Origin of the sequence: Pseudomonas sp. NKUCC02_KPG (assembly GCF_019345465.1) — a bacterium.
Lineage (GTDB): Bacteria > Pseudomonadota > Gammaproteobacteria > Pseudomonadales > Pseudomonadaceae > Aquipseudomonas.
In genome coordinates this window covers 57,672-220,760 of record NZ_JAHKRC010000010.1, presented here as the reverse complement: position 1 = coordinate 220,760, position 163,089 = coordinate 57,672, and the positions used below count along the sequence as shown (strand labels likewise).

General features: G+C 59.8%; 138 protein-coding genes, 4 pseudogenes and 1 riboswitch (1 of these 143 cut by a window edge). Of the genes and pseudogenes, 76 read left to right on the top strand and 66 right to left on the bottom strand.

From position 1 onward, the window contains the following. The coding region (locus KO536_RS15555) for a contractile injection system protein, VgrG/Pvc8 family (RefSeq protein ID WP_257622949.1) at nt 1–312 on the bottom strand (312 nt) is incomplete at its 3' end. A gap of 231 nt (nt 313–543) precedes the next feature. Then, nucleotides 544–1,572, bottom strand: coding sequence for a LacI family DNA-binding transcriptional regulator (locus KO536_RS15550; RefSeq protein WP_219262346.1), 1,029 nt, complete (start codon nt 1,570–1,572; stop codon nt 544–546). A 280-nt stretch (nt 1,573–1,852) separates the two neighbouring features. On the opposite strand from KO536_RS15550, the gene KO536_RS15545 reads away from it, so the two are divergent. The 13 genes from KO536_RS15545 to KO536_RS15485 all read left to right on the top strand — a co-directional run bounded on the left by KO536_RS15545 (nt 1,853) and on the right by KO536_RS15485 (nt 17,269). After that, nucleotides 1,853–3,184 (top strand): MFS transporter, encoded by a 1,332-nt coding sequence (locus KO536_RS15545; protein WP_219262345.1) that lies wholly within the window; start codon nt 1,853–1,855, stop codon nt 3,182–3,184. Between the two features lie 13 nt (nt 3,185–3,197). Beyond that, the gene (locus tag KO536_RS15540) at nt 3,198–4,553 is read left to right on the top strand and encodes an amidase (RefSeq protein ID WP_219262344.1); all 1,356 of its coding nucleotides are present in this window, start codon (nt 3,198–3,200) and stop codon (nt 4,551–4,553) included. A 220-nt stretch (nt 4,554–4,773) separates the two neighbouring features. Beyond that, nucleotides 4,774–5,988, top strand: coding sequence for an aldose 1-epimerase family protein (locus KO536_RS15535; RefSeq protein WP_219262343.1), 1,215 nt, complete (start codon nt 4,774–4,776; stop codon nt 5,986–5,988). A 214-nt stretch (nt 5,989–6,202) separates the two neighbouring features. Continuing rightward, nucleotides 6,203–7,153: a LysR family transcriptional regulator gene (locus KO536_RS15530; protein ID WP_133076806.1), complete on the top strand. Its 951-nt coding sequence runs from the start codon at nt 6,203–6,205 to the stop codon at nt 7,151–7,153. A gap of 847 nt (nt 7,154–8,000) precedes the next feature. Then, nucleotides 8,001–9,461 (top strand): FAD-dependent oxidoreductase, encoded by a 1,461-nt coding sequence (locus tag KO536_RS15525; RefSeq protein WP_219262342.1) that lies wholly within the window; start codon nt 8,001–8,003, stop codon nt 9,459–9,461. Then, on the top strand, nt 9,458–10,432 hold the full coding sequence (locus KO536_RS15520; protein ID WP_219262341.1) for an ABC transporter permease: 975 nt from the start codon (nt 9,458–9,460) through the stop codon (nt 10,430–10,432). The genes KO536_RS15525 and KO536_RS15520 overlap by 4 nt, the downstream gene beginning before the upstream one ends. Continuing rightward, a complete protein-coding gene (locus KO536_RS15515) occupies nt 10,429–11,349 on the top strand; it encodes an ABC transporter permease (protein ID WP_219262340.1) in 921 nt (306 codons plus the stop codon). Before KO536_RS15520 ends, KO536_RS15515 begins: the two co-directional genes overlap by 4 nt. Next, nucleotides 11,346–12,359, top strand: a complete 1,014-nt coding sequence (locus KO536_RS15510) for an ABC transporter ATP-binding protein (protein ID WP_219262339.1) — start codon at nt 11,346–11,348, stop codon at nt 12,357–12,359. Before KO536_RS15515 ends, KO536_RS15510 begins: the two co-directional genes overlap by 4 nt. Further along, the gene (locus KO536_RS15505) at nt 12,349–13,362 is read left to right on the top strand and encodes an ABC transporter ATP-binding protein (protein ID WP_133076801.1); all 1,014 of its coding nucleotides are present in this window, start codon (nt 12,349–12,351) and stop codon (nt 13,360–13,362) included. Before KO536_RS15510 ends, KO536_RS15505 begins: the two co-directional genes overlap by 11 nt. A gap of 54 nt (nt 13,363–13,416) precedes the next feature. Continuing rightward, nucleotides 13,417–14,982, top strand: coding sequence for an ABC transporter substrate-binding protein (locus KO536_RS15500; RefSeq protein ID WP_219262338.1), 1,566 nt, complete (start codon nt 13,417–13,419; stop codon nt 14,980–14,982). Between the two features lie 68 nt (nt 14,983–15,050). Beyond that, nucleotides 15,051–15,575 (top strand): CMD domain-containing protein, encoded by a 525-nt coding sequence (locus tag KO536_RS15495; RefSeq protein WP_219262337.1) that lies wholly within the window; start codon nt 15,051–15,053, stop codon nt 15,573–15,575. After that, on the top strand, nt 15,572–16,159 hold the full coding sequence (locus tag KO536_RS15490) for a peroxidase-related enzyme (protein ID WP_219262336.1): 588 nt from the start codon (nt 15,572–15,574) through the stop codon (nt 16,157–16,159). Before KO536_RS15495 ends, KO536_RS15490 begins: the two co-directional genes overlap by 4 nt. Before the next feature lie 228 nt (nt 16,160–16,387). Further along, a complete protein-coding gene (locus KO536_RS15485) occupies nt 16,388–17,269 on the top strand; it encodes a LysR family transcriptional regulator (RefSeq protein ID WP_219262335.1) in 882 nt (293 codons plus the stop codon). A gap of 31 nt (nt 17,270–17,300) precedes the next feature. On the opposite strand, the gene KO536_RS15480 is transcribed toward KO536_RS15485, so the two are convergent. Further along, nucleotides 17,301–17,921: a LysE family translocator gene (locus KO536_RS15480; RefSeq protein WP_219262334.1), complete on the bottom strand. Its 621-nt coding sequence runs from the start codon at nt 17,919–17,921 to the stop codon at nt 17,301–17,303. Nucleotides 17,922–18,284: 363 nt separating this feature from the next. Between KO536_RS15480 and KO536_RS15475 the strand changes: the two genes are divergently transcribed. Further along, nucleotides 18,285–18,464: a CsbD family protein gene (locus tag KO536_RS15475; RefSeq protein WP_219262333.1), complete on the top strand. Its 180-nt coding sequence runs from the start codon at nt 18,285–18,287 to the stop codon at nt 18,462–18,464. A 149-nt stretch (nt 18,465–18,613) separates the two neighbouring features. Here the strand turns inward: KO536_RS15475 and KO536_RS15470 are convergent, their stop codons facing one another. The 8 genes from KO536_RS15470 to KO536_RS15435 all read right to left on the bottom strand — a co-directional run bounded on the left by KO536_RS15470 (nt 18,614) and on the right by KO536_RS15435 (nt 27,140). Then, nucleotides 18,614–19,204 carry a TetR/AcrR family transcriptional regulator gene (locus KO536_RS15470; RefSeq protein ID WP_219262332.1) on the bottom strand — a complete coding sequence of 197 codons (591 nt, stop codon included), beginning with the start codon at nt 19,202–19,204 and terminating at the stop codon, nt 18,614–18,616. Beyond that, nucleotides 19,201–20,841: an AMP-binding protein gene (locus KO536_RS15465; protein ID WP_219262331.1), complete on the bottom strand. Its 1,641-nt coding sequence runs from the start codon at nt 20,839–20,841 to the stop codon at nt 19,201–19,203. Before KO536_RS15465 ends, KO536_RS15470 begins: the two co-directional genes overlap by 4 nt. Before the next feature lie 92 nt (nt 20,842–20,933). Next, entirely contained in the window at nt 20,934–22,193 is a 1,260-nt protein-coding gene (locus tag KO536_RS15460) for a GTP-binding protein (protein ID WP_219262330.1), read from the bottom strand. Further along, the gene (nthB, locus tag KO536_RS15455; RefSeq protein WP_219262329.1) at nt 22,190–22,852 is read right to left on the bottom strand and encodes a nitrile hydratase subunit beta; all 663 of its coding nucleotides are present in this window, start codon (nt 22,850–22,852) and stop codon (nt 22,190–22,192) included. The genes KO536_RS15460 and nthB overlap by 4 nt, the downstream gene beginning before the upstream one ends. A gap of 41 nt (nt 22,853–22,893) precedes the next feature. Further along, on the bottom strand, nt 22,894–23,496 hold the full coding sequence (gene nthA / locus KO536_RS15450; RefSeq protein ID WP_219262328.1) for a nitrile hydratase subunit alpha: 603 nt from the start codon (nt 23,494–23,496) through the stop codon (nt 22,894–22,896). A 79-nt stretch (nt 23,497–23,575) separates the two neighbouring features. Further along, complete coding sequence (locus tag KO536_RS15445; protein WP_219262327.1) at nt 23,576–25,090, bottom strand: amidase; 1,515 nt, start codon at nt 25,088–25,090, stop codon at nt 23,576–23,578. Nucleotides 25,091–25,206: 116 nt separating this feature from the next. After that, nucleotides 25,207–26,076, bottom strand: coding sequence for a transporter (locus KO536_RS15440; RefSeq protein ID WP_219262326.1), 870 nt, complete (start codon nt 26,074–26,076; stop codon nt 25,207–25,209). Beyond that, nucleotides 26,073–27,140, bottom strand: coding sequence for a phenylacetaldoxime dehydratase family protein (locus KO536_RS15435; protein WP_219262325.1), 1,068 nt, complete (start codon nt 27,138–27,140; stop codon nt 26,073–26,075). Before KO536_RS15435 ends, KO536_RS15440 begins: the two co-directional genes overlap by 4 nt. Nucleotides 27,141–27,698: 558 nt before the next feature. On the opposite strand from KO536_RS15435, the gene KO536_RS15430 reads away from it, so the two are divergent. Beyond that, complete coding sequence (locus KO536_RS15430) at nt 27,699–28,634, top strand: helix-turn-helix domain-containing protein (protein ID WP_219262324.1); 936 nt, start codon at nt 27,699–27,701, stop codon at nt 28,632–28,634. Between the two features lie 107 nt (nt 28,635–28,741). Here the strand turns inward: KO536_RS15430 and KO536_RS15425 are convergent, their stop codons facing one another. Both KO536_RS15425 and KO536_RS15420 read right to left on the bottom strand, forming a co-directional pair. Continuing rightward, nucleotides 28,742–29,344, bottom strand: coding sequence for a TetR/AcrR family transcriptional regulator (locus KO536_RS15425; protein ID WP_219262323.1), 603 nt, complete (start codon nt 29,342–29,344; stop codon nt 28,742–28,744). A 347-nt stretch (nt 29,345–29,691) separates the two neighbouring features. Next, nucleotides 29,692–30,675: a flavin reductase family protein gene (locus KO536_RS15420; protein WP_219262322.1), complete on the bottom strand. Its 984-nt coding sequence runs from the start codon at nt 30,673–30,675 to the stop codon at nt 29,692–29,694. 198 nt (nt 30,676–30,873) lie between these two features. Between KO536_RS15420 and KO536_RS15415 the strand changes: the two genes are divergently transcribed. The 4 genes from KO536_RS15415 (at nt 30,874) to KO536_RS15400 (ending at nt 36,804) form a co-directional block, all read left to right on the top strand. After that, complete coding sequence (locus KO536_RS15415) at nt 30,874–32,307, top strand: coniferyl aldehyde dehydrogenase (protein ID WP_219262321.1); 1,434 nt, start codon at nt 30,874–30,876, stop codon at nt 32,305–32,307. A gap of 302 nt (nt 32,308–32,609) precedes the next feature. Beyond that, nucleotides 32,610–34,319: an FAD-binding protein gene (locus tag KO536_RS15410; protein ID WP_219262320.1), complete on the top strand. Its 1,710-nt coding sequence runs from the start codon at nt 32,610–32,612 to the stop codon at nt 34,317–34,319. Nucleotides 34,320–34,327: 8 nt separating this feature from the next. Beyond that, nucleotides 34,328–36,025, top strand: coding sequence for an FAD-binding protein (locus tag KO536_RS15405; RefSeq protein ID WP_219262319.1), 1,698 nt, complete (start codon nt 34,328–34,330; stop codon nt 36,023–36,025). Continuing rightward, nucleotides 36,025–36,804 carry an SDR family oxidoreductase gene (locus KO536_RS15400; protein ID WP_219262318.1) on the top strand — a complete coding sequence of 260 codons (780 nt, stop codon included), beginning with the start codon at nt 36,025–36,027 and terminating at the stop codon, nt 36,802–36,804. The genes KO536_RS15405 and KO536_RS15400 overlap by 1 nt, the downstream gene beginning before the upstream one ends. Nucleotides 36,805–37,046: 242 nt before the next feature. Here KO536_RS15400 and KO536_RS15395 read toward each other — a convergent pair whose 3' ends face one another. Beyond that, entirely contained in the window at nt 37,047–37,199 is a 153-nt protein-coding gene (locus tag KO536_RS15395) for a hypothetical protein (RefSeq protein WP_219262317.1), read from the bottom strand. Nucleotides 37,200–37,340: 141 nt separating this feature from the next. Between KO536_RS15395 and KO536_RS15390 the strand changes: the two genes are divergently transcribed. The 10 genes from KO536_RS15390 (at nt 37,341) to KO536_RS15345 (ending at nt 48,754) form a co-directional block, all read left to right on the top strand. Continuing rightward, on the top strand, nt 37,341–38,126 hold the full coding sequence (locus tag KO536_RS15390) for an SDR family oxidoreductase (protein WP_219262316.1): 786 nt from the start codon (nt 37,341–37,343) through the stop codon (nt 38,124–38,126). A 56-nt stretch (nt 38,127–38,182) separates the two neighbouring features. Continuing rightward, a complete protein-coding gene (locus KO536_RS15385; RefSeq protein ID WP_219262315.1) occupies nt 38,183–39,151 on the top strand; it encodes an OB-fold domain-containing protein in 969 nt (322 codons plus the stop codon). A gap of 12 nt (nt 39,152–39,163) precedes the next feature. After that, complete coding sequence (locus KO536_RS15380) at nt 39,164–40,297, top strand: acyl-CoA dehydrogenase family protein (protein ID WP_219262314.1); 1,134 nt, start codon at nt 39,164–39,166, stop codon at nt 40,295–40,297. Then, nucleotides 40,269–40,688 (top strand): MaoC family dehydratase, encoded by a 420-nt coding sequence (locus KO536_RS15375; RefSeq protein ID WP_219262313.1) that lies wholly within the window; start codon nt 40,269–40,271, stop codon nt 40,686–40,688. Before KO536_RS15380 ends, KO536_RS15375 begins: the two co-directional genes overlap by 29 nt. Before the next feature lie 17 nt (nt 40,689–40,705). Beyond that, the gene (locus KO536_RS15370; RefSeq protein ID WP_219262312.1) at nt 40,706–41,884 is read left to right on the top strand and encodes a lipid-transfer protein; all 1,179 of its coding nucleotides are present in this window, start codon (nt 40,706–40,708) and stop codon (nt 41,882–41,884) included. A gap of 10 nt (nt 41,885–41,894) precedes the next feature. After that, entirely contained in the window at nt 41,895–43,064 is a 1,170-nt protein-coding gene (locus tag KO536_RS15365; RefSeq protein ID WP_219262311.1) for an acyl-CoA dehydrogenase family protein, read from the top strand. A 65-nt stretch (nt 43,065–43,129) separates the two neighbouring features. Beyond that, nucleotides 43,130–44,350: an acyl-CoA dehydrogenase family protein gene (locus tag KO536_RS15360; protein WP_219262310.1), complete on the top strand. Its 1,221-nt coding sequence runs from the start codon at nt 43,130–43,132 to the stop codon at nt 44,348–44,350. Next, nucleotides 44,347–45,489, top strand: coding sequence for an acyl-CoA dehydrogenase family protein (locus tag KO536_RS15355; RefSeq protein ID WP_219262309.1), 1,143 nt, complete (start codon nt 44,347–44,349; stop codon nt 45,487–45,489). The genes KO536_RS15360 and KO536_RS15355 overlap by 4 nt, the downstream gene beginning before the upstream one ends. Nucleotides 45,490–45,596: 107 nt before the next feature. Then, nucleotides 45,597–47,279, top strand: a complete 1,683-nt coding sequence (locus tag KO536_RS15350; RefSeq protein ID WP_219262308.1) for a class I adenylate-forming enzyme family protein — start codon at nt 45,597–45,599, stop codon at nt 47,277–47,279. Between the two features lie 92 nt (nt 47,280–47,371). Next, on the top strand, nt 47,372–48,754 hold the full coding sequence (locus tag KO536_RS15345; protein WP_219262307.1) for a DUF1329 domain-containing protein: 1,383 nt from the start codon (nt 47,372–47,374) through the stop codon (nt 48,752–48,754). A gap of 448 nt (nt 48,755–49,202) precedes the next feature. On the opposite strand, the gene KO536_RS15340 is transcribed toward KO536_RS15345, so the two are convergent. Further along, the gene (locus tag KO536_RS15340; protein WP_219262306.1) at nt 49,203–50,543 is read right to left on the bottom strand and encodes an MFS transporter; all 1,341 of its coding nucleotides are present in this window, start codon (nt 50,541–50,543) and stop codon (nt 49,203–49,205) included. 335 nt (nt 50,544–50,878) lie between these two features. Between KO536_RS15340 and KO536_RS15335 the strand changes: the two genes are divergently transcribed. From KO536_RS15335 to KO536_RS15325, 3 genes are all read left to right on the top strand, one after another. Continuing rightward, entirely contained in the window at nt 50,879–52,741 is a 1,863-nt protein-coding gene (locus KO536_RS15335; protein WP_219262305.1) for a long-chain-acyl-CoA synthetase, read from the top strand. 168 nt (nt 52,742–52,909) lie between these two features. Next, nucleotides 52,910–53,746: an SDR family NAD(P)-dependent oxidoreductase gene (locus KO536_RS15330; protein ID WP_219262304.1), complete on the top strand. Its 837-nt coding sequence runs from the start codon at nt 52,910–52,912 to the stop codon at nt 53,744–53,746. 109 nt (nt 53,747–53,855) lie between these two features. After that, nucleotides 53,856–54,761 carry an NAD(P)-dependent oxidoreductase gene (locus KO536_RS15325; RefSeq protein ID WP_219262303.1) on the top strand — a complete coding sequence of 302 codons (906 nt, stop codon included), beginning with the start codon at nt 53,856–53,858 and terminating at the stop codon, nt 54,759–54,761. 176 nt (nt 54,762–54,937) lie between these two features. Here KO536_RS15325 and KO536_RS15320 read toward each other — a convergent pair whose 3' ends face one another. After that, nucleotides 54,938–55,225 carry a hypothetical protein gene (locus tag KO536_RS15320; protein WP_219262302.1) on the bottom strand — a complete coding sequence of 96 codons (288 nt, stop codon included), beginning with the start codon at nt 55,223–55,225 and terminating at the stop codon, nt 54,938–54,940. Nucleotides 55,226–55,317: 92 nt separating this feature from the next. Here KO536_RS15320 and KO536_RS15315 point away from each other — a divergent pair, with 92 nt between their 5' ends. From KO536_RS15315 to KO536_RS15270, 10 genes are all read left to right on the top strand, one after another. Further along, entirely contained in the window at nt 55,318–55,662 is a 345-nt protein-coding gene (locus tag KO536_RS15315; protein WP_374105711.1) for a hypothetical protein, read from the top strand. Continuing rightward, nucleotides 55,659–57,512, top strand: a complete 1,854-nt coding sequence (locus KO536_RS15310) for a long-chain-acyl-CoA synthetase (RefSeq protein WP_219262301.1) — start codon at nt 55,659–55,661, stop codon at nt 57,510–57,512. The genes KO536_RS15315 and KO536_RS15310 overlap by 4 nt, the downstream gene beginning before the upstream one ends. Then, nucleotides 57,505–58,590, top strand: a complete 1,086-nt coding sequence (locus KO536_RS15305) for an MBL fold metallo-hydrolase (RefSeq protein WP_219262300.1) — start codon at nt 57,505–57,507, stop codon at nt 58,588–58,590. Before KO536_RS15310 ends, KO536_RS15305 begins: the two co-directional genes overlap by 8 nt. 67 nt (nt 58,591–58,657) lie before the next feature. After that, nucleotides 58,658–60,325, top strand: coding sequence for a DUF1302 family protein (locus KO536_RS15300; protein WP_219262299.1), 1,668 nt, complete (start codon nt 58,658–58,660; stop codon nt 60,323–60,325). Between the two features lie 89 nt (nt 60,326–60,414). Next, nucleotides 60,415–61,626: a thiolase family protein gene (locus KO536_RS15295; protein WP_219262298.1), complete on the top strand. Its 1,212-nt coding sequence runs from the start codon at nt 60,415–60,417 to the stop codon at nt 61,624–61,626. 4 nt (nt 61,627–61,630) lie between these two features. Continuing rightward, nucleotides 61,631–62,581 (top strand): OB-fold domain-containing protein, encoded by a 951-nt coding sequence (locus KO536_RS15290; protein WP_219262297.1) that lies wholly within the window; start codon nt 61,631–61,633, stop codon nt 62,579–62,581. 315 nt (nt 62,582–62,896) lie between these two features. After that, the gene (locus KO536_RS15285) at nt 62,897–63,883 is read left to right on the top strand and encodes a YCF48-related protein (protein ID WP_219262296.1); all 987 of its coding nucleotides are present in this window, start codon (nt 62,897–62,899) and stop codon (nt 63,881–63,883) included. Between the two features lie 14 nt (nt 63,884–63,897). After that, nucleotides 63,898–66,318 (top strand): RND family transporter, encoded by a 2,421-nt coding sequence (locus tag KO536_RS15280; protein WP_219262295.1) that lies wholly within the window; start codon nt 63,898–63,900, stop codon nt 66,316–66,318. A 151-nt stretch (nt 66,319–66,469) separates the two neighbouring features. Then, the gene (locus KO536_RS15275; RefSeq protein ID WP_219262294.1) at nt 66,470–67,705 is read left to right on the top strand and encodes a helix-turn-helix transcriptional regulator; all 1,236 of its coding nucleotides are present in this window, start codon (nt 66,470–66,472) and stop codon (nt 67,703–67,705) included. A 177-nt stretch (nt 67,706–67,882) separates the two neighbouring features. Beyond that, the gene (locus tag KO536_RS15270; RefSeq protein WP_219262293.1) at nt 67,883–68,650 is read left to right on the top strand and encodes an SDR family oxidoreductase; all 768 of its coding nucleotides are present in this window, start codon (nt 67,883–67,885) and stop codon (nt 68,648–68,650) included. A 131-nt stretch (nt 68,651–68,781) separates the two neighbouring features. On the opposite strand, the pseudogene KO536_RS15265 reads toward KO536_RS15270, so the two are convergent. Further along, nucleotides 68,782–68,884: pseudogene (locus tag KO536_RS15265) on the bottom strand (4-hydroxy-2-oxovalerate aldolase); the annotation flags it as partial. 310 nt (nt 68,885–69,194) lie between these two features. Between KO536_RS15265 and KO536_RS15260 the strand changes: the two are divergent. The 5 genes from KO536_RS15260 to KO536_RS15240 all read left to right on the top strand — a co-directional run bounded on the left by KO536_RS15260 (nt 69,195) and on the right by KO536_RS15240 (nt 76,169). Continuing rightward, nucleotides 69,195–70,382, top strand: a complete 1,188-nt coding sequence (locus tag KO536_RS15260) for an acyl-CoA dehydrogenase family protein (protein WP_219262292.1) — start codon at nt 69,195–69,197, stop codon at nt 70,380–70,382. 79 nt (nt 70,383–70,461) lie between these two features. Continuing rightward, the gene (locus tag KO536_RS15255) at nt 70,462–71,484 is read left to right on the top strand and encodes a ferredoxin--NADP reductase (protein ID WP_219262291.1); all 1,023 of its coding nucleotides are present in this window, start codon (nt 70,462–70,464) and stop codon (nt 71,482–71,484) included. Between the two features lie 20 nt (nt 71,485–71,504). Further along, nucleotides 71,505–73,121, top strand: a complete 1,617-nt coding sequence (locus KO536_RS15250) for a FadD3 family acyl-CoA ligase (protein ID WP_219262290.1) — start codon at nt 71,505–71,507, stop codon at nt 73,119–73,121. A gap of 95 nt (nt 73,122–73,216) precedes the next feature. Beyond that, nucleotides 73,217–74,863, top strand: a complete 1,647-nt coding sequence (locus KO536_RS15245; protein WP_219262289.1) for a DUF1302 domain-containing protein — start codon at nt 73,217–73,219, stop codon at nt 74,861–74,863. 73 nt (nt 74,864–74,936) lie between these two features. Beyond that, nucleotides 74,937–76,169, top strand: coding sequence for an NADH:flavin oxidoreductase (locus tag KO536_RS15240; RefSeq protein ID WP_219262288.1), 1,233 nt, complete (start codon nt 74,937–74,939; stop codon nt 76,167–76,169). A 60-nt stretch (nt 76,170–76,229) separates the two neighbouring features. On the opposite strand, the gene KO536_RS15235 is transcribed toward KO536_RS15240, so the two are convergent. The 3 genes from KO536_RS15235 to KO536_RS15225 form a co-directional block, all read right to left on the bottom strand. Further along, nucleotides 76,230–77,066: an alpha/beta fold hydrolase gene (locus KO536_RS15235; protein WP_219262287.1), complete on the bottom strand. Its 837-nt coding sequence runs from the start codon at nt 77,064–77,066 to the stop codon at nt 76,230–76,232. 302 nt (nt 77,067–77,368) lie between these two features. After that, nucleotides 77,369–78,562 (bottom strand): acyl-CoA dehydrogenase family protein, encoded by a 1,194-nt coding sequence (locus tag KO536_RS15230; protein WP_219262286.1) that lies wholly within the window; start codon nt 78,560–78,562, stop codon nt 77,369–77,371. Beyond that, nucleotides 78,559–79,731, bottom strand: a complete 1,173-nt coding sequence (locus tag KO536_RS15225; RefSeq protein WP_219262285.1) for an acyl-CoA dehydrogenase family protein — start codon at nt 79,729–79,731, stop codon at nt 78,559–78,561. The genes KO536_RS15230 and KO536_RS15225 overlap by 4 nt, the downstream gene beginning before the upstream one ends. Nucleotides 79,732–79,931: 200 nt before the next feature. Between KO536_RS15225 and KO536_RS15220 the strand changes: the two genes are divergently transcribed. The 11 genes and pseudogenes from KO536_RS15220 (at nt 79,932) to KO536_RS15165 (ending at nt 90,546) form a co-directional block, all read left to right on the top strand. Next, nucleotides 79,932–80,822, top strand: coding sequence for a VOC family protein (locus KO536_RS15220; RefSeq protein WP_219262284.1), 891 nt, complete (start codon nt 79,932–79,934; stop codon nt 80,820–80,822). Nucleotides 80,823–80,833: 11 nt separating this feature from the next. Beyond that, nucleotides 80,834–80,953: pseudogene (locus tag KO536_RS24555) on the top strand (CoA-transferase); the annotation flags it as partial. A gap of 182 nt (nt 80,954–81,135) precedes the next feature. Next, nucleotides 81,136–81,888 carry an enoyl-CoA hydratase family protein gene (locus KO536_RS15205; RefSeq protein ID WP_219262283.1) on the top strand — a complete coding sequence of 251 codons (753 nt, stop codon included), beginning with the start codon at nt 81,136–81,138 and terminating at the stop codon, nt 81,886–81,888. 9 nt (nt 81,889–81,897) lie between these two features. After that, the gene (locus KO536_RS15200) at nt 81,898–83,055 is read left to right on the top strand and encodes an acyl-CoA dehydrogenase family protein (protein WP_219262282.1); all 1,158 of its coding nucleotides are present in this window, start codon (nt 81,898–81,900) and stop codon (nt 83,053–83,055) included. Nucleotides 83,056–83,065: 10 nt separating this feature from the next. After that, a complete protein-coding gene (locus KO536_RS15195) occupies nt 83,066–84,124 on the top strand; it encodes an acyl-CoA dehydrogenase family protein (protein WP_219262281.1) in 1,059 nt (352 codons plus the stop codon). A gap of 3 nt (nt 84,125–84,127) precedes the next feature. After that, nucleotides 84,128–85,279 carry an acetyl-CoA C-acetyltransferase gene (locus KO536_RS15190; protein ID WP_219262280.1) on the top strand — a complete coding sequence of 384 codons (1,152 nt, stop codon included), beginning with the start codon at nt 84,128–84,130 and terminating at the stop codon, nt 85,277–85,279. Nucleotides 85,280–85,341: 62 nt separating this feature from the next. Then, on the top strand, nt 85,342–86,220 hold the full coding sequence (locus KO536_RS15185) for an SDR family oxidoreductase (RefSeq protein WP_219262279.1): 879 nt from the start codon (nt 85,342–85,344) through the stop codon (nt 86,218–86,220). A gap of 71 nt (nt 86,221–86,291) precedes the next feature. Beyond that, a complete protein-coding gene (locus KO536_RS15180) occupies nt 86,292–87,500 on the top strand; it encodes a LuxR C-terminal-related transcriptional regulator (RefSeq protein WP_219262278.1) in 1,209 nt (402 codons plus the stop codon). A 112-nt stretch (nt 87,501–87,612) separates the two neighbouring features. Continuing rightward, entirely contained in the window at nt 87,613–89,025 is a 1,413-nt protein-coding gene (locus tag KO536_RS15175; RefSeq protein WP_219262277.1) for a DUF1329 domain-containing protein, read from the top strand. A 181-nt stretch (nt 89,026–89,206) separates the two neighbouring features. Next, nucleotides 89,207–90,247, top strand: a complete 1,041-nt coding sequence (locus KO536_RS15170) for a Rieske 2Fe-2S domain-containing protein (protein WP_219262276.1) — start codon at nt 89,207–89,209, stop codon at nt 90,245–90,247. 125 nt (nt 90,248–90,372) lie between these two features. After that, entirely contained in the window at nt 90,373–90,546 is a 174-nt protein-coding gene (locus tag KO536_RS15165) for a hypothetical protein (RefSeq protein ID WP_219262275.1), read from the top strand. A gap of 198 nt (nt 90,547–90,744) precedes the next feature. Here KO536_RS15165 and KO536_RS15160 read toward each other — a convergent pair whose 3' ends face one another. From KO536_RS15160 to cysD, 12 genes are all read right to left on the bottom strand, one after another. Further along, nucleotides 90,745–91,611: an SDR family NAD(P)-dependent oxidoreductase gene (locus tag KO536_RS15160; protein WP_219262274.1), complete on the bottom strand. Its 867-nt coding sequence runs from the start codon at nt 91,609–91,611 to the stop codon at nt 90,745–90,747. A 40-nt stretch (nt 91,612–91,651) separates the two neighbouring features. Continuing rightward, nucleotides 91,652–92,161: a nuclear transport factor 2 family protein gene (locus KO536_RS15155; RefSeq protein WP_219262273.1), complete on the bottom strand. Its 510-nt coding sequence runs from the start codon at nt 92,159–92,161 to the stop codon at nt 91,652–91,654. A 141-nt stretch (nt 92,162–92,302) separates the two neighbouring features. Next, nucleotides 92,303–93,886: an FAD/NAD(P)-binding protein gene (locus KO536_RS15150; RefSeq protein ID WP_374105710.1), complete on the bottom strand. Its 1,584-nt coding sequence runs from the start codon at nt 93,884–93,886 to the stop codon at nt 92,303–92,305. A 57-nt stretch (nt 93,887–93,943) separates the two neighbouring features. Continuing rightward, nucleotides 93,944–94,399, bottom strand: a complete 456-nt coding sequence (locus tag KO536_RS15145; RefSeq protein WP_219262272.1) for a nuclear transport factor 2 family protein — start codon at nt 94,397–94,399, stop codon at nt 93,944–93,946. A gap of 74 nt (nt 94,400–94,473) precedes the next feature. Then, complete coding sequence (locus KO536_RS15140) at nt 94,474–95,265, bottom strand: SDR family oxidoreductase (protein ID WP_219262271.1); 792 nt, start codon at nt 95,263–95,265, stop codon at nt 94,474–94,476. A gap of 38 nt (nt 95,266–95,303) precedes the next feature. Next, nucleotides 95,304–95,771, bottom strand: a complete 468-nt coding sequence (locus KO536_RS15135) for an SRPBCC domain-containing protein (RefSeq protein WP_219262270.1) — start codon at nt 95,769–95,771, stop codon at nt 95,304–95,306. 20 nt (nt 95,772–95,791) lie between these two features. Continuing rightward, on the bottom strand, nt 95,792–96,247 hold the full coding sequence (locus tag KO536_RS15130) for a nuclear transport factor 2 family protein (RefSeq protein WP_219262269.1): 456 nt from the start codon (nt 96,245–96,247) through the stop codon (nt 95,792–95,794). 22 nt (nt 96,248–96,269) lie between these two features. Then, nucleotides 96,270–96,986, bottom strand: a complete 717-nt coding sequence (locus KO536_RS15125; protein WP_219262268.1) for an EthD domain-containing protein — start codon at nt 96,984–96,986, stop codon at nt 96,270–96,272. 17 nt (nt 96,987–97,003) lie between these two features. Continuing rightward, a complete protein-coding gene (locus KO536_RS15120; protein ID WP_219262267.1) occupies nt 97,004–98,191 on the bottom strand; it encodes a sulfotransferase in 1,188 nt (395 codons plus the stop codon). Beyond that, nucleotides 98,188–99,300 (bottom strand): DUF1214 domain-containing protein, encoded by a 1,113-nt coding sequence (locus KO536_RS15115; protein WP_219262266.1) that lies wholly within the window; start codon nt 99,298–99,300, stop codon nt 98,188–98,190. The genes KO536_RS15120 and KO536_RS15115 overlap by 4 nt, the downstream gene beginning before the upstream one ends. 164 nt (nt 99,301–99,464) lie before the next feature. After that, a complete protein-coding gene (cysN, locus tag KO536_RS15110) occupies nt 99,465–101,378 on the bottom strand; it encodes a sulfate adenylyltransferase subunit CysN (protein WP_219262265.1) in 1,914 nt (637 codons plus the stop codon). Continuing rightward, nucleotides 101,378–102,364: a sulfate adenylyltransferase subunit CysD gene (cysD, locus tag KO536_RS24335; RefSeq protein WP_257622956.1), complete on the bottom strand. Its 987-nt coding sequence runs from the start codon at nt 102,362–102,364 to the stop codon at nt 101,378–101,380. The genes cysN and cysD overlap by 1 nt, the downstream gene beginning before the upstream one ends. 1,052 nt (nt 102,365–103,416) lie before the next feature. On the opposite strand from cysD, the gene cysQ reads away from it, so the two are divergent. Continuing rightward, nucleotides 103,417–104,187 (top strand): 3'(2'),5'-bisphosphate nucleotidase CysQ, encoded by a 771-nt coding sequence (gene cysQ / locus KO536_RS15100; protein ID WP_219262263.1) that lies wholly within the window; start codon nt 103,417–103,419, stop codon nt 104,185–104,187. 69 nt (nt 104,188–104,256) lie between these two features. Here cysQ and KO536_RS15095 read toward each other — a convergent pair whose 3' ends face one another. Then, entirely contained in the window at nt 104,257–104,700 is a 444-nt protein-coding gene (locus KO536_RS15095) for a hypothetical protein (protein ID WP_219262262.1), read from the bottom strand. A gap of 347 nt (nt 104,701–105,047) precedes the next feature. Next, entirely contained in the window at nt 105,048–105,962 is a 915-nt protein-coding gene (locus tag KO536_RS15090; RefSeq protein ID WP_257622947.1) for a LysR family transcriptional regulator, read from the bottom strand. Between the two features lie 277 nt (nt 105,963–106,239). On the opposite strand from KO536_RS15090, the gene KO536_RS15085 reads away from it, so the two are divergent. From KO536_RS15085 to KO536_RS15060, 6 genes are all read left to right on the top strand, one after another. Continuing rightward, nucleotides 106,240–107,262 carry a zinc-dependent alcohol dehydrogenase family protein gene (locus tag KO536_RS15085; RefSeq protein ID WP_219262261.1) on the top strand — a complete coding sequence of 341 codons (1,023 nt, stop codon included), beginning with the start codon at nt 106,240–106,242 and terminating at the stop codon, nt 107,260–107,262. 298 nt (nt 107,263–107,560) lie between these two features. Further along, entirely contained in the window at nt 107,561–109,021 is a 1,461-nt protein-coding gene (locus tag KO536_RS15080; protein WP_219262260.1) for a hypothetical protein, read from the top strand. 151 nt (nt 109,022–109,172) lie between these two features. Beyond that, nucleotides 109,173–110,822: a VRR-NUC domain-containing protein gene (locus KO536_RS15075; RefSeq protein WP_219262259.1), complete on the top strand. Its 1,650-nt coding sequence runs from the start codon at nt 109,173–109,175 to the stop codon at nt 110,820–110,822. Beyond that, nucleotides 110,819–113,071, top strand: coding sequence for an ATP-dependent DNA helicase (locus tag KO536_RS15070; RefSeq protein WP_219262258.1), 2,253 nt, complete (start codon nt 110,819–110,821; stop codon nt 113,069–113,071). Before KO536_RS15075 ends, KO536_RS15070 begins: the two co-directional genes overlap by 4 nt. Before the next feature lie 73 nt (nt 113,072–113,144). Further along, nucleotides 113,145–113,534, top strand: coding sequence for a RidA family protein (locus KO536_RS15065; RefSeq protein ID WP_133076790.1), 390 nt, complete (start codon nt 113,145–113,147; stop codon nt 113,532–113,534). A 17-nt stretch (nt 113,535–113,551) separates the two neighbouring features. After that, entirely contained in the window at nt 113,552–114,769 is a 1,218-nt protein-coding gene (locus KO536_RS15060; protein WP_219262257.1) for an amino acid deaminase, read from the top strand. 97 nt (nt 114,770–114,866) lie between these two features. Here the strand turns inward: KO536_RS15060 and KO536_RS15055 are convergent, their stop codons facing one another. Both KO536_RS15055 and KO536_RS15050 read right to left on the bottom strand, forming a co-directional pair. After that, the gene (locus KO536_RS15055; RefSeq protein WP_257622952.1) at nt 114,867–115,163 is read right to left on the bottom strand and encodes a peptidylprolyl isomerase; all 297 of its coding nucleotides are present in this window, start codon (nt 115,161–115,163) and stop codon (nt 114,867–114,869) included. Between the two features lie 51 nt (nt 115,164–115,214). Next, a pseudogene (locus tag KO536_RS15050) lies at nt 115,215–116,066 on the bottom strand (sensor histidine kinase); the annotation flags it as partial. 280 nt (nt 116,067–116,346) lie between these two features. On the opposite strand from KO536_RS15050, the gene KO536_RS15045 reads away from it, so the two are divergent. Beyond that, nucleotides 116,347–117,648, top strand: coding sequence for an OprD family porin (locus KO536_RS15045; RefSeq protein WP_219262256.1), 1,302 nt, complete (start codon nt 116,347–116,349; stop codon nt 117,646–117,648). A 69-nt stretch (nt 117,649–117,717) separates the two neighbouring features. Here the strand turns inward: KO536_RS15045 and KO536_RS15040 are convergent, their stop codons facing one another. The 3 genes from KO536_RS15040 to KO536_RS15030 form a co-directional block, all read right to left on the bottom strand. Beyond that, nucleotides 117,718–118,656, bottom strand: coding sequence for a carbohydrate kinase (locus tag KO536_RS15040; RefSeq protein ID WP_219262255.1), 939 nt, complete (start codon nt 118,654–118,656; stop codon nt 117,718–117,720). An 88-nt stretch (nt 118,657–118,744) separates the two neighbouring features. Then, a complete protein-coding gene (locus KO536_RS15035; RefSeq protein ID WP_219262254.1) occupies nt 118,745–120,226 on the bottom strand; it encodes a mannitol dehydrogenase family protein in 1,482 nt (493 codons plus the stop codon). 159 nt (nt 120,227–120,385) lie between these two features. Continuing rightward, nucleotides 120,386–121,321, bottom strand: coding sequence for an AraC family transcriptional regulator (locus tag KO536_RS15030; protein WP_219262253.1), 936 nt, complete (start codon nt 121,319–121,321; stop codon nt 120,386–120,388). A 92-nt stretch (nt 121,322–121,413) separates the two neighbouring features. On the opposite strand from KO536_RS15030, the gene cobF reads away from it, so the two are divergent. Continuing rightward, nucleotides 121,414–122,166 (top strand): precorrin-6A synthase (deacetylating), encoded by a 753-nt coding sequence (gene cobF, locus KO536_RS15025; RefSeq protein WP_219262252.1) that lies wholly within the window; start codon nt 121,414–121,416, stop codon nt 122,164–122,166. A gap of 127 nt (nt 122,167–122,293) precedes the next feature. Continuing rightward, nucleotides 122,294–124,627: pseudogene (locus KO536_RS24455) on the top strand (glycoside hydrolase). Here the strand turns inward: KO536_RS24455 and KO536_RS15010 are convergent. Further along, nucleotides 124,628–125,920 (bottom strand): glycosyltransferase, encoded by a 1,293-nt coding sequence (locus KO536_RS15010; protein ID WP_219262249.1) that lies wholly within the window; start codon nt 125,918–125,920, stop codon nt 124,628–124,630. Nucleotides 125,921–126,086: 166 nt separating this feature from the next. After that, nucleotides 126,087–126,268: riboswitch (cobalamin riboswitch) on the top strand. Nucleotides 126,269–126,361: 93 nt separating this feature from the next. Between KO536_RS15010 and cobW the strand changes: the two genes are divergently transcribed. From cobW to KO536_RS14990, 4 genes are all read left to right on the top strand, one after another. Next, entirely contained in the window at nt 126,362–127,432 is a 1,071-nt protein-coding gene (cobW, locus tag KO536_RS15005) for a cobalamin biosynthesis protein CobW (RefSeq protein WP_019827174.1), read from the top strand. A gap of 3 nt (nt 127,433–127,435) precedes the next feature. Continuing rightward, nucleotides 127,436–131,206, top strand: a complete 3,771-nt coding sequence (gene cobN, locus KO536_RS15000) for a cobaltochelatase subunit CobN (RefSeq protein WP_219262247.1) — start codon at nt 127,436–127,438, stop codon at nt 131,204–131,206. 48 nt (nt 131,207–131,254) lie between these two features. After that, nucleotides 131,255–132,262, top strand: coding sequence for an ATP-binding protein (locus KO536_RS14995; protein ID WP_219262246.1), 1,008 nt, complete (start codon nt 131,255–131,257; stop codon nt 132,260–132,262). A gap of 98 nt (nt 132,263–132,360) precedes the next feature. Further along, nucleotides 132,361–132,915, top strand: coding sequence for a VWA domain-containing protein (locus KO536_RS14990; protein ID WP_257622946.1), 555 nt, complete (start codon nt 132,361–132,363; stop codon nt 132,913–132,915). A gap of 59 nt (nt 132,916–132,974) precedes the next feature. Here KO536_RS14990 and KO536_RS14985 read toward each other — a convergent pair whose 3' ends face one another. Beyond that, on the bottom strand, nt 132,975–133,241 hold the full coding sequence (locus KO536_RS14985) for a hypothetical protein (protein WP_095000290.1): 267 nt from the start codon (nt 133,239–133,241) through the stop codon (nt 132,975–132,977). A 331-nt stretch (nt 133,242–133,572) separates the two neighbouring features. Here KO536_RS14985 and KO536_RS14980 point away from each other — a divergent pair, with 331 nt between their 5' ends. Further along, a complete protein-coding gene (locus KO536_RS14980) occupies nt 133,573–134,898 on the top strand; it encodes a sigma-54 dependent transcriptional regulator (RefSeq protein ID WP_219262244.1) in 1,326 nt (441 codons plus the stop codon). Between the two features lie 49 nt (nt 134,899–134,947). On the opposite strand, the gene KO536_RS14975 is transcribed toward KO536_RS14980, so the two are convergent. The 22 genes from KO536_RS14975 to KO536_RS14870 all read right to left on the bottom strand — a co-directional run bounded on the left by KO536_RS14975 (nt 134,948) and on the right by KO536_RS14870 (nt 156,678). Beyond that, on the bottom strand, nt 134,948–136,243 hold the full coding sequence (locus tag KO536_RS14975) for a transporter (protein WP_133079589.1): 1,296 nt from the start codon (nt 136,241–136,243) through the stop codon (nt 134,948–134,950). 46 nt (nt 136,244–136,289) lie between these two features. Then, entirely contained in the window at nt 136,290–137,030 is a 741-nt protein-coding gene (locus KO536_RS14970; RefSeq protein WP_219262243.1) for a hypothetical protein, read from the bottom strand. 45 nt (nt 137,031–137,075) lie between these two features. Next, on the bottom strand, nt 137,076–137,765 hold the full coding sequence (locus KO536_RS14965) for a C39 family peptidase (RefSeq protein ID WP_133079591.1): 690 nt from the start codon (nt 137,763–137,765) through the stop codon (nt 137,076–137,078). 63 nt (nt 137,766–137,828) lie between these two features. Continuing rightward, entirely contained in the window at nt 137,829–138,617 is a 789-nt protein-coding gene (locus tag KO536_RS14960) for a heme utilization protein (RefSeq protein ID WP_219262242.1), read from the bottom strand. 69 nt (nt 138,618–138,686) lie between these two features. After that, nucleotides 138,687–139,262 carry an adhesin gene (locus KO536_RS14955; protein ID WP_219262241.1) on the bottom strand — a complete coding sequence of 192 codons (576 nt, stop codon included), beginning with the start codon at nt 139,260–139,262 and terminating at the stop codon, nt 138,687–138,689. Nucleotide 139,263: 1 nt separating this feature from the next. Beyond that, nucleotides 139,264–139,704: a hypothetical protein gene (locus KO536_RS14950; protein ID WP_219262240.1), complete on the bottom strand. Its 441-nt coding sequence runs from the start codon at nt 139,702–139,704 to the stop codon at nt 139,264–139,266. A 73-nt stretch (nt 139,705–139,777) separates the two neighbouring features. Then, nucleotides 139,778–140,023, bottom strand: coding sequence for a hypothetical protein (locus KO536_RS14945; protein WP_219262239.1), 246 nt, complete (start codon nt 140,021–140,023; stop codon nt 139,778–139,780). Between the two features lie 43 nt (nt 140,024–140,066). Then, complete coding sequence (locus tag KO536_RS14940) at nt 140,067–140,621, bottom strand: AAA family ATPase (RefSeq protein ID WP_219262238.1); 555 nt, start codon at nt 140,619–140,621, stop codon at nt 140,067–140,069. Continuing rightward, nucleotides 140,618–141,181: a nicotinamide riboside transporter PnuC gene (gene pnuC, locus KO536_RS14935; RefSeq protein WP_219262237.1), complete on the bottom strand. Its 564-nt coding sequence runs from the start codon at nt 141,179–141,181 to the stop codon at nt 140,618–140,620. Before pnuC ends, KO536_RS14940 begins: the two co-directional genes overlap by 4 nt. A 200-nt stretch (nt 141,182–141,381) precedes the next feature. Beyond that, nucleotides 141,382–142,989, bottom strand: coding sequence for a glycosyltransferase family 39 protein (locus KO536_RS14930; protein ID WP_219262236.1), 1,608 nt, complete (start codon nt 142,987–142,989; stop codon nt 141,382–141,384). A gap of 75 nt (nt 142,990–143,064) precedes the next feature. After that, the gene (locus tag KO536_RS14925) at nt 143,065–144,429 is read right to left on the bottom strand and encodes a UDP-glucose/GDP-mannose dehydrogenase family protein (protein ID WP_219262235.1); all 1,365 of its coding nucleotides are present in this window, start codon (nt 144,427–144,429) and stop codon (nt 143,065–143,067) included. After that, nucleotides 144,426–144,824, bottom strand: a complete 399-nt coding sequence (arnF, locus tag KO536_RS14920; RefSeq protein ID WP_219262234.1) for a 4-amino-4-deoxy-L-arabinose-phosphoundecaprenol flippase subunit ArnF — start codon at nt 144,822–144,824, stop codon at nt 144,426–144,428. Before arnF ends, KO536_RS14925 begins: the two co-directional genes overlap by 4 nt. Beyond that, nucleotides 144,821–145,165, bottom strand: a complete 345-nt coding sequence (arnE, locus tag KO536_RS14915) for a 4-amino-4-deoxy-L-arabinose-phosphoundecaprenol flippase subunit ArnE (RefSeq protein ID WP_219262233.1) — start codon at nt 145,163–145,165, stop codon at nt 144,821–144,823. Before arnE ends, arnF begins: the two co-directional genes overlap by 4 nt. Then, nucleotides 145,162–146,811, bottom strand: a complete 1,650-nt coding sequence (arnT, locus tag KO536_RS14910; protein ID WP_219262232.1) for a lipid IV(A) 4-amino-4-deoxy-L-arabinosyltransferase — start codon at nt 146,809–146,811, stop codon at nt 145,162–145,164. The genes arnE and arnT overlap by 4 nt, the downstream gene beginning before the upstream one ends. Then, nucleotides 146,808–147,692 carry a 4-deoxy-4-formamido-L-arabinose-phosphoundecaprenol deformylase gene (gene arnD / locus KO536_RS14905; protein WP_219262231.1) on the bottom strand — a complete coding sequence of 295 codons (885 nt, stop codon included), beginning with the start codon at nt 147,690–147,692 and terminating at the stop codon, nt 146,808–146,810. Before arnD ends, arnT begins: the two co-directional genes overlap by 4 nt. Further along, nucleotides 147,692–149,683, bottom strand: coding sequence for a bifunctional UDP-4-amino-4-deoxy-L-arabinose formyltransferase/UDP-glucuronic acid oxidase ArnA (gene arnA, locus KO536_RS14900; RefSeq protein WP_219262230.1), 1,992 nt, complete (start codon nt 149,681–149,683; stop codon nt 147,692–147,694). Before arnA ends, arnD begins: the two co-directional genes overlap by 1 nt. Beyond that, entirely contained in the window at nt 149,680–150,693 is a 1,014-nt protein-coding gene (gene arnC, locus KO536_RS14895; RefSeq protein WP_133079219.1) for an undecaprenyl-phosphate 4-deoxy-4-formamido-L-arabinose transferase, read from the bottom strand. The genes arnA and arnC overlap by 4 nt, the downstream gene beginning before the upstream one ends. 476 nt (nt 150,694–151,169) lie before the next feature. Next, the gene (efeO, locus tag KO536_RS14890) at nt 151,170–151,994 is read right to left on the bottom strand and encodes an iron uptake system protein EfeO (RefSeq protein ID WP_219262229.1); all 825 of its coding nucleotides are present in this window, start codon (nt 151,992–151,994) and stop codon (nt 151,170–151,172) included. A gap of 25 nt (nt 151,995–152,019) precedes the next feature. Further along, nucleotides 152,020–153,339 carry an iron uptake transporter deferrochelatase/peroxidase subunit gene (efeB, locus tag KO536_RS14885; protein ID WP_219262228.1) on the bottom strand — a complete coding sequence of 440 codons (1,320 nt, stop codon included), beginning with the start codon at nt 153,337–153,339 and terminating at the stop codon, nt 152,020–152,022. After that, nucleotides 153,336–154,550 carry an iron uptake system protein EfeO gene (gene efeO, locus KO536_RS14880; protein ID WP_219262227.1) on the bottom strand — a complete coding sequence of 405 codons (1,215 nt, stop codon included), beginning with the start codon at nt 154,548–154,550 and terminating at the stop codon, nt 153,336–153,338. The genes efeB and efeO (KO536_RS14880) overlap by 4 nt, the downstream gene beginning before the upstream one ends. An 8-nt stretch (nt 154,551–154,558) precedes the next feature. Beyond that, the gene (gene efeU, locus KO536_RS14875; RefSeq protein WP_219262226.1) at nt 154,559–155,401 is read right to left on the bottom strand and encodes an iron uptake transporter permease EfeU; all 843 of its coding nucleotides are present in this window, start codon (nt 155,399–155,401) and stop codon (nt 154,559–154,561) included. Between the two features lie 266 nt (nt 155,402–155,667). Then, nucleotides 155,668–156,678, bottom strand: a complete 1,011-nt coding sequence (locus KO536_RS14870; RefSeq protein WP_219262225.1) for a DNA-binding protein — start codon at nt 156,676–156,678, stop codon at nt 155,668–155,670. 178 nt (nt 156,679–156,856) lie between these two features. Here KO536_RS14870 and KO536_RS14865 point away from each other — a divergent pair, with 178 nt between their 5' ends. The 3 genes from KO536_RS14865 to ahpF all read left to right on the top strand — a co-directional run bounded on the left by KO536_RS14865 (nt 156,857) and on the right by ahpF (nt 160,241). After that, on the top strand, nt 156,857–157,795 hold the full coding sequence (locus tag KO536_RS14865) for a site-specific integrase (RefSeq protein ID WP_133079212.1): 939 nt from the start codon (nt 156,857–156,859) through the stop codon (nt 157,793–157,795). A gap of 192 nt (nt 157,796–157,987) precedes the next feature. Beyond that, nucleotides 157,988–158,551: an alkyl hydroperoxide reductase subunit C gene (gene ahpC / locus KO536_RS14860; RefSeq protein ID WP_016780891.1), complete on the top strand. Its 564-nt coding sequence runs from the start codon at nt 157,988–157,990 to the stop codon at nt 158,549–158,551. Nucleotides 158,552–158,678: 127 nt separating this feature from the next. Continuing rightward, nucleotides 158,679–160,241 carry an alkyl hydroperoxide reductase subunit F gene (ahpF, locus tag KO536_RS14855; protein ID WP_219262224.1) on the top strand — a complete coding sequence of 521 codons (1,563 nt, stop codon included), beginning with the start codon at nt 158,679–158,681 and terminating at the stop codon, nt 160,239–160,241. Nucleotides 160,242–160,297: 56 nt separating this feature from the next. Here ahpF and gloA read toward each other — a convergent pair whose 3' ends face one another. The 3 genes from gloA to KO536_RS14840 form a co-directional block, all read right to left on the bottom strand. Further along, nucleotides 160,298–160,819: a lactoylglutathione lyase gene (gloA, locus tag KO536_RS14850; protein WP_219262223.1), complete on the bottom strand. Its 522-nt coding sequence runs from the start codon at nt 160,817–160,819 to the stop codon at nt 160,298–160,300. Nucleotides 160,820–161,376: 557 nt separating this feature from the next. Further along, complete coding sequence (locus KO536_RS14845; RefSeq protein ID WP_219262353.1) at nt 161,377–161,736, bottom strand: histone-like nucleoid-structuring protein, MvaT/MvaU family; 360 nt, start codon at nt 161,734–161,736, stop codon at nt 161,377–161,379. A gap of 235 nt (nt 161,737–161,971) precedes the next feature. After that, nucleotides 161,972–163,089 carry the 3' portion of an EAL domain-containing protein gene (locus KO536_RS14840; protein ID WP_219262222.1) on the bottom strand. The gene runs 430 nt beyond the window's last position, so 1,118 of the gene's 1,548 nt are visible here — the last part of the coding sequence; the start codon falls outside the window, past its right edge; the stop codon is at nt 161,972–161,974.

The following is a 163,089-nucleotide window of genomic DNA, read 5'->3' as shown; positions in this document are numbered from 1 at the left end:
ATGACTGAACTGCACGTAGTGCAGGGCAGGCACGAGGGTTAATTGATAACGGGTCAGGCGGCGACCGGACTCGCCTACGAAGACCTCTTCGATATGGCCATGAATGCCTTCGCCATTGAGACCAAACTGAAGAAAAGCGGGCTGACAGAGCAGGCTCTCCAGATCGAAATCGGGGTACTCGCTGACCAGTTCGATGTGGATCGCATACAAGCGGCTGATGGTTTCAGTGCCATCAAAGGCCAGGACCTTGAAGTCGTTGCGAACAGAGGGGATCAGTAACGTGAAATGCGCAGCGTTGGCCGGCGCGAACATAGGCTTGTCCTTAAGCGGGGGATAAAGAAGGGCGTTGCGATACCTGAGCCTGAGCAGGCTCAAAAGTGCCGTGCAAGCTAGCAGGGCACCAAACGGATTGATGTAAGACGCTTCCTAAAGAAGGAGAGAATTTTCAGGTGTTCGAAATTGCTTCTTCAGATAAGGGCAGAAGAAGTAAGGATTGAATGGGGCAGAGCAGGCGTTGGCGTCAACGCGACCTGAGCGTGTGGTTCAAACAACCCGCGCAGAACTCGCCCGCACCTGCAGCTGCGGGGTCAGGGTGATGGACTCGGCAGCCTCGCCCCGGATGCGCTTGAGCAGCAGTTCAACGGCGTGTTGCCCCATCTCTGACAAAGGCAGGCGCACGCTGGTCAACGGCACCATCAGTTCGCTGGCCAGGGGGATGTCGTTGAAGCCGACGACGGCAATGTCTTTGCCGGGCATCAAGCCCTTGTCGCGCGCAGCACCCATCAAGCCGATGGCAAGGAAGTCGTTGACCGCGAAAAACGCCTTCGGTTGCGGGGTGAGCCCCAGCAGGTACTCGCCCTGTTTATGCCCGGTGAGGCTGTCGAACGGGCCATTGAGGGTCCACTCCGGGCGCAATGTGATGCCTTGCTCGCGGTAATAACGGGTAAAACCGCGAGTACGGTCCGCCCCGGTGGAGGCATGCCGTTCGCCTGCGAGAATCGCCACATCCCGACAGCCCAATTGAAACAGGTGCTCGGCCGCCAGCCAGCCCCCCAACTCATCGTCGCTGCAAGCCACCAGTTGCCCGGTGATCTGGCGGCTGACCAGTACGTAGGGAATGTGCTTGCGTGCCAACAGGTCGAGCAGGGGCTGGGTGTCACCCACATGGGAGTCGCCCACGATCAGCCCGGCCACCGAGCGGCGCAGGGCATGTTCGGCACGGGCCATCTGACGCGGTTGCTGGTCGTCGGTGTTGGACACGAACGTGAGGTAGCCAGCCTGCTCGGCCGCACTGTCAATGCTGTCGTAGATGGTCGCCATCACCAGGTCGGTGAGGCGCGGCATGAGCACGCAGATTTCCTGACTTTTACGCAATTTCAGGTTAGATGCCTGCGTGTTCGGTCGATAATCCAGCTCTTTTGCCAATGCACGAATACGCGCCACTACCTCGGCCGACGCCGCTCGCTCGACCCCGGCCGGATCGCCATTGAGCACCCGTGACACCGTGGAAACATGCACTCCCAGTGCAGTAGCCATGGACTTCAGGGTGGCGGGGCGAGATTGATTTGGCATGTTCTGGGGATTTCCGGCAGTCCGTTGTTTAGCGCGCGAATTCTACCCGAATAGGGCGCACCTTCCCGGAAATAAATCTTTACCCAAACGTTTGACTCAAACTTTTCTGCGCTCTACATTTCGCCAGCCCAAACGTTTGGGTAAAACAATAAAAATACGCCGACACCGGCTAATGCCAGTCAGTCAGGGGAGAGGTGGAGCTCCACCCATGACTGACCGGCATCAGTGGACACGGGCCGACTTTTTGACTTCTGCCATCACTTGAAGAGTCAGATCCCCTATGAAAAGCCCCGTTATCCCGTCTTTTCGCTACCAGATTTTCTTCCTGATCATGCTCATGGCACTGCTCAATTACATTGACCGCGGCGCCATTGCCTATGCGTCGGCGAGCATTCTTCCCGAGTACGGTTTCGACAAGGCCGATTGGGGCAATGTCCTGGGCTACTTCGGTTACGGTTACATCCTCGGCGCGCTGGTCGGCGGCATCCTGGCCGACCGCTATGGGGCCAAACGCATCTGGTTGATTGCGGGGGCTACCTGGTCGATTTTCGAGATTGCCACCGCCTTTGCCGGCGACTTCGGGCTGGCGTTTCTGGGCGGTTCGGCCATGGCCGGCTTTGCCACGATCCGCGTGATGTTCGGCTTTGCCGAAGGCCCGGCCTACTCGGTCATCAACAAGAGCGTGGCCAACTGGGCCACACCCAAGGAGCGGGGCTTCGTGGTTTCGGTCGGCCTGCTCAGTACACCTCTGGGCGCACTGTTGACCGCTCCGGTAGCGGTCGGCCTGCAAACCCTGACCGGGGACTGGCGCAGCATGTTCGTGGTGCTGGGGGTGGTCAGCCTTGCGCTGCTGATTTTCTTCATGACACGGTTCACCAACACCCCTGATGAAAACCCGCGTGTGTCCAAGGCTGAACTCGATTTCCTGCGCAAGGAGCGCGCCGAGGCCGTCAATGCCTCGACACCGACCACCAGTGTCGCGCCGGTTTGGCACTTCTTCAAAAACAAGGATCTGTTGCTCAACGCGATCGGGTATTTCTCGTTTGTGTACGTGACCTTTCTGTTGCTGACCTGGACCCCCAAATACCTGCAGGACGAGTTTCACTACAATCTCTCGTCGCTGTGGTACATGGGCATGATCCCGTGGACCGGCGCCTGCTTCACCGTGCTGCTGGGGGGCAAGATCTCCGACTTGCTGCTGCGCCGCACCGGCAATCTGAAAGTGGCGCGCAGCTGGCTGGCCGCGACCTGCCTGCTGTTGACCACGCTGTGTTTCATTCTGGTATCCCAGGCCCAGACCGTATGGGGCGTGATTGCCCTGATGACCCTGGCCAACGCCCTCAACGCGCTGCCCAACTCGGTCTACTGGGCGGTTGTTATCGACACTGCACCCTCCAACCGGGTCGGTGCCTACAGCGGCATGACCCACTTTATCGCCAACACCGCTTCGTTCATCGCTCCGATGCTCACCGGTTACCTGACGGTTCGATACGGCTACTCGTCGATGTTCGTGGCGGCTGCGGTGGCGACGGCACTGGGCATGAGCGCAATGCTGATGGTGCGTCCGGGCGGTCGGCAGTCGGTCACTTCCCCTATCCCTGCAGTTGTTTGATGGAGTTGAGCGTATGAACCTGGCGAAGCCTACCCACGCTGGATATTTCCTTGGCCAATCGGTCATCGCGCTGGCCGAGCGCCTTCGCGCGGGGAGCCTGACGAGTATCGAACTGACCCAGGCAGCCCTGGACAGCATCGAGCGCCTGAATCCGGTCCTCAATGCCTTCGTTCAGGTCGACGCCCCCGTCGCACTGGCCCAGGCCCGCAAGGCCGATGAGCTGTTTGCCCAAGGCCGGGACCTGGGGCCGCTGCAAGGCATACCGATAGCGGTCAAAGACAATATCGATACGTTTGATTACGTGACGACTTATGGTTCGGCGCATTTCGAGGGCTGCACACCGGGGCGGGATGCACTGTGCGTGCAGCGTTTGCGTGAGGCGGGTGCCGTGATTGTCGGCAAGACCCTGACTCACGAATTTGCCTACGGCCCGACCGGCGACCGTTCATTGCAAGGTGCGGCACGTAACCCCTGGGATGCCCGTTGCATCACGGGAGGCTCCAGCGCCGGCAGCGCGGCGGCGGTGGCCAGCGGCATGGTGCCGCTGGCGTTGGGCACCGACACCGGAGGGTCGATCCGGATTCCGGCGGCGTTGTGTGGAGCGGTCGGCTTCAAGCCATCCTTTGCCAGTGTGCCGCTGGATGGGATTTTCCCGCTGTCGTCGAGCCTCGACCATGTGGGCCCGATTGCCAGCAGTGTCGAGGATGCGCGGCTGCTGTTTGAAGTCATCGCCGGTCGCCCGGTCGCCAAGGCGCCCGACGTGCATTCGCTGCGGGTGGGCTGGATCACGTCGGGCAGCTTCGGCCCGGTGGATGCCGAAGTGGGCCGGCAGGTCTATCAGGTGGCACAGCAGCTGTTTGGCAACGGGTTGCAGGACACCGGCGAAGTGGCACCTCTGGCGGCCGGGATGAAAGACACCCTGTTGACCTTGCAACGTGCCGAAGCCTTTGACGTGCATGCCGAGCGCATGCACGAGGCCCCGCAACTGTTCGATCAGGAAGTACGCGAGCGACTGGAGTTGTCCCGGGAGGTCAGGGGCTGGCAATACATCCGTGCCCAGGCCAGTCAGGCGCAGTACAAGGCGGAATTGGCGCGTCTGTTTGAATGTTATGACTTTCTGGTTTCGCCCAGCGTGCCGATCACCGCGACTGAGGTTGATGCCCGTGAAGTTCGGGTCGGGGAGCAGGGTATTGATGTGCGTGCCGCGGTACTCAGCCACACCAGTGCCTGGAACCTGACAGGGTTGCCTGCGATCAGCCTGCCAGCGGGGCAGGTGAGGGGGATGCCGGTGGGGCTGCAGGTGATTGGCGCGGCGGGTGACGATGATCGATTGTTGCAAGTGATGGCCAGGTTGTATGTGCCGGGCTGAGCAAGGCGCCCCATCTTGACGTTGCAATGAGTCTGACGAGCGCCCCGGGCGCTCGGACAGACCGTCAAATCTCACTGGCCCATCCGTGCCTTGCGAGCTGCGCTTGCATCGCTCATCACCTCATCCTGGCTACACTGCCGCTGAAAATGGAGCTAGACTCGCTGCAAGCTGAAACGATTCATCTAGTCAGCGAATTATAATTCCAAGAAAGGATCCGCCCATGAAACTGCTTCCCGTGACCTGCGCCATTGCAGCCCTGTCCTTTGGTACTCACGCATTTGCCTGGGACTTTGTGCTGCTCGACAGCGACAAGCCTGCCAGCAATCAGCGTATTACCAGCGAGCAGCTCGGCCTCAAGGTCGACAAACCCTTTTCAATCACCCTGCGCACCCTGCACGGAGGTCGTCAGGAAGGCGTGAGTCTGATCGATATCGATAACGGCACGATGAAATTGACGGTGGTGCCGACGCGGGGGATGAACGTGCTCAGTGCCCAGGTCGGCAGTGCGCGGATGGGGTGGGATTCGCCGGTCAAGGACGTGGTCAATCCAGCGTTCATAGAGCTTAACGGTCGCGGTGGCCTGGGTTGGCTTGAAGGTTTCAACGAACTGGTCGCCCGCTGTGGCTACGAATGGGTAGGCCATCCGGGCATGGACAATGGCGAGTTGCTGACCTTGCACGGTCGTGCGGCGAACATCCCTGCCAGCAAGGTGACTGTGCATATCGACGAAACCCCGCCCTATGCCATTCACGTGCGCGGTGAGTTGAAGGAGCAGGCGTTCAAAAAAGTGGACTTCAGCGTGCAAACGGAGCTGGTCACTGAACCGGGGGCGACGCGTTTTGTGCTCAATGACACGTTGACCAACAACGGTGATTACCCCAAAGAATACCAGGCGCTCTACCACAGCAACTTCAGCACACCGTTTCTGGAGGAGGGCGCCCGTTTTGCGGCACCGGTCAAACAGGTGTCTCCTTTCAATGACAAGGCCAAAGCTGACCTGGGCGACTGGCAGACGTATCGCGCACCGACCCCTGACTACGATGAAACCGTGTACAACGTGGTGCCTTACGGTGATGCCAAGGGCAACACCTTGACGGTGCTGCACAACAAGGACGCCAGCCTCGGCGTCTCGGTTGGCTTCAATGTCCAGCAGTTGCCGGTGTTCTCGCTGTGGAAAAACACTGATACGAAGGGCCAGGGCTATGTCACCGGGCTTGAGCCAGGTACCAGTTTTTCCTACAACCGCCGTTACCAGAGGCCGCTGAACCTGGTCCCGACCATTGGCCCCAAAGAACAGCGCCAGTTCAGCATCAGTTACTCGTTGCTGGCTGACAAACCGGCGGTGGACAAGGCGTTGCAGCAGGTCAAATCGATCCAGGACGGACGTGGGACCGAAGTGCGGCAGACGCCGTTGGTGGATTTGAGTAAAGAGTGATCAGGACCGGGGGGCGCCAGCGCAATGGCGCCCTGAAGCAGATCAGCAACACCCATGACGGGAAGCGGGAAGTAGGGAATCGCTATCGAGGGAGCAGGCGCAGCGGGACGGCTGACGCGATTAATGGGTGAACTGTGTGTAGACTTTCTCGCTTTTAGCCAGGGAGTCTTGTGTTCCGGCTCCTGCCAGTCTCTGTGTTGATTAAGGCGTGTTTATGGATCTGCGTCAGCTCGAAGCGTTTGCTGCTGTGATGTCGGCGGGCAGTGTCACTGCCGCAGGAAAGATGCTCGGCCGCTCCCAACCCTCGGTTACCAGGGCCATTCAAGAACTGGAGCAGGAGCTGGGGTTTGCGCTGTTCGAGCGCAGCGGGCCAAAGGTCACGCCCACCCACAAAGCGTTCATGATGTACGCCGAAGTCGAAAGCGCCCTGCTAGGGGTTCGCAACATCCGGCTGCGCGCGGAACACATCGTTCGGGATGAAAATCATCAAATCAAACTGGTCGCGATTTCAGCGCTGGCAGCAGGCTTGTTGCCGGCGGCCCTGGCACGCCTGCCTGAGAACCTGCGTCCGCAGCAGATCCAGTTGCAGAGCATGTCACCGGAGAATGTGGTGCAGGCGGTGCTGTCCAAAACCATGGACCTGGGCGCTGTCAGCCTGCCGCTGGAACATCGCGGCCTGGACATTCACTGGATCGGCGAGGCGCCCTGCGTCGCCGTGCTGCCAGCCACCAGCGCACTGGCTTCGTACGCAGAACTGCCGATGGAATTGCTGGCACAGCAGACGCTGATCACCATGGCCAATCCGTATCGTTTTCGTCGGCGGGTGGACAAGGCATTCCATGATGCAGGCGGGCCGATGCCCCATATGCTCGACACCAATACCTCACTGGTGGCCATGCAGATGGCCAGGGTCGGATTGGGCATTGCGCTGGTCGATCCCTTTACCGCCATGGGCGTGCCACTGGAAGGCGTGGTGGTGCGCCCGATTGCCTGCAACGTCCCGTTCTTTTTCGGTTTGATTTCAGCCTTGGCCAGCCCGTTGTCCGACGTGACGCGAGTGCTGATCGATGAGATCGCCACATCGGCAAAAGTGTTGCTGCCGCACATGGTCATGCACGAAGCCAGTGTCCATGACGCGCTATTGCAAAGTATCTATGCCGAGTGACGGGATGCGCCACGCAGGGGGCGTTCATAACGCAAGCGGCCCGCGAATGCTTTGGGGGGTTTCGAAAACAGTGCTCGAAACACCCTTCTGGATCACCTGGCGTTTCAATGAAGTTGGTGGTGAATCTGTAGTCGCTGACGAGCCGTGCGAGGCTGCGTCCGGCTGCGAAGCAGTCGCAAAGTCAGCTTGCACGGTTAATCAGGCAAACCGCGTGTTCCGGTCTTGCGACCGCTTCGCGCTCGATCGCAGCCTCGTTCTACTCGTCAGCGACTACACGCGGGTGGGTGGTGAATCTGTAGTCGCTGACGAGCCGTGCGAGGCTGCGTCCGGCTGCGAAGCAGTCGTAAAGTCAGCTTGCACGGTTAATCAGGCAAACCGCGTGTTCCGGTCTTGCGACCGCTTCGCGCTCGATCGCAGCCTCGTTCCACTCGTCAGCGACTACAACACGGAGTTAGTGGCGAATCTGTAGCTTCATAGAGGGGCTGGATAAAGTCGAGTTCCTTGAAGACAAGCGTACGCAGCTGACGCAGTTGCCCATCGTTCTCCAGGACGCTGACGATAAAAGTCTTCCAAGAGACAAACCATGCTAATCGGCTGTGCGCGTGGCTCGACGAAGGATAAGAGCCTGGTGTCTACGCAGATGGGAAACCACATTCCGTTCCTTTTTAATTCCAAATAAGAATATCAATATGTTTTTTTGCGCGTTGCGAGAATAAACAGTCCCTTTTAGTATTCACTTTAAGCATTCAACGACATCAAGAATTCAAATTGTTCTGCTGTTGAGGATTTCAAGTGTTTGGATCAAGGGTCGAGTGATGTGCTCTCGATCGTCATCGAGTAGCGATCAATGTCCGAAGAAAATTCACTGTCAGGCCTTGCGGCCCTCGAAGCACGCTTGCGCCAGGATCTGGCCTGGCTCGATCTTCCCGCCAGTCAGTGGGTCAAACCACGCCTCAACGAAGGTGCCCCGGTGCTCGATGTGGCGATCATCGGCGGCGGTATGGCGGGCCTGGCCCTTGCTGCCGAGTTGAGGCATCTCGGTGTTGATGCAGTGATTTTCGATCAGTCCGTGGCAGGTTTTGAAGGGCCGTGGGCAACCACCGCCCGTATGCAGACCTTGCGCTCTCCCAAGCACCTGACCGGACCCGCGCTCGGCTTGCCCGCGCTGACCTTCCGTGCCTGGTTCGAAGCGCAATTCGGCGCAGAGGGCTGGGCCGGGCTGGACAAAATTCCGCGACTGCAATGGGCCGACTACCTGCGCTGGTATCGCAAAGTGCTGGCGCTGGATGTGCGCAACGAACACCGGGTCACCCGGGTTGCGCCAAGAGCAGATGCACTGGTTGAGCTGGCCATCGAAACCCCCGTACAAACCCTGCATCTGTTGGCGCGGCATGTCGTGCTGGCCACCGGACGTGACGGCCTGGGCGGCCCTTGGGTGCCTGAACTCGCCCACCAGCTACCGGATCATCTGTGGGCGCATTCAGCGGATGGTTTGCAGGACGACTGGTTCGAAGGCAAGCGTGTGGCAGTCATCGGGGGCGGGGCCTCTGCGATGGACAGTGCAGCAACCGCGCTGGAAGCGGGCGCCACAGGGGTTGACCTGCTGATCCGGCGTGCCGAACTGCCGCGTATCAACAAAGGCAAGGGCGCCAGTCATCCGGGCATGGTTCATGGCTATTGGCGTCTGCCGGATGCCTGGAAATGGCGTATTCGCAACTACCTCAATACTCAGCAAGTACCTCCGCCCCGCGCCAGTACGATCAGGGTTTCCAGCTCGGGAAGGGCGCGGTTCCTGCTGAACAGTCCCGTCGTCTCGGTGGAGAAAAATCCTCGGGGCGGCCTGTGGTTGAACACGCCTGATGCCCGGATCGAAGCCGATTTTGTGGTATTCGCCACCGGTTTTCGCACCGACTTTGAACAGCGCCCGGAATTTGCGCCGTTCTCTTCGCACATTCGCACCTGGCGGGACCGCTTCGAGGCCCCGGCCAGTGAGCGGGATGCCGAATTGTCCGAGCTGCCGGATTTGGGCAGCCGTTTCGAATTCCAGGAAAAAATACCCGGCAGTTGCCCGGGGCTGAACCATATCCATTGCTTCAGCTATCCCGCAGCCCTCAACTACGGCGCAGTTTCCGGGGATATCCCGGCCATCAGTGAAGGCTCAAAACGTTTGGCCCAGGCCTTGGTCGGCCAACTGTTCAACGCAGACATCTCACTGCATTTCGACACCATGCAGCGGTTTGCCGACCCCGAACTGTTTGGCGATGAGTGGGTGGCCAGCCAGCCCACCGCTGAAGAGTTGCGGCGATGATCGGCTGGGCGCTGAGACGAGTGACTCAGTCGCTGCTGGTGATTCTGTTGATGACCCTCGTGGTGTTTATCGGCCTGAATGCCATTGGCAATCCCATGGACATCCTGGTGGGGGAAGACCTCAATCAGGCCGAACGGGTGCAAGCCATCGCACACCTGGGGCTGGACAAGCCGCTGTGGGAGCAATACCTGATCTTTCTCAAGGGCGCAGTCCACGGCAACCTCGGGCAGAGTTTTGTCTATCATGAAGACGCCATGCGCCTGATTTTGCAACGGCTGCCAGCCACCCTCGAACTGGCCTTCAGTGCGCTGTTCCTGGCTGTTGTGATTGGCGTGCCCCTGGGGATTTTTGCCGGTACCTATCCGGATCATCCGTTGTCGCGGTTGATGATGGCCTGCAGCATCATCGGGTTTTCGCTCCCGGCTTTCTGGGTGGCGTTGATGATGATCATGCTGTTCTCAATCAAGCTGGGATGGCTGCCCGCCAGTGGCCGTGGCGACACCCGCGAGTGGCTGGGGGTGCAGTGGTCGTGGTTGACCCTGGACGGCCTGCAGCACCTGATACTGCCCGCCCTGAACCTGGCGTTGTTCAAGATCTCCCTGGTGTTGCGCCTGACCCGTGCCGGCGTTCGGGAAGTGCTGCCACAAGAGTTCGTCAAGTTTGCCCGGGCGAAGGGCCTTTCGCCAATGCGGGTGATGTTCATGCACGTCATGCGCAACACCATGATTCCCCTGGTGACGGTGCTGGCCATGGAATTGGGATCGACCATTGCCTTCGCCGTGGTCACCGAAAGCATCTTCTCCTGGCCCGGCGCAGGGAAACTGATTCTGGACAGCATCAACGCCCTGGATCGTCCGGTGGTGGTGGCCTATCTGATGGTGGTCGTGGTGATCTTTGTCGTGCTCAACCTGATTGTCGACGGTTTGTATTACCTGCTTGACCCTCGCGTGCGGATCGAGGCCTCCCGATGAGTGCCGTTGAAAAAGCGTTACCTAACCGCATGCCATTGCAGGCCCAGTCGCCCTGGCGTCGAGTGGCCGTCGAGTACATGAATTCGCCAACGGCAGTCGCGGGGCTTGTGGTGTTGGTGGCGATCGTCCTGGTGGCGATTCTAGCCCCGTGGATCGTGGTGCAAAATCCCTACGACCTGATGCAGCTCAACGTGCTGGATGCGCGCCTGGCACCGGGAAGCACCAACATGGACAGTGGCTACACCTATTGGCTTGGCACCGATGGTCAAGGTCGCGACCTGGTCTCGGCAATCATGTATGGCCTGCGCATCAGTTTATGGGTCGGTATCGGGTCGGCGTTGATCGCGGCGTTTATCGGCACGCTGCTGGGCCTGGTGTCGGCGTATGTTGGGGGCTGGGTAGACGTGTTGCTGATGCGCCTGGTGGACCTGTTGCTGTCGTTCCCGGTGATTCTCATGGCGCTGATGATCCTTGCGTGGCTGGGCAAGGGGGTCGGCAATGTGATGCTCACGTTAATCCTGCTGGAGTGGGCCTATTACGCCCGCACCGCACGCGGCCAGGCGTTGACCGAAAGTCGTCGCGAATACGTCGACGCCGCGCGGGGCCAGGGTATTGGTCCGTGGCGCATCGTCACCGGGCATATCCTGCCCAATTGCCTGCCGCCGCTGATTGTCATCGGCGCATTGCAGATCGCCCGGGCGATCACCCTGGAAGCGACGTTATCGTTTCTGGGCCTGGGTGTGCCTGTAACGGAGCCTTCCCTGGGCTTGCTGATCGCCAACGGCTTCCAGTACATGCTCAGCAACGAATACTGGATCAGCCTGTTTCCGGGGTTGGCGCTGTTGATCACCATCGTCGCCATCAATCTGGTCGGCGACCGGCTGCGTGATGTCCTGAACCCGAGGTTGCAGCGATGAGCCTGCCTGAAATGTCGTTGTCGTCGCTGGCATTGGAACAGCCAACCCTGGATGTGCGTGGTCTCTGCACCTCGTTTTATACCCGGGCCGGGGTGCTTCCAGCGGTGCGCGACTTGTCGTTGCACGTGCAGCCAGGTCGAATTCTGGGGCTGGTGGGTGAGTCGGGATCCGGCAAGTCAGTGACCGGTTTTTCCATTCTCGGGCTGGTGGATGAGCCTGGCCGCATCAGTGGCGGACAGGTGTTGTTCAAGGGCCGTGACCTCACACAACTCTCGGTGTCCGAACTGCGCGCGTTGCAAGGCAACCGGATCGCGATGATTTTCCAGGACCCGATGATGACCCTCAATCCGGTGCTGCGGGTCGACACGCAAATGATCGAAGCGGTGCGTGCCCATCGCCCACTGAGCAAGCGCGAAGCTCGGGAGCACGCCAGCCGCACGCTGGCGCTGATGGGCATCGCCAGCCCTGAAGAACGCCTGCGGGCTTATCCCCACCAGTTGTCCGGTGGCATGCGCCAGCGGGTGGCGATCGCCATCGCGCTGCTGCATTCGCCTGACCTGATCATCGCGGATGAGCCGACCACGGCGCTGGACGTGACCATCCAGGCACAGATCCTCAGTGAAATGCAAAAGCTGGTGCGCGAGCAGGGCACGTCGCTGATCTGGATCACCCATGACCTGTCGGTGGTGGCCGGGCTGGCCGATGACGTGGCCGTGATGTACGCCGGTCGTATCGTCGAACAGGGACCGGTCGCCGACGTGCTTGATCGTCCACAACACCCTTACACCCAGGGATTGATCGACAGTCTGCCCCGCCGTAACAAGCGTGGCCAGCGGCTGCGGCAGATTCCCGGCATGGCGCCGGACCTGTTCTCGATGCCGACTGGATGTGCCTTCGCCGAGCGCTGTACGCGGGCGTCCGCGGCCTGTGCACAGGAACCGGAACCTCGCGAGATCGTACCGGGCCAGACCGTTCGTTGCTTTCACCCTGGAGCTGGCCATGCGCAGTGATCACGTCCCCCTGATAGAACTCAAGCAGGTCAGCAAGACATTTGGTACGCCCGTGGCCGAGCATTCAGTTCAACACCTGTTGCAACGTTTGCACCTGACTCGCCCCAGACCCGTCACCCATGCGGTCGATCGCGTTGACCTGCGCATCAACCGTTCGGAAGTGGTGGGCCTGGTGGGTGAATCCGGCTGTGGCAAATCAACCCTGGGGCGCATGGTGGCGGGGTTGCTGCCGGTGTCATCAGGTACCGCGTTGGTGGACGGGAAATCCCTGGACAACCTGACGGCCGATGAGCGCCAGGCCGTTCGCATGAAAGTGCAGATGATCTTTCAGGACCCGTCGTCGAGCCTCAATCCGCGTCTGCGGGTGGACCGGATCGTCGGCGAGGGCGCGTTGCTGCACGGCTTGACCGACAAGCAGGGTTTCGACGATTACGTCAGTGCGCAACTGCAACGGGCCGGGCTCAGCCCGCAACTGCGCCAGCGCTATCCCCATCAGTTCAGTGGCGGCCAGCGCCAGCGTATCGGCATTGCCCGAGCACTGGCGGTACAGCCGCAACTGCTGGTGTGCGACGAGTCAGTGGCGGCGCTGGATGTGTCGATCCAGGCACAGATTCTCAATCTGTTCATGGACCTGCGCGACGAGCTGGGCCTGACCTATCTGTTCATCAGCCACGACCTGGGCGTCGTCGAGCACTTGTGCGACCGCGTCGTAGTGATGTACCTGGGGCGTGTGGTCGAGAGCGCTTCGGTGGATGACCTGTTTGCCCGCGCCAACCATCCCTACACCCAGGCCCTGTTGGCGCAGATTCCCCGTTTTGATGTCCGCAGTACCCGTTATGACGCGATCAAAGGGGAAATCCCCAGCCCGCTGAACCCGCCCGCCGGGTGTCATTTCCATCCTCGCTGCCCGCACGCCACCGCGCGCTGCTTCAGCGAAGCTCCAGCACTCAGGGAGGTTTCGCCGAACCACCTGAGCGCGTGTCACCTCAACGACCACTTTTGAACGAGCGCCAAGACGCTCGTCATGCTCATTGCCATTGCGTGCAAGGAAATACCCATGAAGCCACTTGTTCGTTCATTGTTAGCCTCGGCGCTTATCCTGGCGGCCGGTACTGCTGGTGCCCAGTCCCTGCATATCGGTTACGCCGACCCTGTGTCGTCCCTCGATCCGCAATTGAATAATTACGCCGGGGACCGGTCGGTGGCGCTGCATGCCTTCGAGTCGCTGGTCAGTCGCCGCGACGACAAAACCCTGCCGGGTTTGGCCAAGAGCTGGAAAGTCATTGATGACACCACCTGGGAATTCGTCTTGCGCGACGATGTGAAATGGCAGGACGGTACGCCTCTGACCGCCGATGATTTCGTGTTCTCGTTCGAGCGCGCCCGCAGTGTTCCAGGCAGCGTGGCGTCGTATGCCGGGGCGACACGCACGGTGGCATCGGTCACGGCCAAAGACGCTCACACGTTGATCATCACGACCCGCACGCCGAACGCGAATCTGCTGCCGGACGTGGACTCGATCTATATCGTCAGCCGTCACGCTGGCGCCACTGCAAGCAGCGCCGATTACAACTCGGGCAAGGCGATGGTGGGTGTGGGGCCTTACCGCTTCGTCTCCTACGTGCCGGGTGACCGGACGATTTTCGAGCGCAACGACGCGTACTGGGGCGCCAGACCGACCTGGGACAAGGTCGATTACCGCTTTATCGCCAACGCTGCCAACCGCACGGCAGCATTGCTTGCTGGTGACGTGGATGTGATTGACAAGGTTTCGCCGACGGATGTCGAGCGCCTGCGCAAAACACCGAGCGTCAGTGTCTATGCCTATCCGGGCTTGCGTGCGCTGATCATCCAGCCCAGCTTTCGCGAAGGCCCCAACCCGTTCATTCGTGACAACGCAGGCCAGCCGCTGGCTGAAAACCCGCTGCGTGATGTGCGGGTGCGCAAGGCGCTGTCACTGGCTATCAACCGCCAGGCCATCAATGACCGGATCATGCAGGGCACCGTCACCGAGGCCAACCAATGGATGCCCGCCAACACCTTCGGCTACAACCCGGACGTGAAAAACATTCCATACGACCCCGCACAGGCCAAGGAACTGTTGGCGCAGGCAGGCTTCCCTCAAGGCTTTCAATTAACCGTCCATGTTCCGGGTGATCGCTATCCGCAGGCACCGGAAACGATGCAGGCGGTGGCACAGTTCTGGTCGCGGATCGGGGTCAAGGTCCAGCTCGAAGTATTGCCGTGGGCCGTGTATGCCGGTAAAGCCAACAAGAATGAACTGGCGATCAGTGTGATTGCCTGGGGTAACGGTACGGGCGAAGCGGCGTATGCACTGACCAACATCCTGACCACGGTAGACAGCAACAAAGGGCAGGGCGCCTCCAACTGGGGTCACTACAGCAATGCGCGGGTGGACAAGGCGCTGCTGGATTCGACCGCCGAGTTTGATGAAGGCAAGCGCCGCAAGATCCTTCAGGACTCGGTCCAGGTGGTCAGTGACGACGTCGGCATCATCCCGCTGTTCCACTACCAGAACATCTGGGCGGCCCGCAAAGGCTTGAAAGTCGAGCCGCTGGTCAGCGACCGCACGGCGGCGACCATGGTGACCGAACAACCTTGAACCGTTTTGCGCCAGAGCCTCAAGGGCTCTGTGCGCAACGCTCGCCCCATAGCCTTGAAGGACGTCTCATGACCTCAACCGTTGAACCCGCTGCAGATTTGCTCGACAGCCTGCTGCACATCCAGCCCGGAAGTCATCTGCACGCCGTACGCCATGCCCGGGGCAAGGTCGCCTCGGCGACACAGGGCAGCCACGATGTGTTTTTTGATCCGGCACTTGAAAACAACCTGTCACTGACCGAGCGCCTGTGGGTGGCTTACTACGCCGCGCGCCTGACACCCCACGGGACGTTGACCGCACACTACCTTGAGCAGTTGCACGTGCTGGGCGGGGATAACACTGTGCAGGCGGCCATCGATTCGGGGGCTATTGAAGCACTCGGCGATGCGCGCCTGCGGGGGATTTTGCGCTTCACCCAAACCTTGATCGAGTCTCCGGTGCACGGTGATCAGGCGGCCTTGCAAGCGCTTCAACAGGAAGGCTTGGGCACTGCCGAAATCGTTGTGCTGGCGCAACTGATCGCCTTCATGTCCTACCAGGTACGTCTGGCCGCCGGGCTCGACGCGTTACTGTCAGCGGGAGCCGCCAGATGAGCGACCTTATTCGCAGCCACGGATTCACCAACGAAGCACTGGGCTGGAAAGCCTGGCTGCCCACTGTCGACTTGAGCAGCGCCACGGACGAGCAAGTGGCCGTGCTGCAAGAGAGCCATCCCCAGGCTCTGACATCGGACTACTACCTGACACTGGCCCATCACCCCGAGATCCTTCGCCAGCGTTCCCAGGCATTCAACGCCATCATGTATGCACCGGGCGGTTTGTCCCGTGCCGAACGTGAACTGGCGAGCACCGTCGTGTCGCGGGTCAATCGATGCGTGTACTGCGCCTCGGTACATGCCCAGCGGTTCGAGCAACTGGCCAAGCGCAACGACGTGATCAGCGAGGTGTTTGCCGACCCTGCAACGGCGGGTACGACAGACAGGGAAAAGGCGATTGTGCAATTCGCCATTGACCTGACCCTGGAGCCATCGTCGCTCAGCGCCGGTCACATCCAAACGCTTCGCGACCAAGGGCTGGACGACGCACAGGTGTTGGACCTGATCCACGCGATCTCGATTTTCGCATGGGCCAATCGACTGATGTTGAACCTGGGTGAGCCGGTGTTTAGCGCGCCTTAGTGCTTGAGCATTGCCACAAACCCATGGGCTGACTCTTCAAGGGCAGCCTGGCAAAGCCATAAAAAATCCCGTTTAATGACAGCAATGTTGTTCACATAAGCGATTTATGCCTCTGTGGGAGCGTTGCTCTTAATGACAGGCGGGTTTACAAAAAATTAACGTGACCTCACATTCTTCCGCACAGAAACATGTTGGGATCGATTTTCCATTGTTGAGTACTTCGTCAGCGTGAATTGGGATGATCTGAAAGTCTTTATCTTCGTCGCCAAGTCGAACAACGTGACCGAGGCTGCACACTCGCTCAATGTTTCGGCATCGACGGTGTCGCGCAAGATCGCCGCACTTGAAGATTCGCTCAGTACCGTGTTGTTCTTGAAAAAGACCAACGGCTACTTCCTGACGCAAGCTGGCAGGGCACTGCTTCCACTGGCGCTAGAGACGCAGGAGCGTTTCAAGCTCATTGAGCGACAGATGTCGCAGCCTGGCAATCGAATGGCTGGGCAGGTGCGTATCGATTGCCCGGAGCTGATGGGCACGCACCTGATCATTCCCGGGCTGGCGGATTTTCGGGATCAATACCCCGGTATCAGCTTCGACTTCGTCAACACGGCGGTGTCTTCAAAACTCACGCAAAGCCACAGCGACATCATTGTCCGATTGCGCAGACCAGAAAACGGCAACTTCACCATGCGCCGGGTCGGGACCCTGATGCAGGGTCTTTTTTGTTCTGAAGGTTATGCCGCTGCCAACAGGCTGCCCGAAACGCCTGAAGACTTGAAACACCATCACTTGATTGGCTGGACTGAGGACATGGCCTATATGCCGCTCGCGCAATGGCTCAAGGAGGTGAGCCGCGACCAGACGCTCTGGATGCGCGCGCCCAACCTCACTGCCCAGCTCAAGGCTGTGGAAGCGGGTCTTGGCATTGCCGTGCTGCCGACCTATGTTGCACACCAGTCAGGCCTGCGCCAGGTCCTGGCCGATCGCCCCCTGCACAGCTCCGAAATCTGGCTTCTGCGCAATCAGGCTACGCAAGGCATAGGCCGCGTCGATCAAGTGGTGGATTATCTGATTGAGCTATTGCACAGCAAAACGGCCGCCATGCACTAGCAACCTCTGGTCGCGGGGTCATGGAGACGGCTTAAAACGACACCGTGCGCAGGAAAATCCAGAACGCTACCGCGATCAGCATCAGCCCAAACACCACGTTCTGGAACACCAGCAGCCTGGGCCGCGCCTGGATCAGTTTCTGCACGGTCGATCCCATCGATACCCAGATGACGTGCGAGCAGAAATTCAGCGAAATCAGGGCCGCGCTCAAGATCAACACGACGCTGCTGCTTGTCTCACCAGAAGGCGTGAAGGTGGAAAACATCACCAGCAACATCACGATTCCTTGAACATTGCCCAACTGCACGACGATGCCATCTCGAAACTGCAAGTGTATGGGGTTGTCGCCGGGTGCCTTCAGCGGGCGACCCAGCAGCCGCACCCCAAGCCACAGAATATAAAGGCTGCCCAGCACCTGCAGTACCCAGACCAGCCTCGGGTTGTTCATCAGCGTGTGGTAAAGGCCTAGCCCGACCAGCATCGCCAACAGGAAATACGTGATGTCCAGGCCTGCGATAAACCGGACTGAACGCCGTACACCGCTCTGTGCACCGGAGGTTGCAACCATCAAGTTGCCAGGACCTGCACTCAGGGTCAGCGGGGCCATGGTCGACAGCCAAAGCAGCCAGTTGATGCTTAAAATTTCTTGCACGCTCTAATCCTCGAACACGGCATGGACTGCACTCTCTCAAGTCTAATTTGCGCTCACTTGGAACGTTATCGCCAAGCGTGCAAAACGGTCTTTCATAAATGGGGTAAGCCCCGGCATTCTGGATGTGGCGAACTGGTTTGAAACCATTGCCGAGAACGTCTACCCACACTGTCGGGTTCTACGACATCGAATCAAGGCATAGAGGCTGTGGGTTGAAACGCCCTGGTGCACGGCTGTTTGCGCACCGCTTGATTGCCTTGCGCCACTGACGGGCGGTCTTCATAAAAGTGGAACTCCCACCCACGACCGCCAGTCAATTTTTATGTCCAGACAGGACACCTATTTCTAACCGGGAGAAACTCCATGAGTGGCACTTCAGACAAAATCAAAGGCCTGGCCAACGAAGCAATCGGTAATGTGAAGCAAGGTGTGGGCAAGGCTACAGGAAGTGAAAAACTGCAGGTCGAAGGGAAGATCCAGGAAAAGAAAGGTGAAGCCCAGCAAGTGGTTGGCAAGGTCAAAGACGCCGTAGGCAAGAAGTAGCTTTGGGCAACGTTCACTTTTGGGGGCACGCCGTTTTTTTAATGACAGACGTGCCCCCAGTTGAATCAGGTTTGCGAACGATCACGAGTGGTGATTCCTGACAGAGATCAAGATGAATTCGGATGGATTTCAGATCTTGGTACGGGTACTCAAGGCAGGGAGTTAATTGCTTGTAATACCGCATCGGCGATGGTCTTCGTAATGATTCTGCGATGAGAGTCATCAATCATCGGGCTTAACCACGCAGGCAGGCTATTCAGCATGGGTAGAATGGCGGTGAGCGCACTCGCGCGCAACGGCCCGCCAGGCTGATGGCCTAGTTGGCCGACCAATTTCATGAATTCTGACTCATAGGCGCGCCTCAGTTGCTCAACGCTTGCCTGCATCGGGGCGCCCAGGCAATTAGAGTCCATGACCGCTAACTTGAAGTGCCCGGTCATGTGTTCATGCAATTGAAGATGGCCTTCGATCAGTTTTGTCACGCGTTGCGCAGGCGTCAATCTTCGCGTTTTGATCAGGTCAACGTGCGACAGCAACGCCTGATACAGCTCCATCAGCCATTCAAACAGCATTGCCTCCTTGCTCTCTACGTGGTGATAAATCGCTCCCGGGCTAATTCCAAGGTGCGCCGCCAGTTCACGCATGCTGACCTGGCCGAAGCTACGCTCCTTGAACAACTCAAGGGCCCTGCGCTGAAACTCCGATCGGCTCAGCACAGGAACTGTCCGTCCCTGGGTCATGTGTCGAGTGCTTGTTGTCTGGCAATTTCCTGGTTGCGCAGAATGAACCGCTGCAACTTGCCACTGGGCGTCTTGGGCAGTTGTTCGACGAACTCGATTTCACGTGGGTACGCATGTGCAGCCAGGCGCAGTCGGACGTGCAGACGCAGGACTTCAGCCAGTTCAGCACTTTGCGGATACTGAGTGTTCAGCACGACAAACGCCTTGATCAGCTCGGTGCGCTGCGGGTCGGGTTTACCGATCACGGCGGCTTCGACCACCGCGGGGTGTTCGATGAGCGCACTTTCCACATCGAAAGGCCCGACGCGATAGCCGGACGTGGTAATCACGTCGTCGTTGCGGCCGACGAAGCTGATACTGCCGTCTTCATTAAGCTCTACAACATCACCACTCAAATAGTAACGGCCGACAAAAGCCTTGGTGGGCATGCCGGAGTACCCCCTGAACCAGCATAGGGGCGAGCGCTCGCGATCCACCGCGAGCACGCCGGGATGGCCTGCTGGCAATTCCTGATGCGCTGTATCCAGCACGACAATCCGGTACCCCGGAACCGCATAACCGGCAGAGCCTTCACGAATCGGGTGCTGTAACCCGTGGTGATTGCACAGCACCATGCCGATTTCGGTCTGGCCGTAATGGTCGTGGATGACCACGCCGAGCTGTTGCGTAAACCAGCGAATGACTTGCGGGTTGAGCGGCTCACCGGCGCTGCTTACGACCCGCAGGTGGCCGCGCACCGCGTCGGCGAACTCGGCCTGCGCAGCGATCAGCAGCCGATACGCCGTCGGCGAACCGGCCAGATTACTGATCCCATACTTGGCAATGATTCGGCGGGTGCTTTCTACACTGAACGGGCCTTCATAGAAGAGGGTGGCGTGACCACACCCCAGAGGCCCGGTCACTGCGTAATACAGGCCATACGCCCAGCCCGGGTCGGCGAGGTTCCAGAAATGGTCGTCCTCGCGCAGGTCGATCGCGTCACGCATATAGCCCTTGAAGGCCAGGATGGCGCTTAAAGGCACCTCCAACGGTTTGGCCGGCCCAGTGGTTCCTGAGGTGCACATCAGCAGGAAGGGTGCGCTGGCGTCCAGCAGTTCAGGCGCGCAATCTGCTTGTTGGCGATCCAGTGCGCTCCAGAAATCGTAATCGCCAGGGTGCTGCAGGGCGCGGTCGGTCACGATAATGTGTGGGCAGTCGGTGACGTCGTCCAGCTTGGGACGATTGAGGGCGTCGGTCACGATCCAGCGTGCCTTCGAGCAACCCAATCGCTGCTCGATCGCCTTGGGACCGAATGCGGTAAAGAGCGGCTGGTAGACCGCCCCGATGCGCCAGGTGCCCAGAATGGCAATCAACAGTTCAACCGTGCGTGGCATCAGGCCCGCGACACGGTCTCCCGGCCGGACCCCTTGCTCCCGCAGAAAATTGCCAAAGCGCGCAGCGTGTGCCTGCAGTTCGCTGAAGGTGTAGTGCGTGGCGCGACCGTCCTGCGTTTCGCAATACAACGCCACGGCATTACCGTGGGCGTGCCGGTCGCAGCATTCGATGCAGGCGTTCAAGGCATTCATCTCGCCGTGCAAGTCCTGGGCGGCGAGTTGTAAATAATCGAAGGAGGTCACTGCTGAGTCGTAATCGCGCATAACATACCTGGTGTTATTGTTGGAATATGTGCTGTACCCGCGCCCATCGCACCGGTGCTCTGGTGTGACTGGCTGGAACACCTCTACCTCGGTCAAATGGAGTCAGCCAACAAGACTTGCGTCGGGCTGGCCGACAAAGCACGGGTGTCAAAGGCTTTCGCCCCCGACAGGGATTGCCATGCCGACGGGCCTTCGGCGATTTCCCGGGCGCTGAGCAGGCAGCGGTCGAGTTCGCGTTGCAACGCCTGGGTATCGAGGCCCTGGCCGATAAAAACCAGCTCCTGCCGACAGTCGCCGACCATGCTGTCCCACTTGGTCATGATGCTTTGCAACCGATACTCATCCCGCGGCCATTGAGACTGCTCGATGAAGTTCCACCAATGCCCCAGAAAGTCCCACTGAAACTGTTTGCCGCTTTGCACCAGCAAGCCGGTTTCCAGGTGTCGGCTGGCCAGCCAGAAGTAACCTTTGCTACGTAACAGGCGTCCGTTGCTCCAGGGACGGTTGAGAAAGTCGAGCAAGCGCTGGGGGTGAAAAGGGGCACGCTCGCGGTACACCCAAGACGTCACGCCATAGGTGTCGGATTCGGAGGCCGGTGCGTCTTCAGACGCCAACTTCCTCATCCAGCCTGGCGAAGCTGCCAGACTGGGTAAATCAAACAGGTGGGTACCGAGAATGCTGGATAACCCGACGTTACCCTGGGTCATCGGCATGATCCGCGCGGTCGGGTTAAGGCCGGCAAGGATCCCATGCACTGCCTGGTAACCCGGCTCGTCGACCAGGTCCAGTTTGTTGACGAGAATGACGTTGGCGTACTCCACCTGTTCAATCAGAAGATCAGCCAGATGGCGTTTGGGGGCGTCCTGCTGTGCGTCGTCGCGGGCCAGGGTGTCCGGTGACTCCAGCAACGCCTGAAAACGGCTGCCATCGACCACCGTTACCAGAGTATCGAGCCGCGCCAGTTCGCTCAGGCTGAAGCCCTCTGCGTCAAGGAAGGCGAACGTCTCCGCGACCGGCATCGGCTCCGAGATCCCCGTGGACTCGATGAGCAGGTAGTCGAAGCGTTGCTGACGTGCCAGCTTGCTGATCTGATCGAGCAAATCGGCGCGCAACGTGCAGCAGATGCAGCCATTGCTCATCTCGATCAACTCATCGCGGCCACGGTGCAGCGACACATCGCGCTGCACCTCTGCGGCATCGATGTTGACCTCGCTCATATCATTGACGATGATCGCCACTCTCAGCCCTTCGCGATTGCGCAGTATATGGTTGAGCAGGGTGGTCTTGCCGGCGCCGAGGAAGCCGGAAAGCACGGTCACCGGCAGTCGGCCCGCCTGGGCGCCGTCCATCATGGGTTCACCGCTCGACTGCCCTCGGCGAGGTTCAGGTAGCTTTCGAACAGGTCGACCACCACGAAACCCTCGTCTGCTGCGTCGCCCCACAGATCTTTCGTGCGGAACTCGACGTGGTAGGTCGGCTGATGCGCCGCGCTCGTATCGCCATGGCCAATCGCGTCCGGGAATGGCCATTCTTGTGATGTGCGATGCAACACCACACCTTGCTTGCCGCGCACGTAGGCCGGCATGCGGATATGCCCGGCCACATACTCGTCCCGCACGACCACCCGGTCGCCGACCTCAAAGGGGGCTCGACCGGTGATTGCCGGGCGACCTTCAGCATGCGCCGGGTTCGCCAGCTTGAAGTGGGAACCCAGCGCCTGGTCGAGTTCTGCCTGGGTGATGACACCTGTTTCGACCAGCAGGGTGGCGGTCGCAATGACATAGCGTTCGTAGTACTGGGTGCCGACATGTTGGCGAACATCCAGGCGTTCGACGGCGTGACGCACTTCGTCCACGCTGAACTTTTTCAAGTGATCGGCACCGATAAACATCAAGCTGTAGGCCAGGTGCTCCCAGTCCTGCTTGAACACCTGTTTGTAGCTCAGGCTATTGATGGTGTGAGGGACTTTGCCAAAGCCTTGGAAACCGCCGAGATCGTGAAAGCCATCCATAATTGAAACTCCGGGAATTGAACGATGATGCGCTGTTTTTCTCAGTCAACGCGGGGCAGGGCGACGCCGATCAGCACGTCTTTGGTCACGAGTGTCTGAAGCTGCTCCTCACTCATGTGCCCGGAGCCTTCAGGCCTGACTGGCAACACCAGATAGCGGCTTTCGGCGCTGGTATCCCACACCTTGACCACCACGTCGCTCGGCAGCTCCGTTCCCAGTTCGCGCAATACGGTGCGTCCCTCCCGGACCAGGCGGGCACGAAACTCAAAGCCCTTGTACCACTCGGGTGGCAGGCCGAGCACAGGCCAGTTCGTGCAGGAGCACAGGCTGCAGACAATGACGTTCTTCAACTCGGGCGTATCTTCCAGGGCGACGATGTATTCGCCCTGCGGGCCGGTATAGCCGAACTGTGCACACGCGGCGGTGCCGTCCTTGATTAACAGCGCCCGGAACTGCGGATCGACCCAGGCCCTGGCGACCACGCGGGCACCGTTTTCCGGACTCCAGCCGTGCTCCATCAACTGCGTGAGCTGCTCGACGTAACCCTGCGGTATGAGCTCCTTGCTCTTGAGGACTTGAAACAATGCCCGGGCCCGTTCACCGGGCGTTGAAGTGCATTCAGGCGTGGAAATGGATGGACTCATTGGGTATCTCCTGTCAGTCAACTCGGTTGTGGTGCGATTGAAGCGTGCCGGTCGTTCTTATGGTTTTTTAGGTAAAAGTTCAGAGCGTGCGCCAGTCCACCGAGGCTTCAAATGCCGCCGCCGCCTGATAAATCGTGCCTTCGCCATAGTGCCTGGCAACCAGCATCAGCCCGACGGGCAGGCCGTCCACCAGCCCGCACGGGATCGACATGGCCGGGTGCCCCGTGATGTCCTGAGGTGCGGTGTTGCCGATCATTTCCAGCGCCCGCACCACGTATTCCGAGATCGAGCAGTCCGCCGGCGGATGGGGTTGGGCCGTGATGGGCGTGGTCGGCATCACCAGCAGGTCATAGGTCTGCAGCGCCTTGTCATAGCCTTGTCGGGCAAAGCGGGCGAGGTTTTGTGCCTTGGCGTAGTAACGCCCGTTGTAGTGGTTCAGGCCGTACTGGCCGACGAACATGCACAGCTTGAGCGACGCGGATAATTGGTCGGCCTGCTCGCGCCAGCCTGCTTGTTTGTCCAGCAGGCCGACGTCGTACAGGCCTTTCCAGTTAAAGCCCGCCCCGTTGCCATGCATCATCTGCATGGTCAAGCCTTCGCAGCCGATGGGGTGCCACAACGATCCCGCCAGATTGTGTTCGGGAATGGATACCGGCTCGACATGGGCACCCAGCGCCTCGAGGCGGGCGAGGGCCTCGCGCACCTTATCCGCCACGCGGGGATCCTGGTTGGCCAGCTCAAATCCTTCCTGCAGCACACCGATGGTGAGTCCGCTCACACCTCGCGCCAGGTAGCTGCAATAGTCATCGACCTGAGGCGCCGCCTGGCGTGGGTCGAGTCCATCCGAGCCGGCCATGGCCTGTAGCATCAGTGCGTTGTCGCGCACGTTGGCGGTGATGGGGCCGACATGATCGATCGTTGCTTCAATCGCCATGATGCCGGTGTAGGGCACCAAACCATGGGTCGGCTTCATGCCGTAGGTCCCGCAGAAGGCCGACGGGATGCGTATGGACCCGCCCTGATCACCGCCCACGGCGATGTCCACCTCTCCGGCGGCTACCAGTGCGGCACTGCCCGACGAGGAGCCGCCAGCGGCATAACCGTGGCGATGGGGGTTGTGCACCGGGGCTGGATCAGAGGTGTGGCTGCCGCCTGACAAGCAGTAGTGCTCGCAGGTGGCTTTGCCGAGGATGGTTGCGCCGGCATCGAGCAAACGAGTGACCACGGTGGCATCGAAACCCGGTACAAAGCCTTCCAGTGGTGCGGCGCCGTTCATCATGGGCACGCCGGCCAGGGAAACGTTGTCTTTGAGCGCGACGGTTTTGCCGGCCAGCAGGCCCTCACGGGCACCATTGACTTCCGTGCGGTAGTACCAGGCGTTAAGCTGATTTTCCTTGTCAGAGGGACGATAGCCCGCACTGCGGTCGTAACGTATGAGCGGAACGAAATCACACAGCTCGTCGACCAGGTCGTATGCATCGAAACTCGGTTGCATCAGGTCCAGATAGGACGCCGCCTGCTCGGGGGTCAGTTGCATGTTCAATTGGGCCGCGATGGCTAAGAGCTGATCAAGCGTGGGACGAATAATGGCCATGATTTTCCTGTCTTTAATCAATTCAGTCCGGGTAGCAATGGCGACCAAATTAGGCCTCTATCGCCGTGTTCGCATGGTTGAGCAGGACACTCACTTGGTTGAGAAAGACATCGGTTTCAGAACACTTTCAACACGCGCAGATTCAGGCGTGCGCCTTCCTTGAAACCTTGCTCAACCTCGATGTCCTTGCCGAGCTGAGCCTGGATCTGCAGGGTTGAGTCGATGAAGTGAGTGACCGTGAAGCGGGCGTAGGACGTCGAGATACCATCGTGCTGGTCAACGCCGTCGATGGTGGTCGCGGCTCCGCTGACGTAACCCCCTCCGAGTGCGAATGTGGTGCTTGGCGTCCAGTTGTAGCGCACGGCCGCCTGGTACTCGTAGCGCGTGTTTTCTTCGAGTTTCGCGCGGGTGGCGCCGAAGTCGTTATTGGCCGAGACCCAGGACACGTCCGCGACGGTGTCCAACGCCCATTGCGCTGAGAAGTGGTGGATATAGGCCGCTTGTAGCGTCGCCCGCCAGCGGTTCTCGCCCAGGTTCAAGGCATCATTTTTGTTGTAGCTGCCGACGGGGATGTACAGGTAAGGGGCGAGGGCAAACACATCTTTGTTTGCGGTAGGTAATGTCCACTTGAGCGGGGCGGTGATGATCGGGTCACCCACACCATGGGTGTCGCCCAGTGCGCCGACATCGCCCGAGGCGTTCATATAGCCGAACGGCAGCAATATCTGCGGTTCCCAGGAGAGATTCTCGGAAAGGCCTATGGCATGGATATAACGCAAGATGCCCACGTCGGAGCTGAGCTTGGCGTTGTCGGAGGCTCGATGGCCATTCTGATAAAGATCGGACCTGTCGGCGTGCTGGTAGTAAAACAGCACTGCATCGGCCCCTGCGGGCAGCGGTTCGAAATCCCCTGGCGATACTTCAATGGCCTGGCTTTTTGCAAACGGCAACATCCCCAGCACAAGTACGAATCGACTCAGCTTCATGGTCGCTCTCCTTGCGCGAGAACCGCATCGCGTAGCATTCCGGTGTGCGGATGGCAGTTGATGTACTCGAAGATCTGGCTTTTTGCGTCCGATACCGACACTTCGTGGTACAGCCGCAACTTCTTCAAGCCTGCGGCCACACGGAAAAACGTCACGAAAATACGCAGGTGGGTCGGATGGGATTCGGCCCAGCGTTCGAGTTTCTCCACCGAGCGCCAGTGGCCGATGTTGTAGCTGACGTCGAGAAAATTGCCGTCCATGTCGATATTGCGTACGAACCGGTTGCTGTAGCAGCCCAACGCTTGGCCGTTGTCACGCAGGAAGTCCATGCCGTCCTGCAACGTCGGCAGGATCTCGTCGAGGTACAGAGAGCGCTCGTCCGCCTCGGCGTCCGCCCAGTCCTGGCCGGAGCGAATCAACGTGAGGTTGTCATGCCCCAGCACCACGACCCGTCCGCCTTTGGCGGGATCACCGGCGATCACTTGCAGCTCATTCGCAGGCTTCATCCAGTCTGTTTGCGAGATGGGGAAGCGGTCGCGCATCGAGCCCCAGTAACCGTGCTCTTCGATCTCGCCACTGGTCGCATCCATCACCGCACCGACACCTGGCAGGTTCTCCTGAAAGGCGTACAGCGTCTCGAACTGCTCGGCGCGCGGTGCGCTGATTTCACGAAAATAGCCAAGGCCGTCGTTGAGCCTGTCCTGTGACGTCCACCTGTCGTTCACCGGCGCGCAGCGCAACCAGCGACAGTAGGCAGCCGGGTCTTTCCAGTAGCCAACCACAATCAAGTTATCAAAGCCGCTGCTGTCGGTGTGGTGGGTCATATCGTGGGTCTGCGGGCCGTCGGCCAGGCTGAAACTGGTGACGATGAGACGCATGGCCAGGAGTGCCGCTTCGCGCTGCGCCTCGCCTCGATACTGCACGCCGAGGTAGGCCATCACCACTTGTTCCAACTGCTCGTCGGCGCGTGCAACCCACATCGCAAAGGGCGGTTGGTACTCTTCGGGCACGCGGCGAGACAGGGTGCGTGGGCATTTGAGATGTGTGTCGATTGCAGATTCCATCTTGAGCTCCTTGTTATTTTTGTTCAGGCCTGCGGGTGGGCATCAGTGCTTGACGACTGGCCGCGCTTGGCGATCTGTCGTCGGTGCAGCAGCTTCATGGCCCCCCATTCGATCAACCAAAAATCCGACTCTTCAGGCACGAGGTCGCGCCTTTGCAGGAGCCAGGAAAAATCAGCCAATTGTTGTGAGCAGTGTCGATGCATGGCGTGCCTCATCAGCAGGGGGTGTGAGCTGCTGTGAGGTGGAAATTAGGCGTGACGGCGAGGAGCCGCTTGGTTAGCCGAGACAACCGTTTGGCTGGAAAAGACAACGTCGCAAGGGACCCCCCACCCCTGATCAGTGAGGGTGCGCCAGTGTCGAAAGCCCGGGGTTCTGTGCCTCTTAAGTGGGACGATGAGAGCGCTGACAGCCATGCTTGGGCGCAGGCAACCGGATGAGAATGGTGACGTTGAGTGCGTGAGGGCGACCGTCAATGTGCTTGGCCTGTTAATTGCTATGCTGGCAAGCCGGTTACACCTTTTTCAGCTCTTACTGCAACGCTGTACCGAGGTCAGTGCCATGAATTCAAGCACTCAGTATTCGACCCTTGCCGTTGCTGCACCCCGTCGCTTTGATTACTGGAAAGAAGTGGTGTGCCGCCATTGCCTGGCGGCCGATAGCAAACCCCTGTCCCAGAGCAGTTTCGATGGCGCGCTCGCGATCAATGCATTAGGCGGTCTGGACATCTGTTCACTGTCATCGCCACTGCATTACTGGGAGCGCTCGGAGCGTCATCTACGTAGTGGTCCGGCCGAAGATTTATGGTTGGGTTTCGCTCGAAATGGCCATGGCCAAATTGAGCAGGGCGGAAGAAAAGCCAGCCTGGCTGCTGGCAACTTGTTTCTTTATGACGCAACTCAAGCGTTTCGATTCAGCTTCGGTGGTACCGAAAACCACCTGGTCCGTATTCCGCGAGCTTTGCTGACCGAACGTCTGCCGCGTATTGCGGAGTACACCGCGATGGTCCTCGACGACCGGCGGCCAGGGGTGATCCCGTTGCGTGAAATGTTGCGTCAGGCGGCATGCAAGCCTGCGTCGTTGCAGGATGAGGGCATTTCCAGTCGTTATTCAGGAGCATTGCTCGACCTGCTGGTGATCAGTCTGGAACTCCAGGACCTGAAGACTACACACCAAGAGCTGGACCTCTACGGCCGCATCATGCAGTACATCCAACGGCACCTGACTGAGCCGGACCTGTCGATTGAAGTCATCGCTCAAGCCCACAATGTGTCCACCCGCACCGTCACGCGCGCCTTCGCGCGGTACCAGAAAACCCCCGTGGCAGAGATTTGGAAAGAGCGCTTGAATGCCAGTCGTGAAGCGATTGAACGCGGCCAGGTTCGCAGCGTGTCCGAGGCAGCGCTGGACTTCGGGTTTTCTGACTTCTCCCATTTCAGTCATGCGTTTCGCAAGGCGTTTGGTGTGGCGCCGAATACGCTGTTACGCCGCGATTGAAATAGCAGGTTTTACTCTGGTTCGCTGGATACCGTCGGTACCCTTTTCGCAGGCGCATGGATGCGGATACGGCCAGCTTTGTTCTACTCGGGAAAGCAGGCTGCATCTCAGCGTTTGGCCGCCACAATTGCACCGATGATTATGTGGGTGAGTTCCTCAACGACCTCCAAGGGGGAGTCTTTAAAGTCGTCCTGGCAATAAAGGGCAAAGCTTTGAAGCATTCCGATGATCACGCGAGCCAGCATCAACATCCTGCTTGTTGGAAGGTTCGCCCCATCCACTTCGGTGTTAATGACAGAAATAAGGCATTGAGCGTACTCCTGGCGAAGCATGGTAATGCGCTCGCGTTGTGCGCTGGAAAGATTGATTATTTCTCGATCAATCAGCGCGAGCTTCTTCGGATCGCTCGATTGGAAGGTCAGGAATGCCTGGACGAACAGTCTTAGCCTGGACTGGTTGGTGTTTATACGTTTCAAGCCGAGCCTGGTACGGTCAAGCAGGTCATCCATTGCTTCTTCCATCAGCTCGAACAGCAGACTTTGTTTGTTCTCAATGTGGTTGTAGATGGAGCCTGGCTGGACGCCAAGTTGTGCTGCGAGATCGCGCAGGCTAGTCGATTGGTAACCGTGGGTACTGAAGAGATCCAGCGCGGTACAGAGCAGTCTTTCTCGCGTATTGGGCATTGGCTGACGCGTATGTGCTTGGTTCACGGGTGTATTCCAATACGAGAATAATTTGAGTCTGCTATGCGCTTGTGCTCTGTCTCACCGCCTGGATTGTTCTTGCGACGGCTTCGCTCTGTTTGGTCAGCCTGCTTGGAACGGGTAGTGATGGCTCCCTTGTGCGTATTGGGCGGCGGTATAAGGCTCGGGGCTTTTCCAGGCGTCCCTCCCTATACAGGGCCAGTTGGACGGGTAGGGCACCTCTTGAGGTTACGAGACGGTCGCGGTCGGACGACAGGCCGCTCTGGAGGCATGGCTCACCTTGCGTACCAGCAACAGCAAACCGTAGCTCCGCCAACCGAGCCTGGCTGGGGGCAGCATGCCCGAGACCACGTTTATCGCGGTGCCCAGAGATCCGGCAAACCGGGGTCACTCACGACAATCAGTCGTTTGAGCAATACCTTCAAGGCTTGTGCATCGGCGGTGCCGAGCTTTACCGCGAGGTCCTCTTCCACCGCCTTGGCCAGCGCCAGTTGGTGCAACGAAACCTCGCGGCCTTGGGCAGTGAGGACAAAACGCAGGGACTCTGCCGAGCCCTCGATCGCCACCAGGCGCTGGTTTTCGAGAAAACGCATGCTGGCCAGCGTGACTTCATGGCCGGTGTAGCTTACGAAGGTATTGATTTCCTCAAGGTTCAGGTTGTCGCGAATACACAAAATCGACAGGATAAAAAATGCCTGCTCGTCCAGGTGCTTATTACTCAGCATCTGCCGTAACGAATTGAGGACCTGGTAGTGTCCGCGCCCCAACAGGTAACCGAGCAGGTCCTCTGTGTAACTGCACTCAGGGGGCGGCGGCGTGGTAGCCAGACGCAATTCGCTGCGTGGTTTGCGGGTCGCCAGTGCATATTGACCACTCTGGAACGCCAGCGGCGCGCGGTCGCTGTGATCGAAGGCGAGGACTTCGCCGACAAAAATCACGTGGTCGCCGCCTTCATACTGGAATGCGGTACGGCATTGAAAACGCGCCGTGCAGTCTTGCAACAGCGGCGCCTCGCTGACGCCATTATCCAGCTTGATTTCAGAAAACTTGTCCTCGCCCTGGGTGGCGAAACGTCCCGACAGTGTTTCCTGTTCGGTGGACAACACATGGACGTTCCAGTGTTTACCGCTGGTAAAGACCGGCAAGCTGCGGGCTTGTTTGGACAGGCTCCAGAGTACCAGCGGCGGATTGAGCGAGACCGAGTTGAAACTGTTGGCCGTGATACCGACGGGTGAGCCGTCTTCGGTCTGGGTGGTGATGATGGTGACCCCGGTGGTAAAGGTGCCGAGTGCGGCACGAAAAGCCTGGGGATCGAAACTGACGTTATGCATTGCCATGACTGGCCTCATGGGGTGGGATTTTCGTAGGGCCAGTATTGGTCGCAACACGGGGTACAACATCGTCTCAACGGACTAACAGATTTGCCCGGTAATCGTCCGATCGGACGAGGCGTCGCGAGGGGGGCGCAGCTAGGGTAGCGGCAAGCGCATCGGGCGCTTCCCGGCCTTGGGGCCAGTATCAGCAAGGGGACACGAATGAGTTCAGTCACATCATCCGTCCAAGGGCTAGCCAGCCTGTTATCCCGGCAAAAAAGTGCATTCGCCAGCGCCGGTGCGGTGAGCGCCGACACCCGCCGACGTCGACTTCAACAAGTCATCGATCTGTTGGTCCGCCACCATGGCGCGTTGACTGATGCGATCGATCTGGATTTCGGCGGCCGGCCTGCCGGTTTCTCGTTGATGAATGACGTGCTGGGCGCCCTGGCCTCGCTGAAACATGCGCGTGACCATCTGCAGGACTGGATGCAGGATGATCCACGTGCGCCTTTTGCGCCTTACGATCAGCTCGGCGCCCAGGCATGGGTGATGCACCAACCCAAGGGTTCGGTGGGCATTCTCGGAACCTGGAACGCACCTTTATATACCCTGTTCAGTCCCTTGGCCTCGGTTCTGGCTGCCGGTAATCGGGCCATCCTCAAGCCGTCGGACGTGGTACCACGCACGGCCGAGTTGGTGGCGCAGCTGTTCGCTGAACACCTTGACCCGCTGGAGATCGGCGTCGTCACCGGCGACGTGGCGCTGGCCGAAGCCTTCAGCGCTCAGCCATTTGACCACCTGGTGTACACCGGCAGTACTGCGACGGGGCGGCTGGTCATGCGCAACGCCTCACAGAACCTGGTGCCGGTAACGCTGGAGCTGGGAGGCAAGTCGCCGGTCATCGTCACCGGCAGTGCCGATCTCAAGAAAGCCGCTTTCAGCATCGCCGTGGGGAAAGCCTGCAATGGCGGGCAGATCTGCATCAACCCGGATTTGGTGTATGTGCCCAGGGCGCGGCTTGAGCCCTTTCTTGAAGCGCTGCGCGCAACCTACGGCGAACTCAACCCTTCGGTGGCCGGTAACCCGGACGTGGTGGCGGTGGTCAATCAGCGGCACCTGGACCGGGTCGAAGGTTACGTACTGGACGCCCAGGCCCGCGGCGCACGCGTCGAGTGCCTGCCCGAACCTCTCGCGCCGAATGCCGAGGACCGGCGCCGGCCCCTGCGTGTGGTGGTCGACCCGGCACCGGACAGTGAGATCATGAGTGAAGAAATCTTCGGTCCTGCCATGGTCGTGCTCACCTATGAAAAACTCGACCAGGTTCTGGACGATATCAATGGTCGTCCACGCCCGCTGGCGCTGTATTACTTCGGCCAAGACCCCGAAGAGCAGCGCTACGTGCTGGAGCGCACCGTGTCCGGCGGGGTGACCGTCAATGATGTGATGATGCATGCGGCGATGCACGATGCGCCGTTTGGCGGTGTCGGCGCCTCGGGCATGGGCCATTACCATGGTCGCGAAGGGTTTCTCGAGTTCAGCCACCAGCGCACAGTGTTCAAGGCGCCGGAGCATGACCCGCGCCGCCAATGGGGACTCTTGCCGCCGTATGGCGAACACTTTTTGGCGGCCATGCTGGCCAGCGTGACCTCATAACAAGGGGTGACCGGGCGCGACAATCGCTACGAAGGCAACGAAGACTCACCGATTAGGCCTCTACACCCACCATGTCCAACGCGCCGCAGACCGGCTGGCCGCGGCGCGGCGTCCTCTGACAGCGCTTGCCTGGGCTTTCGGCCGGTTGTTCCGGCTTTCATGAGCAACCGGCATGGGCCGGGCTCTAGTCCGCTTTGACGATGAGCCCGGCCAGTGCAGAACCGATCATGGGTTGCACTCCGCCAGCGTGCCAACAGCGTCGTAGGCGGTTATTTCTGACCTCAGCTAATGGCATAACAACAATGACGGCTCAAGTTCAGTCTCAGACCCACTACGATGTAATTGTCGTTGGTTCGGGTGCAGGTGCAATGACGTCGGCGGTATTCCTCGCGGATCATGGTTTCAGTGTGCTGATCCTGGAAAAAAGCGACAAGTACGGCGGCACCTCGGCGATCTCCGGTGGCGGTATCTGGATCCCCAACAACCACTATTTCGCCAAACTGGGCGGCAACGACACTTACGAAACAGCCTTGCGTTATCTGCAAGCTGCGGCGGGCGAACATGTCGTTGAAACCCGGCTGCGCACCTATCTGGACAATGCGCCGAAGATGATCGAAGCGCTTACCCGGACCAGTCGGGTGCGCTACGCGGTGGCCGCCAAATACCCCGACTATTACCCGCACCTGCCCGGCGCACTGGACGGCGGAAGAACCCTGGATCCGGAACTCTTCGATACCAGCCTGTTGGGCGAAGAACTGGACAACTTGCGTAAACCTTCGCCGTCGACCTTGCTTATGGGCTGCATCGCCTGGACCGCACGCGATGCGCACAAAGTCATGGCGCGTGGTTTTGGCTGGCGGCTGCTGATCATGGGCCTGATGCTGCGTTACAAACTCGATTTCAAATGGCGCCGCAAAAGCAAGATCGACCGCCGAGCGTCCTTGGGCAGCTCGCTGGTGGCATCGCTGCGGCGCTCGCTGATGGACCGCAACGTGCCGCTCTGGCTCAACACCGATTTTTCCGGCTTGCTTACCCAGGACGGTCGGGTCAGCGGCGTCAGCGTGCGGCGTAACGGTGCCGAGGTGCAACTGCACGCGCGGCACGGGGTGATCCTGGCGTCCGGTGGTTTTGAACAGAACCAGGCACTGCGTGAACAATACTTGCCGCAACCGACCCGCAGGGCCTGGAGTGCGACCCCTCCGGGGAACAACACCGGCGCGGCGCTGGAAGCCGGGCTGGCTCAGGGCGCGGCCACCGCATTGATGGATTGGGCCTGGTGGGCACCGACCATCGCCGTGCCGGGCGAGGAAAAGCCCCGAGGGATCTTTGCCGAGCGCGCCTTCCCCGGTGCCATCGTGGTCAATAGCCTGGGTCAGCGCTTTGTTAACGAGGCCGCGCCATATCTGGAATTTGTCGATGCCATGTACCGCGACAACGGGCTCACAGATGGCAAGTCGGTGCCGGCCTGGGTGATTTTCGATGGCCATTTCCGTTTCAACTACGCGATGGGGCCGTTAATGCCGGGCCAGATCATGCCCGACAGCCGCTTGCGCAAGGAATGGCTGAACAACCTGTACTGGAAGGACAACACGCTGGCCGGCCTGGCCAAACAGATCGGCGTCGATGCCGCCGGTCTCGAAGCAACCGTGGTCAAGGTCAACGACTATGCGCGTACGGGTAAGGATTCTGACTTCGGGCGCGGCGCCAATGTGTTCGACCGTTATTACGGCGACAGCAATATCAAGCCTAACCCGTGCCTGGCGCCATTGCGCAAAGGCCCGTACTACGCCATGCGCCTTGATGCCGGGGACATCGGCACCAAGGGTGGCCTGCTGACCAACGAACATGCACAAGTGGTCCGCGAGGACGGCGCTGCCATCGCTGGCCTGTACGCGATCGGCAACTGTTCGGCGTCGGTGATGGGCACCAGCTATCCAGGGGCGGGCGGCACGCTGGGGCCTGCGATGACCTTCGCTTATGTCGCCGCCAACCACTTGGCCAGCCAGCGATAGGAGATTGTATGGCGACGTTCGATAACAGTTTCTGCATGCCGATCCAGGCACCTTTGCAGATTACCGACATCAGCGGGTTGCTGTGGGACGAGCACTGCGATGTATTGATTATCGGGTGGGGCGCGGCCGGGGCCTGCTCGGCGCTGGAGGCCCGTGCCCTGGGTGCCGATGTCTTGATTGCCGACCGATTCACCGGTGGCGGTGCCAGCGCCAAAAGTGGCGGAGTGGTCTACGCCGGTGGCGGTACACGCCATCAACAGGCGGCAGGTTTCAGCGACACTCCCGAAGCCATGTTTGACTACCTCAAGCATGAAACCCAAAACGTGGTCAGCGACGACACCCTGCGGCGCTTCTGCGCCGACAGCGTCAGCAACCTCGACTGGCTGGAAAGCCACGGTGCGCCCTATGGCCACCAGATGCCGCCGGGCGGCAAGACTTCATACCCGCCTGACGGTTGCTTTCTCTATTACTCCGGGAACGAGCTGGTCCCGCAGCATGGCGGACCACTACCACCGGCACCACGGGGTCATCGCACCGTGGGCAAAGGCCAGTGCGGCGCGGTGCTATATGCTCATCTCAAGGACGCGTGCCTGCGCGCCGGAGCTCGGCCATTGCTGCAAGCGGCAGCCAAGCGCCTGGTGGTTGATGCTCGGGGGCGGGTAGTGGGAGCCGAGATGTGGTGCATGCCGCCCGGCACCCCGCAGGCGAAGTTGCATGCGCGCCTGGCCACTCGTGCCGAGCGTTTACAGAATTTTGCCCCGGGTTACTGCAATAAGCTGCGTCAGCGAATCGGCCAGCTCGAACGGGACTTTGCCCGGCCACGGCTGGTTCACGCCCGAAACGGCGTCATCCTCAGTACCGGCGGTTTCATTTTCAATAGCGAACTGATCAAACGGCATGCGCCGAAATTCGAGCGTAACTTCAAAGTCGGTGCCACAGGCTGTGACGGCAGCGGCCTGCGCCTGGGGACCAGCGTCGGTGGTCAGGGCGCTGGACTGGAGCGAGTATCGGCCTGGCGCTTTATCAACCCGCCGTACAGCTGGCACAAGGGCATCGTGGTCAATCGCCAGGGCCGTCGCTTCTGCAACGAAGAAGTCTACGGCGCCACCCTGGGCCAACCCTTGATGGAGCAGCAGGGCGGGAAAGCCTGGCTGGTGCTGGATGCACCGTTGCGCAAGAAAGCCATTCGTGAGGCGTTGTTTGGTGGCTATTGGTGGTTTCAAAGCTTTCCCGCCCTTGCCCTGATGCTGTTCAAAGTGCGCAAGGGCCAGCATCTGAGCGAGTTGGCCACAATCACCGGGATGAACCCGACGGTGCTGCGCGAATCGGTACTGGCGGCCAACGCAGCAGCCCGTGGCGAGGCGCCCGAGCCTTTCGGCAAGTCGCCGGGCGGACGTCAAGTGCTCGATCAGGGACCGTTTTATGCCTGCGACATTTCCGTGACCAATCCGGTCTTTCCACTGGGTGCCTTGACCCTCGGCGGGTTGCGCGTGGATGAGGGCAACGGTGCGGTGCTCGACGGACAGGGCCAGCCAATACCCGGTCTGTACGCCGCAGGGCGCACGGCCCTGGGCATTCCTTCGCACCTCTACATCAGTGGTTTATCCCTGGCAGATTGCGTGTTCTCCGGACGTCGTGCCGGAGCGGCCGCTGCCCGGTTGATGGATCAGCAGCTGCATCCGACCCTCGCACAAGAGACGACATAATGACGAACAACTGCAACAACAAAGCCGGCCGGGTACAAGGCAAGATCGCGTTGGTGACTGGCGGGGCCAAGGGCATCGGTCGTGCCAGCGTCCGCTTGCTGGCTGCTGAAGGCGCCCACGTGCTGATCAGCGATATAGATGTCGCGGCCGGCGAGGCGCTGGCCGCTGAAATCGGGTCGGCGGCGACCTTTATCCGGCATGACGCCAGCAGCGAAAGCGAATGGCGGCAGGTCATGGCCTACCTGCGCGAGAAGCATGGGCGTCTGGATATTTTGCTGAACAACGCGGGCATCCTGCTGCACGGAAGCATCGAGGAGGCTACCCTGGAGAGCTGGCACAAGGTCATGCGTGTGAACGCAGACAGTGTGTTTCTCGGCTGTCGCGAAGGCATCGCGCTGATGAAGGACAGCGGTGGCTCAATCATCAATCTGTCGTCGATAGCAGCACTCGCCGGGCGCGATGATTACCTGGCCTACAGCGCCTCCAAGGGGGCGGTGGCGGCGCTGTCGCGTTCGGTGGCAGTGTTCTGCCGGCGCCGCAAGTACCGGATTCGCTGCAACACCCTGCATCCGGACGGCGTCCTCACAGACATGACCAGCGGCGGTTTCCCCAAGGGGCTCGACCCGGCAGCAATGACCATCGACAGCGACCCGATGAACCGCATGTGCCTGCCCGAAGACGTCGCGGGCAGCGTGCTGTTTCTTGCCAGCGACGAGTCGCGGGCGATCAATGGCGTTGAACTGCGCATCGACAGCGGGCAAATGGTCATGAGTATCTGAGTCAACCCGGCCCGGTCGACACCATCCGCAGGAGCTTTGCTGCTAAGGGGTATTTGCTCCCACCGGATAGGGTGTTAATTGCCCTCAAACCGGGCCGGACGTTTATCGATAAACGCTGGCATGCCTTTCTTCTGATCCCGTGAGGCGAACAACAATGCAGTGGTCTTGCCTGGTTGTTGATGTCGCCACCGGCAGCGAGCGCCTCGTCACCGCCCGTCAGCACGATGCAATGCACCCCGGGATCACCCCTCCAGCTCACTGACGTGAAACGACAGCTGCGCCTGCAACGCCAGGCTCAAGGCATTGCCCGCCTGAGGGCGATTCAGCCGCAGCAGGGTGGTCACGCCCGGCAGTGTGCGTTCGAGCAGAACCGACGCAGCGAAGGGGGCGGACATGGGCATCCATAAAGACCAGGCAATGCGTAAGTGACCGCCAGTGTCCTGTTCGCAAGGTTAAGTTTTCATCGTCCGTTCAGACGTAGTTTGGCCCAGTGATCGCCCCTAGAGTGACCTTAGTCAGTAGAAAAGGAGCACATGATGGAGCTGCATTCGGGTCTTGATTACAGCGGCAAGGTGGTGCTGGTCACTGGTGGTACCAAGGGTATCGGTGCCGGTATCGCGCTGGGGTTCCTGGCCGCGAACGCACGGGTGATCGTCTGTGCCCGGCGCGAACCTGAACAGGTGCCGACGCAGGGTGGCAAGCGTGCGACCTTCATCGCCGCCGACGTGCGTGACCACGATTCCCTGCAAAGCCTGTTCTCCACCATCGAGCGCGACTTCGGGCGCCTCGACGTGGTGATCAACAACGCCGGTGGCAGTCCTGCCGCCGACGCAGCCACGGCCTCGCCCAGGTTTCATGAAAGCATCATCGGTCTGAACCTGATCGCGCCGCTCAACGTCGCCCAGCACGCCAACCGGCTGATGCAGGCACAGGCGCAGGGCGGTTGCATCGTGTTTATCGGCAGCATCAGTGCGTTGCGTTCCTCGCCAGGCACCGCTGCTTATGGCGCGGCCAAGGCCGGGGTGCTGGCGCTGGTGCAATCACTGGCGGTGGAGTGGGGGCCCAAGGTGCGAGTGGTCACCGTCAGCCCCGGTCTGGTGTTGACCGATCAGGCGCATCTGCACTATGGCTCCGAGGCCGGCATTGCTGCCGTTGCTGCTGGCATTCCGGCCGCACGCATGGCGGTGGCCGAAGACATCGCCAATGCCTGCCTGTACATCGCCTCACCACTGGCCAGTTATGCCAGCGGTTGCAACCTGTTGCTGCATGGCGGTGGCGAACGCCCGGCATTTCTCGGTGCCGCGCAGGTTCTGCCCACCTGATCGACCTATTGCGGCGACCGGATTCGGTGGCCGCCTTCAATGTGAAGGAGACGACTTTGGCTGATTCACAATTGCTATCCAATGTGCGCGCCCTGGTGGGGCGCGAATACGGCCGCGTGTATGCCTGGGACGAGGTCAATGCCCCGATGATTCGCCAGTGGTGCGAAGTCATGGGCGTGGATAACCCGCTATATACCGACGCGGGCTTTGCCTTGGGCACCGTCCATGAGGGCTTGATCGCTCCGCCAGCGATGTTGCAGGTTTGGACCATGGAAGGCCTGCACGCCAACAACTACCCACCTGGCTCCACCGACGAGAACCCTTACGAGGTGCTCAAGGAAATGGAAGCCTACGGCTATGCCTCCACCGTGGCGGTGAACTCCGAGCTGAGCTTCACCCGCCCGGTGCGCCTGGGCGAAAAGCTCTACTACACCACGCGCCTGGACTCGGTTGGCGATGAAAAAACCACTGCCCTGGGCACTGGTTTCTTCGTCACTTTGGTCATGACACATTTCGTCGAGAAGGCCGGCGGCGACGAACCGGTGGGCGAGTTGTTGTTTCGCGTGTTCAAGTTCCGCGCGGCCAATGCCCAGGCACCTGCAAAGGTCGAGTCAGCACCGGTCAAGCCCAAGCGCCCGCTGCCGGGCATCAGCGACGACACGCGATTTTTCTGGGAAGGCTGCGAGAAAGGCCAGTTGCTGATTCAGCGCTGCACCGCCTGCCAGACCTTGCGTCATCCACCGGCTCCGGTGTGCATCCAGTGCCACAGCTTCGACTGGGACACTCTGCAGGCCAGCGGACGCGCCAAGTTGTATTCGTTCGTGGTGATGCACTACCCCGAAGTCGCGCCGTTCGATTATCCCAATCCGATTGGCCTGATCGAGCTGGAGGAGGGCGTACGCCTGATCGCCGGACTGGTCGGTATCGAACGCGATCAACTACAGATCGGCCAGCGCTTGCAGGTCGAGTTCCAGACCTTCGATGACGAGCTGACCCTGCCTTTGTTTCGGCCGGTACATGCGTAGGAGCCAGTCACCATGGATTTCGAATTAAGCGAAGAGCAACGCGCCATTGCGCAGATGGCCGACAGCCTGTTTGTCGACCATTGCCATGACGACTATATGCGTCAGTGGGACACCAGCGGCGAGCCGATGATGGCACCGCTGTGGAAGCTGTGCATTGAGACCGGGCTGCAGGCCCTGGCTATCCCCGAGCAATACGGTGGCAGCGGCCTGGGCATGACCGAGCTGATGCTGGTGTTGCAGGCTCAGGGCAAGGCCCTGGCACAGGTGCCGTTGTGGCGTCATCAACTGGCGGCCGCGACCCTGGCCCGTTTTGACGCCAGCGACAGTGCGGGATGGATCGCCAAGGCGGCGTCCGGCGAGGTGCTGTTGAGCCTGTCGGTCGATGGGTTGAGCAGTGCGCTGGGCATTGAGCTGCAGGGGCAGGCGACTGATGGGGGCTGGTTGATCAATGGCCGGGTTGCTGCCCTGTCCCTGGGTGATCAAGCCCAGGCTGCACTGGTACTGGTACAGGTCGACGGCCAGCCGCGCTTGCTCCTGTTGGACCTGTCAGCGCCCGAAATCCAACGGGTTTCGGCGGTATTGACCCACGGCGAAGCGGTGGCCGACCTGCACATCGAGGGCTTGACCGTGAGCGGCGCAGCGCTGTTGCCCGCCGAGGCCGTTGCCTGGCTGGAACTGCGCAGCGTGGCGGCGCTGGCGGCCCTGCAACTGGGGGTCAGCGAAGAGCAAATCCGCCGCACCGTGGTTTACGTCAGCGAACGCCGGCAGTTCGAGCGCAGCATCGGCAGCTTCCAGGCGGTGCAGATGAGCATGGCCGACACCCATATCGCCGTCGAAGCCTTGCGCACGGTGCTCTGGCAACTGGCCTACCGCATCGATGCGGGGCTGCTGGCGCCCTCCGAAGCCTTGGCCACCGCGTGGATGGCCTGTGAAGCGGGGCACCGCATCGGGCATGTCGCACAACACGTGCATGGAGGGATTGGCGTCGACCTGACGTACCCGATCCACCGTTTTCTCTACTGGAGCCGCGGCCTGTGTCTTGCCCTTGGGGGTTCGGCAGCAAGCCTGGAGCGCCTGGGCGACTGGCTCAACGATAACGACAAGCTGGGATGGAAATATGACCTCGAAGAACACCAAGCGCTTTGAAGACGTGCGCCTCGGCGAAGTGTTGCCGGAATTGGCGGTGCCGATCACGGTGACCCTGATCAACGGCGGGGCGATTGCCACCCGTGACTACTTCCCCGGCCATCACGACGCGGACGCGGCCCGTGCTTTGGGTTCGCCCCATGTGTTCATGAACATCCTCACCACCAATGGCCTGGTGCAGCGGTTCATCGAGCAGTGGGCCGGGCCGCTGGCGCAATTCACCGCGCTGAAAATCAAGCTCGGCGCACCGAATTACCCCGGCGACTGCATGACCTTCAGCGCCAGCGTCACCGGCGTCGATGCGCACACCCGCTCGGTGGAACTCACCTTGAGCGGCAAAAATTCCATGGGCAACCACGTGACCGGTACGGTCGCGCTGGTCCTGCCCTGACAGCCGGAGAGACACAGATGACTGATTCATCGATTTCCGGGCGTGCCGCGATCGTTGGTCTGGGCGCAACCGAATTTTCCAAGAACTCCGGGCGCACCGAATTGCGCCTGGCCCTGGAGGCCACACTGAGTGCCCTCAAGGACGCCGGCATCGACCCGAGCGAGGTCGAGGGTTTCAGCTCCTATTCCGTGGACAAGGTCCCGGAATACGAAATTGCCCGTTTGCTCGGTTGCAAGGACGTGAAATTTTTCTCGCAAGTGCCCCACGGTGGCGGCGCGGCTTGCGGGCCGGTGATGCACGCAGCCATGGCAGTGGCGACCGGGATGGCGAAAGTGGTGGTGGTGTATCGCGCCATGAACGAACGCTCCTGGTATCGCTTTGGTACTGGCAACTACGGGTTCGCCGCGACGCCGACCTTCGACAACGTCAACTACGGCTGGTACATGCCCCACGGTTTCCATACGCCGGCAGCCTGGGTCGGCATGTTTGCCCAGCGCTACATGCACACCTATGGCGCCACCTCCGAAGACTTCGGCCGGGTCGCGGTAGCGGCGCGGGATTTTGCCGCCACCAACCCCCAGGCGTTTTTCCACGGTAAGCCGATCACCCTGGAAGAACACCAGGCTTCGCGCTGGATCTGCGAACCGTTGCACCTGCTCGATTGCTGCCAGGAATCCGATGGCGCCGTGGCGATGGTCATCACCTCGGCCGAACGCGCCCGTGACCTGCGGCAGAAACCGGTGACCATCAAGGCCGGCTCCCAGGGCATCAGTCATGGTCAGCAGAGCATGACCTCGTTCTACCGCGACGACATCACCGGGCTGCCGGAAATGGGCGTGGTCGCCCGCGAGCTGTATCGCCAGTCAGGCCTGGGCCCGGAGTCTTTCCAGACCGCCGTGATCTACGACCACTTCACCCCCTTCGTATTGCCGCAACTTGAAGAGTTCGGTTTTGCCAAACGGGGCGAAGCCAAGGAATTCATCCGCGCCGGGCACCACGCCCGTGGCGGCAAACTGCCGATCAACACCCATGGCGGGCAACTGGGCGAAGCCTACATCCACGGTATGAACGGCATTGCCGAAGCGGTTCGCCAGGTGCGTGGCACAGCGGTCAACCAAGTGGCGGATGTGCAGAACGTTCTGGTCACTGCCGGTACCGGGGTACCCACCAGCGGCCTGATTCTCGGCGCAGATTAAGGAGCAGCCTATGTTCGTTGACCTCACTCCCGAACAACATGCCCTGCGCCACAAGGTGCGGGACTATTTCCAGTCCCTGATGACCCCGGACATGCGCGAGCAGTTGCGTGGCAAGGAAGGCGGCGATCTGTTTCGCCAGACCATCCGCCAGATGGGCCGCGACGGCTGGCTGGCGGTCGGCTGGCCGAAGGCCCATGGCGGTCAGGGCTACGCCGCCACCGAACAATTGATTTTCTTCGAAGAAGCCAACATCGCCGGGGCGCCACTGCCGTTCGTGACCATCAGCACTGTTGGCCCGGCCTTGATGGCCCATGGCAGCGAACTGCAGAAAGAGCGTTTTCTGCCAGGGATCGCCGCAGGCGAAATCATGTTCGCCATCGGTTATTCCGAACCCGACGCCGGCAGCGATCTGGCGGTGCTGAAAACCAGTGCCCGCCAGGACGACCAGGGCTTCGTGGTCAATGGCAACAAGCTGTGGACCTCGGGCGCCGAATCCGCCGACTTCGTCTGGCTGGCGGCCCGTACCGATCCGACCCAGGCGCGGCATAAAGGCATTTCGCTGTTGATCGTCGATACCACGACCCCGGGCTTCTCCCACACCCTGATTCCCACCACCAGTATTCCCACCACGGCCACTTACTACGACAACGTGCGGGTGCCCGGCGAGATGCTGGTAGGTGAGTTGCACGGTGGCTGGAAGCTGATCACCTCGCAACTGAACCACGAACGCCTCGGCCTGGGTACCTGGTCGGACAAGGTCGTGGCGCTGTTTCGCCGGATTTACCTGTGGGCGCGGGCCCGCGACGAACAGGGCCGTCGGGCAATGGACAAGGCCTGGGTGCGCAGTTCACTGGCCGAGTGTTATGCACGTCTGGAAGCGATGCGCCTGATCAACATGCGCATCGCCGCCGACCTGGAGCTCGATCGCATGAACGTCGCGCTGAGCTCGACCACCAAAGTGTTCGGCTCGGAATCGGCGATCGAGATCCTGCGCAAGCTGGCGACGATCGTCGGGGCCAATGGCTCGATGCGCAGCGGCTCGGCGGCCGCCCTGTTGCATGGCGATCTGGAATATGAATTGCGCAGTTCGGTGACCCTGACCTTTGGCGGCGGCACCAATGAAATCCAGCGCGAGCTGATCGCCCAATTTGGCCTTGGCATGCCACGTACCCAACGCTGAAGCTCGTCCATCAAAAACAAAAACCGTACTCGCCCCGGATCCGGGGTGAGTCGAAGGGGACTTTCATGAGCACTATCGAGCAATTCCGGCAGGACACCCGTGCCTGGCTGGAGGCTAACTGCCCGCCGTCGATGCGCACCGGCATGGCTGAAGGCGATGTGGTGTGGGGCAGTCAGAATCCGCAATTTCCCTGTGAAGACGCACGGTTGTGGTTCGAACGCATGCGCGACAAGCGCTGGTTCTGTCCCGAGTGGCCTGAAGAATATGGCGGCGCGGGCCTGAGTGACGAACAACTGTCGGTGCTGGAAAGCGAGATGCGTCGCATCAAGTGCCGCCCACCGCAAATCAACCTGGGCATCTGGATGCTCGGTCCGGTGTTACTGGCGTTCGGCAGCGAAGAGCAGAAACGCGATCTGTTGCCGCCCATCGCCCGCGGTGAAGTGCGCTGGTGCCAAGGCTTTTCCGAGCCGAACGCCGGTTCGGACCTGGCCAGCCTGAAAATGGCCGCGCGTGACGCCGGCGATCACTTCGTGGTGGATGGCAGCAAGATCTGGACCTCCTACGGCGACAAATCCGATTGGATGTATGCCCTGGTGCGCACCGACTTCAGCGTACCAAAACACGAGGGCATCAGCCTGATCGTGCTGGACATGCGCAGCCCTGGGGTCAAGCCGCAGCCGATCGACTTGATCAGCGGCAAATCGGCGTTCTGCCAGGTGTTCTTCGATGCTGTGAAGGTGCCCAAGAGCCAGTTGATCGGGCCATTGAATGGTGGCTGGAACCTGGCCAAGTACCTGTTGCAGCACGAACGCAAGGCCATGTCGAAATTCGGCGAGTTCAGCCTGCCATCGCACTTCGATCTCTTGGCCCTGATGCGTGAATACGTGCCGGCGCCACAGGCTCAAAGTGAACACGCATTGCAGGCGCGGGCCACGGCCTGTGCGATGAACGAACATGCCTACAACCTGACCGTGCAGCGCATGGGTGAGGAGGCGCGGGCCGGTGATGACATCGGCGGCCTGATGTCGATCATGAAGCTGGTGCACACCGAACAGGAGCGCGACAAGTTCGAAGTGCTGCTCGACGCCATGGCCGGACATGCCTTCGGCTGGGAGAGCACGGCATTCAGCGAGCAGCAACTGGCGATCACCCGCGCCTGGCTCAGCAGCTACGCACTGACCATCTCGGGTGGCGCTTCGGAGATCCAGCTCAATGTCATCGCCAAGCGCGTGCTTGGTTTGCCTGAAGTGAAGAAGACTGTCGTGAAAACAGGAGTACAGCCATGAGCCTGCGTTATAGCGATGAACAGCGTTTGCTGGCCGACAGCGCGCGGGACTTTCTCGCCGCTCGCAGCCCGGTCAACGCCCAGCGTCGACTGCGCGATGACGCGGTGCACCCGGGCTTCGATGCAACGCTGTGGCGGGACGCGGTCGAGCTGGGCTGGAGTGCGATTCCGTTTCCGGAGGATTTCGGCGGCCTGGATTTCGGCTGCAAGGGCCTGGGACCGATCTTCGAATCCATGGGCCGCAACCTGTCGGCCTCGCCGCTGTTATCCAGCGTAGTGCTCGGCGGTTCGCTGTTGCACCTGGCGGGTAATTCGGCGCAACAGACGTACTGGTTGCAAGCGGTGATCGGCGGCGAACAGCGCCTGGCCCTGGCCGTGGACGAACGCTCGCGCCACGACCCGAGCCGCATTGCCCTTGAGGCGAAGGCCGAGGGCCAGGGCTATCGCTTGCATGGCGATAAATACTGGGTCGTCGACGGGCTGGGGGCCGATGCCTATGTGGTGGCGGCACGCACCTCCGGGCAGCCGGGTGACACCCAAGGCATCAGCCTGTTCCTGGTACCCGCCGATACGCAGGGTTTGACCGTCAGTGCCCTGGCGCTGATCGATTCGCGCAACAGCGCACGCCTGCAACTGAATCAGGTGCAATTGGGCAGCGAAGCGCTGCTGGGCACTCCGGGCGAGGGCTGGGCAGCGCTGGAAACCGCTCTGGACCGCGGCCGCACCTGCCTGGCCGCGGAGCTGTTGGGGATGGCCGAGCAACTGTTCGAGACCACTCTGGAGTACCTCAAGACCCGCGTGCAGTTCGACACACCGATTGGCACCTTCCAGGTCCTGCAACATCGCGCCGCGCAGATGTACATCGACCTGGCGCTGAGCCGCAGCGCCCTGATGGCCGCGCTGGGGACCCTGGATGACGCCAGCCTCGATGCCGGCACGCGCGCTCGACTGGTCAGCCTCGCCAAATGGAAGGCCGGTGACACGGCGATCAAGGTCGCCAACGAGGCGGTGCAGATGCATGGCGGCATTGGCGTCACTGACGAACTGGATGTCGGCCTGTACCTCAAGCGCACTCGCGTTGCACAGAGTTGCCTGGGTGACCGGGATTTCCATTGCGAGCGCTATTTGGCTCACGCGTAACTCCCTGTGGGAGCGAGCCTGCTCGCGAAGGCGCAGTGACAGGCCATGAAGGTATTGAATGTGCTGGCCGCGCCCACAGGTTTTTCGCTGTTCTGGAGAAAACACAAATGAGCATTGAACGCTGGCAAACCGCGTGGAGCCTACTGATCGCCCCCGGTGCGCCCTTTGAAGTGGCGACGCCGGATAACGGCGCTCCACGCTATTTCCGTCACGCTGCGCGCGACCTGCTGCAGGTGCTCGACGCCGGTCGTGTCCACGGCGACCGTGAGTTCCTGGTCTGGCAGTCGCAGCGCCTGACCTTCAATCAGTACTATGAGCAGGTTGACCGCCTCGCCGAGCAGATGGTCGCCCGTTTTGGCCTGCAACCGGGCGAGCGGGTGGCGATTGCCATGCGCAACCAGCCAGCGTGGCTGGTGGCCTTCGCCGCGATCCTGCGCTGTGGTGCGGTGTGTGTGCCGCTCAACAGTTGGGGCCTGCGCGACGAGTTGCAGTACGCGCTGCAGGACAGCGGTTCGCGCCTGCTGGTGTGCGACGAGGCGCGCCTCAATACCCTGCGCGCAGATCTGGCGCGTGAGCAGCATGCCACGATTGTCGTCGGCGCCCAGGAAGAAACGTTGCCCGAGTACTGTCTGCGTTTCGAAGACTTGATCAGCGCGCCGGGATTACCGTTGCCTGCGCTGGAAATTGATCCCGACGCGCCAGCACTTATCCTCTACACCTCAGGCACCACCAGTCGCGCCAAGGGCGCAGTGTCCACTCACCGGGCCATCTGCCAGGCGCTGTTCGCACTGGATTTCCAGGGTGCGTTTTGCGCCATGAGTTCACCGGAACGCATCGGCGTGGTGATCAACAGCGGCTTCGCGCCAACCACGCTGGCGGCTGTTCCGCTGTTTCATGTCAGCGGCTTGCATGCGCAGTTCCTGTCGGCATTGCGCGGCGGTCGGCGCTTGATGCTGATGTACAAGTGGGATGTCGAGCGGGCTATCGATCTGATTCGCGATGAGCGCTGTACCCAGTTCAACGGCGCACCGGTAATGATGCAACAGTTGCTCGCTTCGCCGCGCTTTGGCAGTGAGCAAACCGCCAGCCTGTTTGGCCTGGGGCTGGGTGGTGGAGCGTCGTCCGCCGGGGTACTCGACAACATGCTCAGGCTCAAGCCTGACGCCATCGGCGGCGCCGGCTACGGCCTGACGGAAAGCAACGGCATCGGCGCGGCGATTGGTGGCGATCAGTTTGTGTACAAGCCGGCAACGGCGGGCTGGGCGCTGCCGATCGTCGATATTCGCATCGGTGACAGCCCTGACCAGCCGCAGGTGGCGAACACCCGCGGGGTAATCTGGCTGCGTTCACCGACCCTGATGAGCGCCTACTGGAATTTGCCCGAGGCCACTGCGCAAAGCCTGCGCGACGGTTGGCTCGACACCGGCGATATCGGCTACCTCGACGACGAGGGCTTCCTCAGCATCACCGGGCGGGTCAAGGAGTTGATCAACCGCGGTGGAGAGAAGATATCCGCGGCCGAAATCGAAACCTGCATCCTCGATATGCCTGGCGTTCTGGAGGCTGCGGCGTTCGCCATCGCCGACCCGTTGCTGGGTGAGACTGTGGGGCTGGCCGTGCATGGCCAGGCATCGACGCTGCCCCGGGAAGCGCAAATCTGCGCATTCATCGCCGAGCGCCTGGCCTCCTACAAGGTACCGACCCAGGTCTATCGAGCACTCGAACCCTTGCCCCGCAATGCCACCGGCAAGGTGCTCAAGGCACAGTTGCAAGAAAAGTTGGGCGCCTGACGCGGCCTTAGTCTTTCCGGACGATGTCGGGGCCAGCAGAACACGAACAATGGGTCCATACCACACAGCCTTATCAGCGAAGGAGGCAACACATGAAAATAACAAGAACAGGTCTCATGCTCGCAGTCGCCGTCACAGCCAATAGCGGGTTTATTGGTTATGCACACGCCGAGGTGTCACCTCAGGAAGCCGCCAAGCTGGGCAAGGAACTGACCTGTGTCGGCGCCGAGCAAGCCGGTAACGCCGAGGGCACCATTCCGCCGTACACCGGCAAATACCTGGGCGAGGTGCCGGGCTGGAATCACGTGAAGTTTTCCGGCGACCAGCCGGTTGATCCCTATGCGGCGGAGAAGCCGATCCTGGTGATTACTGCGCAGAACATGAGCCAGTACGAGTCGCACCTGACCGAAGGGCAGAAAGCGCTGCTGAAGAAGTACCCGACCACCTACAAGATGAACATTTACCCAGGCCACCGGGATTTCCGCTATCCCGATTACGTCTGCCGCCGGGCGATGGACAATGCGCTGCACGCCAAGCTGGTCAACGACGGGGCAGGTTTCACCGGGCTGGGCCAGGTGCCGTTCCCTATCCCCAAGAGCGGCACTGAAGTGTTGTGGAACCACCAACTGCCGGCACGAGCCTACACCGAAGAAAAAACCACCGACCTGGCTTCGGTCCTGCCCAACGGGAGCATCGGCTGGGGACGTGCCTACGCACGTAACCTGGCGATGGCCAACTCACCCACCACCGATCCCCGGACCGAAGACAAGCTTTCGGCCATGAGCAACAACATGACCCTGAAGCCAGCCCGTGACAACGGCAACATCAGTATTGCTCATGAGCCCTACAACTACGGCACCGATGCGCGTCAGGCCTGGTCCTACAGCCCGTCGACCCGCCGTGTGCGGCAATTGCCAGGCTACGGTTTCGATCAGCCAATGATCGGTACCAACGGCACCATGACCATTGACGAAGACCGCTTGTTCAACGGTTCACCAGAGCGCTACACCTGGAAACTGATCGGCAAGCGCGAGATCTACAGTCCGGCCAACGCTTTCAAGCCTAACGCCGCGAACGTCAAATATGCCGATATGCTGACCCCCAACCACCCCAACCCGGACTTCATGCGTTATGAGTTGCGCCGTGTGTGGGTAGTGGAAGCCGATTTGAAGGAAGGCTTCCGGCATGTCTATGGCAAGCGCGTGCTGTTTATCGACGAAGACACCTGGAACTCGGTCATGGCCGACAACTACGACGCCCGTGGGCAGTTGTGGAAACATGCCATGGTCAACTACTACTACCACCCTGACATGAGCGCCTGGCAGGCCGGTTCGCAGTTCTTCATGGACTTGAACTCCGGTCAATACACCGGCTACGGCATGAGCAACGAGTCGAAGAAAGGCCCGATCCTCAACGAAGGCAAATTCACCATGGACCAGTACACCTCGGATGCGGCGCGTGCGATAGGGCGCTAACGCCTTAGCAACACCCGCAACAAGTAAAGGCCTCGCCGGATAACGGCGAGGCCTTTTTTTGTTTTCGCTATCCTGCAAATCATCGAGTATGCCGGTTCGATGGATGATGTAGGTACGAGCAGGCAGTTCCCGCAAACCAGCGTTGCTGCGCAGGCAATCGCTACTGTCCTGCCGGGCGTTTGCGTGGTCACGATCAAGCCTGTCGGCAACGCACTACTGATAGATCTGGCTCGAGACGCCAGCCGCGTCTTGCTCTCGGCCGGGTTCGCTGGTCGATGCCTGCGGTCAGTCTGGAGGGTGTCAGTCATCGAAGTGGGTGGCGGGCGGTGCAGCCTGCGGGCCTGCGGGCCTGCGGGCCTGCGTCAGGTTGCCCTGAGGCGCAGGTGATCTTGCAAGGAGGGAAGGGCAGTGGCAGCTACTGCCCGGGGTGCGAACGAATCAGAAGAGATCAGGCAATGGCGGTATTCGCAGGTTCGACGGCCAGTTCAATCGGCCGGTTAAGCTGAGCGCGATATCGGGGCAGGGCCATAGCGAGGAACAGTGCGGCAAGCACTACCATCGAGACCGATAAGGCCAGCGCATAACGCAGCGCTTCACCCCCCAGGCTTGGCGTGAGGTAGTCGCTCAGCACGCCGATCAGCAGCGGCCCGAAGCCGACGCCGAGCATGGTCATTGCCATGACGAAAATAGAAGTGGCCTGGCCCAGGTATTTAGGAGCAAACAAGTGGCTGATCGCTCCCAGACACGGCGTCGCCCACCAGGTGCCGAAGAAGCTGAATACGCTGTAGAAAAGGAAGGCCGTCGGTACCGGTATGCCGCCGATATGGAAGGCGATGCCGGCTGGCCAGAGGAAAAAGGCCAGGCTGGCAGGAATGCAGATCAAGGTGGCCAGCAAGGGTACGCCAATCTGCCAGGCCGGATCGCGACGGGCCATGCGGTCGGTGAGCATGCCGCAGGTCAAAGTCCCAACGGTAGCGCCGATACCACCGGCCACGCCGACGAGGACGCCTGCTTCCTGCAGGTTCAAGCCGTGGGAGCGGATCAAAAAACTCGGACTCCAGGTGCCCATGGCATAGCCGGCGATGGCCCAGGCTCCGCCGGTGAGTACCAGCCATACAAAGGAGGGGGTCTGTAACAATCTAGCCAGAGTCCTGGCCCAGCCTTCCTGAGCGTCCGCGCCCTGCGCGAGGCGTGCAGGCACGGCGCCGGTTTTGGGTGTCCGTACGGTGAGCCAGAGCAACAGGCCGAGAAAAATGCCTGGAGCGCCGAACAGCAAAAAGGCGAAACGCCAACCGTAGTGTTGCGCCAGCCAACCACCCAGGCCAAGGCCGAAGATTGCGCCAAGGGCGGAACCGATCATCAGTACCGACAGGGCCGTGGAGCGGCGCTCTGGCGGGTACAGTTCGGCGACCATGGCCACTGACGGCGCGGTGCCGCCCGCTTCACCGACGGCCACACCGACACGCGCCAGTAGCAGCGTGAGGAAACTGCTGGCCATGCCGCAGGCCATTGTCATGACACTCCATGCGATGCAACAGGCAGCGATCACCGGTTTGCGGCCGATACGGTCGGAGAGACGTCCCAGGGGGAAACCGAAGGCGCCGTAGAAGATCGCGAAGGTCAAACCGGACAGTAACCCGATACCCGTATCGGATATGCCGAACTCAGCTTTTACCGGTTCGATCAGGATCGCCATCAGTTGCCTGTCGATGTGGTTGAAAACGTAGATGCAGGTCAGTACGAACAACGCGTAGTGCGTGTGCCAGGTGGTACGGATGGGTGGGTTCACAGGGGGAACTCCTTTTATTGTTTTATTACGCGGGATCGTCCTCCTGCTTGGAAGGGTGAAGCGTCGTCCATACAGACTACAGCTACCTGGGAACCCGCCTCGAACGGCATGTTGCCGGTGGCCTGCAGGGCTGTACTGGCTGTTGGTCGGCCCGTATCTGCTTAGTCTTATTGGACGATGCTGTTCTGGCGGGCAGCGCTAATTATTCGCCCGGTACTCGGCCACAGGCATCGGATCGCGCGATCGTCGGGCTGCCTTCGCGCAGACGGTTATCGGGATGAGGCCAATGGTGCGCGAGCGTTGGCATGAATGGCAGGTTTTCTACGGAGTCAGAAATGAGCGGTTTCAATCAACTGAGGCAACCGGTGAATCTCGGCAGCGGGCCTGTGTCCCGAGAACAGACCCAAGCTATGCTCGATCGCCGGGCAGTGGCCAGCGGACAGATCAAACCGGCGGACCGCAACACCATCGCCGACCGCGTGGAAGAGCAGGCCAAGCGTTTCGCAGAGCGCCCGTTCATCATTTATGACGAGCAGCGCTTGAGCTATGCCGAGGTTGATGCCCGAGCCAACCAACTGGCACACGTCTTCCACGCCCGCGGTTTGCGCCCGGGGGATGTCTGCGCCCTCGCCATGGAAAACCGCCCGGAGTTCTTCTGCTGTTGGTTTGGCTTGGCCAAACTGGGGGTAGTGGTGGCCTTTATCAATACTCAGGTGAGCGGCCGGGCGTTGCTGCACGCACTGGAGTCCACCGCAGCCAAGGCCATGGTAGTGGGGGAGGAATGCCTCTCCAATCTGTTGACCATCGATGGCCTGCCGGACCTGCCCTGGTTGCTCATGCCGGACGCTGAGAACCCTGCGAGCAAGTCATTGCGCGCCAGGGTTGATACCGTTTTCGCCAAACAGGTGACGGCTGCACCGCGCACCGCGTTCCCCCGCGAGCTGCGTGCCGAGCTACCGGCCGAGACGCCGTGCCTGCTCATTTTCACTTCGGGCACCACGGGTTTGCCGAAGGCGGCGGTTTATAGCCACATGCGCTGGATGTCTATCGGCGATGTGATGGAAGTAACCCTCGCGGCCACGACCGAGGACGTTTTTTACTGCTGCTTGCCGCTCTACCACGGCGCTGCGGCGACGTCGGTGACCGCCACTGCGCTGCGTGCCGGGGCGAGTATCGTGATTCGCCGCAAGTTCAGTGTCCGCGAATTCTGGAACGATATACGTCGCCACCGCATCAGCATTTTCCAGTACATCGGTGAAATTTGCCGCTACCTGCTCAATCAGCCAATCGTCGATGGCGAGCGTGAGCACGGCTTGCGTTGCTTGCTGGGTGCGGGCCTGACCCCGGACTCCTGGCAGCGCTGGATGGAACGTTTCGGCCCGATCCAGATTTTCGAGGGCTGGAGCGCCACCGAGGCTAACACCAGCATCATCAATCTGGACAACCGCCCGGGCTCCTGCGGGCGCGTGCCGTTCTGGAACAAGATCAACATGCGCCTGGTCCGTTACGACGTTGAAAGCGAGAGTCATCCGCGCGACGAGCAGGGCTTCTACCGTCTTTGCGAGGTTGGCGAAATCGGTGAGGGCATGGGCTTTATCATCGATCATCCGAACATCGGTGGCGGCCGCTTCGAGGGTTACACCTCGGCTCAGGCTACCGAAAGCAAGATTCGCCGCAATGTCTTCAGCCAGGGCGATGCGTACTGGAGCTCGGGTGATCTGCTGCGCTACGACGAGGACGGCTATTTCTACTTCGTCGATCGCATCGGCGATACTTTCCGCTGGAAGAGCGAGAACGTTTCGACCCAGGAAGTCGCCGATGCCCTGGGTGATCTCCCGGGGCTGGAGCTGATCAATGTCTATGGTGTTCAGGTTCCTGAGCACGAAGGCCGAGCCGGGATGGCCGCGGTGCTGATGCAGGCGGGCCAGGACTTCAACCCCGAGGCGTTCTACGCGCTGGCTGAAGCGCGCCTGCCACGCTATGCCGCACCGATCTTCGTGAGGGTGTCGGCCGCGGCCGACCTGACCAGTACCTTCAAGCTGCGCAAGGTAGACCTGCAGCGCCAGGGCTATGCTCCGATGGCCTTCACCGATCCGCTTTACATTCGCGATGAAAGCCGCCGCAGCTATCAGCCCTACTCGGCCGAGTTGCTCGCCCGTATCGGTCTTAAGGCCTTCGTTGCCACCCCTCAAACCTGATGTTTGCGATAACCCTCATGCCGCTTCGACGGTAGTCCCATCGGACGATGCCTGCCTTGCGGGGAGCTGCAAATAATTCCGGGCCAACTGCGCACCAAATCTGTACCTGGGTTATTTGCGAGTCGACCGCAGGTCCATCGATCGAACAAAAACAAGAGGGATGGCAGCATGCTCGATTTCAAAGGCAAGACGGTTCTCGTCACCGGTGGTGGCGTGGGTATAGGGCGGGCGATAGTCGAGGCTTTCGGCCGTGCGGGTGCACGCCTGGTAGTGGCTGAAATCGATGCCGAACGGGCTGCGCAGGTGCGCAGCTGGCTGGACACTGCCGGTGTCGAAGCACTTGTCGTGGAAGGCGACATCACCGGCAAGGAACAAGTGGCGACTTTGGCCGAACAGGTCGAGTCGCGCTTCGGCGGACTCGATGTGCTGGTGAACAACGTCGGCGATTCACTGATGATCGCCAAGCCCTTCGACAGCTACACCGACGATGACATCGATCGCCTGTACGCCGTCAACCTGCAGCATATTTTCCGCGTGACGCGCGCCATGTTGCCGCTGCTGCGCCGCCAGGGTGCTGGTGGAAGCATCATCAGCCTGTCGTCGATCGAAGGCTTCCGGGGTATCCCTAACTGCAGCGTCTACGCTGCCTTCAAGTCTGCCATTGGCGGTTTCACCAAAAGCCTGGCGCTGGAACTGGGGCCCGTGGGTATCCGCGTCAACCAGATTGCTCCTGAGTCCACCGAGACGCCGCAACTGCCGGTGTCGGCAATGATTGCCCCGGAGCATCGGGAACAGATCCCCCACTGGCTTCCCCTGGGCCGTTTCGGTAAAGCCGAGGACATGGCCGGCGCCGCGCTTTTCCTCGCCAGCCCGTTGGCAGCCTGGATGACCGGCACCACCCTGCATGTGGACGGCGGGGCGTTGGCCGCTGCAGGCTGGTATCGCGACCCGCGAGGCACCTGGACCAACGTGCCAGTGATGAGCGGCAACGGCTTCAACTTCTGAAAATACCGCGCAGAACCCTGCGCGGGTTATCTGTTTTTCGTGTCTGGCATTGCCTGGGCATGCTTACCGAATCGGCCCGAATGCGGGCTCAAGCAAGAGTGATTAACCGATGAAGATTCTTGTGATTGGCGGGACCGGCCTGATCGGCGGTCATGCAGCTCTGCACCTCCAGGCTAATGGCCACGAGGTGACCATCGCCGGACGCAAACCGGCCGCCGCAGGCAGCGCTCTGGCCGAATTGAATCAGCTGCAGGGCGACTATGTCGCCGGGACGTTCAAACAGGACGACCTGTCTCGCTTCGATGCCCTGGTGTTCGCCGCCGGCAACGACATCCGCCACGTTCCGCAAGATGGCGACATCGACGCCCACTGGCAGCGAGCCAACGTCGAGGCCATTCCGCGCCTCTTCGAACTGGCACGCAGCGCGGGTATCAAGCAGGCGGTGCTGGTAGGCAGTTTCTACCCGCAAGTGGCACCGGCGCTGATCGACACTGTGCCGTACGTACGCTCGCGGCACCTGGCGGACGAAGCCGTGCGCGCCCTGGTCACCGCCGATTTCAAGGTGTGCAGCATCAATGCGCCCTTCGTGGTCGGCGCGGTACCGGGGCTCAAAGTGGATATGTTCGAGGCTTATACCCGCTATGCCGAAGGCCAGTTCGCACCTTTGCCGTTCTTTGGCCCGGTCGGCGGCAGCAACTTCATCTCCACCCGCTCGTTGTCCCAGGCAATCCTTGGCGCGCTGCTGCGTGGCGAGTCGGGCAAGGCTTATTTGGTAGGGGACGAAAACCTCAGCTACGCGCAATACTTCGAGAGTTTTCTGCGCGCCGTTGGCAACGAGGAGCAGGTACCGGCCCTGGACCAGGAGCATCCTATGTTGCCGGATTCAGCGATCTACACCGGTCGCGGGAGCACTGTGAGTTACGAGCCCGACGTCACGGAAACGGCTTTGTTGGGCTATGTTCGCGGTGACATCCAGCGTGCGATTGGCGAGGTGGTCAGGCAGTACCGCGCGTAAGTGAAGCGGGGCGTCTGTGTGTAGCTCCCGCTTGGGGAGGCGCCCCGCGTTTGATCAGCAGCAACGTGCCGAGCTCTTTGTCGTTGGGCATCACTGTGTTCAATCCCACCCTGCATCAGCCAATACCCCCTCAAGTCCCCCTGCATTTCCAGTTGTGAGTCATCACAAAAGCTGAGTCACCCAATCCCGCAGAACTGCTCGAACTTTTCAGCCTGGCACCTGGCGGCGATGGGTTGCAGGGACAGGGTGTCGGTGTTCTGCAGGGCGTTGTAGCAGGATCGAACCGTCGCGGTTGACGCTTTGTCGATGTCGCTGACCGGGCTCCAGGTGCCGATGGTGTCGCTGGCCATCGCCTCCGCGCCGCCGGTCAATGCCAGGCACTGGAACGAGGCCGTGCGAAACAGCTCGACCAGAGTCTTGAACCTAGTCTTGTCGGACGATGTTTCGCGCGCGTTCAACGTCAATGATTCAGCCCATATTCGCTGGCGTGTCAGTGCTTGCCCAAGCTGCTGCAAGTGATTCGACAGCCTGAAAACAAAAAAGCTGAGGAGTTGAAATGAGCGTCTTGTTAGAGCCGGTCGCCCTGGGCGAGCTGCAACTGGCCAACCGCATTGTCATGGTCTCCATGACTCGCAGTGATGCCTTCGCTCTGGCGCGTCGGCACAGTCCCCATGCCTTGATTTTCAATGATGGTTTCGACGGCCCTTCGGCCAGTGCCGCGCTCGCGTCGGGCGAGGGGACCACTGTGTCGTTTGGTCGTCACTTTATTGCCAACCCCGATCGGGTGAAGCGCTTGAAGCGATGCCTGGCGCTGCGCCGTTTCGATCGCAAGACCTTCTACACGCCGGGCTCGGCTGGCTACCCGGACTATCAAGCAATCGCCCAGGAGATGGCGCAATGAACTTGAACGACCTTCCCGGCGTCCTGCCGACCCGCCCGGTACCGCGTGAGCAGACCCAGGCATTACTCGATCAGCGCTCGGTTGCCGCCGGGCTGATCAAGCCGGGCGACCACTACACGCTGGCGGATCGCCTCGAACAACAGGCTCGTGACCAGGGCGAACGCGCGTTCCTGATCTACGGCGAGCAGACCCTGAGCTACTGTGAGGTCGACGCGCTGGCCAATCAGATGGCACACACTTTTTATGCCAATGGCCTGCGCGCTGGCGATGTCTGCGCCCTGGTCATGGAAAACCGTCCAGCGTTCTTCTGCACCTGGTTCGGCCTGGTCAAGCTCGGGGTGGTGGTGGCCTTCATCAACACTCAGGTCAGCGGTCGCCCGCTGCTGCATGCGCTGCAAACCACCGAAGCCAAGGCGTTGGTGATAGGCGAGGAATGTCTGGCTAATGTGCAGGCCACCGAAGATTTTCCGGACCTGCCGTGCTGGCTGATACGCGACCCGGAAAATCCCTGGACCGAACCGCTGCCCAAGAGCGTCGACGGGCATTTCGATGCACGTCTGGAGAAAGCCCCGCGCACGCCGTTCCCTCCGGATATCCGCGCGCACATCGAAGCGCAGACCCCAACCCTGCTGATCTTCACCTCGGGTACCACGGGCTTGCCCAAGGCGGCGCGCTACAGCCACATGCGCTGGATGTCCTCGGGCGATGTGATGGAAACCACTCTGCAAGCCACTTGCGAGGACGTGTTTTATTGCTGTCTGCCGCTGTACCACGGTGCTGCTGCCACGTCGGTGACCTCCACCGCCCTGCGGGTGGGTGCTGCCATCGTGGTGCGCCGCAAGTTCAGCGTGCGAGAGTTCTGGAAGGACGTCGCACGTCACCAGATCACCATCTTCCAGTACATCGGCGAGATCTGCCGCTATCTGCTCAATCAGCCGGCTCACGCGGGTGAGCGCGAGCACAGTCTGCGCTGCATGCTCGGTGCCGGTCTGTCGCCGGAGTCCTGGCAGCGCTGGCTTGAGCGCTTCGGTCCGATCCAGGTGTTCGAAGGTTGGGGCGCCACCGAGGCCAATACCACGGTCATTAATGTCGACAACTACTTCGGTTCCTGCGGACGCGTGCCCGACTGGAACAAAACAAACCTGCGGCTGGTGCGTTACGACATCGAAAACGACTGCCATCCACGCGACGAAAACGGTTTCTATCAAGTCTGCAAAGTGGGTGAGGTTGGCGAGGCCATGGGCTTCATCGTCGATCACCCGGACATTGGTGGCGGGCGATTCGAGGGTTACACCTCAAGCGAGGCCAGCGAGAGCAAAATTCGCCGCAATGTGTTCCGCCAAGGAGATGCCTACTGGAGCTCCGGCGACTTGCTGCGCGAGGACGCCGACGGTTACTGCTACTTCGTCGACCGCATCGGCGATACCTATCGCTGGAAAAGCGAGAACGTATCGACCCAGGAAGTGGCGGACGCGCTGAGCGATCTGTCGGGCGTGGAGCTGATCAACGTCTATGGCGTCCAGGTACCGGGCCATGAAGGACGCGCCGGCATGGCCGCGGTGCTGATGCAGGAGGACCAGGCGTTCGATCCGGCCGCCCTGTACGACCTGACCGAAACGCGCCTGCCGCGCTATGCGGCACCGGTGTTCGTGCGGGTCACCCAGTCGGCAGACCTGACGGCCAGCTTCAAGCTGCGCAAGGTCGATCTGCAACGCCAGGGCTACTGCCCGAAACGTTGCAGCGATCCGTTGTTCATCCGCGATGAGCACGCCCGCACTTATGTGCCCTATTCGGTAGAGGCTCTGGCGCGAGCCGGACTGACACTCTTCGCGGTGGCCCACCATGACTGATCTTGACGACAACGGTCACGAACTGCGCGGCGGCCTGCGGTATCCATGGCATCAGGCGCCCGACGCCGGGCAAGTGCGCGAAGTGGCGCCAGGTGTCTGGTGGTTGCGTATGCCGCTGCCGTTTCGCCTGGACCATATAAACCTCTACCTGCTGCGTCACACCGACGGCTGGGTGGTGGTAGACACCGGCATGAACACCGAGCAGACCCGCGAAGTCTGGGACCGGGTGCTGAATGAAGTCTGTGCTGGCCTGCCGGTGCTGGCAGTCGTCTGCACCCACTTTCACTCCGACCATGCCGGGGTGGCCGCATGGCTTTCGGAACGTTTTCAATGTCCGGTTTACATGACCGCCAGTGAGTTCCACTCGCTGCACCTCAAGTTTCCCGCCGGTCAACCACCGGGCTGGGACTTTCTCGACTTCTACCGCAAGGCTGGCGTGGCTGACGAGCAGAGCACCGAGATGTTCGCGGTGATGAGCAACGCCCATTTTCTGCCAGCGCCACTGAACCATTACCGGCGATTACGCGAGGGCAGCCTCCTGAATATCGGTGGCCGCAGCTGGCAGGTGGTCATCGGGCGCGGTCACTCGCCGGAGCATGCCTGCCTGTATGCCGCCGATGACGGCTTGCTGATTTCCGGCGACCAGGTGCTGCCGCGCATTACCTCCACTGTTGGCGTGCATGCCACGGAGCCATTAGCCAACCCGCTGCGCGACTGGCTTGATTCCATCGAGCATTTACGCGCCTTGCCCGACAGTGTGCTGGTGCTGCCGGCGCACGAGCGGCCTTTTTTCAATTTGCATCAGCGTCTGGATCAACTGGAGGCGCATCACCGGGCGCATCTGGCGCTGGTGCTGGCCAACTGTGATGAGCCGCGTACTGCGCTCGAACTGATGGCCGTTTTATTTCCCAAGCTGTCGGGCCGTTTCGACGAACTGATGGCGCTTGGTGAAACGTTGGCGCATGCCAACTACCTGGTGGCCGAAGGGTCGCTTGCGCGGGAAGAGGACCGGGGGCGGTATCGCTACCGGAGTGCTGTAAGGGGAGCGTGCTCAGTTAACCCGCTCAATGTGTTTTGAGCGGATGGCACGGCAGCGGTGTTGAACATTCCAGGCAGCCATGCGGTTGCCCTTCAGGAGAGTCAGTGTGATCAACAAAAACAACAATAACACTACGGTCATGGGTTCGAGGGTGTTTCAGGTCAGCAGCCTGGCGGCAGCCGTAGCGCTGGTGTCTACAACGGCATGGGCCGGTGATACGGTCGAGTTCGACAACGGTTTGACCATGGACTGGTCGGTAACGACCAGTTATGGCGTCGGTGTGCGGACCGGCAGCCAGAGCAATCGTTTGATGACGATCAACGCCGACGATGCCAACCGCAACTTCGACCGTGGCAGCCTGACCACTAACCGTGTGGGCGCGCTGGGCGAAATGATCCTGCGCAAGGACAACTATGGTGCTGTGGTGCGCGGCAGTACTTTCTACGATGACGTCTACCACCGCGGGAACGACAACAATTCGCCCGCCACCGTGAACAAAACCGGCAGCAATGACGAGTTCACCAGTGACACCCGTTACTACAGCGGAGGGCGCACCCGTCTGCTCGACGCCTATGTGTTCAGCGGCTGGCGTTTCGACAATGACACCATGCTCGACGTCAAGGCCGGGCGACATATCGAATCCTGGGGCGAGAGTTTGTACTACCCGGGTGTGAACGGCGTACAGAACCCGTCGGATGCGGTGAAAGCATCCCAGCCGGGTGTTGAAGTCAAGGAAGTGCTGTTGCCGGTCGGGCAGCTCTCCGGCTCGTTCCGCCTCAACCCCAGTGTGACCTTCGGTGCATACGTGCAATACGAATGGAAGGGCACTGAACTACCGCCGGTGGGTAGCTACCTGTCGAGCAGCGACGTGGTTGGACCCGGTCGCGAGTTCATCTACGCCAATGGCCAGAAGATCGCTTACCGTGGCACTGACGAACCGCGGGATGGCGGCCAGTGGGGCGTCCAGATGCGCTACCGCCCGGTACCGGCCATCGAGCTGTCGTTGTTCCACGTCAACTACCATGACAAGAACCCGGCCACCGCCCTGGTCGGCTACGACCCGCTGCCAGTGGGCGGTGGCCTCAACGCCTTCGTCAGCAATGGTTACCGGATCAAATACTTCGAAGACATCAAGCTGACCGGCATCAGCGCCTCGACCAAGATCGGCGACGTCCAGTTAGGCGGCGAATGGTCGTACCGCGACGGTGCGCCGGTGATGGTCAATACCGGCCTTGGCGCGGTGCCCGCCAAGGGCAAGGGCCAGCAAATGCAGATTTCGGCGATGCGTATTCTGGGTGACCGTCCCTGGGCCAGCCAGACCACTCTGACGGCCGAAGTCATCCGCGTGCAGGTCGATAGCGTCGAGTCCGTTTCGGCGGCACCCAACCTGCAAGGCGTGAACTTGTTGCCTTCCCTGGCACCTCTAGTGGCGCCTTCCAATGACTATACCTACAACACCAGTGGCGGCATGCGCACCAAGTCGTCCAGTGCCTACACCGTGGGCGCATCGTTCAGTTACCCGGGCGTTTTCCAGGGCTGGGATCTGGAAGTGCCCTTCAGCTTCTCCAACGTGTTCAGTGGCGCGACACCCATGGCCGGGAGCATCTCCGGGATGCAAGGTGACCGACGCCTGAGTATGGGCACCACCTTCAAGTACCTGGGCAATCTGGAAGTCGGCTTGAAGTACATCGGCTACCTGGGTGAGCCGGACCCGATCAAGCGTCCGTTCGCCGACCGCGATTACGCCACGTTCTCGATGAAATACACCTTCTGATCGGCCACGGTCCGGATCGCTTCCGCGTAACCGGACCTTCAACACAACCTGAAAATCGCCGCAGCGTAACGCTTCGGCATGGAGGCACTATGGGGCTCAAAGGGCATGCGGCCATTGTTGGCACCGCACAATACAAGCCGGAAAAATACTCGACCGCACCCAAGATGTTTCACCTTGAGCAAGTCGCCGACCTGGCGGCCCAAGCGTTGCGTGATGCCGGGCTCAAGGCCTCGGACCTCGACGGACTGGTGATCAACGGCCCGCATTTTCATGAGGCCTCGGTGTTCGTACCGGCGATGGCCGCCGAGTACCTGGGGTTGCGTCTGAACTTTGCCGAAGTGGTGGACCTGGGCGGCTGTACGTCGGTGGGTATGGTCTGGCGCGCCGCCGCGGCCATCGAACTTGGCCTGTGTCAGGCTGTGCTGTGCGTAATCCCGGCACGCATGGCGCCGTTGGGCCCTGGAGAGGACGCTGGCTGGATGGCCCGATCCATGCGCTTCGGTGGACACAGCACGGCATTTGGCGCGCCCGAAGCCGAGTTCGACCTGCCATACGGGCACATGGGCCAGAACACGGGCTACGCGATGATTGCCCAGCGTTATGCCGCACAGTACGACTATGACCAGCGGGCGATGGCCAAGATCGCCGTCGACCAGCGCACCAACGCCCTGGCCAATCCGCAGGCGATGTTCTACGGCCAGCCGTTGACCATCGAACAGGTACTGGCCAGCAAGATGGTCGCCGACCCGTTACACATCCTGGAAATCGTCATGCCGGTGGCCGGGGGCGCAGCGATGATCATCACCAACAAGGAGGTGGCGGCCCGCTGCCGCAAACGTCCGTCGTTTATTACCGGCTTTGGCGAGCACCTGGCGTTCAAGTCGCCGACCTATGCCCAAGACATGCTGAACACGCCTATTGGTCCGGCTTCCCAGCGGGCCTTTGCTATGGCCGGGCTCAAGCCCAAGGACGTCGATGCCGCGCAGATCTACGACTGCTACACCATCACTACCTTGCTGACCCTGGAAGATGCCGGTTTCTGCGGCAAGGGCGAAGGTATGGCGTTCGTGCGCGAACACGACCTGACCTGGCGTGGGGATTTCCCGATGAACACTCACGGCGGGCAACTCAGTTTCGGCCAGTCGGCCTCGGCCGGTGGCATGAGCCAGGTGATCGAGGCGGTGACGCAGATCGCCGGCACTGCTGGTGAGCGTCAACTGGGGCGCTGTGACAGCGTCTACGTCTCCGGCACCGGCGGCGTGATGAGCGAGCAGGGCGCATTGATACTTCAGGGAGCATAAGCACATGTCCAACAATAAACCGATGCCGGTCGCGACGCAGATTTCCGCACCGTTCTGGGAGGGCCTGAAGGCTCGCCGCCTGTTGATCCAGCAATGTAACGCCTGTGCGCACTGGAACTTCTACCCGCGCCGACATTGCACGGTGTGTCTGGAACATGACCTGGCCTGGCGCGAAGTCGACGGCAGCGCGACGCTGTACAGCTATACCGTGACGCGTATTGCCACCTTGCCCGATTTTATGGATGAAATGCCGCAGAAACTGGCGGTGGTCGAGTTGGCCGAAGGGGTGCGCATCAATACCAACCTGGTAGGCCTTGATGAGGCCGAAATCCGTATCGGCATGCCATTGCAGCCGGTGTTCGCCGAAGTCGATGCCAAGGGCAACCGCCTGCTGCGCTTCACCGGAGTGGACAAAGACGCGGCGAGCCTTGAGCCGCTGCCCGAGCTGGATAGCGAACCGGCACCCGCGGCGTCGGAGCAACCGCCCGCCCGGCAGATTGACCTCAACGATGGGCCAGCCTTGCAGACCCTGATCAGCGAGCAGTTCAGCGACTGGAGCAACGTGGTGCTGGTCGATCAGGCACTGATCGACGCCTTTGCCCTGTTGTCGGGCGATGATTACTGGATCCACACCGATCCGGAGCGCGCGCGCCTGCAAAGCCCGTTCGGCGGCACTATCGCCCATGGCGCACTGGTCCAGGTGCTGCAGTCGCGGATGAAACTGGCGCTGGGCTTTGAGATCAGCGGATACACCACCCAGATCAATTACGGCTCCGATCGCTTGCGCTTCCCGGCGCCAGTGCCGGCCGGCTCGCGGATCCATTCGCGGGCGCGGGTGAAAAAAGTCGAGATCTCGGCACGCGGCACCCAGCTGACGCTGGAACTCAATATCCATGTCGTGGGCCAGGACCGGCCGTCGGTGATCAACGAACTGGTGATCCTCTACATCGCCTGATCGCCACCCAACCCTGTGGGACGGACTTGCTCGCGAAGACGTCCCGTTCCCACAGTGGTTCTGCCTCGTATACAGCTACCGAGAACATCACAGATACCTCCTGTCACCACCCTCGGTGCAGCACAAGCACTGATACGCCATTTGCGCCATTGCATAAGCCATTTGGACGATGTGCCACCCGGACCTTGCGCCGACTATCCCTTCAGAGGCAATGCCCATTTCGATTGCCTCGCATGCCCTGGCGCCTGACAAGAACAAGAGGATTGGCCCTATGACTTGCCCTATGCACGCGTGCCCCGAACAGGAGTGCTGCTCATGCGCTCGGTGATCGGTTATCTGGTCTGCCTGGTGGTCGCCCTGACCATCGGCTTCACCTTTTCCCCCAAGACCCCACCGCAAGAAGAACTGCTGGCCACGCGCCCGGACCGTCTGCAGATCAACGGTTTGCTCAATCTTGGCCAGCGCGTGGTCGCTGTGGGCGAGCGCGGCAGCATCCTGCTCAGTGATGACCAGGGCGTCAGTTGGCAGTCAGCCAGCGTCGCCAGTCAGCGCAATGCCACCCTGACTGCCGTGGTGGCACTGGACGACAAGCGCTTGCTCGCTGTTGGGCATGACGGCTGGATTCTACGCTCGACAGACGACGGCAGCAGTTGGCAGGAAATGCGCTACGACGCCGATCTGGGTGAACCGCTACTGGGTATCTGGACCTCAGGGGGTGACAACGTCGTGGCGTTTGGCAGTTTCGGCAAGTTCTATCAGTCCGCCGATGCCGGGCAGACCTGGGCTGCGCAGGATCTGAACATCGACAGCGCCCACCTCAACAGCATGGCCGGTGGCAACGATGGCCGACGCATGCTGGTGGGAGAGCAGGGCCTGATACTGCGCACGGCCGACGACGGCAAGCACTGGCAGACCTTGCCGGCGTTCTACAGCGGTTCGCTGTTTGGAATCGTGCGTCTGAGCGCGGATAACTGGGTGACCTACGGTATGCGCGGGCATGTGTTCGTCAGCCACGACTTCGGCAACAGTTGGACCCAGATCAACGTGGGTAACCACCTACCGCTGTACGGCCACGTGGTGCTGCCCGATCACTCGGGGTTGTTGATCGTGGGCGCTGGCAGCTCGGTGGTGCGCCTGGATGCACAGGGCGCGCTGGTGGGTGTCGAGCGCCTGGCAGGACTCGGCACGTTGACCTCGGCAACGATGGTCGGCTCGCGGCTGCTGGTGGGTGGCGAGCGCGGAGTATTGCAGGGTTCAGGTGGCAGCGTTGCTGCCCTAGTGGCCAAAGAGGCCACCCAGTGAATGAGAGGCGGGCAATGAATCAAGGTAAACACTGGGTGACGCGCTGCGTCGAAACATGCGCCGATCATCTGATGGCCTGGCGCAAGGGGCTGCTTTTGCTGTTCGTGCTGGTGACGTTAGGCCTGGGCTACAGCGCCACCCACACGAAACTGGATTCGGGGTTCAACAAACAGATCCCGGTGACCCATCCCTACATGGTCAACTTTCTCAAGTTCAGCCGCTACTTCACCGGCGCCAACCGCCTTCTGGTCAGCGTGCGCTGGAAGGGCGAAGGCGATATTTATAACACCGAGTACCTTGAGACCTTACGCAAGGTTACCGACGACGTGTTTTTCATCCCCGGGGTCAGTCGCCCCAGTGTGACGTCGCTGTTTACCGCCAACGTGCGCTACATCGAAATTACCGAGGAAGGTTTCTTTGGCGACGTGGTGGTGCCACCGCGCTTCAGCGGCACCCCCGAAGACCTGGCGCAAGTGCGCAGCAATACGGCGGCCTCCGGTCAGGTAGGCCGGCTGGTGGCCAATGACCTGAAGTCGGCCATGGTCCGCGCCGACCTGCAGGACACCGACCCCACAACCGGCAAGCCGGTGTCCTATGTCGACATCGCCAAGCACCTGGAAGATATCCGCGCCAAATACGACAGCCCCGATATTGAGATCAATATCGTCGGTTTCGCCAAACTGGTGGGCGATGTGGTTGAAGGGCTGAACACGGTGATCGGCTTCTTTGTCGTGGCCTTCGTGATCACTGGGTTGCTGCTGTGGCTGTATTCACGCTCCCTGCGCCTGACCGTGGTGGCGCTGGTGGTGGCGTTGCTCCCGGTGGTTTGGCTGCTGGGCCTGTTGCCGTTGTTGGGGTTGGGCATTGATCCGATGTCAATCCTGGTGCCGTTCCTGATCTTCTCCATCGGCGTTTCCCATGCGGTGCAGATGACCAATGCCTGGAAGCAGGACGTGCTGCGCGGCAGCTCTTCGGTGCAAGCCGCGCAGGAAGCCTTTTGCAAGATTTTCATTCCCGGCTCCCTGGCGTTGCTGATGAACGCCCTGGGCTTTGGCGTGATCATGCTGATCGACATTCCCATCGTCCATGAACTGGGCGTGACCGCCTGTATTGGTGTGATGTTGATGATCATCACCAACAAGCTGATGCTGCCGATCATCCTGTCGTACTTGAAACTGGAACCGAGCGCTTTGGCCAAAGGCCTCAAGGTTCAGGGCAGGCACGCTTTGTGGTGGCGCCTGTCGGCGCTGGCCGAGCCGAAACCGGCACTGGCGGTGTTTGTGGTCAGCCTGTTGCTGCTCGGTGTGGGGGCCTGGAAGGCCCGGGACCTGGCGGTGGGCGATATCGGCGTGGGCGCGCCCGAGTTGCGGGCAGATTCGCGTTACAACCAGGACAACCAGAAGATCATCAACAGCTATTCCATCGGGCTCGACGTGATGTCGGTGTTCGTCCAGGTCAAGGGCGTCGACGAAGGGTGTCTGTCTCCCACTGTGATGCGTGCGGTGGAGGCATTTGATTTCCGCATGCGCACTGTCTCAGGCGTGCAGTCGATCCAGAGTGTGGCGGACATGGGCAAGCGGGTGATCGCCAGCAATAACGAAGGCAATCCGCGTTGGGCGGCGATTCCAGGATCGCCCCGTGGCCTGAGTCAGGGCGCGCGAGCCTATGTACCCGATGACGGACTGGTGACTGACGGCTGCCAACAGATGCAGATCCTGGTGTTCCTTGCCGACCACGAAGGAAGTACGGTCAGCCATGTGATCACTGAAGCCAAGCGGATCATTGCCGAGATCAGCTCGCCGCAAGTCGAATTCCTTCTGGCCGGTGGCAACGTCGGGGTGATGGCGGCCTCCAACGAGGCGGTCAAGCGTGCCGAAATCATCATGCTGGGGGCGCTGTTCGGTTCTGTAGCGCTGTTTTGCTGGCTGACCTTCCTGTCGATCCGCGCGGTGCTGTGCATTCTGGTGCCGCTGGCAATTGTTGCGATCCTGTGCAACGCGCTGATGACCATGCTCGGGATCGGCCTGAAGGTCGCCACCTTGCCGGTGATGGCGTTGGGGGTGGGCGTGGGTGTCGACTACGGCATTTATCTGTACGAGCGCATCCAGCATGAAATGCTGCGCGGATCCAACCTGCGCGAGGCGTTCTACCAGGCCATGTGCCAACGGGGCACGGCGGCAGTATTCACTGCCGTGACCATGTCCATCGGTGTTTGCACCTGGGCCTTCGCGCCGCTGAAGTTTCAGGCTGACATGGGTGTGTTGCTGTCGTTCATGTTCCTGGTCAATGTGCTGGGGGCGATTTTCCTCTTGCCGGCGCTGGCGGCCTGGTTCAATCGCGGACGACCGCTCGTCACTCAACGCGTACGCCAGCCTGCGGAGCCACACGGTCAATTCCAGCTGAAAAGCAGCCCGGCTGCGCGTGATTCTCAATAGAAAAAAATAAACTTGTCGGGCCCATTGTGGTATTGGCAGGTGACAGGGAGACTGATGAACGGGGCCCTCCAGGGGCCCCCGCAGGCCACTAGCCAAAATTATAAAAATAACAAGGGAAGGACATCGTCCTTACCCGAGCGAGGAGAAGACTATGCAAGATGGTGTCTTGACCACTGAAGCCCTGACGAGCCTTGGCCTGGATCTCACGCGCTACAACGAGTTGGTGGGCGAAATCTACGAAGGCGCCCTTGATCCGAAAATGATGGGTCACGCCCTCAGAAGCTTTCTCAAGCTTTACGAGGCCAACTACGTCACGCTGATCCTTCGGGTGCCGGACCAACCCGAGACGGGTGTGATGATCCTCGTTGGCGATCGCGAAGGCGCCGGTGACGTTTGCTACATGACTTACCCGCAAACCAATACACCGTTCGCCAACCAGCCACTGGACAAGGTGTTCACCGTCGATGACATCATGAGCCGCACGGAATGGGAACACAGCGCCTACTTCAAGGCGTTCTGCGCTCCCAGCGATGTGTATCACGTGATGTTTGCGGATATTTCCACCCCGGACGGCGGCAAACTGCGCTTTCGCGCTACCCGCCCGAAACACGCCCCGAACTTCTGCGCCAACGAGCAGGCGCTGTGCGCCAGTTTCCTGCCACACCTGCGCCGTGCCTCGCAATTGCATAACCTGCTGGACCGCAGCGAATCGCTGAGCGGGTTGTACTCCCAGGCCATCAGCCGGTTATCGGTGGCGACCCTGGTGCTCGACGAGAGCGGCAGCGTTTTGCAAATCAACCCGGTGGCTCAGGAGATTCTCGCCCGTTCCGATGGTCTCAAACTCGTGGGTGGGCGCCTGGAGGCCACCTATCCAAGTGACAACCGTGAACTGCAACGCTTGATTCGCGGCGCGTTCTGCCCGGATGCCCCGAAAAGTGCCGAGGCCATGTCGGTGACCCGGCCTTCAGGTCTGGTCAACCTTGGTGTGGTGGTCGAATCCATTCCGTCCCTGGACTGGGCCGAGGAGAAGGGCCAGCCGACCGCGTTGGTGTACATCCGCGATGCGTCGAGCAAATCCCTGGCCAGCGAAGTGGTGACCAAGCAGCTGTTCAACCTGACCAAGGCTGAAACCGCCCTGGCCATGGAACTGGTCAACGGCCTCTCCCTGGAAGAGGTTGCCGAGGCCTTGAATATTCGGCGTAACACCGCCCGGGCGCACTTGCGCTCGATCTTCTCCAAGACCGGCGTGCGACGCCAGACCGAGCTGGTGCGCATCATGCTCAACAGTGTGGTGGCCTTGGGTAAACCCAAGCTCGTGTTGAAAGTGGGCGAGAAAATCACGGTTCCGCCACTGAAACTGGCCGTGCCTATCTACCGCCAGGTCTGACCCGGCTCGCCGGTGAAGCACGATGACGCGGTGTGACAGATACACCGCGTCGCCGCTCCCACATGTGCGCATAACTGGCTGGCATTGGGGCAAACCGCGCTCCTGCGTAGTCCGCACAGACGATGCCGTCTCGTGATTACCCTGTCGATACTGGGGGCCCTATCACGGAGAACAACTATGCCTATAACAGCCATTAGCGGGAGTGCCTCGGGCATTGGGGCCGCCGTATCCGCCGCGATGCGCGCCGCCGGGCACCAGGTCATCGGTATCGATCGCAGTAACGCCGAAGTGGTCGCGGACCTGTCCACCCCACAGGGTCGTGACGCGGCCATCGCGCAAGTGCTTGAGCTGAGTGGCGGGGTGCTCGACGGGCTGATCTGCTGCGCCGGGGTTGGTGTCACGGCGCCGGTCTGCGGCCTGATTCCGGCGGTCAACTACTTTGGCGTCAGCCAGTTGCTCTGCGGTCTGCAAGGGGCGTTGGCCAAGGGCCAGCAGCCGGCAGCGCTGGTGATCGGTTCAGTGGCGGCGACCCACTCGGGGGCCGACGGCCAGCCGATGATTAACGCGATGCTCGCAGGCGATGAAGACCAGGCCATTGCATTGGCCAACACCCTCGGTCAGCCTCACATCGCCTATGCCGCCTCCAAGTACGCCATCAGTCACCATGCCCGTGACCTGGCGGTGAGCTGGGGTAAGCAGGGCATGCGCTTGAACGTGGTGGCGCCGGGTGCAGTAGAAACCCCGTTGCACCAGGCTTCGCTGGACGATGCACGGTTTGGCCAGGCGACCCGCGATTTCGTCGCGCCCCTTGGCCGTTCAGGACGCCCGGATGAGCTCGCCGCAGTGGTGGCCTTCCTGCAATCGCCACAGGCATCTTTTGTCCATGGCAGCGTGGTGTTCGTCGATGGTGGTATGGACGCCATGGTCCGCGCCTCGCGCTTCTAGCAAGGGTGGCTGGGGTTATGCCTGCGGCGCGGGCAAGGCGGCGGTAATGCTGTGGCTGGCCGCCGCTGAGCAGGCGCCAGGGTTTCAACGCCGGACCATTGCCGCGCAGCCATATGCCCTTGCCCCTGGCGCCGCTGGCGGGCCAGGGTCTTGGCAGTGATCTTCGATCATGTCGTCCTGACCGCCCACCATGCCGCGACGTCCCATCTCGACGAGAATTTCCCGAGCCCGTACGTCATTTTCAGCGTCAAGTCCGGGTAACGCGGGGTCAGTGGCAGCAGGCTGCGGCGCTCACTCAACGCATGAAACAGCTCATCGCCCAGGGCTTCAATCAACGGTGTCCATAAATACGCTCTCTTGAAACCGAAAAACCCCTTGTGGGAGCGCAATGTTGATCACTTGGGTGATTTCTGCCTCTGTGGGAGCGCCAGTGACGGGAACTGAGTCGAGCCCTAGTCCGCTTTGACGATGAATGATTACTCGCTCGATCCGATGATCCATCTCGATTAGCGCAGTGGCGCAATGAGATCGGGAGAATTGAGTGATGCACAGCATGCGAGAAAAGACCCAGGACGAACGTGATCTGCTTGAACGTGCACGCAGACTGGTGCCGGCACTCAAAGCACGCACGGCACAGGCCGACAAGGACTTGAAGGTGCCGCAGGAGAGCGTTGCCGATTTGCAGTCCGCCGGGTTGCTGCGGGCCTTGCAACCACGAGCTTTCGGTGGTTATGAAGTGGACCCGCGCACCTTCTTCGAAATCCAGACCATCCTCGCCGAGGGATGCATGTCTACGGCCTGGATCTATGGCGTGATGGGGGTTCACCCCTGGCAGCTGGCACGTTATCCGATCGAAGCTCAGCGTGAAGTCTGGGCGGATGATCACAACACGTTGATCTGCTCGACTTATATGCCGGCGGCCAAGGTCACGGTAGTGGAGGGCGGTTACCGGATCAGCGGCCGCTGGGGTTTCTCCAGCGGTAGCGAGCACTGCCAATGGGTGTTGTTGGGTGGCATCCTGCCGCCCGATGGCGAACTGGCCGCCGAACACGGCACTTTCCTGCTGCCAAAACGCGATTATCTGATCGAGCGCAATTGGGACGTGCTGGGCCTGCGGGGCACCGGCAGTCATGACATCGTGGTCGAGGATGTGTTCGTCCCGGCCCACCGCGTACAACGCACCAATAACTGGACCCTCGAAGCGACGCCCGGCCGTCTGGTCAACACCAATCCGATCTATGCGATCCCCTTCGCCCAGGTGTTTTCGCGCGCTGTCTCGACCTCGGCCATCGGCGCACTGCAAGGCGCGATCAACGAATTTCGCGACAACGCCGCCAAACACATCGGCAAGCACGGGGCCCGTACAGCTGACGATCCGGTGGCGCAAACCGCTGTTGCCGAAGCGATTATCACCATCGACAGCCTGCGCCTGGTGTTGGAGCGCAACTACGAGCACCTGATGAGTCTGGCCCGTGCGGGCGAATACCCGGATACCGAGACCCGCCTGCTGTATCGCTACCAATCGGCCTATGTGACCAATATCTGTGCCGAGCGGGTCGACGACTTGCTGCGCAGCATGGCCGCCTCGGGCTTGTACAACACCAATCCGGTGGCTCGGCTGTTCCGCGACCTGCATCAGGCGCGTGGACACATCGCCAACAACTACATGGCCTACGGGCGCAGTTTCGGCGCGGTGATGCTGGGCCTGCCCAACCCGGATCCGTACGTCTGAAGCCATGGTGTCCGTTTCGATACCCTTGGGTTTACACCTGCCCGTGATGCACGGGCAGGTGGTCATGAGTACCTGACCTATGAACAATTATCATGCCCTGCGCGTGGCGCGAGTGATCGAGGAAACCGCTGATGCGCGTTCCCTGGTATTCGACGTGCCCGAGCATCTTGGCGAACGTTTCCGTTATCAGCCTGGCCAGTTCCTGACCTTACGCATCCCCTACGAAGGCGACTGGTTGCCGCGCTGCTATTCGTTGTCGAGCACGCCGTTGCTCGGCGAACCCTTGCGAGTGACGGTCAAGCGCGTGCGTGACGGCCGGGCTTCGAACTGGCTTTGCGGCGAGCTGCAGGCCGGTCAAACCCTGGAGGTGCTGCCGCCCGCCGGGGTTTTTGTGCCCCGTAGTCTGGACGACGACATGCTGCTGTTCGGCGGCGGCAGTGGCGTGACGCCGGTTTTTTCAATCCTGCGCTCGGCGTTATTGGCTGGCCACGGCAGGATTCTGTTGATCTACGCCAACCGGGATGAAGCCTCGGTGATCTTTCGCGACGAACTCAAAGCCCTGGCCAGCGCGCATCCGCAACGCCTGCAGATTGTCCATTGGCTCGATTCGGTGCAGGGCATTCCGACCGTCGAGCAATTGGCTGAGTTGGCGCGTCCGTTCACAGACGCCCAGGCATTTATCTGTGGCCCGGGGCCATTTATGGATGCAGCGGTCAGTGCCCTGAAAAGCCTGGGACTGCCCGGCGGCCGGGTTCATGTGGAACGTTTTGTCTCGCTGCCTGGCGAAGGCGAACAGCCCCTGATGGTCAGCAGTGAAGCGGCGATGGCTGCGCAGTTATCAGTGCGCCTGGATGGCGAGGACTACAGCCTGGCCTGCGACAGCGGTGAAACCGTGCTGGCAGCGATGGAGCGTGCCGGCCTTAATCCCCCCAGCGCCTGCCGGGTGGGTGGCTGCGCCTCGTGCATGTGCACGCTGGACAGTGGCGAGGTCGAACTTTTGCACAACGATGCGCTGGACAGCGGTGAGCTGGCCGAAGGCTGGATCCTGGCCTGCCAGGCCGTGCCGACCAGCACCCACTTGCGTATCCGTTTTCCCGAATGATGCAGATCAGCGAGCCTACGATGAACCAGAGCCTGAAGATTTCCCTGCCGCTGAGCGACGTGCCCACCACCATTGCCCGGTTGGTGTTCCAAAGCGCCAAACGTTTTGCCGGGCGCACGGCCATCGAAGATAACGGACTGAGCATTGATTATGCCCAGCTGCCAGAACGGGTCATGGGCTTTGCCCGGGGCTTGATGGCGCTGGGCATTCAGGCTGGCGACCGGGTCGGTGTCTGGGCACCGAACAGCGGTGACTGGATCCTCGCGGCACTGGGCATTCAATGCGCCGGTGCCGTGCTGGTGCCGATCAATACGCGTATGAAGGGCCTTGAGGCCGCCGATGTGTTGGAACGCAGCGGATGCCGGCTGTTGTTTGTCCAGCAGCGCTTTCTTGATGTCGACTACCCGGCGCTGCTCGCTCCCCATCGGCCGGTCAGCCTCGAACACCTGGTGATTATTGATGGCGATAGCCCCGAGCGGTCTTCGGATCTGACGCTTGAACAGTTCCTGCGCGGTGCCGCGAGCGTTGATGCCGAGAGTGCCAGGCGCCGTGCATTGGCGGTCGGCCCCGATGACATGTGCGACCTGTTGTTCACCTCCGGTACGACCGGTAAACCCAAGGGCGTGATGAGCGGCCAAGGCCAGAACCTGCGCGCCTTCAGCGAATACGTCAAGGTCATCGGCCTGGTGCCGGGCGACCGCTACCTGATCGTCAATCCGTTCTTCCACGCCTTCGGCTACAAGGCCGGTTGGCTGACTTGCCTGATCGGTGGGGCGACCATCCTGCCGCATGCGGTGTTCGACGCAGAAGAAGTCTTCCAGCGCATTGCCCGAGAGCGCATCAGCGTCTTGCCCGGCGCGCCGACCCTGTACCTGTCGCTGCTGGCCCACCCGCAACTCCGGCAGACCGACCTGTCGAGCCTGCGCATTGCGGTCACCGGTTCGGCCAGCATTCCACCGAGCCTGATCGAGCGCATGCGCAACGAGTTGGGATTTGCCGTGGTCACCACTGCTTATGGCCTGACCGAGTGCGGCGGGCTGGCGACGATCTGCGATCCCCAGGACTCGGCGCAGGTGATCGCCGGTACCAGCGGACGGCCGATTGCCGGGACCGAAGTGAGCATTCGCGACCCGGACAACCAGGCATTGGACGCCGGGCTTACCGGTGAGATCTGCCTGCGTGGCTTCCACATCATGCAGGGCTATTTCCAGAACCCCGAAGCGACCCGTGAAGCGATCGACGCCGAGGGCTGGCTGCACACCGGCGATGTCGGGCGCCTGGACGAGGCGGGCAACCTGATCATCACCGACCGCCTGAAGGACATGTTCATCGTCGGCGGTTTCAACTGCTACCCCGCGGAAATCGAAGCGGCGCTGATCAGGCATCCGGCAATTGCCCAGGTGGCGGTGATCGGCATTGCCGACGAACGCATGGGCGAAGTCGGATGTGCCTGCGTGGTGCTGCGCGAAGGTGAAGTACTTGACGAGACGCAACTGATCGTCTGGAGCCGCGAGCAGATGGCCAATTACAAGGTGCCGCGTCAGGTGCGCTTTTTCACCGCCTTGCCCCTCAATCCGTCGAGCAAGGTGGCGAAGAACGAATTGCGCGCGGTGGTGGCAAGCAATGCTCAGGCCTGAGGCCCATCCGTCTTACCAAACGGACGATGTGCGCGGAACCGGCTTTTTTCATGCTGTGGCGACACAAGAAAAAACAACAACAATAGGAAAGGAGCATGTTTATGCGAAACACTGTCGCGCGCCATTCGGGGAATCTGACCGCTAGCCGCTGCCTGCTGGCAACGGCCATTACCATCGCCAGTGCCACAGCCTGCGCCGCACCGACTATTGAACTGGGGGAAAACACCACCCTGGATTCGTCGCTGACGGTCAACTACACCGCGTCCATGCGTACCGCCAAGCAGGCGAGTCAATACCTCAACGACCCGAACAACGACGATGGCACGCGCAACTTCAAGCGCGGCTCGTTGATCAACAACCGCCTCAGCCTGTTCGGCGAGTTGCAACTCAAGCACGACAACCTCGGTGCGGTGTTGCGCGGCAGTCAGTTTTACGACGATGTCTACAACCAGAAAAACGCCAATAACTCACCGCAGACCGTGAACAAGGTCGGCCACAGTGATGGTTTCAGCGACGAAACCCGCAGGCTCAGTGGCAGCATGGCGCGTCTGCTCGATGCATATGTGTATGGCAACTTCGATGTCGGCGAGACCCAGTACCTGTCCATCAAGGCCGGGCGGCATCTGGTGGCCTGGGGCGAGAGCCTGTTCTGGCCTAACATCAGCCAGGGCCAGGCTCCGGTGGACGCCACCAAGTTCAACGTGCCGGGTACCGAGGCCAAGGACTCGTACTTGCCGGTCGGGCAGATATCCGGATCGTGGTCGCTGAATGAAAACCTGGCGTTGGTGGGTTATTACCAGTACGAGTGGGAAAAGACCCAGCTCAACCCCGTGGGCGACTACTTCGGCAGCGACACGTTCGGCCCCGGAGCCGAGTTCTTCCGCTTGGGCAGCGGTGTGGTCGAGCGCCTGCCCAACGGTCTGGCGGTCGGTTATGGCGGTGAAAAAGACGCCAGCGACAGCGGCCAATGGGGCCTGGGTGTGCGCTACAGAATCACCGAAAACACCGAAGTGGGGCTGTTCCATTATCGCTATAACGAGCGCATCGGCTCGATGTTCTTCGACTTCACCGGCGCCACCCAATACTCCTCGCTCAAGAGCATCGGCCATGACGGCTCCGCGCCGACCTATCGCCTGGGTTACTTCGAAGACGTCAAGCTGACGGGGATCAGTTTCACCTCCAAGGTTGGCGACGCGGTGCAGTACGCCGGTGACCTGAGCTACCGCGATGGTGCGTCGGTGTACCTGAACAACGGCGCACCCACCACCGGGCAGATCTGGCAAGGCAACCTCAACGCCATGTACATCCTGGGCCCAAGCTTTCTCGCCCATCAGACGACCTTCATGGGCGAAGTGGTGCATCAACACATCGCCGGGGTGGACAGTCTGACGATCACTGGCGGCGGGGTCGGCGTGGACGGCACTTTTGACACGTTCGAGTCCAAGACCCAGACCCGCGGTTCGACCCTGCTGGGCATTGGTGCCTACATGGATTACCCGTCCATCGCCACGGGCCTGGATCTGAGCACCAAAGTGGTCTGGACGCAGAACGTCGACGGCAGCGCCTATCAGGGCCTGGGCCGTGACGAGAAGCGTCTGACCGTGGGTGGCGATTTCAAGTACCTGGGCAACTTCCAGATCGGCATGACCTATGTCGCCTATCTGAGCTCGCCGGATGTCGCCCAAGGCCGACTGCTGGCTGACCGCGATTACCTGTCGCTCAACGCCAAGTACACCTTCTGATGATCATGGCTGCGTCGCCAGATGGCGATGCGGCCTTCATTTTTAGCCTGATAACAACAAAGAGAGGCCTGTCATGAACCCTCGTCCGACCCCATTACCCTTCAGTCCTATCGCGATTGGCCCACTGACCCTGAAAAACCGGTTTATCAAGTCCGCCACCAACGAGGGCATGAGCGTCCAGGGCGCTCCTTCCAAACAATTGGTGAAGTTGCACTCGGCCCTGGTCGCTGGGGGCACCGCCATGACCACCGTGGCCTATTGCGCGGTGAGCAGCGATGGCCGCACGCTGCCCAATCAATTGACCCTTACCCAATCCAGCCTGCCGCACTTCAAGGCCCTGACCGACGGTGTGCACCAGGCAGGTGGTCTGGCCAGCGCGCAGATTACCCACGGCGGTTGCTTTACCTTCATCCGCGAACGCTCGACCAAACGTCCGCTGTCAGCCAGCGGCGGCTTCAACAAGATCGGCTTGATGAGTGGCATGTTCCTCAAACAGGCAATGAACGAAGCCGACATGCAGCAAGTGGTGCGCGACTTCGCACAAGGAGCGCGCCTGGCACGCCAGGCGGGTTTCGATGCCGTGGAAATCCACATGGGCCACGGCTACTTGCTCAGCCAGTTCATTTCGCCGATGTACAACAAGCGCCGCGACCAGTACGGCGGCAGCCTGGAAAACCGTCTGCGCTTTCCGCGCCGGGTGCTGCGTGCAGTGCTGGATGCGGTCGGCAAGGAGATGGCGGTGATCTGCAAATACAGCGTCACTGAAGGCGTGCGTGCCGGTAACAGTGCCGAAGACGGGGCGCAGATCGCCCGCATGCTGGAAGAGGAGGGTGCGCACCTGCTGGTGCTCAGTGCCGGGATGAACGCCGAGTCGATCACGACCATGTTCGGGTCCTCGTTCCCCAAGGAAAATCGCGTTCAGCAGAAGAACAAGTTGATTGCTTTTGCGATGGCCATCCAGCGCCGTAAAGAGCCCACCGTTGAATTCCGTGAACTGTATTTGCTGGAACATGCGCGCAAGGTGCGTGCCGCGGTGAAAATGCCACTGGCTTATCTGGGCGGCGCCAAGAGCCTGGCGAGCATCGAAATGCTCATGGCCGAGGGCTTCGACCTGGTCGCCTTGGGCAGGGTATTGCTGGCCGAGAATGACTACGTCAACAAGCTCCAAAGTGGCGTCAGCCGCGACTCGATCTGCACCGCCTGCAACCGCTGTGTGGCGATGATGTACACCCCTGGCGGCACCTCTTGTGTGCTGGGCCAGCCCGGTGATGCCGTGTTGAATAGCCAGCCGGCGGCAGATCGCTAAGTCACCTCTCTGCAGGTTCGAGCAAGCTCGCGCCTGCAGAGGGCGGGGGGTGTTGGGGGATCAACCGTTCTGCAGGAAGTCGATGCAGCTGCGGTTGAACAAATCGCGGTGTTCCACCTGGACCCAATGCCCGCAGCGGTTGAGTACGATGAATCGGGCGTTTGGCGCGCCGTCGATGATGCGCTGTGCGCCACTGATCGGGTTGAAGTGATCATTGGTGCCCCAGAAACCGAGGATCGGACACTGGATCTCACCCAGACGCGCTTCCATGTTCGGCACCATCATCGTGCTGAACAGGTTCTTGGGCTGGGTCACTGCCACGGCCACGCGTTCTTGCAACAGGCTGTCCGGCAGGATCGAATCATCGAACAACTGCAGGCGCATCATGCTGCGCATCTCGTCCATGCCAATGGGGCCGGCGCTGAACAGGCTGACCATGCGCACGATACCTTCCATCTTGAAGTAGGTTTCCCGTTCCTCTACACCGCCCGGTGCCAGCAGGATAAGGCTTTGGGGCAGTTGCGGCAGACGCAGGGCCAGGCCCAGGGCAATCGCGCCACCCAGCGAGTTACCCAACAGGGTGCAGCGCTTCACGCCAACGGCGTCCAGGAACGCCGCCACGCAGTCGACGAAGAAATCCAGGTTGTACTGGGTGCCCTCGGGTTTGTCCGAACGGCCGAAACCCGGCAGGTCGAGCACAATGTTGCGATAGCCGGCGGCGACGAATTGCGGGTAGTTGCCTTTGAAGTTGCTGAAACCACTGGCGCCCGGTCCGCTGCCGTGCAGCCACAGCACCACGGGGCCCGTGCCTTCATCCAGATAGTGCAGGCGCAAACCGTTGTTGGGCAGCGTTGCGTAATGGCCGACGGGCAGAGGCAGGTCTACGGGTTGGTTCATGGGGTTCTCCATTTTCTGCGGATTCATAGAGCACAACCGCGCCGGGCGCGACAGCAAGCTGAAGGGGAACGCTGCACCTGACGTGGTGTGCATCCATGAATGCTGGGGCCGTGGGGGATTGCCGGCATCGTCCGTTCAGACCACGCGGCGATTGTCCCATCGGATGATGTATGCCTAGGCACTTGCCGCTAATCACTCATAGGTGAAGCCACCGCGCAAGGTCACGATCGTCAGCATTGCTTTGATCTGCGGCCACCCGTTGCTGCGGTGGGTGTCAAACGAAGGGTTCCCGCGTGGACGGGTTATTCCCGCACTCGCGCCTCCCGCGGCATACCCAGAGCACGCTCGGCAATGATATTGCGCTGGATCTCATTACTGCCGCCATAAATCGTATCGGCGCGGGTAAACAGAAACAGCGATTGAAGGCGGCTTAACTGATAGGACTCGCCATCAAGGATTTCGGCATCGTCGCCCAACACGTCCATCGCCAGCTTCCCGAGGTTTGAATGCCAGGTTGACCAGGCCAGTTTGTAGATCATGGCTTCGCGGGCGAGACTGCCATCTTGTGGACCTGAGAGCATGCGCAACGAGTTATAGCGCAACACCTTGAGCCCGGCCCATGCCTGGGCGATACGCTGGCGCAGCAGTGGGTCGCGTGAAGCACCATTGGCGCGAGCGATTCGAATGATCTCGTCGAGTTCATTGTGAAACTGCATTTGCTGGCCCAGCGTCGAGGCACCGCGCTCGAAACCGAGCAGGCCCATGGCGATTTTCCAGCCGTCGCCCGGTTGGCCGATCAGGTTATCGGCGTGTGTCACCGCCTGATCGAAAAACACTTCGTTGAACTCACTGGTGCCGGTCAGTTGCTGGATGGGATGCACGCGGATCTGCGTCTGGGCCATCGGTACCAGCAGGAACGACAAACCGTGATGCCCTTGACTGCCGGGTTCGGTACGCGCCAAAACAAAACACCAGTCGGCTTCGTGGGCCAGGGAGGTCCAGACCTTCTGGCCGCTGATCAGCCAGTTTTCGCCCGTGGCGTCAAGCCTGGCCCGGGTTTGTACATTCGCCAGGTCTGAACCGGCACCGGGTTCAGAGTAGCCCTGGCACCAGAACTCGTTGCCACCGAGGATGCCAGGCAACAGGCGCTGTTGCTGGGCCGGAGTGCCGAAGGTGGCGAGTGTCGGGCCGACCAGCCCTTCGCCAATATGGCCCATGCGTCCGGGACCGCCGGCGCGCGCATATTCCTCATGGAATATCACCTGCTGGCAGAGGCTCAGGCCGCGTCCACCATGCTCCCTTGACCAACCCATGCCGATCCAGGCACCTGCGGCGAGTTCACGTTCCCAGGCTTTGCGTTCTTCGGGAAAGCTGTGCTCGTCCCCGGGACCGCCGCGAAAGCGCAACGGTGCAAACTCGCCACTCAGGTGTTCTTCCAACCATTGAGCGACCTCGCGACGGAAAGCCTCGTCGGCATTGCTGAAACCGATTTTCATGCGTCTTCTCCGAACAGGTGTGCCGCCAGGCGTTCGCGATGCAGTGCTGGGCTGCCCAGCAATTGCTCGCTGGCGCGGGCGCGCTTGAAGTACAGGTGCGGGTCGTATTCCCAGGTAAAACCCACGCCGCCATGCATCTGGATCGACTCGGCGGCGCAGTTGAAAAACGCTTCGCTGGCATGGATCTTCGCCGTGGCGGTGGCCATCACCAATTCCCTGGCCACAGTTTTGTCACCGTCGGGGTCTAGGTGCTCCTGAGCTACGCAGGCGGCGTAATAGACCGCGGAGCGGGCGCACTCGACCTGCAACATCATGTCGGCACAGCGGTGCTTGATCGCCTGGAAGCTGGCGATGGTGCGGCTGAACTGCCTGCGTTCAGCGATGTACGCCAGGGTCAGGTCGAGGACTTGTTGCGCGCCCCCGGTCTGTTCGGCAGCCAGGCCCGCGGCGGCGATCTGCAAGCTCTCCCGCAGTACCGGCCAGCCTTGGTCGGGGGCGCAGAGCAACTGCGCATCGCTTACGAATACATTCTGCAGTTCGACCCGTGCCAGGCGTCGTGTCTGATCCAGTGTGGGCAGGGCAGTGCGCACCAGGCCCGGCGTATCGGCGTCGATGGCGAAAAGGCTGATACCCGATTCCCCCTCGCTGCCAGGCGTACGCGCAGCGACGATCAACAGGTCCGCTTGCGCCCCGTCGATGACCTTGGTGTAACAACCGGTGAGATTAAACCCCCCCGTGCAGGCCTGGGCGACGGCTTGCACGCTGTGCGCATCCCATCCGGAGCCACTGGCGAACGCCAGGGTCGCACGGGTTTCACCACCGGCAATCGCGCTGAGCCAGCGCTCTTGCAGCGCCGGGTTGTGTCCCGACAGCAGGGCCGGGGTGGCCAGGCAGGTGGTGGCGAAGAGCGGCGAGCCCAGCAGAAAACGACCGCTTTGCTCCAGCAGGATCGCCAGCTCGACAAACCCCAGGCCCATACCACCGAAACGCTCGGGGACCATCAGGGCCGGCCAGCACAGCTCCAGGCCGATGCGCTGCCAGACCTCGGGATCGTAGCCGTCTGAGCGAATCATGCTTGCGCGCACGGCGTGGGAATCACTGGCCGTGGCGAGAAAGCGCTCGGCGCTGTCGCGAATCATCAAGTGTTCCTGGGTAAAGGCGAACTCCATGGGGGGTGTCTCTGCTAGGCGAATAGATGAGCGAGTCTAGGGCGCCGCCGGTTTTCCCCGAATCATCGAAACGGACTAGAACCCTGTTGCCATCGGCCCTCAAGCCGTTGTCTTGCTTAGTCTCAATGGACGATGAGGCAGACCTCGGCGCTTAGCACAATGCTTGCTTGCACCGAAATCGGCCAACGAGGAACCCAGGCATGATCGACATTCGCGGTTTGAGCTATTTCGTCTCCCAGATCGAAAATATCAGTCACTGGCAGCGTTACGCTGAAGACGTGCTGGGCATGCAGGTACGTCCAGCGCCGGGGGGTGGGCTGTACGTAAAAATGGACGAACGCCCGTTCCGCATGCTGATTGTCGAAGGTAGCGAGGCGCGGTACCTGGCTTCCGGCTGGGAGCTGGCCAGCGAATCTGCGTTCCAGGCCGCACTTGAGCATCTGACCGCCGTCGGTATCGAATGGCAGCGAGGCTCTCCCGCCGAGATCGAGCAGCGTGGCGTACAGGCGCTGGTCAAACTCCGCGACCCGTCGGGCAACAGCCATGAATTGAGCTGGGGACATCGCTCCGACTGCTTGCCATTTGTATCGCCCCAGGGTGTTCCGCGTTTCATCACCGGAGACATGGGCCTGGGCCATGCCGTGCTGCCGGCGCCGAACTTCGATGCGACGCTGGCGTTCGCCAAGGATGTGCTGGGTTTCGAGCTGTCGGACATTTACAACTTCCGTCCCGATCCGTCGGCCCCGGCGATCCGAATTCACTTCTTGCATTGTCATAACGCCCGCCATCACAGCCTGGCATTGGCCGAGTACCCGGTACCGTCAGGTTGCGTGCACGTGATGGTCGAAGTGGATTCGATGACCGAGGTAGGGCGCGCCCACGACCGTTTGCTGGCCCATGACGTGAGGCTGTCGGCATCCCTCGGCCAGCACCTCAACGATCGCATGACCAGCTTCTACATGAAGACGCCATCCGGTTTTGACCTGGAATACGGCTTTGGCGGGTTGCAAGTCGACTGGGCCGAACATTCGGCATTCGAGTTCACTCGCGTGAGCATTTGGGGGCACGACTTTTCAGTCGGCCAACAGTAAGGATTGTCATGTTGAACAAGCAACTCGCCGCGGCTGATGCGCTCGTTCGATTGCGCGATGGCATGACCATCGGTTTCGGCGGCTGGGGGGTACGGCGCAAGCCGATGGCGATGGTGCGCGAAATTCTGCGTCGCCGTTCGATCCTGCTGCCTCCGCCGGCAGCGACCCTGGAACGCTATTTGAAGGTCAGCGACCCGCAGCGGGTGGGCGTAACCACAGCGGTGGACGGCATGGCACGGCAATGTCTGGACGCGCTCCTGACCCGCAGCCAGATCCACCCTTCAAACCATCCCGCCAGTATTGGAGAACCCCTGTGAATCAGGCATTTACGACACAACTCAATCAGGGTATCGCTGAACTGGTGATCGCCAAACCTCCGGTCAACGCCCTCGACAGCCAGGAATGGCACGCTTTGGCTCGACAGATTGAAACGCTTGGGGCCAATCCCGAGGTGCGGGTGATCGTGATCCGTGCCGAAGGCCGCGGCTTTTGTGCTGGTGTCGACATCAAGGAGCTGGACAAGTATCCAGAGCGGATCGTGGAGGTCAACGCCGGTAACTACGCCACGTTCAAGGCCGTGCACCGCAACCCGGTGCCGGTGATTGTCGCAGTGCATGGTTTTGTTCTGGGGGGCGGCATCGGCATCACCGGGGCGGCAGACATTGTCGTGGCTTCTGACTGCGCGACCTTCGCCTTGCCGGAAGTCGACCGTGGCGCCATGGGCGGCGGGGCGCATTTGCAACGGTTGTTTCCGGTGCAAAAAGTCCGTTTCCTGTTCTTTACCGGCGACAGTATCGGTGCCCCCGAAGCCCTGCAATACGGCTTTATCGAGCGAATCGTCAGCAAGGACCAACTGCGCGAAACCGCCCTGGGCATCGCGGCGAAAATCGCCGAGAAGAGCCCGGGCATGATCCGCATCGCCAAGGAAGCCTTGAACGGCATCGAAGACGGGAACCTGGAAGACAAATACCGCTGGGAACAGGGCTTCACCATGCAGGCCTACAGCAGCCCGGACTCCGCGGAAACGCGCCGGGCCTTCGTCGAAAAACGCGACGCCAAGTTCTGAGAGAACGCCATGGAACTGACTTATACCCCCAAGCAAAACGCCTTCCGCGAAGAAGTGCGCGTCTGGTTGGCGGCCAACCTTCCACGCGAGCCGCTGGCCAGTTACGACACCCAGGAAGGCTTTGATCAGCACCGGGCCTGGGAAGCGAAGCTTTTCGACAGCCGCTGGTCGATGGTGATGTGGCCCGCCGACCTGGGCGGTCGCGGTTGCGATCTGATCGAGTGGCTGATTTTCGAAGAGGAGTATTACGGTGCCGGGGCGCCTATGCGCGTCAACCAGAACGGCCAGTTGTTGCTGGGGCCGACCCTGATGGAGTTTGGCACCCCTGAACAGAAACGGCGTTTTCTCCCGCGCATGGCCGCCAGCCTCGACATGTGGGCACAAGGCTGGTCGGAACCGAATGCCGGTTCGGACATGGCAGCGATCACCAGCAAGGCCACGCTCGACGGCGACCATTACGTGATCAACGGCCAGAAAACCTGGTCGACCCGGGCAACCTTCGCCGACTGGCTATTCGGGCTGTTCCGTAGCGAACCTGGCTCCTCGCGCCACCACGGCCTGTCGTTCGTGATGGTGCCACTGAATGCGCCGGGTGTGAGCATCCGTCCGATCAAGGCACTCAATGGCAAGGACGCCTTCGCCGAAGTGTTTTTCGACAACGTCCGTGTGCCGGTGACCAACCGCATCGGTGCTGAAGGGCAGGGCTGGCATGTGGCAATGGCCACCGCCGGTTTTGAACGCGGATTGTTGCTGCGCTCGCCAGCGCGTTTCCAGTACACCGCACGCAAGTTAGTGGAACTGTACAAGTCCAACCGTGACAGCGCAGACCGCGATCCAGGCCTGCGTGACGCGGTGCTGGAAAGCTGGATGGGCGCCGAGGCCTACGCCCTGTCGGCCTACCACACGGTCGGGCGTCTTGGCCGGGGCGAGCAGATCGGTGCCGAGTCGAGCATCAACAAGATCATCTGGTCGGAGCTTGACCTGAAAATGCATGAAACCGCCATGCGTATTCTGAGTGCCCGAGCGGAACTGTTGTCCTCTATGGATGAAGATGCCGCTGGCTGGCTGGAGGGTTTCCTGTTCGCCCAGGCCGGGCCGATCTACGCCGGAACCAACGAAATCCAGCGCAATATCATTGCTGAGCGGATGCTCGGTTTGCCGAAATAAGGAACGGGCCATGGACTTCACTTTTACCGATGACCAGCTGACGTTTCGGGAAGCCATCAGTCGTTTCCTGATGACTGAGGCCGCCCCGGAGATGCTCCGGGAAATCTGGGAAACCGATGTCGGTCGCTCACCGGACCTGCGTCACAAGATCGCCGCTCAGGGCCTGACCGCCTTGTCGGTCCCCGAAGCCGAGGGTGGCCTGGGAATGGACGATGTGGCCTGGGCGCTGATGACCCAGGAGCTGGGGTATTACGCGATTCCCGATTCCCTGGCTGACACCGCGTATGTCGCCACCGGCCTGCTCGCCAGCCTGGCGACCGATCACCCGGCACGCAGCAGTTTGTTGCCACGCATCGCCGAAGGGACATTGCGCCTTGCCATCAGCCACCCCGTCAACGTGCTGGTCAGCGATGCGCAACTGGCAGAAGTGCTGATTCTCATCGATGGCGACGACATTCACGTGGTGCCGCGCTCGGAAGTGGATGTACAACACCATACGAGCATTGATGCGTCGCGGCGCCTGGGCCGGGTGACCTGGAATCCGACATCCGCCACCTGTGTGGCCAGCGGCGTTGCGGGCCGTGCCTTGCAAGCACAGCTGCTCGACCGTGGCGCCTTGTCGGTGGCCGGGCAATTGCTGGGGCTCGCGCAACGCATGCTCGACCTGTCGGTGGACTACGTCGCTCAGCGCAAGCAGTTTGGCAAGCCCATCGGGAGTTTTCAGGCCGTCAAGCATCATTTGGCCGATGTCGCCCGGCAGATCGAACAGGCCAAACCCGTACTGTACCGCGCCGCCCACGGCATGGCCCAAGGCGACAGCAATGCCAGCGTCTGGGTTTCCCAGGCCCGCCTGGCCTGCTGTGAGGCGAGCTGGGTCGCTGCGCGCAAGGGCATTCAGGTGCACGGCGCAATGGGTTACACCTGGGAAGTCGATCTGCAGATGTTCATGAAGCGTGCCTGGGCGCTCGATGCGTCCTGGGGTGATCGCGGCTTCCATAAAACCCGTGTCAGCGATTTCCTGTTTGCAGACGGTGCCCGCCTGGGCCCGGGCCATACCTTCGAGGAGTGAGTCATGCCAGAGGCCTATATAGTTGATGCACTGCGCAGCCCGACCGGCAAGCGCAAAGGCGCCTTGAGCGAGGTTCACGCCATAGACCTGGGTGCTCATGTACTCAAGGCATTGGTGGAACGCAACGCCATTCCGGGCGAAGACTATGACGACGTGATTTTTGGCTGTGTCGACACCATTGGCTCCCAGGCTGGTGATATTGCCCGTACCAGTTGGCTCGCCGCCGGGTTGCCGCTGAATGTGCCCGGCACCACGATCGATCGCCAGTGCGGGTCGTCGCAACAGGCGCTGCATTTCGCGGCGCAGGCGGTGATGAGCGGCACCCAGGATGTGATCGCCGTGGGCGGGGTGCAAACCATGACCCGGATTCCGATTTCCTCGGCCATGCTCGCCGGACAGCCGCTGGGGTTTGCCGATCCGTTTTCCGGTAGCGAAGGCTGGCGCGCACGCTTTGGTAATCAGCCGGTCAACCAGTTCTATGCCGCCCAGCGCATCGCCGATCATTGGGGCATCACTCGCGAGCAGATGGAAGCGTTTGCCCTGCAAAGCCATAGCCGCGCCCTGGCTGCCATTGAGAGCGGGCGTTTCGCTCGGGAAATCGTCGCTTGCAACGGCCTGCGTGCGGATGAAACTCCACGCCTGACCAGCCTGGAAAAAATGGCCGAACTACTGCCGGTGGACCCGCAATTCCCCTCGATCACCGCGGCCGTTTCGAGCCAGACCTGCGACGCTTCGTCGGCGCTGCTGGTGGTTTCGCAGGCGGCGCTCAAGCGTTACGACCTGACGCCACGGGCGCGCATCCATCACCTCACGGTGCTGGGTGATGATCCGATCTGGCACCTGACCGCGCCAATTGCTGCGACACGCAGGGCCCTGGAAAAAACCGGCCTGCGCATGAGCGATATCGACCGGGTAGAGATAAACGAAGCCTTTGCCTCGGTGGTCATGGCCTGGACCCAGGAGCTGGACTACGACCCGGCGCGCACCAATGTCAACGGTGGTGCCATTGCCCTGGGTCACCCGCTCGGTGCCACGGGCGCACGGCTGATGACCACGCTGTTGAACGAGCTGGAATACAGCGGCGGCCGTTATGGTCTGCAAACCATGTGCGAAGGCGGCGGCCAGGCCAACGTCACGATCATCGAACGCCTCTAGGGGTTTCCCATCCGTACCGCCGTTCGCTGGGCGTGCGGTCACTCAGTTATCAGGAGTCAAGCATGGCTATTTGTTCAGGCCGTACCGTGATCATCACCGGCGCCGGAGGCGGGCTCGGTCGCGCCTATGCGCTGGCGTTCGCCGCGGCGGGCGCCAACGTAGTGATCAACGATATTCGTGCCGACGCGGCGCAGGATGTAGCGGGTGAGATCCGTTCCAACGGTGGTCAGGCCATCGCCAATAGTGACGACATCACCACCCTGGCCACCGCCGAGCGTATCGTCGATGCCGCAGTGGCGGCGTTCGGTGAGGTGCACGTGCTGGTCAACAATGCCGGGGTCTTGCGCGACCGCATGTTCATCAGTCTCAGCGAAGAGGACTGGGACATGGTCATGCGCGTTCACCTCAAGGGCCATTATTGCCTGGCGAACCTGTTGGGGCGGCGTTGGCGTGATCTGGCGAAGGCCGGTACTGCGGTCGACGCACGGATCATCAACACCAGCTCCGGCGCCGGCCTGCAAGGCTCGGTGGGACAGTCCAACTATTCGGCGGCCAAGGGCGGGATTGCCGCGTTGACCCTGGTGCAGGCCGCTGAGCTGGCGCGCTATGGCATCACCGCCAACGCGTTGGCCCCGGCGGCACGTACATCGATGACCGAAAGCGCCATGCCCGACGTGGTTAAAAAGCCCGAGGACGGCAGTTTCGACGCCTGGGCGCCGGAAAACGTCGCGCCGCTGGTGGTGTGGCTGGGCAGTGCCGAGTCGGCTCACGTCAGCGGCAAGGTTTTCGAGAGTCAGGGTGGTCGTATTTCCCTTGGGGATGGCTGGCGCACCGGGGTCACCCGCGACAAAGGCGCGTTGTGGCGTGTCGAGGAAATCGGCGCCGCCGTGGCTGAGATTCTCGCCGAAGCGCCTGCGGCGCAGCGTGTCTGGGGCAGTTGAGCGCAGATAACACCCATTACGATTAAATTGATGCGGGCCTTGCAGTCCGGGCCCGCTGCGGGGGAGTGGTTATGCAAAGTCGTGTGCCGAATGCGCAGGTCCTCGCGCAGATTGGGCTGGAGTTGGCCGAATACGAAGGCCTCATCGGCAACATGTACGACTCGGCCATGGATATTCGCTGCATGGGTGATTCGTTGCACCAGCTGCGCAAGCTGTTCAAGGCCAATTTCGTGACCTTGATTTTGCGTGTGCAGGATGAGCCGCTGCTGTCGCCGATGATGGTCGCCGGGGACATTGAATTGGGGGAGGGCGGCATCAACCATTACGCCTACTACGCCAAGTCCACGCTGTTCGACGGGTTGCCCACCGACACGGTGTTCACCATTGATGAGTTGATGACTGATGAGGAGTGGGTCAGTTCATCTTTTTACCTGTTGTTTTGTCAGCCCCATGATTGCTACCAGATGCTCGGCGCTGACATCCGCATGCCGGACGGAAGCACGGTGCGCTTGCGGATCAATCGGCCCCGGGGCCAGGCACGTTTTTCCCAGGTCGAGCGGGCCATGTGCGCCATGCTATTGCCGCATTTGCGACGTGCCCTGCACATGCATTCACTACTGGATCGCAGTGAGTCGTTGGGCAGTTTGTACTCGCAAACGATCAGCCGTATGGCGGTGGCGACTATCGTGCTCGATGAAAACGGCACGGTGGTGCAACTGAACCCGGTGGCCCGGGAGATCCTCGCCAGCCAGGACGGCCTTAAAGTCGTCGGCGGGCGGCTGGAGGCGACTTACCCGAGTGACAATCGTGAACTGTCGCGGCTGGTGCGCAACGCCTTTCAACGGGTGAAGCAAGGCCGCGCCGGGTTGCAGATAGCCGAGGCCACGTCGATTTCCCGCCCCTCGGGGAAAGTCAGCCTGGGGGTGGTGGTGGAGTTGATTCCGACGCAGGAACTGGTCGAGGGCAGAGGAAAACCTACCGTAGTGGTCTATGTCCGCGACGCTGTCAGCAAGTCGCTGGTGAGCAATGTGGTAACTGCGCAGCTGTACAACCTCACGCCTGCGGAAACCTTGCTGGCGCTGGAGCTGGCTAACGGCCTGTCGCTGGAGGAGGCCTCGGAGGCGCTGAACATCCGCCGTAATACCGCCCGTGCGCACTTGCGCTCGATTTTTTCCAAGACGGGTGTCCGGCGCCAGACCGAGCTTGTGCGGATCATGCTCAACAGTGTCGTGGCATTGGCCGGGCCACAGCTGCCAGGATCAGCGAAGGATGCGCTTTAGTCTGTCGTTCACAGGCACCGAGGGAAAAGGCGTTAGTCCGTGCGGACGATGCTGCCGGTTCCTTGGGGTGCCGATACTGGGAAACCGCTATCGGTAACCAAGGAGAATAATAATGACCGGCAGTAACCTGGCCTCCAGTTGTCTTGTCTCGCGGGCTACCAACGCCACTCCCACATGGGTGCTGGGGTTGTTATTGGGATGCAGTGCGATCGGTACTGTGCAGGCCGCACCGGAAGATGTGGAGCGCCTGGGCAAGGATTTGACTTGCATGGGTGCCGACAAGAGCGCCAATGCCGATGGCAGCATCCCGGCGTTCAGCGGCAAGTGGCTGGGCGTACCGCCGCACGTAGACTTCAAGGGGACTGGCAACCATCCGGTTGATCCTTACCCGGATGAAAAACCACTGTTCGTGATTACCGCGACGAACCTTGCGCAATACAGTGACTACCTGTCCGATGGGCAGAAAGCCTTGTTCAAGCTCTACCCGGCTACGTACAAGATGCCGATCTACCCCTCGCACCGGGATTTCCGTTTCAGTGACTCGACTTGCCAGGCCACCCGCGAGAACGCCAGTATCGCGCGCCTGGTGGATGACGGTGAAGGGGTGGTAGGCAAAACCGGTGGTACACCCTTTCCGGTACCGCGCACCGGCATGGAACTGCTGAAAAATGCCTCGTCCTTCGCCTTGATGGCCTGGACCGAGGAATACACCTCCGACAACGCCTATGTGCTCAAGGACGGCAACATCAACTGGGGCCGTGTGCACTCGCGCAACCTGGCACCGGGAGGAGAACCGGGCAAGGTCGGCGAAACCGTCGGCAATCAATCCTTCTACCTCAACGAAACCTTGCTGCCACAACGGGACAAGGGCGAGATCAATACCGGTACCAATTTCTGGAACTTCAAAGCCGAGCCTAACCAGGCCTGGCGTTACGACCCGGGCACCCGGCGAGTGCGGCAGTCGCCGGGGTATGGCTTCGACATGTCCTTCCCCGGCAGCGGTGGCTCGATCACCGTGGACGAGGTGCGCCTGTTCAACGGCTCGGGGGAGCGTTATGACTGGAAAATCGTCGGCAAGCGCGAGATGTTCATTCCCTACGACACCTATCGCCTGCATTCGGCCAACCTCAAGTACGCCGACCTGCTGACCCCTGGCCATATCAACCCCGATGCCATGCGCTACGAGCGTCATAGGGTCTGGGAACTGGAAGGCACCCTCAAGCCGGGTTTCCGCCACCTGTACGGCAAACGCAAGTTGTACATCGATGAGGACACCTGGTTCCCGATGCTCGCCGATAACTACGACAACCGTGGCCAGCTGTGGCGGACCTCGATGCTCAACTTTTTCTACGCCTATGAAAGTCAGCGGCCACAAGCGGGCGTGGGGCTGTACTACGACCTTAATGCCGGCAGTTACCTGGCGTTCAACCTGATCAACGAACAGCGCAACGGCTATCAGCTAAACAAGCCGGGCTTCAGCCCGCGGGATTTCGGTCCGGAAGCTGCCCGTCGCTTTGGCCAATAGCCGACGCGGACTCGCGATGGCAGAGGCTGACAGGTGAATCCTTTGAGAGTGAATCTCGTTTGATCTAGTCCAAGTGAGGGATGAATCCCTTGCCGGGGCGCTCAATGATGTCTGCTATGGGTTCACCCTGTTTTTTTTGGGGGTATTGCTCCCCAAAGTTTCCAATCGAGGAATAATAACAATGACGAAACTCGCTGAAATCAGCATCGAAAACGCCCAGCGTACTCACCGTTACGCCCGTGGCTGGCACTGTCTGGGTGTGGCGCAGGATTACCGCGATGGTCAGTTGCACACGTTGAATATCTTTGGCACGCGCCTGGTGGCGTTTGCCGACAGCAAGGGTGCCATCAGCATCCTCGATGCCCATTGCCCGCATATGGGGGCCGACCTGTCCAAGGGCACCATCGAAAACGACACCGTGGTATGCCCGTTCCACCACTGGAAATATGACACCAGCGGTAAATGCGTCGAGATTCCTTACTGCAAGCGCATTCCACCAAAGGCCAAGACCCGCAGCTGGTTGACCTGTGAGGAAAACAACCTGCTGTTCGTCTGGAACAACCCTGAAGGCCGTCCGCCGAAAGACGGCGTGATCATCCCGCACCTGGCCGAGATGGACGACCCGGACTGGATTCACGACTGGAACATCGACACCATGCTGATCGAAACCAACCCACGGGAGTTGGTTGATAATCTGGTGGATGCCATGCATTTCGGCCCTGTGCACGGCACGCCGACCAAGTATTTCGCCAATGTCTTCGAAGGGCACATCGGCCACCAGATCTTCCACGGTGATTCCGAGCGCCTGGGCGGCGATCTGATCGCTCCGTCGGCCTACTACGGCCCGGCAACCCACTTCACTCACATCAGTTCGATGTTCGGAGATGTGCGGATACACGCCATTTTGCTCAACAGCCATGTGCCTGTGACGGCCAACAGCTTCGACCTGCGTTTCGGCTGCATGGTCAAGCGGGTTCCCGGCTGGAGCGAAGAGCAGAACATCGAAGTGGCCAAGGCCTATGTCATGGGCAACCGCACTTCGTTCTATCAGGACGTGGATATCTGGAAGCATAAAATCCGTATCGACAACCCGGTGCTGGCGGAAAACGACGGCCCGGTCTACCAACTGCGCGAGTGGTACCAACAGTTCTTTACCGATGAGGACAAAGTGCCTGCGAGCATGGCTGAGCGCCGCGAATTCATCACGGTCGACGAGCGCTGAAGGGTAACGTCCCCACGAGCGACAACCCGCGGTTGGTCAATCGTGGGGGCGGCCTGGAAAGGGGGTAGCCCCCCGAGTTATTGCAATGATAGAGGTCTGACGTAACGGTCACGAGAGTACTGACAATGAAAACAAAAAGTCTTCTTGCCTATAACCTTTGTTTGTTGATCCTGTTCCTGCTGGTGTTGGTCGTGCAGGTATCCCCGCCAGTGGAATCGCCCAGCCTTAAATCCTGCAAGCAGTACGCAGGCTGTGTCGCCATCAACCAGAACGTTTCGAACTGGCTGAGTTTCCGTTAAGGCCTGTGTCTGGTCATTGAATGTGGGCGGGTGCGCATTGCGCGCCTTTTTTAGCCACACGAACCAGGTTGCCGAACAGATAGAAAAACAGGCGACATCTCTGTCGCCTTGTCACTTGCCCACCCCCCTTGTTCGACGCTGTGCTATGACTGCATGCACCTGGTTTGCATGAGTCTTTCCATGAATCCTCGGTCGGTGTTACTCGACTATCGCCGGATGCGCCTGCACTGGGCTACCCAACTGGTCGCGATAGGACGGGGGTTGTTGGCCGTCCAGATCGACAATGCCGTACGTCAGCGCCAGTTCTGCACCGATTAGTACCTGTCCGGATTGCGTCATCCGGTTCGGGTCGCAATACAACGCGTGGATGAGCTTGCCGGTGAACTCCGGGCTTTCCATGACGAACGAAAACGCTTCATACCGCTGCGGGTGCTCTTCCAGTGCGCGTATCGTGCGCTCCGTGCGCAACGGCCCCATCCAGATGGACGCCACCGCGACGTCGTAAGGACGAAGGTCCACGGCCATGTCTTTGGCAAGCTTGTCGACACCGGCCTTCTGTGCACCGTATGCAGCGCCGTGCATGTAGCAGTTCGAGCCAAATGAGGAGGTGAACGCGATCAGCCCGCCGCGACGCTTGGCCATGAGCGGAGCCGCGTACCAGCTCGCTACATAGGCTGAGCGCAAGCCGACGTCGAGGATGTTGACGAGATCGAGCGACTTCTTCCAGAACGGCCCGGGTTCAATCAGTTGGTCGTGTAGAAAAGTCGCATTATTGACCAGGATGTCGAGCCGCCCGCTTTCGCGTTCGACCTGTTCGAAGAGGCATCGCACCTGCTCGTCATCGGCGTGATCACACGCGACGGCGATGCCTTTGCCGCCCAACGCGTCGATCTCACGCGCAGTCGCGTGGATCGTGCCTGGCAGCGATGCGTCGCCCTCATTCTGCGAGCGGCCGGTCACGTAAACCGTCGCGCCCGCCGCGCCGAGCGCCAGCGCAATGCCTTTGCCGGCACCGCGCGACGCGCCCGTCACGACGGCGACCAATGTGTTTTTAACGTTACTCATCTGCGGATCCTTGCTGTGTTGTGGGCTGATGGACCTCGCCTCAAGGTTTGGCGTCGCTGCTCGCCTGAACGCCGGCGAAGCGTACGCCGGGCACAGTGTCCTCGTAGCTCGCTACCAGCGTGGACATCACAACGCAGCGCGTGGCGGAAATTTTCCAATGGCCGTCGATCTTGCGGTACTCGTCCTCGTAGCGCGCACCTAGCTGCGTGATAACGCTCGATAGCGTATCGATCATCTGGTAATGCAGGCCCCAGGTGCCCAGGGCCTGTGTGTCATCGAGCACGTCGATCTGCGGGTTGATACCGTGGTGCATCTCGACAACGTGCGGATGGCAGCCGAGCTGCTCGAAAATAGCAGCGAGTTGATCGCGGTCTTCAAACACACCGATTCGGCCGTAGTCGATACGCACCAGGCCTGGCGCGAAGCAATCGCGCATGCCCTGCGCATCCTTCAGATCACAACACGCCAGATAACGTGCTTTGAGCTGGCGAATCGCCTCGACGTCTTCGAGTTTGCGCAGGCGTGTTTCCAGTTGATCAATGGGCGTCATGAAAGCTCCTTGAGTCCGGATGCGTCCCGGTCCATGTGTCCGGACTGCATGGTACAAGTGCGAGCGCGCCGATGAATAACCCAAACAGACGATGTTACTTCTGAGCGCTTAAGGCGATGAGTATGAACAGGTAGTGGCTTTCTAACGATTGGTGAGATGAGCAAAATGCCTGTCCTGGCATTCAGTGAGTGTGGATGATTTGGAATGCGCGGCCATCTGCGTGGCTAGATGCTGCGCAAGCTGTTGCGCGTGCACACGAAGCTCGGGCGCAGCGGTGGCTTCCCAGTAGCGGGCCTTAAGCATAGGTCCGACGTACCAGAGGCCTGGCACGGCATTCCCCTGGGCGTTGGTTATCTGATGCCGATCATTGACTTGCAGGCCCAGGCCGCATGGGTCGGGCACCAGCAGTCTGTCCTGGACCAATTGTTGAAGCAGGGGCTGGGAGTCCGGGCCGATGCCCATGCTGGGGCCCGTGCAATTGATGATGGCTGCCACGCTCAGGGTTTGCGTATTCTTTTGCCCGCGAGGTTTGAACTCAAGTTCCAGCCTGTCATGACTGGCTTTGCGAACCGCCAACAGTCTTGCTGCCAGCACCTCTACCGTTCCGGCGGCAAGCAGCGACTGCAGTCGCTTGGCCGCCAACGGGGCGAGCCGGTGGCGGTGTACATCCCAGAAGGCTACGGCATGACGTAAAAAGCGCCGGCGCTCGGCCAACGGCATCGCATGCCAGAGCTGCGGGGTGTGGGAGCGAAGCTGGTTGAACACGTCGCGCCAATCAAGGCCCCTGTGAACCTGGCGAGCCACTTCTTGCTGCAGTCGGCGCATAAGCTCGCGTGTGCGCAGTGGTGGTTCGCCAAAGGAGGCGGGATTCAGCGCGCCGGGTGCAAGGGGAGGGGGAGGGTTGAGCCGATGGGCTTCAGGCAAAAGCCCGCGACGTGACGCCATCCACACCGAGCTGGGGCGAATCCGTTGCGTCAAGTGAAAGAGCACATCCATCGCTGTGTGACCTGTTCCCAAAATCAGAATGGGTGCATCGCTTGGCAGGCGATTCATGCGCTCGAAATCCCATGCATCTATTACCAGATCACGTTCCTGCGGCCCGAGCGGTACTGGAAAGCGTGGCGGTTGATGCCCCAAGGCCAAGACCACATGCTGTGCAGCCAGGCATTGGCCAGATGAGAGTTTGACCGTAAAGCCGTTTGTCTGCGCTAACGCCTGCACCTCATGCACTTCGCCCACCATCGTGTGGAGCCGTCCGGGGTGCGCTGCCATAGCGTCTGCCAGGCACCGTTCCAGGTATTGTCCGTAAAGGCGTCGCGACATAAAGCTACCCGCACTGATCGAGGGGTCGATGCGCTGACAAAACTCCATGAAGTGGGAGGGGGCATTGGCAAATGCGCTCATGTTGCCGGCGGGCACATTAAGCAGTAAATCATTATTGTTGTCGCGGTAAGCCAGGCCACGGCCAAGCGCAGCTGTGGGGTTGAGCAGGGTGATGCTGACATCTTGATTCGCCGTGCAATGCAGCAGGTTAATGGCCGTGAGGGTGCCGCTTAGCCCGCCCCCGACAATGATCACTGACGTTGAATCGAGCGCTCCTGTTGTTGTCTTTTCCATAGCGCCTGTACTGTCGGTGTCGATGTTGCGGCCTTGATGCTTTGACGGGGTGGCGTTGATGAGTTCCAACATGAGGTCCTCCGGTGTTTTGGTGCTGGATTTCTGCACTCGGCAGCATCAGGTTACGCACGAGACAAACAGTTTGCGTTGAGCTGAAAATTGCGGTCAGTTGATTGGCCTGGAAGTGATCCGCCACTCGGAACCAAGCGGGCCGATCATCTCCAGCAGCCGCTTGTAACCGGTCCGCAGGATGCGCCACTCACCCTGTACCTTGACGTAGTGATCCTCGTAGATGGCGCTGCCGTTGAGCTGGGTTTGCTCATCGAGGTTGATGAACAGGTCGTTGAGGTACCAAAGGCCAGTGGCTTCATCTCCGTTGACCGTAATCTCCGGGGTGTGGCCGTTGTGCATGCCGAAACGGCGGTTGGTGAAGTTGCTGCGGTAGAACTCGATGGCTTGCTCCACCCCGTTGAGTTCGAACTGGTAGGTAGGGCTGTCGAAGCGGATCTTCACATCGGGTGTGAGGATGCTGCGTAGCAGGTCAAGGTTGCAGGTGTCGATACCACGGAAATAGCGGGCCTTGAGCTGTTTGATGTGCTCGATGGCAACGAGGTCCAGCATGTCGGTAATCTCCAGGGTAGGGCGATGGCCGGTGAATATCTGAGTGAGGCGACATTGCTGTCGCCTCGAAGTACTTAGCAGGGCAAAAAGTGACCGCCGTTGACATCCAGTTGCGCGCCGGTAATGACCTTGGCGTAATCGCTGGCCAGGTAGAGGGCGGCCATGGCGCAATCGTTGTCTTCGGGGATTTTGCGCAACGCAATCTGCTGGGCAACCTGGTCGACCAGCGACTCCATCGGGACGCCCAGGCGTTTGGCTTCGCTCTCGAAGTAGCCGATCACCGGCGCGCCCCACATCCAGCCCATGAAGGCGGAGTTGACGCGGATGCCGAACGGGCCAAGATCCTGGGCCAGGTACTGCACGGCGGTTTTCAAGGCAGCCTTGGAGACGGCATAGCCGGATTCCAGTTGGTTGGGGGTGCGGGTGGCCATGGTGTTGATCATGACGATGCTGCCCGACTTCTGTTTCTTCATCTGCGCCAGCACGGCCTGGGTCATGTGCATGGTGCCATACAGGTTGACGTCCATCGCCTTGCGCCAGTCGTCCATTGACGACTCGGAGGAACTGCCCCAGGCGCCATGGGCGTAGGCAGAGTTGATCAATACGTCGATCTGGCCGAAGTGCTCGATTGTCAGGTCGGCGAGCGTCTTGCACTGTTCGGCCTGGGCGATGTCGGTGGGGACTTTCAATACCGGTGTGTTATAGCCGGCGTCGCGGATGGCCTTTTCAGCCTGATCCAGTTTGGCGGGGGTGCGGGTGGCCAACACCACGGCCTTCGCCTGATACTCCGCGGCACGCACGGCCAGCTTGATGCCCAGGCCAGGACCGATACCGGAGATGATCACAACTTTATCTTTCAACAACATGGCAATTACCTTTTTATAATTGTGCAGCTAATGAGTTTTCAACCACGGTTGGCGTGCAGTTCTTCGGCGCGTTTCTTCAAGTCCAGGGCCATCCGGTCGAAGCCTGTTTGCACCCACTCACCGTGCTCGCGCATGATCGTGTCCTGGTTCAGGCCGAGGAAAATATCAGTGGTGAAATAGCTGCAGCGGTTGGCATCAATGGCCTTGATGTATTGATCGCGACGGGCAGCGTCCATGTTTTCCGGGACGGGGCGCTGCTCCCAGGACAACAGCTGCTCGGGGTCGCAGGCCACGAGGTATTCGAAGACTGGAACGGTCTCGCCGGTATCGGGGGTCAATACCTGCATATGCACCTCGTCGCCGATCTGCAGGCCGCACTGAATGCTCGGACAGAAGCTGTTCCACAGGTGGTAATTGTCCAGATCAATGAGCACTTCCCAGACCACCCGCGCGGGGGCGTTAATTTCCACCGTATGGGAGGTAATTATGTTTTCGGCTCTGGCCATGGCTGTCTCCTGCTGTGCATTCAGTTGATGGGTCTGGAGGTGATCTGCAGCTGCTCGCTCAGGGGCTGGATTGTCTCGAGCAAGGTTTCGTAGCCCGTCTCGGCGATCATCCAGCGCCCAGCGCGTTTGGTGTAGCGATCCTGGTAGATCGCGCTGCCGTGCAGGTGGGTGTTGTCCTCCAGGTTGATGAACACGTAGCTCAGGTACCAGAGGGCCGTGGCGTGGTCGCCATCGACTTCGATTTCCGGGGTGTGACCGTTGTGGGTGGCCAGGCGAGTTTTGGTGAACGAGGCGCGGTAAAAGTCCAGCGCATCGCCCAGGCCATTGACGTGAAACTCGTAGGCAGGGCTTTTGAACGACAGGGCGATATCTTCGGTGAGCATGCCTTGCAGCATCTCGATGTTGCAGGTGTCGATGGCGCGAAAATAACGCGCCTTGAGCTGTTTGATCAGCTCTATGGCTTCCAGATCCAACATATAAGGCCTCCTTGTGGGCTGCTCAGGCATTGAGCTGATATTCACTGGTGAGGATGCAGTCGATCTTTTCGAAATCGATGAATGTGCTGGTTGATTCGTACATGGCCTGTTGGCGTTGAGCGCACTTTTCCGGGTCGCCCAGGGCCGCAAAGAACCCTTGCGGATTGCCGATGGCTTCGGGTGGGAAGCTTTCTTCGACAATGGCGTGCAGCACGGGCGCACCGAAGGTGAGGGCGCGAATCACCGTATTCTGGCGGTAGCCGAAGATCGACTGCAGTGGATAGGCCTTGGGACCGTGGCTGTTGCGCCAGGTCTCGTACCACTGCTCGTAGCTCATCCGATGTGGCTTGTGCAGCAGTGCCACCTGATTCATGCCGGGGGTGCGCTCGCCAAGCGGCACCCGGTACTGGGCTGCGCGCGCTTGCCGCTGCTCTGGGTAAGGTTCGGATTCAAGCACCAGATAAGCTTCCAGGCGACTGGTCAGCGGGCTCAGAAGGTCCTTGACGGAGGGCAGTTGCGAAGCACTGTCCAGCCACAATGAAAGCAACCCGTCCAGGGGCACGGCGCTGTTGGTAATGCGCTGTGCAGACGCGGCGGCCACGTTTTCATCGACCACCATGACGCGGATGGTGCTTGCGCCTACGCCCGCCAGATCGTCGCGCAGGCCGAGCAACGCCTGGCGCCAATCACTGGCGCTGTACTGTGAAGGTTTCCACAAGGTCAGTATGAGCTTTTCCATGAGATCTCCGGCTTCGCCTACGGGTTGACGCTCAGATGACGGGCGCGATACTCGCTGTAGTCTTGGGTCATTTGTGCTTCGTTCAAACCGAAGCGCTCCAGGCTGTAGTCGTGGCTCGCACGTTTTTCTCGGCTGTTTTGCGACAGCCATCCCTGCGCGTCGGCGCGGGCCTTGTCGGTAAACGGCAGATTGGCAAAGGCGTAGACCTTTTCCAGAACTTGCATCGGCTGGTTCACGGTGTCGGCAAAGTTGATGTCGAGGAAGCGTTCGCTCGCATGCTGGTCGCGGACTTGCATGGTGTGGCGGATACCACGCGCCATGCGGGTGTTCCACTGTCCGCCGGCGGCTTTAGGGTCCGGGTTGTCGCTGTACATCTGCCATAGGGTGTGGGCCATGCTGGCCATTGAAGGAATCGTCTGGGCGGGTTCGCGGTGAGTCAGAATCACTTGTGCCTTGGGGAATACATCCAGCAACAGGTGCAGGGTATGCAAGTGCTGCGGGGCTTTGAGCAGCCAGCGTTGGCTGGTCGGTTCACCACGTTGTTGCTTCTGCCATTGCAGGAACTGCAGCATTTTTTTCAACTGGGTGTAGACCGGCCGCTGATCTTGCTGGTCCAGCCAGCGGGTATAGCTGGGCACGTTGACGTAAGCGTCCATAGCGCACATGAACGAATGTTCCATGAGCATGAATTCTTCGTCGCACAGCATGGCATCCAGTGGGTGGATGGCGAGGATCTGAGGAATGACCTGGGCCATCATTTCGACCTCGGCCTTGGCCTGGGCGATACGTTTGGCGGGCACGGCCAGGGTTTCGTCGGGCAATGGTGCCGGGAAGCGGGTCTCCCACCAGGCAGCCGAGTAGAAGCGCGGGTCAACCGCCAGCGTGCGTTGCAACATGGTGGTGCCGGTGCGCGGCAGGCCCAGGATGACCAGCGGGTCGTCGATCTGGATCTGGGTTATTTGCGGATGACGGCTCAGGTAGTCCTCCATCACCAGGCGGTTGACCAATTGGCCTACCAGCCTTTCCTGCAGCATTTGCAAGCCAGCGTGCGACAGCTCGGCTTCGCTCGACAGGGCATCAAGTAGCGCCTGCAAAGACTCGCGATAGTTGTCATCGCCAAAATTGCTCAGGCCGTCGGTGCGGGCGATGGCGCTCGCCAACAGATTTTCGACACTCAAATCTTCAATCGTCACATGCGCGTTCATAGAGCCTCCGCGATGGCAGACACTTTTACTACCTGGGTGGTGGGGTGGCATTGCTCCTGGGCTCCTACCCAGCGCAGGCACATCGTGCCCTGGCGAACGCCGGCGGTGTGCAGCCAGTTGCTCAGCCCGGGATCCAGTTCGCTGAGGACCAGGGTCACGCCGCCGTTGTCGTCGTATTGGGCCTGGTGTTTGTTGAAGCAAATCTGGTGGTAGCGGTAGTCCAGCGACTCCATCCAGTAGTTGTTGATCTGCAAGTTCCAGAAGTCGCAGTCCGGTACTTTGTCGATGTGGATGACCAAGGCTTCGTCTTCAGCCAGCGCCCAGTGCGAGTGGTAGTAGAAAATGTTCGGGTCGCCGCCTACGGCCTGGCAGAGCGCCTGGTTGGCAGGTGGTAGCTGGTTGCTGTGGGGCAGGTAGCTCTGGCTCCAGTCGGCGAACAGCCTGGCGGTGTTCTCGACGAAACTGGACACCCGCGCCAGGCCTTGCTGGAAGGTCGCTGGATCGAGGGCCTGAGGTTTGGAGTCGGAGCCAATGCGTTCAATGCTCAGCTTGGCCGGTACTTCGCTGCGGCGATCAAGAAACGTCTGGCGCACGATCAGGGCGTTACTGACATCTTCCATTTTCAGCCAGTTGCCCGGTTGCGGCTCGCGGCTGAGGATAATTTCGAAGTTGCCTTGGGCATCTATCTGTAACTGACTGGCATCGATGAAACCGGTCTGGGTCAGGGTGCCGTCGGTCTCATACCCACCTTTCTGGGTGCCGAAGCTCAGGTAGGCGACACTGCCGCGCTGACCTTTGATGCGGTACTCCAGGGTGCCGTCCAGGCGCGAGTATTCGTAAAGGTTGTCCGGGTTGTCGGCGCCGATTTTTGCGGTTTCGTGGGAGGTCTTGAAGAAGCTTGGAAAGGCCGGATCGGCAAACTCGATGTGCATTTCCAGGCCAATGCGCAGCAGGCGCGTGAGGTAGCGGAAACCTTCAGCGCGGGTGGCTGCATCGGCAGGCGTTTCGGGGCGCAGGATCTGCTCGCCGCAGCGCTTGAGATGATCGCAAAACGTGGACCAGGTCTGGCCACTCAACAGATGTTGTTCGTCAATCGAGCTGATTGTCATTGTTAGACGCTCTTGATTAGTCGAACCCGGATCGTGAGCCTCTGCGCAGAGGCGCCCGAACCGGATTCATCGGCCCACAACAGAGCCACTGTTTTATTCGCCTCGCGTCGTCCTTTTGGACTACTCGAGGCGATCGTTAAACGCCCGGCGAACCGGGCGAAGGGCTAGAACTCTTTAGCGATGATGCCGCGCTCTATCAGCACCGTAATGATGCGATCCACCGCTTTCTCCGGCGTCAGCTCGCCGGTCTTGATGTGGATGTCCGGTTTGTTAGGCACTTCGTACGGTGAGTCGATGCCTGTGAAGTTCTTCAACTCGCCACGGCGTACTTTCTTGTACAGGCCCTTGGGATCACGCTCTTCGGCCACAGACAGAGGCGTGTCGACGAAGATCTCGATGAACTCGCCTTCCTGCAGCAGTCCGCGTGCCATCTCACGCTCGGAACGGAACGGCGAGATGAAAGCCGTCAAGACAATCATTCCGGCATCCACGAACAGCTTGGACACTTCGGCCACCCGGCGGATGTTTTCCACGCGGTCGGCATCGGTAAAGCCCAGATCACGGTTCAGACCGTGGCGCACGTTGTCGCCATCGAGCAAGTAAGTGTGACGGCCACGGGCATACAGCCGGGTTTCCAACAGGTTGGCGATGGCGGACTTGCCAGCCCCTGACAGCCCGGTGAACCACAACAGCACGGGCTGTTGGCCCATCTGCTCGGCGCGTGCTTTCTTGTTCACATCCACGTGTTGCATGTGGATGTTCTGCGAACGGCGCAGAGAGAACTCGATCAGACCCGCGCCGACAGTGGCGTTGGTCATGCGGTCGATGAGGATGAAACTGCCGGTTTCGCGGTTGTCCTTGTAGGCGTCGAAAGCGATCGGCTGACTGGTGAAGAGATTGCACACACCGATCTCGTTCAGCGCCAGCTCTTTGGCCGCCAGATGTTCCATGGTGTTGACGTTGACCTTGTACTTGGGCACCGACAAGGTCACGGACAGGGTTTTGCCACCGATCTTCATCAGGTAAGGACGACCGGCGAGCATGGCCTGTTCGTGCATCCAGATCAGGCTGACCTGGAACTGGTCGGCGACGCTGGTCGGGTCTTCCGAGGTAGACAGTACATCGCCGCGACTGCAGTCGACTTCGTCGCTCAGGGTCAGGGTGATCGATTGTCCGGCCACGGCTTGCTGCAAGTCACCATCGAGGGTGACGATGCGCGAGATATGACTCTCTTGGCCGCCCGGCAACACGCGCACGCGGTCACCGGGACGAATCACGCCACTGGCGATGGTGCCGGTGAAGCCACGGAAATCCAGGTTGGGACGGTTGACCCACTGCACCGGCATGCGGAACGACAGTTTCTGCTGGTGTGCCTCGTCGACCTCGACGGTTTCCAGGTAACCCATCAGCGTGGTACCGCGGTACCAAGGCATGTGCTCGCTTTGTTCGGTGATGTTCTCACCGCGTAGCGCGGACATCGGGATAGCGGTGAAATCCTGCAGGCCGATCTGCTTGGCGAAGGAGCGGTAGTCATCAACGATGGAATTGAAGACCTTTTCCGAGTAGTCCATCAAGTCCATCTTGTTGACGGCCAGGACCACCTTGCGAATACCGATCAGCGATGCCAGGTAGCTGTGGCGTTTGGACTGAGTGAGCACGCCGCGGCGGGCATCGATCATCACTACGGCCACATCCGCAGTGGAGGCACCGGTCACCATGTTGCGTGTGTACTGCTCGTGGCCCGGTGTGTCGGCCACGATAAACTTGCGCCGGTCAGTGGAGAAAAAGCGGTAGGCCACGTCGATGGTGATGCCTTGTTCGCGCTCGGCGGCGAGGCCATCTACCAGCAGGGCGAAGTCCAGTTCGCCGCCCTGGGTGCCGTCTTTTTTCGAGTCGGCTTCCAGTGCTTCCATCTGGTCTTCGAAGAGCATTTTCGAATCGTAGAGCAGGCGTCCAATCAGCGTGCTTTTACCATCGTCAACACTGCCGCAGGTAATGAAACGCAGCAGGCTCTTGTGTTCGTGAACCTTGAGGTATTGCTCGATATCCTCGGCAATCATGTCGGATACGTGTGCCATTAGAAATACCCCTCTTGTTTTTTCTTCTCCATCGAAGCGGTCGAGTCATGGTCGATCATTCGCCCCTGACGCTCGGATGTACGGGTCAGCAGCATTTCCTGAATGATCTTGGGCAAGGTGTCGGCTTCGGACTCGACAGCGCCGGTAAGCGGGTAGCAGCCCAAGGTGCGGAAGCGCACGTTGCGAATCATCGGAACTTCACCCGGGTTTAGCGGCATACGTTCGTCATCGACCATGATCAGCATCCCGTCGCGCTCTACAACCGGGCGCGGTGCGGCGAAGTACAGCGGTACGATCGGGATATTTTCCAGATGGATGTACTGCCAGATGTCCAGTTCGGTCCAGTTGGAGAGAGGGAACACGCGGATCGATTCGCCCTTGTGCTTGCGAGTGTTGTACAGGTGCCACAGCTCTGGGCGCTGGTTCTTTGGGTCCCAGCGGTGCTGATCGGAGCGGAAGGAGAAAATCCGCTCCTTGGCCCGCGATTTCTCTTCGTCGCGGCGTGCACCGCCAAAGGCTGCGTCGAAACCGTAGTGATCCAGCGCCTGCTTCAGACCTTCGGTCTTCATGATGTCGGTGTGGATTTGCGAGCCGTGCTTGAATGGGCTGATGCCCATTTCAATGCCTTCGGGGTTGGTGTGGGTCAACAGATCCACGTTTAGTTTGGCCACCATCTGATCGCGGAAGCGATACATCTCCTGGAACTTCCAGGTGGTGTCCACATGGAGTAAAGGGAAGGGCGGTTTGGCCGGGTAGAAGGCCTTCATCGCCAGGTGCAGCATGACCGCGCTGTCTTTACCGACGGAGTAGAGCATGACGGGGTTGTCGGATTCGGCGACAACCTCGCGCATTGCCTGGATGCTTTCGGCTTCCAGACGTTGCAGATGGGTAAGCGTCATAGATTTTCCTCTCGCTTTTTGTTGTTGTCGTTTCTCAACGTACAGCTGCTGCGGTTCGGACTTATGCGCGATTTGATGTTTTAACATCAGGCGCAACATCTGCAGCATGGGGTCGCGTGGTAAAGGGGGGGCGACAGCTGCCGCGTGGTCGAGCACCTCGTCATTACTGACGCGGGCGGCTTGCTGATTGATGTGCGTTGCGAGTTCGCGAGCACCGCTGAGCATCTCGCTGGCTTGAGGCAGGTGAAACAGATGCAGTCGGTCGGTGCGCTCGCCAGCCCAGGTGATAAAAGCTGCGGCGCGCTGCCAGTGCATGCCCGATAGCAGGGCAAACACCTTGCGTTCGCTGCTGCGATGCAGGCGCTCGAAGAATGCTTCCAGGTGAGGTGCGCGCAACCCGTCTTCGTAAGGCATCCACATCACCTTGCCGCGATTGCTGACCGCGCGCAGAACGCCATAACTGAGCTTGCCCTGCTCGCTACGCGCACCGTAGTCGTCGATCCAGTGGATCTCACCGTTCTGTGTGCGAGCCTGCTCAAGAATGTGTTGGTAGGTACTGCGGTACCAGCGCTGCACCGCTGGCGAAGAGCTGGCGATGCGCTTGGCCGGGCGCTCGGCATTGAGCTGCCAGCGCTGTAAATAATGGGCTGCGGTGCGTTCTGGCAGGTCGACAGCGTGCAGGTGTTTGACCAGTGCCTGCATGGCCTCCAGATGCCAGAGCGGGAATGGCAGCTGGTGGCGTTCAGGCAATGTGCTGACCAACAACAGGTAAACACTCTTCTCCTGCTCGGCCGAGAGACTGCGGCCTTCACCTTGCTTGCGCCCTCGGTCGCGCACCGGTACGGCACTCCAGCCGCCAGTCTGCCAGGCCTTGTAGGCGGCGATGATTGTGGGTGACGAGAGCCCTGTGTCCAGGCTGATGGCTTTGAGCGTATTGCCGCCAATGCGCAACTGCACCGCGCGCAGGCGTAGGGTGTTGATCTGTGGAACAGATAGCTTATTGCCGTGGGACACAGGAACTCCTGTTAAACATCCATTTGCTGATTGGTGAAGTTGTGGATGTCTGTACTGTTCGCTGATCTGGAAAACGGCGCATAGGCCGTATGGACCATACGAAGAACAAAAACAGGAGAAACCCCATGAACCAGTCAATGTCTGTTCTGCTCCAAGACGTCATCGGTATCGCTCGCGAAGCGGGTGATCTGGTGATGGAGGTTTATCGGTCGGATTTCGAAGTGCGGGGGAAAGTCGATACCTCTCCGGTGACTGAAGCTGACGAACGTGCCGAGACCTTGATTTTGCAAGCCTTGGCCGCGCGTACGCCGCAGATTCCAGTGATTTCGGAAGAGGCCGCTGCTGCCGGCCAGGTGCCAGAGGTGGGTCAGCGTTTCTGGCTGGTAGACCCGCTTGATGGCACCAAGGAATTTATCAATCGCAATGGCGAGTTCACGGTGAACATCGCCCTGATCGACAATGGCGAGCCGGTGCTGGGGGTGGTTTTGGCGCCCGCGCTGGAGCGTTTGTTCGCGGGGGCGCGTGGTTGCGGAGCCTTTATCGAACAGGCCGGGCAGCGCCAGCCCATCCACTGCCGGGCGGTGGCGGAGGAGGGCATGGACGTTGTTGCCAGCCGCTCCCATGGCGATGCCGAGGCGCTGGATGCATTCCTCGACGGGCGCAAGGTACGCTCCCTGAAAAGTGCCGGCTCATCGTTGAAGATTTGCCTGGTGGCTGCAGGCGAGGCTGACCTTTATCCTCGCCTGGGACGCACCATGGAGTGGGATATCGCCGCAGGGCATGCGGTGCTGGTGGCTGCAGGCGGACAGCTTTGCACCCTGGCCGGTGATGCGTTGCTTTATGGCAAGCCCGGTCTGGACAACCCGCATTTCTATGCTCGTGGACGGCAGTTCTGATTGAGGCGTCACCGTGCCCAGGCTGGAGTTGCGCAGGTCACGGTATCGCACAGTTTGCTTGATTCGCCCCTAGCTAGCGCCGATGTTGCCACAGAAAAGAGGGCGGCTGCCGTCTGCCGGGCTGGTGCGAACGAGCAAGGCATAGCCACCCTTGGTCAGTGTGCCCAGCGCCACCGGTGCCTGGGCCCAATGCTGGGTTCGTGGGGCGAGCGATGGATAGTCGACGCTGTTGGCCTGACGGGTCTTGTACGCAGGTTGTGCGCCCAGCTGCTGGCACGAACCAGCGTAGATAGCGGTGTCGAGGCGGCTAGATACGGCCATGTCGTGGGTGACACCACCGACAGTGAGCCAGATGCTGGTTTGGTTGCCCACCGGGCTGAGGGTGGCTCGAGCGATATGCTCTGCGTTTTGCGGGGTAGCATCGAGGGGGACATCGACAATCTCGGTTCTGCTTGCACAACTTGAAATTGCCCCTGCCGCTACTACCAACGCCAGCCAAGATGTTCTGTTCATCACAGATCTCCTGATTTCAGGTACGTTGATTTCATCCCCCCTGTGAAGTCTAGTAGTCTGCCGCGGGCGCGGGATCGAACTGATGGGTGGTCGCACCCGACCCAAACCAGGGTCTGGCTGAGATTTTGATCGGACCCGCAGAAACCCCGAGCCGTCAATGGGCAATGGTTCTGTAGGTCGCTGGGAAACCATGTGCTGTAATTTCGTGTTCGTGATGAGTCATAACCGTAGAACCATGGAAAAGCATTCAGGGCAGGTAATCGGGGGCAGCCAGGGCTATTTTGCAAGCTTTCTCAGAGACTCTCCGGATCCCCGAAAACTATTTTATGGACATCTGTGGAATTCACTTAAAGACTCTCCGGATCCCCAAAAAACATCTGTATCCGTGACCGCAACCAGCGCTCCCCTGGGTCGTTGTCCTGGGCGCCGCGCCAGGCCATGTGCAGTTCAAAGCTTTGCACGTCCAGTGGCGGGTCTTCGGCCCGCACGCCGCCGGCTGCCGTGAGGGCTTCGGCGGTGTAGTCGGGGACGGTGGCGATGATGTCGGTGCCCGCCAGCAGGGTGCTCAGGCCATTGAACTGCGGAACGGCCAGGACCACGTGGCGCTTGCGGCCCATTTTTTCCAGTTCGGTATCGATAAATCCGCTCAAGTCTCCGGCGAATGACACCAGGGCATGGGGCCGCTCACAGAAGTCGTCCAGGCTCAGTGCACCGGGCATGGTGTCGGCCCGAAGCAGTTTGGGGCGGCTGCGTCGCAATACCTTGCGCTTGGCGTTGGCCGGCAGGTCGCTGGTGTAGCTGACACCCACTGATATTTCGCCAGAGGCCAGCAGGGGCGGCATCAGGATGTAGTTGACGCGCCGTACCACCAAGACGATGCCCGGTGCTTCTGCGCGCAAACGCTTGAGCAACAGGGGCAGCAGGGCAAACTCGACATCGTCCGACAAGCCGATGCGAAACACCGAGGTGCTGGTTGCCGGGTTGAACTCTGAAGCTCTGCTCACTGCGGTGGAAATCGAGTCCAGGGCCGGCGACAGCAAGGCGAAGATCTCGATCGCCCGGGCGGTGGGCTCCATGCTGCGACCGGTACGCACGAACAGCGGGTCATCGAACAAGTTGCGCAGGCGTGAAAGGGCCGCGCTGATGGCCGGCTGGCCCAGAAAAAGTTTCTCGGCTGCGCGGGTCACACTGCGTTCATGCATCAAGGTTTCAAAGACGATCAGCAAATTCAGATCGACGCGACGCAAGTCGTTACGGTTCATGAGGCAGGCTTCGCAGGGGTTCAACAGGTAGTGAAGTAACGGATCTTACTGGCAAAATTGTTTTTTCGTCACTCCGTAGATTTTGTTCCTGGCTGATGGGCGGGTGTTTTTTTGGGGATTTACGGCGGTTTTGCTGGGCTTGCAGGGCTTGTATCCATTTTGAATCTGTCTGCGGATCAATGTCAGGCATGTCGACTATTAATGCTGTCTGTTAGTCTTGCGCACAAAGCCCGGATAAAGTCCCGTGGTATTAGCGATTAATTAGGCGAGGTTTGTAATGTCGCGCACGATCCGTTTTCACAAGTTTGGCCCGGCCGAGGTGCTCAAGTGCGAAGAGCACGACGTCGCCGCGCCTGCGCCTGGCGAAGTGCAGGTCCGTGTCCAGGCGATTGGCATCAGTTGGTATGACGTGCTGTGGCGGCAAAACCTGGCCCCTAGCCACGCCCGTTTGCCTGCGGGTATCGGTCATGAAATGGCGGGCATCGTCACCGCCGTCGGCGACGGTGTGGATGATCTGGCGATCGGTGACAAGGTTGCCAGCTTCCCGGGCCAGAGTGCCAACGACTATCCAACGTATGGCGAGCTGATTCTGATGCCGCGCTCAACGCTGACCCGTTACCCGGACGTGTTGTCTGCGGTTGAAGCCAGCGTGCATTACACACCGTTGTTGATTGCCTACTTTGCCTATGTGGACCTGGCGCAGGTCAAACCGGGGCAAACCGTGTTGATTACCGATGCCAGCCACTGTGCGGGGCCATCGTTTGTGCAGTTGGGCAAAGCCCTGGGCCTGAAGGTCATTGCCGCGACCAAGGATGCCGCAGAACGCGAGTGCCTGCTGAGTCTGGGCGCCGACAAGGTGATTGTCACCGAAGAGCAGGACCTGCTGATGCAGGTCAACAAGATCACGGACAACAAAGGCGTGGACGTGGTGCTCGATGGCCTTGGCGGCCCGCAAATGTCCGTGCTGGGCGACGTTCTGGCGCCCCGTGGCAGCCTGGTGCTGTACGGCCTGCAAGGCGGCAATCAAACGGGGTTCCCGGGCTGCGCGTGCTTTCAGAAGAACATCAAGTTTTTTGTGCATTGCATCGGCAACTTCACCGGCAAGCCGGAACTGGGCATTGCCCAGGACGAGGAGGCCATGAAGCGCGCCCTGCGGGACATCAACCAGTTGACCGCTGACGGGGTCCTGACTCCTCTGGAGATCAAGGTGTTCCCTTTTGAACACTTTGTTGAAGCCCATCGCTACATGGACGATTGCCCGTGCCGCGGACGAGTCGCACTGCAGCTCACGACTGACTGATGCCGCGCGGGTAACCGCGTACAAAAACGCCCCTGGACATCACGTCCCGAGGCGTTTTTTTTCGCCCGTAGAAACCTTTCTAGCCTTGTCTCCGGCAATGGCGTGGGCGAGATAACGCCCTCAAGTCTATCCATTAGCATGGTAAATATTACGTTATGTATTCGTTCGAGCTGGGTTCTGTAGGGCCATTCCTGTGCGTACGTACGCCCGGTCTGTGATGGCCTGAAGAGTTGAGGTAAGTGTGGGCGCGTCAAATCGAGCTGCCGATAATGCGTGTCTCGATCTGGAGGAATAACCCATGGATAACTTTCATGAGCAAGCCATGAGCTCTGTCTATCAACAAGTGCTTCACCGACTCCTTGGTTTTTTCAGCCGCTCCGAGCGCATCGCGTTGCAACTGTTGATTCAACGTTTGTTAGTGGCGGCAGGGGGCGTGGAGCGCATTGGGCGTTACCGGGTAATGGTTGTTCATGAGGGGGGCAAGGAGTGCGCCTACACACTGGCTTTTTTGCGCGCCGCGCAGCTCAGTATTGCGGGGCGCTCGCCAGACACTTTCATGTTGCGCATTGCGGTACTGCGCCAGCCGAGGATGACGGTCAATGTGATGGAGCGCATTCAGGCCCAATGCAGCGAGTTGTTTATGTATGACGACAGCCGCGTGGAGTTGCTGTTGGTGGATGAACAGGGCGCTACCAGACTGCATAAGCAGGCTGCGTTTGAGAGCCAGCCCTCGGACATGAATCGAACACAGGTATTGATGTCGGGCCATCTGACCCAGGGCAATACCCGGGCGACATTTTTTTATGCCGACCTGTTGGGCCGGGCCAGGCTGTATCGGCGAGCCTGCGATTGGGGGGGCAGGGTGGATGCGTTGATCGACCGGCGCCCGCCCACCCACCTTGGGCAATACGTGACGTGGATTCAGCAGGTTGCACAGCTGCAGGGGCATGCCCCTTATGGCCAGCATCGCCAGGCTTTCGACAGCGCTGTCAAACTGTGCTGCAAGCTGGATGACGACTACAGGCAGTTATTGCGCCTGCCAGCGGCGCCCTGCAATGACTCCTGTGCTGGCGAAGTGCCCGGTGACATAAATGTGATCAATGTCTTTGATTGCCTGTGTCAGGAAATGGACGTTTTACACTCCCCGGTGCTGATGTTTGTGGAGGGGCCCTGGCGTGTAAAAACCCTGGATATCGAGGAGCCTCAAGCGGCTGTGGTTTTGGTGGCTGCCCATGTGCACGGCTTGCGGGGGGCTTACCGGCAGGGTGTGGATTACAGTGTTGGAGCAGATGCTTACTTGCGCCGCGCGTCGATAGAAAACAGGTGCAATGACCGATTCAAGGGCCAATTGATAAAGCAGTTGGAGGCGGTGTTCGATACGCCGGAGAAACTGGATCAGTTACATGGTGCCGCCACTCAGTACCTGAGCGAACTGCACGGTGTCAGTGAAGAGCAGTTGGGGTGCCTGATGTGTTCGCCCTTTGTGAATCAGGCCCGCGGCCTTGAACACTTCCTGCAAAATTACTACCCCGAGAAAAAGCATCTCATCCACGAATTTCGTCAGGTATTGAGGGACAAGAACACGCTGTCACAGGCTGATGTCACCTGGCTTGAATCCATAAGCGGGCTTCCCCTTACGTCTTTGCAGGCGCTGTATCACATGCAAGAAATCGACTTCAGGGACTGCGATTCCCTGATTTCCCTCTTGTGGGCCCATGACCCCGGCAATAAGCCCGGGCATACAGTCCCTGCGGATTAAGAGGCCGTTTCACTCCAGGTTCAACGGCTCGCCAGCCTCTCTGACGAGCCCCGTCTTGCACACCACTCATCCAATAGGATTTGCCAGAGTACTGGGCAAACTGATATCTGTACGCATATCCAGTACCTAAAGCCAGTGGTCCGTTGCGCCCGTGATTTCCAATCCCCTCGAAGATCCGTTTTATTACCTGAAGAACTTCCAGCATGTGCTCGACTGGATCGCCGCCCGTTATGACGATCTGTTAAGTGTCGAGGAGCAGCGGTTTATCGCAGGTTTTGCCTTGCTGCCCGGCCCCTCCCAGGCGTTGTGGGTACGCATGGTGATGCGCAAGGGGGCTCACTTCAGGGCCAGCAAGCTCAACTATCCGGAAATCGGCGAAGTTTCACTGGCAGCAGTACCCCTGGTGGCGGGGGGATGGCTGGACGATCAGGCGCCTCTGGCCCTGGTCGAGGTGTTTGACGTGTTGCAAAAGCCGGAAATCCTGGCGCGCTTCAGTGCACATATTGCCCGGCCCAAGGCCAGGAAATCAGAGTGGCTGGATGAGTTGTCTGCAGATTTCCCCCAGCAACAGAGCCTGGCCCAGTGGCATCCGGCCCTGGCCGACCCCCTTTACACCCTGAACCACAGGGCGCTGTGCGATCGTTTGCGGCTGATGTTTTTCGGCAATCTCAGCCAGGGCTGGCCAGATCTGGTATTGGCTGACCTGGGGCTGTTCACCTACGAAAAAGTCGATTTCAGCCATGAGTCACGAGCGCTGCGTTGCCGCGCCGATATTGAGGGCTATCTACACCTGTATGCCTGTCGCGAACGATTTGAAGTCAGTGGTGATGTGGACGAGGTGCTGCAACCGGTACTCGACTATCGAGTGGATAACCGCTGGCTGCAGCGACGGCGCGGGCGTTTGCTGTTTCAGATCGGTCAGCATCTGGAACGCACGGAAGACTTGAACCGGGCGCTGCAGGTTTACCAGCAAAGCCAGCACCCCGAAGCGCGACAGCGCGGCATTCGCGTGCTTGAGCGTCAGGGGCACTATGAGCAGGCGCTGAGCCTGGCAGACGTCGCATTGCAGGCCCCCCTGACCGACGCGGAACACCAGCATCTGCTGCGCATTATCCCGCGCTTGCGGCGCAAGCTCGGGTTGGCGGCGCTTGCGGTTGTCAGGCCCAAAGCCCCCGACCGGCTTGATCTGACCCTGCCACGGGACGACGCCACGTGCGTTGAGCTCAGTGTTGTTGCGCATCTGCATACCCCTGAGGCTCCCGTGCATTACGTGGAAAACACCTTGATCAACGGGCTGTTCGGTTTGCTGTGCTGGCCGGCGATTTTTGCGCCCCTGCCGGGCGCGTTTTTTCACCCGTATCAGAGTGGCCCGGCGGATTTGCTGGAGGATGACTTCTACCAGCAGCGGGCTGACCTCTTTGAGGATTGCCTCGCGCAACTGGATGACGGGCGTTACCTGGCCACCATCCGTGCCGCCTACACGACCAAGTTCGGGATACAGACGTCCTTTATCGCCTGGAATTACCTGAGCCAGGACCTGCTCGAAGACGCCTTGCGGTGCTTGCCCCCCGCGCATTTGAAGCTGTGGTTTCGGCGTCTGTTGCTGGATATCAAAGCCAACCGCACCGGCATGCCTGACTTGATCCAGTTTTTTGTGGCGCAAAATGCCTACCGCATGATCGAGGTCAAAGGCCCCGGTGATCGCCTGCAGGATAACCAGCTGCGCTGGCTGGCTTTTTGCGAGGAGCACGGGATGCCGGTGACCGTGTGCTACGTGCAATGGCAGGAGCCCCAGGGGTGAGCTATCGCGTTGCAGTGCGTGCCCTGTGCGAGTTCACGGCCAAGGTCGGCGATCTGGACTTGCGCTTCACGCCCTCACCCACGGCGCAGCAGGGGATTGCCGGTCACCGTACGGTGGCTTCGCGGCGCAGTGCGTTGTATCAGCCGGAGTTGAGTCTTGAGGGGCAGTACGGGGCGTTGACCGTACGTGGCCGGGCTGACGGCTATGACCCCGTGGCCAATGTGCTGGAAGAGGTGAAAACCCATCGCGGCGATTTTGCCGCCATAGCGGCCAATCACCGCCAGCTGCACTGGGCACAAGCCCGCGTCTACGGCTGGTTGTTGTGCCAAAGCCTGCAATTGCCGCAGGTCAATCTGGCGCTGGTGTATTTCGACATTGTCAGCGAAAAGGAAACACGTCTTCAGGAGTGTTGGTCGGCAGCCGAGTTGCAGCAATTTTTCGAGCAGCAGTGCGGGTTGTTCCTGGCCTGGGCCGAGCAGGAAATGGCCCATCGAGAGGCCCGGGACAAGGGTGCCCGCAACCTGGCCTTTCCCCATGAGCAGTTTCGCACCGGGCAACGGGCACTGGCCGAGGCGGTGTACAAGACCGCCAGTACCGGGCGCTGCCTGATGGCCCAGGCGCCGACCGGGATTGGCAAAACCATAGGCACCCTATTTCCGCTGCTCAAGGCCATGCCTGGCCAGCAACTCGACAAACTGTTGTTTCTGACCGCCAAAACCCCGGGGCGCAAGCTGGCCCTCGATGCGGCGCAAGTGCTCTATCCAAAGGGGCAGAATGTACCGTTGCGGGTACTGGAACTGATCGCACGGGACAAGGCCTGCGAATACCCCGAGAACGCCTGCAATGGCGATTCCTGCCCTCTGGCCAGGGGGTTTTATGATCGCTTGCCCGCTGCTCGCCTGGAGGCGGTCGCCCAGTCCACCCTCGACCAGCAGACCTTGCGAAGCGTCGCGCTGGCCCACGAGGTATGCCCTTACTACTTGAGCCAGGAAATGGCCCGCTGGGCTGATGTGGTCGTTGCGGACTACAACTATTACTTCGATTTCAGTGCATTGCTTTATGGCCTGGCCCAGGCAAATCAGTGGCGGGTCGCGACGCTGGTAGACGAAGCCCACAATCTGGTGGAGCGCGCGCGGCAGATGTACAGCGCAAGTCTGGACCAGCAGACCTTGAACAGCGTGCGTCACTCGGCCCCGGCCGCCCTCGATAAACCCCTCAAGCGCCTGAACCGGGAATGGAATGCGCTGCACAAGGAACAGGCGGGGGCCTATCAGGTGTACCCCAAGCTTCCGGAAAAATGGCTGGCCGCCTTGTCGGCCTGTATCACCGCCATCGGCGACTACCTGAACGATCATCCGCAAGGGTTGAGCGGCAACCTGCAGGGCTTTTACTTTGAAGCCCTGCAGTTCAATCGGGTGGCCGAACTGTTCGACGGGCATTTTCTGTTCGATGTCAGCCTGCGTGCAGACGGCAAGCGGCGTGTGTCGCAGCTCAACCTGCGCAACATCGTGCCCGCAGGTTTTATCGGACCGCGCCTGGCGAGTGCACAGAGCAATGTGCTGTTTTCGGCGACCCTGAGCCCGCAGGCCTATTACGCCAACCTGCTGGGATTGGCGGCTGACACGGTGTGGATGGATGTCGAATCGCCGTTCCAGGCAGAGCAACTGAACGTGCATGTTGTCAGCCAGATATCGACCCGGTTTGTTCATCGCCAGGCTTCGCTGGAACCGATTGTGGAACTGATCGCCCGCCAGTTCGAGCAGCGCCCGGGCAACTACCTGGCGTTTTTCAGCAGCTTCGACTATCTGCAGCAGGTTGCCCAATTGCTCGCAGAGCGCCATCCCCACGTTACCCAGTGGTCCCAGGGGCGGCGCATGGATGAAGCGGCGCGCCAGGGGTTCCTCGATCAGTTCACCCTGTCGGGTCAGGGGGTGGGTTTTGCCGTGCTGGGTGGAGCCTTTGGCGAGGGTATCGATTTGCCCGGCGCCCGGTTGATCGGCGCTTTTGTTGCGACCCTGGGGCTGGCACAGTTCAATCCCGTCAATGAACAGATCAAGCAGCGGATGGCGGCGCTGTTTGGCGCCGGTTATGACTACACCTACCTGTACCCCGGCGTGCAGAAAGTGGTGCAGGCTGCCGGGCGGGTAATCCGTACCCAGAGCGATCAGGGCACGCTGTTTCTGATTGATGACCGTTTTGCCGAGCCCAAGGTGCAGCAGCTTTTGCCACGCTGGTGGCAATTGGGTTGATGGCCTGACGTTATGGCAAACTGCCGGGGTTGTGGCGCATGAAGCGCCTTACTTGACCCCGGAGTTCCCCCTTATGAGCATCAAACGTTTCGGTACCGGCGCTGTAGGCGCAGGCGGCCAGCCTTTGCCTTTCGCCCGCGCTGTAGAGGCTGATGGCTGGCTGCACGTATCCGGCCAGGTTGCCATGGAAAACGGTGAAATCATTAACGGCGGGATTGTCGAGCAGACCCACAAAACCATGCAAAACCTGGTCGCCATCCTCGAAGAGGCCGGTTATGGCCTCGAAGATGTGGTCCGCGCGGGCGTATGGCTGCAGGATCCACGGGATTTCTGGAGTTTCAACAAGGTGTTCGCTTCGTACTTCAAAAGCGAACATGCACCGGCACGTGCCTGTGTGCAGGCCATGATGATGGTCGATTGCAAGGTCGAGATCGATTGCATCGCCTATAAAGCCAAGCGCTGAAACTTGAGGAGTTGAGTGTGTCGAATACGTCGAACAATCAGCCGATTCTCAAAGGCGCAGCCCGCCCCGGCGATCACCTGGTTCATGACGTGAGCCTGCCCGCACTGGTGATTCACCGTGACGCGCTGGAGCACAACATTCGCTGGATGCAGGACTTTGTCACCCGCAGCGGCGCGGTGTTGGCACCCCACGGCAAAACCAGCATGGCCCCGACGCTGTTTCGTCGCCAGCTGGAGCAGGGCGCCTGGGGGTTGACCCTGGCCACTGCGGTACAAACCTGTGCGGCTTATGCCGGGGGTGTACGTCGAGTACTGATGGCCAACCAGTTGGTGGGCCGGGCCAATATGGCGTTGATTGCCGACTTGCAGGCCGACCCGGCATTCGAATTTCACTGCATGGTCGACCATCCGGACAACGTGGCGGCCCTGGGCGCTTACTTTGCCGAACGTGGGCAGCGCTTGAACGTGATGATTGAATACGGCGTGGCAGGCGGGCGTTGTGGTTGCCGCACCGAACAGCAAGTCATGGAACTGGCGGCGGCGATCAAGCTACAGCCATCGTTGGCCCTGACCGGCATCGAAGGCTATGAAGGGGTCATTCATGGAGAACAGGCCGTCAGCGGGATTCGCGAATTTGCGGCTTCACTGGTGCGTCTGGCCCTGCGACTGCACGCCGACGGTGCATTTGCCCTGGAACAACCGATCATTACCGCCTCGGGCTCGGCCTGGTATGACCTGATTGCTGAAGGCTTCGAGGCCGAGGCGGCTGGCGGGCGTTTTCTCAGTGTGCTGCGCCCGGGCAGTTACGTGGTTCACGACCACGGCATCTACAAAGACGCTCAGTGCTGCGTACTGGATCGACGTCAGGACTTGCACGAAGGCTTGCGCCCGGCGCTGGAAGTCTGGGCTCACGTGCAATCGCTGCCCGAACCGGGGTTTGCGGTGATTGCACTGGGCAAGCGCGACGTGGCGTTTGATGCGGGCTTGCCGCTGCCGTTAAAGCGTTATCGCGAAGGTGTGACACCGGCGGTGGGCGATGATGTCAGCGGGTGCAAGGTCACGGCGGTGATGGACCAGCATGCCTTTATGACCGTTGCCGAGGGGTCGCAGTTGCGCGTTGGCGACATCATCAGCTTTGGCACCTCCCATCCTTGCCTGACCTTTGACAAGTGGCGCACGGGTTGTGTGGTCGATGAGCAGTTCAATGTGCTTGAGCGCTTTGCCATAGAGTTTTAAGCCGTGGGAGCGGGCTTGCTCGCGATGGCATCGCCCCGGTCTTGCCGTCAGACCGCGTCGCCAGCATCGCAGGCAAGCCAGCTCCCAAACGATATATTCAGTCGCGGTAGAACACTTGCACAAGGTGGTAGCCGAACTTGCTTTTGATCGGGCCGTGTACCACCCGCAGCGGCTTCTTGAAGATGATCTGGTCGATAACGCCCACCATCTGCCCAGGCCGCACTTCACCCAGATCGCCGCCACGTTTGCCCGACGGACAGGTCGAGAATTTTTTAGCCAGCACATCGAAGGCTTCGCCCTTGGCGATGCGTTGCTTGAGCGATTCGGCTTCTTCGGCGGTCTTCACCAGGATATGGCGGGCTTGAGCTTTCATGGGATCTTTACCTTGGAACAGTAGGGCATAGTGCGCGGGCGCGGATTATGCCTGAGTTTTCGCTTCGGGGCTGTGGTAGCGCGGCAGGTACAGGCACACCCGGGTGCCGCAACCGCTCTGGCTGCTGATGCTGACATGCCCGCCAGACTGCTGGGCAAACCCGTAAATCATGGACAACCCCAGCCCCGTGCCCTGGCCCACGGGCTTGGTGGTGAAAAAGGGGTCAAAGGCCTTGGCAAGGGTTTGCGGGGTCATGCCCGTGCCGTCGTCACTCACCTCAAGCATCACGTAATCCCCTGAGCTGACCGCTTCCAGGGTGCTGAGATCACTGGCGTCAAGATAGTGGTTGGCTGTTTTGATCACCAGGGTTCCACCTTCGGGCATCGCATCCCGGGCGTTGATCATCAGATTGAGCAGGGCGCTTTCAAGCTGGCCGGTGTCGGTGTTGATCGGCCATATGTTCGGCCCCAGTTCCAGGATCAGATCGATGTGCGCGCCAGTGGCGTTACTGAACAGCGCCTGCAGCGAACTCACCAGCTGATTGGGGTCCAGGGGCTTGCGGTCCAGTGACTGACGGCGCGAAAACGTCAGCAGGCGATTGGTCAGTGCGGCTGCCCGTTGTGCGGAAGATACGGCGGCATCGGCAAAACGCTCTACTTCGTCGATACGGCCAGCCGCGATATAGCGTTTCATTAAATCAAGGCTGGCAATAATCCCGGTCAGCATATTGTTGAAGTCGTGGGCGATACCGCCGGTCAACTGGCCCACGGCTTCCATTTTTTGCCCATGGCGCAGGGCCTCCTCGGCGCGAGCGCGTTCCTGTATCTCGCGCTGCAATTGCAGGTTAGCCTCGGCCAGCGCCCGGGTACGTTCGGCCACGCGTTCCTCAAGGGTCTCGTTAAGCTCCAGCAATGCCTGTTCGGTGGCACTGGCCTGCAAGCGTTGGTAGCGCCTTGAACTCTTGGTTGCCATGGTAAGTCCTGGAGTAAATCACTCAATAAGTCTATTGGATGCCGGATAGCGGCTCAATGCTATCGGCGTTGCTGCAAGCCGCGTCCCTGACACTGCGACTAAGGTCCAATGAGGCTCAGGCTAAGCCTTTCGTACAATTGCGCCCCTTTTTTTCGATTGAATGTGCCCACGTGATAGTCCGTGTGCCTTCGATCGCTTTCATCCTGCCTTGATTGGCTGCTGGAGCTTGTAGATGGTTGTTCCTTTAACAGTGTTGGCGCAGGGCCGGGTATCACGCTTGGGTGCGCTGGCAGTGTGTGCCGGTTTTGCCGCACAGTCACAAGCCGGCGGTTTCATCGAAGACAGCAGCGCCAAACTGGAAGCGCGCACGGTGTATTTCAATCGTGACTTTCGCGATGGCAGCAGCTCAAATCCCCAGGGCGCTTCCAAGCGTGATGAAACGGCTCAAGGTTTTATCCTCAACCTGCAATCGGGTTATACCGAAGGCACCGTCGGTTTTGGCCTCGATGTGCTGGGCATGCTGGGTCTGAAACTGGACTCCAGCCCTGCCGACAGCAACAGCGGCCTGCTACCTTCGACCGGCAATGATCCGCGTCGTTCCAAGGATCAATACGCCAAGTTCGGGCTGACGGCCAAGATGCGCGTGTCACAGACCGTACTCAAGTATGGTGCGCTGCTGCCTGACCTGCCGCTGCTCAAGTACAACGATGGCCGACTGCTGCCCACCCAGTTCAACGGTGCCATGCTGGTCTCCCAGGAAATCAGGGACCTCAAGTTCACGGCCTCGCGCCTTGATCGCTATACCGCCCGTGATTCCACCGATTCTCAGGACTTGCGCCTGAACTGCAAGAACAAGCGTTATGCCTGCAATGTCACCGCCGATCACTTCACTCTGTACGGGTTGGACTACAAGGTTAACGATCGCCTGACCGCGCAATATCACTACGCTGAGCTGCAAGACATCTACCGCCAGCAATTTGTCGGTGTGCTCGCCAGTCAGCCGGTGGGTCCGGGCGTGCTCTCAGCCGATGTGCGCTTGCTCAAGAGTGATGACGCGGGTTCTGCCAAGGCCTCGACCATCGATAACCGCGCCCTGGGCGCCATGCTCGGTTACTCGGTGGGCGGGCATAAGGTCAGTGCAGGCTGGCAGCGCATGAACGGCGACACGTCGATGCCGTATCTGGATGGCAGCAACCCGTACCTGGTCAACTACTTGCAGGTCAACGATTTTGCCAATGCCCAGGAGCGCTCTTGGCAGTTGCGTTATGACTATGACTTCAAGGCCATCGGCATTGACGGTTTGTCGTTCCTGACGCGCTATGTGAATGGCGACCACATCAAAGTGGTTGGCAGCACCGAAGAAGGCAAGGAGTGGGAGCGTGACAGCGAGCTGAAATACATCGTGCAGAGCGGTACGTTCAAGGACGTCAGCCTGCGCTTGCGTAATGCGACCTACCGGACCAACTACGCCCAGTTCGCCCGTGACGTGGATGAAACCCGCCTGATCGTCAGCTATAACCTGTCGATCTGGTGACGCGTGGGTGTCATGGATCTTTGTAGGAGCGGGCAAGCCCCGCTCCCACAGGTAGTGCGGGGCTATCAATCAGACCAGCTGCGCGCGATACGGTAAATCCGGACCGGTTTTGCTGCAGGTGAGGGCGGCGGCGCGGCTGGCGAAGACGAGCAGGGTGTCGAGTTGGGTGGCACTCAACTGCTGCAGACCCTCGATGGAGTCCAGCCCATGCTCGGTCAACCAGGCGATCACTGCCGCCTGAAAGGTATCGCCCGCGCCTACGGTGTCCGCAACGTCTACGCGGGTGGCCGCCGCCGTGCGCAGGCCATGCTCGCGGCTCCAGACACTGGCGCCCTGGCTGCCACGGGTCAAAAACACCAGTTGGCAGCGATGGCTCAACCATGACCGGGCTATCTCTTGCGGGTCTTGCCCCGGATACAGCAGTTCCAGGTCTTCATCACTGACTTTGATCACATCGGCATAGGGGATCAGTTCATTGATGCGCTGACGCCATACTTCAATATCCGGTTCAGGGTTGAGGCGCACATTCGGGTCGAGGCTGATCAGCCGCCGCCCGCTTTCGCGTTTGACCAGTGCCAGCAAGGTATCGGCAACCGGTTGCACCACCAATGAAAAAGACCCGACATGCAGCCCGCGTACTTCAGGGCCCAGCTGGGGCAAATGACGGGTGTGCAACTGCCGGTCGGCGCAGCCTTCGCCGCGAAAGCTGTAGGCAGGGGAGCCGTTGGCATCCAGCGCGACCATGGCCAGGGTGGTAGGGGCGTCCATCCTGATCAGGAACTGATCACTGACGCCTTCGTCCAGCAGGACTTGCTTCAAGCGCTGGCCCAGATAGTCCGTCGACAATCCGGCAAACAGTGCGGTGTCGATGCCCAGGCGACGCAGGCCCACGGCCACGTTGAACGGCGAACCCCCGGCAATGGCCTTGAACTCGACTTTGTTCGCTTGTGCGCAGCTTTCCGCTTGCGCGAAAAAATCAAACAGTGCTTCTCCGCATATCACATACATAACGTTTACTCGGTTAAGGCCGCGACCTGTTGTCGGTAGCGTAGATAGAAGTGTGCACAGGCCTGACGGGAGCCTGCGTGCTCGCGATTCAGGCTGCGCGGTCTGCCAGTTGCTCCAGCGTCCCGCTCACCCCGACCTCGCGCAAGCTGTTCAGGCACCACTCAAATGCAGCCACAAACTCGGCTGACTGCGCGATGGCGGTTCCAAAAATCTCCTCCACCCCCAACAGCCGCTGCACGATCAAGGCATCCTCGGCCACCAAAGCCTGACAGAACGCTGCTCGCGGATCGGCAATGTCATAGGTTTGCCCGTTCTCGTCTACGCCCTTGAGGTACATCGCCCAGGCCGCCACCACCAGCGCCGCACGCTTCAACTCGGCTCCCTCGCTGATCAGGCGATTGAGGGTTGGAAGGGAGAATTTGGGAAACTTCGACGAGCCGTCAGAGCACACGCGCTCCAGCTGGTCGGCCATGGCCTGGTTGGAAAAACGCTGGATCAGGGTGTCTTTGTAAACCGCAAGGTCGATGCCTGGCACCGGTGCCAGTTGCGGCGTCACGTCCAGGTCCATATAGGCGCGTACATAGGCCACGAACAAAGGGTCGTTCATGGTCTCGTGGACAAAGCGGTAGCCCTTGAGAAACCCCAGGTAGCTCAACGCCAGATGACTGCCATTGAGCAGTTTGATTTTCATCTCTTCATAGGGCGTGACGTCATCCGTGAGCTGCACACCCACGGTTTCCCATGCCGGGCGGCCATCGGCGAACGTGTCCTCCAGCACCCATTGGGTAAACGGTTCGCACACGACCGGCCAGGCATCTTCGATCCCCAACTGATCGTGCAGTTGCAGGCGATGGGCGTCGCTGGTCATGGGCGTGATGCGGTCCACCATTGCATTGGGAAAGCTGACATGGGCGGCGATCCAGTCGTGCAGATCCTTATTGCTCAGCGCGGCGTAGGCCAGCAGCGCCTTGCGTGCAACGGCGCCGTTGTGGGGCAGGTTATCGCAGGACATCACGGTAAATGCCCGGGTGCCGTTGGCCCTGCGTTGGGCGAGGGCGGCACAGAGCAGGCCAAATACCGTTCTTGGCGCCTCGGGATGGGCCAGGTCGTGCTGGATGGGCGCCAGCGCAGCCATGAACTCGCCGCTGCTGTCGTCAATGCAATAACCGCCTTCGGTGATGGTCAGTGACACGATGCGAATCGCCGGGCTGGCGAGTTTGTCGATCAGCGCCTGAATGCCGTCTTCAGCCAGCAGCATGTCACTGAGGGAGCCAATGATCCGGCTCTGGGTATCGTCGCCATCCCCCAGTTCGAAGAGGGTATAGAGGTAGTCCTGACTGGCCAGGGCGTCGCGCACCTTGCGGTCCTCGGCCCGCAGGCCAATGCCGCAGATGCTCCAGTCAAAATTGTGGCCCTGACGCATCAGTGCATCGGTGTAATACGCCTGGTGGGCGCGATGAAAGCCGCCCACCCCGATATGTGCAATGCCCTGTTGTGCAGGGCTTGCAAGGTAGGCGGGCTTGGCCACTTTGTCGGTGAGCGTGTCGAGGTTCAGGCGATTGAGTTTCATGGTGCGCTCTCAAAAAAGATCGTCAGCGTCAGGCCGCTTGCCGCCGGGGTGTATCGAGCGCTTCAATAAAAGCAACTGCCAGTGCTTGACCCCGCGACTGCGCGGATTACAGCCCTCAATCACCGTCGTGACAAATCACTGGCAACACTCAAACCGATACTATTTTGCACTGCGCAGGCGTTCACTCTGTCCAGGCTGGTTTTGCTCGGTCAAACGCTGCACTGCCAGACGCCGGTAGTGTGATGGAGTCATGCCTTTGAGCTGCTGAAACCGGCGGTTGAAGTTGGAAATGTTGTTGAACCCGGATTCAAAGCACACGTCGGTGACGGGCTTTTCGCCATCGGCGAGCAATTCGCAGGACTTGCTGATACGCAAGCGATTGACGAACTCGATGAAGCAGCGCCCGGTGGCCTGCTTGAACACCCGGGAAAAGTAGGTGGGCTTCATGCCCATGTACTCGGCGACTTCTTCGAGGGAAAGTTCACGGGCGTAGTGGCTGAAGATGTAGTCCACAGCCCGATTGGTACGGTCGATGGTCTGCTCGTCGGCCGGTTGCCCGTTGGTTGCGCCGGACAACAGCTGATAGTCATCACACTCGGCCAACAGCTCCAGCAGGATCAGAAAGTGCCCCAGACGGGTAAGGCCCGTGGTGCTGGCGATGCTCTGCATCAGGTCCATGGACTTGCGGATTGTAGATGTGCAGCGAAACTCGATGCCGTAGTGGGCGCGTTCCAGCATCGGGGTCAGGGTTTTAAGCTCGGTAAAGATCGATGCTGCGTTTTCGAGCAGCTCATCGGTGAAGTTCACCAGCATGTCGCGGGTGGCCACCGCTTCCCCCGCAGCCATTTGGCTGATCCAGTTATGGGGCAGGTTGGGGCCGGTGAGGAACAATGATTCAGGGTGAAAGTTGCCAATATAGTCGCCGACAAACACCTTGCCGCTGCTGGCCACAATCAGGTGCAGCTCGTATTCCTTGTGAAAATGCCAGCGTACCAGGGGGCTGGGGAAACCATGCTGGCGATAAATGATCGACAGGCCATTGTGGTCGTCCATCAATTCATACGACGGGTCTTTAGGTCTGGCGAGTCGAGTCATGGGGCTGGCTGCTCAATGTTCTTGTTGAGCGGATGATGACGTCTTCTCATACTTCCTGCCAGCAACAGACCCTGGAGCAAGGATCAAACGCAATGAAGACACTGTTATTGATAGGCATGGGCGCCGGTGATCCGGAGCACATCACCGTGCAGGCAATCAATGGGTTAAACCGGGTCGACGTGTTCTTTGTTCTGGACAAGGGCCAGGCCACTGACGATCTGGTGCGCCTGCGTCTGGAAATATGCGAGCGCTACATTCGCGAGCCGCGTTACCGGGTGGTTCAGGTCAGCGACCCGAAACGCGACAGTGCAACGACTTCTTACACCCAAGGCGTTGAGCAGTGGCACGAGCAACGGGCGTTGCTGTTTGCGCGGCTGATTGACAACGAACTGGCCGACGGCGAATGCGGGGCGTTTTTGCTCTGGGGCGAGCCGGGTCTGTATGACAGCACCTTGCGCATCCTGGATCGGGTGCGGGCCAACGGTTGCACCGATTTTGACTACCAGGTGATTCCCGGCATCAGCAGCGTGCAGGCGCTGGCAGCCCGCCATCGCATTCCCCTGAATGAGATCGGCCAGCCGATTCGGATCACGACGGGCAGGCGGTTGACGGCTCAAGACCTGGACAACGTGGTGGTCATGCTGGATGCCCACTGCGCCTTCGAGGCGTTTGTCGATGAAAACGTCGATATCTATTGGGGGGCTTATTTAGGAACGGCGGACGAGATCCTGATTGCCGGAAAGCTGAGCGAGGTGTGCGAGCAGATCAAGGAAGCCCGTAGCGCGGCCAGGGCGCGCATGGGCTGGGTGATGGACACGTATTTGTTGCGCAGGCGGGCTGATTGAGCGTTTAGGGTGTTGATAGCAGATATATCCAATGCCTATACGTTTTTAGGAAAAGTCCTACACAGGTGTTCTGACGCAAGTCGTTACTGTTCGGTGCTTGCCTCCCGACCAACGCCAGGACTTTTCCATGAAGAAAAAACTTCGCGCCTTATTGTTTAATCGACAACTGCCAGGGCTTTCACTGTTGATGTTTCTGGCGTTGCTGATGTCCGGCGCGGCCACGGCCACTGTCCGCTACCCCTATTCAAATGGCACTTTTGCGGTCGACCCGGCGACCCTCGAAATCACGTTGCTGCGTGCGGGCAAGCCTGGACGGGTGCTAAGCGGTCCCGGTTTCAGCCCGGACAGCCTGGTCAGTGAGCAGACTGCAGAAGGCTGGAACGTCACCGACGGGGAGCAGGGGTTCAGCATCCGCATCAATGTAGTCAAGGACGCGTTGCGCGTTTCGATCCAGGCACGCCAGCCAGTCAGCTTGCGTTGGCCACGCCTGCAAAGCGATATCCAGGCGTATGCCATTCCTTTTGGCGAGGGCAGTTACATTCCAGCCAATGACCCGAAATGGCTCGAGTGGCTGGTCAAGCGATACACCGGCGAGCCGCTGGTCGGTGCGTTGAGCATGCCGTTCTTCACTCAATTGCATCAGGACCTGTCAGTCACCTGGAGGGTCGAAACCCCGTTCGATACCCAGTTTGACGTCAAGCAGGTCAATCAGGTCCCGGTACCGCAGCTGGTGCATACCTTCAACCGGCTGGCGCCTGACGCGCCGTTTGTGGTCAGCATCGCGGCGGGCCCGGCCGACCCGCTGTACGGTGCCGGCTTGTACCGCCAATGGCTCAAGGATAGCGGCCAGTTCCGCGCATTGACCGATAAGATCAGGGAGGTGCCGCAAACGGCCCGGTTGGGCGGCGCTCCACATATTTATGTGTGGGACGCCGGGCCGTTGAAGGTAACGGACATCCTGAACTGGTCGAGATTTGTCACGGCCTTCAACAAAGCACGGGGCACACCGGGGCATTTGGCGGCCAGGCTGTGGGCGGGGTTCGATCAACCCACCCGGGCAATGTTTGATTTGGCTTTGTCGAGCACCTTGTCACGGACCTCCGAGATTTCAGCGTACAACCAGTTGACGCTGGTGCGGGCACTCAACCAGGGGCTTCGTCAGATCGTCACGGTGCCCCCGCAGGAACCTTTGGCTGGCGGGCATGATCCGGCCGCCGAAGTGCAGTGGGGAAAGGTGGTCAAAGCTCAATTGACCAGAGCCTTTGGAGACTATTTGGCCCCGCCCGAGCGCTGGGGCGGGGGATTATCGCTGGATACGGTCAACGCCCTCGAAAAGGCTGGCCTGAAACACGCATGGCTGGGCGCCAAAGATTGGCTGGATGCCTTCTGGCACCCGCAGGCCGTGGCCAAGGCCAAGGCGGCTGGATATCTGGTCGCGGTGTATGACAACTATGCTGACGCCCATCCACTTTCAGAACCGCAAACCTAGGCGGCCGCACAAATGGGTGACGAACTGGCCGGTGCCGGGTTGCGCGACGTCAACGGCAAGGTTCACGAGGGGTTCAACGGTATCGGGGTGTTTGCCAATGCCGGCGCGGCGCAAGGCTATGCCCGTGAACGGATCAAGGCCGTGACAGATGCCGCCGGGCTCAACAGCTATTTTCTGGATGTGGACGCCGCAGGCACGACACCGGCCGACTACACACCTGGCCGTGAAATCAGCGAGCAGGAGCATGCCCGGGTGATCAGTCAACGCCTGGATTACCCTTCGAGAACACTGGGGCTGGTGACCGGCAGCGAAGGTGGAGTGTCCACGTTTGCTCCCAATATTGCCTACAGTCACGGCATTGCCACGCAACCCTTCGACTGGACTGATCCGGACATGAGCCGCAATGAGGCGTCGCCTTTCTTTGTGGGCCAATACTGGCCACCGGAAACGCCAACGCTTTTTTTCCAGACCGTGCCGCTCAAGCCGCAGCTGGCACTGTTGGTGCGTTCTTACCGCTATCGCTTGCCGCTGTACCAGCGGGTCTTGCACGACAGTCTGGTGAGTACCCATCACTGGGCGTACCCCTCGTTGAAGTTTTCCAACGAGCAACAGAACACCGCGCTTCTGCAACTGCTGTACATGACCCCGCCGATGTATCACCTCAACGCGGCAGTGCTTAAGCGCGACATGCCCTTTATCGGCGCCTACAACGCGGTGTTTGCTCCCCTGCACCAGCGCCTCTTTACCCAGGCATTGGTGGGCTTCGAGGTGCTGGCCGATGATCGCAGCCTGCAGCGCACCGTGTTCGAGGATGGCACCCGGATCACGGCCAACTTCAATCCCGATAAACCCCTGACCGAGGGCGCCATGACGTTCCCGCCTGTATCGGCAACCGTACAGATCCCGGGCATGGCGGCTTATGTCATCGATATGGCCGATCTCTTCAAAACAACGCGGCCACTTGAGCATTGATCAGAGCGGGCGATTCTTGGCCTCGATCCACTGCGACATGTATTGGGTACTTTTGTGCTGGTGATGACGCAGCATGGCACCGGTGAAGTTGTTGCGCCGGTGCTGCTCAAGTTCTGCGCGGCACGCCTGGATGCGCTCGACCAGTGCCGGGCCGTGGACGCCTTGCAGGTAGCGCGCTTCAAGCAGCGCCTGGCCATTGCGCTGGGCCTGCTGCCAGGCTTCGGGATTTTGGTACAGCTCGACCGCTGCCGCCGCAATGCCGCTGGCACTGCGCTCGATGGCACCGGCCCACGGCAGGTCGCCGTGCATGCCTTCGGCGCCCACCGGGGTGGTCACGTTGGGGGTGCCGCAGAGCATGGCATCGGCAATCTTGCCTTTGATGCCTGCGCCAAAACGCAGGGGAGCCATGCAAATACGCGCATTGCTCATCACTTCAAGGGCATCTTCAGCCCAGTTGAGGACATGAAAACCCTGTGCCGGGTTATGCAGTGCGGTGGCCTTGGGCGGCGTGTAGGCGCCGTACACATGCAGTTGTGCAGTGGGCAGTTGCTGACGGATCAAGGGCCAGATATGGGTCTTCATCCACAGCACGGCATCCCAGTTCGGGGCGTGGCGAAAATTGCCGATGCTCAGAAAATGCTGACGCTGTTCATAGGGCACGAACGCCTCAGGCACGCTGTCGACCATCAGCGGGCACCAATGCAGCAGGGCCTTGGGCACGTGGAACTGCTCGACCAGCAGATCGATCTCGTATTCTGAAATCATCAGGTTCAGGTCACTGCGATAAATCGCGGCGATCTCCCGTTGTGCCAGGTCGGCGTCGGCCATCTGTTCAAAGGTTTCGCGCCGGGCCGGGGCGAACAGGCTGCTGAAATCGTCCTGCTCGGTGTCGTGCTTGAGACGTGCCTTGAGTTGCTGCTGACGGGCGTCGCGCAGGCTTTGCAGGTCGGAGGTTTCCAGTACGCGCAAGGCTTGCGGGCAATGCTTCTCGACGCGCCAGCCGAATTGCTCTTCCATCATGAAGCGGTCAAACAGCACGATATCCGGTGCGAGTTCGGTGATGAAGGCATCGAAGCTGCTGTTATTGAGCTCGATGGTGACTTCATCAATACCCAGGGCTGCGAGGTCGGCCTTGTGTTCGCCAATCCCGGCCGGGCTGCTGAAGGTGATCTGCCAGCCTTGCTGCAGAAAACTCTCGATGATTTGCATCATGTGCCCGCCTGCCGCCGAAGAGCGCGGTTCGGGCCACACGTAACCAATGATCAGGACGCGGGTCGGGCAGGTGGCAGGCATGGGCAGATCCTTGAAGCAGGGCGGCTGAAAAAAGGCGGCAATTAGAACACAAGTGCGGCGTAAATCCTCTGTGGGCGCTGGCTTGCCTGGTCACAAAAAACCTGGCCGCATCAATGCAGTCGCCTCCCCGGACGCACCTGTGCATTGACCTGTTACAAAGCACTGCGTAGCCTTGCGTGTTCGAGGTTCTTCGCAGCGCGAAGCTAAGAAGGGAACGCGGTATGCCGCGGCTGCCCCCGCAACTGTAAACGGTCATTGATCTTGCAAAGCCACTGCCCAGCAGGCGGGAAGGCGCAAGGTAGGTATCAGCCGTAAGCCAGGAGACCTGCCTCGTGACAGATTCTTACTTCAACCGGGCGGGGTGATCCGGTGGCGAAGACTGACCGCGCACTGCCTGCGGTCGTCGTCCCGTATGCCCGCCGCTTTGCTATAGGGCATCCGATGAAAACACTGGCCAAAACCCCCGTCACCATCGTTACCGGCTTTCTCGGCTCGGGCAAGACCACGTTGTTGCGCCATATGCTCGACAACGCACAGGGCCGTCGCATTGCCGTGATCGTCAATGAATTCGGCGAGCTGGGTATCGACGGCGAAATTCTCAAGCAGTGCACCATCGGCTGCACTGAAGAAGAAGCCAACGGTCGCGTCTATGAATTGGCCAACGGCTGCCTGTGCTGCACCGTGCAGGAAGAGTTCTTCCCGGTCATGCGTGAACTGGTGGCTCGTCGTGGCGATATCGACCATATCCTGATCGAAACCTCCGGCCTGGCCCTGCCAAAACCGTTGGTGCAAGCTTTCCAGTGGCCAGAAATCCGCAGCGCCTGCACCGTGGATGCGGTGATTACCGTGGTCGACAGCCCGGCCGTGGCCGCTGGCACCTTTGCCGCGTTCCCGGACCAGGTTGATGCCCAGCGCAAGCTTGATCCGAACCTGGACCATGAGTCGCCGCTGCACGAGCTGTTCGCTGACCAACTGGCCAGTGCCGACCTGGTGATCCTCAACAAGGCCGACCTGATCAGCCCTGAAGACCTGGCAAAAGTGCGCGCCGAAGTGGCTGAAGAGCTGCCGCCAGCGGTCAAGATCATCGAAGCCAGCAGCGGCCGCTTGCCGTTGGACGTGTTGCTGGGTCTGGGCGCAGGCTCTGAAGATCATATCGATGGCCGCCACAGCCACCATGACCATCACCACGACGGCGATGATGACCACGACGATCACGACCACGACGCTTTCGACTCGATTTCCATCGAGCTGCCGGAGGGCGAGGAGCGTGTACTGATGGAAGCGCTGACCCAGTTGGTGGTCAAGCACGGCATTCTGCGGGTCAAGGGCTTTGCGGCGATCCCGGGCAAGCCGATGCGCCTGCTGATTCAGGGCGTGGGTACGCGCTTTGACAAGCACTTCGACCGCGCCTGGGGTCGTGACGAAGCGCGCACCACCAAGCTGGTGCTGATCGGTCAGGACCTCGATGCTGCACTGCTCGAATCCACCCTGCGTACAGCGTTGAGCGTATAAGCCATGCATTTGCTCAGGACCCAGCCCGGTGGCTTTGTATCGGATGACAATATTGCCGACTTGGGGCAGACCCCCGCCGAGCTGGTGATCCTGTGCAGTGGTGATTCAAGCCTGGCACTGCTTGCCGAAGCGGCACAGCAGTTGCCTGAAGATTATCCAAGCCTGCGTCTGGCCAATCCGATGCAGGTGCAAAACCATGGCTCGGTCGACTTGTATGTCGATCAGGTGCTGCAACACGCCAAGGTGATTTTGCTGTCGCTGCACGGTGGCATCGGCTATTGGCGCTACGGCATCGAGCGCCTGGTGCAGCTGGCTGAGCGTGGTGTCACCCTGATTCTGGTACCCGGCGACGACCGTCCCGACCCGGAACTCAGCGCGTTGAGCACCGTCCCGGCCGAGCAGGGCGAGCGTCTGTGGCACTTTTTGCGCCAGGGCGGGCGGCATAACGCCCAACAGCTCTATCGTTGCCTGGCCAGTCAATGGCTGGGCCGCGATTATGAATGGGATGAGCCGCAAACCCTGCCGCGCACCGCGATTTATCATCCGGTGCACGCCAATGCCCAACTCAAGGACTGGCAGGCCCAATGGCTCGTCGGGCAACCGGTCGCGGCGCTGTTGTTCTATCGTTCGCACTTGCAGGCCGCCAATACCGCGTTTGTCGATGTGTTTTGCCAGCGCCTTCAGGCCGCCGGGCTCAACCCTTTGCCGATTGCCGTGGCCAGCCTCAAGGAACCTGGCTGCCTGGCCGTGGTTCAGGACCTGCTGGACGACGTTGAGGCCGGGGTGATCCTCAACACCACCGGCTTTGCCCAGTCGAGCCCGGAAGCCCCGCATTTGCGCCCGTTTCGCCGCAATATTCCGGTGATCCAGGCCATTTGTGCCCAGGACAACGAGCCCGGCTGGCAAGCCAGCGAGCAAGGCCTCGGGCCACGGGACCTGGCGATGCATATCGCGTTGCCCGAACTGGATGGGCGAATCATCAGCCGTGCGATCAGCTTCAAGGATCTGGCATGGCGCAGCGAACGCAGCCAGTCGGATGTGGTGTGTTATCGTGCCCATCCCGAACGTATGGATTTTGTCGCAGAACTGGCGCGGCGATGGGTTGAGCTGGGGCGTGTGGCGAACCCGCAAAAACGGATTGCGCTGATTCTGGCCAACTATCCGACCCGCGATGGCCGGATCGGCAACGGTGTGGGGCTGGATACCCCGGCGGCCGCGTTGAATATTCTGCGTGCCTTGCAGGCCCGGGGGTATCCCGTGGACTGCGAGCTGCCCGAGACCGGTACCGCGTTGATCCAGGCTCTGCTGGGGGGCGTCAGCAATGATCTGGACAGCCTTGATCTGCGTCCCTGCCTGCAAAGCCTGGCGCTGGATGAGTACATGGGGATGTTCAATGGGTTGCCCGAGATCAATCGCCAGGCGGTGATTGCACGTTGGGGCGAGCCGCAAAACGATCCGATGTTTCGCAGTGGGCGGTTGATGATTGCCGGTCTGCGCTTTGGCCTGACCTTTGTCGGGATCCAGCCGGCGCGGGGTTATCAGGTCGATGCCAGTGCGGTGTATCACGATCCGGATCTGGTTCCGCCACACGCCTACCTGGCGTTCTACTTCTGGCTGCGCAACACCTATGGTGCCCACGCCGTGGTGCATGTGGGCAAGCACGGCAATCTGGAATGGCTGCCGGGCAAGGGCGTCGGACTGTCCGAAAACTGCTGGCCGGACGCAATTCTGGGGCCGATGCCCAACGTCTATCCCTTTATCGTCAATGACCCGGGCGAAGGCGCCCAGGCCAAGCGGCGCACCCAGGCGGTGATCATCGATCATCTGATGCCGCCGTTGACCCGTGCTGAAACCTACGGGCCGCTGCGCGATCTGGAGTTGCTGGCCGACGAATATTACGAAGCGCAGTTGCTCGACCCCCGACGCGCCCGTGAGTTGCAACGGGACATTCTCGCCCTGGTGCGTGAAACCCGTATCGACCGTGAGCTGCAACTGGACGAGAAGCTGGACAGCGATGCCGACGCTGCGATCTGGCTGCCACGGCTGGACACCTATCTGTGCGACCTCAAGGAGTCGCAAATCCGTGATGGCTTGCATATTTTTGGTGAGTCGCCTGCCGGACGCTTGCGGATCGACACCTTGCTGGCGTTGTTGCGCATCCCTCGCGGCGATGGTCGTGGCGCGCAATCGAGCATTCTGCGGGCGCTGGCCAAAGCCTTTGAGCTGGGCTTCGACCCGCTGGACTGCGCGTTGGCCGAGCCCTGGACGGCGCGCCAACCTGCGGTGCTGCAGGCCGTCACTGCTGAGCGCTGGCGCACGGCGGGGGATACTCGCGAACGTCTGGAGTTATATGCGGCGCAACTGATCGAACAGGCTTTGGAGGGCACGCTGCAATTGCCCGACACCGCGCAATGGGCCGAGGTCAGGGGGATTTTCGACGCGCTGCTTGATGTCGTCGCGCCGCGTCTGGATGCCTGCGGGCCGGCCGAGATGCAGGGCCTGCTCGATGCCCTTGGAGGGCGTTTTGTGCCGGCGGGGCCCAGTGGCGCACCGAGTCGCGGACGACTGGATGTGCTGCCCACCGGTCGCAACTTCTTTTCAGTGGATGTGCGCAACCTGCCGACCACGACGGCCTGGCGTATCGGCTTTCAGTCGGCCAACCTGATTCTTGAGCGTCACTTGCAGGATCACGGCGACCACCTGCGCCAACTGGGGTTGTCGGTGTGGGGCACGGCGACCATGCGAACGGGCGGTGATGATATCGCCCAGGCCATGGCGCTGATGGGCGTGCGCCCGGTATGGGCCACAGGCAGCCAGCGGGTGGATGACTTTGAAATCCTGCCGGTCAGCCTGCTAGACCGTCCACGGGTGGACGTGACCCTGCGGGTTTCGGGCTTCTTCCGGGATGCGTTTGCCAATCTGATTCGACTGTTCGATGCCGCCGTGCAGGCCGTGGCGGCACTGGATGAGCCGGATGATCTGAACCCGCTGGCAGCCAAGGTGCGCAGTGAGCGTGAGCAGCTGGAGCGCGATGGACTCTCACCCGAACTGGCAGCGCGCCAGGCGGGCTGGCGAGTGTTTGGCGCCAAGCCCGGCGCCTATGGCGCCGGGGTGCAGAACGCAATTGACGGTCGTTTGTGGCAAAGCCGTGATGACCTGGCCCAGGTGTACCTCAACTGGGGCGGTTATGCCTATGGCGTGGCCGATGAAGGCACGGCGGCCCGCGGCCAGTTTGCCCAGCGTCTGGGGCAGATGCAGGCCGTGGTACAAAACCAGGACAATCGCGAACACGACCTGCTTGATTCCAATGATTACTACCAGTTCCAGGGCGGCATGCTGGCCGCTGTGGAGACGTTGCGCGGGGAGGCTGCAGCCAGCTATCACGGCGATCACAGCCAGCCGGACTTGCCGAAGATTCGCACCCTGAAGGAAGAGCTGAACCGGGTGATCCGTTCGCGGGCAGCCAATCCGAAATGGATCGACGGGGTCAAGCGCCACGGTTATAAAGGCGCGTTCGAAATGGCCGCGACCCTGGACAACCTGTTTGCGTTCGATGCCACCACGCATTTGATCGACGACCATCAATACGCCTTGCTGGCGGATGCCTACCTGCTGGACCCTGATACCCGCGAGTTTGTTCGCGAGCACAACCCGCACGCTTTGCGTGACATGACCGAGCGCTTGCTCGAGGCTCAGCAGCGCGGCCTCTGGAGTGAGCCCGGGGAATATCAGGCGGCGCTGGAAAATCTGTTGCTGGATATAGAAGAAGAGTGAAGGGCTTTTTGAAGTCGATCAACATTCTACGATTTGGAACCCGAAAACATGACTGACACCCCGCATTTCCCGTTATCGGCGGTGGTCGGCGCGGACTCGTTGAAGCTTGCGCTGTGCCTCACGGCCATCGACCCCAGGATTGGCGGCGTGCTGATCGAAGGTCCCCGTGGCATGGCCAAATCTACCCTGGCCCGGGGGCTGGCTGATCTGCTCGCCAGCGGCCAGTTCGTGACCCTGCCACTGGGTGCCACTGAAGAGCGTCTGGTCGGCACCCTCGATCTGGACGCCGCACTCGGGCAAGGCAAGGCGCAGTTTTCACCGGGTGTGTTGGCCAAGGCCGATGGCGGCGTGCTGTATGTCGACGAAGTGAATTTGCTTGCAGACCATTTGGTGGATGTGCTGCTGGATGTGGCCGCAAGCGGTACCAATGTGGTCGAGCGCGATGGCATCTCCCATCGGCATGCTGCGCGTTTTGTCCTGATTGGCACCATGAACCCGGAAGAGGGGGAGTTGCGTCCTCAACTGCTTGACCGCTTTGGGCTGAACGTGGTCATGAGCGGTCTGCCGCAACCGGCCGAACGGGCACACATTATCCGTCGGCGCCTGGCCTTTGACGCAGACCCCCAGGGGTTTTGCGCACAGTGGGCAGAGGCGCAGACGGCCCTGCGCCAACGCTGCGAACATGCACGGGGATTGCTGGCCTGCATCGCCCTGGACGATCAATCGCTCGCGGTGATTGCCGAGCGCTGTTTTGCAGCGGCGGTCGACGGTATGCGTGCCGATCTGGTGTGGCTGCGTGCTGCACGGGCCCATGCAGCCTGGCGTGGCGCCACGGCAATCAGCCTTGAAGACATCGATGCGGTGGCTGAGTTTGCCTTGCGTCATCGGCGGCGGGAGCAGACGGGCCAGGCACCGACACCGGAGCAGCCGCACTCACAGCCTCAATCCAGCACGCCTTCATCCGGTTCCGGCCAGGGCCAGTGGGGCGAGTTGCCAGCACAGACCCAGGCGATGGGTGCGCGCCGTGAAGTGCCGAGCTGGCCAAAAAAGCCTTAGGCATTCGTCCCCGATCCGATGTGGGGGCGGATGCCAGACCCCAGGCGGGTCACCTCGCTACGGGCAAACTGGGCGCAAGCCTCAGTGCCGGCAGCGGGATGGTCGATTGGGTGCAAACCTTGCTCCGTGGCCGTCCACGTCTGCGCGCAGATCTGCGCCATAAAACCCGCAAAAGCGCCGCCCGGGAACTGTGGTTGGTGGTGGTGGATGCATCGGCTTCAACCCGGCGGCATCAGGCCCTGAGTGATGCCAAGGGGCTGCTCGCCCAGTTGTTCGAGGATGCGTATCGCCAGCGTGCCCGGGTGGCCGTGATGACGGCCAGCGGCAATTCGCCTGAGTGGCAGGTCACGGGGGTAAAGGCTTCGGCGGCGCTCAATGAGTGGCTGGCACAGCTGGGCGCCGGTGGTGGTACACCGTTGCTTCAGGCCCTGCAGGAAGTCGCGAAGTGGCTTGATCGGCGGCGCAAGCAGTTGCCGCAGGAGCAGCAGCGATTTTTGCTAGTGACCGATGGCCGTTTGAAAGAGTGGTCGGTGTTGCCCGAAATCAGCTGCCCGGGGCTGTTGATCGATATCGAACGGGGGCCGATTCGTCTCGGTCGCGCGCCTCAATTGGCGGCGGAGTTGAAGGCAGAATACGTGCACATTGATGGCTAGAGGCCAACTACCCCTGCGGGAGCAAGTGTGCTCCCGCAAGGAGGGGCAATCTGGCAGCCTTATGCAGGCATTACCCAGGGTTGCAGGGTGTAGCCTTCGCTGCTGATCTCGGCGCGGGCTTGAGCCAGCAGGCTTTCGAGTTGGGCGGCGTCTGCGCAGGCGCTGCGCGGGATCTGTTTGCGGCCGATACGGGTGTTGGTGCGGTCAATGACCGTCAGGCTCAACTCGCCGTGACCATCTTGTGCAGCCCAGGCGACGCATTGAAACGGTTCAAAGGCGTGGCCGGCAATCAAAAGTGCTTCGTTGAAACGGAGCGGGGCGTTCATAGGGTTTTCTCTCAAGTATGCCCATCAAATGATTAACCGTCGGCTGGGCTTACCGTTCGGTTGCTTACTTGTACTGATGACCTCAGACCGGCATCAGGTCACACACTTTTCCTACTTTTTTAAAAGTTTTTTTACCCGACTGATCCAAATCAATTTTTTGCGCTCGCAAACACCCTTTTGATTATCCAATTGAGTGCACACCGCTCAATTGGCTATTAGGGATATAAAGAAAAGATCCTGAAAGCTCCCACAGCCTTGCTAACGTTACGCTTGGATGGAACAAAGGACTGTTTTTATTGATTTTTTAATTTTTTGGCGCCAAGGAACAGTCATGCTCACGATGTCATCCCCCCGACGTCTGCTGGTCGTTGATCCCTGTGAAGATTGCCATGAAATACTCCCTGGTTTGCGAACCATAGGCTGGTCGGTGGACAGTTGCACGCTGGCAAGTGTTATTGACCGTTCGTGTGATGTTGGCCTGTTCCGGCTTCAGCCGTCCCACCTCGAGCGTCCTGAAGCGGTTAAAGACATGATCAGTCGCAGCGGCACCGAGTGGATTGCGGTGCTGACCCCCGACGTCCTTAAACTGAGGAATGTGGGGGACTTTGTCTGTGAATGGTTTTTTGACTTTCACACCTTGCCCTTCGATGTCTCGCGGGTTCAGGTCACGCTTGGCCGGGCCTTTGGCATGGCCTGCTTACGGGGTCAGGCCTCACCGCTCACTTTGCCCCAAGAGGATGAGCTGCTCGGAGACAGCCGATCCATGCGCGATCTGCGCAAAATCCTGAGCAAGTTTGCCCCCACCCAGTCCCCGATCTTGATTCGGGGTGAAAGCGGCACCGGCAAAGAGCTGGTCGCGCGCACCCTGCATCGGCAATCCCAGCGCAATGGCAAACCTTTTGTCGCGATCAACTGCGGATCCATTCCCGATCATTTGATCCAGTCGGAACTCTTCGGTCATGAGAAAGGCGCGTTCACGGGCGCTCATCAGCGCAAGATCGGACGGATAGAGGCGGCCAATGGCGGCACGCTTTTTCTGGATGAAATCGGCGATCTGCCGATGGAGCTGCAAGCCAATCTGTTGCGTTTCTTGCAGGAAAAACACATTGAGAGGGTCGGTGGCAGTCAGCCGATCCCGGTTGACGTGCGCGTCCTTGCGGCCACTCACGTCGATCTGGAGGCCGCCATTGTGAGGGGGCGCTTTCGGGAAGACTTGTACTACCGGTTGAATGTATTGCAGGTGATCACGGCGCCACTGCGTGAACGTCATGGCGATCTGGCCATGTTGGCGAGTCACTTTGCCCGTTACTACAGCCTGGAGACGGGCCGTCGGCCGCGCAGTTTCAGTGATGATGCATTGATTGCCATGGGCAATCACGGCTGGCCCGGCAATGTGCGCGAGCTTGCCAACCGTGTGCGCCGTGGATTGGTACTGGCTGAAGGTCGCCAGATCGAGGCCCATGACCTGGGGCTGGACTCCAGTCCGCTGTTTGTCGGTGAGATGAGCACACTTGAAGAGTACAAGGACCGCGCGGAACGCCAGGCCCTGTGCGAGGTGTTACACCGCCATAGCGATAACCTGAGTGTGGCAGCCAGGGTGTTGGGGGTGTCGCGACCTACGTTTTACCGGTTGTTGCATAAGCATAATATCCGCTGAAAAACAGAAGGCCCGCCGCGTTTGAACGCGGCGGGCCTTTTTGTGCGGCTTAGAAGTAGTACGGGAATTTCAGGCTGAAGGTGAAGTCCGGTGCATCGTCAGTCAGGCCAATCGACAGGTTTGGCACGATGGTCAGGTTGTTGGTGGCGGCAACCGTCATGCCGACGTTGAAGTAGCCTGCGTTGGCATCACTGGTGGTGACTGTTTGCCAGTCCCCGCCATCCTGCTTGAGTTTGCTCTTTTTCTGAATCAGGTCAGACACCGAGAACGACATACTCATCTTCTCGTTGAGGGCGAACGCCACACCCGCGCCAATCTGGAAGCTGTCACCCAGTTTGACCTTGCCAGGCTGCTTCAGATTTTGCGTTGAGCTGATGTCGTCAAAGGACTCTTCAAGGTTGTGGGTGTAGGAGAGGGTGCCGAACAGTACGGCCGGGTCGAAGGTCTTGACCAGGGAGATGGCAGGGCTGATGGACCACACACCATTACCGGTCGGCAGGTCTTCAGGGGTGAATACGTTGGTGTTGTCAGGCGACTGAACCAGCTTGATCCCGAACGGATCCTTGCCCGTAGGGGCCTTGACCCGCACGCTGAACACCGCATCCGGGGTGTTTACCGACTCATCGAGGAACTTGTAGGCGACACCGAAGTTGACGTCACCAATGGTCGGGTCACGCGTGACGGTTTGCTCGGAAGTCGCCTGGGCATCACCGCCGTTGGCACCGCCGGACTGGTAAGTCGATTCACGGTAGACCACCGGTACGTTGACGTCGAACTGCCAGCGGTTATCCAGGTTGTAGCGGCCGGTCAGATCCAGCGTCCAGTTGTCGGCCTTGATCCGGTCCAGGTTCAGGTTGCCCAGAAAGATCGAGTCCAGGGCCAGGAAGCCGTTCAGGATCAGCTGGCGGGTGTCATAACGGGAATAGGTAACGCCTGTTTCGAAACTGAACTTGCCACCGCCGAAGAAGCCGCTGGCTTCGTCGTAAAGGTTGACCACACTCTGGGCCGGTGCGGAGTCATCCTTCAAGGCGGTCCCGTAGGAACTGCCGCCTGCAGCAACGGCTGCGCCAGTGGTACTGGCGCCTGCAACTGTCTGGTTGCCTTTCATGTCGGCCGGGGATTTGGCCAGGCGACGTGGAGCAGGTGTTGCAGGCTGGTCTTCAACTTGACGAACACGTTGCTCAAGCACAGCCAGGGCTTTTTGCTGCTGATCGTAACGTTGGCGTAGCTCCAGTAATTCTTGTTTTAGTAGCTCTACGTCCGAACCAGGTGCTGCATACAGCAGTGCTGATGGGAAAATAGTGCTCATGCATACAACTGCGCGAAAGGTAAACGATCGGTGCATGAAATAAGCCGTCCAGATAAGCCAAGTCGTAGGGCCTGAGCGTAGTTCAATATCCCATATTGCGTAGTCCTTTTAGCTGACTAAGATTGCAATCGAGTGCACCGGGACTTGGCATGTTATTGCGCAACACCACATTCAGTTGGGTCATGTTATTAACCATGTTGCCGCCCCCCAACAGTGTTGTGCTCTGCAACACGCCCCCTTGGGCTATTTGTTGCAGTGAATTGCCTTGATTGTTGTTAGCCTGAATCGCTAGTTGGATGCCTCCGTTTACGGCAGACACCGTCAAGTTACCTGCGCCGCCTGTTTGGGTAATCGGGTTGTTGGCGGTCAGCAACACGCCTTGCTGATTCACCGCAGGTGCCTGATTGGCCTCGGTCACATTGATATCGACATTGTTGTAAGCGCTGTTGTAATCCCCCGCAGCCCGCACGCTCTGGGTGACGCCCTGGCCCGTGGTCAAGCCCACGCCACCGGTCACCGAGCCGGTACCGGGTGATCCGGTGGGGCCATTACCGGCAGAACTGTAAGTGGAGACATAGAACTTGGGCTCAATGGTGTTTTGCACATACATGGTGGTGCTGGCACCCACTACGCCGCCATTACTGCTGGTCCAGGTACTGTTCATTACAATGCCGAAACTGATAATTCGTCCGGGCATGACATAACGTCCACGCAACTCGGACATTTCATTGTCTTTCAATTCGACCGGTTTAAAGGTCGATGCGGCCTGGGCGGGCAGACTGGCCGCCAGGCAGGCGGCAATCAGCCAGATTGGAGTTTTCATGTGCTGCTCCAGGAGCGCGCAGCTCCGTAGTCATGCTTGGCGCACCTAAAAAAAGTCGCTTTGAATAAAACCAAAGTCCATGAGCTCTGCATCTTTTACCGGACTGAAACCGTCCAGCTGGTTTTTTGCTGTCAGCGGAGCAGGGGGCGACAGTAGGGCGTTGGTTTTGTCGTAACCGGGGCCGATGATGGCAAACACGATGCCATTCCAGCCTTTGATAAAATCGTCATGGGAATAACGTTTGTGGCCAAGTACAGGGTCGCCGATGTAAACCCAGTCTTTCTGGGTGCGTTGCAGGACGACAAAATGCTTGTAGCCACGGATCTCCAGCAGTACCACCACGGGGATGTTCACACTCTCCAGGCTTTGCGCAGGAATTCTGTAACCCCGGGCGCGCATGCCGATACTTTCAACGTAGCGCTTCATGTCGAGCATTGAAAAACCCTGAACGCGCACCAGGTCCTGATCTGCGTTCTTCAGCATCCCTTTGATGATCTGGTCTTCGTCGACGTCCAGCCAGTAGGCCTGGCGCAATACGGTAGCCAGTGCTGCCGCGCCGCAACTGAAGTCGGTCTTTTGTTCGACGATGTCCTTGAAGCGCCGCTCACGAATGCTCTGTACCTGTTTGAAAACCAGATTGCCGCCAGGCATGGCGGCGACGGACATTTGTGCGGCTTGGGTCATCCCGGTGATTCCGGTCAAGCCAAGCATGAGGGCGAGGGCGACAATACGCATGATTGATACGCCTTGTATGAAGAGAAAGGGTCTCGTAAACGAGACCCTCCTTTACCGTCGCTATTACATGCAGACTTTGCAACCTGCAGCGATGGACAGCGAGTTGCTTTGTTGGTTGCCCACACCGGCCGCGATGTTGGCACCACCATTACCCGACATGCCATTGAACGAATGGTCCATGGTGGCGTTGTTGATGACCGGGGTTTTGTTGTGGCTCCAGCTTGGGCCCCAGGTATTCACATTGCTCAGGTAAGACGCACCAGCCTCGTTGATAACCGAGAGGTTATTGGAGGTTTGGGTAGCGGCTGCGCCTGCGGAAGCAATGCGGCCATTGGATACGGCGATGGCCAGGTTGTTTTTCTGTTGGTTGAAGTCGCCCGCAGCCACGTTTATACCCACGTTGCCTGAACTGCCATTGCCCGAGCTTTTGAGCATGGCGTTGTTTTGGGTGCCGTAGTTATGATCGTTGTTGTGACTGTTGGTCTGGGTTGCACTGGTCAGGGACGCAGCAGTACCAAAGACAAACGTTTCGTCAGCGGTTGCGATCGCAACGGCGTTGTCTTGTTGGTTGCCCGAGCCAGCGGCGGCGTTGACGCCCATGTTGCCTTCAGCACCTTTGACCGAGTCTTTGACGGTTGCGGTGTTTTTGATCGCTTTGTTGGTCACTTTGTTGTGATTGCTGTTTTGCACGTCAATCACAAGCGCTGCAGCCGCTGCATTAGGGTCCAGTGTGTAGGACGGTGGATTCGATGGAGGTGGTGGTGGGCCATCGTTGTGACCGGCTTGTGCAGCTACTGACAGGAGTGCGGCCATGGCGAAAGCCAGAGGTTTCAGAGCGCTTGAAGGTTTCATGGTGATTCTCCGTGCTTCATTAGTGTGTTAAGTGTTGGCACTTTCTAATTGCACTGCGTTGTTATTGGGTCAGTCAGCAACCCGTATATTCAGGGTGTTAGCCATGCGGTTCCCCACCCCTGCACTCTGGTTCAACTGCACCACCCCTCGGCTGCCGGTGAAGGCCTGATCGCTGGTAACGACCTGGCGACTGCCGTTGGCGGGGGGTGCGGTTCCCGAGTTTGGTACCAGCGCCACGTTCTGTTGTGACAGGGCGCTGTCGTCCATACCTTGCGGCTGGGCACTGATGCCGACTCGCACGGTATTGACCATCTGGTTGTTGGCTCCGGCGGACTGGTTGATACCGATCACACCGCTGCCATTACTGAAAGAGTTGCCGCCAATGACTGCCTTGGCATTAAGCGAAGGGTCGGCCGGGGTATTGATTTTCTGGGTAACGGACGTTGAGGCTTTGGCCTCGGTACCGATGGCAATGGCGCGGATGTTGACTTGTTGCTGCTGGTCGCCCGCCGCCTGGTTGATCGTGACGTTGCCGTGGTAATTGGCACCCGAGTTATTGATCTCGGCGTTGTTGTCAGAGGCCGCCAGCACACTTGAACTGGCAAGCAGGGCGGCAATCACCACAGGCAGGCTGTAGGCAGTCATGTTATTTCCCCTGGCTCAGTACAGAGAGCGGACGCATGCCCTGGCTGATGCTGTTGCCGATGGTGTCGGAAATGGTGCCACCGCTCCCACCGCCATGGCCGTTGGTCATGCCTGGCAGCCCGTTGCTGGTATTGAGCCCTGGCAGACTGTTGCCATTGGGCATCATGGTGTGCCTGATCGAGGTACCGGTGCTGACACCGGCAAAATCGCCATCATTGAGTTCGCGAGTACCGCCCATCACTTGCGCCAGAGGGCTGGCATTTGCGGTAACAGGGTCGGGATCGGGATGCATGGCGGGGGTGCCCACCGGCTGGGGTTGTACAGTACGTACAAGCACTATCTCGCCACTACCTGCGGCCTGTACTGCGCTGCACACGCCCATCAAGGCGCTCAGGCTGCAAGCCATCAGCAGGTAACGGTTACCACGATATAAGTGCCCCATGACTGTGCTCCCTTTTCGACGCTGGCCCTAGCCAGCGTGATAAGGAAAGAGCATGAGCTGTGCCGCTTTTGAATTAACGTTGTAAAACAATAGCTGGCAGCGTGATGGCAATTCCGGTTGGGCCGAAGTGTAACGAGCGTGAGATAACAAGGAGCCGGTCAGCGCCTTTATCTGTTGGGCAGGCGCTATTTTTAGAGGCCGACAGGGCCTGTTTCATGCGCGTTACACTATTCGTGTTTATGGCGCAGGCCAGTGTTTTAGCGGTGTTGCGGGGTGGCGCATGTAACAGCAGCGGACATATTAAAAGTGCTGAATCCATTAAGTTGCTCGTTAATGAATTGCACTTTTTATTGGGCTATAACTTACTGACTAATACTTATTGAATAAGTTTCCTGAACGCTCATTAATTTATTGACCGCCTCACAGGCGTGTTGTTGTCGAGCCTGCCAATCGCCAGTGATGACTTGCAGGGGTTGGTGATGGTCTGTCAGCCATTGATGGCTGGCCCTGAAAAACGCCTGGCGTTCAACCAGTGAGGGTTGGCAACGTTGGCCGTCAGCGGTCCATTCCACATCGTCAGGGGACAACAGCAGATGCAGGTCGTAATCGCGCTTTAGCAATTCGGTTTCCAGCCAGTCCGGACAGTCGCCGAACAGCGTCTGGCTCCACAGGATGTTACTCAGCAAATGAGTATCCAGAATCAGCAGTTCGGGCAGTTTGGCACGTGCTTGGTCTTCCCATTCGAGCTGGCCGCGAGCGATCTGTGGAATATCCGCCAGGCAGGTGTCGCGAGGGTTTTGCTCGATAAAGTAGCGAACATATTCGCCCACCAGAATGCCGCCAAAACGCTCTTGGAGCAGCGCTGCCAGCCAACTTTTTCCGCTCGATTCAGGCCCTGCCAGTACGACCACCTTCATGTGCGTAGCGCCGGGTCGCGGCGCCAGTCACGCCAGCCTTGAATGGCAATGACGGTAAACAGCGCGTAAAGGCCGGCCGTGAGGTACAGATCCTGCCAGGCGAAAAAGCCGATATAGAGCACGTCGATCACACACCACAGCGCCCAGCATTGAAGGCGTTTTTGCGCCATCCACACTTGTGCGACCAGGCTGAAAGCGGTCAACGTGGCGTCAGGCCATGGGAAGCTGGAGTCCGTCCAATGGGCCATTGCAGCACCCAAAGCAACACTGCCTATGACGCCCATGGCGAGGCCGAAGAGCACGTGCAAGGCACTGAGTCGAGAAACAACGCGACCTTCATGTTGCGAGCCTGCACGGGTCCACTGCCACCAGCCATAGACTTGCAGCACGGCAAAAAACACCTGCAGGAGCATGCCTGAGTACAGTTTGATCTCGAAAAAAATCCAGCTGTACAGCAGCACCATCACCAGGCCAATGGGCCAGCACCAGGGGTTTTGTTTGACTGTTAACCAGACGGCGATGACGCCGAGTGCGGCGGCAAACAGTTCAAGCCCTGACATTGGGATTCCTTGGAAGAAAGTGAAGGGCGGGAATTGTACCTATTTGTGGGGGTTGTAGCTGCTAATAGGTGGGAGCGGGCTTGCTCGCGATGGCATCACTGGGTTCAACCTGACAGGCCGCAGCGTTTGCATCGCAGGCAAGCCAAGTCCCACAGGTATTGCGCCGACCCTGTGGCAGCGAGCAAAACGGCCTGTCGCGATCAACGCAAATGCAGCAGCACGTAATCATTCTTGTCGAATCGCCCACTCAGTGCCGGTGCAATGCTGCCCGGCTCGCTGCCCTGTAAAGCCTCATAGTCCTTTCTGTCCATCACGATCCAGGCCGGTGCGCGCAATGCTGTCAGCTCTGCAGGTGACTGGGTGAAAAGCGGCAGCAGATCCCGGTCCACGTTGACCATGAATTTGATCGCCTTGGCGTCTTTGCCCATGCCGTGCAGCACCACGGGTGCCGGGGCCTGATCGATCAGTTGCAGGGCTTTGAGGGTAAAGGTGCGCGTGTCATACAGAGTGCGCTCTGCCGGTTCAAAGACGGTGATATAGCTGCTCCACAGCGCCAGCACGGCACACGCCGCCAACCCTTGAGTACGCCACCGGGCTTTGAACAACAGGCCCAGGGCCAGAACCTGGAGAACCGCCAGGATGACGAAGGTAGCGGTCAAGGGCGGCAACTGCTCGCCAAAACGCTTGCCTGCAACGATCAGGCCGATGATCAGCAAGCCCGGCAGGAGCAAGAACAGCCCTTGAATAAAGCAACGTAAAACGCCAAACATCCGACCGCTCATGACTTGAAACGGATAAGCCGCAATGATCGCGGCCATAGGCAACATGGGCAGGAGGTAGCGGGCTTTTTTCGCTTGAGGAATCGACAGGCCGATCATGACCACCAGCGCGGCCGCCACACAGTATTTGACCAGTTGCAGCGACGGTCCCGACTGTTTTCGCCCGGCAATCAGGATTGCCACCAGCACCACCACGGCCAGCGGGTAAGCCAGGGCGTAGTTGCCCACGGAACTTGTGAAGTAATACAGCACGCTGCTTGCGCCTTCGGTGCCGTCCATGCGCCCGGTGACTTGCATGCGGATCACTTCGTGGACAAACGCCTCGCCACCACTGAGCCAGGCCAGCATCAGCAATGTGCCAATGCACGCGACCAACAACACCAGCGCTTGTAGCCCAACGCTGATCAGGCGTCGCCATTGGCCGCCAAGCAGGTAGTAACTGCACAGGATACCGGTGGGAATCACCAGGCCGATCGGGCCGCGAATGGCAAAGCCCAGCACCAGTAGAGCCAGTAGCCAGACATGTCGTCGTGGCGCCCCGAAGTTGTCGTGGGCGTAAGCCAGATAGAACGCGCTGAAACTGACGGCTGCCAGCATCTGGTCCAGGGAAACGGCCCGGGTTTCGGTCACGAAGGTCATGCTCAGCAACAACAGGGCCACGCTGACCAACGCCCAGAGTGTGGATCGCGGTGCAACCAGGCGATACATCAACGTCACCAGGGTTGCGCTGGCGATGGCCGTGGGCAGCCACGCCGTCAGGCTGGTCACTTTGCCAAAGGGCAGCGACAGCAACCAGGTGAACACGGTCGAGGTTGCGCTGTAGTCGGCGTAGGGCTGGCCATAGGTCGTCGGGAAAAAGCCGGGACCGTTGCGCAGCATTTCGTTGGCAAACATGACAAAGCGCGAATCAAAACCGATCGCCGCCTCTTGATGGTTGCCCAGAATAAACAGCACTAATGCGAGCGCGCCCAGTATCAGGGATTGCCTGCGTAGGGTGAGCAGGGCTGTGGGGGTGAAATCGGCAGGCATGTCGAGTCTCCTTGACTCCTCGGAGCACGCAAAAAAAACGCCGCCATTGTTACCAATGGCGGCGTGATCACATCATCAAATGGCTGTTGAGCCGTGGGAAACCGGCAAGTTGCACGATTCACCCCGTCCCATCGGGAAGTACTGCAAGCCGGTCTTGGCCAGACGCTCGCCGTCGTACAGGTTGCGCCCGTCAAAAATCACCGGGGTGTTCAGGCGCTGCTTGATCAGCTCAAAATCCGGAGCCTTGAATTGTTGCCACTCGGTACACACGATCAGCGCGTCGGCGCCGCTGAGGGTGGACTCCGGTGTACCCATCAGGCTCAGGCGTTCTTCATTGGCGTAAAGACGCTGGGTTTCCTGCATGGCTTCGGGGTCGAAGGCCCGTACATTGGCTCCGGCTGCCCACAAGGCTTCCATCAATACCCGGCTTGGCGCGTCGCGCATGTCGTCGGTGTTGGGTTTGAACGCAAGACCCCACAGGGCAAAGGTCTTGCCTTTGAGATCGCCCTTGAAGAACGCATTGATGCGATCGAACAGCTTGTGCTTCTGGCGTTCGTTGATGGCTTCAACCGCTTGCAACAGATCGCTTGAGCAATTGACCTGCTGGGCACTGTGGATCAGCGCGCGCATGTCCTTGGGGAAGCACGAACCGCCGTAGCCGCAGCCCGGATAGATAAAGTGGTAGCCGATACGGGTATCGGCACCGATGCCCAGGCGCACGGCTTCGATGTCGGCGCCCAGGTGCTCGGCCAGTTCTGCAATCTGGTTGATGAAGCTGATCTTGGTCGCAAGCATGCAGTTGGCGGCGTACTTGGTCAGTTCGGCGCTGCGCAGGTCCATGAAAATGATGCGGTCATGGTTGCGGTTGAACGGCGCGTAGAGGTCACGCATGACCTCGCGGACTTCTTCGCGGGCGCAGCCAATGATGATGCGATCCGGGCGGCGGCAATCGGTGACGGCCGAGCCCTCCTTGAGGAACTCCGGGTTGGACACCACGTCAAATTGCAATGTGCGCCCGGACAGGCCCAGGGCCTTGTTGATATGGGCGGTCAGTGCGTCACCGGTGCCGACGGGTACGGTGGATTTTTCGACCAGGATCAGCGGTTCTTCACGGTGGCGGGCAACCGCATCACCGACTGAAAACACCTGGCCCAGGTCAGCCGAACCGTCTTCGCTCGGGGGAGTGCCCACGGCGATAAACAGTACCTGACCGTGCTCAACGGCGAGTTTTTCATCGCTGGTAAAGCGCAGGCGTTTGCTTTCAATATTTTCACGCACCAGGCTCGAAAGCCCGGGTTCGAAAATGCTGACGTGACCTTGCTGCAGCAGCTCGACCTTTTTCTGGTCAATGTCCATGCAGATCACGTCGTGGCCGACTTCAGCCAGGACCGTCGCCTGCACCAGGCCTACATAGCCACTACCAAATACACTGATTTTCATGCGCAGTTCCTGGTACGTCGAGAGTTGATCGTAAGCACCCCAAGGATGACCAGTGTCACCCCCAGGGTTTTTGACAAAGTGAAGTGTTCATCGAAAATCGGCAGGCTTGCAGCGAGCAGGTACACCAAGGCGTAACTGACGCTCAACAACGAATACGCGCGACCCAGCGGCAAGTCGCGCAGGGCCAGCAGCCAGCAGAGCATCGACAGCGCATACGCCATGATCGCGGCAAACACCACCGCCAACGCCGGGAGCGATACATCGCCCTGACTGATTGCACCCACCCATTGAGCCGGCTGCGGCAAGCGGGTCATGCTCCAGCGCATGCCCAATTGGGCAGTGCTGACCAGCAATACGCTGCCCGAGGCAAAGGCAAATCCACGGCGCAGGTTCATGCTTGTTGTCCCAGCAAAATGACACCGGCAATCACCAGCCCCACCCCCAGCCAATGACGCCGGTCGATGGATTCTTTAAACAGGTAGCGGGCCACCAGGGTGATCAGCACAAAGTTCAGGCTGAGCATCGGGTAAGCAATCCCGACCTCAAGCCGTTGCAACACCAGCAACCACACCAGCAAACCCAGGCCAAGGCACAGCAAGGCCAGCCACAGCCAGGGGGAGCGCAGTTTTTGCGTCACCCCGGATTCAATCCCGCGCCAGCCTTCGACCGCATACTTCTGGGCGATCTGGCCGGCGCAGGTCAACAGGCACCCCAGTAGCAGCAGTGCCAGGGTCATGGAGCGATCTGCGGGAAAATCAGAATGACCATGTTGCCTTCCTGATAGCGCTTGGCATCTTTGGGCAAGTGGTCCATTTCATGGCTTTCATCGCTGTCCTTGACCCGCATGACTACGCCCACCGGGCCTTGGCGACGGGCGTCAGCCATCCACTGGCCAATCTCGGCCAGGCCGATGCTCTTGCCTTTGGCATCGTCATAGGTCAGGCCGTATTTGACTTCGCCCTGGGTGTTGTAGAGCGTCACGTCCGGGCGGCGAAGGCGCCATGCCAAGGCAGATGCCGCACCCAGGTCGTTGCTGAGCAAGGACTTGGCCTGGGACAACTCGTCCATGTGTTCAAGGACGAACTGGTCGGGCATTTTGTTGTGAATCACGCTGATCGGCATGGCCGCAGGCAGCGCGAGAACCAGAACACCCATTGCCACGGCAGGGGCGGCCCACATTTTCAAAGGTTTGGACAGCGTGAGCAGGCCGGTAACGATCCAGGTCAGCAGCACGAACACCAACAACGCCATGTGCTGCGGTTCATTGTCATAAAACGGCTTTTTGATCTGGAAATAGATCAGGGCCAGCAATGCCACGCCGCCCACCACCAGATTGAGCAGGCCGTTCAAGCGGATGGCACCGGTTTTGGCCTGCTCGACACGGGCAATCAGCGCGTGGCCCAGCAGCAGGGCCAGCGGCAACATGCACGGCATGATGTAAGTCGGCAGCTTGCCTTTGCTCAGGCTGAACAGGGCCAGCGGCAACAGCAGCCACATCAGCAGGAACACCACGCTGGCATGACGCTTGTTCTGCCAGGCATCCTTGAAGGTTGCAGGCAGCAGGGCTACCCAGGGCAGGCTGGAGACCACCATCAGCGGCAGATAGAACCACCATGGACGACCGTGCTGGGCATCTTCACCGGCAAAGCGGCGAATGTGCTCGTGCCAGAAGAAAAAATTCCAGTAATCGGGCTCCTGGGCGTGAACCGCAAGGATCCACGGCAGTGAAACCAAGGCTGCGACCAGCATGGCCACCAGGCCATATTTGACCAGTTCCAGAAAACGCTTTTGCCAGACCATGTAGGGCAGGGCGATCAGCACCGGCAGCAGCAGGGCCAAAAAGCCTTTGGTCATGAAGCCCATGCCACAGGCAAAGCCCAGCACGGCCCAGCTGATCAGACGATCACGGGTAGAGCTGCTGTCGACGGCAAACCACAAGGCCACCAGGCTCAGGTTGACCCAAAGCGTGAACTGCGGATCGAGGTTTGAATAACCCGCCTGGCCTGCGATCAAGCCAAACGTCATGTACACCAGGGCGCAGGCGAAGCTCTTGCGCGGGTCGTTCCACAGGCGGCGAGCCACGGCATAGGCCAGGAACACGCTCAGGCCGGTGGCGATGGCCGAGGCAATGCGCACGCCAAACAGGTTCTCGCCAAAAATGGCCTGGCCGATAGCGATCATCCAGTAGCCGGCAATCGGCTTCTCGAAGTAGCGCAAATCCATGAAGTGGGGAGTGATCCAGTTACCGTCGATCAGAATTTGCTGGCCGATTTGTGCGTAGCGCGTTTCATCGGGAATCCACAGGCCGTGGGTGCCCAGTGGTAACAGGTAAAACGCAATAAAGGCCAGGACCAGCAGGGGTAACGTCCAGCGCTGGGTCATGGCTTCTGTACTCCCAGCCAGCCTTCACGGCCTTCAAGCACGCCGCGGCTGAGTTGCCCGGCAGGCAGGCTGTCAATGTCGTTCGGAAGCAAGTCCCGCAGGGGCTGGAAATGAATATCGCGGGCACGAGCCTGCGCCAGCAATTGACGGAAGTCGTTTGCCATAAGAATCCCTTCTACTTCAGCATGGATGGTGTATGCATTCAGCTTTTGCGGGCTGAAGCGATCAAGAATGTATGAGTTGAAGTCGGCGGCACTCAGGTGCGGCCCGACCACTTCATCGAACGTCGGTAAATCCACAGGGATTTGCGGCGCGCCCAGTCTGCCGTCAGCCAATCGTGGCCGAAACAGACTGTGCCCGCGGCAATCACTGTTGTAACGAAAACCAAAGGTTTCCTTGGCCTGGACTACGCGTTCATCGGCACGCCACCCTGCGGCTGCCGAACACTCGACGGCCTGTCCGGTGATGTCGCTCAGGGTCTCGACACCACGGCGGATCTGCTCGATCAGTTGTGCCTGGCTCCAGCGCGCGGTGTTGGCTTGCCAGCCGTGGTGATCCCAGGCGTGCAGGCCGACCTCATGGCCAGCGGCCAGGGTCTGGCGCATCAAGTGCCCCAGATCCTTGCCGATAGGTTTGCCTGGCCAGGCGGTGCCGGCCAGCAAAATATCCCAGCCATACAGGCTGGCAGCCTTGGAGCGCATCATTTTCCAGAAAAACTGGGGCTTGATCAGCCGCCATAAATGGCGGCCCATGTTGTCCGGCCCCACGCTGAAAAAAAACGTGGCCTTGATCTGGGCTTCATCGAGCAGTTCGAGTAACTGTGGAACCCCCTCACGGGTTCCACGGTACGTGTCGACATCGATACGCAGTCCAGCTTGCATCAGCGTTTTTCCGCGATTTCTACCATGGCTTCACGCAGGAAGAAGTCCAGGGTCTTGCCAATGGTTTCACTCAGCTCGGTGGTCGGCGTCCAGTCGATAAGACGACGGGCGTTTTCAACACTTGGCTTGCGATGGCTGACGTCCTGGTAGCCAGTGCCGTAGAAAGACTGGCTTTCAACGTCGCGGAAACCTGCAAACGGAGGAAAGTTGGCGCGCAATGGGTGGGCTTCGAACTGACGCAGCAACTCTTCGCCCAGCTGACGAATGCTGGCTTCGTTGTCCGGGTTGCCGATGTTGATGATCTGGCCGTCGCACTTGCCATCTTTGTTGTCGATGATGCGGGCCAGGGCCTCGATACCGTCGGCAACGTCAGTGAAACAGCGTTTTTGTTCGCCGCCGTCCACCAGGCGGATCGGGGTACCTTCCACCAGGTGCAGGATCAGCTGGGTGATGGCGCGCGAGCTGCCAACACGTGCCGAGTCCAGACGGTCAAGGCGCGGGCCCATCCAGTTGAACGGACGGAACAGGGTGAACTTCAGGCCTTTGGTGCCGTAGGCCCAAATCACGCGGTCCAGCAGCTGCTTGGAAACCGAGTAGATCCAGCGCTGCTTGTTGATCGGGCCAACAATCAGGTTGGAGGTGTCTTCGTCGAAGTTCTTGTCCTGGCACATGCCATACACTTCGGACGTGGACGGGAAGATCACGCGCTTGTTGTACTTGACGCAGTAGCGCACCAGCTTGAGGTTTTCCTCGAAGTCCAGTTCGAATACGCGCAACGGGTTGCGGGTGTATTCGATTGGCGTGGCGATGGCCACCAGCGGCAGGACCACGTCGCACTTCTTGATGTGGTATTCGATCCACTCGGTGTGGATGCTGATGTCGCCTTCCACGAAGTGGAAGTTAGGGTGGCTGCGCAGGCGGTCGATGGCGTCGGAGCCAATGTCCAGGCCATACACTTCATAACGATCGTCTTGCAGCAGACGCTCGGACAGGTGGTTACCGATAAAGCCGTTAACCCCCAGGATCAGGACGCGGGTGCGGCGTGCCGGGCGACCGGACTCAGCACCACGCAGGCGCGAACCTTCGACCAGGCCCAGTTCACGGGCCAGTTGCGGGCCGCTCAGGTACAGGCCGTTGTCGTTGCGCTGACCGGCAGTGATGACCAGCGAGTCCTGGCCGCAGGCAATGCGCAGCGGTTCGCAGCTGATGACCTGGCCAGGTGCATGGCCCTGGTTGCCAGCTACCACTTCGGCGCCCCAGACAATCAGTTTGTGCTCGCCCACGGCGCAGAAGGCGCCCGGGTAAGGCTGGGTAACGGCACGCACCAGGTTGAACAGTTCTTCAGCCGGGCGAGTCCATTGCAGCAAGCCGTCAGCCGGGGTGCGGCGACCAAAATAAGTGGCTTTGGATTCGTCTTGCGGAGTTTCGGTGAGCTTGCCCTGTGGCAGCAGCGGCAAGGCCTCGGCCAGCAGTTGGGCGGCGGTTTCACGCAGCTTGGCGTGCAGGCTCAGTGCGGTATCCGAACGCTCGATGTTGATGCGTTGCTGGGCCAGGATATCGCCTGCATCAGCACGCTTGACCATGCGGTGCAGGGTGACGCCGGTTTCGGTTTCGCCGTTGACCAGCACCCAGTTGGCCGGTGCGCGACCACGGTAGCGCGGCAGCAACGAGCCATGCAGGTTGAAAGCACCTTTGCTGACGCTGGCCAGCAGTTCTTCGCCCAGCAGGTGGCGATAGTAGAACGAGAAGATGTAATCGGCGTTCAGCTTGCGGATGCGCTCGATCCACAGTGGGTGGTTGGCGTCTTCCGGCGCGTGAACCGGGATGCCTTTGCGGGCACACAGTTGGGCAACCGAGCCGTAAAAGTTATTTTCCTTGGGGTCGTCAGCATGGGTAAACACAGCAGCAATTTCGTAACCTGCATTGAGCAAGGCTTCAATGCCTGTGCAGCCAATATCGTGATAGGCGAAAACAACGGCTTTCAAACTCATGATTGGACCTGTGTCGAAGTAGAAGAAGTCGGGTTGCAAGTTGAAACTGAAGAAGTTGCCGGCTCGGCGCGAACGATTTTTTCAATGAAAAACCGTGGTCGAGCCCTAACATCGCTGTACATGCGGCCCAGGTATTCACCCAATAGGCCCATGCCGATAAATTGTCCGCCGGTGAATACAAACAGCACCGCGAACAGCACGAAAGTACCGTGGCCAGCCCAGGATGCGCCGAAGATCAGACGCAGCATGACCAGGGCGATGGCGAACAGGACGCCCAGTACCGCCATGCTGAAGCCGATAATGCTCAGCAGGCGCAAAGGTGTAGTGGTCATGCAGGTGATCAGGTCGAACATCAGGTTGATCAGGCGCATCGGACTGTACTTGGAGTCGCCGTGTTCGCGCTCGGCGTGCTCGACCAGCACTTCGGTGGTATGGCGGGCGAAGCTGTTGGCCAGAATGGGAATAAAGGTGCTGCGTTCGCAGCAAGCCAGCATCGCGTCGACGATGGAGCGGCGATAGGCGCGCAGCATGCAGCCGTAATCGCTCATGGCAACCCCGGTGGAGCGTTGCACGGCGAGGTTGATCACACGTGAAGGCCAGCGGCGCCAGGCGGAGTCCTGACGGTTGTTGCGCACAGTGCCGACCACGTCGTAACCCAGTGCTGCCTGCGCGACCAGGCGGGGGATTTCTTCCGGCGGGTTTTGCAGGTCGGCGTCGAGGGTGATCACCACATCGCCTTTGGAATGCTCAAAGCCGGCCATGATGGCGGCATGTTGCCCGTAGTTGCGGTTGAGGATAACGGCAACGACTGGGCTGCCTTCACGCTCGGCAGCGTCTTGCAGGATTTGCGCCGAATTGTCCCGACTGCCGTCATCGACCAGGACGATTTCGTAGGCCTGTGTCAACTGCGCGCAGGCTGCTTCAGTACGGCGCAACAGCTCGGGCAGGCTCTCTTCTTCGTTGTAGACCGGGATGACGATCGACACACACTGGATTGGGTAGGGTTTCAAAATATTCGTTCCAGTCAGTTTCAATGGCACAAGACGACATGTCTAAGTCGGCCTCACTCAGGCGCACTTCAAAAGCTGGCGCCCACTACGAGTAAAGCTCAATACTGGTAAAGGTAAAGTTGTTGAACTACGTTATCTACATGATTTCGCTTACAAACTATCGGATCTTTTCTGTTCTAGGAAGTGCATACGTTAAACGCACAATTGTGAAAAACCTATGAAAGTTAGATCAACAGGGCATGTTTTGAATCACTAGACAGGTGCTATTCAGGAATGGCGTTACACGCTTGAAGCCTCCATTTTTAGCGCGTAGTTACGTTTTTTGCGTGCAGTGGTTTATATCAGCAATTGTACGAAATTGAACAGCGCCCACTTGCAGTAACGATTCTGCCCCTCGTTTAAACCCATAAACGTCTGAGCGCCAACCTGCGGGCGTGTGACGTGCGTCACACCGGTTGGCGCTCAATAATGGCCTTTTAGTTCAGGCCCAGTTTGCCCCGCAGGGTCGACAAGTCTTCGGCCAGTGTATTGACAGGCCCCACCAGCGCTTTGCGATCGTTGTCCTTGACCTTGTCGTAGGTTTCGAAACCACCGTCGGCGGTTTTGTACTTGGCCAGAATGGTGTTTACCGTAGCGAAGTTTTTATCGACTTTGGCGGCAAACGCTTTGTCGTTCTGCGCGATTTGTGCACGGAACAAGTCGACTATCTTTTTCGCGCCGTCCACGTTGCCCTGGAAGTCATACAGGTCGGTGTGGCTGTAGCGATCTTCCTCGCCGGAAATCTTGGTGGCGGCCACTTCTTCCATCAGGGCCGCTGCGCCGCCAACGACCTTCTCCGGCGGGAAGGTCAACCCCGCCACACGGCTTTGCAGGTCTTTTACGTCCTTGTTAAGGCCATCAGCCAATTGGTCGAGGCCCTGGGTGCTGTTTTCGGAGAACAGGCTGTACTCGATGCGATGGAAGCCTGTGAAATCAGGCGCTTTAACGCCTTTTTCGTGATCGTCTACCCGGGAATCGATCGAAGCGTCGAGGTCGCTGAATAACTCGGCAATCGGTTCAATGGACTCGTAATACACGCGGGTCGGTGCATAGAGTTTTTTGGCCGTGGCCAGGTCCCCCTTTTTGACCGCATCGGTGAATGCTTGTGTGTTGCTGGCCAGTTCATCCAGTTGCTCGGTGACGTAAATCTTGTAGTCCGAAACAGGTTGAACCAAATCCAGCGGCGCGGTTGCGGCCAGTGCCGAGAGCGGGGTATGGAGCAACCCCAGGGCCAGGAGCAGTGCGAGCGGCGTCATCTTCATGGGACTTTTTCCGATTGGTTGAGGTTCAGGTACGGGCAGGCGGTGTGGCGGCATCGAGCAGCGAGCGGCCAATGAAATCCTGATCGTCGCGCACGCCCGGCAGGGTAAAGAAATAGCCGCCGCCAACAGGCTTGAGGTATTCCTCCAGGGGCTCACCGTTCAGGCGGGTTTGCACGGCGATAAAGCCCTGCTCCAGGTCGCGCTGGTAGCAGATAAAGAGCAGGCCCATGTCGAGCTGGCCGTTCTTGTTGACGCCATTGGAATAGTTGAATGGCCGGCGCAGGATCAGGCTATTGCGCGTTTGCGCGGTGCGCGGGTTGGCCAGGCGGATATGGGCGTCCATCCGGGTGACTTTGCCATGCGGGTCCTGGCTGTAATCAGGGACGTCGCTTTCGCGGGTGCCGTCCAGAGGGGCGCCACTGGCCTTGCTGCGACCAAAGATGCTTTCCTGTTCTTGCAGAGGGGTTCGGTCCCAGCGCTCGACGAAGTTGCGGATGATGCGCACCGCCTGATAGCTGCCGTTGACCGCCCACCGGGGTTCGTCGCTGCCGGGCTGGACCCAGACAATCCGGTTCATGGTCGTGTTGTCGTTGGAGTCGGGGTTGGCCGAACCGTCGCGAAAGCCCAGGAAGTTGCGCGCACTTTGAGCCGGTACACCGGGCCTGGCGGGCGCTTGGGGTGGAACAGTGCCTTCTTGCTTCCAGCGCACCAGAAGCAGGTCGGGGAGGTTTTTCACGATGTCACGCAGGGCGTGAATATTGGTGTCGGCCGTGTTGGCGCAAAACTGCAGGCTCAAGTCGCCGTGGCACTGCCCGGGCTCCAATGCATCGTTGGGAAAACCTTGCATGCGGCTCAAGCGCTTGGGCTTGACCTGGCTCAGGCCGAAACGCTCATCAAACAGGGACTCGCCAACCGATACGGTGACGGTCAAGTTGTCCGGGGTCACAACGGGGCCAAGAATGCCGGAGTCCACAGGTGGCAGCTTGGGGTCGACCTGGGGCACGGCGCCGCCCTTCATCAGGAAGGCAATGCGCTCATTCAGGGTGCGGAACAGGCGCTCAAGATCTTGCCGGTCAGTGGCCAGCACATCGAAGGCGACCAGCATGCCAGCAGCCGGGCGGGGAGTGACGATGCCATTTTGATGCTGGCCATGGAACCCGTGATGATCCAGGGTTCTGTCGCTGCTGGGGGCCTGAGTGACCTGTGCATCAGCCGCGTGGCCCGCAGCCAGGGCCGGACAGCTGAGGGCGCCACCGGCCAGGGCGGCACCGGCGACCCCCATGCCCATCAGGATGCGGCGGCGCTGCTGGTTAAAAGAGTTCGAGGTGTGTTCTGAATCGCTCATGTGCGTCTCGTCTGCAATGACAGGCCGCTAAGGCCAAGGGCGGGATCGATTCCATCGAGTGCGTCGGCCAGAACCTTGGCCTTTTTGCTGATCTGTTGGCGTTGTTCGGCACTGACTGTGTCGTAGCTGCGGTAGCCCCGGGGTGTGCTGAGGCCACTGAGCTGTGCTTCAAGCGAAGCGCTGGCAATGTCGATGCTGTGCTGCAGATCGGCATTTTTTTTGGTCAGTAGCGGACGCAGCAGGTCAACCACCTTGCGTGCAGCTTCAAGGTTGGCGGCAAAACCGTTGAGGTCGATGTGGCTGTAGCGTTCTTCCTCGCCGCTGTTGGCGCGGGTGTCCGCCAGAGTGTGGAGGGTGCGCGCAGCAATGCTGGCCAACTGTTCGGGCGGCAGTGATTGGGCCAATAACTGTTGCTTGAGTTGCACGGCATCGGTTTGCAGTTGTTGGGCTATCGGCGTGAGGCCCTGGGTGCTGCGCTGATCGAACAGGCCGTATTCCAGGCGATGGAAACCGGTGAAACCCGGGTCTTGCTCGCGTTTTTCGAAATAGTCGGCGCGGGCATTGATGGCGTTATCCAGTTCTGCCAGCCGCTGGGCTGCCGGGGCCAGCCGCTGATAAGCCTCGCGGGCGGGTATGTACAAAGCTTGCGCCTGCTCGAGATCACCGGCCGCAATGGCCAGGGACAGCGCGTCGACGGCCTTGATCATCGCGCTGCCCTGGCGGCTCAGGTAAACCCGGAACTCCGACAGGGGGCCAATAAAGGCCACCATTGAAGGTTGCGCATTGGCGCTGGCCTCGGACGCGGCGGTGGGCGTCACGTGCAGTGAGCCGCGGGGATTGCTGAGCAGGCCGCAGGTGATGGCGTAATCCCCCGGAGCCAGGGTCGCGTTAATCGCCTGGCTGAGGCCTGGGGCAATATTCTCACGCTCCTCGACGACCAGTACGCCGTCGAGGATCTCCCATTCAACCGCCCGCTCTGAGGCGTTGACAATACGAAAGCTATTAAAGCCAGCCGGTACGGTCAGCGCATTGGGTTCGCAACTGTGGGGGTGAATGGTGACCGTGACTTCGTTGTTGTGAACGCTGCGCTTGGCTGCAGCCAGTTGCGAGGCGTAGTAGAACAATCCGCCAGCCGCGATCATCACGATCACCGAGCCGGCCACCGCCCAGCGCAGTGCGCGAGGCGGTGTACCGCTTGCAGGGGTAGGCATGCTTGACCTTATGGGTGTGTTGCGGAGGAGGTGTGTGCAGCGTTTGCAGGCGCAGGCGGGCGAAAGAACATCGCTAGCGTCACTGCCAGATAAATCACATAGGCGGCCAATACGCTGACGGTTGGCGCATCCTGATAGCCGAGCATGCCCGCCAGCACCGAGCCAAGGGGGCCATCCATCGGCAGGCGAGTGCTGATATCGAACACGACGCCCTGCAGGTAATTCCATAGCCCGGCTTCATGTAGTGCTTGCACCGAGTTGGCCAGGATGCCCGCCGCAACCACCAGAATAAACAGGCCGGTCCAGCGGAAGAACAGGCCCAGGTTCAGACGCATGCTGCCGCTGTAAATGGCAAAACCGATACCGATGGCCAGGACCAGGCCAAGCAGGGCGCCCAGCGGTGCGGCAGGGCCTTCGCTTTGCTGGAATACGGCGAGCAGAAAAAACACGGTTTCAAGCCCTTCGCGGGCGACGGCAAAGAACACCATGGCGATTAGTGCGGTGACTTGATGTTTTGAGCCGGCCAGCGCCTGATCAAGTGACGTGTGCAGGGAGTGCTTGATGGAGCGCGCCACTTTGCGCATCCAGAACACCATCGAACTGAGAATGCCGACCGCAATCAGGCCTACGATGCCTTCGAACAACTCCTGTTGCTTCTGCGGGAATTCGGCACTCATGAGCTCCAGGCCACCACCCACCAGCAGCGACAGTGCCACTGCCAGGAAGACGCCGATCCACACGGCGGGCATCCACTGCCCGCGGCCTGTTTGCTTGAGATAACTGGCAATGATGCCGACGATAAGCGCGGCCTCAATCCCTTCGCGCAACATGATCAGAAATGGAACCAGCATGGGAAAAGCCCGCGTCACTAATTAGTTAGGGAGCTAATTTGTAACATGCTGGTACGTATTACCAAACAAGAATCGATTGCATTTGCTGAACGTTGGCTGAACGGAAAGCTGCATCGGGGCAATGGACTCAATGCATTGCTTCAAACAAATCCGGTCGCCTGTATCGCGAGCAAGCCCGCTCCCACAAGGAGCGCAAAGCTGTGGGAGCGGGCTTGCTCGCGATGGTATCGATGCGGTGATTCAGCAGAGCTGGCTCATCAGCATCATCATGGCTTTTTCGCCTCGTCGACTTTTGGTTCTGATTGCACGATATGCGCTTTCATGGTTTCAAGTGCCGTCTCGGCGGTCATTGCTCTGAGTGTCAGAGCGGCTGTGACTTCTTGTGACTGGCTATGCGCCTGCTTCAAGCCTTCGCTTTCCTGGGTAGCCACCCGCAAGCGCTCCTGGAGCAGGGTGCATTCGTTTTGCAGCTGGCTCAGTTGGCCAGTCAATTGCCCGTTGAGGTTGCTCAACTTGTGCTGCTGGTCATTGGCCTGGTTCAGTTCTTTGTTCAGGGCGCGGCTCTCGCTCAATACACGCTCGTTGTCACGATGCAGTTGGGTGATTTCATCCTGACGTACCAGCGCGCTCTGTTGGGCCTGGCGCAGTTCCATTTGTACCTGCTGCAATTGTCCCTCATGGCGACGCTGATCCTGCTCCCGTTGTTCCTTGACGGCGCTGCGGTAGTGCTCAAGGGCATCGCGGGCGTGCAGGTGCTTTTCTTCCAGTGAGCGGATTTGTTCGTCACGGTCCGTGAGGCGCAGCTCAAAGTCACTGCACGCCTGATTCAGGGCGGCGTTGCGGGTTTGTTCGGTTTGCAGCATGGAGCGGATGGCTTCGAGGTTGGCGCTTTCCTGGCTCAGTGCCGTGCCTTGTATCTCAAGGCGTTGCTCAAGCTGTGCCTGAGCGTCTTGCGCCTCGCTCAGTTGCTCGCGCAACTCGATTTTCAGCTGTTCGTAATGAGCCTGGGCGCGGTCGATCGGCTCTTGCGCCTGCTCCTGCAGGCGCTGGGCGAGGCGGGCTACCAGCTCGGTCAGTTCGTCACCGATCTGTTCCTGAGGTGCGCCGCGACGTGAGTCGACCTCGTCCAGCTCTTTTAGATAGCGATGGATCGTGGTTTTCGATCCGGTATTACCCATCTCGATACGTACAGCATCAATGCTCGGGTGTTCGCCGCGGGCCAGGATCGCCGTGCGTGCAATTTGGACTACCGCTTTGTTTACGCCGCCACGGGCCATGGCTTTCTCCTACGATTTTGTACTGTGGTATGTATCATGTAATTACATACTATATTAACGATTAAATTTTGTCTTTATTTACGATTTAAGACGCGGGATATACTGGTATTATCACGTGCTAGAGCCTTTAAACAGCATTTTTGGCTCGTTTTCAGTACGCCAATCAAGAGAACTGCCCATGAGCGAGCTGGATCGCTACTTAAACGCCGCCACCCGCGACAACACCCGCCGTAGCTATCGGGCTGCCATCGAGCATTTCGAAGTGACCTGGGGCGGTTTCCTTCCGGCCACCAGCGACAGCGTGGCGCGCTATCTGGTGGCCCACGCTGGACAGCTGTCTATCAACACCTTGAAGCTGCGTCTGTCGGCGATTGCGCAATGGCACAACAGTCAGGGGTTTGCCGATCCGACCAAGGCCCCGGTCGTGCGCAAGGTGTTCAAGGGCATCCGTGCATTGCATCCGGCACAGGAGAAGCAGGCCGAACCGCTGCAGTTGCAGCATCTGGAGCAGGTGGTCGACTGGCTCGAAGGCGAAGCGCAGGCAGCGCAAGCCAGCGCGGATCAGCCAGGGCTGTTGCGGGCCAGGCGTGATGCCGCCCTGATTCTGCTGGGGTTCTGGCGCGGGTTTCGCAGCGATGAGCTATGTCGTTTGCAGGTCGAGCACGTACAAGCGGTCCCGGGCGCGGGCATTACGCTGTATCTGCCCCGCAGCAAGAGCGACCGCGACAACCTGGGTAAAACATTCCAGACCCCGGCGCTACAGCGACTGTGTCCGGTGCGGGCCTATATCGAGTGGCTCAATACGGCCGCGCTGGTGCGTGGCCCTGTGTTCCGCGGGATCGACCGCTGGGGCAACCTGGGCGAGGAGGGGCTGCACGCCAACAGCGTGATCCCGCTTCTGCGCCAGGCGCTGGAGCGAGCCGGCATTGCTGCCGAGCAATACACCAGTCACTCGCTGCGTCGCGGTTTTGCAACATGGGCCCATCAAAGTGGTTGGGATTTGAAGTCGCTGATGAATTACGTCGGCTGGAAGGACGTCAAGTCAGCCATGCGCTATGTTGAAGCGAGCCCGTTTACCGGGATGAGCCTCACCGCTGAAAAGCCTGTTGGCAACTGATCGAAGTCAACTTGAAAGCCGACCCGATGGCCCATAGTTGAATAGGGACTTGGGGTATTAGCTTTCTTCTATCTATAGCGTCACTTGATAGCTAAAACCAATCGGCAGCATCAGCTTTGCCAATGAGCCAGATGCGAAATGTGTTGTTAGGATTCACCTCATCAACTTTTCAACCCTGACGGAGAGTCAACGATGCCTATCATCAACAGCCAAGTAAAACCGTTCAAAGCAACTGCCTACAAAAACGGCAGCTTCGTGGAAGTGTCGGACGCTGACCTGAAAGGCAAGTGGTCTGTCGTGTTCTTCTACCCAGCCGACTTCACCTTCGTTTGCCCAACCGAACTGGAAGACCTGGCTGACAACTACGAAGAGTTCAAGAAACTCGGCGTGGAAATCTACAGCGTGTCGACTGACACCCACTTTGCCCATGCTGCCTGGCACAACACTTCGCCAGCCATCGGCAAAATCCAGTACACCATGATCGGCGATCCTACGCTGACCATCTCCCGCAACTTCGACGTGCTGATCGAAGAAGCTGGCCTGGCTGACCGCGGTACTTTCGTGATCAACCCGGAAGGTCAGATCAAGATCGTTGAGCTGAACGACGGCGGCGTTGGTCGTGATGCCTCCGAGCTGCTGCGCAAAATCAAGGCTGCTCAGTACGTCGCAGCTCACCCAGGTGAAGTTTGCCCGGCCAAATGGAAAGAAGGTGAGTCCACCTTGGCTCCATCCCTTGACCTGGTCGGCAAGATCTAAGTCTGTGAAGCACCCAAGGGCGGTGAACCGCACCTAAGTAGTCAGCAGCATCGCCCTCAAAACGCCCGGGCGACATTCGCTCGGGCGTTTTTTTTTACAGAATCAATATTCAAAGGAGATCGCCCGTATGTTGGACGCCAATCTAAAAGCACAGTTGAAGTCATACCTGGAGCGGGTCACACAGCCGATCGAGATTGTCGCTTCTCTCGACGACGGTGCGAAATCCCGTGAAATGCACGACCTGTTAAAAGAAATCGCCAGTCTTTCCAGCATGATCACCCTGCTGGACAACGGTAACGATGCGCGCAAGCCTTCGTTCTCGCTGAACCGCCCCGGCGGCGATATCAGCCTGCGTTTTGCAGGTATCCCGATGGGCCACGAATTTACTTCGCTGGTGCTGGCCTTGCTGCAAGTAGGCGGCCACCCATCGAAAGCCAGTAGCGACGTGATTGAACAGATTCGCTCCCTTAAAGGCGAGTTCAACTTCGAAACCTATTTCTCGCTGTCTTGCCAGAACTGCCCTGACGTTGTGCAGGCTCTGAACTTGATGGCAGTGCTCAACCCGAACATTCGCCACGTGGCGATCGACGGCGCCTTGTTCCAGGACGAAGTCACCGAACGTCAGGTGATGGCGGTGCCAAGCGTTTACCTGAACGGAGTGAACTTCGGTCAGGGTCGCATGGGCCTGGAAGAGATTCTCGGCAAACTGGACACCAGTGCCGTTGAGCGTCAGGCCGAAAAAATCAGCGCCAAAGAAGCCTTTGACGTGCTGGTGATCGGCGGTGGTCCGGCCGGTGCTGCTGCAGCGATCTATGCTGCGCGTAAAGGCATACGTACCGGTGTTGCGGCCGAGCGCTTTGGGGGGCAGGTGCTGGACACCATGGCCATCGAGAACTTTATCTCGGTTCAGGAAACTGAAGGACCAAAACTTGCCACTGCACTTGAGGAACACGTCAAGCAATACGACGTCGACATCATGAACCTGCAGCGTGCAGACAAATTGATCGCCGGCAAGGCGGGCGAGTTGCACGAAGTGAAATTTGCCAGCGGTGCATCGCTAAAAGCCAAGACCGTGATTCTGGCCACCGGTGCCCGCTGGCGTGAAATGAACGTGCCGGGTGAGCAGCAATACCGCAGTCGAGGTGTTGCTTACTGCCCGCACTGTGATGGCCCGTTGTTCAAGGGCAAGCGTGTTGCAGTCATCGGCGGCGGTAACTCGGGCGTCGAAGCAGCCATCGACCTGGCAGGCATCGTTGCTCATGTGACCCTGCTTGAGTTCGATACCACATTGCGCGCCGATGCGGTATTGCAGCGCAAGTTGCACAGCCTGCCCAACGTAAAGGTCATCACCAATGCCCAGACCACCGAGGTAACGGGTGACGGGCAGAAAGTGAACGGTCTGCTTTACAAGGATCGTCAGTCGGGTGAAGTGCATGCCGTGGAACTTGAAGGCATCTTTGTACAAATTGGTTTGTTGCCTAACACCGATTGGCTCAAAGGTACTGTAGAGCTTTCGCCCCGTGGTGAGATCGTGGTCGATGCTCGTGGTGAAACGTCCATCCCCGGTATTTTCGCAGCCGGTGACGTGACCACCGTACCGTACAAGCAGATCGTGATCGCGGTAGGCGAGGGCGCCAAGGCTTCCCTGAGTGCGTTCGATCACTTGATCCGCTCTTCTGCGCCGCAATAAGCGGCCTGAAACAAAAAACCCATGAGCGATCATGGGTTTTTTTTTGAGTCCGATATTTACATCGGTTGTGGCTGGATGATCTCGACCCAGTAACCGTCCGGATCTTTAACGAATGCCAGGGATTTCATGCGGCCATCGTTCAGACGTTTCTGAAAGTCCACGCCCAAGTCTTCAAAGCGCTCACAGGCGGCGCGGATATCCGGCACCGAAATACAGATATGGCCGAAACCGCGCGGATCGGTGTTGCCATTGTGGTAGACGACGCTGTCGTCGGTTTCCGAGCCGTGGTTGTGGGTCAGTTCCAGGATGCCGGGAATGGACTTCATCCACAGCGTACGCGCAGCGTCGTCCGCGGGGATCTGTGCCTTGTCGACCAGCGCCAGAAAATACAGGCTGAATTCGGCTTCAGGAAAGTCACGCTTTTCAACCAGTGAAAAACCCAGTACGCGGGTATAAAAATCGAGGGACTTCTCGATGTTTTTGACGCGCAGCATGGTGTGGTTGAACACGAAGTTATGGGTAGCGCTATCTGGTTGGCCAGTGACGCCAGGGATGTTGTTCAGGTCTTGCAGGCTCATGAACCCTCCGAAAATGATGCATAGGTGATCGGTCGCTACGATGAGCGTGATGAGGGAATGATACGGAAAGTGAAGTCTTGCGCCAAACCTGTTTTAGGGGAAAAGGGCTGTCTGTACGAGGGGTTGGGGGTAGTGGGAGGCAAATTCCAGGCAAAAAGAAGCCCGCCGAAGCGGGCATGGGGCGCTAGTCCTTTAGCAGCCTCTATCCTGTGACCCGCCATGTGAAAAATTTGTGAAGCATCTTCCCCTCCCGTCCTTTTCGGTCCTGTGGGTCGCAAAATACGACTTTTCCTACACCGCAATTGACTCGGGCTGTTTTTTACTCGGGGCGTTCGGTAAAACACATGCGTGTACTTGAGCGGATCGCTGGCAGGAGCCCGCCAAGAAGCGACGTTGAAGTTTTAATGATGGACTAAAAATAACGTAACTCTGCGACGCACGATAATGTGAGTCCTTCATCATAAAGTTGAGCCCTTTATAATGAAGGAGGGGCTCAGAACGATTAACTCAGGTACAAAAAAGCCCTGCCGGGGCAGGGCGTGATTTGCAGGTGGGCTTTACGCACGAAGCCAGGTATCTACCGTTGCTGCACCATACTCTTCTTTCCAGGCTTTCAAGCCACGATGGTTGCCGCCTTTGGTTTCGATAAGTTCGCCGGTATGGGGGTTTTGGTACACCTTGAGCACTCGGGCCTTGCGCTGTTTAGGGGCTGATGCGCCCTTTGAAGCAGAAGGGTTTGGGTCAAGGATGGCGATGATGTCCCGAAGGTTTTTGCCATAGGTTTTCATCAAGCCTTGAAGCTTTTCTTCGAACTCGATTTCCTTTTTAAGTCCGGCATCATTTTTCAAGGCTTCCAATTGGGCCAGCTGTTCTTGTAGCGCTTTTTCAGCAGCGCGAAACTCAGCAAGTCTAGACAAAGTCATTACTCCATTCGTAGGTTCGGTGCGATGAAACCGAAGCGAATTAATGATGTTTGGAATGCACAAGATTTGCAGGACGAACCCTCGAGGATTTGATCCCGGGGAACGCATCCACTGATGCAGACAATTAAAAGTTCGTATTCGGACAAAAAAAATTGTAGTTGCTAATTCCTACGCTGCCAAGTGCTATAAGCGTGCTGTTTGAAAAAGTTTCAAACAGCACGCTTATTTATTAAGTGGGGGTTAAGCGTGCCTGTAAAGCCTCGATGAACTCGGCCGGCGGCATGGGGCGCGCAAACAGGTAGCCTTGTAAAAAATCAACGCCTTGAGCGGCCAGGTACTCGCTTTGTTCTTCTGTTTCAATGCCTTCTGCGACAATCCCCAAGTCCAGCTTCGCACTCAACTCAATGATGCTGTCAAGAATATGTCTGGACAGGGCATCTACCCCAATCAAGGCGACAAAGCTCTGGTCAATCTTCAAGTAATCAACGTTGAACTCGCGCAAATAACTCAGGCTTGAATGGCCGGTGCCAAAGTCATCAATGGCAATCATGACGCCCAGGGTGTGCAATTGACTGAACAGCTGATGGGTAGTGGGGGTGGGGACGATTAACTCGCGCTCGGTGAGTTCCAGGACAAGGTTGATGTGCCCCGGCGGGAAAGCATCCAGAAAGCGTCGGCAGTCTTCAACCAGCTCAAGGTTCTGGCAATGGTGGGCTGAAATGTTGAAGGCTATATGGAAACCGGGCTCCATGTGGCTGGAGTGGGGGGCAAGCAGCTGTGATGTTTGCTCCATCAGCGAGCGCGTCATCGGCACAATCAAGCCCGAGTGTTCTGCAAAAGGGATAAACAGGTCCGGACGAACCAGCCCCTCTTTAGGATGTTGCCAGCGCATCAATACTTCGGCACCGGCCCATTGTTTGGTATCACCCCGTACGACGGGTTGGAAGTAAGGAATGAACTCGGCCGCCTCCAGGCCACGGCACATTTCACTGGAGGGTGAAGACGAGCGTTTTTGAAGCCTGTTAACCGTCAAGGCTGAAACAGCGCCCAGAAAGATCAATAAACCCAAAAAACCAGGGTATTCAACAATCACATGTCGCCAGACTTCGCCCTTGTTAAAGCCGGCGATAACGCCATAGGGATACTCGGATGAAGGCACTGAAGTTTGCGCCACAGGCAAATGGGGAGGCGGTGTATTACGTACCTGGCCATAGCGATCGATCCAGGCGTTACCCACGACAATTAATAAATTGGTCTTATGATTGATCAGTCCCAGTACGTTGACCAGGTGAAAGCCGTACAGGCTGATCAATACCCCACGCTTGTCCTTGTTTTGGCGGTAAACCA

Bases quoted from the DNA above. Each gene is read 5' to 3' on its own strand.
- KO536_RS15550 (WP_219262346.1), bottom strand. From the start codon at position 1,572: ATGCCAAATCAATCTCGCCCCGCCACCCTGAAGTCCATGGCTACTGCA.
- KO536_RS15545 (WP_219262345.1), top strand. From the start codon at position 1,853: ATGAAAAGCCCCGTTATCCCGTCTTTTCGCTACCAGATTTTCTTCCTG.
- KO536_RS15540 (WP_219262344.1), top strand. From the start codon at position 3,198: ATGAACCTGGCGAAGCCTACCCACGCTGGATATTTCCTTGGCCAATCG.
- KO536_RS15535 (WP_219262343.1), top strand. From the start codon at position 4,774: ATGAAACTGCTTCCCGTGACCTGCGCCATTGCAGCCCTGTCCTTTGGT.
- KO536_RS15530 (WP_133076806.1), top strand. From the start codon at position 6,203: ATGGATCTGCGTCAGCTCGAAGCGTTTGCTGCTGTGATGTCGGCGGGC.
- KO536_RS15525 (WP_219262342.1), top strand. From the start codon at position 8,001: ATGTCCGAAGAAAATTCACTGTCAGGCCTTGCGGCCCTCGAAGCACGC.
- KO536_RS15520 (WP_219262341.1), top strand. From the start codon at position 9,458: ATGATCGGCTGGGCGCTGAGACGAGTGACTCAGTCGCTGCTGGTGATT.
- KO536_RS15515 (WP_219262340.1), top strand. From the start codon at position 10,429: ATGAGTGCCGTTGAAAAAGCGTTACCTAACCGCATGCCATTGCAGGCC.
- KO536_RS15510 (WP_219262339.1), top strand. From the start codon at position 11,346: ATGAGCCTGCCTGAAATGTCGTTGTCGTCGCTGGCATTGGAACAGCCA.
- KO536_RS15505 (WP_133076801.1), top strand. From the start codon at position 12,349: ATGCGCAGTGATCACGTCCCCCTGATAGAACTCAAGCAGGTCAGCAAG.
- KO536_RS15500 (WP_219262338.1), top strand. From the start codon at position 13,417: ATGAAGCCACTTGTTCGTTCATTGTTAGCCTCGGCGCTTATCCTGGCG.
- KO536_RS15495 (WP_219262337.1), top strand. From the start codon at position 15,051: ATGACCTCAACCGTTGAACCCGCTGCAGATTTGCTCGACAGCCTGCTG.
- KO536_RS15490 (WP_219262336.1), top strand. From the start codon at position 15,572: ATGAGCGACCTTATTCGCAGCCACGGATTCACCAACGAAGCACTGGGC.
- KO536_RS15475 (WP_219262333.1), top strand. From the start codon at position 18,285: ATGAGTGGCACTTCAGACAAAATCAAAGGCCTGGCCAACGAAGCAATC.
- KO536_RS15470 (WP_219262332.1), bottom strand. From the start codon at position 19,204: ATGACCCAGGGACGGACAGTTCCTGTGCTGAGCCGATCGGAGTTTCAG.
- KO536_RS15465 (WP_219262331.1), bottom strand. From the start codon at position 20,841: ATGCGCGATTACGACTCAGCAGTGACCTCCTTCGATTATTTACAACTC.
- KO536_RS15460 (WP_219262330.1), bottom strand. From the start codon at position 22,193: ATGATGGACGGCGCCCAGGCGGGCCGACTGCCGGTGACCGTGCTTTCC.
- nthB (WP_219262329.1), bottom strand. From the start codon at position 22,852: ATGGATGGCTTTCACGATCTCGGCGGTTTCCAAGGCTTTGGCAAAGTC.
- nthA (WP_219262328.1), bottom strand. From the start codon at position 23,496: ATGAGTCCATCCATTTCCACGCCTGAATGCACTTCAACGCCCGGTGAA.
- KO536_RS15445 (WP_219262327.1), bottom strand. From the start codon at position 25,090: ATGGCCATTATTCGTCCCACGCTTGATCAGCTCTTAGCCATCGCGGCC.
- KO536_RS15440 (WP_219262326.1), bottom strand. From the start codon at position 26,076: ATGAAGCTGAGTCGATTCGTACTTGTGCTGGGGATGTTGCCGTTTGCA.
- KO536_RS15435 (WP_219262325.1), bottom strand. From the start codon at position 27,140: ATGGAATCTGCAATCGACACACATCTCAAATGCCCACGCACCCTGTCT.
- KO536_RS15430 (WP_219262324.1), top strand. From the start codon at position 27,699: ATGAATTCAAGCACTCAGTATTCGACCCTTGCCGTTGCTGCACCCCGT.
- KO536_RS15420 (WP_219262322.1), bottom strand. From the start codon at position 30,675: ATGGCAATGCATAACGTCAGTTTCGATCCCCAGGCTTTTCGTGCCGCA.
- KO536_RS15415 (WP_219262321.1), top strand. From the start codon at position 30,874: ATGAGTTCAGTCACATCATCCGTCCAAGGGCTAGCCAGCCTGTTATCC.
- KO536_RS15410 (WP_219262320.1), top strand. From the start codon at position 32,610: ATGACGGCTCAAGTTCAGTCTCAGACCCACTACGATGTAATTGTCGTT.
- KO536_RS15405 (WP_219262319.1), top strand. From the start codon at position 34,328: ATGGCGACGTTCGATAACAGTTTCTGCATGCCGATCCAGGCACCTTTG.
- KO536_RS15400 (WP_219262318.1), top strand. From the start codon at position 36,025: ATGACGAACAACTGCAACAACAAAGCCGGCCGGGTACAAGGCAAGATC.
- KO536_RS15395 (WP_219262317.1), bottom strand. From the start codon at position 37,199: ATGTCCGCCCCCTTCGCTGCGTCGGTTCTGCTCGAACGCACACTGCCG.
- KO536_RS15390 (WP_219262316.1), top strand. From the start codon at position 37,341: ATGGAGCTGCATTCGGGTCTTGATTACAGCGGCAAGGTGGTGCTGGTC.
- KO536_RS15380 (WP_219262314.1), top strand. From the start codon at position 39,164: ATGGATTTCGAATTAAGCGAAGAGCAACGCGCCATTGCGCAGATGGCC.
- KO536_RS15375 (WP_219262313.1), top strand. From the start codon at position 40,269: ATGACCTCGAAGAACACCAAGCGCTTTGAAGACGTGCGCCTCGGCGAA.
- KO536_RS15370 (WP_219262312.1), top strand. From the start codon at position 40,706: ATGACTGATTCATCGATTTCCGGGCGTGCCGCGATCGTTGGTCTGGGC.
- KO536_RS15365 (WP_219262311.1), top strand. From the start codon at position 41,895: ATGTTCGTTGACCTCACTCCCGAACAACATGCCCTGCGCCACAAGGTG.
- KO536_RS15360 (WP_219262310.1), top strand. From the start codon at position 43,130: ATGAGCACTATCGAGCAATTCCGGCAGGACACCCGTGCCTGGCTGGAG.
- KO536_RS15355 (WP_219262309.1), top strand. From the start codon at position 44,347: ATGAGCCTGCGTTATAGCGATGAACAGCGTTTGCTGGCCGACAGCGCG.
- KO536_RS15350 (WP_219262308.1), top strand. From the start codon at position 45,597: ATGAGCATTGAACGCTGGCAAACCGCGTGGAGCCTACTGATCGCCCCC.
- KO536_RS15345 (WP_219262307.1), top strand. From the start codon at position 47,372: ATGAAAATAACAAGAACAGGTCTCATGCTCGCAGTCGCCGTCACAGCC.
- KO536_RS15335 (WP_219262305.1), top strand. From the start codon at position 50,879: ATGAGCGGTTTCAATCAACTGAGGCAACCGGTGAATCTCGGCAGCGGG.
- KO536_RS15330 (WP_219262304.1), top strand. From the start codon at position 52,910: ATGCTCGATTTCAAAGGCAAGACGGTTCTCGTCACCGGTGGTGGCGTG.
- KO536_RS15325 (WP_219262303.1), top strand. From the start codon at position 53,856: ATGAAGATTCTTGTGATTGGCGGGACCGGCCTGATCGGCGGTCATGCA.
- KO536_RS15315 (WP_374105711.1), top strand. From the start codon at position 55,318: ATGAGCGTCTTGTTAGAGCCGGTCGCCCTGGGCGAGCTGCAACTGGCC.
- KO536_RS15310 (WP_219262301.1), top strand. From the start codon at position 55,659: ATGAACTTGAACGACCTTCCCGGCGTCCTGCCGACCCGCCCGGTACCG.
- KO536_RS15305 (WP_219262300.1), top strand. From the start codon at position 57,505: ATGACTGATCTTGACGACAACGGTCACGAACTGCGCGGCGGCCTGCGG.
- KO536_RS15295 (WP_219262298.1), top strand. From the start codon at position 60,415: ATGGGGCTCAAAGGGCATGCGGCCATTGTTGGCACCGCACAATACAAG.
- KO536_RS15290 (WP_219262297.1), top strand. From the start codon at position 61,631: ATGTCCAACAATAAACCGATGCCGGTCGCGACGCAGATTTCCGCACCG.
- KO536_RS15285 (WP_219262296.1), top strand. From the start codon at position 62,897: ATGCGCTCGGTGATCGGTTATCTGGTCTGCCTGGTGGTCGCCCTGACC.
- KO536_RS15280 (WP_219262295.1), top strand. From the start codon at position 63,898: ATGAATCAAGGTAAACACTGGGTGACGCGCTGCGTCGAAACATGCGCC.
- KO536_RS15275 (WP_219262294.1), top strand. From the start codon at position 66,470: ATGCAAGATGGTGTCTTGACCACTGAAGCCCTGACGAGCCTTGGCCTG.
- KO536_RS15270 (WP_219262293.1), top strand. From the start codon at position 67,883: ATGCCTATAACAGCCATTAGCGGGAGTGCCTCGGGCATTGGGGCCGCC.
- KO536_RS15260 (WP_219262292.1), top strand. From the start codon at position 69,195: ATGCACAGCATGCGAGAAAAGACCCAGGACGAACGTGATCTGCTTGAA.
- KO536_RS15255 (WP_219262291.1), top strand. From the start codon at position 70,462: ATGAACAATTATCATGCCCTGCGCGTGGCGCGAGTGATCGAGGAAACC.
- KO536_RS15250 (WP_219262290.1), top strand. From the start codon at position 71,505: ATGAACCAGAGCCTGAAGATTTCCCTGCCGCTGAGCGACGTGCCCACC.
- KO536_RS15245 (WP_219262289.1), top strand. From the start codon at position 73,217: ATGTTTATGCGAAACACTGTCGCGCGCCATTCGGGGAATCTGACCGCT.
- KO536_RS15240 (WP_219262288.1), top strand. From the start codon at position 74,937: ATGAACCCTCGTCCGACCCCATTACCCTTCAGTCCTATCGCGATTGGC.
- KO536_RS15235 (WP_219262287.1), bottom strand. From the start codon at position 77,066: ATGAACCAACCCGTAGACCTGCCTCTGCCCGTCGGCCATTACGCAACG.
- KO536_RS15230 (WP_219262286.1), bottom strand. From the start codon at position 78,562: ATGAAAATCGGTTTCAGCAATGCCGACGAGGCTTTCCGTCGCGAGGTC.
- KO536_RS15225 (WP_219262285.1), bottom strand. From the start codon at position 79,731: ATGGAGTTCGCCTTTACCCAGGAACACTTGATGATTCGCGACAGCGCC.
- KO536_RS15220 (WP_219262284.1), top strand. From the start codon at position 79,932: ATGATCGACATTCGCGGTTTGAGCTATTTCGTCTCCCAGATCGAAAAT.
- KO536_RS15200 (WP_219262282.1), top strand. From the start codon at position 81,898: ATGGAACTGACTTATACCCCCAAGCAAAACGCCTTCCGCGAAGAAGTG.
- KO536_RS15195 (WP_219262281.1), top strand. From the start codon at position 83,066: ATGGACTTCACTTTTACCGATGACCAGCTGACGTTTCGGGAAGCCATC.
- KO536_RS15190 (WP_219262280.1), top strand. From the start codon at position 84,128: ATGCCAGAGGCCTATATAGTTGATGCACTGCGCAGCCCGACCGGCAAG.
- KO536_RS15185 (WP_219262279.1), top strand. From the start codon at position 85,342: ATGGCTATTTGTTCAGGCCGTACCGTGATCATCACCGGCGCCGGAGGC.
- KO536_RS15180 (WP_219262278.1), top strand. From the start codon at position 86,292: ATGCAAAGTCGTGTGCCGAATGCGCAGGTCCTCGCGCAGATTGGGCTG.
- KO536_RS15175 (WP_219262277.1), top strand. From the start codon at position 87,613: ATGACCGGCAGTAACCTGGCCTCCAGTTGTCTTGTCTCGCGGGCTACC.
- KO536_RS15170 (WP_219262276.1), top strand. From the start codon at position 89,207: ATGACGAAACTCGCTGAAATCAGCATCGAAAACGCCCAGCGTACTCAC.
- KO536_RS15165 (WP_219262275.1), top strand. From the start codon at position 90,373: ATGAAAACAAAAAGTCTTCTTGCCTATAACCTTTGTTTGTTGATCCTG.
- KO536_RS15160 (WP_219262274.1), bottom strand. From the start codon at position 91,611: ATGAGTAACGTTAAAAACACATTGGTCGCCGTCGTGACGGGCGCGTCG.
- KO536_RS15155 (WP_219262273.1), bottom strand. From the start codon at position 92,161: ATGACGCCCATTGATCAACTGGAAACACGCCTGCGCAAACTCGAAGAC.
- KO536_RS15145 (WP_219262272.1), bottom strand. From the start codon at position 94,399: ATGCTGGACCTCGTTGCCATCGAGCACATCAAACAGCTCAAGGCCCGC.
- KO536_RS15140 (WP_219262271.1), bottom strand. From the start codon at position 95,265: ATGTTGTTGAAAGATAAAGTTGTGATCATCTCCGGTATCGGTCCTGGC.
- KO536_RS15135 (WP_219262270.1), bottom strand. From the start codon at position 95,771: ATGGCCAGAGCCGAAAACATAATTACCTCCCATACGGTGGAAATTAAC.
- KO536_RS15130 (WP_219262269.1), bottom strand. From the start codon at position 96,247: ATGTTGGATCTGGAAGCCATAGAGCTGATCAAACAGCTCAAGGCGCGT.
- KO536_RS15125 (WP_219262268.1), bottom strand. From the start codon at position 96,986: ATGGAAAAGCTCATACTGACCTTGTGGAAACCTTCACAGTACAGCGCC.
- KO536_RS15120 (WP_219262267.1), bottom strand. From the start codon at position 98,191: ATGAACGCGCATGTGACGATTGAAGATTTGAGTGTCGAAAATCTGTTG.
- KO536_RS15115 (WP_219262266.1), bottom strand. From the start codon at position 99,300: ATGACAATCAGCTCGATTGACGAACAACATCTGTTGAGTGGCCAGACC.
- cysN (WP_219262265.1), bottom strand. From the start codon at position 101,378: ATGGCACACGTATCCGACATGATTGCCGAGGATATCGAGCAATACCTC.
- cysD (WP_257622956.1), bottom strand. From the start codon at position 102,364: ATGTTAAAACATCAAATCGCGCATAAGTCCGAACCGCAGCAGCTGTAC.
- cysQ (WP_219262263.1), top strand. From the start codon at position 103,417: ATGAACCAGTCAATGTCTGTTCTGCTCCAAGACGTCATCGGTATCGCT.
- KO536_RS15095 (WP_219262262.1), bottom strand. From the start codon at position 104,700: ATGAACAGAACATCTTGGCTGGCGTTGGTAGTAGCGGCAGGGGCAATT.
- KO536_RS15090 (WP_257622947.1), bottom strand. From the start codon at position 105,962: ATGAACCGTAACGACTTGCGTCGCGTCGATCTGAATTTGCTGATCGTC.
- KO536_RS15085 (WP_219262261.1), top strand. From the start codon at position 106,240: ATGTCGCGCACGATCCGTTTTCACAAGTTTGGCCCGGCCGAGGTGCTC.
- KO536_RS15080 (WP_219262260.1), top strand. From the start codon at position 107,561: ATGGATAACTTTCATGAGCAAGCCATGAGCTCTGTCTATCAACAAGTG.
- KO536_RS15065 (WP_133076790.1), top strand. From the start codon at position 113,145: ATGAGCATCAAACGTTTCGGTACCGGCGCTGTAGGCGCAGGCGGCCAG.
- KO536_RS15045 (WP_219262256.1), top strand. From the start codon at position 116,347: ATGGTTGTTCCTTTAACAGTGTTGGCGCAGGGCCGGGTATCACGCTTG.
- KO536_RS15040 (WP_219262255.1), bottom strand. From the start codon at position 118,656: ATGTATGTGATATGCGGAGAAGCACTGTTTGATTTTTTCGCGCAAGCG.
- KO536_RS15035 (WP_219262254.1), bottom strand. From the start codon at position 120,226: ATGAAACTCAATCGCCTGAACCTCGACACGCTCACCGACAAAGTGGCC.
- KO536_RS15030 (WP_219262253.1), bottom strand. From the start codon at position 121,321: ATGACTCGACTCGCCAGACCTAAAGACCCGTCGTATGAATTGATGGAC.
- cobF (WP_219262252.1), top strand. From the start codon at position 121,414: ATGAAGACACTGTTATTGATAGGCATGGGCGCCGGTGATCCGGAGCAC.
- KO536_RS15010 (WP_219262249.1), bottom strand. From the start codon at position 125,920: ATGCCTGCCACCTGCCCGACCCGCGTCCTGATCATTGGTTACGTGTGG.
- cobW (WP_019827174.1), top strand. From the start codon at position 126,362: ATGAAAACACTGGCCAAAACCCCCGTCACCATCGTTACCGGCTTTCTC.
- cobN (WP_219262247.1), top strand. From the start codon at position 127,436: ATGCATTTGCTCAGGACCCAGCCCGGTGGCTTTGTATCGGATGACAAT.
- KO536_RS14995 (WP_219262246.1), top strand. From the start codon at position 131,255: ATGACTGACACCCCGCATTTCCCGTTATCGGCGGTGGTCGGCGCGGAC.
- KO536_RS14990 (WP_257622946.1), top strand. From the start codon at position 132,361: ATGGTCGATTGGGTGCAAACCTTGCTCCGTGGCCGTCCACGTCTGCGC.
- KO536_RS14985 (WP_095000290.1), bottom strand. From the start codon at position 133,241: ATGAACGCCCCGCTCCGTTTCAACGAAGCACTTTTGATTGCCGGCCAC.
- KO536_RS14980 (WP_219262244.1), top strand. From the start codon at position 133,573: ATGCTCACGATGTCATCCCCCCGACGTCTGCTGGTCGTTGATCCCTGT.
- KO536_RS14975 (WP_133079589.1), bottom strand. From the start codon at position 136,243: ATGCACCGATCGTTTACCTTTCGCGCAGTTGTATGCATGAGCACTATT.
- KO536_RS14970 (WP_219262243.1), bottom strand. From the start codon at position 137,030: ATGAAAACTCCAATCTGGCTGATTGCCGCCTGCCTGGCGGCCAGTCTG.
- KO536_RS14965 (WP_133079591.1), bottom strand. From the start codon at position 137,765: ATGCGTATTGTCGCCCTCGCCCTCATGCTTGGCTTGACCGGAATCACC.
- KO536_RS14960 (WP_219262242.1), bottom strand. From the start codon at position 138,617: ATGAAACCTTCAAGCGCTCTGAAACCTCTGGCTTTCGCCATGGCCGCA.
- KO536_RS14955 (WP_219262241.1), bottom strand. From the start codon at position 139,262: ATGACTGCCTACAGCCTGCCTGTGGTGATTGCCGCCCTGCTTGCCAGT.
- KO536_RS14950 (WP_219262240.1), bottom strand. From the start codon at position 139,704: ATGGGGCACTTATATCGTGGTAACCGTTACCTGCTGATGGCTTGCAGC.
- KO536_RS14945 (WP_219262239.1), bottom strand. From the start codon at position 140,023: ATGGATTCAGCACTTTTAATATGTCCGCTGCTGTTACATGCGCCACCC.
- KO536_RS14940 (WP_219262238.1), bottom strand. From the start codon at position 140,621: ATGAAGGTGGTCGTACTGGCAGGGCCTGAATCGAGCGGAAAAAGTTGG.
- pnuC (WP_219262237.1), bottom strand. From the start codon at position 141,181: ATGTCAGGGCTTGAACTGTTTGCCGCCGCACTCGGCGTCATCGCCGTC.
- KO536_RS14930 (WP_219262236.1), bottom strand. From the start codon at position 142,989: ATGCCTGCCGATTTCACCCCCACAGCCCTGCTCACCCTACGCAGGCAA.
- KO536_RS14925 (WP_219262235.1), bottom strand. From the start codon at position 144,429: ATGAAAATCAGTGTATTTGGTAGTGGCTATGTAGGCCTGGTGCAGGCG.
- arnF (WP_219262234.1), bottom strand. From the start codon at position 144,824: ATGAACCTGCGCCGTGGATTTGCCTTTGCCTCGGGCAGCGTATTGCTG.
- arnE (WP_219262233.1), bottom strand. From the start codon at position 145,165: ATGACCCTGGCACTGCTGCTACTGGGGTGCCTGTTGACCTGCGCCGGC.
- arnT (WP_219262232.1), bottom strand. From the start codon at position 146,811: ATGACCCAGCGCTGGACGTTACCCCTGCTGGTCCTGGCCTTTATTGCG.
- arnD (WP_219262231.1), bottom strand. From the start codon at position 147,692: ATGCAAGCTGGACTGCGTATCGATGTCGACACGTACCGTGGAACCCGT.
- arnA (WP_219262230.1), bottom strand. From the start codon at position 149,683: ATGAGTTTGAAAGCCGTTGTTTTCGCCTATCACGATATTGGCTGCACA.
- efeO (WP_219262229.1), bottom strand. From the start codon at position 151,994: ATGAAGATGACGCCGCTCGCACTGCTCCTGGCCCTGGGGTTGCTCCAT.
- efeB (WP_219262228.1), bottom strand. From the start codon at position 153,339: ATGAGCGATTCAGAACACACCTCGAACTCTTTTAACCAGCAGCGCCGC.
- efeO (WP_219262227.1), bottom strand. From the start codon at position 154,550: ATGCCTACCCCTGCAAGCGGTACACCGCCTCGCGCACTGCGCTGGGCG.
- efeU (WP_219262226.1), bottom strand. From the start codon at position 155,401: ATGCTGGTTCCATTTCTGATCATGTTGCGCGAAGGGATTGAGGCCGCG.
- KO536_RS14870 (WP_219262225.1), bottom strand. From the start codon at position 156,678: ATGGCCCGTGGCGGCGTAAACAAAGCGGTAGTCCAAATTGCACGCACG.
- KO536_RS14865 (WP_133079212.1), top strand. From the start codon at position 156,857: ATGAGCGAGCTGGATCGCTACTTAAACGCCGCCACCCGCGACAACACC.
- ahpC (WP_016780891.1), top strand. From the start codon at position 157,988: ATGCCTATCATCAACAGCCAAGTAAAACCGTTCAAAGCAACTGCCTAC.
- ahpF (WP_219262224.1), top strand. From the start codon at position 158,679: ATGTTGGACGCCAATCTAAAAGCACAGTTGAAGTCATACCTGGAGCGG.
- gloA (WP_219262223.1), bottom strand. From the start codon at position 160,819: ATGAGCCTGCAAGACCTGAACAACATCCCTGGCGTCACTGGCCAACCA.